170 protein-coding genes, 6 tRNA genes and 13 pseudogenes are annotated in these 201,888 nt (G+C 44.0%); 85 read left to right on the forward strand and 104 right to left on the reverse strand.

Going from position 1 to position 201,888, the window contains the following annotated elements:
* The coding region (locus tag PTE_RS26350; RefSeq protein ID WP_280739719.1) for a DUF4172 domain-containing protein at window positions 1-274 on the forward strand (274 nt) is incomplete at its 5' end.
* Here the strand turns inward: PTE_RS26350 and PTE_RS05590 are convergent.
* The 6 genes from PTE_RS05590 to PTE_RS05615 all read right to left on the reverse strand — a co-directional run bounded on the left by PTE_RS05590 (window position 185) and on the right by PTE_RS05615 (window position 6,295).
* Window positions 185-1,102, reverse strand: a complete 918-nt coding sequence (locus tag PTE_RS05590) for a nucleotidyl transferase AbiEii/AbiGii toxin family protein (protein WP_036843932.1) — start codon at window positions 1,100-1,102, stop codon at window positions 185-187. The two genes, PTE_RS26350 and PTE_RS05590, sit on opposite strands and share 90 nt — an antisense overlap.
* A 9-nt stretch (window positions 1,103-1,111) precedes the next feature.
* Complete coding sequence (locus PTE_RS05595) at window positions 1,112-1,885, reverse strand: type IV toxin-antitoxin system AbiEi family antitoxin (RefSeq protein ID WP_036843934.1); 774 nt, start codon at window positions 1,883-1,885, stop codon at window positions 1,112-1,114.
* Window positions 1,886-2,160: 275 nt separating this feature from the next.
* Complete coding sequence (locus PTE_RS05600) at window positions 2,161-3,654, reverse strand: aldehyde dehydrogenase family protein (protein ID WP_036843935.1); 1,494 nt, start codon at window positions 3,652-3,654, stop codon at window positions 2,161-2,163.
* A gap of 33 nt (window positions 3,655-3,687) precedes the next feature.
* Entirely contained in the window at window positions 3,688-4,056 is a 369-nt protein-coding gene (locus PTE_RS05605; RefSeq protein WP_036843937.1) for a cupin domain-containing protein, read from the reverse strand.
* Between the two features lie 73 nt (window positions 4,057-4,129).
* Window positions 4,130-5,431: an NAD(P)/FAD-dependent oxidoreductase gene (locus PTE_RS05610; protein WP_036843939.1), complete on the reverse strand. Its 1,302-nt coding sequence runs from the start codon at window positions 5,429-5,431 to the stop codon at window positions 4,130-4,132.
* A gap of 108 nt (window positions 5,432-5,539) precedes the next feature.
* Entirely contained in the window at window positions 5,540-6,295 is a 756-nt protein-coding gene (locus tag PTE_RS05615; protein WP_036844316.1) for a response regulator transcription factor, read from the reverse strand.
* A 265-nt stretch (window positions 6,296-6,560) separates the two neighbouring features.
* On the opposite strand from PTE_RS05615, the gene uriH reads away from it, so the two are divergent.
* Both uriH and PTE_RS05625 read left to right on the forward strand, forming a co-directional pair.
* The gene (uriH, locus tag PTE_RS05620; protein ID WP_036843940.1) at window positions 6,561-7,511 is read left to right on the forward strand and encodes a uridine-preferring nucleoside hydrolase UriH; all 951 of its coding nucleotides are present in this window, start codon (window positions 6,561-6,563) and stop codon (window positions 7,509-7,511) included.
* Window positions 7,512-7,943: 432 nt separating this feature from the next.
* Window positions 7,944-9,140, forward strand: a complete 1,197-nt coding sequence (locus tag PTE_RS05625; protein ID WP_051477208.1) for an aspartyl protease family protein — start codon at window positions 7,944-7,946, stop codon at window positions 9,138-9,140.
* A 58-nt stretch (window positions 9,141-9,198) separates the two neighbouring features.
* On the opposite strand, the gene PTE_RS05630 is transcribed toward PTE_RS05625, so the two are convergent.
* A complete protein-coding gene (locus PTE_RS05630) occupies window positions 9,199-9,795 on the reverse strand; it encodes a hypothetical protein (RefSeq protein ID WP_036843942.1) in 597 nt (198 codons plus the stop codon).
* 53 nt (window positions 9,796-9,848) lie between these two features.
* Window positions 9,849-10,016 carry a helix-turn-helix domain-containing protein gene (locus PTE_RS05635; RefSeq protein WP_036843944.1) on the reverse strand — a complete coding sequence of 56 codons (168 nt, stop codon included), beginning with the start codon at window positions 10,014-10,016 and terminating at the stop codon, window positions 9,849-9,851.
* A gap of 217 nt (window positions 10,017-10,233) precedes the next feature.
* Here PTE_RS05635 and xreR2 point away from each other — a divergent pair, with 217 nt between their 5' ends.
* Window positions 10,234-10,443 (forward strand): cell morphology transcriptional regulator XreR2, encoded by a 210-nt coding sequence (gene xreR2, locus PTE_RS05640; RefSeq protein ID WP_036844321.1) that lies wholly within the window; start codon window positions 10,234-10,236, stop codon window positions 10,441-10,443.
* A 146-nt stretch (window positions 10,444-10,589) separates the two neighbouring features.
* On the opposite strand, the gene xreR1 is transcribed toward xreR2, so the two are convergent.
* Window positions 10,590-10,826, reverse strand: coding sequence for a cell morphology transcriptional regulator XreR1 (gene xreR1 / locus PTE_RS05645; RefSeq protein ID WP_071992945.1), 237 nt, complete (start codon window positions 10,824-10,826; stop codon window positions 10,590-10,592).
* A gap of 253 nt (window positions 10,827-11,079) precedes the next feature.
* Window positions 11,080-11,586, reverse strand: coding sequence for a peptide deformylase (gene def / locus PTE_RS05650; RefSeq protein ID WP_036843948.1), 507 nt, complete (start codon window positions 11,584-11,586; stop codon window positions 11,080-11,082).
* A gap of 415 nt (window positions 11,587-12,001) precedes the next feature.
* Between def and PTE_RS05655 the strand changes: the two genes are divergently transcribed.
* The 9 genes from PTE_RS05655 (at window position 12,002) to PTE_RS05695 (ending at window position 21,938) form a co-directional block, all read left to right on the forward strand.
* Window positions 12,002-12,730, forward strand: coding sequence for a DUF969 domain-containing protein (locus tag PTE_RS05655; protein WP_036843950.1), 729 nt, complete (start codon window positions 12,002-12,004; stop codon window positions 12,728-12,730).
* Entirely contained in the window at window positions 12,730-13,746 is a 1,017-nt protein-coding gene (locus PTE_RS05660; protein ID WP_036843952.1) for a DUF979 domain-containing protein, read from the forward strand. Before PTE_RS05655 ends, PTE_RS05660 begins: the two co-directional genes overlap by 1 nt.
* Before the next feature lie 94 nt (window positions 13,747-13,840).
* Window positions 13,841-14,611, forward strand: coding sequence for a LamB/YcsF family protein (locus PTE_RS05665; protein ID WP_036843953.1), 771 nt, complete (start codon window positions 13,841-13,843; stop codon window positions 14,609-14,611).
* 56 nt (window positions 14,612-14,667) lie between these two features.
* Entirely contained in the window at window positions 14,668-16,281 is a 1,614-nt protein-coding gene (locus PTE_RS05670; RefSeq protein WP_036843955.1) for a 5-oxoprolinase subunit B/C family protein, read from the forward strand.
* A 35-nt stretch (window positions 16,282-16,316) separates the two neighbouring features.
* Complete coding sequence (locus PTE_RS05675) at window positions 16,317-18,071, forward strand: acetyl/propionyl/methylcrotonyl-CoA carboxylase subunit alpha (protein WP_036844323.1); 1,755 nt, start codon at window positions 16,317-16,319, stop codon at window positions 18,069-18,071.
* Between the two features lie 138 nt (window positions 18,072-18,209).
* Entirely contained in the window at window positions 18,210-18,452 is a 243-nt protein-coding gene (locus PTE_RS05680) for a type II toxin-antitoxin system TacA family antitoxin (RefSeq protein WP_207626848.1), read from the forward strand.
* Window positions 18,449-18,976 (forward strand): GNAT family N-acetyltransferase, encoded by a 528-nt coding sequence (locus PTE_RS05685; RefSeq protein WP_036843960.1) that lies wholly within the window; start codon window positions 18,449-18,451, stop codon window positions 18,974-18,976. The genes PTE_RS05680 and PTE_RS05685 overlap by 4 nt, the downstream gene beginning before the upstream one ends.
* A 917-nt stretch (window positions 18,977-19,893) precedes the next feature.
* Complete coding sequence (locus PTE_RS05690; RefSeq protein WP_110742798.1) at window positions 19,894-21,120, forward strand: RtcB family protein; 1,227 nt, start codon at window positions 19,894-19,896, stop codon at window positions 21,118-21,120.
* A 5-nt stretch (window positions 21,121-21,125) separates the two neighbouring features.
* Entirely contained in the window at window positions 21,126-21,938 is an 813-nt protein-coding gene (locus PTE_RS05695) for a nucleotidyltransferase domain-containing protein (protein WP_036843962.1), read from the forward strand.
* Between the two features lie 37 nt (window positions 21,939-21,975).
* Here PTE_RS05695 and PTE_RS26815 read toward each other — a convergent pair whose 3' ends face one another.
* On the reverse strand, window positions 21,976-22,101 hold the full coding sequence (locus PTE_RS26815; RefSeq protein ID WP_269149782.1) for a hypothetical protein: 126 nt from the start codon (window positions 22,099-22,101) through the stop codon (window positions 21,976-21,978).
* A 958-nt stretch (window positions 22,102-23,059) separates the two neighbouring features.
* Window positions 23,060-23,482: a cupin domain-containing protein gene (locus PTE_RS05700; RefSeq protein ID WP_021324965.1), complete on the reverse strand. Its 423-nt coding sequence runs from the start codon at window positions 23,480-23,482 to the stop codon at window positions 23,060-23,062.
* An 884-nt stretch (window positions 23,483-24,366) separates the two neighbouring features.
* Here PTE_RS05700 and PTE_RS05705 point away from each other — a divergent pair.
* Window positions 24,367-24,663: pseudogene (locus PTE_RS05705) on the forward strand (phosphorothioated DNA-binding restriction endonuclease family protein); the annotation flags it as partial.
* A gap of 30 nt (window positions 24,664-24,693) precedes the next feature.
* Here PTE_RS05705 and PTE_RS24895 read toward each other — a convergent pair.
* Both PTE_RS24895 and PTE_RS26355 read right to left on the reverse strand, forming a co-directional pair.
* Window positions 24,694-24,843, reverse strand: coding sequence for a transposase (locus PTE_RS24895; protein ID WP_036843963.1), 150 nt, complete (start codon window positions 24,841-24,843; stop codon window positions 24,694-24,696).
* Window positions 24,844-24,845: 2 nt separating this feature from the next.
* Window positions 24,846-24,980 (reverse strand): annotated as a pseudogene (locus tag PTE_RS26355) (integrase); the annotation flags it as partial.
* A gap of 53 nt (window positions 24,981-25,033) precedes the next feature.
* Here PTE_RS26355 and PTE_RS05715 point away from each other — a divergent pair.
* The 7 genes and pseudogenes from PTE_RS05715 (at window position 25,034) to dndE (ending at window position 31,474) form a co-directional block, all read left to right on the forward strand.
* Window positions 25,034-25,476, forward strand: a pseudogene (locus tag PTE_RS05715) (hypothetical protein).
* A gap of 139 nt (window positions 25,477-25,615) precedes the next feature.
* Window positions 25,616-25,984 (forward strand): annotated as a pseudogene (locus PTE_RS05720) (DUF7828 domain-containing protein); the annotation flags it as partial.
* Between the two features lie 48 nt (window positions 25,985-26,032).
* Window positions 26,033-26,194 (forward strand): DUF7828 domain-containing protein, encoded by a 162-nt coding sequence (locus PTE_RS27175; RefSeq protein ID WP_422615315.1) that lies wholly within the window; start codon window positions 26,033-26,035, stop codon window positions 26,192-26,194.
* 220 nt (window positions 26,195-26,414) lie between these two features.
* Window positions 26,415-27,500, forward strand: coding sequence for a DNA sulfur modification protein DndB (gene dndB, locus PTE_RS05725; protein ID WP_036843964.1), 1,086 nt, complete (start codon window positions 26,415-26,417; stop codon window positions 27,498-27,500).
* Window positions 27,497-29,131: a DNA phosphorothioation system sulfurtransferase DndC gene (gene dndC / locus PTE_RS05730; protein WP_036843965.1), complete on the forward strand. Its 1,635-nt coding sequence runs from the start codon at window positions 27,497-27,499 to the stop codon at window positions 29,129-29,131. Before dndB ends, dndC begins: the two co-directional genes overlap by 4 nt.
* Window positions 29,121-31,121, forward strand: coding sequence for a DNA sulfur modification protein DndD (dndD, locus tag PTE_RS05735; protein WP_036843967.1), 2,001 nt, complete (start codon window positions 29,121-29,123; stop codon window positions 31,119-31,121). Before dndC ends, dndD begins: the two co-directional genes overlap by 11 nt.
* Window positions 31,121-31,474, forward strand: a complete 354-nt coding sequence (dndE, locus tag PTE_RS05740; protein ID WP_036843970.1) for a DNA sulfur modification protein DndE — start codon at window positions 31,121-31,123, stop codon at window positions 31,472-31,474. Before dndD ends, dndE begins: the two co-directional genes overlap by 1 nt.
* Window positions 31,475-31,529: 55 nt before the next feature.
* Here dndE and PTE_RS05745 read toward each other — a convergent pair whose 3' ends face one another.
* The 13 genes and pseudogenes from PTE_RS05745 to PTE_RS05805 all read right to left on the reverse strand — a co-directional run bounded on the left by PTE_RS05745 (window position 31,530) and on the right by PTE_RS05805 (window position 48,493).
* The gene (locus PTE_RS05745; RefSeq protein ID WP_036843972.1) at window positions 31,530-33,068 is read right to left on the reverse strand and encodes an ATP-dependent nuclease; all 1,539 of its coding nucleotides are present in this window, start codon (window positions 33,066-33,068) and stop codon (window positions 31,530-31,532) included.
* A gap of 4 nt (window positions 33,069-33,072) precedes the next feature.
* Window positions 33,073-34,263, reverse strand: a complete 1,191-nt coding sequence (locus PTE_RS05750; protein WP_036843974.1) for a DUF262 domain-containing protein — start codon at window positions 34,261-34,263, stop codon at window positions 33,073-33,075.
* Between the two features lie 5 nt (window positions 34,264-34,268).
* Window positions 34,269-39,344 (reverse strand): DNA phosphorothioation-dependent restriction protein DptH, encoded by a 5,076-nt coding sequence (dptH, locus tag PTE_RS05755; protein WP_036843977.1) that lies wholly within the window; start codon window positions 39,342-39,344, stop codon window positions 34,269-34,271.
* A pseudogene (gene dptG / locus PTE_RS05760) lies at window positions 39,325-40,650 on the reverse strand (DNA phosphorothioation-dependent restriction protein DptG). Before dptG ends, dptH begins: the two are co-directional and overlap by 20 nt.
* Window positions 40,651-40,654: 4 nt before the next feature.
* Window positions 40,655-42,304, reverse strand: coding sequence for a DNA phosphorothioation-dependent restriction protein DptF (gene dptF / locus PTE_RS05765; protein WP_036843979.1), 1,650 nt, complete (start codon window positions 42,302-42,304; stop codon window positions 40,655-40,657).
* Between the two features lie 138 nt (window positions 42,305-42,442).
* A pseudogene (locus tag PTE_RS05770) lies at window positions 42,443-43,697 on the reverse strand (tyrosine-type recombinase/integrase).
* Between the two features lie 373 nt (window positions 43,698-44,070).
* Window positions 44,071-45,021 carry a nucleotidyl transferase AbiEii/AbiGii toxin family protein gene (locus tag PTE_RS05775; protein ID WP_036843981.1) on the reverse strand — a complete coding sequence of 317 codons (951 nt, stop codon included), beginning with the start codon at window positions 45,019-45,021 and terminating at the stop codon, window positions 44,071-44,073.
* A complete protein-coding gene (locus PTE_RS05780) occupies window positions 45,014-45,409 on the reverse strand; it encodes a DUF6088 family protein (RefSeq protein WP_036843982.1) in 396 nt (131 codons plus the stop codon). The genes PTE_RS05775 and PTE_RS05780 overlap by 8 nt, the downstream gene beginning before the upstream one ends.
* A 74-nt stretch (window positions 45,410-45,483) precedes the next feature.
* Window positions 45,484-46,317: a DUF4942 domain-containing protein gene (locus PTE_RS05785; RefSeq protein WP_036843984.1), complete on the reverse strand. Its 834-nt coding sequence runs from the start codon at window positions 46,315-46,317 to the stop codon at window positions 45,484-45,486.
* Window positions 46,318-46,430: 113 nt separating this feature from the next.
* The gene (locus PTE_RS05790) at window positions 46,431-46,751 is read right to left on the reverse strand and encodes a TA system toxin CbtA family protein (protein ID WP_036843986.1); all 321 of its coding nucleotides are present in this window, start codon (window positions 46,749-46,751) and stop codon (window positions 46,431-46,433) included.
* A 36-nt stretch (window positions 46,752-46,787) separates the two neighbouring features.
* Complete coding sequence (locus tag PTE_RS05795; protein WP_036843989.1) at window positions 46,788-47,123, reverse strand: type IV toxin-antitoxin system YeeU family antitoxin; 336 nt, start codon at window positions 47,121-47,123, stop codon at window positions 46,788-46,790.
* A gap of 12 nt (window positions 47,124-47,135) precedes the next feature.
* Complete coding sequence (gene radC / locus PTE_RS05800) at window positions 47,136-47,606, reverse strand: RadC family protein (RefSeq protein ID WP_036843990.1); 471 nt, start codon at window positions 47,604-47,606, stop codon at window positions 47,136-47,138.
* A gap of 65 nt (window positions 47,607-47,671) precedes the next feature.
* A complete protein-coding gene (locus tag PTE_RS05805) occupies window positions 47,672-48,493 on the reverse strand; it encodes a DUF932 domain-containing protein (protein ID WP_036843992.1) in 822 nt (273 codons plus the stop codon).
* A 143-nt stretch (window positions 48,494-48,636) separates the two neighbouring features.
* Here PTE_RS05805 and PTE_RS05810 point away from each other — a divergent pair.
* The 6 genes and pseudogenes from PTE_RS05810 to PTE_RS05830 all read left to right on the forward strand — a co-directional run bounded on the left by PTE_RS05810 (window position 48,637) and on the right by PTE_RS05830 (window position 53,536).
* Window positions 48,637-50,015, forward strand: a pseudogene (locus tag PTE_RS05810) (IS1182 family transposase).
* A 1,430-nt stretch (window positions 50,016-51,445) separates the two neighbouring features.
* Window positions 51,446-51,640: a hypothetical protein gene (locus PTE_RS25410; RefSeq protein WP_131601430.1), complete on the forward strand. Its 195-nt coding sequence runs from the start codon at window positions 51,446-51,448 to the stop codon at window positions 51,638-51,640.
* A 15-nt stretch (window positions 51,641-51,655) separates the two neighbouring features.
* A complete protein-coding gene (locus tag PTE_RS05815) occupies window positions 51,656-52,534 on the forward strand; it encodes an integrase domain-containing protein (protein WP_036843995.1) in 879 nt (292 codons plus the stop codon).
* A 3-nt stretch (window positions 52,535-52,537) separates the two neighbouring features.
* Entirely contained in the window at window positions 52,538-52,738 is a 201-nt protein-coding gene (locus PTE_RS05820) for a helix-turn-helix transcriptional regulator (protein WP_036843996.1), read from the forward strand.
* Complete coding sequence (locus PTE_RS05825) at window positions 52,735-53,358, forward strand: ash family protein (RefSeq protein WP_051477210.1); 624 nt, start codon at window positions 52,735-52,737, stop codon at window positions 53,356-53,358. The genes PTE_RS05820 and PTE_RS05825 overlap by 4 nt, the downstream gene beginning before the upstream one ends.
* Entirely contained in the window at window positions 53,339-53,536 is a 198-nt protein-coding gene (locus PTE_RS05830) for a hypothetical protein (RefSeq protein ID WP_036843998.1), read from the forward strand. The genes PTE_RS05825 and PTE_RS05830 overlap by 20 nt, the downstream gene beginning before the upstream one ends.
* A 167-nt stretch (window positions 53,537-53,703) precedes the next feature.
* On the opposite strand, the gene PTE_RS05835 is transcribed toward PTE_RS05830, so the two are convergent.
* Window positions 53,704-54,441 (reverse strand): hypothetical protein, encoded by a 738-nt coding sequence (locus tag PTE_RS05835; protein ID WP_051477211.1) that lies wholly within the window; start codon window positions 54,439-54,441, stop codon window positions 53,704-53,706.
* Between PTE_RS05835 and PTE_RS26360 the strand changes: the two are divergent.
* From PTE_RS26360 to PTE_RS05850, 3 genes and pseudogenes are all read left to right on the forward strand, one after another.
* Window positions 54,440-55,225, forward strand: a pseudogene (locus tag PTE_RS26360) (primase-helicase zinc-binding domain-containing protein); the annotation flags it as partial. The gene PTE_RS05835 and the pseudogene PTE_RS26360 overlap by 2 nt on opposite strands.
* A 51-nt stretch (window positions 55,226-55,276) precedes the next feature.
* Entirely contained in the window at window positions 55,277-56,359 is a 1,083-nt protein-coding gene (locus PTE_RS26365; RefSeq protein WP_051477235.1) for a helicase RepA family protein, read from the forward strand.
* A gap of 456 nt (window positions 56,360-56,815) precedes the next feature.
* On the forward strand, window positions 56,816-57,025 hold the full coding sequence (locus tag PTE_RS05850; protein WP_036844002.1) for a helix-turn-helix domain-containing protein: 210 nt from the start codon (window positions 56,816-56,818) through the stop codon (window positions 57,023-57,025).
* A 138-nt stretch (window positions 57,026-57,163) separates the two neighbouring features.
* Here PTE_RS05850 and PTE_RS05855 read toward each other — a convergent pair whose 3' ends face one another.
* Together PTE_RS05855 and PTE_RS05860 are read right to left on the reverse strand one after the other, a co-directional pair.
* Window positions 57,164-58,417 (reverse strand): tyrosine-type recombinase/integrase, encoded by a 1,254-nt coding sequence (locus PTE_RS05855; protein ID WP_036844003.1) that lies wholly within the window; start codon window positions 58,415-58,417, stop codon window positions 57,164-57,166.
* 165 nt (window positions 58,418-58,582) lie between these two features.
* Window positions 58,583-58,667, reverse strand: a tRNA-Leu gene (locus PTE_RS05860).
* A gap of 498 nt (window positions 58,668-59,165) precedes the next feature.
* Here PTE_RS05860 and ampH point away from each other — a divergent pair.
* The gene (ampH, locus tag PTE_RS05865; RefSeq protein ID WP_036844005.1) at window positions 59,166-60,383 is read left to right on the forward strand and encodes a D-alanyl-D-alanine-carboxypeptidase/endopeptidase AmpH; all 1,218 of its coding nucleotides are present in this window, start codon (window positions 59,166-59,168) and stop codon (window positions 60,381-60,383) included.
* Between the two features lie 111 nt (window positions 60,384-60,494).
* Here the strand turns inward: ampH and lptG are convergent, their stop codons facing one another.
* Window positions 60,495-61,571: an LPS export ABC transporter permease LptG gene (lptG, locus tag PTE_RS05870; RefSeq protein WP_036844007.1), complete on the reverse strand. Its 1,077-nt coding sequence runs from the start codon at window positions 61,569-61,571 to the stop codon at window positions 60,495-60,497.
* Window positions 61,571-62,671, reverse strand: coding sequence for an LPS export ABC transporter permease LptF (lptF, locus tag PTE_RS05875; protein ID WP_036844008.1), 1,101 nt, complete (start codon window positions 62,669-62,671; stop codon window positions 61,571-61,573). The genes lptG and lptF overlap by 1 nt, the downstream gene beginning before the upstream one ends.
* Window positions 62,672-62,962: 291 nt before the next feature.
* Here lptF and pepA point away from each other — a divergent pair, with 291 nt between their 5' ends.
* The 7 genes from pepA (at window position 62,963) to PTE_RS05910 (ending at window position 71,628) form a co-directional block, all read left to right on the forward strand.
* The gene (gene pepA / locus PTE_RS05880; RefSeq protein WP_036844010.1) at window positions 62,963-64,483 is read left to right on the forward strand and encodes a leucyl aminopeptidase; all 1,521 of its coding nucleotides are present in this window, start codon (window positions 62,963-62,965) and stop codon (window positions 64,481-64,483) included.
* 62 nt (window positions 64,484-64,545) lie between these two features.
* A complete protein-coding gene (locus tag PTE_RS05885; RefSeq protein ID WP_036844011.1) occupies window positions 64,546-64,995 on the forward strand; it encodes a DNA polymerase III subunit chi in 450 nt (149 codons plus the stop codon).
* Window positions 64,996-65,008: 13 nt separating this feature from the next.
* Entirely contained in the window at window positions 65,009-67,906 is a 2,898-nt protein-coding gene (locus PTE_RS05890) for a valine--tRNA ligase (protein WP_036844013.1), read from the forward strand.
* A 364-nt stretch (window positions 67,907-68,270) separates the two neighbouring features.
* On the forward strand, window positions 68,271-69,044 hold the full coding sequence (locus PTE_RS05895; RefSeq protein ID WP_036844015.1) for an amino acid ABC transporter substrate-binding protein: 774 nt from the start codon (window positions 68,271-68,273) through the stop codon (window positions 69,042-69,044).
* A 274-nt stretch (window positions 69,045-69,318) separates the two neighbouring features.
* Window positions 69,319-70,020: an amino acid ABC transporter permease gene (locus PTE_RS05900; protein ID WP_036844016.1), complete on the forward strand. Its 702-nt coding sequence runs from the start codon at window positions 69,319-69,321 to the stop codon at window positions 70,018-70,020.
* On the forward strand, window positions 69,998-70,762 hold the full coding sequence (locus PTE_RS05905) for an amino acid ABC transporter ATP-binding protein (protein ID WP_036844019.1): 765 nt from the start codon (window positions 69,998-70,000) through the stop codon (window positions 70,760-70,762). Before PTE_RS05900 ends, PTE_RS05905 begins: the two co-directional genes overlap by 23 nt.
* A gap of 92 nt (window positions 70,763-70,854) precedes the next feature.
* Window positions 70,855-71,628, forward strand: a complete 774-nt coding sequence (locus PTE_RS05910) for an amino acid ABC transporter substrate-binding protein (RefSeq protein ID WP_036844021.1) — start codon at window positions 70,855-70,857, stop codon at window positions 71,626-71,628.
* 42 nt (window positions 71,629-71,670) lie between these two features.
* On the opposite strand, the gene PTE_RS05915 is transcribed toward PTE_RS05910, so the two are convergent.
* The gene (locus tag PTE_RS05915) at window positions 71,671-72,057 is read right to left on the reverse strand and encodes a hypothetical protein (protein WP_051477214.1); all 387 of its coding nucleotides are present in this window, start codon (window positions 72,055-72,057) and stop codon (window positions 71,671-71,673) included.
* A gap of 654 nt (window positions 72,058-72,711) precedes the next feature.
* Between PTE_RS05915 and PTE_RS05920 the strand changes: the two genes are divergently transcribed.
* The gene (locus tag PTE_RS05920; RefSeq protein ID WP_036844024.1) at window positions 72,712-75,519 is read left to right on the forward strand and encodes an RHS repeat domain-containing protein; all 2,808 of its coding nucleotides are present in this window, start codon (window positions 72,712-72,714) and stop codon (window positions 75,517-75,519) included.
* Window positions 75,520-75,634: 115 nt separating this feature from the next.
* On the opposite strand, the gene rraB is transcribed toward PTE_RS05920, so the two are convergent.
* Window positions 75,635-76,051 carry a ribonuclease E inhibitor RraB gene (rraB, locus tag PTE_RS05925; protein ID WP_023045479.1) on the reverse strand — a complete coding sequence of 139 codons (417 nt, stop codon included), beginning with the start codon at window positions 76,049-76,051 and terminating at the stop codon, window positions 75,635-75,637.
* 164 nt (window positions 76,052-76,215) lie between these two features.
* On the opposite strand from rraB, the gene argF reads away from it, so the two are divergent.
* From argF to PTE_RS25415, 3 genes are all read left to right on the forward strand, one after another.
* Complete coding sequence (argF, locus tag PTE_RS05930; RefSeq protein WP_036844026.1) at window positions 76,216-77,232, forward strand: ornithine carbamoyltransferase; 1,017 nt, start codon at window positions 76,216-76,218, stop codon at window positions 77,230-77,232.
* Between the two features lie 312 nt (window positions 77,233-77,544).
* A complete protein-coding gene (gene pyrB / locus PTE_RS05940; RefSeq protein WP_036844030.1) occupies window positions 77,545-78,468 on the forward strand; it encodes an aspartate carbamoyltransferase in 924 nt (307 codons plus the stop codon).
* 229 nt (window positions 78,469-78,697) lie between these two features.
* Entirely contained in the window at window positions 78,698-79,075 is a 378-nt protein-coding gene (locus tag PTE_RS25415; protein WP_070974587.1) for a hypothetical protein, read from the forward strand.
* A 111-nt stretch (window positions 79,076-79,186) separates the two neighbouring features.
* Here PTE_RS25415 and PTE_RS05945 read toward each other — a convergent pair whose 3' ends face one another.
* Window positions 79,187-80,407 (reverse strand): DUF819 family protein, encoded by a 1,221-nt coding sequence (locus PTE_RS05945; protein ID WP_036844033.1) that lies wholly within the window; start codon window positions 80,405-80,407, stop codon window positions 79,187-79,189.
* A gap of 467 nt (window positions 80,408-80,874) precedes the next feature.
* Between PTE_RS05945 and pyrI the strand changes: the two genes are divergently transcribed.
* From pyrI to nrdG, 4 genes are all read left to right on the forward strand, one after another.
* A complete protein-coding gene (gene pyrI / locus PTE_RS05955) occupies window positions 80,875-81,339 on the forward strand; it encodes an aspartate carbamoyltransferase regulatory subunit (RefSeq protein ID WP_036844037.1) in 465 nt (154 codons plus the stop codon).
* 94 nt (window positions 81,340-81,433) lie between these two features.
* Complete coding sequence (gene ridA / locus PTE_RS05960; RefSeq protein ID WP_036844040.1) at window positions 81,434-81,820, forward strand: 2-iminobutanoate/2-iminopropanoate deaminase; 387 nt, start codon at window positions 81,434-81,436, stop codon at window positions 81,818-81,820.
* A 255-nt stretch (window positions 81,821-82,075) separates the two neighbouring features.
* Window positions 82,076-84,235: an anaerobic ribonucleoside-triphosphate reductase gene (gene nrdD / locus PTE_RS05965; protein WP_036844042.1), complete on the forward strand. Its 2,160-nt coding sequence runs from the start codon at window positions 82,076-82,078 to the stop codon at window positions 84,233-84,235.
* The gene (nrdG, locus tag PTE_RS05970; protein WP_036844043.1) at window positions 84,232-84,696 is read left to right on the forward strand and encodes an anaerobic ribonucleoside-triphosphate reductase-activating protein; all 465 of its coding nucleotides are present in this window, start codon (window positions 84,232-84,234) and stop codon (window positions 84,694-84,696) included. Before nrdD ends, nrdG begins: the two co-directional genes overlap by 4 nt.
* Window positions 84,697-84,698: 2 nt before the next feature.
* On the opposite strand, the gene PTE_RS05975 is transcribed toward nrdG, so the two are convergent.
* A complete protein-coding gene (locus tag PTE_RS05975) occupies window positions 84,699-85,130 on the reverse strand; it encodes a YhbP family protein (RefSeq protein WP_036844338.1) in 432 nt (143 codons plus the stop codon).
* A gap of 146 nt (window positions 85,131-85,276) precedes the next feature.
* On the opposite strand from PTE_RS05975, the pseudogene tnpA reads away from it, so the two are divergent.
* A pseudogene (tnpA, locus tag PTE_RS23420) lies at window positions 85,277-85,600 on the forward strand (IS200/IS605 family transposase).
* 192 nt (window positions 85,601-85,792) lie between these two features.
* Here tnpA and bhsA read toward each other — a convergent pair.
* Entirely contained in the window at window positions 85,793-86,044 is a 252-nt protein-coding gene (bhsA, locus tag PTE_RS05980; protein ID WP_036844044.1) for a multiple stress resistance protein BhsA, read from the reverse strand.
* Window positions 86,045-86,310: 266 nt separating this feature from the next.
* Here bhsA and PTE_RS05985 point away from each other — a divergent pair, with 266 nt between their 5' ends.
* Window positions 86,311-86,625: a GIY-YIG nuclease family protein gene (locus tag PTE_RS05985; protein WP_036844046.1), complete on the forward strand. Its 315-nt coding sequence runs from the start codon at window positions 86,311-86,313 to the stop codon at window positions 86,623-86,625.
* On the opposite strand, the gene PTE_RS05990 is transcribed toward PTE_RS05985, so the two are convergent.
* Together PTE_RS05990 and ubiT are read right to left on the reverse strand one after the other, a co-directional pair.
* The gene (locus tag PTE_RS05990; RefSeq protein ID WP_036844047.1) at window positions 86,594-87,097 is read right to left on the reverse strand and encodes a GNAT family N-acetyltransferase; all 504 of its coding nucleotides are present in this window, start codon (window positions 87,095-87,097) and stop codon (window positions 86,594-86,596) included. The genes PTE_RS05985 and PTE_RS05990 overlap by 32 nt on opposite strands.
* The gene (gene ubiT / locus PTE_RS05995) at window positions 87,091-87,438 is read right to left on the reverse strand and encodes a ubiquinone anaerobic biosynthesis accessory factor UbiT (RefSeq protein ID WP_051477215.1); all 348 of its coding nucleotides are present in this window, start codon (window positions 87,436-87,438) and stop codon (window positions 87,091-87,093) included. Before ubiT ends, PTE_RS05990 begins: the two co-directional genes overlap by 7 nt.
* Before the next feature lie 601 nt (window positions 87,439-88,039).
* Between ubiT and PTE_RS06000 the strand changes: the two genes are divergently transcribed.
* The 12 genes and pseudogenes from PTE_RS06000 to PTE_RS06055 all read left to right on the forward strand — a co-directional run.
* Window positions 88,040-88,984 carry a prenyltransferase gene (locus tag PTE_RS06000; protein WP_036844048.1) on the forward strand — a complete coding sequence of 315 codons (945 nt, stop codon included), beginning with the start codon at window positions 88,040-88,042 and terminating at the stop codon, window positions 88,982-88,984.
* A gap of 20 nt (window positions 88,985-89,004) precedes the next feature.
* Entirely contained in the window at window positions 89,005-91,527 is a 2,523-nt protein-coding gene (locus tag PTE_RS22715) for a phosphotransferase (protein ID WP_051477217.1), read from the forward strand.
* A gap of 165 nt (window positions 91,528-91,692) precedes the next feature.
* Window positions 91,693-94,437, forward strand: coding sequence for a phosphoenolpyruvate synthase (locus tag PTE_RS06010; RefSeq protein ID WP_051477219.1), 2,745 nt, complete (start codon window positions 91,693-91,695; stop codon window positions 94,435-94,437).
* The gene (locus PTE_RS06015; RefSeq protein ID WP_036844050.1) at window positions 94,430-95,485 is read left to right on the forward strand and encodes a hypothetical protein; all 1,056 of its coding nucleotides are present in this window, start codon (window positions 94,430-94,432) and stop codon (window positions 95,483-95,485) included. The genes PTE_RS06010 and PTE_RS06015 overlap by 8 nt, the downstream gene beginning before the upstream one ends.
* Entirely contained in the window at window positions 95,482-97,056 is a 1,575-nt protein-coding gene (locus PTE_RS06020; protein WP_036844051.1) for a fatty acid CoA ligase family protein, read from the forward strand. Before PTE_RS06015 ends, PTE_RS06020 begins: the two co-directional genes overlap by 4 nt.
* The gene (locus PTE_RS06025; protein ID WP_036844053.1) at window positions 97,053-97,676 is read left to right on the forward strand and encodes a CDP-alcohol phosphatidyltransferase family protein; all 624 of its coding nucleotides are present in this window, start codon (window positions 97,053-97,055) and stop codon (window positions 97,674-97,676) included. The genes PTE_RS06020 and PTE_RS06025 overlap by 4 nt, the downstream gene beginning before the upstream one ends.
* Window positions 97,666-98,208 (forward strand): CDP-archaeol synthase, encoded by a 543-nt coding sequence (locus tag PTE_RS06030; RefSeq protein ID WP_036844054.1) that lies wholly within the window; start codon window positions 97,666-97,668, stop codon window positions 98,206-98,208. Before PTE_RS06025 ends, PTE_RS06030 begins: the two co-directional genes overlap by 11 nt.
* A 497-nt stretch (window positions 98,209-98,705) precedes the next feature.
* Window positions 98,706-100,829, forward strand: a complete 2,124-nt coding sequence (gene tssI, locus PTE_RS06035; RefSeq protein ID WP_036844055.1) for a type VI secretion system tip protein TssI/VgrG — start codon at window positions 98,706-98,708, stop codon at window positions 100,827-100,829.
* A 2-nt stretch (window positions 100,830-100,831) separates the two neighbouring features.
* A complete protein-coding gene (locus PTE_RS06040; protein ID WP_036844057.1) occupies window positions 100,832-102,196 on the forward strand; it encodes a VRR-NUC domain-containing protein in 1,365 nt (454 codons plus the stop codon).
* 15 nt (window positions 102,197-102,211) lie between these two features.
* Entirely contained in the window at window positions 102,212-103,357 is a 1,146-nt protein-coding gene (locus PTE_RS06045; RefSeq protein ID WP_036844058.1) for a DUF3396 domain-containing protein, read from the forward strand.
* A 3-nt stretch (window positions 103,358-103,360) separates the two neighbouring features.
* Window positions 103,361-103,570 carry a hypothetical protein gene (locus PTE_RS06050; protein ID WP_036844059.1) on the forward strand — a complete coding sequence of 70 codons (210 nt, stop codon included), beginning with the start codon at window positions 103,361-103,363 and terminating at the stop codon, window positions 103,568-103,570.
* 38 nt (window positions 103,571-103,608) lie between these two features.
* Window positions 103,609-104,306: pseudogene (locus tag PTE_RS06055) on the forward strand (type VI immunity family protein); the annotation flags it as partial.
* A gap of 100 nt (window positions 104,307-104,406) precedes the next feature.
* Here PTE_RS06055 and PTE_RS06060 read toward each other — a convergent pair.
* Window positions 104,407-105,768 (reverse strand): annotated as a pseudogene (locus PTE_RS06060) (reverse transcriptase domain-containing protein).
* A 448-nt stretch (window positions 105,769-106,216) separates the two neighbouring features.
* Here PTE_RS06060 and PTE_RS06065 point away from each other — a divergent pair.
* A pseudogene (locus PTE_RS06065) lies at window positions 106,217-106,663 on the forward strand (type VI immunity family protein); the annotation flags it as partial.
* Between the two features lie 1,104 nt (window positions 106,664-107,767).
* On the opposite strand, the gene PTE_RS06075 reads toward PTE_RS06065, so the two are convergent.
* Genes PTE_RS06075 through PTE_RS06085 form a run of 3 tightly spaced genes read right to left on the reverse strand, consistent with a single transcriptional unit; the run spans window position 107,768 to window position 111,065 of the window.
* On the reverse strand, window positions 107,768-108,937 hold the full coding sequence (locus PTE_RS06075) for an ABC transporter permease (protein ID WP_051477221.1): 1,170 nt from the start codon (window positions 108,935-108,937) through the stop codon (window positions 107,768-107,770).
* Window positions 108,937-110,082, reverse strand: a complete 1,146-nt coding sequence (locus PTE_RS06080; RefSeq protein ID WP_036844062.1) for an ABC transporter permease — start codon at window positions 110,080-110,082, stop codon at window positions 108,937-108,939. Before PTE_RS06080 ends, PTE_RS06075 begins: the two co-directional genes overlap by 1 nt.
* A gap of 11 nt (window positions 110,083-110,093) precedes the next feature.
* Window positions 110,094-111,065 (reverse strand): HlyD family secretion protein, encoded by a 972-nt coding sequence (locus PTE_RS06085; protein ID WP_036844064.1) that lies wholly within the window; start codon window positions 111,063-111,065, stop codon window positions 110,094-110,096.
* A gap of 235 nt (window positions 111,066-111,300) precedes the next feature.
* On the opposite strand from PTE_RS06085, the gene PTE_RS06090 reads away from it, so the two are divergent.
* The 3 genes from PTE_RS06090 to PTE_RS06100 all read left to right on the forward strand — a co-directional run bounded on the left by PTE_RS06090 (window position 111,301) and on the right by PTE_RS06100 (window position 115,691).
* A complete protein-coding gene (locus tag PTE_RS06090; protein ID WP_036844065.1) occupies window positions 111,301-112,998 on the forward strand; it encodes a sensor histidine kinase in 1,698 nt (565 codons plus the stop codon).
* 2 nt (window positions 112,999-113,000) lie between these two features.
* Window positions 113,001-113,717, forward strand: coding sequence for a two-component system response regulator BtsR (gene btsR, locus PTE_RS06095; RefSeq protein WP_036844066.1), 717 nt, complete (start codon window positions 113,001-113,003; stop codon window positions 113,715-113,717).
* A gap of 171 nt (window positions 113,718-113,888) precedes the next feature.
* A complete protein-coding gene (locus PTE_RS06100) occupies window positions 113,889-115,691 on the forward strand; it encodes a carbon starvation CstA family protein (protein ID WP_036844067.1) in 1,803 nt (600 codons plus the stop codon).
* 1,462 nt (window positions 115,692-117,153) lie between these two features.
* Here the strand turns inward: PTE_RS06100 and PTE_RS06115 are convergent.
* The 17 genes from PTE_RS06115 to rlmE form a co-directional block, all read right to left on the reverse strand.
* Window positions 117,154-119,088: a DEAD/DEAH family ATP-dependent RNA helicase gene (locus tag PTE_RS06115; protein ID WP_036844070.1), complete on the reverse strand. Its 1,935-nt coding sequence runs from the start codon at window positions 119,086-119,088 to the stop codon at window positions 117,154-117,156.
* Window positions 119,078-119,158, reverse strand: a complete 81-nt coding sequence (yrbN, locus tag PTE_RS27180; RefSeq protein WP_110742800.1) for a protein YrbN — start codon at window positions 119,156-119,158, stop codon at window positions 119,078-119,080. The genes PTE_RS06115 and yrbN overlap by 11 nt, the downstream gene beginning before the upstream one ends.
* 101 nt (window positions 119,159-119,259) lie before the next feature.
* The gene (nlpI, locus tag PTE_RS06120; protein ID WP_021323312.1) at window positions 119,260-120,144 is read right to left on the reverse strand and encodes a lipoprotein NlpI; all 885 of its coding nucleotides are present in this window, start codon (window positions 120,142-120,144) and stop codon (window positions 119,260-119,262) included.
* Window positions 120,145-120,266: 122 nt separating this feature from the next.
* Window positions 120,267-122,396 carry a polyribonucleotide nucleotidyltransferase gene (gene pnp / locus PTE_RS06125; protein WP_036844071.1) on the reverse strand — a complete coding sequence of 710 codons (2,130 nt, stop codon included), beginning with the start codon at window positions 122,394-122,396 and terminating at the stop codon, window positions 120,267-120,269.
* 246 nt (window positions 122,397-122,642) lie between these two features.
* A complete protein-coding gene (gene rpsO / locus PTE_RS06130) occupies window positions 122,643-122,912 on the reverse strand; it encodes a 30S ribosomal protein S15 (protein ID WP_036844072.1) in 270 nt (89 codons plus the stop codon).
* A 122-nt stretch (window positions 122,913-123,034) separates the two neighbouring features.
* Window positions 123,035-123,982, reverse strand: coding sequence for a tRNA pseudouridine(55) synthase TruB (truB, locus tag PTE_RS06135; RefSeq protein ID WP_036844073.1), 948 nt, complete (start codon window positions 123,980-123,982; stop codon window positions 123,035-123,037).
* Complete coding sequence (rbfA, locus tag PTE_RS06140) at window positions 123,982-124,392, reverse strand: 30S ribosome-binding factor RbfA (RefSeq protein WP_036844074.1); 411 nt, start codon at window positions 124,390-124,392, stop codon at window positions 123,982-123,984. Before rbfA ends, truB begins: the two co-directional genes overlap by 1 nt.
* Window positions 124,393-124,457: 65 nt before the next feature.
* Complete coding sequence (gene infB / locus PTE_RS06145; protein ID WP_036844075.1) at window positions 124,458-127,172, reverse strand: translation initiation factor IF-2; 2,715 nt, start codon at window positions 127,170-127,172, stop codon at window positions 124,458-124,460.
* A gap of 24 nt (window positions 127,173-127,196) precedes the next feature.
* Window positions 127,197-128,705, reverse strand: coding sequence for a transcription termination factor NusA (gene nusA / locus PTE_RS06150; RefSeq protein ID WP_036844076.1), 1,509 nt, complete (start codon window positions 128,703-128,705; stop codon window positions 127,197-127,199).
* Window positions 128,706-128,726: 21 nt separating this feature from the next.
* Window positions 128,727-129,179, reverse strand: a complete 453-nt coding sequence (rimP, locus tag PTE_RS06155) for a ribosome maturation factor RimP (protein ID WP_023043415.1) — start codon at window positions 129,177-129,179, stop codon at window positions 128,727-128,729.
* Window positions 129,180-129,390: 211 nt separating this feature from the next.
* A tRNA-Met gene (locus PTE_RS06160) sits at window positions 129,391-129,467 on the reverse strand.
* A gap of 58 nt (window positions 129,468-129,525) precedes the next feature.
* Window positions 129,526-129,614: transfer RNA gene (locus PTE_RS06165), tRNA-Leu, on the reverse strand.
* 58 nt (window positions 129,615-129,672) lie between these two features.
* Window positions 129,673-130,011 (reverse strand): preprotein translocase subunit SecG, encoded by a 339-nt coding sequence (secG, locus tag PTE_RS06170; protein ID WP_036844077.1) that lies wholly within the window; start codon window positions 130,009-130,011, stop codon window positions 129,673-129,675.
* Between the two features lie 175 nt (window positions 130,012-130,186).
* A complete protein-coding gene (glmM, locus tag PTE_RS06175; RefSeq protein WP_036844078.1) occupies window positions 130,187-131,524 on the reverse strand; it encodes a phosphoglucosamine mutase in 1,338 nt (445 codons plus the stop codon).
* Window positions 131,521-132,366 (reverse strand): dihydropteroate synthase, encoded by an 846-nt coding sequence (folP, locus tag PTE_RS06180; protein ID WP_036844079.1) that lies wholly within the window; start codon window positions 132,364-132,366, stop codon window positions 131,521-131,523. Before folP ends, glmM begins: the two co-directional genes overlap by 4 nt.
* 76 nt (window positions 132,367-132,442) lie before the next feature.
* Window positions 132,443-134,386: an ATP-dependent zinc metalloprotease FtsH gene (gene ftsH, locus PTE_RS06185; RefSeq protein WP_110742802.1), complete on the reverse strand. Its 1,944-nt coding sequence runs from the start codon at window positions 134,384-134,386 to the stop codon at window positions 132,443-132,445.
* A gap of 57 nt (window positions 134,387-134,443) precedes the next feature.
* Entirely contained in the window at window positions 134,444-135,073 is a 630-nt protein-coding gene (gene rlmE / locus PTE_RS06190) for a 23S rRNA (uridine(2552)-2'-O)-methyltransferase RlmE (protein WP_015836112.1), read from the reverse strand.
* Between the two features lie 137 nt (window positions 135,074-135,210).
* Here rlmE and yhbY point away from each other — a divergent pair, with 137 nt between their 5' ends.
* Window positions 135,211-135,504 carry a ribosome assembly RNA-binding protein YhbY gene (yhbY, locus tag PTE_RS06195; protein ID WP_021323300.1) on the forward strand — a complete coding sequence of 98 codons (294 nt, stop codon included), beginning with the start codon at window positions 135,211-135,213 and terminating at the stop codon, window positions 135,502-135,504.
* A gap of 136 nt (window positions 135,505-135,640) precedes the next feature.
* Here yhbY and greA read toward each other — a convergent pair whose 3' ends face one another.
* On the reverse strand, window positions 135,641-136,117 hold the full coding sequence (greA, locus tag PTE_RS06200) for a transcription elongation factor GreA (RefSeq protein ID WP_036844081.1): 477 nt from the start codon (window positions 136,115-136,117) through the stop codon (window positions 135,641-135,643).
* Window positions 136,118-136,377: 260 nt separating this feature from the next.
* Here greA and dacB point away from each other — a divergent pair, with 260 nt between their 5' ends.
* Window positions 136,378-137,826, forward strand: a complete 1,449-nt coding sequence (gene dacB / locus PTE_RS06205; RefSeq protein WP_036844082.1) for a serine-type D-Ala-D-Ala carboxypeptidase — start codon at window positions 136,378-136,380, stop codon at window positions 137,824-137,826.
* A gap of 57 nt (window positions 137,827-137,883) precedes the next feature.
* On the opposite strand, the gene cgtA is transcribed toward dacB, so the two are convergent.
* The 3 genes from cgtA to rplU all read right to left on the reverse strand — a co-directional run bounded on the left by cgtA (window position 137,884) and on the right by rplU (window position 139,773).
* Window positions 137,884-139,059, reverse strand: coding sequence for an Obg family GTPase CgtA (gene cgtA / locus PTE_RS06210; RefSeq protein WP_036844083.1), 1,176 nt, complete (start codon window positions 139,057-139,059; stop codon window positions 137,884-137,886).
* A 128-nt stretch (window positions 139,060-139,187) separates the two neighbouring features.
* The gene (gene rpmA / locus PTE_RS06215) at window positions 139,188-139,445 is read right to left on the reverse strand and encodes a 50S ribosomal protein L27 (protein WP_036844084.1); all 258 of its coding nucleotides are present in this window, start codon (window positions 139,443-139,445) and stop codon (window positions 139,188-139,190) included.
* A gap of 19 nt (window positions 139,446-139,464) precedes the next feature.
* The gene (gene rplU, locus PTE_RS06220; RefSeq protein ID WP_015836119.1) at window positions 139,465-139,773 is read right to left on the reverse strand and encodes a 50S ribosomal protein L21; all 309 of its coding nucleotides are present in this window, start codon (window positions 139,771-139,773) and stop codon (window positions 139,465-139,467) included.
* A gap of 250 nt (window positions 139,774-140,023) precedes the next feature.
* Here rplU and ispB point away from each other — a divergent pair, with 250 nt between their 5' ends.
* Window positions 140,024-140,995 (forward strand): octaprenyl diphosphate synthase, encoded by a 972-nt coding sequence (ispB, locus tag PTE_RS06225; RefSeq protein ID WP_036844085.1) that lies wholly within the window; start codon window positions 140,024-140,026, stop codon window positions 140,993-140,995.
* 22 nt (window positions 140,996-141,017) lie between these two features.
* Here the strand turns inward: ispB and PTE_RS06230 are convergent, their stop codons facing one another.
* Both PTE_RS06230 and PTE_RS06235 read right to left on the reverse strand, forming a co-directional pair.
* Window positions 141,018-141,398 carry a DNA-binding protein gene (locus tag PTE_RS06230; RefSeq protein WP_036844086.1) on the reverse strand — a complete coding sequence of 127 codons (381 nt, stop codon included), beginning with the start codon at window positions 141,396-141,398 and terminating at the stop codon, window positions 141,018-141,020.
* Between the two features lie 76 nt (window positions 141,399-141,474).
* Window positions 141,475-141,783 (reverse strand): DNA-binding protein, encoded by a 309-nt coding sequence (locus tag PTE_RS06235; RefSeq protein WP_274534097.1) that lies wholly within the window; start codon window positions 141,781-141,783, stop codon window positions 141,475-141,477.
* 224 nt (window positions 141,784-142,007) lie between these two features.
* Here PTE_RS06235 and PTE_RS06240 point away from each other — a divergent pair, with 224 nt between their 5' ends.
* Window positions 142,008-142,274, forward strand: coding sequence for a helix-turn-helix domain-containing protein (locus PTE_RS06240; protein ID WP_036844088.1), 267 nt, complete (start codon window positions 142,008-142,010; stop codon window positions 142,272-142,274).
* A 102-nt stretch (window positions 142,275-142,376) separates the two neighbouring features.
* Here the strand turns inward: PTE_RS06240 and mdh are convergent, their stop codons facing one another.
* The gene (gene mdh, locus PTE_RS06245; RefSeq protein ID WP_036844089.1) at window positions 142,377-143,315 is read right to left on the reverse strand and encodes a malate dehydrogenase; all 939 of its coding nucleotides are present in this window, start codon (window positions 143,313-143,315) and stop codon (window positions 142,377-142,379) included.
* A 453-nt stretch (window positions 143,316-143,768) separates the two neighbouring features.
* Between mdh and argR the strand changes: the two genes are divergently transcribed.
* Entirely contained in the window at window positions 143,769-144,239 is a 471-nt protein-coding gene (argR, locus tag PTE_RS06250) for a transcriptional regulator ArgR (RefSeq protein ID WP_021323292.1), read from the forward strand.
* A gap of 46 nt (window positions 144,240-144,285) precedes the next feature.
* Here the strand turns inward: argR and mpl are convergent, their stop codons facing one another.
* Window positions 144,286-145,656, reverse strand: a complete 1,371-nt coding sequence (gene mpl, locus PTE_RS06255) for a UDP-N-acetylmuramate:L-alanyl-gamma-D-glutamyl-meso-diaminopimelate ligase (RefSeq protein WP_036844090.1) — start codon at window positions 145,654-145,656, stop codon at window positions 144,286-144,288.
* 165 nt (window positions 145,657-145,821) lie between these two features.
* Between mpl and fbp the strand changes: the two genes are divergently transcribed.
* Window positions 145,822-146,826 (forward strand): class 1 fructose-bisphosphatase, encoded by a 1,005-nt coding sequence (fbp, locus tag PTE_RS06260; protein ID WP_036844091.1) that lies wholly within the window; start codon window positions 145,822-145,824, stop codon window positions 146,824-146,826.
* Between the two features lie 154 nt (window positions 146,827-146,980).
* On the opposite strand, the gene PTE_RS06265 is transcribed toward fbp, so the two are convergent.
* The 3 genes and pseudogenes from PTE_RS06265 to PTE_RS25950 all read right to left on the reverse strand — a co-directional run bounded on the left by PTE_RS06265 (window position 146,981) and on the right by PTE_RS25950 (window position 149,211).
* Window positions 146,981-147,883: a LysR family transcriptional regulator gene (locus PTE_RS06265; protein WP_036844092.1), complete on the reverse strand. Its 903-nt coding sequence runs from the start codon at window positions 147,881-147,883 to the stop codon at window positions 146,981-146,983.
* A 259-nt stretch (window positions 147,884-148,142) separates the two neighbouring features.
* Window positions 148,143-148,970, reverse strand: a pseudogene (wecB, locus tag PTE_RS06270) (non-hydrolyzing UDP-N-acetylglucosamine 2-epimerase).
* Window positions 148,957-149,211, reverse strand: a complete 255-nt coding sequence (locus tag PTE_RS25950; protein ID WP_198539165.1) for a glycosyltransferase family protein — start codon at window positions 149,209-149,211, stop codon at window positions 148,957-148,959. The pseudogene wecB and the gene PTE_RS25950 overlap by 14 nt, the downstream one beginning before the upstream one ends.
* 729 nt (window positions 149,212-149,940) lie before the next feature.
* Between PTE_RS25950 and ppa the strand changes: the two genes are divergently transcribed.
* The gene (gene ppa / locus PTE_RS06275; RefSeq protein WP_036844093.1) at window positions 149,941-150,471 is read left to right on the forward strand and encodes an inorganic diphosphatase; all 531 of its coding nucleotides are present in this window, start codon (window positions 149,941-149,943) and stop codon (window positions 150,469-150,471) included.
* Between the two features lie 102 nt (window positions 150,472-150,573).
* Here ppa and PTE_RS06280 read toward each other — a convergent pair whose 3' ends face one another.
* Genes PTE_RS06280 through tamA form a run of 3 tightly spaced genes read right to left on the reverse strand, consistent with a single transcriptional unit; the run spans window position 150,574 to window position 156,424 of the window.
* Complete coding sequence (locus PTE_RS06280) at window positions 150,574-150,921, reverse strand: gamma-glutamylcyclotransferase family protein (RefSeq protein ID WP_036844094.1); 348 nt, start codon at window positions 150,919-150,921, stop codon at window positions 150,574-150,576.
* 2 nt (window positions 150,922-150,923) lie between these two features.
* The gene (gene tamB / locus PTE_RS06285; RefSeq protein ID WP_036844095.1) at window positions 150,924-154,685 is read right to left on the reverse strand and encodes an autotransporter assembly complex protein TamB; all 3,762 of its coding nucleotides are present in this window, start codon (window positions 154,683-154,685) and stop codon (window positions 150,924-150,926) included.
* Window positions 154,682-156,424, reverse strand: a complete 1,743-nt coding sequence (gene tamA / locus PTE_RS06290) for an autotransporter assembly complex protein TamA (protein ID WP_036844096.1) — start codon at window positions 156,422-156,424, stop codon at window positions 154,682-154,684. The genes tamB and tamA overlap by 4 nt, the downstream gene beginning before the upstream one ends.
* 115 nt (window positions 156,425-156,539) lie before the next feature.
* Here tamA and msrA point away from each other — a divergent pair, with 115 nt between their 5' ends.
* The gene (msrA, locus tag PTE_RS06295) at window positions 156,540-157,187 is read left to right on the forward strand and encodes a peptide-methionine (S)-S-oxide reductase MsrA (RefSeq protein ID WP_036844097.1); all 648 of its coding nucleotides are present in this window, start codon (window positions 156,540-156,542) and stop codon (window positions 157,185-157,187) included.
* 155 nt (window positions 157,188-157,342) lie between these two features.
* Window positions 157,343-158,674, forward strand: a complete 1,332-nt coding sequence (gene paeA, locus PTE_RS06300) for a polyamine export protein PaeA (RefSeq protein ID WP_036844098.1) — start codon at window positions 157,343-157,345, stop codon at window positions 158,672-158,674.
* Between the two features lie 102 nt (window positions 158,675-158,776).
* Here the strand turns inward: paeA and PTE_RS06305 are convergent, their stop codons facing one another.
* On the reverse strand, window positions 158,777-158,983 hold the full coding sequence (locus PTE_RS06305) for a DUF1107 domain-containing protein (protein ID WP_011148633.1): 207 nt from the start codon (window positions 158,981-158,983) through the stop codon (window positions 158,777-158,779).
* Between the two features lie 288 nt (window positions 158,984-159,271).
* Here PTE_RS06305 and PTE_RS06310 point away from each other — a divergent pair, with 288 nt between their 5' ends.
* The 4 genes from PTE_RS06310 to fecA all read left to right on the forward strand — a co-directional run bounded on the left by PTE_RS06310 (window position 159,272) and on the right by fecA (window position 164,050).
* The gene (locus PTE_RS06310) at window positions 159,272-159,826 is read left to right on the forward strand and encodes a YtfJ family protein (RefSeq protein ID WP_036844099.1); all 555 of its coding nucleotides are present in this window, start codon (window positions 159,272-159,274) and stop codon (window positions 159,824-159,826) included.
* A gap of 290 nt (window positions 159,827-160,116) precedes the next feature.
* A complete protein-coding gene (gene fecI, locus PTE_RS06315) occupies window positions 160,117-160,638 on the forward strand; it encodes a ferric citrate uptake sigma factor FecI (protein ID WP_036844100.1) in 522 nt (173 codons plus the stop codon).
* A gap of 1 nt (window position 160,639) precedes the next feature.
* A complete protein-coding gene (fecR, locus tag PTE_RS06320) occupies window positions 160,640-161,590 on the forward strand; it encodes a ferric citrate uptake sigma factor regulator FecR (protein ID WP_036844347.1) in 951 nt (316 codons plus the stop codon).
* Between the two features lie 99 nt (window positions 161,591-161,689).
* Window positions 161,690-164,050, forward strand: a complete 2,361-nt coding sequence (gene fecA / locus PTE_RS06325; protein ID WP_036844101.1) for a TonB-dependent Fe(3+) dicitrate receptor FecA — start codon at window positions 161,690-161,692, stop codon at window positions 164,048-164,050.
* A gap of 169 nt (window positions 164,051-164,219) precedes the next feature.
* Here fecA and cysQ read toward each other — a convergent pair whose 3' ends face one another.
* Complete coding sequence (gene cysQ / locus PTE_RS06330) at window positions 164,220-164,963, reverse strand: 3'(2'),5'-bisphosphate nucleotidase CysQ (RefSeq protein WP_036844102.1); 744 nt, start codon at window positions 164,961-164,963, stop codon at window positions 164,220-164,222.
* A gap of 147 nt (window positions 164,964-165,110) precedes the next feature.
* On the reverse strand, window positions 165,111-165,731 hold the full coding sequence (bamJ, locus tag PTE_RS06335) for a BamJ family beta-barrel-assembly machinery protein (RefSeq protein ID WP_036844103.1): 621 nt from the start codon (window positions 165,729-165,731) through the stop codon (window positions 165,111-165,113).
* 269 nt (window positions 165,732-166,000) lie between these two features.
* Between bamJ and PTE_RS06340 the strand changes: the two genes are divergently transcribed.
* Window positions 166,001-166,711 (forward strand): helix-turn-helix domain-containing protein, encoded by a 711-nt coding sequence (locus PTE_RS06340; protein WP_036844104.1) that lies wholly within the window; start codon window positions 166,001-166,003, stop codon window positions 166,709-166,711.
* 36 nt (window positions 166,712-166,747) lie between these two features.
* Here the strand turns inward: PTE_RS06340 and PTE_RS06345 are convergent, their stop codons facing one another.
* From PTE_RS06345 to tsaE, 22 genes are all read right to left on the reverse strand, one after another.
* Window positions 166,748-168,043 carry an ATP-grasp domain-containing protein gene (locus PTE_RS06345; protein WP_036844105.1) on the reverse strand — a complete coding sequence of 432 codons (1,296 nt, stop codon included), beginning with the start codon at window positions 168,041-168,043 and terminating at the stop codon, window positions 166,748-166,750.
* Between the two features lie 13 nt (window positions 168,044-168,056).
* The gene (locus PTE_RS06350) at window positions 168,057-169,241 is read right to left on the reverse strand and encodes an MFS transporter (RefSeq protein ID WP_036844106.1); all 1,185 of its coding nucleotides are present in this window, start codon (window positions 169,239-169,241) and stop codon (window positions 168,057-168,059) included.
* Window positions 169,242-169,364: 123 nt separating this feature from the next.
* Window positions 169,365-171,062, reverse strand: coding sequence for a carbamoyltransferase family protein (locus PTE_RS06355; protein ID WP_036844107.1), 1,698 nt, complete (start codon window positions 171,060-171,062; stop codon window positions 169,365-169,367).
* 23 nt (window positions 171,063-171,085) lie between these two features.
* Window positions 171,086-171,889 carry a dimethylarginine dimethylaminohydrolase family protein gene (locus PTE_RS06360; RefSeq protein ID WP_036844108.1) on the reverse strand — a complete coding sequence of 268 codons (804 nt, stop codon included), beginning with the start codon at window positions 171,887-171,889 and terminating at the stop codon, window positions 171,086-171,088.
* Window positions 171,889-173,076, reverse strand: coding sequence for an argininosuccinate synthase (argG, locus tag PTE_RS06365; protein ID WP_036844109.1), 1,188 nt, complete (start codon window positions 173,074-173,076; stop codon window positions 171,889-171,891). Before argG ends, PTE_RS06360 begins: the two co-directional genes overlap by 1 nt.
* On the reverse strand, window positions 173,066-174,274 hold the full coding sequence (locus PTE_RS06370; protein WP_241826090.1) for a PLP-dependent cysteine synthase family protein: 1,209 nt from the start codon (window positions 174,272-174,274) through the stop codon (window positions 173,066-173,068). Before PTE_RS06370 ends, argG begins: the two co-directional genes overlap by 11 nt.
* A gap of 650 nt (window positions 174,275-174,924) precedes the next feature.
* Window positions 174,925-175,377 (reverse strand): 50S ribosomal protein L9, encoded by a 453-nt coding sequence (rplI, locus tag PTE_RS06375; RefSeq protein ID WP_036844110.1) that lies wholly within the window; start codon window positions 175,375-175,377, stop codon window positions 174,925-174,927.
* Window positions 175,378-175,415: 38 nt separating this feature from the next.
* On the reverse strand, window positions 175,416-175,643 hold the full coding sequence (gene rpsR / locus PTE_RS06380) for a 30S ribosomal protein S18 (protein ID WP_000135199.1): 228 nt from the start codon (window positions 175,641-175,643) through the stop codon (window positions 175,416-175,418).
* Between the two features lie 4 nt (window positions 175,644-175,647).
* The gene (priB, locus tag PTE_RS06385; protein ID WP_021322928.1) at window positions 175,648-175,965 is read right to left on the reverse strand and encodes a primosomal replication protein N; all 318 of its coding nucleotides are present in this window, start codon (window positions 175,963-175,965) and stop codon (window positions 175,648-175,650) included.
* Between the two features lie 5 nt (window positions 175,966-175,970).
* Complete coding sequence (rpsF, locus tag PTE_RS06390) at window positions 175,971-176,366, reverse strand: 30S ribosomal protein S6 (protein WP_036844111.1); 396 nt, start codon at window positions 176,364-176,366, stop codon at window positions 175,971-175,973.
* 156 nt (window positions 176,367-176,522) lie between these two features.
* Window positions 176,523-177,260 (reverse strand): 23S rRNA (guanosine(2251)-2'-O)-methyltransferase RlmB, encoded by a 738-nt coding sequence (gene rlmB / locus PTE_RS06395; RefSeq protein ID WP_036844352.1) that lies wholly within the window; start codon window positions 177,258-177,260, stop codon window positions 176,523-176,525.
* A 118-nt stretch (window positions 177,261-177,378) separates the two neighbouring features.
* Window positions 177,379-179,817, reverse strand: coding sequence for a ribonuclease R (gene rnr / locus PTE_RS06400; RefSeq protein WP_036844112.1), 2,439 nt, complete (start codon window positions 179,815-179,817; stop codon window positions 177,379-177,381).
* Between the two features lie 44 nt (window positions 179,818-179,861).
* Window positions 179,862-180,287 carry a nitric oxide-sensing transcriptional repressor NsrR gene (nsrR, locus tag PTE_RS06405; protein ID WP_036844113.1) on the reverse strand — a complete coding sequence of 142 codons (426 nt, stop codon included), beginning with the start codon at window positions 180,285-180,287 and terminating at the stop codon, window positions 179,862-179,864.
* 191 nt (window positions 180,288-180,478) lie between these two features.
* Window positions 180,479-181,777, reverse strand: a complete 1,299-nt coding sequence (locus PTE_RS06410) for an adenylosuccinate synthase (RefSeq protein ID WP_036844355.1) — start codon at window positions 181,775-181,777, stop codon at window positions 180,479-180,481.
* 148 nt (window positions 181,778-181,925) lie between these two features.
* Entirely contained in the window at window positions 181,926-182,936 is a 1,011-nt protein-coding gene (hflC, locus tag PTE_RS06415) for a protease modulator HflC (RefSeq protein ID WP_036844114.1), read from the reverse strand.
* Window positions 182,937-182,938: 2 nt separating this feature from the next.
* Window positions 182,939-184,165 carry an FtsH protease activity modulator HflK gene (gene hflK / locus PTE_RS06420; RefSeq protein WP_036844115.1) on the reverse strand — a complete coding sequence of 409 codons (1,227 nt, stop codon included), beginning with the start codon at window positions 184,163-184,165 and terminating at the stop codon, window positions 182,939-182,941.
* A gap of 105 nt (window positions 184,166-184,270) precedes the next feature.
* Window positions 184,271-185,551 carry a ribosome rescue GTPase HflX gene (hflX, locus tag PTE_RS06425; RefSeq protein ID WP_036844116.1) on the reverse strand — a complete coding sequence of 427 codons (1,281 nt, stop codon included), beginning with the start codon at window positions 185,549-185,551 and terminating at the stop codon, window positions 184,271-184,273.
* Between the two features lie 97 nt (window positions 185,552-185,648).
* Window positions 185,649-185,957, reverse strand: a complete 309-nt coding sequence (hfq, locus tag PTE_RS06430) for an RNA chaperone Hfq (protein WP_036844117.1) — start codon at window positions 185,955-185,957, stop codon at window positions 185,649-185,651.
* Window positions 185,958-186,066: 109 nt separating this feature from the next.
* Window positions 186,067-187,008, reverse strand: coding sequence for a tRNA (adenosine(37)-N6)-dimethylallyltransferase MiaA (miaA, locus tag PTE_RS06435; RefSeq protein ID WP_036844118.1), 942 nt, complete (start codon window positions 187,006-187,008; stop codon window positions 186,067-186,069).
* Entirely contained in the window at window positions 187,001-188,902 is a 1,902-nt protein-coding gene (gene mutL, locus PTE_RS06440) for a DNA mismatch repair endonuclease MutL (protein ID WP_036844119.1), read from the reverse strand. The genes miaA and mutL overlap by 8 nt, the downstream gene beginning before the upstream one ends.
* A gap of 9 nt (window positions 188,903-188,911) precedes the next feature.
* A complete protein-coding gene (gene amiB, locus PTE_RS06445) occupies window positions 188,912-190,195 on the reverse strand; it encodes an N-acetylmuramoyl-L-alanine amidase AmiB (RefSeq protein ID WP_036844120.1) in 1,284 nt (427 codons plus the stop codon).
* A 14-nt stretch (window positions 190,196-190,209) separates the two neighbouring features.
* The gene (gene tsaE, locus PTE_RS06450) at window positions 190,210-190,674 is read right to left on the reverse strand and encodes a tRNA (adenosine(37)-N6)-threonylcarbamoyltransferase complex ATPase subunit type 1 TsaE (RefSeq protein WP_036844121.1); all 465 of its coding nucleotides are present in this window, start codon (window positions 190,672-190,674) and stop codon (window positions 190,210-190,212) included.
* A gap of 171 nt (window positions 190,675-190,845) precedes the next feature.
* Between tsaE and queG the strand changes: the two genes are divergently transcribed.
* The 4 genes from queG (at window position 190,846) to PTE_RS06470 (ending at window position 194,285) form a co-directional block, all read left to right on the forward strand.
* The gene (gene queG, locus PTE_RS06455; RefSeq protein WP_036844357.1) at window positions 190,846-192,003 is read left to right on the forward strand and encodes a tRNA epoxyqueuosine(34) reductase QueG; all 1,158 of its coding nucleotides are present in this window, start codon (window positions 190,846-190,848) and stop codon (window positions 192,001-192,003) included.
* A gap of 823 nt (window positions 192,004-192,826) precedes the next feature.
* Window positions 192,827-193,258, forward strand: a complete 432-nt coding sequence (locus tag PTE_RS06460; RefSeq protein ID WP_036844122.1) for a flagellar protein FlhE — start codon at window positions 192,827-192,829, stop codon at window positions 193,256-193,258.
* A gap of 425 nt (window positions 193,259-193,683) precedes the next feature.
* Window positions 193,684-193,959 (forward strand): type II toxin-antitoxin system Phd/YefM family antitoxin, encoded by a 276-nt coding sequence (locus tag PTE_RS06465; protein ID WP_036844123.1) that lies wholly within the window; start codon window positions 193,684-193,686, stop codon window positions 193,957-193,959.
* A complete protein-coding gene (locus PTE_RS06470) occupies window positions 193,959-194,285 on the forward strand; it encodes a type II toxin-antitoxin system RelE/ParE family toxin (RefSeq protein ID WP_036844124.1) in 327 nt (108 codons plus the stop codon). Before PTE_RS06465 ends, PTE_RS06470 begins: the two co-directional genes overlap by 1 nt.
* A gap of 175 nt (window positions 194,286-194,460) precedes the next feature.
* On the opposite strand, the gene PTE_RS06475 is transcribed toward PTE_RS06470, so the two are convergent.
* The 4 genes from PTE_RS06475 to orn form a co-directional block, all read right to left on the reverse strand.
* Window positions 194,461-194,536 (reverse strand) — tRNA-Gly (locus tag PTE_RS06475).
* 50 nt (window positions 194,537-194,586) lie between these two features.
* Window positions 194,587-194,662 (reverse strand) — tRNA-Gly (locus PTE_RS06480).
* Window positions 194,663-194,717: 55 nt separating this feature from the next.
* Window positions 194,718-194,793: transfer RNA gene (locus PTE_RS06485), tRNA-Gly, on the reverse strand.
* A gap of 205 nt (window positions 194,794-194,998) precedes the next feature.
* Entirely contained in the window at window positions 194,999-195,547 is a 549-nt protein-coding gene (orn, locus tag PTE_RS06490) for an oligoribonuclease (protein ID WP_036844125.1), read from the reverse strand.
* Between the two features lie 94 nt (window positions 195,548-195,641).
* Here orn and rsgA point away from each other — a divergent pair, with 94 nt between their 5' ends.
* The 3 genes from rsgA to mscM all read left to right on the forward strand — a co-directional run bounded on the left by rsgA (window position 195,642) and on the right by mscM (window position 201,031).
* Window positions 195,642-196,697 (forward strand): small ribosomal subunit biogenesis GTPase RsgA, encoded by a 1,056-nt coding sequence (gene rsgA / locus PTE_RS06495; RefSeq protein WP_036844126.1) that lies wholly within the window; start codon window positions 195,642-195,644, stop codon window positions 196,695-196,697.
* 78 nt (window positions 196,698-196,775) lie between these two features.
* Window positions 196,776-197,669 (forward strand): archaetidylserine decarboxylase, encoded by an 894-nt coding sequence (gene asd / locus PTE_RS06500; RefSeq protein ID WP_036844127.1) that lies wholly within the window; start codon window positions 196,776-196,778, stop codon window positions 197,667-197,669.
* A 26-nt stretch (window positions 197,670-197,695) separates the two neighbouring features.
* Complete coding sequence (mscM, locus tag PTE_RS06505; protein WP_036844128.1) at window positions 197,696-201,031, forward strand: miniconductance mechanosensitive channel MscM; 3,336 nt, start codon at window positions 197,696-197,698, stop codon at window positions 201,029-201,031.
* A gap of 154 nt (window positions 201,032-201,185) precedes the next feature.
* Here mscM and PTE_RS26965 read toward each other — a convergent pair whose 3' ends face one another.
* Window positions 201,186-201,287, reverse strand: a complete 102-nt coding sequence (locus tag PTE_RS26965) for a PAAR domain-containing protein (protein WP_339366711.1) — start codon at window positions 201,285-201,287, stop codon at window positions 201,186-201,188.
* Between the last annotated feature and the right edge of the window lie 601 nt (window positions 201,288-201,888).

Below are 201,888 nucleotides of genomic sequence, written 5' to 3' on the forward strand. Positions count from 1 at the left end.
GGGTCTTACTAAATTTCATTGGAATGCCAGCACTATTGCACCATTACTGCGAGACATACATTTCAATCAAGGATTGTTATTAGGTAAATCTGATTATGAAGACACCAAACAGGCAACGCTTAATAACCTTCTATCTAACATAATCTATTCAGGTAAAGAGGTAGCTTCCAACAACAGTGTCAACTCAATCGACGCCAAGTACATGACTCAGATTTTGGTACGCCTTAGCATGTTTATCCGTACCCATCCTCGCCAGATTCCTCTGTTTCCATAGGATGGCTGGCAGTTGTTCAACATTTTCTAGCCCCAGCAATAACCAGTCTGGCACCCGGTTTTTGAAGGATAGCAGAAAAGTACGCTCCTGTTCGGTTAAAGAGTCGTTGATCAACTCAACCAAGCGTTCTCGTGTAGCTTCCAATTCGGCCAGTTCGACGTGCTGCTCCGCCATATTCAGAAACTCACCACGATAGATACCAGTAATATCCTTGAAACTGGGCCTGAGCAGTTCGGCAATAGGACGGTTATGACTCACCATATAGACGATCAGAGCCTTGCGAAGATCATCGGTAAAGCCTTCGTTATCCAGCAACCATTTCACATCGAACAAATCCCTAGGATGTTGCCTGTCCAGCGCAGCGCAGATTTTCCCAGCGTAGAGATCAGCGTGGGAAATGATTTGAATTTCGGCATAACCAAACTCATCTTCCATAGCCTCACAGACTGTCATTACCTTTGGTTCAAACACAGTACCACGCAAAACCGGTGACAACTCAATTTTTATTTGAACACCTGATCTTCCTATAATCAACCGCAAGGCATCGTCTTTATCCCGGAAAGATTCGATAATTTCCGCGTCTGTCATAGCAGCCCGGATGGCAACCGCAATCTTATTCAGAGCAATTTTGATCGCCGTTAAGGCTTCTGTACGTTGCAATATCGGCAGAAATACCAGATCGATATCGACCGACAACCGAGGCAAGTTGCGAACGAACAAATTGATAGCGGTACCTCCTTTCAAGGCAAAGCAATCCTGTTCGGCGACAAAAGGCAACAGTTGCAATAACAACTGAACTTGTCGGTAATAAATGCTGTTGCGATCCATAGTTTCTCCCTACATCCCCTTAGGCACAGTGATAAACCAAGTGTTATCCAACCGCCCTTCGCTAGCAATGACGCGTTTGCCAGACCCCAAGTTGTACTTTTTGGGCTCCAACTTCTTAAACCAAGTGTGCTGATGCTTTTCTGCCAGCCAGAGGAAGAGTCGCTTTACCTTGATACTGGAGCAAGTCAGCAACAAAGCATCAAGTTTGCGTGGTGACAAATTGTATAATCCCTGCATTAGTTGCTCAGCATGCTCAAAGCTGACAGCTTTGGGCACATCCACCAAAACTTCGAAGATAGCCCTCTCCGGACAGGAGAACTGGAGAGCAGGCATTCCCGCCAGCCATTGTTCCTGCTTAAACCAAGTTGGATCAACTATCAGACTTTCCGGCCATAACACCTGAGTCCGGTGTCCCTTAAAATACACATCTAAAGGCACTCTGGTCAGCCAGCGGGGTAGCGGCCCACTGGAATATAAGTGAACCGTTCGGATATGGGAGCGGGTGATGTAGTGAGCTAACCCAGCTATTTCCAGCGCAGTTAACCCTCCAAGGTGAACAGGTGTTTTAGACATACGCTGCAATGAAGCAACAACACCTTGCCAATTTAGCTGGCAGCTGAATTGACTAAACACACCTGTAACAAGAGGGAGAAGTGTTTTACTACGCACAGCATTATCCACAAAATGAAGGTTAAGCCCTTGAGCAACGAGCCATTGCTTAGTAGCCAGCATACCAACAGGAAGTAGTTCTTTTAGCTGTCGACGTGCTTCAATGTTTAGCATAGTTTATAAAATCCATAATTTGCGGCAGTTATTGCCGTATATTTCATAATTTATAAACTAGCAGATTCTTTTATGGTTTAGAATATTTATTTTTTGCGGCGGTTATTGCCGTATATTTCTATTTTTATAAACTATTGCGTTGCCTTTGAAGGGTTGAATATGACCATTCGTCTTATCAAAGTAATCATAACGTTTTCAATTTGGTTCGAAGACGATTTTGCGTTGACAATGGCCCCTTTCAAGGGGCCTTCTCTATTTTGATTCGAACACCAAATCTAATAACGAACCATAACTGATTTCAATTCAGTATAGTACTCAATAAAGGCACTGCCGAATTCACGGCCAATACCTGAAGATTTCGTACCGCCGAACGGTAATGCCGGATCAAGGAATGTATGCATATTGACCCAAACAGTCCCAGCTTCAATACGCGGGATCATACGCATAGCTTTACTCAGATCATTAGTCCACAAACTCGCCGCTAAACCAAATGGCGTGCTGTTCATCAACCCAATCAGCTCTTCCTCGTCGTCATAGCTAAGGAAAGTCCCTACAGGACCAAATGTCTCTTCCTTCATCAACGAATCTTCTGGGCTGTTAGCACGAATAACGGTTGGCACCACAAAGCAACCAGGTCCTTCCAGAGCATAACCGCCATAAACAACTTCACTGCCTTCCTGACGGGCTTTGTCAAACAGGGACAGTATCTTGTTATAGTGCTCTTTGTTCGCCAGCGGTCCCATTTCCGTTGATTCATCCAGCGGGGAACCAATGTTCATTGCAGCAAGTCTTTCAGACAACAATTTCAACACTTCATCCATGCGGCTGGCAGGAATATAGAAACGTTCAGCCGCAGCACAAATTTGCCCTTGATTGAGATAACCCGCTTCCAGAACACCATCAACAATCTTTTCAGCAGACATATCTGACAAAAATGCCGCACCGTTTTTACCACCAAGCTCCAACGTAACGCGAGTCAATCCCTGTTCCATCGCTGATTGGCCCACAGCAATACCGGTTGACACAGAGCCAGTAAAAGTTACTTTGGCACATAATGGATGACCTATCAGTGCAGGGCCTAATACTGAACCTGAACCATTAACCACATTGATGACACCATCAGGAATACCCGCTTCTTTTGCCAATTCAGCCACCCTGAGCATTGTCAGCGGTGTGTATTCGCTTGGTTTCAACACAATGGTACAACCACAGGTCAGTGCAGCCGCCATTTTCCAGATGGCAACGATGATGGAGAAATTCCACGGAATGATCCCCGCCACAACACCAATCGGCTCACGACGGGTAAACGCCGTGTATTGTTCACCTTTAAAAGAGGGCAAAGAAACATTCAGCGTTTCACCGCTGATCTTACTTGACCATCCGGCAAAATAACGCAGGAACTGAACAGAAGAATCAATTTCCAACATGCGGGACAATTGGATAGTTTTACCAGAGCAAATACTTTCCAATTGCGCCAGTTCTTCCCGATGTGTCAGTAATAAATCTGCCAGACGATTCAGACAGTTACCACGCTCCATAGGTGAAGTTTGCGCCCACACACCGTGAAATGCAGCATGTGCCGCTTGCATAGCCGCATTGACTTCCGCTTCACCGCCTTGATTCACTGTCGCAATCACTTCAGCAGTCGCAGGGTTCACCACGGAAAATGTTTCATTCCCCTGACCACCAACTAACTGACCATGAATATAATGACCATGATTGCGTTGCAGAAAGGCCGTAACTTGCTGTAACAGGGTTATATCACTCATTACTTAACTTACCTCTGATCAAACAGGTGCTTTTTAACCTTTAATACAAGAAAAATAATGCTTCACAAAACGGTCTGCGGTCACTTCCCACAACACTTCAGTTCCTTTCGCGGCAAACCAGGAATCCCCCGGATGATATTCAACTGTCTCACCGGTTTTCACATCGGTCAGTTTTACCGAGCCTTCCGAGACGGTTGCATGCTCATCAAACGGATACACCATACTGAATTTGCCACGGGTACAGGCGAAAATACCGCAAGTCAGATTATCAGCCGGTTCACCAAATATCATTGCAATACTTGCCTGCGGATCACCTTCCACCACGGTAGCACCCAGATTGCTTACGCTACCAATGTCCAACAGTTCAGGCAGTGATTTGTTCAGTAAAAGTGATTTAATCATGATGTTCTCGCTTTAAATAAAAGAATTTATAAATCGTTCAGTGAACGCTATTGATACCTAAAATCTCAATAAATTAACGGCGGCCTTTCCAGTATCCTGACGTTTGATGCCAAATCTTGCCCGCCGACACCATCAGATGCCGCAATGTATCTTTGCCAACAATGTTCGCATGAGGAATTGAACTCATCAGGTCATAACGCTCAGATCCTTCACTTATCCCCTCAGCCAAAACCTTACAAACGATATGGCTTGGCGTTACCCCAAAGCCGGAATATCCCTGCACGTAGAACACATTATTATGCTGCGGCAAAGAGCCGATTTGCGGGAACAGGTTGGCGCTGCAGCACAATGGTCCTCCCCATGCCAATTCAATTTTCACATCTTTCAGATAGGGGAAAACCTTCAGCATCAAATGGCGGTTCCAGGCCTTCAAATCCGATGGAATGTGTTCAATTAAAGGTGTTGTACTGCCGAACAACAGGCGGTTTTCGTTAGTCACCCGGTAGTAATCAATAACCGGACGAATATCACTGTATGCACCACGGATTGGACTGATTTTCTTGATCAAATCATCCGATAATTCTTCCGTCATTAGCTGGAAGGCATAAGTGTTAATTGTCTTCTTGTAGATGTAAGGCTCAAGGCCATTGAGGAAACCGTTACAAGCCCACAGCATTTTATTAGCGCGAACAGATCCCATCGAGGTCCGAACCGTCACCCTGGAACCATATTCAACATTCAACACCTGACTGTTCTCAAAGATTTTTACGCCAAGTTCTGTCGCGGCTTTAGCTTCACCCAATAACAGGTTCAGGGAGTGAACATGCCCGCCCCCCATATGCTTCAACGCACAGGTATAGACATCAGAACCCACAACCTTTTTCACATCAGAGCCGGTATACAGCTCAATCTCTTCATCAGGAGAAACCGCCTGAAACTCTTTCAGCCAGCCACGTAACGTTTTTTCCTGCCGCTGATTAAAGCCAAGATAGCCATAACCACGGCAAAGATCGGCGTCAATGTTATATTTCGCAATACGATCACGAATGATGCCGGCACCGAGGTTACTGATCTTAAAGATCGTCTCCAGCCCTTTTTCACCAACATGCCGCTTGATCACTTCCAGATCATGACCAATACCCGCCATAACCTGACCACCATTACGGCCAGTACCACCATAGCCAAGATGACGCCCTTCCAGAATCGCAATATTGGTGATGCCTTTTTCCGCCAGTTCAAGCGCGGTATTAATACCGGAAAATCCACCGCCGATAATGACAACATCCACATCCAGATCTTCTTTTAATATCGGAAAACGAAGATCATATTTCTTGGTCGTTGCATAATAAGTTAATGAATCAACATTATTGTTCATGTGATACCCCAATTAGCATCTGACATAATCACCGGATTATCTGTAGTGCGGAGTCACATCACCATGTCCCTTTAGGGATATTTGCAACACTGTATTAACAATTGTGACTCAAGCGAAATAACGCACAGGAGACGTCAAAAACAGGCTAAACAGCTCTGCTTGTGATCTGACTTGCAGTTTTTGATAAATATTTTTCCGGTGGTTTTTCACTGTTCCAGTACTGATAAACAGTTTCTCAGCAATCTGTGGAGATCCTTTACCTTGCAATATCAATTCAACAATCTCACATTCTCTTGGTGTTAAAGCATAACGGGCCTGGGTATCCAGATAAACCATGTCAGCAGAAGAGGCTTGCTGCACCATTTCACCGTGTAATCGGGCGACACTGCGAATAATTTCCAGCGCTGTTCGCAGGCTTTTCTGGTGCTGTTTTTGTATGAAAAATGGCTGATTTTCATTACCAAAAAACAGGCCAAGCTGCCTTTGAGGAGAGAGTTTCAGCAAAACGCCCGCTTCATCCCGCCAGCCGGTTTTACGATAAAAATTCAGATAGTAGTCAGTATGATAAAATCCTGTAGGAACGAGTTCCCGTAAGGTAAGCAGATCAGTCTCAGCCCCCTTTATCAAAGCCTGATAGAAAGGATCTTGCAGATAAGCACCCTGTTGATAAATCTGGTTTACCGCATCGCTGTTTTTCTTCTCTGCTTTGCTTAAACAACGTGGAGGAGCGCCTTGCTCGAAGGCATAGACAATGGCGTTATCAAAGGTAATAAATTGTTCCAACCAGTTAAGTAGATTAGGATAAAATTCACTGGTTGCCACAGATTCAATCACTGCTGACAATCTATCCACATGAATATCCATTCCAGCCCTCGCAATTATTAAGAAATTAACAATAAATCCGAAGTAGATATTGCCCGCCAATTCCATAGCGAAACTATATAAAAATCACACTCAAACTGGTTATACAACTCAATTGTTGTTTATATGCTAATAAAATCACAATTATGAAACATTTTATTAATTATTTATGAGAACCCTCACATAGACCTAAGACCTCATCACGGAATAGATTTTTTAACTGGATTATTCTCATTTTTTATATCACTTTCTCTGATAAGGAGTAAAAATGACCACCAAGAAAATTATTCTTGATTGCGATCCGGGACATGATGATGCCATTGCGATGTTACTGGCACAGGGTAATCCTGATATTGAGCTATTAGCCGTCACCACGGTTGCCGGTAATCAGACACTGGATAAAGTCACTCGCAACGCGCTGGCGATAGCGCATATTGGCGGTATTAATGGAGTGCCCTTTGCCGCAGGCTGTCATCGTCCATTGGTCCGTGATCTCGAAACTGCACCGGATATTCACGGCGAATCGGGTCTGGGAGGCGTGAAACTCCCGAAACATTCACGGACGCTTGATCCCCGTCACGCGACGGATCTGATCATTGATACCATCATGTCTCATCCCCCCAAAACAGTAACACTAGTTCCTGTCGGCAGTCTGACCAATATTGCTCTCGCTGTCCGTAAAGCACCACAGATCGTTGAACGGGTAAAAGAAGTTGTTTTAATGGGAGGGGGATATCACACGGCTAACAGAAGTGCAGTTGCAGAATTCAATATCAAAGTTGATCCGGAAGCAGCACATATTGTTTTCAATGAAAAATGGCCTCTGACGATGGTCGGACTGGATCTCACACATCAGGCACGAGCCACACAAGAAGTGACGGAAGCAATTTCACGTATCAATACCAAAGCTTCCCGGTTTGTCGTGGACATGCTGGAGTTCTACGGCAAAAGTTACGAGGAGAGACACGGCTTCAATTGCCCTCCAATACATGATCCTTGTGCTGTCGCCTATGTGATTGACCCTACGTTGATGACGACACAAAAAGTGCCGGTCAATATTGAACTGAACGGCACCTTAACCGTCGGTATGACCGTGGTGGATTTCCGTTTTCCACGACCAGAAGATTGCCACACCCAAGTTGCAGTCAAATTGGATCAACAGCGATTCTGGCAATTGATCATTGATGCGTTGAGCAACATTGGTGATACCTGCGATTAAGGTGGAAAATCACCTCAGGCATAAGAGTCGTAATTAAAGCCGTTAGTTAAACTAAACGGCTTTCAATACTATCTTAAGCAGTGGATATCGGCGTGCCAGGCACAAACATAATTTAAACCCATTGGCATTTTTCCAAATCATCGACCCAATACCACACTCAGATAATTCATAACCGCTGGAATCCACAATACAGCCGTCGTCACTAAACAATAACTGACTGAATTTCATGCCAATCAAGTATAATGATGTGATTGTTTACCTTTGGTTTTAACAAAGAAGCGGATAATAATATTCGAAACAAAGCTAACCGGTATTGGTAACACGCACTTATGCCACGTCAGACCACTACATTTCGTAGCTTCCAGTACACCATGTTGAGTTTCTATTGGTTCATATACGTTCATTCACACATCAGAAAAGGAATACAATATTATGAAAAAACAGGGAAAAATAACCTGCCAGGCACTTATCACCACGAGTTTACTGACACTAATTACTGGCTGTAGTCATATAGAAAAAAGCCATATTTCCGAAGAAAACAAGCCGGTACTCTCTACCAAACTGAATATCCATCAACCTACAGCGCTCATCATTCCCGTCACTATTTCCGGTAAAAAATATCAATTCCTGCTGGATACCGGGGCCAGTTATACCTTCATCGATAATAAACTGGCTAAGACACTGACCCAAATCACGCCAGAATCAAACATACCGGCGACATTCCATCACATGCTATCCGATGGGTTACTGACCACCAGTGAAAAGCGATTACACAAAGATGATCTGACATTATGGCAACCACTTGCTCTTACCATCGGTAATTATAGTGTGCCGGCTTCTGATCCCTGGATTGGCATTGATATAAATCTTTTCAATCAATCCATTGGTCAGAAGCTAGATGGTATCCTTGGGATTGATACTTTCCGCCAGTTAAACTGGGAAGTAAATAACTTAAACCACACTCTGACAGTATGGCACCATGCACCTTCAATCCTCAATTATCAGCAATGTGAACCTTATAGTGACAGTTACGGTAAATCTCCCGCTATCCAGGTTTCTAACGTTATTTTCAATATAGATACCGGGGCCGATTACAGCTATGTTTCTCAGGAATTTATCGCATATCTAAAAAAAGAGCATAGAGATAAAATTTCTGAAGGAATCAATGTTAAATACGCCTCCGCCAGTGGGCTTGCTAGTGGGAAAGAGTACCTGATTGACGGCTTTTATTTACAACAACTGCCTGTTGGTCGTCTGAGAATCAGTGAAAACAAAAATGACCAATACTATCTTGGTATGAGTTTCCTCTCACGTTTTGATGACTATCTGTTTATTCCCAATAAAATGTTGCTCTGTTTTAACGCCAAAAACTTTACCCGTTATGATAATAAATTCCTTCGTACTATCGCAGTTCGCTATTTTGATAACAAAGTAGAAATCTTTTATAACGAACCAAAAGATATTAAGAAATTTGGCTTGGAAAATGGTGATATTGTGCTGGAAGTCAACGGCCAGAAAATCCTTCCTGAAAATATCACCTATGTTCGCAATCAGTTGTCAGAGACACCATCGGGTAAACTGACAATAAAAATTGAACGGAATGGCGCTCAACAAGTCATTAATATTTAATCATGCTATTTATAAAGGGAGAACCTGAATCTCCCTTTATAAATTATTCCTCAGTTGATTATTTATTCTGTTTATAAGCAAGGTACGTTTTAGGTAAATTTTTCTCTTTCAGATCTTGCCATATTTCCAGCGCTTGTTTTTTCCCTTTACCTTCATTTTCCGGATCGGCAATGAAATCGCTAATAAAATTATTCAAACGGGCGGAAGGGATCTGTGGAAGTCTCCCTGCTTGCCTTTTCAGAGAAGCCAAATGTTCAATCAAATCGCCATAGGTAATTTGGTTATTATCAGCAATTTGTGCCTTACGCCAGTGATTCAGCCAATACCATTGGCCGGATTTATCCGGTAATATCCCATATTGGCCGCTCACCTGCTCTAGCAAGAAATTTTTCGTTTGTCTGTCACTCACATAATTTATGACCAAACTTTTCAGGGTGAGTAAATCTCGACCAACCCGATCTCTTTTGTTAGGTATAGCAATCGGCAAATCACCAGAATAACCAAACAAGCGTGACCGAATATGCAGCTCAAGCTCATTTTTTTTCAAGTTATCGGGGGTAATTCCCAAAGATTTAGCAAATTGTCGCAGTTCAGCTGCGTAAAAATAACCATTCTCAAACGCTTCTTGACTCATGCCTTTATGCAATTTACTCACCTTGACATTTCCTCAATCACACTTACCTCTAAGAAATAAGGGGAAAGGTACGGCTAGCTTTTTGGTTTTGTACTGAAATCAAACAGATCTGTCAACTCAATCTGCAAACCACTTGCAATGATATTGATAATTTCAAGCGTAGGATTTCTGATCCCCCGTTCAATGCCGCTGATATAGGTACGATCAATTCCACATTTATCGGCAAAGGCTTCCTGAGACATTCCAGACGACTGTCTGAGATGCCTAACTCTTTGTCCAAAAAGGAATTTTACAGCATTTGGCTTTTTCATCTAATAAGTATCGAATTATGTTACTTATCAGACCACGGACTATGAGTCACTTTTCACGGTAAGTTATGTTATCATATGTGACTTATAGTCTACTATGTAACGATTTATCTTTTCATATCAAAGTTATCCGTAGCGTGGAGGATTAATGATGAAAAATCAGGACTGGCACCCAGCAGACATCATCGCAGCACTAAAAAAACGAGGAACATCGTTAGCAGCAGTTTCAAGAAAGGCAGGGTTAGCCTCATCGACCCTTGCCAATACCTTGCAACGCCGTTGGCCCAAAGGGCAGCGGCTCATTGCAGCTGCTTTAGATTGCGACCCTGCCGAGATATGGCCTTCGAGGTACATGCGGTAAGTGGCTGTAGATCGAAAATGGAGTAGTTCATCAATCAATAAGATGAGCTACTCCAACATACTTTCATACCACTCGTTGAGATAAAATCTTCTGAAAGGAAATAGCGGAACAAATAAAGTCATCACATGATGCGCAAATAAAGCCGGTTAACTCTTTTTTTCCATACTCAAATCGAACAGATCTTTCAACTCAATCTGCAAACCATTTGCAATAACATTGATAACTTCAAGCGTGGGATTCCTGACTCCACGTTCAATACCGCTGATATAAGTACGATCAAGCCCACATTTATCAGCAAACGCTTCCTGAGACATGCCAGATATCAGTCTGATATGTCTCACTCTTTGTCCAAAAAGGGATTTTATTGTATTAGGCTTTTTCATCCGATAAGTATCGAACGATGTTACTTATCTAACCACGGACTATAAGTCACGCTTTCCTATAAGTCGTGTCACTAATATGATTTACAGCCAGTTATGTTTAAAGAAGAAATGACGGGTTAATTCTCCTTTTGATAAATCGTGCCCCCCAGCGTTATATCAACAAAGCCAAATGCTTCAAGGGGCTTGTCTAAACTTAATCTACATTACATTGGTATTTCAGTTTTGCCCCTTGATTACTTAGGTTTAAACCCGGTTAAGATGCTCTGCTATTTTGATATTTTTTAATTTTTTTCAGCGCCATTTGCCTTTTCAATGGTGATAAGTAATCAATAAAAATCTTGCCATGAAGGTGATCAATTTCATGTTGCATCACAATAGCCAGGAAATCTTCACTTTCTACCGTAATGGATTCACCATGCCTGTTTAACGCTTCAACTTTTACCTTTTCGAACCGCTCTACATCAGCGTAATACCCTGGGACAGATAAACACCCTTCTTGCCCCATAACACTGCGTTCTTTCTCAACGATCTTTGGATTGACCAGAATCAAGGGCTGATCTCGATTCGCTGAAATATCAATGACCACCACCGCTTCTTTTCGTCCAACTTGCGGTGCAGCCAAACCGATCCCATTCTCAGTGCTATACATGGTGTCAAGCATGTCATCGATAAGACCTTGGATATCTTCAACATTTGTAACTTCAACACATTTTTGTCTCAGTCGTTCATCTGGAATAGTCAATATTTCTAATGTTGCCATGATAAATAATTCTCTCTATTCGAGCAGCCTGTCATTGCTTTCAATCGGCGTTAAACCGCACAGTCAAGCTACTCTACCCAAGCTGCTTTGTTTTTAGATTTATATAGTTAGTACGCTTCTCATACTGAATTAGGTAGTAACTACGCCTTAAGCGATATGTTTTCTATGATAGAAATTAATCGATATCATATCATCCAGTACACCTTTGAAGCGGCTAAATAGCACTAATGGCATATCACTTGAATTTACCAAGAAGCTATTGACTCACATTTTTTTATGGGGCATGTAATTTGATCCTACTTTCGGGCTGAGTGATCCCTTTAGTGTGGCATTGTTTGAATTTGACTGCTCCTCTCCCTAAAAGCGTAACTATCTACATAACAACAGATATTTTTATATGCAGAGGTAACACAACATGCAACAAATAGTGAATCTATGGCCGCTGATTGGAATCGCGGTCATTGTAGTCGGCTTTTTACTGAGGTTTAACCCCGTACTGGTGGTGATTGTCGCCGGAATCATCACCGGGCTGGCGGCACATATGCCAATCACAAATATTCTGGAAAAGTTAGGTTCCGGCTTCCTTAATACCCGAAATCTACCATTGATCCTACTGCTACCACTGGCAACTATTGGTCTTTTGGAGCGACACGGTTTAAAAGAGCAGGCTCAGAACTGGATTAAGAATATCAAAACAGCAACCGCCGGACGTCTGCTGATTGTCTATCTATTCATTCGTGAAGTAACAGCGGCGCTTGGCCTAACCAGCCTGGGGGGGCATCCGCAAATGGTGCGTCCATTGTTGGCCCCTATGGTGGAAGGCGCGACGGAAAACCGCCACCATGATCTGCCTGACGATGTGCGCTATCGTCTGCGTGCTATGTCAGCAGCAACCGACAATGTTGGCCTGTTCTTCGGTGAAGATATCTTCGTCGCCTTTGGAGCAATCATCTTTATGCATAATTTCATGCTGGAGTCTGGCGGCATCCAAACGGAGCCACTGCATATCGCCATGTGGGGGATCCCTACGGCTATCTGCGCCTTCCTGATCCACGCTTTCCGTTTATCCCGCCTTGACCACCACATCGCCAACGAGCTGGCAGCCTTGAATGGCATGAACCAAAACAAAAGGAAGGCAAAGTAATGTTTCAGCAACAGTATCTTTACTGGCTGGCTGGTGTGATCCTGTTAGCCGTAGCCGTGATGTCCTTGCGTGATCACACCAACCCCCGCCGCCTGACCACCAGCTTATTCTGGGCGCTATACGGAATCGTGTTTCTGGTTGGTGACTGGACCTACCGTCTGATGGAGTTGTGGGCAGGCAGCGAAGCTGAGGCTCAAAAAATGCTACATATCTGTGTGGGACTGATCGTCGTGTTGATGGCGCTGATAGCCGGTCTTGGCGGTGTGCGACTCGGCAGCTACCATCAGCGCACACCCCAGCAACGACAAGAAAGCGCCGCTCGCCTGGGCCATCGTATCTTCCTTCCCGCACTGGCGATTCCTATTGTCACTGTGGTGGGAGTGCTATTATTTAACCATGTTCCTGGACTACAACAGACATTATTCGGTACCGGCAACCATTCCACGCTGGTGACACTGTTTTCCATGACAGTGGGTTGTTTAACCGGATACGGCATTGCGTTGAAAATGACACGTGAAGGCATCACTCAATCAACTCAAGAAGCACGTCGCTTGCTGGATGCTATCGGCTGGGCGTTTATCCTGCCACAGATATTAGCTACGCTGGGACTCTTATTTACCGTAGCAGGCGTAGGTACCGCCATTTCTCATCTGACTGAAAACTACCTGGCAGTCGATAACAAGTTTATCGCCGTCACGACATACGTGATCGGCATGGCGTTATTGACAATGGTCATGGGCAACGCCTTCGCCGCCTTCCCGATTGTTACCGCCGGGATAGGTATTCCAATTCTGGTACTGCAACACGGCGGTAATCCGGCTGTTATGGCAGCCATTGGCATGTTCTCAGGCTATTGCGGTACATTGATGACGCCAATGGCGGCAAATTTCAATATCGTTCCCGCCGCCTTGCTGGAACTGCCAAATCGCAATGCGGTCATTAAAGCACAAATCCCCACCGGAACGATGCTGTTGATTACCAACGTTTTTATGCTCTATTTTTTGATGTTTTTATAAGGGGATCACATGAAAACAGTTCTGATTACCGCGCGGGTAAACATCTTGGGTTTCTCACTGCATTTTTGAATATCATTTTATCGAGGATAATTTTATGAAATTTATCGACTTAAACAGTGATCTTGGCGAAGGCTTTGGTCAGTGGAAAATGGGTGACGATAATGCCATGTTGGACATTGTCACCAGTGCTAACGTAGCATGTGGATTTCATGCTGGTGATCCCGCCGGGATTCTTCAAACCCTGAAAGCTGCCCATGAAAATCAGGTAGTTATTGGTGCCCATGTCTCTTATCCCGATCTTGTTGGATTTGGTCGCCGCAATCTGGACATTTCCAGCAATGAACTGATCGCTGATGTTATTTACCAGATTGGTGCGCTGAAAGGTCTGGCAACAGCAGCAGGAACTACTGTGAGTTATGTTAAACCGCACGGCGCACTGTATAACACCATTGCCAACGATGAGTACCAGGCACTTGCCGTTATTACAGCAATTCGTGAAGTGGATGACAACTTGGCGCTGGTTGGATTAGCCGGTTCAAGAATTTTAGATTTGGCGAGGGGAAAAGGCTTACGTACTGTTGCTGAAGCCTTTGCCGACAGAGCTTACACGCCACAAGGCACTCTGGTTTCCCGGCGGGAAAAAGGGGCGGTACTGCATGATACCAACGAGATCGCCCGACGCATGTTGCAACTGGTCACCGAAGGGGGTGTTGATGCGATTGATGGCAGTTTTACACGCATTCAAGCGGACTCCATTTGTGTTCATGGTGACAGCCCCGGTGCTGTAGAAATGGCGCATCAGGTGAAAATAACCCTGCAACAAGCCGGGATCACCGTACAGTCCTTTATTCAAACCAGTAAGTAATCATTAGCATCACGCGCCTTCTTACATATGCCGCTTATCATGCTCAGGAGTGCCTAGTGCGTTTTTTACCTGTTAATTTGAATGCCATTATTGTCGAACTTTGCGATCTGGATGAAACCCTGGCGTTATTTGATTCACTTAACGCCAGCCCAATTCCAGGCATAGAAGAAATTATTCCAGCAGCCAGAACACTTCTGATTCGATTTCGTCCCAATGTCGTTTCCACAGTCAAACTTGCCAGGGAAATCAGTGGCCGCAACCTGAATACACGGAATAAAACAACCGGAAAACTCGTTGAAATCCCAGTGTATTACAATGGTGAAGATCTGGTTGAAGTGGCTGAAATCCTTGGTATCACCACACAGGAAGTCATCAAACAACATACAGAAAGTGAATACACTGTTGCTTTTACCGGATTCGCCCCTGGATTTGCTTATTTAGTGGCAGACTCTGATCTTTTGCGTGTTCCTCGCCGGATGACACCAAGAGCCCGCATCCCGGCGGGATCGGTAGGGCTGGCAGGCGAATTCAGTGGCATATACCCACAAGCCAGCCCAGGAGGGTGGCAAATCATCGGCACCACACCAGAACGCATGTGGGATCTCTCGCGTTATCCCCCTTCCCTGTTGCAACCGGGCTTTCGAGTACGTTTCAAAGATAAAGGCAAAGGCGCAACAATCACCGTCACCCAACCCGAAAATCCTGTTGTTCACCCAGAAGACGACATACCTGCACGGGTTGATAAACATTCATCACTGGAAATCTTATCCACCGGGATACAAACACTTTTTCAGGATTTAGGGCGTTCAGGGCAAGCGGGTTTAGGCATTTCTTCTTCTGGCGCGCTGGATAAAACAGCGTTGCGAAGTGCAAATCGTATCGTCGGTAATCCTTCGGATAACGCCTGTCTGGAAATTATAGAAGGCGGATTAAGCTTCATCTCTCATGGCAACGTCATTATCGCTATCACAGGCGCTGACTGCCCAATCACAGTCCAAGCGGCATCTGGCCGGAGGTTTCAGGTTAATGGCTACCAACCTGTTGATCTGAGTGATGGTGATAAAGTGATGCTGGGCACCCCCAAAGCGGGAGTTCGTTGTTATTTGGCAGTCCGTGGCGGTTTTGCCAACAAGCCTATTCTCTCCAGCCTCTCTTACGATACGCTGGCGCACATTGGCCCCAAACCCATCGCTACAGGCAATATTCTGGATATTCTTGCTGTCACGCGGGGTTCCGCTGTATCAATGGACGAAAGCCCGGCTTTCAATATGCCTGCCGCTGACGATATCATCACACTGGATATTATTCTGGGGCCTCGTACCGACTGGTTCACAACAGAAGCGCTGTCCCTGTTACAAAACCAGCTCTGGCAGGTCACACCACAATCTAACCGGGTAGGTATTCGCCTGAATGGAGACATACCGTTATCGCGCTTTAACCATGAAGAGTTACCCAGTGAGGGAACTTCCGCTGGCACCATTCAAGTTCCCGCCAGTGGGCAACCGGTTCTGTTTTTGGCAGATCACCCTTTGACCGGTGGCTATCCAGTCATTGGTTCAGTTGCCAGTTACCATCTTGATCTTGCCGGGCAAATTCCCGTCAATGCCCGTATCCGCTTCAACCCAATCAGTGAATTTCACGAAATAAAAGGGAGTGATTACGACTTATGAGTACTACAATGACTTTGAATAATAAAGAAAACCATATGAAAAAAGTTTTAATCGCTAACCGTGGTGAAATTGCCGTCCGTATCATCCGTGCCTGCCGGGATTATGGTTTACACTCCATTGCCGTTTACGCTGATTCCGATATCAATGCGCACCATGTACAACTGGCTGATGAGGCTTACAGTTTAGGAGGAAACAGCCCCGCTGACACTTACCTTAATATTCCCCACCTGCTGGATATTGCTAAACGTTCAGGTGCCAGCATGATACATCCAGGTTATGGATTCCTGTCCGAACGGGCAGAATTCGCCCGTGCGGCCATTGATGCCGGGTTAATCTGGATTGGTCCTGAACCAGAGACAATTGATATTCTGGGTGACAAAGTTAAAGCACGTAAAATTGCCCAACGCGTAGGCGCGCCACTGGTCTCAGGGACAGAAGAACCGGTGAAAAACGCAGAGGAAGCGCTGACATTCGCAGAAGAACATGGTCTGCCAATTGCAATCAAAGCGGCCTATGGCGGCGGTGGACGTGGCATGAAAGTCGCGTGGCGTTTGGATGAGGTAACCGAACTCTATAATTCAGCAGTTCGTGAAGCAACCGCAGCCTTTGGCCGTGGAGAATGCTTCATCGAACAGTTTCTGGATAAACCTCGTCATATTGAAGCTCAAATCCTGGCTGATAAACACGGCAATGTGGTGGTACTTGGCACACGTGATTGTTCACTGCAACGGCGCAATCAAAAGCTGGTGGAAGAGGCACCAGCCCCTTTCCTGACCGATAATCAGCGCCAGCGTATTCATCAGGCAGCACAGGATATTTGTACCGAAGCCCGTTATACCGGGGCAGGTACGGTGGAGTTTCTGCTCAGTGCAGACGGAACTATTTCATTTCTGGAAGTGAATACTCGCTTGCAAGTCGAACATCCTGTAACCGAGGAAACCACAGCTATCGACATTGTGATAGAGCAGTTCCGGATTGCTGAAGGTAAACCTTTATCATTGACAGCAACGCCAATTCCATCGGGGCACGCCTTTGAATTTCGTATTAACGCAGAGGATGTGGGTAAAGGATTTTTGCCCGCACCGGGAACAGTGACACTATTTTCGCCGCCTTCCGGCCCTGGAATAAGATTAGATTCCGGCGTAGTGGCCGGTTCCATCGTTCCCGGAACCTTCGATTCGCTGATGGCTAAGTTGATCGTCACCGGAGCAACACGCCAACAAGCTATTGCCAGAGCGCGGCGTGCATTACAGGAGTTCAATATTGAAGGTCTTGCATCGGTGCTGCCTTTTCATCGGGCAGTAATAGAACATCCCGATTTCATTTCTGATAACACATTCAAAGTTCATACACGTTGGATCGAAACCGACTTTATCAATGATGTAAAAATGGTTCCGCGCCAGGAAAATCACTCTCAAGAAAAGATAACACGCACTTTTATTGAAATTGATGGCCGTCGGCACGAACTGGGGCTACCTGCCGGATTATTAGAAGGGCTTTCATTATCTAATCTTGGGCAAAATTCTGTTACCAAGGATAAAGGTAGTGAAGCTGAGGGCATAATTACAGCGCCTCATCATGTATTAGCCCCCATCTCCGGGGTTTTACAATCCTGGTATGTGCAGGAAAGCGATGAAGTCAAACAAGGTGATGTCATCGCTGTGATGGAAGCCATGAAGATGGAAACACAACTGACCGCACATTGTTCTGGGAAAATTGTTATCCATGCGGAGGAAAACTCTTATCAACAGTCGGGAAGTGTGCTGGCGAGTATTAATGGTGGAAGTTAGTCATGACACTGTCAGGTTAATTTCCAAGAAGCTAACTTAACACTACACTCACATTGCCCAATAATCCATATTGTACGGAAACTCTCCGTACAATCTAAAAAAATAGAAAATTATGGTTACAGCAAGATTAGATTTCGTCTGGATGAAGAGATTAAATCAGAAGCAGAGAAATCATCTGCACTATTAGGTATGAAAAGCCTGACAGAGTATGTTGTACACCTGATGCAAAGAGATGCTAATCAAGTCATGTCTGAATACGAAAGAATGACTATTAAAGGTGATATTTTTGATCATTTCGTCAATGCCTGCGAACAGGCTAAAAAACCGAATAAAGCATTATTAAACGCAGTTGCCTTTACTAAAGAGCAGGAAGTCAAGTGATCTGGTCTAAGTCATTCATTGAGCTAAATAAAAAAACGCATGATCATTTAACCTTTGATTGTGGCGAGTATGAACTCAACACTTTCATTAAAACTCAGTCAGCAAAGCACATGCAGGCAGGTATCAGCCGTACAATGGTTTTACCTGCCACGACGGCTTTACCAAATCAGCTTTATCCCATTTGTTCATTTTATTGTGTAGCGCCAAGTTCTATTGAAAGAGATACGCTTTCGAAGGAACAAGCAAAGAAACTACCACATTACCCCATACCTGTATTTTTATTAGCTCAATTAGCTGTACATAAAACTTATCATGGTCAGGGATTAGGGAAAATTACTCTTATAAAATCACTCGAATACCTTTGGGAAATTAATCATCATATGCCTGCGTATGCGGTAATTGTTGACTGCCTAAATGATGCTGCTCAGACATTTTATTCTCAATATGGTTTTGAGCTTTTATGCAATCAAAACAATAAAATTCGTTTATTCTTACCCATGAAAACGATTTCTCAAATTTTTTAAACTATATACTTAAATTATAAATCAAGCGGCTATTACACTTAATAATAAATAGGTAAACAGGCTAAAAAATGCCGGGAACTATAAATAACAAAAAGATAATGTATAATTACATAAATGATGATTAAGAGGATATATTTTATTTTTATGAACATTAAAAATAAAATAATCATCGAAAAACAGAATATAATTCGTTATTATTCCAATGTGTATTTAAATAATAATAAATTATTGATGCGTTATAAATTACCGAATATGTAATATTATTCACAAAAAAATAAAAACAAATCACAAAAAGTCACCTCGCAATCAAAAAAATCATAAGATACTGATATTAATAAAAATTAACCACAAATAAATTAATAAAAACATTAGGGGCCATATATTGTACATCCTGACACTTTCAATAAAAACATTAAATAAAATTTATAATTTCAATTTAACCACAATAAAAATCAACTTACAAAGAGATATTAAACATATTTTGACAAAAATTAAACATATCATTCCACACAGTAATTAGCCATATATTTACCAACATCTCACTTAATAGTAAATAAAATAACATTCCAATAACAACATTATATAATCACTTAATGGTTTTATATTTTATCTTTAATCGTAACCACAGACAATTTAAACATTATTAATAAATTCACATATAATTTTTCACAATACCTTTTTATATAGATTGGCATCACAATTTCAATATTATTCAATAAAATAATTGCATTTTTCATTAAGCGCAACAATATATTAATAGTATAATAAAATTTTTATTTACAATATTTCTCAATGATTCATAAGGAAATTAATATGAAAGTAAATTTAGAAGCATTGATTAAAAAGGGGAAAATATTAATTACTTTAAATTATAGTAGTAGTGACGGATAAAATGGGTAAATAACCAGGAGAACAATGTGAGAACAAACGATTACGAATTGATGACTGCACCAAACAGCGCACCCGTAAAAATGTGGACTCATGGCGTACCAGTAGAAGCAGATGCTCGTGAACAACTACTGAACACAGCAAAAATGCCTTTTATATTCAGCCATTTGGCAGTTATGCCTGATGTACATCTTGGTAAAGGCTCAACCATCGGCAGCGTAATCCCAACATATGGGGCGATTATTCCAGCCGCAGTAGGCGTAGATATCGGCTGCGGAATGATGGCGGTACGTACCTCATTGAACGCCAAAGATTTACCGGACAACCTGTATGCTATCCGCCACGCTATTGAAATCGCCGTGCCACACGGCCGTGCCGTAAACCATACCGGCCATGATAAAGGCTCTTGGCAAAAACCGCCAGAAACCGTCGATCACCACTGGAGCACATTGCAGGCAGGCTTTAAGCACTTGACCGATAAATACCCACAATTACTGAAAACCAATAACCATCAACATTTAGGCACACTAGGTACCGGCAACCACTTTATCGAACTATGCCTGGATGAATCCGACCGAGTATGGGTGATGCTGCACAGCGGTTCACGTGGCGTAGGAAATGCCATTGGCAACCTATTTATTACCCTTGCCCAACAGGATATGAAACAACATATCGCTAATCTGCCTGATCGCAATCTGGCCTATTTCGAAGAGGGCAGCCGTCACTTTGCCGATTATATGGAAGCTGTCGGTTGGGCACAAAACTTCGCCCGCCATAATCGTGAAGTCATGATGCAACATACAGTGGCAGCACTGGCGACAGTGATTACAAAACCGTTCACTGCCATGATGGAAGCGGTAAATTGTCACCACAATTACGTGCAACAGGAGCAACACTTCGGCCAAAACGTACTGGTGACGCGCAAAGGCGCTGTGGCCGCACACAAAGGAGTGATGGGCATCATTCCGGGATCTATGGGCACGAAAAGCTTTATTGTACGTGGACTGGGGAATAAAGAGAGTTTTTGCTCATGTAGTCACGGTGCAGGGCGGGTATTAAGCCGTACGGCAGCGAAAAAACGCTTTACGATAGAAGATCAGAAGCGCGCGACAGCACATGTGGAATGCCGTAAGGATAGCGACGTCATCGACGAAATTCCGATGGCCTACAAAGACATTGACGCGGTAATGGCCGCTCAGTCTTCACTGGTAGAAATCGTTCACACCCTGCGTCAAGTGGTTTGCGTAAAAGGATAATCACTATGAAAGAAAAATTTGGTGTCAGTGACACCATGAAACAACACATATGCCAAAAACTGGCGCAACTTGAGACGGAACAGCAAATACGAATACTCTATGCCTGCGAATCCGGTAGCCGCGGTTGGGGATTTGCCTCGACAAACAGTGATTACGATGTGCGTTTTATCTATGTTCATACCCCATCATGGTACTTACGCGTTGACCCACCAAGGGACGTGATCGAATTACCGATCAGCGATGAACTGGATATTTGTGGCTGGGAACTGCGTAAAACCCTGGGGCTGCTGAAACGAGCCAACCCGACACTGATGGAATGGACTGATTCACCGGTGGTCTACCATGAGGATGCAGAGTTTATGACAGCATTGCGCGCCCTACTACCGGACTACTTTTCCAACAACAAAGCACGGTATCACTATCTGTCAATGGCGAAGAAAAACTTCCGTGGTTATCTGCAAGGCGAAAAAATACGGCTGAAAAAATATCTTTATGTACTGCGCCCGTTGCTGGCTGTACGTTGGATAGAAGCAGGTAAAGGCGTACCACCAATGCGCTTCGACGTACTGCTAGCCGAAACTGTTAAGGATACAACGCTGATGCAAGAAATACAGACTCTGCTTGCTATCAAACGTAACGCCGACGAAACGGATTATGGCCCACGTTTTAAGCACATCCATGACTTTATCCGTCGTGAGCTGAATGACTCATTTGCCCGCCGCGAGTTGAAAAAAGATGAGAAACTTCTCCCGGATACTAAACTGGATTTGCTTCTGATGCGTACAGTACTTGGCAATAACAAAGAGCATGTATGTTGAAAGAATGGCTGAAAAAACTGTCCAATGACATAAGATCTCAACGACAAAGTTGAACGTTTACAAAGGACCAGTAAAACAGATTTTTACCTCCTTGTTGACCTACAGCCAGTAATTTGAATAAGTTACTGGCTGTCAGCATATAGCTCATATCATTTCTATTCATAACCTTCCCTGAGCTATTAAAGGATTATTTAAGGCAAAAACGATTATCCTAAATTACCAGTGCCGCACTTTATAGCAGTTACTGAAAAAGATTCACATTTTATGGAAACCATTATCCCTTTCCTAGGAAGTCAACATGGGATAGCGGAAATATAGAGGTATTAGGATAAGTTAGTTAGCTAAACTATTTATAATAACATTAATATATCTCTTATGTAGATTTATTCCCGTACTATATTACGATCAATTTTGGCATTAGATCCCCATAAGCATTTATATATGTTTAAAATATATATTTTCATTACTTATTCTGATCTCAGGATCAGTGGTACCATTTTCCATCCCTAAATATGGAAAATAGAAAATGAAAAATTTTACCTTTAGGTTCAACTCAAGAAAATCCTGATTGTGAATATATTTTTATAATATACTTGATTCTTAGCATCATCAAATAATCACTTCATATAAACAAAGAATACCGATTAACTTACCGCATCTTACATTAGCTTAATTATTACTCCTCCAAACTAATTTTCATTCAGAAACTCATAACCACCATCCATTGAAATTATTTTTCAAATGGAATATTAAACTGAGGTGGTTTAAATAGTTTTACTCCACCTTTATCATTATAAAAAAACATTACCTCTAATATATTTATCTATTTTACCCCTAATGAATCTAATATCTCACAGGCTAGTGCCGGCATCCCCTTTATGAGATGCCATATTATATTAATTGAAAAAATTTCACATTATCCTTTTATCATTCCAATTACTTTTCCTGAGTTATAGTTATCTTCATAAATATAATATCAGATATTCTTCTCTGCCAGTTACCTTCAACTAATTAATTTCTCTTTATTACCTAAAGTAATTTATAACCACTTCTGGCAGAATATCATGGCATTCTCGCAACACACCAAGCACTAGCGCATGTTTCATTCAATTTACCCCAAGTTAAACCTTTAATTCCTCTGGGGTTCCATCTCTATATGGCACCAGCGTCGTCCTATCTTGCGAATCAACCGCGCAATGATTATTACCAACAACAACCATGACCAAATCGCTGGTTGCCTTAATCGCGTGATCTATTTCCCCATTCACAAAATAACAAACTCCAGGCTCTATTTCATGCTTTTCACCGGCATAAATAACATAACCCGTTCCTGCAAGTACAAATAAGATATGATGCCCTAAGTGAGTATGATTTTGCATCCCTTCATTTTTACTGAAACGAATTAGATCAGCACCAAAACCATCAAACGAAACTAATCCCTCGCCCGTACCCATACTATTAACCATTTTGTGATTTCTCGCCATTGTATCTACAACGAGATGCTCACCGTTCCAGTGACAAAATCTATTTTTAATAAATTCCATATTACCTTCCTTTTATCTCTACAAATAAAATTTTATTTTAAAGTAACTATCATCTCTATTTATTAATTGAAATAACACTATCTATCAAATAAAATAATATTTCATAGTGACATTTCAATCACCACAAAAATATCGACAGAGAAATTAACTGGTTATTAACAATATATCAAATAGAAATATGTAATTCCATAGAAGTATTTTACAAAAACTCACACTGTGATAAAAGTCACTATAAAATTTTTATCTTAGAGATCATCGCAGCAGATAATTCCCCCATAAAATAATCTCAATCAAAAGTTAGATTAATTACATTATTAAGTTAGGACAACCATAACATTGATTAAATCAACCTTAATTCCACCTAAAAACAGCTATTATTTTTTTAGTTAAAAAATATATACAATTAATCCTGCTGCCACTCTCAGGAAAAAATTTATTGAAAAACAGTGCCTCAAATACTCTATTTAAGAAATATTCTTTAACTGCCCGAACATCGTTTCATTTAGATACTATTTTCTTAGCAAAACCAACTTTAGCCCCTCGTTCAATGCTAACAGGGACATAAGGCGAATTGTGCTAAATCCCACTAACGATTTGAATTCAACTCTCTTTTTCAGAAAACATTTATACGATAGATTTTACACTATCTTGCAGATAATCGATCAAACTCCGTACTTTCCCTGACATATATTTTCCCGCAGGGTAAACGATATAAAAGTTTGAGTTCTCGACTGAATGCCACTCATAATTGATGGAACTGACAGCAGATGCGTAGCCACTAATGAATTTGTACTATCCAGACGCAGCGTTGTAACAAGTACCTTGAAAACCATCATCTTTGCGAGCATGATCGCAATAACTTCAATCTATTAGCAAAACAACCCATGACAACCAGTAAAACACTGCAAGTTGCCATATCTAACCTTACCATCTGGCGTAAAGGTGATCAGCGCGCACCGCATAAGCCATTGTTGTTACTGTATGTATTGTCTGAATACAAAAAAGGTCATGGCCGATTCTTCGATTATGGTAATGAAATTCATCAACCGCTGCTTGATCTGCTGACTTGCTTTGGACCAAAGCGACGAGAGCATTACCCCACTATGCCATTCTGGCGTTTACAGGGTGATGGATTCTGGGAATTACAAAACACAGAATATTGCACGCCACAAAAAGGGACCTTGTAAATCATTCTGTGTAATTGCCCCCTATTAAAGGTGACCATCCAGACGATCACCGAACTCAATCATAAAACGGCTCATTACCAGCCGCCAGTTGTGGATCAGCATGCTCCATTTTTTCGTGGCATCCTGTATCGCCAGATAAATCACCTTACACACTGCTTCGTCTGTCGGGAACACCTTGCATGCCTCTCGATAGCAATCTCTTCGAAAGTATGGGCTTCACTCTGCTCAATCTTATCGTTTTTCTTTTTATCCCCCAGATCGACGCTGTTTGCCAAAAGTTTACGAGCTTCATCTCTCCTGCTGGCCTCATCCAACCTTTGAGAATTAATCATATGGAAAACAAACCTAGACGCCAGACTGGTTCCTGTCGTCTCTCCTGAACTGGCATATCGATAATATGACAGACCGATATGCCTGCCTGCGGGCATTACGCATGGATCTGTTCTATCAAAACGGAATCGCAAAATACTATCAACAGGATCACCACTACCACGCTCATGTTGCCTTTTGGCTGGATGGTAGTAAAACCCAGAACACTTATCCCTGGGCAGAAAAAGCCGGTTCACTCTGGAATGATATAACCCTCCAGGATAACTGACATCACCGGTGCGAATTTAAGACTCACTACCGCACCAATATCAATATCCCAGTGCGCTATAACGGTTCCGGACAGTATCGCCAACATCCGGCAGGTGCTGGCTTATATGACCAAAACCCAACAAGAAAGACGGCCTGCTACTGTACGATTGCAATGAAGTCCCTGAGCGTCCGCCTGCGGGGCGTCCACGTATCGGTACTGATTGCTAATCCCATCGTTTTTTACTTCAGATTTCCATTGTATGACAACCACACAGCAATACCACTCTGAATCCATTTAAGCTTTTCATCCACATGACGTTTGTCTGTCCACAAGGGACAGCTTACGCCTGCCTGCAGGAGTCTGATTGTGTTTGCAAAATCCTTCATAGCCTTAGATGGTAACGATCGTTTGACCGGGGCCAAAACGGTACAGACAGCGCCTTATGACCGTTATACCTGCCACCTGTGAGGCAGCACACTGCGATACCACCCGGCGTACGACTCTGAACGCCCATGGTTCGAGCACACCCACGATACCCTGAAGGAGCGGCCAACAGCATTGCCCCTATGTGAATCCAGAAGCCGGAGAAGCGAGGCTGATTAGCCGCCTGCGCGATTTGTACCTGATGTTAGCCCGAGGGTGTGCAAAGCTGACTGGCACTGTACGGAATGTAGCACTGATTATTATGGGGAACATTATTGCTTGTCGTACGGTACCAGGCGTTTTAGTCGTGAAACAACTACTGGCGGAATCAGTAACATCCGGCGCAGACACATGTGCTTTATGAAATGTTATCTCGCCAGAAACCCGAGAGGGTATCTGGTCAACGCCCAACAGGCTGTCGGCGGAGTGGAAGGAAGAATATGGACCGGCATATCTTGTGGCTGCAGGCTGATACTGCATGCGGGTTTGCAGGGAACCCCACCTAGCTTGAACATGCCCTAGGTTTAGCCTCTAGGAAGCCCTGATGAGATGTGCAAATCTGGATCCTTAAGTCAGAGCGGATGTCCGGATCAACAAACTTGGAAACCCTACATTAACTTCCTATTGATAAGGCCTCCCCTATTTTTGATAGTTACGTGAAAAAAACTATAAAAAAATCATAAATTACGTAAAATATAACGTAATTCACCTTACACAATTTGATCAAAAAACGGACAAAATGATGACTAACATTGATGTAGATTACTGCTACTCATTCCCTGCGCTGCGAGGTATTCAGGCTGGTAAACCTTTTTACGTCGCCATGTGCCCAATGCGCGTCATCCCTAAAATTTTTAGCTTTGATGAAAATGAAGTTCCGCCTGAATTAAGAGCACAAAGAAGTTTGAACAAAGCACGCATTCCTGAAATGGCAAGATATCTAATTGAAAATCCGAAAGATTATATTTTTTCTGCGCTGACCGCATCGATTGCTATTGATGTAAGATTTGATGAGTTTTCTGATTCAAATAATCTTGGTACATTACGTGTTCCAATGGAAGCACAGATACTTATCAACGATGGTCAACACCGCCGCAAAGCTATTGAAGATGCTTTGGAACAAATGCCGGAATTGGGCCAAGATAATATTCCCGTCTTGTTTTTTGTCGACGAAGGGTTGAAGCGCAGCCAGCAAATGTTTGCAGACCTAAACAAGTATGCCATTCGTCCCAGTCCTTCACTATCGGCACTGTACGATCACCGTGATATCAGCTCAAATCTGGCTCGCTATCTGGCGATGTCCGTTGAGCCGTTTGCCGGGCTGACAGAACTGGAGAAGTCCAGTATCAGCAAACTATCCAATAAGTTATTTACATTAAGCAGCATTAAACAAGCGACCCGTGCTCTGTTGGGTAAAGATCCTAAAGAAGGGGATCTCGAAGAAAACACACACATTGCCACACTCTACTGGCAGGCTGTTTACCACGTTATGCCGGACTGGCAACTAGCGGCCAAAAAAGAAGTTTCCCCTGCACAGCTGCGTCAAGATCATGTACATGCTCATGGTATTGGCCTTCAGGCGCTAGGATTGCTGGGGCGTAGTCTGCTGGCAGAACATCCCGAACACTGGCAGCAGAAAATAGCTGAACTTAAAGCCTTTGACTGGCGTAAAAGCAATCCCGAACTGAGTAAACGGGCGATGCAGCATGGAAAGCTGAGTAAAACCAGTGCAGCCATTCAGTTAACCTGTAATGCGCTTAAACATGCCCTCTCACTTCCTCTCACTCCTGAAGAACAGGAGCTAGAGGCTCAAATGGTTATCTCATGAGTAAACTGATTCAGGCCTATGATCTGGCCGAGTATGAAGATTTCATTAATCAAGAGCAATTTGTTGGACGCCCTCTGGCCGAATATGTTGCTGAAGTTCAAAGAATTTATTGCGCGGATAAACGCCCGTGGGTGATTGGTTATAGCGGCGGTAAAGACTCTTCAGCGGTTATTACGCTGGTGTACTTGGCCTTGCTGGGCCTGCCTCCTAAAATGCGCAACAAAGATGTTTTTGTGGTGTCATCCGATACGCTGGTAGAAACCCCTGTAGTGGTGGATTTGATCAAAAAGACTATGCTGCAAATCGAGGCCGGTGCAAAGCGTAACGGATTACCGATCACTCAACATTCGGTGACGCCAAAAATCCATGAAACCTTCTGGGTCAACCTGCTGGGTAAAGGTTATCCGGCCCCGACCCGTAGTTTTCGCTGGTGTACCGAGCGCATGAAAATCAACCCAGTCAGTGATTTTATTAAAGATAAAGTCAGCCAATTTGATGAAGTGATTGTTGTTCTGGGTTCACGCAGTAGCGAAAGCGCATCACGTGCGCAGGTTATCGCGAAACATAAGATTGACGGCACACGGCTTGCCCGACATACCACCTTACCTAATGCCTTTATCTACACCCCCATCGATACTTGGGATGTGGAAGACGTTTGGAAATTGTTGAGAGGCGCGTTTCGCTATTCTCCCGATGATATAAAAGAGTGGGAAAATCCATGGGGGGGAAATAACCGCCCATTATGGACGCTCTATATGGACTCATCTGCTCAGGGAGAGTGCCCACTAGTGATTGATGATAGTACCCCATCCTGCGGTAACTCTCGTTTTGGCTGCTGGACCTGTACCGTTGTCACCAAAGATAAAGCAATGGAAAGCCTGATTAAGAATGGTGAAGAGTGGATGTCCCCATTGCTGAAATATCGCGATCTACTGGCTTTTACGACCGATCCTGCGAATAAAGACAAGTACCGCAACTATAAGCGTCGTACCGGTAAGGTGAGTTATCAGTACGCCAAAGATGGTGAAGATCCTGGCGCAGAGCGTAAGCATGTTCCCGGTCCCTACTGGCTTAAATACCGTCAGCAGTGGATAAAAGAGTTGCTGAAAATTGAGCGCGATTTGAATGCTCAGGGCCACACCATTACGTTAATTACGCAACCGGAATTGCATGCAATCCGTCAGGAGTGGCTAAAAGATCCCAATGAGCCAGATTGGTACGACACTCTGCCCGGTATTTACCGCGAAGTGTATCAGCAGGATCTGGATTGGGTGGTCGACGATCAGTCACGCTTTGACGCCAGCGATGCTGATTTGCTGGTGCAAATAGCTCAGGGGTTTAATGTTGAGCCAGAGATGGTAATGAAACTGATTGAGCTGGAAGTTTCAATGGAAGGGTTAAGCCGCCGTCAGGGTATTTTTGACAAGCTCGGCGCCATTTTAAAACAAGACTGGGGCAGTCTTGAAGAGATCCAGCAGCAGCAGGCAATGTTACAAAAACGCAATGACCGGGATATTCATCAGGAAGAAGTTGCAAAGCTGGAAGCTGAGCTTCAGGTTTTACAGCGCAGAATTGTCGATGCCAGTGAATCATCTGTATTTGTAGGTGAGGGAAACGAACGTGTTAATTAAGCAACTAGTATTGCGTAATTTTCGGGTATTCAGCGGTACGCATGCTATTGATCTGGCCCCCAGAAAGCGCCCACATGACGTGAATCCCCGACCTATTGTGCTGTTTGGTGGTTTAAACGGCGCTGGAAAAACCTCGATTTTATCGGCAATTCGGCTGGCGTTGTATGGTCGTTTGGCGTTTGGCCTCGCAACTCAGCAACAGGAATATATCGAGCAGCTTAGCGCATTGATTCACAACGGCGCGTACTATATCGAACAACCGGAAGAAGCGGCAGTAGCGCTGACGTTCACCTACAATAAAGGCGGCCATGAGGCAGAATTTACCGTCACACGAACCTGGAAAAAAGGCAGGAAAGATCGTCTTTCTCTACAACAGGATGGGCAGCTTCTTGATGAGCTGGATTATGACCAATGTCAAGGGTTTCTTAATGAATTAATCCCGCATGGTATCGCCGATCTGTTCTTTTTTGACGGTGAGAAAATTGCGGAACTGGCGGAAGATGAATCCGGTAATATCCTGCGTACTGCCGTGCGCCGTCTGTTGGGTCTGGACCTGATATCCAAGCTACGTAATGACTTAATGATTTTTGTTAAGCGCCTGCAATCTAGTCAGTTAGCAAGCTCTCAGCAACAACAGCTTGCGGAGCTTGAGGCACAAAGTAAAAAATTAGCCTGTCAGACGGAAGAAATACTGGAAAAAGCCGATTTTGCCAAAACGCGAATTGAGTTTCTATCTAAAGACATTACCCGTTACGAAGGGTTATTGAATGCGCAGGGGGGTGCATTTGCCCAGACTAAAGCGCAAGAAAAACAGAAAGTTGAAACGCTGCTAAAAGATAAAGAACATTTGGAAAAAGCATTGCGGCAGGAATGTGATGGATCGCTACCCTATGCGCTCGCTCCCAATACCTTATCCCTTTTGCTACAACAAATTGCTGATGAAGCACAGATCAAGCAGGCAAAAAGCTTTGAGAAAGAACTGAGCCAGTTTTTAGCTCAACTCAGAAGCGATATTGCATTGCGCTCCAGCACCACCAGCAAAATTGCAACTGAAGCCATTACCGATAATTTGAAAGAGTATATGGCGGCCAAACCCAAAGGCGATTTGCTGTTTGATATCTCTGAACGAGAAGCAGGCATGCTCCAGCAATCAATTGATCGGGACAGCAAGAGAGCATGGCAGCGTTTCGATCTTTACCGTACACAGTTGGCTGAGATTGAACAACAGTTAGAACAAGCTGCCGCTAATATTGCCCGCGCTCCGGAAGACGATCAGCTAATGGATTTCTTTGAGAAATTACGCTACCTGGATCGGCAGCGCGAAGCTCAGCGGCAGAAATATCGTTCACTACTGGAAGAAGCTAAACGCAAAAAACAGCAGCAACTGGATTGCGTCCGCAAGGTCCAAAAAGCACATGATGCTGCCCGCTATCAGTATGGTTTTAGCAGTTCATTTAAAAACGCCCAAGAAACGATAAATTTACTCGATCGCTACAGCGACGTATTAACTCAGGCGCGAGTAAAAACGTTGTCTACAAACTTTGAACTGGCCTACCGTAAGCTGGCCCGTAAAGAGGATTTGCAACTTAATGCACATATCAACCCGGAAGCATTTGATGTAGAGTTGATTGATGAAAATGGCTCGATAATTAATCGTAAATTGCTTTCAGCTGGTGAAAAGCAGATTTATGCGATTGCGATCCTTGAAGCACTGGCAAAAACCTCTGGCCGTGATTTACCGGTGATTATTGATACGCCGTTAGGACGTCTGGATTCTCAGCATCGGGATAAGCTAATTAACCATTATTTTCCGGAGGCCAGCCATCAGGTTGTGCTGTTATCTACTGATACAGAAGTGGATGAACGTTATTTTGTCGATCAATTGCGTGATGATATTTCTCATGCTTATGAGATCGTTTTTAATACGCATACCAAATCATCCACACTGAAACCCGGCTATTTCTGGGAATTAACCAAGGAGACTATCTGATGCTCCCGAATCGAATGCAGCTCAGTCGTCAGACAGAAGAGCAGCTTAAGAGATTAAAAGGGTATACCGGGATCACTCCTAATGTCGCAGCCCGGCTGGCATTTTTCCGTTCAGTAGAAAGTGAGTTTCGTTATTCGCCTGAGCGGGATAGTAAAAAGCTAGATGGCACGCTTGTGTTGGATAAAATTACGTGGCTAGGGGAAACACTGCAAGTTACGGAGCTTGTCTTGAAGATGCTTTATCCGCAGATAGCGCAGAAGGACATGATTAAGGCGTGGGCAGCACATGTTGAGGATGGGATTGCTGCGTTGAGGAATTATCGTAGTCTTAGAGATTTTTTCATGGGAATATAAACAAAAATAAAAGGGATACGGAATATTAGTTTCCATATCCCTTACAAACTTGAAATTATTTCAATAACAGGTCCTTACTATCAAAAAATATTATTTCTTTATCAGTTGAATCCTTCTGAAATTGAAATAATTCCAGTCCCATTGTTGAGGCAAGAGTATTTATTTCTTTTTGGTTCATATCGGAACTGGATACAATGACTGAGAAAATGAACTTATTAACTAACTCAACGTTATTAATAAACCAAACAGGAAATATACTATTAAACAATACTTCCTCACTAACATTGACATATCTGGCTAAACTCATAAATCTATCATGGTGATCTAAAGGAATGCATTGTTCATAGTACTGAAATAAATCATCGGACTCGATACCCAGCTTTTGAGCTATATCAGTTATATTATCAGATAAGGCTCTCCATAATTCTTCTTCTGGGTTTAAACCATCAATTGATGGTAAGGATATAACTGGTATAACTTTACCAACAAGTTTACTTATTTTTGCACGCATATCGGCATCAAAAACAGCAAAAAAATTAAACCCTATGGTTTTATTAGGGTTGAAGTGTTTTACTACCTTTTCGATATCCGACTCACCATCTTTAAAGCTTACTATATGATAGTCATAGGCAATGTCAGAAGCAGCTCGGTTCAACATACCATTAAGAAATAAGTAAGAAAACTTGTCTTCAACAATAAAAACTCCTTTTTTTCTTGGTTTAATACCTAGTGCAGTGAAATACTTTCTTTCATGTTTAGGGGATACAACGTTAATCCCTGCGCTGCTAATATTAGAAATTAATCTGACATTATTAATACCAACTTTATTTAAAATCGACTCAGAGTGACTAGACAATAATATCCAAATACCTCTTTGTGATGATATATAAGCTAGATAGTCCATTAAATATTCCTGGCTATACACAGATATACAATTTTCTATTTCATCTATGAGTAAAACAGAATGAGCATCGATCCAATTTACGAACCAAAAAATATACATACATAAATATTCACCAGCCCCCATTTCAAGACAAGTATATTCCACTCCATTAGGCAGGGTGACTCTGATAAAGGGGAATGTATAATCATCTTCTAATGCACCTTCAACTTCATAAATCTCTATTTTTGAGTAAACCCTTCCTATGACATTTCCTATTACATTGATATTTTCTTTTTTTCCCAACAATCCGTTTGGTTCAAGCCCCTCAATAAAATCCTCAATATTCTCAGAACTATTCAAGAAATTTATAATTTTATTACATTCCACTGATGGCTCAAGGTAATTAACAGAAATATCTTCAATATTTTCAACCTCAGAGTTATCCTTTATTAAAGAAATGTTAATATCAGCTTCATCTAATCTCGTTCTATATAGATCATTTTTCTTAATATGAGAATAGATTGATTTTAGGATAGTACTCTTACCTATTCCATTTTTACCACAAATTACCGAAATGCCATTATTTAATTCTAAGCAAAATTTATCAGATATCCCTTTAGCATCACTGATTAAAACTTGACGAAGTTGGCAATTATAATTAGATAAATCTTGAGTTCTACGCCACCCATCACAAAATTTGGCTAGCCTCATTCGGTCACTCCTTCCAATCTTCCGCGAGATCTTCTATGATAAATTTTACATTAACATTCTTATCTTCCATAAGACATACAAATTCATTAAGAGAATTGTTATCTTTTCTTTGTAAACATGAAAGACCAATCCCCGCTCTGAGACAGGAGAAATTTTGTATAATATCTCTAATAATAATCGAACCAATAGACATAACTCGTGAAGAACTTCTTTCAATATAAATCATTAATAATTCACGAAGACATTTCTCATCAATATTAAAGAAAGATAAAATCTCGGATGGAATTTTCTCATTTGCTTTAACATGGGCCTTAGCTGATTCCAAATTAAAGAATGCGTTATATATCTGTTTATTTTCAAAATCTTCACCATAGATATTCATGCATGAAATTAGATATATCCAGTTCAAAGACGATGCTTTCGTAAGATTAGTGCTTATTTCCATGTTTTTTATATGGGAACTAAAAGCACCAAATATCTTTATCGTATCTTTAATAGCAATAGATATTTTACTATCGAAACTGGTATCATTACGATATCTATTGGTTAAATTTGCATCACTGAGTTGATAGCGAATACTTTTCTTCTCAAGAAGAAGGCAAACACGAGAAAGTAAATCATTGTAAGCCATCCTAGAGTTACTAAATCCAAGAATGCCTTTATCAACACCAAGTTCATCCATATAAGAAACAAAGGATGATATATCATCACGTACATCACCGAAGATAGCATTCCTAGCCTCAGATGAGGTCAGCTTTATTGTTTGGTTTAATCTATAGAAAAGCTCGCTAGGTTCACCTTGATTATATTCAGTTATCTCATAAATAGTAATACCAAAACGCTCAATCTTTCTTTGGATATCTGGATGTAAGTCTTTAAATTTTTTGCCATGTAGTTCGACAATGTCTTCATCCTTAGGTTCGATAAGACCATCAATTTGAAATTGATTATCCAAAAAATCCCGAATAGCAGTCAGTCTCTGCTGTCCATCTAAAACTTCAGCTTTTCCATTGCCAATAGATACAGTGTGTATTGGTGGGATGTACCATTCACGAAGAATGGAGTCGATTAATAATTTCTTTTTTTTCGTCGTCCAAACTTCACCACGTTGGAAGTCAGGTCTAAGATCTAGCTCCCCATCTTTAATATCCGCATAAACACTTTTTATTTTATTTGTAGTATCTTTTATGATCATGTCGTTTATCCTTTAATCAGTTCCCAAAACGCCCGATCCCGCATCTTCTTAACCCGTTTATCCCCATCAATATACAGGCTAAAATGCTTCTCCAGTTGCCGAATCTGCCCCATCAGGGATTCTTGCTCACCTTTATCATCGACGTTAAACACCGCCTTGATATCTGCATTCTTAATCTCTGACACACGATGGATCACCCAAGTCAAAATATAGGAGGCATAATTATTATCCCCTGTCTTGAAGTGAGTTATCTCCTGCGTTGACAGAATCACGCCAACACCATACTCGCGACCTTCTTTAAGGATCTTACGCAAGCTGGCAAAATCCTGACGCATAAAGTTATCAGCTTCATCCACCAGAATCATTTTAGTTAGCTGTCGATAATCCCCACACACTACCGGTTTACCCCTTTTTTGCATCTGCGCATAGAACAGATCCAGAGTCAGTGCGACCACCAGATTTTGTATTTCCGGCGGATAACCTGCTAACTCAATCACAGTTACACCGTCGATCAACTCGTACAGGCTGGTCATCTGTTCAGGGATAGTTTCAAATATTTTGTAACGCGCCAGTTTAGATAGCGCCGCGTACAGCGAATCTTCTTCGACTTTCTCTTGGTCGAGAAAACGCAGCCATACATCTTCAATCGTTGGTGCGGTTCGTGACCATGTTGTCGGATCTTCCGGCGAAATCCCCGCCGAGTCATAACACTCTAAAATCAGGTTTTCTAATTTAAGCTGCTGTTTGTGGCCCAAACCATAGGCTTTCGCCATCGTTTCCGATAACCCGCCTGCGGTATGGATCGGCAACATCGGCGTATCGCCAAACAGGGAGAGTGGGTTATACGGCAGCTTAAATAACTTATATTTTTTAGCACCAGTTGCTTCCAGAAAAGCATCGTCCACATAGTCTGATTTGTAATCGAAGATCAGCAAACCAATTGGCTTACCATCAACGTTACAGGACTGATTGCTCATCAGTTGCGTGACCACCGATTTGGTAAACTGAGTTTTCCCGGTGCCCATCGTGCCAATAATACCGGTATTGGTGTTCATAAACTTCGCGGTATTGGTCGGTTCCCAATATAGCGGACGCTGACGCACAGCATCATGACCAAACAAAATTTGCAGTGGTGTATCACTTATGTCGGGAGATTGCGGCAGTGCAACGGGTTGTTGCAACTCCGGTTCAGAAATGGATTGCGTTTCGGGCAGAGAAACAACCTGTTCTACCGGCGCAGGTTGTAATGACTCTGCATCACAACCCGGCTTAAGCCGATATTTTTCCGGCACCCGATAACGTTCCGCGAGTGGCGGTTCATCCCCTTTCGTGGAGATCAGCGACGGCAGCAGCGAATAAGGAATTTCAATCTGTAAGATATTATCTGATGTCTCTTTATAAGAGAGATCAAAACAACTTTCACTGTCCACATGAGCTACAACAAAGCCATCAGCATAGCCTGCCAGGTTACCCAACTGGTAATCACCAGTTAGCCACCATTCACGCCGCTCCAGCAAGAGGGCCAGCTTGTCACTGTCCAGTACGCCGTACAGACGCAGTTTTTCTACCTGCATTAATACCTGACGAATAAAGAGCGCCCGGTACAGCTGTGATGCCAGCGTTTGCGGCTCCAAGATATCCTGCTGTAAATAGCGCTTCAGCTCTCGGGCCTGCTGTCCTGCATACCTGTAATCTGGCCGTGCCCCAGTCTTAACTTCCAATGGCAACAGATACAGGCGATTCTCTTTGAAGCCAACAAAGAGCACATCATCAGAGATCGCACCTTTATGATAGCCCTGTAAGTTACGGGATAAATCGCTCTCTTTCATTTTCAGCCCGACATTGCCGGACACACGGATCATTTCCGCCACCGATAACGGAATCCAACAAATATCGGATTGATGCAGCATGGATTGCACGAATTTATACGCGCCGATGATACCGTGTTTCTCTTTACGCTCCTTTTCACCCGAACACAGCATTTTCAGCAACCATTCGCCGTTAAAGGCATTAAATTCAGCAAGCAGGTGCTGGCTGTCAACGGCAGGTTGTCCGGTCTGACCTGACGTCTGAAGTAGGCGCAAGAACAGTTCGACCTGTTTTGTGACAGTAACGGCGTCATAGCCCACGCAACTGGTGTACTGGTCAGAGTAATGGATCAGCACCACGTCTTTCTGGCTGGTAAAGAAATCAAGAGTGACTTTGGGGTCGATAATGGTTGTCCAAAGTGAACTGTCATAAGAACGGTTAAGTAACTGCTTAAAGTTACCGCTTACTGCCAAGCCAATCCCCTGTCCATGATACTGGCTGTTGCTCTGACGCGCCGGTTGCCACAGGCAACCCAATAATCGGGCAAGTCGCAGGGCACAGTAGGGCTCAGTATCGACATCACGCAGGCCAAAAGCGGTAAAATAGGCATCACCCTGGGTTTCCGCACCTTCACCTGCAATAAGGCCATGACATAATACCCCGCTGGAAGCATCTTCGATGCGGATTTGGCGGCAATCCACTGGCGCGGTATTAGTAAAAAATGCCAGATGGGCGTAAGCCAGTTTGTCGCTTTCCGGCGGCAGAATAAATTTGCTGAACGTTAATCGACTTCGCAGCAGATCAATCAGCATCTCGGCCTCTGCACGCCATGCGCCGCTGTTCAGACCAAGATCGTTTTTAAGCCGTTCATAGCTACCACTTTCGGCAAAGTGATCAAAAGCATTAGGGAGCAGGCGTTCATCGTAGCAGTTCACATGCACCGAAATAGCACGCTCTTTTTCCTGCTTAAAATATTCCACTAATCCTAGGAACAGCTCTCTGGCGTTCCCTTGGTTAATGGCATTGATAATCAGCGCATTATTTCCGGCATTCTGGAACAGCCGGGCATAGGCGTCCGTGAATTCATTAAGTTTATCTTTTACTAGCCGTTTAACGTAGTCATGACTCATCTGACGCTGGGGAACAACGTCGATCCAGAAACGGTTTTCCGCTACCGGCTGTAGTTGCGCATATTCATGTTCGCTATGATAAACAAACGGCATTAAGCCGGAGACCACAAGACGATCGAGGGTAATTTGCGGTAATGAGGAAAATGAATGCTGCTCTGGCTCCGCGATAATCGTTTCCGTCAGCTGTAAATGGTAAGCCAGAACTAAGGGATGCAGCGGCGAGAGACGTTCATAATTATCGCCACGACAAATTCCCAGATGCAACAGACGCTTTTCCTGCACGGTCAGCGCCCTGCTCAGACCGATTTGCTGTAGTGCCTGTTCAAACGTAGTGACGATGTGGCTGACCAGTGCACGGTATTCAGCTGACCACGATACAAGGCTCGGCAAGGCGCTACGGTGTTGATAGTAAGCAAGCAGTTGATGATACGCATTGTGGAGATCGGGATAGCTGGCACGAAGTTCATCCAGTGTAAACACACTATCGTCATTTCCTGTACCGAGATGGTTCCGTTCAATCAGTGAAGCTTCCAGCATCAGCAACTGTTGGCGCACCCCAACTACGTTATGTTCAGTATTATCCAGAATAACGCGCCCTTTCATCCGGTTATAAGCCGCATTACCTTCTTCTTTGAACAACTTACTGAAACGACTTTGGTCAAACAGCAAAGGTAGAATTAACCCTTCTTCCGCTCCCGGCCCTTCGATGTTGAGCGGCAGACGGGAATCGCCTGAAACCAGCGCAAATTGAATCAACTCGCTTTGGTTTGCCAGAGTCTCAAAATTCACCCATGCATAGTGTCGACAGTCAATATCATCACTGTCTTCATCCAGCGTACAAATCAGATCGCCTACTTCAGCAATACGCAACTCGTTGTCTTCCAGTTGCAGTGTCAGTTGCCCTTTACCCGGCTCAACACGGTAGCAATGTTGAATATCGTTCAGCCAGAATTGCCCCTGTTCGACCAGTAACAGACGAAATTTATACTCCTCCGCCGAATTATTACGATTGATCAGTTCAAGGCTAAAGAAGCAGGGATGTCCATCGAAAGGGACCGACGCCATAATGCGGGAAGTTTTTCCCCCGGCCCGGCTGGTGCGCCAGAAGTGTTTTTTCTGTAATCGCCGGTGATGGGCAATTTTTATCTGATTATCCTGAAGATCGTTGCCCTGAAAGCTGAGCTCCAACTCAACCTGCGATTGTCCTGGTTGTACCTGTACCAGTAAACTGATGTCACGTTTGCCCGCTTTACTGATACTTTTGGCTCTTTGCCAAACTTCACCATTCTCAACGCAGACGTTATCCAGCACCAGCTTTTGTTCGCTGTTCTGTTTTTTTTCATCCAGATAGTCAGCAAAATCAAGCTCACGCCAGTCATCTTTATCAACGAAATGCTCCTGAATGAATTTGGTACTGAATTCGGTCAGTACATTCTCCAGTTGCCCACTGTAACGCTCAATACTGTCTTCTATCTGGCGATATAATTTCCGGTTTTCATTCAACCGAGCGCGTAGCTGCTTATGGCTAAAATTTAGCAACTCACCATCGTTGAATAGCTTTAGCTCGGAGAAATCCAGGTTACCATCGTCCAGCAGGCGATATAACGATGAAAAACCAAATACGGTTGCACCTTCCTCCAGTACCGTTGTCAGTTGATCATCCAGCAAACAGCGGGACAGCTCTGAACGGTTGCTGTCCGTGGTGATTAATTTCTCCAACTGGTGGCGGAAGGTTTCGGGATACCAGATAGCATCCGGTGCGGCCACGTCTTTAGTGCTGTTGATCAGGGTATCCAGCATGCTGTTATGAATAATCAGCAAAGCCGTTTGGGCAAAAACCCCGCTGCGACCAGCCACTTTATCGCGCAGATGGGAAATATAGTTTTCCGTAAACGCAGGAGCGGCGGTACCGTGCAGAACCAGAATAAGCTGAATGCCATTACACGAGATACAGGCGAGATGCTGTGCCGGTGCAATCTCCAGTTGATTTCCATCTGCCAGGGTGACAAAAGCCTGCCAGAGCTTTAAGGCATTATCGGGGTCGGGAGATTTAAACTGATAGCGCTCACCTAGCTGGATGGTAACGCTAACCCATTTAATAAAAGTTTCCGCCAGATAGGTTTCATACTGTTTTACGGACATACACGGCGTCTCCACTGTCACTCATTCGCTCCACGTTTCCCATGCGTTCATAAAATGCAACCAGCATTTGCGCGGACTGGTTATCCAGATAAAATCCGCGTTGCTCAAAACCACGCAGCAGTTCATACAGTCGGAGTTTGTCATTTTTGCCAACGGTGAGGTTGGTCAGCAGCAGTAGGCGATCCTGGTTCAGTACCAGCACTTTCCCAGCCCGGCCACGCACCTGGATGAAGTCAGTACAAATCTGGTTTTCCAGTTCGTTGACGTATTTCCGATTCACCTTTGCCCGCTCAGATTTTTTACCCTGAAACTGTTCAACGGCAACGGATAATAGCTGTTTGAAGGCACTTTCCAGATTTGCAGCTCGTTCACGAGGCGGGAGCTCGCGATCCTTAATAAAATCCTGCAAATAGTCATTAAGGGCATTTAATACCTGAGAAGGAGAATCTGAATAATTCAGGGCATCCTGATAGACCCACCATAACGGACGCTTTCTCTCCCCTTTCCCCCACTGCAAAACCTCCAGAGCAGAGAGCATCGGGAAAAGTTTTTCACTTTGGCTGGCGAACAGTTTATAGCCATAACGTTTCACTTTTTCCCGTTCAGAGCTGGCTTTTTCGGTATCAAGAATAAAAAATAACGACTTGCTTTGCGGCTCACCGTCTTGCCAGTTATCCAGATTGAGCGCCACTTGGGCACACCAGCTAAAGGCGTACAAACGCAGGGTATTGGTCAATTCCTGTAAAAGATACTGTGGGTGCTCTGCCAAAAACGCCAAATCGGACTGAAAGCACGTTACCATATAAGGCAGATAAGGTTGCTCTGCAGCAAATGGGCCTCTGCCCAAAAATGGCATAACTTTTTCATCAAGCTTTTTCAATAGTTGCTGCTCGATGAAATTCAGCTTGCCCGGTATCGGGTAGCTAAGGCTGAAATCTCCCATCAAATTGGCAAACAACGTTCCAAGGCGTTTATCCGCCATGGAACCTGCACTTATTTTTTCAGCGTCAAACTGGGCGTGAAACAGCAAAAACAGCGGTGAGACGCGAAAGATATCCTGGCTGGAAAAATACATCCGTTCCAGCACAGACCAGAAGGCTGGCTCATCAATCAGTGCTTGCAAGTGCGCTTTACAATCATCGCGAAACTTATCGGGATCGTAAGCTTCGATTTTACGTTTAAGGGCATAGCTAAGTACCAAGCCAGTCACGAATTGCTAGTCAATATTATTGTTTTTATTGCGTACAGGCAGGTAGCTATCAAGTTGATTGTTACCCACTTTTAACGTTGTTGAGATGGGATACATTCTGCTATCCCTCCATACCGCTAATGGTGATCATATCGTCATCCGCCCTTGCGCTATAAACCCGCTGCCCGCTATCATAAAATTTTATTTCACTGTTGGATTTGGCCTGTTCCGCGATCAACTCGACAATTTCATCCAGTAACACAATGGCATTTTTGTCGTATTTATTCGGGCGATAGCCGTTATTTAGTTTGTTCAAGAGCTCAAACAGATTAAGTCCGATACGGATGGGCAGCAGTGAGTTTTGCCCCACTTTTAAATGAGCATCGAAACAGGTTGGGTGAGCCGTGTTTTTCTTGAAAATTGCGTCCCAGTCTGGTTTCAGCGCCACCGGAGCTGTGATTTTAACCCCACCAAATTCGCCTAAAAAGAACTCTTCCTTTTGCATGCTTAATTCTGGCGCTTTGCGGTTCGCATAGCGCTGAATGCCAGCGATAAGCTCGGAAGTGTAAAATCGATGCAAAGCTTTTTTCTGTTCTGATTCTGCTGTGTAGTTTTTATGTAAATGCCAGATGTGTGAGTAACGTTCAAACAGTGATTCATTAAAAAACACCAAAAAATCCCGGTGATAATCATTCCCCAGAGGCTCATGTTGTAATAACCAGAAAAGTCGAATCAATGAAGCAGCATCCCCCGGCTTAACATTCTGGCGATCAAATTTAATGTGTAATTGCTCAAGCGTTGCTAAAAAATCATCCAGTTTAGGATCTATTAGCCCAAGCTCATATCGCAAAATGAACTGATCGAGTTCATAGGTATGCAATCTGGCAGGATCAAAATCAGAGACCTTTTTAATCAAATCATTCTCTGCGCCGGTGAAGAGGTTATCAAATAAGTAGCCCGGCCCCATCAGCAGATGATGCAAAAAATCCAGTAATGTTCTCGTGGTAACAAATTGGTCTTTAATTAGCCTGGCTTTAAATAATTGCGTAATTAATACATTCTGAACTCCGGGCATACGGAGTAGTTTAAAGTTAGCAAGTGTCTTTAAATCATGCCCTGTTGCCTCATCACGTCGAAAAATAGTGTAAAACAGATTGTTATCATCATCGCAAGTTAAATTATCTAATAATGCTTTAATAAAGGGGGAATATTGTTTATCTTCATCAAACTGGAACTTCGGATAGTCTTCAAAATCAAAAAAATAACAATTTTCATTGCGGTAAGGGCCACGCTCTTCTCGCTGTTTCGACAGAAATAAATCAATAGCAGCTCGGATTGCCTTGTGGCACTTAGCCCCTTCTCTGGCAAAATTAGCAAGCATCCCCGTGTTGATGCCGATGAGTAACGGGCGTGATTGCGGGTGATGATTACAAAATAAATCATTCAATGCATCAATGGCTGACTGTCGGGGAGCAAAGCTATGCGTGGCGTCCAGATGAAAGCTAAATCGCTGCTGATAACGCAGCACTGACTGGCAGCGGGTCAAAATTTCGGACTTACCATCCCCGCTGCTGCCACATAAAAAAATGATCTCGCCAGACTTTGCAATATCCAGGCAACGTTGTAAATCGGTTTCAATCTCTTGTTTAACAAAGAGTTGCTCTTTTAACTCATCGAACACGTCCCTTGGTCGATCAGTCTCCGTCGTTACGGAAAATGAAGAGGACTTAGCAAGTACACCCAACGCTTTACGTAATGTGATTGCGCTCATAACCGTATGGTCTCGAAGGAAAAATAATAACCATTTTATATAAATGAGTACATTATCTCTACCTAACTTTGTAATGTCTGAGTTGATGTCGCATCTCCCATTTTGATGGGAAGCCAGGAATTCACTCCTGACCTATTATTAGAAATTTATTTTCGCGAAATCAAACAGACTCACCACCTTCTCCCTATTCGCATCTAAGAAATCAGCCCACCACTGCAACATCAACCTCCGCTCATCCAGATGCTCTGCCTTATGAATGTAAGCCGCCCGCACGGAGTTACGTTCCATATGGCTCATCTGCCGCTCTATCGTATCCCTCGACCACAACCCCGATTCGATCAACGAGCTACAAGCCATCGTCCTGAAACCATGCCCGCAAATCTCAACTTTCGTGTCATAGCCCATCACCCACAGCGCCTTATTCGCAGTGTTTTCACTCATCGGCTTACGAGAATAATGATCGCCAATAAAAATCAGCTCACGATCGCCACTGAACTTATGAATCTGCTTAAGGATTGCTAATGCCGACGGGACAACGGCACCAGATGAAGAGTACGCATTTTCGATCCACGGTGAAAATGCTTAATGCCTTCTAACGGTTCACGTTCAGATGGAATGATCCACATTGCCGTTTCAAAATCGATCTCCGACCAGCGAGCAAATCGTAGCTCACTGGAGCGGATGAAGATCAACAATGTAAGCTCAACAGCTAACCGGATCAAAGGTCGCCCCGAATAGCCATCAATGCGATGAAGTAATTCAGAGATTCGCTTTAGCTCAAGCGCCGGACGATGGACACGATTACTTGAAGCTACTGCTCCTACCATTTCTTGTACAGGGTTATAGTCAATTAAGTCACTCTGCACCGCATAACTCATAATAGCGGTTGTGCGCTGCTGAAAACGTGAAGCCACTTCGAAGCGGCCCGTAGCCTCGACCACTTTGATTGGAGCGAGAAGATCGCGAGTTTTCAACTCTTCAATACTGCGCTTTCCAATTGCCTGAAAGAAATTATCCTCCAGACTCTTAAGCACACGCCGACTATGCTCTTCCGACCATTTCTTGTTGGCGGCGTGCCAATCTCTGGCAACAGATTCAAAGGTGATGACCTCTTTAGCCTGTTCCTCTTTCACGGCATGCTTATGCTCACGAGGATCGATACCCGCTGCAACAAGCTTCCTTGCGGCTTCTCGTTTTTGTCTGGCATCTGCCAACGATGTTTCAGGATAAATACCGAATGCCATCAGGTGTTGCCTACCGCCAAAACGGAAGCGAAAGCGCTAGTATTTGGAGCCATTAGGGTGTATCAGCAAAAACATGCCATCACCATCGACGAACGAGTATTCCTTTGCTTAGGTTTTGCAGAACGCACCTTGATATCAGTCAAGGCCATGATGGTAATCCTTCCATATGCTGCCGTGAGTATACAAGCGTTATCGAACCAGCATATATACTCGCTTCTATACTCACATGCATGTTGATGTGGGGTAACTCAGATTGATGTAAATTGAATGAAAACCGGGGAGAAACCTTACGGGGACTGGGTTTTAGGCATAAAAAAACGTCAGTAAACGTCGATTTCGTACTAGATGGTGCGCAGGCCGGACTCGCACATAATGATTAATCCTTTGATTTAAAAACAATAAAAAATAACTTTTAGATAATATACCAACATCGATACCAACACATTAAATCGTTGATTTTGGGACTCGAATCGGGGCAAGAATTACCTGGGAAGATACTAATAATCGAGCACAACTCTGTCGCTATGCATCAACTACATTTAATGCCGTTCGGCGAAAACAGGCATAGGCCTCTTCCCAGGAAACGTGGCTTTCGCCGAATACCATTGGTGTGACAAACTGCAGATAGCGTTCCTTATAAACAGGATTGCTCACGAGTTCTTCCAGCCCCCTTTTCAGTTCTTCAACAGGTGATTCGCAGAACTCAGGGTACTGGGCACCATAACGTTCAATATCCTGTTCAATGCATTCCTGCACGAAGTGCTTCAAAACAGGAACATCAGCACCTTTCTCTCTAACAATACAAAAATTGTCGTAGATATGACGCACCAATGATTCATCCACTGCTCGTTCCACATCACGCATACTTGCAGCCGTTCTGCGCATCATCGAGATCAGCTTTTCAGCCTGCGTGCTGGCGATAGTTGCACAGGGAAAAGCCCTTACTACTTCGCCTTTCTTTGTTAGATCCATTACCAATGAGCTAATAGCGCGGTTTTCCGCAGCCTCAAGCAAATCCGTTTCCATTAGTTCCAGTTTGATAAATGGCCTTAAGCAGGGAGCTTGTGCATATTCCTGCGGGTAACGCACCGGAATTTCATTATAGCGATATTCATCACGAGTAACCTTTGGGTACTCTTCATCCATGCGAAACGTATCTGAGGCGGCAATCGTTTCGATAATGATCTGAATAACACCTTTACGGATTTTTTTACGCTGCCCCCTGGAATATTGCTGGAAAAAACCGGCGACAGGGACAAGCTTAATGTCCACGTCCTCCGACATCCTGTTCAAAGATATCCCCGCTTTTGACAATGCAGTTCCACCGGCAAAAACCAGTTGATGCGTATCAAAAGACAGAGGCTGGAGCAATCGCAATAACTCAACGATGTAATAATCTTTCTCTACAATTGCAACTGATTCAATGCCCAGAGCATCGGCAACGTCTGGGAATAGCTTTGTTAAATCATCCATTTAATTTGCTGTTCCCTACTGACAACGTTCTCTTAAAACGTGGTGAGGTTTTGATTTCCAGTGACGCGGGGATTTGAGTGGATTTACCGCTATTATAAGCGCTTGTTGCTCCTACCAGGCGGTAATCCACTTTCAAGCGGTCCAACGCTTCAATCACTACCGCAGCAGAACCTCCGGGAGCAGCAGGCATCAACTTACCGGTAATCGCATTTTTCCGCGCTTTGGTGTAGACGCCATAACCTACTTTCAGCAGTTGCCCTTCCTTCACCAGTTCACGCAGTGCTCTGCCAATTTGATCGTAGCCAGCAAGATCTTTGAAATCGTCACGAGTGAAAACATAACGCTTTGAGCGTTTCAGTCGTGACTGAATACGAGCTTTTGTGGTCATGCTATCCTCCTTTGGTCATTTCTTCATCATAGCAAACATACGACATTTTTAACAGCAAACATACGACACTTAACTTACCCTGCAGCCAGTATTCGCGGGTAGTGTTTAGCAATGATGTCGTTCATCCTCTCAACCAACTCCAGGCGTTTGAAGGTCAAGTGCGCAGTGCCCTTTTGATAGTAACGAATGCTGAAGAACTCATCTTCGTAAACTTCCTTCGCCGGGTTATCACGAATATGCTCCATCAACCGGATAGAGATATCACCACGATTGTCAGATATCGGTTTACCATCGAGCAGAAAAAGCATTCTTTCAAGATCTGCCAGTTGATCCCGCCGCCAACCCCAGCTGAGGCTAAAACCCCAGCGGTTATGCGTCACCAGATTGTTAATGATAATCTTCTTACCGAAGCTGAAAGGACTATTGGTTTTATAATCCCATGACAGCCCTTTGAAAACATTAATAATGCCGCGTTCAAACACATCTATTTTGTTCAGATGCAACTGCTCAAAGGTACTGAGTATATTCGCCTCGCTGATTGCAGGAAGATCGCCTTCCTCTAGGTTCTTATGCCACTGGTCGCGAGCTTGCGCATCCATTAGCGACATCATGCCAGATTTCAACATTAAATCGCGCCAGATACTGCGGTCGATATTACGGGTGATAGCAGGCATCGCTTTATCAGCCTTTTCAGTCAGCCAACTGTCGTAACGATGTCCAGCTTTCATCGCCCAGCCTTGCGCTGTACCACCGCCGATTTCTGAGGTTAACCGTGAAATGGCATCAAGCTGCTCGATGATCTGTTTAATCTGCATAAGTGCGGAATCGCGACCAGTGACAATGCGTTCCATACTGGTCGAAAGGATGAGTTCGCTGTGTTCCGTTAACACATCGGGTTCTGTTTGCATCGTTAATCGTCCATAAAAGCAAATGCGCCTGCCGGGAGTGGCAGGCGCATTATGCGATGAATAAAAAGAGTGGAGAGTTCAGAGGTAAAAAACAGGAATGAGGCTCGAAGAATTTACGTATTCATCAGCCCTGTAGCTCGCCGGGCTCTGAGAATATCGGTAGCTGTCAGGAACGGTGTCTGTTCCTGACAGGTGAATCCCTTTCGGTCAGTACGTACCAGTTCATAGCGCTCAACCAGGAAATTCACTGCATCAGCAAGCGTGATCCCCGCCTCGATATGTTCCTGGATGGCCGTGTCGTCATGGAATGGCGTGTCGTTGAGTGTAAGGGCGTAATGTTGCTCTAAAAGATAAGTTAACAGTTGCTGCCAGACCTGGACGGGTGACAGGCGTGACGAAACCGGCACCGTGGCCGGTACAGTTGAAATTTGCATGAGTGAAGTCCTGATAATAGAAGAAGAGAGAAGGTGTTACTGCGTGGCTAAAGCCTGAGGATAGATAGCGATGTAAACGTAGCCGCAACTACCACGGGTATCAGCTATGCAGGTGAATTCAGCAAGATGAACTGCTACCTGATGTTGCTGTCGTGGATTTAGTTCGCCGGAGCGCAGCATATTTTCCAGTTGTTCTACAAACAGAGGGAAAGCCAGATCCAGTTTCTGCAGTTGCTCCGGGGTAAAGCTCCCCGTCAAACCAGCCCTGTCAGCCAGGTAATGTAGCCTGTTGCCTTCCTGAACCAGCCTTGCGCCAAAGCGTGGGGTGATATCGCTTTGCAGTCCCCATTCATGGGGTGGTATTAATGGCATGAAAACCTCTGTTTAAAGCAAACCATGCTCAGCAAAAGAAACTACTTCGTTCCCAACCACAAGATGATCCAGCACACGCACTTCCACCAGTGCCAACGCTTTCACGATCCGCTGAGTGATATGTTTATCCTGCTGGCTGATTTCTGTCGTACCGGACGGATGGTTGTGCGCCAGAATTACCGCAGCGGCATTGTGCTTCAGGGCCAATTTAACCACTTCTCGGGGATGCACTTCGGTATGGCTGAGCGTGCCGGTAAACAGTGTTTCTCGTTCCAGCAGACAATGCTGATTGTCGAGATACATCACGATAAAAACTTCACGCTCCTGATGAACCATCTGTAGCTGAAGCCAGGTTTTGGTGAAACTGGTGGAGGTAAATGGCTCACTCGGCTGACGCTGGTATTTCTCCAACAGTCGCAACGCTCGAAGGATGACTCGCTGCTCGTTTGCAGGAAATACCGGGGATAAATTGAATGCAGACATAATTGTTCCTTAAAACAAAAAGCCCCGCTGGTTTATTAGCAGGGCCTGAAGGATTATAAAAAGGTTCATGAAGCAAGCTGCAGCGTATTCTCGGCCATCACCCACAGGGCACGATTAAGCTTCACATCACCGTCGATACCTTTAACGCCGCGTGTGTGGGCGCGTTTACCTTTGGTCGTTCGCCCCGACAGTCCACCTTTAATCAGGTTTTCCTGAATGCGCTGGTACGTGGTCCACAGATCGTTGCTCTCGTCCTGCCAGCGGCGCGGGGAAAGGATTTGTGATTCAGTGACCGGCTGGTGCTCCTCGCCAAAGCGATAGGTTAATGCTGCTTTCGCCATTGCTTGTTGTGCTGATGGAGGTAACAAAAGTGACTGCATAGCATCGCGCTTCTCTTCCACCCGGTCAAAAATCCCCAGTACTTCGTAAGCCCCTTCAATGACTTTCTCCACCACGTTACCCTTATGGGGGACACGCACCTCACCAAAACTCTCACCGCAAATCAGTCCATTTTGGCAAACCGATCTGAATAGACCCGGCAGTATCTGGTATGAACTGGAGCCGTCGTGACTGTTAAGTAGAATAATTTCTGGCACCTGCTTGCCGGTGATTTGTCCTTCGCGGCGAAGGCGCAGCATGTGTTTGGTGTGCTCACGCTTGCTCTGGTCGCACACGCGGGTCTGGCAGGCAAAGAACAGCTGGAAGCCTTCTCGCTGCAAATTATCTAGCAGGGTAATGGTCGGGATGTAAGTGTATCGGTCGCTGCGTGATTCATGTTTCTCCTCGCTGAAGACACTTGGCACGTAATGCGCCAGTTCATCACGGGTTAGAGGGCGGTCACGACGTACAACATTGGCCGCACCAAAGCGGCTGGCTAATCGAGTCATAGCTAATTCCTTATATGGAGATTAAAGACAAAAAGGCCATGCTTCCCGAAGGAGGCATGGCCCCAGATTATTGACAAAGTGCTGGTTTTTTATCCGACACTTTGTTTTAATTAAGTTCCGTTCACTCAACGGAGCTTGCCACCATGTTAAGAACACCCCCTCTCCAGACTTTCCCACCAGAAACGCTCTCGCTTGACGAGCTGGTCCCTAAAAATCATTTGGTCCGTCAAGTCGATGCTGCCATTGATTTCGAATTTATCCGCGAATGAGTCGCCCCGTTGTATTGCCACAATAATGGCCGTCCTGCTATCGATCCGGTCATGCTGATTAAAATGATGTTACTCGGCTACTTGTTTGGCGTCCCCAGTGAACGCCGTCTGGTTCAGGAAATTCAGGTTAATGTGGCTTACCGCTGGTTTCTGCGCCTCGGACTGACAGAAAAGGTCCCTGATGCCTCAACCCTGAGCCAGAACCGCCGCCGCCGTTTCAATCATACTGCGGTCTTCCAACAGATTTTTGACCACATTGTTGAACAGGCGATAGCCAAAGGATTTGTGGGCAGACACGTACTCTATACCGACAGCACCCACCTGAAAGCCAGTGCCAATCCGCATAAATCGGAGAATGTCATGCGGTCGGTTCCCCCCGGCGCCTATTTTGACACACTGGATAAAGCCGTCACTCAAGACCGGGCGGCAGCCGGAAAAAAAGCCTGAAGCCAGCCCTTAAGGAACGGCAGAGAAAGACGAAAGTCAGTACCACCGATCCGGAAAGCGGGTTTATGCCCCGGACCAACAAACCCAGGGGGTTCTTTTACCTTGACCACCGTACCGTGGATGGGCAAGTCGGTATTATCACCGATACCTACGCCACACCAGGTAATGTCCACGACAGCCAGCCTTTTATCAAGCGTTTGACGCGTCAGTTAGAGCGTTTTGCTCTCAATCCCCTTGCGGTTGGGTTGGATGCGGGCTATTTTACGGCCCCGGTTTGTTATCTGACGGAACAGTTAGGCATTACGCCCATTATCGGTTATCGCCGCCCAAACAAGGGACCGAACACCTTTCAGAAGAAACACTTCACCTATGACAGGCAGCAAGATTGCTATGTCTGCCCGCAGGGCGAAAACCTGATTTATACCCCAACCGACCGTCAGGGATACCGGCATTATCAAGCGCCGGCGACTATCTGCCAGAGCTGTCCGCAGCGTGATGCCTGCACTCACGCGAAAGGCGGAAAAATGCTAACCCGCCATGTCTGGGAGGCCAGTAAAGAGCAGGCCAGAGAAAACCGATTAACCCCGTGGGGGAAAAAGCTCTACAAACGAAGAAAGGAGACGATAGAGCGTAGTTTTGCGGATGCGAAGCAGCATCACGGGCACCGCTATGCCCGTTTTCGTGGGTTGCAGAAAGTGCAAATACAGTGTCTCCTGTCGGCAACAGCCCAAAATATCAAGAAGATAGCCTTGCTGGTCGCAATGCTGTGTTGTTTTTATCTCTGGAGAGCGAGTGTTTTATTGTAGGAGAAGCGAAAATAGCGCCCTGGCGGGGGATTAAACCGGGTTAATGAGGAAAATGGATGGCATTATGATTCATAATGAAAGGAACAGACCCCGTTATTTTCAACGAGGTTTGTCAGCGGTCTGTCATCTACCAACATCTGTTGGTAGATGTACGTTGAAGTCGGTTGACCCCGGGAGAGTTAATATAGCGGGAACGATAGATAAGTACTGGATTTCAGGGACAAAAAAAGACGTCAGTTGACGTCCATTGATGTTCCGATGGTGCGAAGGCCGGACTCGAACAATAAGTTAATATATTGTTTTTAAATTAGTTTATTAAAAAATATTATTATGATGCCCCTTTTTATGCCCCCAAGACCAGAATTATTCACTACTATTTCATGTAACCAATTAAATTTAAATAGAAAATTAATACAACAGGTATGGTGTAATTTTAAGTTACAGTCTATTTCGTTACGTGATTTTATTTCATTTGAGATACAAGATAACTCCGTGGTTTTTTCAACTCTCTTAGTTGACTTGTTAAATTTTTTAACAAGTCAACTAAGAGAAGACAAGCGTAGCGCGTCAGCTAGAAAACGCCCATGTCATAGTCATCAATAAGCTGATTTCGTCAGCGTATCTAATCAACCGTTTAACTCACTGATTAAATTATCTGTCCCCTATTGCTACGTGTTACATCCTGCGTTAACCTTGCTACACTTAATTGCTGTCATCGACAGCCGCCAATGTTTCCGAGGGATCTGTGAGGAAACGCTTTCGAGTGATCCGCTATTGCTGCCATTGACAGCACTCAATGCTTCTAAAAGGTCTGTGAAGAAGCGCTTTCGAGCGACCATACCTAAAATTCTCCCTGATCTGAAAAGAGAAGGCCGTCAGATACCATGAGGCTGATAACCCCACTTATCCTTTGAGAGCGGGGATCGCGAAATGAAAGCGATGAAGGTGCACTTATACATTTGACTCACTCACGGGTTGTTTATCCCGGAGGAAAAGAGTTCTTCTTATACCCAGGAGTCAGACAGGACAGCTTTACTTGCCTTTCGCTCCAATGAGATTAAGTTACACGTTTAACCTCATTCACCTCACGTAAGTTAAAGCATCCGCGGTTTGTGGTTTGCTTGGCTCACACCTTAACTACTGCTGCCTGAGTTATCAGGCGGTCAGGTAGGTTATATCTCAATATCAGCATATTGCGACAGTTTTACACTGCTACGGGCAGCACTTTGCTATGCCATCAGGCATCAGCAAACGCCTGCCCTGCTTCTGTTTACTCACTCCGATGTTCAGGCGTCACTTTTCGCCGGTTTACCGCTGAAAGTGACGCCGCAGCATAAAGGCAACATTCGTATTACAGGTGTATGCCCGTTCAACAAATCAGTGCTTCTGTCACTGCTAATTAAGATTAAAAAAACATTAAAAAGGAAGGCTTGACGATATCGAGGCTGGCTTTTGCCAGAGGGGATAACCTGTTCACACAGGCGGTAGTACAGCGTACTGAAACCGATGCCCCGCAATACCTCAACAGAGCTCACTCTGGCGCACAGGTATCGTTCAAGGGCAAAACAGATAACCTCTGTTTTGTCAGAATTGTCGCGCGCCAGAGATTTGATGTTATCAGGTGAAAAATAAGGGGTGATATGAGTCGATTAGTCAGGGAAATGCAAACTTTTGCCCGACAAGCCGGAGGCAGTCATAAAACCTGCCATGACCGCATTAGGATAGCGGGACGATTAGGCGAGTTTTTGCTAAGGCTGAATATCCAGGTGAAAAACCTCAACCATTTAAAGACCAAACACATTGAAAGTTATATCCATGCCCGACTGTCTCAAGGGATAGCCAAACGTACCCTGCAAAATGAAATGTCGGCACTTCGCCATATCTTTCTTCTGGCGGGTCGGACCAAGTTAAGCACCTCTCCCCGGCTGAGTAATCAGGCATTGGGATTGAGTGGTGCCAGCCGAGCAGGGACAAAACAAGCCATTCCTGATGTGCTTTTTCAGGCGGTTTATCAGAAAGCAACAAAATACGATGCCGGACTGGCTGTCACTCTCCAGCTTACTCGTTTGATGGGGCTGCGTTCTCAGGAAGCCGTTCAGTGTAGTGCTTCGCTGAAAAGCTGGCAAAAACAGCTTAACCAGCCTGAACCTAAACTTCATATAATTTTCGGTACAAAAGGTGGTCGCCCAAGGCAAACCCATGTACTGAATGTGGAAGCCGTGAAAAAAGCCGTTGAGAAAGCCATTGAAATTGCAGAACAACGCGGCGGCAGACTGATTGATAAACCCAACCTCAAACAAGCTATGAACTACTGGCGTGCTCATACGACACAATTGGGATTAACAGGCTGTTATGCCCCGCACAGTTTGCGCTACGCATGGGCACAGGATGCATTGAAGTTTTACCAAGAAAGCGGTTTTACTCGTCAGGAAGCCAGAGCCTTAGTCTCAATGGATTTAGGTCACGGTGATGGTCGCGGGCGTTATGTTGAACGAGTTTATAGTCAAAAGGAAGATTGAAAAATGGCAGAGACAACCTTAATACGTCTGGCGGATGTCATGAAAAAAGTCGGTTTAAAGAAATCATGGATTTACCATTTGATGCAGCAAGACGAGTTTCCTAAATCTGTCAGTCTGGGAGCACGCTCAGTTGCATGGGTAGAAAAAGAAATTGATGAATGGATTATCAATAAAATCAACAATCGCAAGGAAACACAGGGATGAGTCTGAATGAGGCTTTTAACCTTAATTATAAGTTGATAATCAGTAAATTACTGAGGTATAGTTCACGCGCTGCGGCAAAATCCGCAGCCGGAGTTAGCGTTCCGATTAACATGATGGCAGCATTAGACGCCTGTTTTAGGCTATTCAATGCTGGTGCCTTTGTACACCTGTTGTCTATGGTGGCTCAGGCAGGGGCTTCGAAAGAAGCGCCGGTTTCCATTGTGTCCGGTAACGCTAACCCTGTCTGGGCTGCCACCCTTGAGGTTAGCGTCTCTGGTGGTAGCGATAGTTCGCACACAATGGAGGCTGCCTTATGGCTATACCCCCTCTTAACCTCTACCTACCACCCCAAAACTGGCTGTTTTATCTACAATGTCAACTATTCTCCCGTTCTAAGACTTTTTCTCTGGCAGGGGTGTTTTATGCATGATTACCGCCCTGAAAACTCAGAAGAAGTACTCGACCACTGCCGGGCACTTATCAATAGTATTATTGAGCAAAATAATCTCGCGTTTAAGGAAATCCTAGCTTTCATTTTATGGGAACGCATTGAACTGCTCAGTAAAATGCTGGTTGGGGAAACCACTGAGGAGGAAAATCATGCCCTCCTTCGTTTCTGATATTGTCCGGCAATCCCGCCACCGCTGGCCCGCGATTCTGTCTCAGGCGGGCATTGTTGTGCCTGCCAATCATCGCAAAGCGCCAGCCCACAGGCATTCTGTTAATGTTCCGCATTCGGTAAGAGGGTCCACTGCGGCAGCCGCAGCCCATCCTCATGCATCATCTGGACAAGTATAAGCGTCACGGGGAGCAATCGCCATGTGATTACTTTGGGCAAATGAAAGGTTTTTTTTTTGATGAGATTCCGAGGGGGGGCGAGGGTTAGCAAAGGTGGTTTTCACTCACCGCCAGGCTCGCTTTCCGCCGTTTGTAATCCACAGTCCGGTGACGTAAAAAGACAGGTTTTATACCACCTGACCGAGTTTTTGTGTTTCTCCATGGTATTCAACACGATGGCCCTCTTTTCCCCGGATTAACCACCGAAATCCCTGCGCACTGAGCTGACGCAGATGGCCCACCGAATCACCTTCCCGGTCAATCACATGAATCAATGTTTTACCCAGTTCCAGGGCTTCAATCTGGTTGATACAGGCTGTCAACGCATCCAGATGCGTTCCTGGAAGCAGCCGGTTCTCATCCAGCGTGGAGTGACATCCGGTATTGTCCGTCAGTGACTGTGCCACCGGGGCGATTGGCAGACCGGAAGCGGCATCAACCAGCAGGCTGGTTTGCAGCTCATAACCGATATCCCGGGCATGGGTCATCTGAAGACGCTGGGCTTTATGCGGATGTGAGGCAAACTGTAAGCGAGACCAGTCATGAACCACCAACGCATAAGCATGGGAACTCTGAGCGATGCCCTGTCGGGCCAGTTCAATCATCGGCTGATTAAGCTGGCTAAATGAAATACGGTCATTGTTGAGAAAACGCCAGACGGCCTGAGTGGTGGCAAAGGTCGTCTTCTGGGCACTGGCGATATCTTTAATCGCCGGCGCAAGGGAAGTGGCAGGGGTCATATGTTGTTTAACCAAAGATTGATATCGACGGTTGAGCCGGGCATCGAGCCCGGCGATAGAAAAGTTGAAAGCATACTGAATATTAATACCATTCTGACGAGAATTGTGCAGATACCTATGCCCCATGTGCGGAGGGAAAGACCGGTTCCGATTTGATGATAAAGACGGTAATGGTACATGGATTTGTAATCGGGCTGAATGCGGTCATGGAGATGGACTGGATTTATTGGCAAAATCTGAAGGCTGTCAGTTGATTGAAGCGGCAAGGTGGATATCTGAGTTGTCAGAACTTCCGTCAACAGCGCCAGCCAGAAAAAAAGCTTCTGTTATTCAGGTGCCGATTGCTGAACGGGTCAGTTTATTATTAAATCAGTGCATTAAGGGCGCAAGCCCTTATTTGCTCCGCAAAAATTTAGCTGAACCCGTTTTTCTGTTCCCGCCGGCTTACTGTCAAAAAACAGGCAATGTGATGTTTCCAGAAAATACACTGGTGTTGCCACTGGTTAATATTTCGGGAGAATATTGCGGTGCCCAATTGATTCACCCTGACGGCAGTAAGCGATTATTATCCGGCAGTCAGTTAAAAGGGGCTTTTGCTGCTGTCCGCGAGCCTGATTCTCATGATGACATTATCATTACAGAAGGTTATGCCACTGGCTTATCACTGGCCGTTATTAACCGTAACAGTGCAATCTATGCCGCCATTTCCGCTAATAATCTGCTCAATGTAGCAAAAACGCTTAAAGCTCAACATCCCCACGGTGTTTTTATTATCGCGGGGGATAATGATATTAATGCAGATGAAGAGAACACCGGAAAAATTAAGGCAGAACAGGCCGCTAATGCAATACAGGGAAAGGTTGCCCTGCCACCAACAGACTATCAGGCTGACTGGGATGATTACCGCAGGCAATACGGTGATGAAGCCACCCGAACAGCCTTTTATCATCAGACAGATAAAATCATCAGTCCCCTTCCTGTAACTTGTCTTCCGACGACTTACAGCACATCATTACCTTTACGCAGAAGTTCTGAAGGATTTGATACTCATCAGGATTATCTGATTAAAGGCCATTTGCCCAGTAACTCCTTAGCCAGTATTTACGGCCCCAGTGGTTCTTATAAATCTTTTTTGGCGGTGTCATGGGCATGTCATATTGCCACAGGTAAAGCATGGGCAGGTAAACGAGTCAATCGGGGAGCGGTGGTTTATGTGGTGGGTGAAGGGGGACTGGGAGTTCCTCGTCGTATCCGGGCATGGGAAAGCAGCCTGAATGATAACAGCCCGATAGACGCCCTTTACCGTATAGACTGCCCAGTATTTCCTGCTAACCCGGAAAGCGCTGAACAGGTGATTTGTGCCGCCAAAGATGTCGAACAGGAAACCGGATTACCTGTTCGTCTGATTGTACTGGACACCCTCGCCCGTTGTTTTGGCGGCTCAGACGAAAACACCGCTAAAGATATGGGCGCGTTTATTCAGGGCTGCGACTATATCAAAGCCAAAACAAACGCCACCGTACTTGTTGTGCACCATTCCGGCAAAGACCAAGATAAAGGCGCAAGAGGCTCCAGCGCCTTTCGGGCAGCACTGGATGCGGAGTTTAATATCCGCCGTGAAAATGATAAAGAAGCACTGATATTAAGCTGTACTAAAATGAAAGATGCTGATGAACCGCCACAAGTCGCTTACGACCTGCATCCGGTCAGCATTTGTATTGATGAAGATGGTGAAGAGATTACCTCTCTGGTGTTGTCAGATCAGCCCAGACAACCTCAAGATACCGCAGCCAGTGATGTGGCACTGGCCCATGTCCGGCGTCTGTCAGACAATCATCTGGCCCTATGGGAATCTGTTCGTAACCGAACAGCCCAAAGCGATTCCTGCACAAAATCACAGGTACGGGATGACTTACGAGCAAAAGGCATCGATGTATCAAAGAAATTCAGCCGTTGGCTGGACAAACTGGAAAATGATGGCTTATTGACCGTATTGGGTGAAGATATCCGCATTAATCAACGCCACTCCAATACGGGGGAATAAATGGTAAATGTGGGGGATATTGTCAGAAATCCGGCAATACTCCCCACTTGCCACTTATTAAGTACACCTAAAAGGGGGAAGCACGTGAAACCCTTATTCTGTCTGACCTTAAGCGATTTTAATAATATCAATGTGGGGGAAATAAAAATCCATATATCGTGGGGGATAAAACGGGGGAAACATGGGTATATTTTTTCTATGGACATGTAGTTATTTAACCCGTTCATAATATAATATCTAAAACAATCCTATTCAGTGACATTCAATAGAGTATTTACATTGTTCTGTAATTATAAAAACGTCTTTTCTTTATTTAAAGGGAATGAAATGGGTAATGAATGGGGGCATTTAAACGGGGGAATAGTAAAATAATAGTATTTTTTAACTTTAACTATTTACAGATAGAATCCATGAAAGGATAATTATTTTATGTCGCCACTCAGGAGAATATAAAATATGATTCAACAAGATTGGCATCCAGCCGATATTATTGCCGGACTAAAAAAGAAAGGAATAACATTAGCTGCTTTATCAAGGAGCGCTGGACTAGCTTCATCTACACTAGCCAACGCATTGACACGCCACTGGCCTAAAGGAGAAAGAATTATTGCTGATGCGTTAGGGATTTCATCTGAAATTATCTGGCCTTCCCGTTATAAAAGGTAACAATATTAAAATATCCAGGTTAGAGAGACTTTATAACTCTTAAAAAAACATCCCTCACTCAAAACATCTATTCCCCACTACTCAAAGTGGGCCTTTTTACACAGTAAATTAATGTGTTTCTATATGGTTATTTTAACCCTATTTCTTATTTGAAAATTCATAGGGATCAATAAACTCCTTTCTACATTGATCCAAGTAATCAGCCCACCACTGAACCATTAATTTACGTTCTTTCAAATGTTCTGCTTTATGAATATAAGCAGCTCGTACACTGTTACGTTCCTGATGGCTCATCTGCCGCTCAACTGCATCTTTTGACCATAATCCTGATTCAACTAAAGCACTACAAGCCATTGCTCTAAAACCATGTCCACAGACTTCTGTTTTAGTGTCATAACCCATCGTCCTTAAAGCAGCATTTATTGTGTTCTCACTCATTGGCTTATTTGGATTATGATCGCCCGGAAAGATTAACTCATTATCTCCAGATAATTTTTTTATCTGTTTTAATAATTCAAGAGCTTGGTGGGATAAAGGTACAAGATGTACCGTTCGCATCTTCGAACCTCTATGAGAATGTTTAACACCATCAATAGGCTCTCTTTCTGCTGGAATTGTCCAAAGTGCTTTATCCAGATCAACTTCTCTCCAGCGTGCAAAACGGAGTTCACTGGAACGAATAAATATATATAGAGTCAGTCGGACAGCTAAAATAGTTAAGTGGCGTCCTTTATAGTGTTCAAGACGAGTAAGAAAATCGGGTAATTTTTCAAGAGGAAGAGCAGGACGATGAGTTGATTTGCGTGTCGCCAACGCACCTTTGAGATCTTGAGCAGGATTGCGAGCGATCAAGCCATTTTGTACCGCATAGCGCATAATAGCAGTAATCCTTTGTTGTTGTCTGGAAGCGAGTTCCAATCGACCACTGCTTTCTATCTCTTTGAGAGGTGCCAACAGATCTTTGACCTCTAAAGTTGCAATACTTTTATTCCCAATCGCAGGGAAAACATTACGTCGGAGATCACCCAGTACTCGTTCTGAATGCGTTGTTGACCAACGCTTATTGCTACTGTGCCAATCCCTAGCCACTTTTTCAAAAGTTAAGGTTTCGGCAATTGCTTCTTGTTTTTCTACTTCTCTTTTTTTACTGGGATTGATGCCATTACGGATCATTATCTTGATACTATCGCGTTGCTCTCTAGCTTTCCCCAGTGTTACTTGAGGATATGCACCTAAAGCAATCCGGCTTTCTTTACCCGCAAACCGATATTTCAGATACCAGCGTTTTGAGCCATTGGGTTTGATGAGAAGATACAAACCTTGTACATCGGTAAGTTTGTATTCTTTTTCACGGGGCTTTGCCGCACGAGCTTCCATGTCTGTTAAAGGCATAATTTGGGGGTCAACTCATTATCGAAAAGAAATGACCCCCAATTTGACCCCCAAATATCATGGATGTCAACGGATACGAATGGACGATTATAGACTCAAAAACTAAGTAATTTGTTGTTTTTTCATATAGTTATGGAAGATTATGGACATCTCTGGAAGGTCAAATGGTGCCGAAGGCCGGACTCGAACCGGCACACCCGAAGGCGGTTGATTTTGAATCAACTGCGTCTACCGATTTCGCCACTTCGGCACTGAAGTAGTATGCGGAGAACGGGGCCATTATACCTGTCAGTGATCTGTTAGCAATAGTTATCCTACTGATTTAGTTTAACCGTCGAAAAAAAGATCATTTTTATCTATTCCATGTAAATGCACGCTCAATTTTTAAACACAAAAGCCCCAGACAAGTATAAAGCATACTCAGCAATATCTTTTCAGTCTAAAATTAATCTTCCTATTCAACACCAGCTCACAACCGAAAAAAAACCTAAAACAGTTTTATATCACTATAGTTGGCTGAAACACCTGACGCCGATAGACAACTTATAATCACCTTATATAATCTGGATGATAATTCACTATGAGGTAAATGGTTATGACGATTATTAGCTGGATTGGTGCCGGTATCTTTTTGGGCATTGTCATTGGCGCGTTGATGATGCTGTTTAAAAAGAATAAGTAACCGTATTTTGATATCTCTATCCTGTCCGTAAGTTCACTGGAAGTATGCCTGATTGGTTAATTCAAAATGAATAAACAGTTTTTTAAGATCTTCCCTGTTTCTGCCATGGTGTTGGCTCTCGCAGCCTGTTCTTCTTCCGATAAAACCTATTCGCCAAAGTTTCTGCAACCAAAGAAGCAACCATTGAAATGGGAGGTGTTTGAAGGAAACGCGAGAACTAAAAAGTTAGCTTCGCAATTGGTTGATCAGTACGCTCAGGATATTTTCAATGGCAGCAATGCCCAAGGCATGGCGATGGTGGTGATTGATAATAATCAGGTAGTTTACCGCAGTTTCGGTGAAACCCATCCGGGAAACGGCATCCGTCCTAAGCCTGATTCCGTTATCCGCATCGCCTCGCTGACTAAGCTGATGACCAGTGAGATTATGATCAAGCTGGAAGAGGATAAGATTCTGCGTTCCACCGATCCATTGCAGGATTACAGCTATTATGGCGTGAAAGTGCCTCAATACAGCCCTCTTCAGCCTATCCGGTTGTTCCACCTGGCAAGCCATACCAGTGGTTTACCTCGTGAACAACCTGGAGGTCAATGGGCGCGCCCTGTTTTTGTCTGGCCTACACAAGCCAATCGCTGGACTTGGTTGAAAACCGCTCAATTAGATGTATCTCCAGGCACAACTGTATCCTATTCCAATCTGGCTTACGATTTATTAGCGGATGCGCTCTCTAAGGCCGCAGGTAAGCCATATACCCGCTTGTTGCACGATAAGATCACCGGCCCTTATTACATGAAAGACACCACACTGACACCAAGCCGCTCTCAGTGCGCCCGTCTGATGGAAAGTGATAAATCCAGCCCATGCCTTAACACTGTTGCAGCAGCGGGTAGTGGTGGAATTTATTCAACGCCAAGAGATATGCAACGCTGGATGCAGCAGTTTTTGTCATCAGACAGTCAGTTACGTAAGCAGACCGCCAGCCGCGAACAGGGAGTTTATTTTAAGCGTTCCGATCTGGCTTCAATTAAAGGGATGGATGTTGCCGGTCAGGCAGATGGCGTCGGCCTTGGCTGGGTTTACATGAACGCCCGTGGTGATGTACCGGGAATTTATCAGAAAACCGGTGGTGGCGGTGGGTTCAATACGTATATGGCAATGATCCCCGAGCAGAATATCGGAGTATTTGTGGTGATTACCCGGAAGCAACGCAGTAAGTTCAGCAGTGTAACGACCGGGGTTAATCAACTGGTAACCGCGTTGTCAAAGAATTACAAACAAGTTTGAATCTGAGTTTTATAAATCGAGATACCTGGGATGGAGTTTCCCGCTTAGTTCTCCATCCCTGCGGCTCCTCTAATATCTGATTCCCATCACCCACACCGCAATTTCTAAAAGTTACTGTCTCTTAAGCAGTAAATAAATACTCACAGTAAGGAATAGAAAACTGGGTAGCAGCGCTGCCAAAACTGCCGGCATACTGTAAACCAAACTCAGTGGGCCAAAGATCTCGTTGAGGACATAAAACAAAAAGCCAAAACTGATCCCTGTGATTATCCTAACCCCCATAGGTACGGTACGCAGGGGGCCAAATATGAAGGAAAGCGCCATCAACATCATTACCGCAACTGAAAATGGGGCAAATATCTTTTTCCACATATTCAGTTGATAACGCCCTGATTCCTGCTCAGTCTGTTTAAGATACTTGATGTACTGATACAAGCCACTGATGGAAAGCGCGTCAGGGTCGAGTGCGACAACACCCAATTTTTGTGGTGTCAGCCGGGTTTTCCAGTCAGCAGAGATACTCTGTGATCCCGTGATTTTTTTGCTGTCTGTCAGGTCAGATTCTTCCACTTGAGAAAGCTTCCACAAGTCACTATCTTCATCGTAAATAGCACTGGCAGCATACTTTACAGAGAGTAGTTTTTTTTCATCATCAAAATGATAGATATTAACGCCTTTAATCTCTGTATCACTCGTTAACTGCTGGATGTAGATAAAATCGGCCCCGTCTTTCGCCCACATACCTCTGGTTGTTGAAACCAAAGAACCACCAAATATCTTCTGAGCCCGGTAGTTACGTGCCATCTGTTCACCTTGTGGCGCAACCCATTCACCAATAACCATGGTCAGGATCACCAGCGGAATTGCCGTTTTCATGACTGAGCCAGCAACCTGCATACGGGTAAAACCAGAAGCCTGCATAACCACCAGCTCGCTGCGGGTTGCCAGCGTGCCAAGCCCCAATAAGGCCCCAAGTAAAGCGGCCATCGGGAAGAATATCTGAATATCTTTCGGCACACTCAGCAAAGCATAAAGACCTGCGGAAAGAGTGGTATATTCCCCCCTCCCCACTCTTCTCAACTCGTCAACAAACTTAATAATGCCGGAGAGTGATACCAGCATAAAGAGTGTCATCAGAATAGTTTGTAGAATAGTTCGCCCAATATAACGATCCAATACACCAAACATCAGGCTACTCCTCTACCTTTGAAACGGGCCCGAATTCTGCGCATCGGTACGGTATCCCAGATATTGAGAATCAGCGCCAGCATCAGATAAGCCCCGTTAACCGCCCACATCCAGATCATCGGATCCAATTTGCCCTTGCTACCGTTAGAACGCAGGGAACTTTGCAGTAAGAAGAAGATTAGGTAAAGCAGCATCGCAGGCAACATACTGAGTACCCGGCCCTGACGTGGGTTCACCGCACTTAATGGTACAACCATCATGGTCATAATCAATACCGAGAGCACCAGGGTCAAGCGCCAATGGAACTCAGCGCGGGAATCTTTATCATCATTTTGCCATAATTGAGTCATGGACTTTTGTTCAATTTTATCACCATCTACAGTCGAAGCCTGATGCCCAATAACCGCTTGATAATCATTGAATTCGGTAATTCTGAAATCCCGCAGCATTGCAGTACCTTCGTAACGGGTACCGTGGTTAAGGACAACCATCTGTTTACCATCAGGCCGCTCCACCATATGACCGCCATCCGAGATCACAACTGAAGGGCGCTGGTTATCAGCCGGACGAAGCTGGGCAAGAAATACGTTTTCGAATTTATCGCCGTGCACGTTGCCAATATAGAGCACCAAGTTACCGTCATTGGAAGGTTTGAATCTTCCTTCCATTATCGCCGCCAAGCTTGGGTTAGCCCTGGCGTCAGCCAGCACATGTTCCTGATATATTGAGGACCACGGCATTGCCCAAATGACATTCACCGCCGCCAGCGCGGAAGTCAACAATGCCAGAATAAGTGCTGAAACCACTAACACGCGTTTGCCCAAGCCACACGCATGCATAACAGTAATTTCACTTTCAGTATAGAGTTTGCTGAAAGTCATCAACACCCCGAGAAAAAGACTCAGGGGTAAAATAAGCTGCGCCATTTCAGGCACACCCAGTCCTAACAAGGATAAAACCAAATTTGCCGGGACTTTTCCTTCCACTGCTGCACCCAGAATTTCTACTAATTTTTGACAGAAAAAAATCAGTAAAAGGATAAAGAGTATCGCAACTTGGCTTTTCAGGGTTTCCCGTACCAGATATCTAATGATGATCACGCTTATTACGCCTGTGAAAACTTGTCTTTTTGCAGGAAAATGGCTAACTTCATTGTATATCTACTATTTATTATATGCATCAGTTTGGCTTCCCTATTGCTAAAATGTTCTCGAAGCATTTCATATTTATTTAGGTTCCCAATCAGAACATACTTAAATAGTTAGCTAAACAATTATTAAGTAGTGCGTTTAGCTTAACATAAAGAGTGAACTTTCTATGGGGTAGATTAATGCGGAACGCTATATTTTAACGATAGCGTCCGTCTTTGTCTTTAAGATTCAGGAGAACGCATGGAATTTAGTGTAAAAAGCGGTAGCCCGGAGAAACAGCGCAGTGCGTGTATCATTGTCGGCGTTTTCGAACCCCGCCGCCTTTCCCCTATTGCCGAACAGCTCGATAAAATAAGTGATGGTTATATCAGCGCCTTGCTGCGCCGTGGTGAACTGGAAGGCAAAGTTGGTCAATCTCTGCTGCTGCATCATGTTCCCAATGTGTTATCTGAACGTATTTTGCTCATCGGCTGCGGTAAAGAACGAGAACTAGATGAACGTCAATATAAACAGATTGTCCACAAAACGATCAACACCCTTAATGAAACAGGTTCAATGGAAGCAGTCTGCTTCTTAACAGAGTTGCATGTTAAAGGCCGCAATAATTACTGGAAAGTGCGCCAAGCGGTAGAAACAGCCAAAGAGTCTCTCTATGTTTTCGACCAGCTTAAAAGTAATAAAAATGAGTTACGCCGCCCACTGCGTAAAATGGTCTTCAATGTTCCGACTCGCCGGGAGCTGACTAGTGGTGAACGTGCGATCCAACACGGCCTTGCTATTGCTGCCGGTATCAAAGCGACCAAAGATCTTGGCAATATGCCGCCAAATATCTGTAACGCAGCTTACCTGGCCTCTCAGGCACGCCAACTCGCAGATTCTGCCAATAGTCATATTACAACCAAAGTCATTGGTGAAGAGCAGATGAAAGAGCTGGGAATGAACGCCTATTTGGCTGTTGGTCAGGGTTCTCAGAATGAATCTCTCATGTCAGTCATGGAATATAAAGGCAGTCCTGATAAAAATGCCAAACCCATTATCCTTGTTGGCAAGGGCCTGACTTTTGACTCTGGTGGTATTTCAATCAAACCTGCGGGTAGCATGGATGAGATGAAATACGATATGTGTGGTGCGGCAACAGTTTATGGTGTTATGCGTGTGGTTGCTGAGTTACAACTACCGCTCAATGTCATCGGTGTCATGGCAGGCTGTGAGAATATGCCAGGAGGTCGAGCTTACCGACCTGGAGATATTTTAACCACCCTATCTGGTCAGACTGTCGAAGTGCTCAATACGGATGCAGAAGGCCGATTGGTTCTGTGTGACACGTTAACTTACGTTGAACGTTTTGATCCGGAACTAGTCATTGATATCGCCACATTGACTGGTGCTTGCATCACTGCTCTTGGTAATCATTACAGTGGATTACTATCCAACCATAATCCACTGGCCCATGAACTACTAAATGCTTCTGAACAATCAGGTGATCGCGCATGGCGCCTGCCAATGACCGATGAGTTTTTTGAGCAAATCGATTCTAATTTCGCTGATCTGGCAAATACCGGTGGCAGTGGAGGTGGCGCAATTACCGCGGCCTGCTTCCTATCTCGCTTCGCCACAAAATATCACTGGGCACATCTGGATATTGCCGGTACTGCATGGCGTTCAGGTAAAGCAAAAGGTGCCACAGGCCGCCCGGTTGCATTACTGTCGCAATTCCTGTTAAATCGTGCAGGCAATGCCGGTATCAATAACGACGATTGATTTGATCTCCCCCGCTTATTAAAGGGCATTTACAATGCCCTTTTTTCGTAACAGAGACATTAATGAAAAGTGCCACGTTTTATTTACTGGAACAGCCATCACCTCAAGAGGATTTGCAGGCTCACGAATGGCTAGCATGTCAACTCACGGCTGACCAATGGCGAGCAGGAAAGCGGGTGCTGATTGCCTGTGAAGATCAACAACAGGCAGAAAAGTTAGATGAAGCTTTATGGCAACGGGAGCCTCATCAGTTCGTCCCGCATAACCTCGCGGGTGAAGGGCCAAGATATGGCGCCCCGGTTGAGTTATGTTGGCCACAAAAACGGGGAAACGCCCCCCGTGATATCCTGATAAATCTGCTGCCGCACTTTGCAGACTTTGCCACCGCTTTCCATGAAGTGATAGACTTCGTTCCTATAGATGAAAATTTGAAACAGTTGGCGCGTGAACGATATAAAACATATCGCAGCGTCGGCTTTAATTTGACCATGGCAACGCCGCCAACAGACTAAGTATCAAGATAAAATGGAAAAAACACCCGCTAACCAAACGCAATCCGAGCCATCTCTCGATAAAACTTACAATCCTAAAGAAATTGAGCAGCCTCTTTATACCCATTGGGAGAAAAGTGGTTATTTCAAACCTAATGGTGATACCAGCCGCGAAAGTTTCTGTATTGTTATCCCGCCACCAAATGTGACGGGCAGTCTGCATATGGGCCATGCGTTCCAGCAAACTATTATGGATACGATGATCCGTTATCAGCGGATGCAGGGTAAAAACACCTTATGGCAATCCGGTACTGACCATGCAGGTATTGCTACTCAAATGGTAGTTGAACGTAAGATCGCAGCAGAAGAAGGCAAAACCCGTCACGATTATGGCCGCGATGCTTTTATCGATAAAATCTGGCAGTGGAAAGCAGAGTCTGGCGGCACGATTACCAATCAGATGCGCCGTCTGGGTAACTCTGTTGACTGGGAGCGTGAACGTTTTACCATGGATGAAGGTCTGTCCAACGCCGTAAAAGAAGCTTTTGTCCGTTTATATAAAGAAAACCTGATTTACCGGGGCAAACGTCTGGTTAACTGGGACCCGAAACTGCACACTGCAATTTCTGATCTGGAAGTTGAGAACCGGGAAATTAAAGGTTCTATGTGGCATCTGCGTTATCCGCTGGCTGACGGCGTAACAACCGCAGAAGGTAAAGATTACCTGATCGTTGCAACTACCCGGCCTGAAACTATGCTGGGCGATACCGGTGTAGCAGTTAACCCGGAAGATCCGCGTTATAAGGATTTAATCGGCAAACAGATCATTCTGCCATTAGTTAACCGCCGCATTCCTATTGTCGGTGATGAACACGCGGATATGGAAAAAGGCACCGGTTGCGTGAAAATCACGCCTGCCCATGACTTCAATGACTATGAAGTAGGTAAACGCCATGCTCTGCCAATGATCAATATCATGACACTTGATGGCAATATCCGTAATGAAGCAGAAGTTTTCGATACCAATGGCGAGATTTCTGATGCCTACTGTTCTGATATTCCGGCTGAATACCAAGGCATGGAGCGTTTTGCCGCCCGTAAAGCGATGGTTGCTGAGTTTGAAAAACTGGGTCTGCTGGCCGAAATCAAAGCTCATGATCTGACCGTTCCTTATGGCGATCGTGGTGGTGTGGTTATTGAGCCAATGCTGACTGATCAATGGTATGTCCGTACAGCGCCTCTGGCGAAAGTGGCTATCGAAGCCGTTGAAAATGGCGATATCCAGTTCGTACCTAAGCAGTATGAAAATATGTATTACTCCTGGATGCGCGATATTCAAGACTGGTGTATCTCCCGTCAATTGTGGTGGGGCCACCGTATCCCGGCGTGGTATGACGCTGAAGGTAATGTCTATGTAGGCCGCAACGAAGAAGAAGTTCGTCGTGAAAATAATCTGGGTGCAGATATCGCCCTAAACCAAGATGAAGATGTCCTGGATACTTGGTTCTCTTCCGGTCTGTGGACTTTTTCTACTCTTGGCTGGCCAGAACAAACTGAAGCACTGAAAACTTTCCATCCAACGGACGTGTTGGTGAGTGGCTTTGACATCATTTTCTTTTGGATTGCCCGTATGATCATGATGACCATGCATTTCATCAAAGATGAAAATGGCAAACCTCAGGTTCCATTTAAGACCGTCTACATGACCGGTCTTATCCGGGATGACGAAGGCCAAAAGATGTCCAAATCCAAAGGAAATGTCATTGACCCGCTGGATATGGTTGACGGTATTTCTCTGGAAGATCTGCTGGAAAAACGTACCGGCAATATGATGCAGCCACAATTGGCTGAAAAAATCCGCAAGCGTACAGAGAAGCAATTCCCGGCGGGTATTGAATCTCACGGTACCGATGCCCTGCGCTTTACACTGGCGGCATTGGCCTCTACGGGCCGTGATATCAACTGGGATATGAAGCGTCTGCAAGGTTATCGTAATTTCTGTAACAAACTGTGGAACGCCAGCCGTTTTGTTCTAATGAATACGGAAGGTCAGGATTGCGGCCAAAATGGCGGCGAAATGGCGCTGTCACTGGCTGATCGCTGGATCCTGGCTGAATTTAACCAGACAGTAAAAGCTTATCGTGAAGCACTGGATACCTATCGTTTTGATATGGCTGCCAATATTCTTTATGAATTCACCTGGAATCAGTTCTGTGACTGGTATCTGGAGCTGTCTAAACCGGCGATCAACAAAGGTTCAGAAGCAGAAGTTCGTGGTACCCGCCATACATTGATTGAAGTTCTGGAAGGGTTATTGCGTCTGGCCCATCCTATTATTCCATTTATCACCGAAACCATTTGGCAGCGGGTGAAAGTGGTTAAGGAGATTGAAGCAGATACCATTATGCTGCAACCGTTCCCAGAATTTGATCAGGCGAAAGCAGATGAACTCGCGCTAATCGATCTGGAATGGATTAAAGAAGCGATTATTGCGGTACGCAATATTCGTGCTGAAATGAACATCGCACCAGGTAAGCCGCTAGAAGTTCTGCTACGTAATGCTGATGCAGGCGCGCAACGTCGTGTAGCGGAAAACCTGAATTTTATTCAGGCAATGGGCCGCCTCTCTGCTGTCACTCTGCTGCCTGCTGGTGAAGAAGCACCGGTTTCTGTAACCAAGCTGATTAATGGTGCAGAGGTGTTAATCCCAATGGCGGGCTTAGTCGATAAACAAGCCGAGTTGAGCCGTTTGGATAAAGAGATTGAGAAGCTGGATAAAGAGATTGGCAGCATTGAAGGTAAACTGTCGAATGAAGGCTTTGTCAGCCGTGCGCCCGAAGCCGTTGTCACTAAAGAGCGTGAACGCCTGGCAACCTGTAATGCATCAAAAGAGAAGCTGTTAGCTCAGAAGGAAACCATTGCTGCGCTATAATATTCTCAACAAGTAAATTTTCATCAAAGCCACTGCAATTCGTTGTCAGTGGCTTTTTAATTCAAAACGTAAACGATAAAATTTATAATAAAATGTAAATTCAGCCCATTCTATATAAACACCATCAAATATATTGAAAATAACAACAACTATTTCATTAATAAGGACACATATAATAAATATTTATTTTATTCATTTTTTCATATTTATATATCTGAAATTACAATATGATATAATTTTATTTTATATATAAATCATTAAATTTCTCATATTATATCTGGAATAAATTCACACAAATAAATATATTATTACCAGTAAAACATCAAATTATAATTTAATAGCTATAATAATCTGGAGAAATAAAATGAAAATAATTTTTACCCTGTTATTGGCAAGTACTGTGCAATTCGGTCTTGTACATCCTGCCAATGCAGAATCAACGTTTGATAAGATTCAATCCACCGGCATATTCAAAATTGCGACTGAAGGGGCTTATCCACCCTTTACCTATCGCGACGCTTCAGGCACTTTGACTGGTTTTGATGTCGATATCGGTCGTGAAATTGCCCATCGGCTGAATGTCAAACCGACATTTATTGAGGGAAAATGGGATGGGCTTATTGCCGGGTTGGATGCCGGGCGTTCTGATGCTGTCATTAATCAAATTGCGATTACTCCTGAGCGCCAGAAAAAATATGATTTTTCTATCCCATATATCACATCTCAAGCCGTACTTATCACCAATAAAGATAACAACAGCATAAAAACATTCAGCGATTTGCAAGGCAAAACCTCAGCACATACTCTGACCAACAACTTCGCTCAGATAGCAAGAAATAATGGCGCGGAAATCATCGGCACGAATGGATTTAGCCAGGAAATCGAACTGGTCAGTACCGGTAGAGCCGATGCCACTATCAACGATAGCCTCTCTTATCTGGACTATAAGAAGCACAAGCCAAATGCACCGGTGAAAATTGTTGCGTCGGATCCAAACGCAGGGCAAACAGCAATTTTACTCCGCCAAGGCGAGTCAGAACTAAAAACGGCTATTGATAAAGCAATCGTTGATATCAAAGCCGATGGTACCTATCAGCGCATCTGGGCTCAATACTTTGGCGACAATACTCCCGAATAAGTGAAACATACCTTACTCAAATAAACCAGTTCCCTCAACGTTAGATACAAACTCTAACCAGGGAACTTTATCGCTAATCCAGTTGAATTGAAGAATTAGGGAATATTTTCATCAAACATGAAATATATTGATTTATACAAACCCTTTTATATATCTAAAATGATCATATGATATAACTTTATTTTATATATATAAACTCCCAGCTTGCCATATGATATTTAAAACAATCTCATAAAAATAAATATATTTTTATATTACACAATAGGGAAAGTATATGGAGCCCTCCTGGTTTAATTTAGTACTCGATTCTTTCTGGCCTATGCTTTATGCGGGCTTTACTTTCACTATTCCGCTGACGCTTATTACCTTTACTCTTGGTATCATACTTGGGTTTATCGTTGCACTAATCCGGCTTTACGGGCCAAAACCGCTTATTGCTGTCGCCAAATTCTACGTATGGCTGATCCGTGGTACACCGTTACTTGTGCAACTGTTTCTTATTTTTTATGCCTTACCCAGCGTTGGTATTACGCTAGGCGCATTTACCTCAGCCGTTATTGGTTTCACACTGAATATTGGCGCCTATACCTCTGAGGTGATCCGCGCCACTTTATTATCTGTACCAAAAGGGCAGTGGGAAGCGGCTTATTCTATTGGTATGAGCTGGACACAATCATTACGCCGGATCATTCTGCCTCAAGCCGCGAGAATCGCTATTCCGCCACTCTCAAACACATTTATTTCTCTGGTGAAAGATACTTCATTAGCCTCAGTCATTACCGTACCGGAACTTTTCCTTGCTGCACAACGTATTGCGGCGGTGACTTATCAACCCCTCATTCTTTATACCGAGGCTGCAATACTTTATCTGATAATCAGTTCAGTATTGTCATCATTGCAAACCCGTCTGGAAAAGAAGTTCTCACAACAGAGTGATACAAAGGAATTAAAAGATGATTCAGCTCTCCGGCATTGAAAAAAGTTTTGACGGGCAAAAGGTCCTGAAAAATATTGATCTTAACATTGAGGAAGGCAGTCTTACCGCCCTGATCGGCCCATCAGGAAGTGGCAAAAGCACGCTGTTACGCTGCATCAACTTATTAGAAATTCCCCAAGCCGGGAAGCTCCAAATCGGCAGTGAAAGTATGACCTTCATCGGTAAAGAGCGCATTGCTCATAAGGATATACAACGGATCCGCCAGCAAACCGGCATGGTGTTTCAAAATTTTCAACTTTTCCCTCATCTGACGGTGATTGAAAACATTATGGAAGGGCTGATTTGGGTACAGAAATGGTCGCCAGAAAAAGCTAAAAAGCGGGCGCTTGAGCTGCTGGAAAAGGTTGGCATGTCACACAAAGTCGACGTCTTGCCTGCCACGCTATCCGGTGGTCAGCAACAACGTGTAGCAATTGCCAGAGCGCTGGCACCTTCTCCCAAAGTGTTATTGTGTGATGAGCCAACTTCCGCGCTTGATCCGGAATTATCGCTGGAAGTGGTTGCTGTATTGAAGCAGTTGGCTAAAGAAGGAACGACGATGTTGATGGCAACACACGATCTGCGTCTGGCAGCCAATCTTGCCTACAACGTCATATTTTTAGAATCTGGCGAAATTGTCGAATCGGGGACATCGAAAACGATTTTTACTCGTGCCCTCAAGCAGCGGACGGTTGAATTTGTTTCAACTTTAACGAATACCTTACCGGATTGGGAGATATAACCCACCGTTAAAAGCACCTTGCCGTAATTGTGCTTTGAGTCCATCAAGTCAATTACGATTAAATAAATTTTCTGACAGTTTGGAGAAATAAAATGAAAGCATTCCTCACCGTATTATTGGCTGGCGTCATTCAATTTGGCATTGCATATTCTGCCAGTGCAGAGTCTGGTCTTGATAACATTAAATCAACCGGCGTATTTAAAATCGCTACCGAAGGAACCTATCCGCCATTTACCTATCACAATGCTTCAGGAGCCTTAACCGGTTTTGATGTTGATATTGGCCACGAAATCGCACGCCGTCTGAATGTCAAAGCGGAATTCACCGAAGGGAAGTGGGATGGGCTTATTGCCGGACTTGATGCCAAACGCTATGACGCAGTAATTAACCAAGTCGCTATTACACCAGAGCGTAAAAAGAAATATGACTTTTCCGCTCCGTATATTATATCTAAAGCCGTACTTATCACCCGCAAAAATAATGACAGTATTAAAACGTTCAGCGATCTAAAAGGTAAAACTTCAAGTCATTCCTTAACCAGTAATTACGCTCAATTAGCAAAACGTCACGGCGCAGAAATCGTCCCCACTGAAGGATTTAATCAGTCAATTGATTTGGTTGCTACAGGCAGAGCCGATGCTACTATCAACGATAATCTCTCCTATTTGGATTTCAAGAAACACAAACCCAATGCACCGGTAAAAATTGTCGCAACTGAACCCAATGGTGATCAGGTCGGTATTCTAATCCGGAAAGGCGAACCAGAATTACAAGCTGCTATCGATAAAGCGTTAGCCGATATCAAAGCGGATGGCACTTATCTGCGTATTTCTACTCAATATTTTGGCACCGACGTTTCTAAATAAGAAAATAACCGCTTCTTTTTGCAAGAAGCGGTTCTCTCTTAATTAAATTATTTTGAATTTCAATATCTGATTATTATCTATATAGAAACGCAAAGTTTTATTCCCTCCTCCTGAACTTGGCCCTTCTATATTCTTTGCATTGGCATAGCTAAAATCCTCTCCTTTATAATATTTCATTTGATCCTTATGAGGTGGATTCCAATAATCTTGAAAAACCCAAATAATCGCGGTGCTTGGTTCACCCACTATCGTTATACGGATAGCCTTATTACTCTCCTCTTGATTCCCAATCCATGGCACCTTAATGTTAGTTATCAATACAGAATTAGCATTAATAATATGAGTCCTGCCATTATTTTGACCTTCCACAATATAGATTTTTCTGGGAGTATCATTAATAACTTTCCTAATATGAGTTACGCTAGCCATTTGAAACACCTTTTTAAAGTTAATGTTATTTTCCTAAGGTAATTAATGTTAATATATATGACATTACTATTAACTTACTAATGCAGAGTAAAATCATAATCAATAATATCAATGCGTTAGAAAAAAATTATAAAACTGAATTATTTTCTTCTGTTAATAAATTGGAATTATTCAAATACTTTACCAACACATATATTATAGACAATGGCAATAATTATTCTTAATTTATTTTACATCAAAGAGTTAATAGAAAAACCACCAAACTTTCTTATATATTTCATTTCAATATCCGCAAACAAATCTTTAATATCAAAAACAAATTAAACGATAAAAGACATTTTCAAAAAAATTTAAAATCAATCCAATTCAATATTATTGGTTTTTATATAAAAACATAATATAAATAAAAATCTTTATTTATATTATTAATCCAAAAAATAATATAATATTTATCGTCCATAAAAAATTTCAATGAAAATAATTTCTCTGCTCTTATACCATTCTATTTCTATCTATTGAAATATTAATTCCCATACTGTAAATTTCAAAAATTATCACACTATTCTGTTAAAGATTTATTCATTCCATAGTAAAGTCTCAGGTTGTTACTACCAAGTTGCCTAAACGAATTGAAACATCACAAGGAGCTAAAATATGATTGGTTACAATTCTGCAATTAACCGAAATACCCCATCTGTCAATGTACTGGATAACCGAGGGCTGAATGTACGTACTCTGGAATATCTGCGTACTCAAGCTGATGAAGAAAACAGTAGCGAATTAATCACTCGCTATGAGTTCAATACTCAGGGATTTCAAGTAAAAAGTACTGATCCACGGAGGTATAAAAACCAAAATGGTTCGAACTTTACTCGTGTCTTTAATCTGGCTGGCAATACACTGCGTGAAGAAAGTATTGATGCTGGCCGAACCATTACATTGAACGATATCGAAGGACGCCCAGTACTGAGCATCAATGCAATAGGTGTTCGTCAAACCAATCACTATGAAGATAACACTCTACCCGGCCGCTTACTCACCGTCACCGAGTTGGTGCAAGAAAACGAGAAAATCACAGAACGCCTTATCTGGGCAAGTCATTCAGATGCGGAGAAAAACCAAAATCTCGCCGGACAATGTGTACGCCATTATGACACTGCGGGGCTGGTACAACTGGAAAGCCTTTCCCTGACAGGAACCATTTTGTCGCAATCCCGTCAACTGATAGCCGACGATCAGGAAGCTGACTGGCGCAGTGACGATGAAAATAATTGGCGTACAAAACTGAATGACAACATATTCACGACTCAAAATAAAACCGATGCCATTGGTGCTCTGCTAACCCAGATCGATGCGAAGGGAAATGTACAACGGCTGTCTTATGACGTGGCAGGTCAATTGAAAGGGAGTTGGTTAACACTAAAAGGCCAGTCTGAAAAAGTTATTGTGCAGTCTCTTACCTGGTCAGCAGCCGGACAAAAATTACGTGAAGAACACGGTAACGGCGTTATTACGGAATATACCTATGAACCAGAAACCCTGCGATTAATCAACATCACAACCCGCCGAACTCAGGATAGCGCAAAACCACTACAGGACTTACGTTATGAATATGATCCGGTTGGCAATGTGATCAGTATTCGTAATGACGCAGAAGCAACCCGATTCTGGCGTAATCAGAAAGTGGTACCGGAAAATGCTTATGCCTATGATTCTTTGTACCAGCTAATCAAAGCAACCGGCCGCGAAATAGCTAACATTGGTCAACAAGGAAACCAACTTCCTTCCCCAGTTACCCCACTTCCTACTGATGACAACACCTATACCAACTATACCCGAACCTATTCCTACGACGATAGCGGCAACCTGACGCAGATCCGACATAGCGCTCCGGCAAGTAACAATAACTACACCACGGATATGACTATCTCAAACCGCAATAACCGTGGCGTCTTAAACACCCTGACCAAAGATCCCAATCTCGTTGATACATTCTTTGATGCAGGTGGTCATCAAACCAGCCTGTTATCAGGGCAATCTCTAAACTGGACATCACGGGGAGAACTACAGCAAGTCAGCCAGAATGGAAACACCGGAAGCGAGTGGTATCGTTATGGCAGTGATGGAATGCGGGTACTGAAAGTAAATGAGCAGCAAACAGAGAATGCCATGCAGCGGCGAGTCACTTACCTGCCCGGCCTGGAACTGCGTACCACACAAAACGGCGCCAATATAACGGAAGACCTGCAAGTTATTACTGTTGGAAAAGCGGGGCGGGCACAAGTACGGGTACTACACTGGGAAAAAGGCCAGCCAGCGAGCATAGATAACAATCAAGTCAGATACAGCTACGATAATCTGACAGACAGCAGCGAACTGGAACTGAATATGCACGGGGAAATTATCAGTTGGGAAGAATATTACCCCTACGGTGGGACCGCAGTATGGGCGGCAAGAAACCAGATTGAAGCCGGTTATAAAACTATTCGTTATTCAGGTAAAGAACGTGATGCAACGGGACTGTACTATTATGGCTACCGCTATTATCAACCTTGGGCAGGTAGATGGTTAAGCGCAGACCCAGCAGGAACAGTGGATGGTTTAAATCTGTACCGTATGGTAAGAAACAATCCAATGACAGGGATAGATGAAGATGGGCGCATATTTAAAACAGTAGCAACAGGCGCATTAGGTGTTGGAGGTGTAGCATATGAACTTTACAAGCATAGAAATCAACAAGCTGAAAGGCCGCAAATATCATCTCCCACATCTGAATCCTATGGTGATCAACAAATAAGTAAAATCACACAAAAAGCGAGCACTTTAAAAGCAAACTATGACCCGATTAAGCAGATGGCACATAACATAACGGGACGCAAAGAAGCGGCAGAACATCTCGCACACGGACAAGTCCCTGGTGTTCAAGCAATAAAAGAGGGAGCAAGTTTAGTCGCGACTGCCGGAGAATTTGCCGCAGCCGGCAATGTAGGTGAGTTAAACAAAACAGAGCTGACAAAAGCCGCAGGAACCGATGCAATTAATAATTTTAGCCTCACTTTTGCAGGGATAAAAAAAGTATTCAAAGCAGGTACCGCCACTGCTACCGTCACCCCAGAGAAACTGGAAGAATTGCAAAAAGCCTCCGATGATTTAAAGGAGGTTGCAACGGATACGTTAATTACAGGAGCATCACTGGGCGCGACTGTCGGCGCTACGCTAGATACAGCAGCAGCGATTGCACCACATCCAGCGGCTAAAATAGCATTAAAAGGCCTGTCTCTGGCATGGAAAGTGACCGGCGTTGTTCATACCGCAGAAGAGTTAGGAGAACTCGCAGAAAAACATAAGGATCTGGTTTCTAATGAGCTGGGACAAGAATTAAAACGGGAAATCACCGAAGCAAACCAAATCAGGAAAGGGACGATTCTTTCAAAGGTCAGAGAACATGGTTTGATAAGATAATCCAATAAAATACAATAGTCCTTATTCGCAACAGCATATAAGGACTATTTTGCTTTAAATCACATGCATCAGCCACGACCAGGGCTAACACAAGATTTACAACGAGCTGATTTTATTAATGAAGTCTGGTCTCACCCTGCTCTGGCAAATCATCTTCGCCGTCTTCATCTTGCTCATCAGGATCTTCGAAATAAGTGCCCCAGCCGTCATAATTGACGCCCATCTTCTGAGCCAGATTTACCAATTGTTCAACCTGAGCATCGATCAATTCAGCATTCAACCCACATTCGCTGATGACATCACAACACATCAGAATAGAACCATCTTCGATTTCCAATTCTTCCGCGTCAGTCACTTCATAACCCAGCTTAAAGGCTTCAACTGCCGCCTTTTCCAACAGATTAAAATCTTCCGCAGAAAAGTGGTGTTCAATGGCATAAAGCGCATCTGGATCACTACCATCTTCCAGTAATTCTTCAATAATAAGGCGCGTTTCTTCGCGTTGTTCTTCTAAGTCTTTTTGATTTGCCATACCCAATACCCTCAATCAGTTGGCCGTCCCAAAGTTCATTCTCCCACACCACAAGCAGGCTAACCACTGTTTACATCAAAGAAATCTAATGCGGAGTTGAAATTGAATTTTTATAGATATAAATTGAATTTAAATGCAAGAAATAACTGTGGAGATATCCAACAATGAATCCATTCTATCAACGTAATTTCCTAAGGTTGCTTGATTTTTCCTCAGCAGAAATCCATGCTTTCCTAAAACTGGCGGCTGAATTAAAATCGACTAAAAAATCCGGCACAGAAAAAGCCTGGCTAACAGGTAAAAATATTGTGCTGATTTTTGAAAAAGACTCCACCCGCACTCGCTGTTCATTCGAAGTAGCCGCTTACGATCAGGGGGCAAATATCACCTACCTTGGCTCCAGTGGCAGCCAGATTGGTCATAAAGAATCAATTAAGGATACCGCCCGTATACTTGGCCGCATGTATGACGGTATTCAATATCGCGGCTATGCTCAGAAAGTGGTTGAAGCCCTGGCAGAATATGCAGATGTTCCTGTATGGAATGGGCTGACGGATGAATTTCACCCTACTCAGTTACTGGCAGATTTGCTGACTATTCAGGAGCATCAACCAAAGAAACCGCTGTCAGAAATCAAATTCGCCTACTTGGGGGATGCCCGTAACAATATGGGTAATACTATGTTGGAAGCCGCGGCATTGACAGGCATGGATGTTCGGTTAATTGCTCCTGAACAGTACTGGCCAGATGCAACACTGGTTGCTGAATGTCAGAAACTGGCCGAAAAAACAGGCGGGAAAATTACGCTAACCGAAAATGTCCCTGAGGGGGTTAAAGACGCTGATTTTCTTTATACCGATGTCTGGGTTTCTATGGGAGAGCCAAAAGAAGTTTGGCAACAACGGGTTAACCTATTGAAACCTTATCAGGTGAATATGGATGTGGTGAACATGACAGGCAATCCACAGGTAAAATTCCTGCACTGCCTGCCCGCATTCCATGATGAAGAAACGACGTTAGGCAAGCAACTCGCCGCTGAATTTAATATGTATGGGGGGCTGGAAGTCACCAATGAAGTTTTTGAGTCAGAGCATAGCATTGTGTTTGATCAGGCAGAAAATCGTCTGCATACCATTAAAGCGATAATGGTAGCGACACTGGCAAGTGATCTTAAAATCTAATTAGTTATGATGTCCGCAGGGCTATGTCTGCAAAGAAGAGGTCCTGCGAATATCATTTTTCTTCGGGCAAACGCTTGCTGTGAGATTTTTCGCGAGTATAATGCGCCACAATTTGCCGGGAGAAATCATGAAAAACAGCACTTCTTTTCATCAAGCTAAAGTGCGGGTGCAACTGCCTAAAGGCAGCCAGCAATCATTGTTTTTCCCGTTGCTAAACCAATCATTTAATGCCCCTCATTGAGGGGCTTTTTTTTGCCCGGTAATCAATTGATGATCACCACCCCGGATGTCAGCATTAGAGGAGAGTGAAAAATGGCTAATCCGTTATATCGCAAACATATCATCTCAATAAATGATTTGAGCCGCGAAGATCTGGAATTGGTGTTGCGAACCGCTGCCACACTGAAAGCCAGACCACAGCCTGAATTGCTGAAACACAAGGTTATCGCCAGCTGTTTCTTTGAAGCCTCTACCCGTACCCGGCTCTCTTTTGAAACCGCAATCCACCGCCTTGGCGCTTCCGTGGTTGGCTTTTCAGACAGCAGCAACACCTCCTTGGGTAAGAAAGGCGAAACACTGGCAGATACTATTTCCGTTATCAGCCAATATGTTGACGCTATCGTGATGCGCCACCCGCAGGAAGGTGCTCCGCGCCTGGCGTCCGAATTTTCCGGTCATACTCCGATTATCAATGCTGGTGATGGTGCTAACCAACATCCAACACAAACCTTACTGGATCTGTTCACTATTCAAGAAACTCAGCAACGGCTGGATAGTCTGAATATCGCTATGGTTGGTGACCTGAAATATGGCCGCACGGTTCATTCACTGTCACAAGCGTTGGCGAAATTTAATGGCAACCATTTTTATTTTATCGCCCCGGAAGCATTGGCAATGCCAAATCATATTCTTCATATGCTGAATGAAAAAGGCGCCACCTACAGCCTGCATACCAATATAGAAGAAGTGTTGCCGGAACTAGATATTCTTTATATGACTCGCGTGCAAAAAGAGCGCCTTGATCCATCCGAATACGCCAATGTAAAAGCGCAATTTGTTCTGCATACTGCCGATCTGACGGGAGCGAAAGAGAACCTCAAAATTTTGCATCCATTGCCACGTATTGATGAGATTTCTGTTGATGTAGATAAAACCCCCCATGCCTATTATTTCCAACAGGCAGAAAATGGTATTTATGCCCGTCAGGCACTATTGTCTCTAGTTTTAAATGAGTGATTAAAGAAAATATTGAATGTCCTCAAATGGAATCGTTATCATTTACTTTTGAAATGACGTTCTACTTCTGTATATAATTGAATAGCAAGTCTATTTATTCACCTTCAAAATTAAAAGTGAACTCAGATAATACACTGGCAGACTTAGAGGTACAATTAACGCATATTTTATGCCTCCTGATAGAGGCATATCATTAACGTTCAAACGTCAATCAATTAAGGACATTAAAATGAGTAATGATTTTTTTGGGCTAATTGGAATGTATTTTATTAGCTATTATGCACTTAGATTTTTAAAACGTTATTCAGAAAAAATAGGTATCAAATGGAATAATCCCAGGAGGAATACATTAGGATTGATAATATTATCAGCGATTGCTTTTCTGACCGGTTATTGTATAGGACATACCGATGCATACACTAATTTATATACTTACTCTCATCTCTTAGCCAGGCTAGAATACCTATGGGTTACTTCTGCTTTATTATTATTAAGTGTTATTTTAAGCAAAGAGTATTATAAAGAATATTTTACGAATTTCTCAATACTATTTACATCATCACTAATATTCTTATTCGGCTTCCAAGGTTTTTATATAACCATTTAATAGAGATGATAACTAAACCCTATAAATACATCATAAGAATTCAATATATTCACAATTAATTTTAAAAGCACTAAATTTTTAACATCGATAAAAACTTAGTGCTTGAGAATATCATACAATTTCTGTAACAATAAAATAAACAATTGCGCCAACATAGTTACCAATCACATATCCTACTGTGCCAATAACCATAATAGGCCCAACTAAATTTACCCAACCTTTACTGATAGCTAACGCCGCAGCCGTTGTTGGACCACCAATATTTGCATTACACGCTAATATAATTTCCTCAAGATTAAATTTAAATAATTTACCTACACCAAGAGTCAATAATAAATTAATCATTGCAACAATAAATACAAATAAAAATAACAAAGGCGCATTGATAATAATTAATTTTATAGAAGCAGGGATACCTATTACAACGAAGAACATATAAATCGCATAAGTTCCTAATTCCTGACTACCATTTAGATTATTAAAAGCCTTTTTGAATATGGAAACCATAGTGAAAGTTATTGTTGTTAAAATAAGATATTTATCTGATATCAAACTAAAAAATAACTCTTGATAGATATTTTCAGGTTGTCCTGAAAACGCTTTTAACCAAGCCGATAATTTAAACGAAATAACGACTATAAAGATAGACCATGCTAAAGATAATGAAATATCCTTCAGTGAGATATTCTTAGGTTGCCAATAGGATCCTGCCAAAGATTTCGATCTATCTGAATTGGGATCACTTTCTATCGCCTCAGAATAAGAACTTCGCCAAAACTTTCTTGCAAATGACCAACCCGCTAAAGCTATTAATATTATGAAAAAACAAGCTACCACGAGATTATCAGCGACGATAGTCGATGCCGTCATATTTTGAGTGGGTTCCAGCTTGGCTGCCATTGCCGCAAAATTCACTCCACCACCAGTATATGACGCGGAAATCATAGCACTGATTTTATCCAATTCAGGGATATAATTCCTGAGAAGTTTAAATGCTAAAACCGCACCAATTATAGTCGCGACAGAAGACATTAAGAATAATATAAGCAGCCTCCCGCTTTCTTTAATAATACTCTGTAAATCAACCTTAAATAATAATAAAGGTATTGCCAGCGGCACTATATATTGCCAAACAGCATCGTATACTACCGATTCGGTCGGTATTATATATAAATTGGATGCAAAAATAGCAATAATCAATGCCATAATGGCACCGGGTACTTTCGATGCCCACTTATATCTCTGTTCCATTACAATCGCCAGTGTCGCGGCAATCATCACAAAGGCCCAAAGGAATAAAGTATCATTAGGATCAATCAGAGTATTATTCATTATTTTTCCTATCACCTCGTTTATCATCTCATAATAAAAACACACTCAGAAAAATAAATCATTAGAGTGGAGAAAATTTTAAATGGAAACCCTATTCTAAAGCAAAAAGATCAATATCCCTTAGAAGGGAATGTACCAAGATGTTAGGACTTTTAGGAGAATACACCAACTCATGAATCAGGTATTACCTTCATACTTTTATCAACAGCAGAATCAGCAATCTAACGTTAAAAGTACGCTAGAAGTTGCCCATCAGTTTAATTTATATGATATTTGTGGCCTCTTTTCCTTCAATTGTCGGCGGTTACGTTGTTTCCAACACATAGCTGGCAGTAGATACGAATATCTTCTTATCTGGATAAACAAGATGGCACCACCTAAAATGGAAGATGTGTCGATTCTTAACAATATCTCCGGAGGATGAATACAGAAATAGTTGTCACTAAGATGTATTCATACAGAACACTATGACCCAAGATCATCAACTACAAGTCGAAGCCATTAAATGCGGTACGGTGATTGACCATATCCCAGCTCATGTAGGTTTCAAGTTACTCTCTCTATTTAAGCTGACTGAAACCGATCAACGCATTACCATCGGCCTGAACCTGCCTTCCAATCAGCTAGGTAAAAAAGATCTCATCAAAATCGAAAACACATTTCTGACAGAACAACAGGCTAATCAGCTTGCTATGTATGCGCCAAATGCAACAGTGAACTGTATTGAAGACTATGAGGTTGTGAAGAAACTGCCAATTAACCTGCCTGAGCGTATTGATAGCGTGTTAGTCTGTCCTAATAGCAATTGCATCAGCCACAATGAGCCGGTAGAAAGCAGTTTTCGGGTCAAAGTCACATTTGAAGATGTGGTATTGACCTGCAAATACTGCGAGAAAGAGTTTGATCGCAATGTGGTGATACTCAGCAAGTAAAAACAATCTATGCCGGTTGCTGAGGCAGGTACGGGCACTATAATAGTCCCTTTGTTGAAATATTTATTCAGTTATTACATTAACAGGAGAACCTATGTCATACGAGATTAATACCGAGAAAGCCCCTGCTGCAATTGGCCCATATGTTCAGGGTGTTGATTTGGGCAGTATGGTAATCACTTCTGGTCAGATTCCAGTCAATCCAGAAACAGGTGATGTCGCAGAAGATATCGCTGCCCAGGCTCGTCAATCACTGGAAAACGTTAAAGCTATCGTTGAGAAAGCAGGTCTGACTGTCGGTGACATTGTTAAAACAACTGTTTTCGTTAAAGATCTGAATGACTTCGGCACGGTTAACGCGACTTATGAAGCATTCTTCAAAGCACACAATGCCGCTTTCCCAGCACGTTCCTGTGTTGAAGTAGCCCGTCTGCCAAAAGACGTTAAAATCGAAATCGAAGCGATTGCCGTTCGTAAATAATCCCTATCCATTTCCCATAAACCCTTGGTCAGTTCACCCATTGACCAAGGGTTTTTTACTTTTTCCCATCTCCCAGACATAGTTTTCTGTTCTTTGTTTTAGATCAAATCAGGTCGTTATTATTTTACTTTCACTTACTACATATTGTGCTTAAATATAAAAATACAAACCATATATAGCATCACCTCTATTTAAGCTGAATATTAGAACGAGAATGACTTATACCTTTGGATAACATTCTCAAGGAGTTATATTGTGAAAACTGTTGTGATAAAACGAGATGGTCGTCAGGTACCATTTAATGAAATCCGTATCAGAGATGCCGTCAAACAGGCCGCCTCTGCCGCTGGAGTCACAGATGATGAGTACTGTGCTCAAGTTGCATCCACAGTAACGCAATTAATGGCTGACCATAGTCAAGTTGATATACGAAACATTCAGCACGCGGTAGAAAACCAATTGATGGCAGGCAACTACAAGCACCTTGCCCGTCTCTATATTGAATATCGTCATGACAGGGATCCTGCCCGGGAATCACGCAGCCGCCTTAATCAGGAAATCCGTGGTTTGGTCGAACAGAGCAATATTTCCCTGCTCAATGAGAACGCAAATAAAGACAGTAAAGTTATTCCAACCCAACGCGATCTACTGGCAGGAATTGTTGCCAAGCATTATGCCAAACAGCACATGCTACCGCGTGACGTGGTACTGGCTCATGAAAGAGGTGAAATCCACTATCACGATTTGGACTATTCACCCTTTTTCCCGATGTTCAACTGTATGCTGATCGACCTGAAAGGCATGTTAACTAACGGGTTCAAGATGGGTAATGCCGAAATAGAGCCCCCCAAATCCATTGCAACCGCAACAGCGGTAACTGCTCAAATTATTGCCCAGGTTGCCAGCCATATTTATGGCGGTACCACGATTAACCGTATAGATGAAGTATTGGCACCATTCGTTAAAGCCAGCTATGACAAACATTTGGCCATTGCTGAAGAGTGGGATATTGCCGATAAAAAATCTTACGCTGAAACACAGACAGAAAAAGAGTGTTACGACGCTTTCCAGTCACTGGAATATGAAGTTAATACACTGCATACCGCCAACGGACAGACACCTTTTGTCACTTTTGGCTTTGGTCTGGGGACTTCAAAAGAATGCCGTCTAATCCAGCAATCTATTCTGCGTAACCGTATTGCCGGGTTGGGCAGGAACCACAAAACAGCCGTATTCCCCAAACTGGTATTTGCTATCCGTGATGGCTTGAATCATAAGCTTGGTGACCCTAACTACGATATCAAACAACTGGCTCTAAAATGTGCCAGCAAGCGAATGTATCCCGATATTCTTAACTACGATCAGGTTGTTAAAGTCACTGGATCCTTTAAAACCCCAATGGGCTGCCGCAGTTTCCTCGGTGTTTATGAAGAAAATGGTGAGCAAATTCATGAAGGTCGCAATAATTTGGGAGTTATCAGTTTAAACCTGCCTCGGATTGCTATCGAAGCCAAACGAGATGAAAAATATTTCTGGCGATTGCTGGATAAGCGTCTGGCACTGGCAAAACAAGCATTGATGACCCGTATTGCCCGTCTGGAAGGTGTCAAAGCACGAGTTGCTCCAATCCTTTATATGGAAGGTGCTTGCGGGGTTCGCCTGAAAGCCGATGATAATATCGCTGAAATCTTTAAACATGGCAGAGCTTCTATCTCTCTGGGCTATATTGGCATTCATGAAACCATTAACGCATTGTATGGCAATCAGATTCATCTATTTGATGACCAGCAATTACGAGTAAAGGCTCTCGCAATTGTTAACCATCTGCGAAAAGCAACTGATCAATGGAAAACAGAGACGGGTTATGGTTTTAGCCTGTACAGCACACCAAGTGAAAACCTGTGTGATCGTTTCTGCCGCCTTGATGCCGCTGAATTTGGTGTTATCGAAGGAGTGACGGACAAAGGCTATTACACCAACAGTTTCCATCTTGATGTTGAAAAGAAGGCCAATCCTTACGACAAACTGGATTTTGAGGCATCTTATCCACCACTGGCAAACGGCGGTTTTATCTGTTACGGCGAATATCCCAATCTGCAACATAATTTGAAAGCACTGGAAGATATCTGGGATTACAGCTACTTACACACTCCTTATTACGGAACCAATACCCCCATTGACGAATGCTATGACTGCGGATTTACTGGTGAATTCTCCTGTACCAGTAAAGGGTTTCTCTGCCCCCGTTGCGGCAATCATGAACCCGCCAGAGTATCAGTAACCCGCCGTGTCTGCGGTTATCTGGGAAGCCCTGACGCCCGCCCATTCAATTCAGGTAAGCAAGAAGAGGTGAAACGCAGAGTAAAACATCTGACAAACGGACAATTAGATTCATTCAGGCAAGCTAAAAAATGAATTACCACCAATATTACCCTGTTGATGTAGTTAACGGTCCCGGAACCCGCTGTACGCTGTTTGTTGCAGGATGCGAGCACCAATGCCCCGGTTGCTATAACAAAAGCACCTGGCGAACAAATTCCGGCCAACTATTTACCCAGGAAATGGCAGACCATATTGTCGCTGATTTACAGGATAGCCGCATTAAACGGCAAGGGCTGTCTTTGTCTGGCGGCGATCCTCTTCATCCGCACAACATATCCGTGATCCTGAAACTGGTAAAACGAATCACGGCAGAGTGCCCTGAAAAGGATATCTGGCTGTGGACTGGCTATCTGCTAAGTGAACTCAGCAAAGCCCAACAGGAAGTTGTTAGCTATATTAATGTGCTGGTAGATGGCAAGTTCATACAGAATCTTTATGATCCCGGCTTATTATGGCGCGGCAGCCGCAACCAGATTATTCATCGACTTAGATAATTTTATCGCTGCCAACAGATTTTCTTACCAAATCCCAGCGTGTTATCAGTCATTTTTATTTCACTGAGATCCAGTTGCCAAATAGGTGTTTTGGCCGCTATTGCCACAGGAAAACGGCGGCAATAGCGCGCTCTGGCAACTTTATCCTCTTCTCCTTCCAGACGAATGGCTTCCCCTCTGAACTGAATACCTTTTATCTGTGCAATATTACGAATCTGCCCGGCAACAGTCCCTGCCACCTGTGAATTTATCTGCATCATTTCACCATGACGGGTATGAGGCTCAGTCATAAACCACAAGGCTATTTTATCGGCATCAAAAACATAGAAACAACTTGCACACCAGATATCATTTTCTGCTGTTGTACAAAGCGTGAAAACGTGCTGTCTTGCGAAGTATTGGCGGATAATCTGAAAGTTTTCAGTGGTATTCACACTCCCTCCATTGACATCCTCCCCCACCTTCGCACTCCGTGACTCAGGAGGGGGATCCCCATTATTTGTAGGCTTTCAGGATGAGCATGAGTATTCAGTGTGGAGTCAATTGACTCACTATCTTACTGTCTATTGGGTTAATTTCAATGCAAAAATACAAAATCAACCGTTCAAGACATGCCGCTTTTCTTTAGCATGTACATCTTGTTTTCGTCACCAAATACAGGCGGAAAATACGCAGTGATTGACACTCCGCAGCCTTTCATCAGTATGCAGGCGAGGTCTGCCACGATTTTGGTACTGAATTGAAAGAAAGCCACGGCGCATCTGCTCATGTCCACATGCTGATTGAATACCCACCCACAATTAAACTCTCACCGGTGCGGTGGTCACGTTCTTATTTTGCGGGTTCGTGCGGAGGTGCTCCGTTGGAAGTCGTAAAGCAATACATTCAGCATCAACATGGCTGAGGGTTTTTCGGGCTTTTCAAGCCCGTCCAAATTCCCCTCCCGCCTTGTATCGGCGGGAGTACCCTTTGGAGGTTAAGATGGGAGGATTTTTTATTGGCCTGGAAACCCAGAACCACGCCGGGATAAACATCATCCTACGGCGTGTTCTGACATCTCCCGACAGAGTCAGGGTTCAGTGTGTTCTACTATAAATTAGTTATAGATTTCAGCAACACCTGACAGTTGGTTCTTACCACTGGTAGATATAATACGGAAAGAAGATGCACCAGCTTCGTCAGCTTTTTTGGACAATTCAGCACTCAAGCTTTCCAAGGTATCAGCACCGGTTACAGAAACCACGCCAACCTTGGTAGATGAAGTAGTTTGCACCTCTGTTGCCGCCATACTACCGAAAGAGATAGCACTTAAAGCCAAAGCAACAGCGATATATTTTACGTTTTTCATAACATGATCCTTGATCAATTTTTAATGGAATGAGTTACTCTCTGTGATGTGGATCATAGTATGCTCTAACGACCGGAATAAAAATTAGCAATTATTGCTATTTTATTTCAAATTTTTTGAATAAAAACAGTTAATATAGGAATTTGATATGTAACTAATTTTGATAAAATTGTTATATTATAATGACTTAAACCAATTTATTCAGAAAAGTAATATAGAAAAAACGTCTTACTAAAATACAAAAATAAAAAATTAAGAAAAATTATATGGCTAAAAATCAATGGGTTCTTTACTTACTGAAAACAAAAGCAGGAATGCTGTACACAGGGATAACGACAGATATCAACCGCCGTTTTGCGCAACATGCAAATGGTAAAGGAGCAAAAGCACTGAGAGGGAAAGGACCATTACAGCTGGTTTTCAGCAGTCACGCCGGAGACAGAGCCCGTGCCTCACAACTGGAATATCAGGTAAAGCAATTGAGTAAACAACAAAAAGAGAGGCTGGTTATTTGCCAGCCCATCTGTATAGCAAAATATTTGGCATCAATCAGAAACGGTCAAAATGGGGAGAATAAGTAACCAGCCCAGTATAATCAGCCAAGGAACTGTCAGCTAATTCATATACCTGAAAATAGGGTTCACACTTTGACCACTGGCAATGTAACTGGTGCTCACTGGCAAGCGTAAAACCAAACCGGCGATAATAGTGCGGATCACCTAAAACAACGACTACGCCGTAACCAAATTCATTCAGGCTATCCAGACCTTCATAAACCAATTTTTCACCAATTCCCTGCCGACGATATTCTTCAGCAACCGCTAACGGCGCTAAACCAACCCATTGGTGATCCTCTCCATTAATATCTACCGGACTGAATGCCACGTAACCAATGACCTGACCTTCTTCATCCGTAGCAACCATACCCAACGTAAGTAATCCATCTTCCCGCAATTGTTGTACCAATTCCGCTTCCGCCGGGGTGTCAAAAGATTTCCGCAGTAATTGATCTATTCCCGCTGCATCTACTGGAATTTCTACCCTGATCAACATGATAATCGCGCATGTTCTGCGCCCTCCGGTAAACTGACTTTAATAAGCTCAACCAATCGCAATAAACCGGTACGAAGAACAGCAGGCATAGGCTTCAGTGCTATCGCATCTACCCAATTTCTAACATACAACCCTGATTCTGCATTCCCTGCAATACACAAACGACAACGACACAGGAAAAACAAAATATCCAGTTCTTCTTTGCGGATAGCTATTAAAATCAGATTATTGGCTTCGCCGATGAAATTAACCCCTTTCTGCTTATGCTGGCTGACAACTAAATGATTATCACGGACAGTAGTAAACCAGCGCAGATTAAGATCGCGGATTTTTCCTAACACAGCTCAAACTCCTTACTTGATAAAGTAGCATAGCTATTCAACCAGAATATATCGGTATTTCTCCGATCCTACATCAAGAATCCAATACAGAACCAGTTGTAAATTTTACCTTTCAACTATTGGGGTAATATCCGCCTATAAACTGCTCTAAATCAAAACATCTCACCATTCAGTTAATTACAATTGTTAATTATTATTACTTTATTCCAGTATTTCATATAGAACAGACTTGCCCCACAAAAAGCTTATTTATGTGGAGCATAGTTGTTGTAGATAACGGGGTGGATGTCATTTATATCGGACCGAAACATGACATCAAGGCCCATTACTTTTCAATCAAAAACATCAGACAAACATACAGTTATGAAAGAAAATGTAAACATAAGTTGCATACTGATATTTAAATTTACACATCCTGATTATAGCGGATTGCAAATTTTTGGCTTAACGTATGGCGCTGGTCGATACGTATTTCTTACGGCTACCTGCTAAAAAGCACGTATAGACTTTATTAAGATTTACTTTTGGATTTATTATCCTTGGATTGGATTGTTACAAACGTATATTAGTTTAATCTTTATACAATAAATAGGAATGACGTATGGAAGGCCAAGATATCTATTCAAAATTCATTGGTAAGAGGATAAAGCTATGGATGGATGAGCGTTTCCCGCTACAAAATGCACCGCTTTTCTTTATTTTTTATATCATCAGCTATTCCGTAGCTTTTTATTCAATAGGGGAAAAGCCTGTTTTGTCATGGGAAATCCTGCTCGGTTGCCTGATGGCCTTCTCCTATTTTTTACTATTACGGATATTCGATGAGCATAAGGATTATCAACTGGATTGTGAACACCACCCACAGCGGATCTTACAGCGCGGTATTATTACGCTGAAAAATCTACGGGTACTCGGTATCTGTTGTATCGCATTGCAATTGGGTGGAAGTCTATTTTTAGATCAAGGCGTTGGTTCAGTCACTTTTGCCTGGCTATTAGTCTTTATCTGGACCTGCCTTATGGGGAAAGAGTTCTTTATCGGTGAATGGTTAAACCAACACCTCACTTGGTACGCCATTTCCCATATGCTGGTAATGCCGCTCATTATCTGGTGGTTGGGCAATATCGCCAGCCCTAACGTTGCACTCACTTTCCCAATATGGGTTTTGATGGGATTGTGCTTTTTCTCTGGATTCAGTTTCGAAATTACACGCAAATGTAAAGGTCCGGATGAAGAGCGTCTGGAAATACCGACTTATTCATCTATTTTCGGCAGAAAAATAGCCGTCGCTATTATCGCATCATTACTCACCGTAATGTTGGCGTTACAGATTTGGCTAATCAATATCACCACTGATGGTATAGCGTTATGGGCGTTAATTATCTTGGTCGTTTGTTATGCATTATGTCTATGGCAATTAGGCAAATTCCTTCATCGCCCCACTATCCAGAATCGCAAACGCGATGAGGCTGTAGTGGGAATATTTATGGTACTGGGTTACTCAGTTTGCACTGCCAGCATCTTAATAAAGCTTGGGTTTGCTTAGGTATTAAAGGAAATATAGTTATGTTGCAAAAAGAAATCCAATCATGCGTATTTGATGTCTCAGATAATACCACTGCTCACATAAAAAACTGTGCGCGAGATTCTATTCTCGAATTATCACGTGACATATTCAGCATTAAACACCAAGAAGCATCTGCCGTCCGCACAGAAGCAACCCAAGTAGAATTATTGCCCCGCCGCCACCTCTATACATATACCGAGGAAGCCCGGCAAAAGCGCCTGGATTATCTGATAAAACATACAGGGCATCCACTGGAACACGTAGCCGCTACCCATCTGGATGCGACAAAACTAACAAAAACCATTGAAGGATTTATTGGTTCAATAGAAATCCCTGTGGGGATCGCTGGCCCTCTCTTGATAAAGGGACAATACGCTCAAGGGGTATATTATGCACCGCTCGCCACCACAGAAGGCGCTTTAATTGCGTCAATATCCCGTGGCTCCTCCGCCATTATGCAATCAGGTGGCACCACTACCCGTGTGCTCGGCCAACGCATGATACGAGCACCCCGTTTTGAATTTCATAGCGTAACACACAGCGTCATGTTCAGTGATTGGATTAACGAGCATCTCAGCGAAATACGGCATGAAATTGGCCGCCACTCCAAACACGCGCAATTGCTGGAAATAAAGCCTCAAATCATTGGGCGCAGCGTCCATTTGCAGTTCATCTACAATACAGCGGCAGCAGCAGGCCAAAATATGACTACCGTCTGCACCTGGCATGCATGCCAATGGATCCAACAACAACTCGCCAAAATGGCGTTTATACCCCTGCGCCACTTTATGATAGATGGTAATACTTCTGGCGATAAAAAAGTCTCTTATAAAACGTTTATTGAAGGACGTGGGACACGTGTCGTTGCCGAAGTTTATCTCAGTGCTGAATCCTGTCAGCAAATCCTGAGAGTCACTCCGCAGCAACTTGTTACGGCTTATCATCATATCAGCGAGGGGGCTATCGCCTCAGGGATGGTCGGCGTAAATATTAATGCAGCAAATGTTATCGCCGGTATGTTTACTGCCCTCGGTCAAGACATCGCCTGTGTGCATGAATCATCAGTCGCGCATTTACACATGACATTAACTGCCGATAACCGAGTCTATTGCAGTGTCACACTGCCCTCGCTAATCGTAGGAACAGTCGGTGGCGGGACCTATTTACCACACCAACGTGAATGTCTGAACATGCTGGGCTGCACCGATGAAAACGGCACTGCCCGCCTGGCTGAAATCATCGCCAGTTATTGCCTGGCTCTTGATATTTCAACACTGTCAGCTGTTGCAGCTGATGAGTTTGCTCAATCACATGAAAGACTTGGCCGCAACCGCCCAACCCACACTAGCGATATTATTCCGCACACCCTACAGGAGCTTGATCTGTCATTTTTCCAGCAAGCAAACTTTAATCCTGTGTTACAGGGAACTCACCTGACCAAGATCAAACCTGAATTTTCTAGCAATGATGGACACAGTCTACTGACGCATCTGAGCTCGAATTATGCGGAACGTTTAACTGGTTTATTTCCCTTTGCCATGACGACATCCGCACAACGTACTCTGCCAGTGATGCTGAAACTGAAACCGTTGGGGAGTGAGATCGTTAAAATGGTCCTGGATATTGCCAAGCACTGTTCCCCTGAATTGTTTGCTGTTTTCCAGGATTTTGCCCACCATCTTGAATTTAACCAAAGTCATAGCCGTGAGCTGGCTATTATGAATCAGCAAAATCCACAGTTGATGCGCTATATACCCGTTATCTATGGTGTGATTGAAAATGAGGCAACCGGAACTTATGCCCTGATTGAAGAATTACTCCAGGATATGGTGCTAATGAACAATATTAACCTGGAAACACCGTGGGAACAGCACCATCTTGAAACCGCTATCAGAGGGGTAGCCGATATTCATTCCATCTGGTTAGGGCGGGAAGGCGAGCTTATGTGGAAATTCCCACAACTGCAAATTCCTGATGCCGATACCGTTTCACAGATGAATCCCCTGTGGCAAAAACTAGGCAATTTTATTCACCAGACATTCCCTGAGTTGTTCACCTCCGAAGAACAACAAGATTTTCAGCACTGGGTAGATAACACCGCCACCTGGTGGCAAGAAATCGAACAAATGCCCAGGACATTGATCCATGGCGATTTCAACCCTAGGAATATTGCCTTCCGGCAGCAGGAAGAAGGATTGCGTTTATGCGCCTGGGATTGGGAGTTGTCTACTTTGCATCTACCACAGCGCGACCTTGCCGAATTACTGGCCTTTAGTTTAGACCAGCATAGCGATGCGGACAGTGTGGCCTATTGTATTGAACTGCACCGGGTTGAACTTGAACAAAAATCGGGACTCTCTCTCGATCCAATAAGTTGGCAACGTGGCTATGAGCTCGCATTACGTGATTTATGGATGAGAAGAATACCGCTTTATATGATGGCGCATAAGGTTGTTGGCTATCCATTTATGGAACGCACAATGAAAACTATCCGCTGGCTTATTTCATTAACGCGGAACTAATAGTAACCCAAATAAATTATTTAATTTACTCTTCCTCTAAAATAAGGGTGCGGCAATAGTTTGTAATACATTCGTGTCTTATTGATTGACCTACGCCAATATTATTACGTGCAGATAGGGCCATGATGTAAGCAAGGTGTACTATTGCTGCATTGGTGGAACAACATGAAATATCTCTATACTCAAGATAGCGCTATTGAATTAGCAGAACATTCCTTAGGCGGTAAAGCGGCTAATTTATTATGGCTTACGCAAAACGGTTTCCCTGTACCTGATTATTGGGTCATCAGCAGCGAGGTACTGAACCGTTTATTAATCAACGATACGTTTGCGATTAACATTGTGGAACAATTAGCTGCCGTGCCACATGATATTAGCCAGGAAAAACTCGACGCCATCGCCGCTCCTCTGCGCCAATGGCTACAGTCGATTCCGTTGCCTACTGAGTTAGAAGAAGAATTAGCTCTTTTGTCAGAGAATTACCCGGATGCGTTTTTTGCTGTTCGCTCATCAGCTATTGGTGAAGATGCAGCCAACGCGTCCTTCGCCGGACAGATGGACAGCTATCTGTTTCAGCGTGGCAAATCCGCCCTTGCCGACAGCTTACGCGCCGTGATGGCCTCAGCTTTTAATACCCGCGCGTTACAATATCGTTTACACAAACAGCTGCCGATGGGCAATATCCGTAGCGCTGTCATCATTCAAAACATGGTTGCCGGTGAGGTTTCTGGTGTCATGTTTACTGCACATCCAGTGACCGGCAGCAGACAACATTGCCTAATCTCATCCGCCTGGGGCACAGGAGAAGGTGTGGTTTCCGGCGAATGTGATACCGATGAATTTTCCGTTCACCTCACTACACCTGAAATCGAACGCCATATCACGCAAAAAGGGACAGCAAGTGTTTTCGATACCACCAGCGGCAGCGGTACGGTAACAATGCCCGTCGCGGAAGAAAAACAGTGGAAACCGACTTTACCCGATAGAGAAATCTATGCATTGCGGGATATTGGCAAAAAAATCGCCGCGGCACGGGGATGTCCACAAGATATTGAATGGACAATTCAAAACCACCAAATCTTTATTCTACAGACTCGGCCAATCACTCGGTTACCCCGTCTGAATGATAAAAGCGAACGCCATATTATTTTCGATAACTCCAATATTCAGGAATCTTATTGTGGAATAACAACGCCGCTGACTTTCTCTTTTGCCCGCGCAGGTTATGCCACTGTTTATGAACAGACAATACGTGCCTTAGGCTGTTCGGATAAACAAGTTAATCAGCATCGTTCCATGTTGGAAAACATGCTCGGTTTAACTAAAGGCAGGATCTATTACAACATCAATAATTGGTACAAAGGACTATTATTACTGCCCTCTTTCCAAACCAATAAAAAAGATATGGAAAGAATGATGGGGCTGGAAGACCCCGTTGATTTTATTGAAGATAAAACACCTTCACTGAGCGATAAAATAAAAAAACTCCCACAGATGGGGTGGGCACTCCTGCGCCTGTTATATGCTTTCAGAACAATGGATCAGCGGGTAGAACTTTTCTTAGAACAGTTTAAACAGCATGCTGCCGCCATAAGGCGAACTGAATTGCACATCTGCAACAGCAGCCAACTGATCGAGAAATTGAAATATCTGGATGAACATCTGCTACAACGCTGGACGACACCTATCCTGAATGACTTCTATGTGATGATGTTCAATGGCCGGGTACACCGGGGACTGACCGCTGCGGGTATTGAAAACTCGTCCGCATTATTAGGCGATCTTCTTTCCGGGGATGAAGATATAGAAAGCACCCAGCCGACTAAAGTGTTGTTGAAAATGTGCCAGTACGCACGCCAGAATTCAGCATTATGCACCCTGCTAACACACGGAGATGCACGTACCCTGTTAACTCAGGTACGCAAACTCGATACATCATTCCACCAACAGTGCATTGATTATATTGAAAAATATGGCGATCGTACTATGGGTGAGCTAAAGCTGGAGACCATTACGCTAAAACAAGATCCCAGTTTTCTATTTCTGATAATAAAAAACTACCTTGCGATCGATACCCTCACACCAGAAACCTTGTCCAGCCGAGAAAGAAAGTTGCGTACTCAAGCTGAAAACACGGCATTTCAGCAAATACGCGAGCAACTTGGTTCCAAGCGTATGGAAGCCTTTAAAAAAAATCTGCGTAAATTACGTCAGGCGATACGCCACCGGGAAAATATGCGCTTCACCCGAACCCGTATGTTTGGGCTATACCGGGATATTTTCATACAGCTCGGCCAGGCATATGCATTAGAAGGACTCCTCGCAGAACCCCGCGATATTTTCTATCTGACGTTAGAGGAGATCTACAGCGGTTACGAAGGAACAGCAGTACAGACCCAGCTTAAGCCTTTAGTCGCTATACGCAAACAGGAATACGCCAGCTACGAAACAGAGGATGAGCCTGCTCACCACTTCTTTATCAGAGGCTCACTGTATCAACAGCAAGATTACAGCTATCCCTATCAGGAGCGACAGACCCCAACCGATAGCGGCATGCTACAGGGCATAGGCTGTTATCCAGGGGTGGTTGAAACAACCATCCGCTTAATTAAAAACCCACAGGATGAGATGTCATTAGCAGGGCAGATCCTTTGTACCGTCCGTACCGATCCCGGTTGGGCACCACTATTCCCTACCGCAGGCGGGTTATTGATCGAACGCGGTTCCACCCTCTCGCATTCTGCCGTCGTTGCTCGTGAACTGGGGATCCCCGCCATTGTCGGCATTCCGGCGATCACCCAAATTTTAAAAGATGGCGATCGGGTACGCATGGATGGCGCAACCGGGAGTGTTATCCGCTTGCACGACACCACGACAGAAGAATTACCTTCAAGGAACGAACATGTCTGATATCTTCATGGGTGAATGGTCCCCGGCCACCCCATTACCTGAAAGTTTTCTCGATCTTCCGGCAACAATCTACCGTGACTGGCCGCTCTGGCCTGGCGAAGACCGGGAGAAAGTACAACAACAGTTCAGTCTGGAGAATCCTTGGTTTAATCACAGCAAAGCCTGGATTGGCTGTATTACGGGGAAAACCCGTCTTGCCGGTTTTTTAGTGCCCCACGCCGTTGATGGTCAATCCGCCGCATTTTTCGGTTTTTGGGAAACCGATAATGATATGGCAAGCAACACCATGCTGTTTAACGCCCTGGAACAATGGGCCAAGAAAAATGGCGCACACAATCTCTACGGGCCGATTAACTTCTCAACCTTCGGGCATTACCGCGTCCGGCTTGATCATTTTGATGTTCCCCCCTTTGAGCATGAACCTTACAACCCGCCTTATTACTCCCTATTGTTAGAAGGATTAGGGTTCGATACTCGTTACCGCTACACCTCGATATTCGACGATACTCAGGCAGTAGCAAACAATTTTCGGCTGGACTATCAGCGTGGGCAAAAGCTCCCTGATACTCAGGCGACGTTACTGCCGCTAACGCCGGAATTATGGATACAGGAACAAGTTAGATTATATTCCTTTATTGATTCAGTCTTCGGCGAAAATTTCGCTTACACCACACCGTCATGGGCAACATTTCAACAGTATTGCGGTGAGGCGTTTATTAAACCTTTTTGCCATTATCCTGCATCATTCCTGGCTAAAACCGACAGTGGTGAGATTGCCGGGTTAATTCTTAGCTTATCCGTGAGCCAAAACGGTCAGCCCGCTATAGGCTTGTTGAAAACCGTAGCAGTCGCGCCGCAATACCGGGGAAGTCGGCTATATCACGCGCTGTATCACTCATATCAGCAGAGTGCCAGCCGTATTCATCCCCGTCTGGGGGGTGCCCTGATGCGCGAAGATAATAAATCATTAAAGACCGCACAACGGCTTTTCAATACACCTGCCTCCACCAGACATCAATACGCGCTTTATTACAGGAGGCTCGCATGACAAATATTTGTCAGCCAATTGTCGATGCGGCCCAAAAATACCCTGAGCATTTAGCCCTGCAAGCACCACACGGCAGTAGTTTAAGTTTTCGGGAATTTTTTTCTCATGCATCCCACTTCCAGCATCTGTTAACTCAGGCCGGACTCGTGGCCGGCGATCGCTTGTTAGTGATCGTTCAGCCAGGCTTAGTTCTTTACCCATTACTTATCGCCATTCTGGGATTGGGGCTGGTTCCGGTGATGCTTGAACGGGGGCTTTCCAGAAAACAGCTCCGGGAGACACTACGACACAGCAAATTATCGGCGGTTATCACCCAACCTGCGTTAGGAAAATTCTGGTTTCTGATCCCCGAACTGTGGCGACTGCGCCGTTTTGTTATCGGACAGCCAATCTGGGGCATGAAAGTGTTGAAAGCCCCCAGCCAACATTCATCAATGAATAGCTTTATCTGTCGGGATTTACTGCCGGATACGACTGGATTAATTACTTTTACCTCAGGTTCTACCGGTATGCCTAAAGGTGCAAACCGTACTCATGACAGCCTGTTAGCACAACTTTATGCCATAAAAGCGATTTTTCCCGGGGAAAAGAGCGAGATCGACCTGCACAGTTTCCCCGTTATGGTGCTGCATTCATTGTGCTGCGGCAACAGCAGTATTCTGCCTGATTTTGACTTTGCCCATCCTGCAACTGTTGATGCGCAGAAGATTGTCGGGCAGTTGCAAGATGAGGGCATCACCTGCCTCAGCGGTGCCCCCGCCTATATGAGCAAAGTCACTGATTACGCCAGAAACAAGAGATTGTCATTCCCTAACGTGCGGACTGTCATCGTAGGCGGTGCACCTGCCAATAAGGAACTGCTTGAAAACTGCCAGGCAGTCTTCCCACATGCTCTGCGTCTGGTGGTCTATGGTTCCACCGAGGTTGAACCGATCAGTACGGTCGAAATGACAACGCAATTAAATCACTGGGTAACCCATGATGGTTATCTGGCCGGGAAACCCGTCACACAAGCGGAAATATGTATCAGAGAGATAACCGCTGATCCCCAGCAAATTACTCCGCTGGCTACCGGTGATATAGGTGAAATTCTGGTTGCCGGACCTCATGTGCTCAAAGACTATATTGATAATCCACAAGCAACAAAAGAAAACAAACTCCCGCGTAAACAGGGAGGGATATGGCACTGTACCGGTGATGTTGGCCGCCTGGATACCACAGGACAGCTCTGGTTGCTTGGACGGGTAAAAGACCAGGTGCTGTTAGATGATGGGCGCATTATCCATCCCTATGTGGTGGAAAAAAGGATCAATGAACTGCCAAACGTCGCACGGAGCGCATTCGTGTTGCATCCTTTGGGTGGAGCCGCGTTGATATTGGAAAGTACCACCCTGCCGACAGGTTTATCCACCATTTTAGACGAACTGGATCTCACTCTGGTTACCCGAATTTATTATGTCAATCCTATTCCCGTCGACATTCGCCATAACAGCAAAATAAACCGCATAGCACTGATAAATATGCTCAGGAAAGGCCAATTATCCTCCTTTCCATACAAGGAAAAATTATGAACAGTAACCATTTCATCATCCAGCTAAACAGAGCGGACTATATCACTATTGGTGGAGCAGTATTTAGCGCTCTCTCCGTGGCAGCCGCATTACAGCATTGGTATTATCTTGCCATTGCGTTCTTATATCTTGCCATGCTTGGCGATGCACTCGATGGCATCATAGCCAGAAATTTACACATTGACCGTTCCTTTGGCCGCTATCTCGATGGCTTTATGGATCAACTGATTTACTTGGTTTCACCAGCCATTATCCTATACCTTTCCGGTTATCAATCTTGGTATTCCCTGTTTATTATCTTAATGATAATCAGTGGTTGTCTGCGATTATCTGTCTTCAATGAAGTTGGGAATATTAAGAATGAAAGTAAGCTCTCCTATCTTGGTATGCCCGTATTCTGGAGTTTATTTATTATTAGCGGTTACGCTTTGGTCGGCTTAGTGGCAACGCCGAAGCTGGCTCAGCTTTTACTAACGCTAGCGCTTCTTGCATTCAGTATCGCCATGCTATGGGATCGTCCGTTTTATAAGTTCAAACATCTCAGTACTATCGTCAGTACAACACTTGCGGGGTTTGTTTTATTTACAGGTCTTCATTTCTGGAGTCTCTATGTTCAATAGTTTTTATCACGCGGGGATTTTACTTATCCCCGTTATCCTTGGTGGTTGTTTACACATGGTGATTGTTACAAAAAACTATTTTTCCTACTGGGCTATCCCGGTACATCAACGTTATTTCGGCTACAACAAGACCTGGCGTGGTTTTATTGCTGTACCGATTATTACCGCGCTATTTTCACCGCTGTGGTTAATACTCTGTACCGAAACACAGGACACCATTATTCCACGGACCATTGCCTCCTGTTTATTTACCGGGTTCCTGGCGGGTTTAGGTTACGTTCTTTTCGAGTTGCCAAACTCCTGGTTGAAAAGGAGACTCGGCGCACCACCGGGACAACATCCGAAGCAAAATAAGCAGCTGTTTATTTTATTCGATCAGCTTGATTCCGCCATTGGTATTACAATGGCCTATTTTATTTGCCTTAACCTTACTTATATTGATGCGTTTTTCATTTTTCTCTGGTTTTTAATCAGCGCTTTTATCGTTAAAAATATGCTGTTTTTATTTTCGCTGAAAAAGACGAGATTCTAGGTGGGAATATCGCAGAAAAATGGCTTCCTTTTGGAAGCCATTCAGACCGCTGACAATACCTTGCTTCCATACGACATCAAATCCCCGACCAAAACAACATAACGTCACATTTTTCACCTTCTTAACAATTCATTAACTATTAATTCCAGCTTATGACATTGGGCTATCATGATGCCATAACTTGATTAAAATAATCTTCCTTAAACCAAACTTTTAGAAATAAATTAAATCATTATGTTACTTAAACGCCGATAAAATTTACACCAGTGACAGTTATAAAGTGAGATTTACACATCTTTAAAATATCAATCTTGATATTTATTAAATCAACATATAAATTCTCATTAATGTTTGATCATAAAAGAGACAGGCACACCTTGCCTCATGTATCCCTGAATCGAGTGATCCCGATATTCTCCGGGGATGGAAGGTCATGAATACTGGACATCTTTCAATAACGCCCGGACACCAAAAGATTATGTCATTGAGGAAAAATCATGAAAACCGGACTCCGCTTTTCCTGCACTATCGGCAACCTGGCGCCCATGACTTTTGCGGTCGTCAATTTTACGTTAGATGAAGCACTTTCATCGTTATTTACCCTGTCTCTGACATTAGCGGCACCGCGTTCAGATATTGATACGGATACCCTTCTGCTCCAAACCGCACAGTTCACCGTTACCCGTGACGATAATCCGCAACGGGAAGTGAAAGGACTGGTTGAAAGTGCGGTTGTTGGGACCACAAACCGGCATCAAACTCTGTATCACCTGACCGTCAGACCAGAAATGTGGCTGCTGACACTCGATCAGGACAGCCGTATCTATCACCAACTCAGCGTTCCCGAGATTTTACACAGCATACTGAAACAGAAGAAACTCCGGGCCAATATACGTTTTAATGGCCCGCATTCAGTACGGGAATACATCACCATGAAAAGGGAATCATCCTATGATTTCTTTACCCGCCTGGCGGCGGAAGAGGGGATTTTCTTCTGGTTCGCCGATGATGGACTCCATGTGAGCGACAGCCATTTACACATGAGAGTACCGGATACGCTGATCTACAACCCGGATGTCACCAGCGCAATAGAAGAAAATGTTATCTCCAAATGGTCTCTGGGTTCCCACATGCGCCCGGAATCCATCACTCAAAAAGACCGAAATTACCACAACCCCAATTATGCCTTGCAACATAACGCAACAGATTTTGCAGCAGAAAACAGCACGCCATTTCACATTTTCGAAAGTTACGGGCGTTTTCAGAAAGACAAAGAGGGCATGCCATTTACCCAGTACCGGCTGGAAGCTTTACGTGCCGACAGCAAATCAGGGCAAGCGGACAGTAACTGTATTCGATTAATGCCGGGCAGGATCTTCACGTTAACCCACCACCCGATTGACACCATGAATGACCGCTGGCAAGTCGTCTCTTCCCAACATAAAGGGCATGTGCCCGCCGTTTTGGGTGATGGCGGAGCCGGCACGACCCTCAATTCACAAACCCGGTTTATTCCCGGCCGCAACGACTGGCGTCCGCCCTACCGCTATAAACCCCTGGCTGACGGCGATGAAGTCGCCACGGTTGTCGGGCCGGGCACGGAAGAAATTTATGTGAATAAAGAGGGGGCGGTTCGCGTTCACTTCCACTGGAACCGTTACGACGCGCCTGACGACCAGGCTTCCTGCTGGGTACGGGTGGCACAAGGCTGGAATGGCAACGGATTTGGCTTTCTGGCCACACCGCGCGTCGGCCAGGAAGTGATTATCTCCTATCTCAACGGCGATATTGACCGCCCCATTATTACCGGATGTACCTATAATGCACTTAACCGTCCGCCGCTGAATTTGCCTGAGGAAAAGACCCGCACCACGTTCAGAACCAAGACCCATAAAGGTCATGGCTTTAACGAATTGCGTTTTGAGGATGAAAACGGCAGCGAGGAAGTATTTATTCATGCTCAACGGGATATGAAGACGCAGGTTCTCAGGGATAAAACCACACAGATAAACCATGACCAGAAAACAGAAGTCAAACATAACCGCACCACCATTATTAAAAACGATGATGATGAGGCTGTGCAGGGCTTCCAGACGCTTGAAGTCAGTCAAAATCAAACGGTGACTATTAAAGGTCAGCAAGCCATTTCAATTGGTAAAAGCCATCAATTTAACGTCACCGATAACCAGCAAATTGCCGTGGGTAAACATATCACTGTGCACTCGGAAAGCGGGCAAATCACTATTGGGAACGCGGGCGGGCAGATAGTCATTGACCCAATGGGAAATATCCGTATCGAAGGTGTCAGTATCACAATGTCTGACCATATCACCGGCAAGAAATCCGCCGATGCGCTGTTTGACTATTCAGCACGCTATACCCTGCGAAGTGAGCAAAGCGGTAAGCCGCTGGTGAATACCCTTTATACCATCACCACCGCCGACGGGCAGGTCCTCTCCGGTAAAACCGACGCGCTAGGCAGAACCGTGACCGTACAGAGTGAGGTTGAAGAAAATCTGCAACTGGATTCACCAGAATCCCCACCGAAACCGAAGAAAACCTTATACCGGGTCAGTGGTAACACACCGGTAGAGTATGTTATGGAGTTTAAGGAGAAATAAGTATGGCAATATCCAACAACGGCAACTTATGTCCGGCCGTCACCTCAATTAATTGCACGATGGAAATAGGGGTTTTTCCCACCGATGAAGACCCCTGCTATCTGGCGGAAAAAGCCGAATACGCCCTGCGGCTACCTGCAATGATTGTCACTAAGCAGGGCGCCATTCGTTTTCTTAATCAAATTATTATGAGTGGGTTGATTAAAGTCGAGGAATACAAACATGATTTCCTGTGGTCCTATAAAGCGGAAGTGGTGTTTGCTATCCGAGGGAAAAAGGACGCTCCTCTGCCTATGCTAGCGACCAGTCAAATCTCTAAGCAGCGTTATGGTGATAATTTACCGCAATCCAGTAATCCGTTTGCCCGACCTTCTGCCGAAGACGCAGAGAAATTTGGGGTTGTTAGTATCCGTCGGCCCGATATTATTCTGGTTAAAAATGAAGCTCTCCGCTGGCCTGGCAGGAATGCCACCTATTTTGATGGTTCCGTGCACCCCGACAATCTGAAAATGTTAATTGAAGTAAAATTTCCAGGGGATGAACTAAGTCGAGACCAAGAAAAGGATTATATCCAGATTGCTACCCGTGATCGTTTTGGTGTGATGCGCATCGACGATAGCCGCACAGAAGAGCAAAAACAGTATGATGAGGCATGGCGAAAACTTTATCAACCCGGTTCACAACACTATAAAAATCCGATACCGCTGGCTCCCCTGCCACCCGGTTCACCTCCTGATGATGACGCCTTACCCGCTCCCACACCTCCCGAAGAGGGTACACCGGGGACCATTCCACAACCGCTGGCCAAAAATATCCCGCTGGTTAGCACATCCCCCTGGTCGTTTCTACCCAGCTATGAAGACTGGATTATTCTCGGGCAGGAAGTGGCAGGCCTGACAGAGCAGGGGTTAGATTACATCCGTAACAGTACCCGTGAACTCCTTGCCCAGTTTGGGGCATGGTTCAGTGAAGCCGGCAAGTGGATATGTGAAGAGATCATTGACCCGATAACTCATCAGGCCAGTTACGCTTTTTCCTGGGTCAGTGAACAAACGGGGAAAATCGTAACCTGGACTGAGAGTGAGATAAAAGCCCGGTGGCAAACCGTGCAACAGGGCTCAGATATCACCCTGGAAGAGCTGAAAAACATTAGCTGGATGCAAATATTGAAAAAGGTGGGTGAAGAGATGCTGGAAGTGGTGGTGATTATTGTCGAAGTTGCCGTTGTTATCCTCGTCACCCTTGCTGTCGCTGCTGCGCTGATTGCGCTAGTGGAAATTTTAGCTGCCGCCGCCGCAGTCAGTGCCGCAGCATTAGCTGCCGTCCTAACCATATTAGCGGGTGTGACATTCGCCATCGCCTCATAATTCACGGAGAACATGATGGAAACTGTAGATTACTTTGCCCAACTGAGATCACAACTGACCTCTTTTCTTTTTATCAATGGCGATGGACTGACTGTTTCCCGCCTGGGTCTTTCAATTACCCTGTTTTTTAAACAGGGCTACACTCAGGAGAAAAAGCAACGCATTCTGGCCTGTTATCGCCGTTTTCGCGAAGAGTTCGGCACTCAGCTGCGTTTTCACCGCCATGCTCTGAAAGGGTTAAAAAAATATTCACCGGAAAATATTGCCAAAGTGGAAGAGGGTATTCTTAATCAGAAAAAAAATCAACCTTCTACCTGGGATGTTAGTGATGCAAAAAATCTCGATGAAGCCCCCCACTATCTGATGCATTACCTGGATTCCCGAGAAATTGATGGTGATGAGAGTAGCTCCTACCTGAGTCTGGTGCTGCCCTGGGATTATCTGAAAGAACAAGACGGCATGACCAAATTTATGGCCTGGCTGGATTTTCTGTGTGAACAGCTCGAACCTGACTGGGGAGACTGTGGCTACAGTCTGGTCCTGCCCAGAGATTACCATGATTATTTTCCCTTAGAGTATCAACTGGCCCTGCGCTACCCCACCCTGCAAGTCAACTCTACGGTTCATACCACACTGGATGACTATGCCGATTCTATACGGAGCATGAACTGGATCACCCTGCTGTCCAAACGCTTTGTCGGACGGCTGGGCGGGGAATATTGGATACGTAAGACACTGGCACGCTTCCCAGATGTGGTGATTAGTCCTTACTCTAATGGTCTGATGATCCGCGCAGGCAAATACCCGGATCTGACACCGCTGCCGGGCAGTGTCCCGGAGAGTTATTTTGCTATTAACCAGCTGATTCGCCCGATACGTTTTGTGCCGGGAGAAGGTGATTCCCTGCACTTTCACGGTGCGGGTCATTTTAATGATACTTCCACACAAGCCTGGTATGCCCGCTATGACCGGGGCCCCCTGCATGTAACCCCGGTGAGAAGCGGCGAACCAATGCTTGTCAGCGGATTCTGGCGCACCGATAGCCAGCCTGACAAACAATATTTCTTTGTTCAGGGCTCGACTGCCTTTGATATTCAGGGCGCAGAGCCGCGGACAACGGTATGGCATCTGATACGAGAAGCAGAAAATAGGAATGAGTAAAGGGTGAGAAGCAAAAAAGAGACGCGGGAAGAAGAGGATGCGCTGGAGTTCCAGTTTTTCAGTGAAATCCTCTCCGGTCTGCTCGGCAACCTGCAATCTTCCCTGCCCGGCCAACAGGTTTTGGCAAAACTTGCCGCCAAAGAGTCGGACAGCAACGGGGATGGCAACTTCTGGCGCACCATTAACCGGCAGTGTTATCACCGTGCTGAATAACGACAAAGTCAAATCACCGATAATTAACGGAGAAAATGATGGAAACTGTAGATTACTTTGCCCAACTGAGATCACAACTGACCTCTTTTCTTTTTATCAATGCCGATGGGTTGACTGTTTCCCGCTTGAGTCTTTCAATTACCCTGTTTTTTAAACAGGGCTACACGCTGGAGAAAAAACAGCGCATTCTGGCCTGCTATCGCCGTTTTCGTGAAGAGTTTGGTACTCAGTTGCGTTTTCATAGCCATTCACTGAAAGGGTTAAGCAAATATTCACCGGAAAATATTGCCAAAGTAGAAGAAGGCATTCTTAATCAGAAAAAAACCAGCTTTGTGGTTGGGTCGTCAGTAATGCTAAAAATGAAAATGAGGCACCTCATTATCTGATGCGTTATCTGGACTCCCGAGAAATTGATGGTGAAGATGGTAGCTCTTACCTGAGTCTGGTGCTGCCCTGGGATTATCTGAAAGAGCAAGACGGCATGACCCGGTTTATGGCCTGGCTGGACTTTCTGTGTGAACAACTCGAACCCGACAGTGGGGACTGTGGTTACTGCCTAGTCTTACCCAAAGATTACTATGACTACTTTCCCCTGGAGTACCAGTTAGCGCAACGCTACCCCGCCTTGCAAGTGAACTCGGCAGTGCATACAGCCAAATTACAGTATGGTCATTCCATCCGAGGGATGAACTGGATCACCCTGCTGTCTAAACGCTTTGTAGGACGTCTGGGTGGGTTGAGTAGATCCGCCGGTTACCCAGACGGGCCCCTCCTCAGAACCGGACGNNCGGAACTNCCGGNTCCGGCTCCCGGCGGATCAGTGACCCCACACATATTCAGCGAGTCCAGAGTGTTGATCGGGTTTTCCATTTCGTTGGATAACCCAGCATTTTCAAGATGAGATTCAGCTTTTTCCACGTCAGTCGGCGACAACCCCCTTTACGGTTGAACCATCTATAGATTATTCGCATACTTTGGTAGATAAACTGCCCAACTCGTCTCTGGTTATCAGATATGCCGTGATAGTGTATCCAGCCTCTGATCACTCTGATGACGGTATTCAGGATTTGCCGGTTGTCGGTACTCATATTCTTCCATAGAAAGTCCCTGAGTCCCTTCAATTTAGCGGCGAAACGGTCTTTTCGGCTGGTAAATTTCAGTCGCCAGAAACCCTTTCGCGTTTTCCCCCAATAGCAGGTAAATCCCATAAAATTGAACGTTGGCAAGCGTTTTCCTGACTGGTTAGCTCGCATTGCTGCAATGTGACCCGCAGGAATTAATTGCGATTTGTCTTCATGCAACTCCAAGCCGTACTTATTCAGTCTCTTAGGTAATACCTTGTAGAAACGTTTAGCTTCACTGGGATACTGGAAAGTAAACACCATGTCATCAGCATACCTCACCATCTCTGCCCGTCCATGTATATAGGAACGGCTGATTTCATCAAACCATTCGTCTATCACATGATGCANGTAGATATTGGTCAGCACCGGCGACAGGATTGAACCTTGGGGACACCCACGCACATTGCTGGATGTCTCTTTACCCACTATGACGGGCGCCGTGATTAATACCTCGATCAATCTGAGGAAACGGCGATCTGATATTTTCTTCCGAAGTAAATTCATCAGCTCATCATGAGGTATCATGTTGAAATACTTTCGGATGTCAATTTCCACTCCGGCTCCATTCCAGCTACGGAGTGTTTGCTGCTGTAGCGTCTTTAATGCCGCATGACAATTTAATCCCGGCCGAAAACCGGAAGAGCTAGGCATTCCCATCGGTTCTTAGATTCGGCTGAGGATATCACTGACCGCAAGCTGGATAAGTTTGTCCTCTGTGCACAAAATCGCTAAAGGTCGTTTACTGCCGTCTTCTTTTGGGATCTCGGTGACTCTGGCGGCTTTCGGGTGGAACGTCCCTCTGCGTATTCCCAAAATGAGATTATGAATANNCTCATCANGGTGTTCACCGTAAGCGGCTTTTGTCATGCGAGCAATACCCACAGATTTACTCCCGTCAAGCCCCAGGAATTGCCCTTGAAGCATGTCACTGTTCAACAGGTGCCCCAAGTTATTGAACACCCATTGTTTGTTACCTGCTGATTTCTCGCCTATACGCTCAAGTTTTGTTAACCATGATAGTCCGTCAGTTGTGTACGGCCATTGTTGCCCTCTTACGTTCGATCTGTCTGCCAGCCCTTCGCTCCACGGTCATTACTCGCTTCATTACTACTATGGCTGACTCCGACTTCCGGAAAGCCATTTCTGTGGCCTTGTGTTTGGCACTTGTGCCACAGATACCCAGTTCCTCAGGGAACCCTCCGGATCTCCTGTGTTCCGTCATTCATCTCTGCAAACTCGCTGACGCCTGCTCCCCCGGTGGTTGGTTTCCTTTGGCAATTTGCCAGTATGGCCTCCGGTAACCTGTTGCCTGCCAGGTGCTCCAACCTGTCGGCTCCCACAATTAGTTCCATTTCGGGGGTATCACGTTCACCCTTTGGTTTCGGCTCGAATGCTTCGCTGTCTACGCTTCACCCTCCAAGTTACCCAGGACGGCGCAAGACTCGCTATCCGGTGGCACTGGCTATGCCTTCCGGAGCAGGACTTTCACCTGCAAGATAAATGCAGCTTTTCACAGCGCACGGAGCATTGGATACGTAAAACACTGGCTCGTTACCCGGATGTGGTCATTAGTCCTTACTCCAATGGTCTGATGATACGAGTGGGTAAATACCCAGATCTGACCCCGCTGCCGGGCAGTGTTCCGGAGAGTTATTTTGCTATTAACCAGTTGATACGTCCGATACGAGTGATCCCCCGTGAAGGTCATTCACTGCATTTTTATGGGGCGGGTCATTTTAATTCAACTTCCACCTTGGCTTGGTATGCCCGCTATGACCGGGGCCCCCTGCATGTAACCCCGGTGAGAACCGGCGAACCGATGCTTGTCAGCGGATTCTGGCGCACCGACAGCTAGCCTGACAAACAATATTTCTTTGTTCAGGGCTCGACTGCCTTTGATATTCAGGGCGCAGAGCCGGGGACAACCGTATGGCATCTGATACGGGAAGCAGAAAACACGTGGGAATAACAGATTATCCCCTGCCTCATCATGAACGGAGAGCATATGGAAACTCATGATTATTTTTCCCGGCGGAGATCACAGCTGACCAGTTTTAACTTCTATGACGACTTTCCCTTAGAGTGCCAGTTAGTTCAGCGTTATCCTGCCCTCAGGGCGGGATTCCACTTTGCTTATTTTTCATTTCACCTTCTTTGCCCCGGCTGTTGGCCGCTTTTTGGTAAAGAGCAACGCCGGCATCGATATCATAAACACTGACAACATGCAAAGCGGTGTGATTGGCTTCGTAAAATAATAGTGAGAAAACATATTAATCTCAATCTATTCGGATAATATTCTTTTTCCCGCTGATTTCCTTTCAACTTTCTATTAATAATTAATGGACTTCGATTAAATACAATTCACTGTCCATTTGAAAAATATGTTTATTGAGTTTAATCCACCTTTTATATCAAAGTGTTAATCTCCTCTGCATTTGCGTTTTCAAATGATTATGACAGGTTAAATAAATGTAAAATAAGAGGAGAATGCATCGCCAATGAAAAGGGGTTTACGAGCTATTCTCATTCTGAGGGTTTTCTTATTTTTTAATTAAACATTTATTTAATGAATGGTTTTCATTGTGCCGTTTTTTGTAAATCCAATCGTTTTTCCCGTTTTCTGACTCATATTTAAATTTTACTACTTCCATTAAACTGATACTGAAGTTTTTTCCTTTATTTGATTTTCCAGGTTTAAAACCAGAGAGGGTAAAAATATATTCCAATGATATTAAAATCAAAGCCTATTTCTTTAATCATTTTTAATACTGCTAAGCGTTTTTATCCTTTTCTCTCTATTAATCCGATTAATCAAAAAGCTTCCTGGCTTTCTTTAACGATTTATCTCTCTTTTCGAAAACCTTTTTCAACCATGTAACATCTTTTACTTAAAAAAATCTTTTAATGCGATTAATCGTGCTTTCAATACTTCGTGATTAATCGCATCGAATAGAAAGCTAACGTGTTTTTTAAGCTTGGTTTTGTTTATAACCAAAGTTAATAAATTTAAAATCCGTTTTTCCTGATGTTTTCTCTTCCAATATCAGTACAGTACCGAGTTTTTTACCTGCCCCTATCGGGTTTCTCGCCTTATATCCCCTCCCGCACTGGACGAAGGTTTACGGCGATTTTTGCTAAATTCACCACTGCGCACCCTCCCAATCAGAATCCCCAGCAGCGTATAAACCACGCCAAGGATCAGCATCATGGCGATATCGCCCAGTACATTCTGTAATGGCAGCCCCATCTGGTTAACACCTGCAATCGCTTTTGTCGCCCAAGTGGATGGTAAGGCAGAAGAGATTGCCCTCACCCAATCAGGCATCGCCTGTACTGGCCAGATTGTGCCGGAAATATAGAACACAGGCGTTGTGCTAAGGGCGAGCGTCAGATAGATCATTTCCACACTGCGCATGCATTCTGTCACCAGCTTTCCTAATCCGAACACCGCCAGCATAAACAGGAAAGTCAGCATTAATAACAGAGGAATAGACGCTTCCTGCCGGTATCCCAATACCCACGGCCAAAGAACAAAAAATAGAGTGGAGAGGAAAAGCCAGATTGGTAATAACGCCGATAATGCACCTAAATAGACGGGTAATGGTGGTTTACCTTTCGGCGTACTGCGCATCGTAATACTGACCCGCACACAAGATATTAGCAAAGAGTGTTGCAACAACATCACCAACAAACCAGGGAAGGTAATTGCAGCAAAGCTAACTCCTGGGTTGAACAGCCCAACAGTTTCACTACGAATTGGCATCAGTAGTAGCTTTACCTGTTCAGGACTGAAACCATATTTCAAGAGTAATTTGCTGTTATATTCACTCAGCAATTGCCGGTGGGCAGAGGTCAACTCTTGCTGAATTTGCCCATTGGCAAGACGACTCGTTGCATCTCCATAAATCGGGAAGGTGATATTTTTTCCATTAAGGATATTTTTCTCCAGATCCGCCGGTATGATAATAATCGCAAAAATTTCACGTAACAGCAGATCGTGACGAGCATCAGCCAGATTGTCATAGCTGCGGACAGCAATTTTAGCCGTGGAATTAAGCTGACGTATCAGAGCACGACTGGCGAAGCTGTGATCCTGATCGATCACGGCAACGGGCAGATCCCATACTGTTGGCCGGACATACACCAAACTCATCAGACACAGGGAAGCCAGCATCAACATCCACATGGGTTTTTCCAGCATTCCCATTAACACCCGGCGAAAAGTCTGCCAATACATCTGCATCATTCACCGCCTTGTGGCAGACTAAGCCGTTTCAATAACCGGTTACGCACCAGCAGGGAACAAACGACCGGATAAGTCAGTAACGAAGCACAAACAGATAAAATACCCAGTAAAGAAACCTCACGCAGAAAAATATCAAACATCGCATTCAAGGCATGGGTCAAAGGCTCAAGATTGGCAATTATCCTCGCCGGCAATATCATTGATAATTCGGGTACTGACATACCTGAAAAGGTCATCGCAATACTCACCAACACCCCGATAAGGCTATACGCTGTCAATGTGCTATTGGTGAAAGTAAATAACAACAGACCAATACTTTGAGCGGCAATCACATAGAAGAAACCGACTACCACCATATATATTGGATTACCATTCACTTTTGCATCAAATACCCCAATCAGCGCCGCCAATTCCACGATCAACAACAGAGTAAAAAACAAGGTATAAGGCATCAATTTTCCCAACAGGGCGAAGGTAAACGGTTTCATTGTCATCAGCGTACTGCCACGGGCCATACTGTAAATCGTGCAAGTCACAACAAAAAGCTGCAACAAATGGATAGTGGCCGCAAACTGCTGATAATAAATGTAACTACCACTGGCATTGAAAAGACTGTCATAAGCGAGTGTGACACTGGCTAACGGAGGTAACTGGCGCTCCATCTCCGTTGCCAATATGGAACGGTATTTGGCATTGATTTCCGCCATGACTCCACTGAAGTCCTGAATAGAATAACTTCCGGCACCATAAAACAATGCGTTGTAATACATACGAACGGTTGGCTGGTCCCCCCGGAGAGCATCAGCCTCAAAATCATTCGGGATATAAAGCAGAGAGTAATCCTTAGCGTTGCCAAGCCGTTCAAGAGATTCATGCAATCCACCATCGTAGGATTTAATATGCGCATGAGAAGCGCCATCCAGATTACGGATCAGACTACGTGACAACGAGCTATGATCATTATCCACTACCGAGACCGGCAGATTGAGCAACGTCCCTTCTGAAAAGTTAGCGCTGATTAGCACAAACAGCATCAAAGGGAATAACCAACTTAGCCAGTGAAAAACCGGACTACGGATCGTAGCCCGAATCTCTTGACTAAAAGCGCGTTCGAACCCACGCCATGCAACCTTGCTCCTCATCAGCAAATCACCTATTTATCCCAACGCCACAAGGCGCTCATACCAGGGCGTAAACCTTCAACCGGCTGTAAGGGAAATAAACGAACTTCAAAGGTTCTCAGGTCAAAATCACCGGTCGCACGCGTCGCGCGTTTGGTTGCGTAATCTCCCATCGGGGCGATATAACGTATTTCTGCTTCGATCTCTTTATCACCCAGCGCAGGAACACGAAGGTTGACTTTATCCCCTTTACGCACTTTCGCCAGAATGTCTTCCCGCAAGTTATAAATAAAATAGGCTTCCGGTACACGAACTAATGTCACCAGCGGGCTGTTGGCATTAAATAGTTCACCAACCTCTGCCGGAATCGGCCCAACTTCACCCTCGACTGGCGCTTTAACCTGTAAATCATCCTTCTGGGTTTGTAACTCAATGAGTTGCTGTTCAGCCTGACGCAGAGCCGCCGCATATTTCTGGCGTAGCTCAATCCTGTCACCATGCACACCTTCATCTAACGCAGCTTTTGCTCCCTGCATTTTTTGATAGGAAACATCCCTGCTCCTGCGGGCGTTATCCAGTTCATTTCGTGAAACATAGCCTTTAGACGCGATGTTCTGAATACGGTTATATTCACGTACCGCATTATCATATTCAGCCTGAGCCTGTGCTAAACCCGCTTCCAGATTCCGGATACTTTCTTCACGCGTACCATGCAGAGATTGTTCTAACTGGGCTTTAGCCTGATCACGGATAGCTTCCAATGAAGCGACTTGAGCCAGTAATTCAGGGCTTTCAAGTGTGATCAGGAGCTGACCTGTTTTAACATCATCTCCCCGTTCGACGTGGCGCGCGATCACCCGGCCTTTAGCCTTAGATGCCACAATCACTTCCGGCGCATCAACTTCACCCTGTAACAATAAATATTGGTTATGAGAACGAAATAACACAGCCATTGCTGTGAGCAGGATAACCAGTAAGATCGTAAAAAGTGTTGTTTTTTTCATTATGTCTTACACACTCAAAATTGCTCAACCTGAAACTAATAGCATCTTCGCATTATTTCACGGAAAATTTCTTATATATTTGTACGTATAATCACTGACGGAAAGAATAAGTCTTTATAATAGTGTAGTGGTTTATGATTCTTGTCAAATATTGAACTACTTGAAATAAACTTTTGATAATCTTATTTAACTATTTCTGTAAACTAGCAACATTCGCCATCCTTCCGGAAAACCCATGTACGAATTTAACCTTGTGTTGTTATTACTACAGCAGATGTGCGTCTATTTGGTAATCGCTTGGCTGCTAAGTAAAACACCTCTGTTTATTCCACTGTTACAAGTTACAATACGTTTACCTCATAAATTGCTGTGCTACGTCATTTTCTCCATTTTCTGCATTATGGGGACTTATTTTGGTCTGCATATCGGTGATTCCATTGCCAATACCCGTGCTATTGGCGCTGTACTTGGCGGGCTTCTGGGCGGGCCAGGCGTCGGAGCTTTAGTTGGCTTAACAGGGGGGCTGCACCGCTATTTTCTAGGAGGGATGACTGCTTTCAGTTGTATGATATCAACCATTGTTGAAGGTTTAATCGGTGGCATTATTCACCGCTATCTGATGAAACGGGGTCAAATAAACCGACTGATTAATCCCTGGACAGCCGCTATCGTCACGTTTTGTGCTGAAATGATACAGATGGGCATTTTACTGCTACTTGCCCGCCCATACAGTGAAGTATTAGCGTTGGTAAAAAATATTGCCTCCCCGATGATTGTCACCAATAGTATTGGTTCAGCCATGTTCATGCGTATCTTACTTGACCGGCGTGCTATATTTGAAAAATACACCAGTGCATTTTCTGCTCAGGCACTGAAAATCGCTGTCTATACCGAAGGTATTTTGCGAAAAGGATTTAATGAAAATAACAGTATGCGGGTAGCAAAAGTTATTTATCAGCAACTGGAAATTGGTGCCGTCGCCATTACAGACAGGGAAAAACTGCTGGCATTTATCGGTATCGGTTCAGATCATCACCTTCCTGGAACACCTATTTCCTCGGAGCACTCCCGCCGGGCAATTGAAAATAATGAAGTGGTTTATGCCGATGGCAATGAAATACCTTACCGTTGCTCAATCAATCCAACTTGCAAACTAGGCTCCACCCTGGTCATTCCACTACGGGGAGAAAATCAGCAAGTTATCGGAGCAATTAAACTTTACGAAGCCAAAAACCGTCTGTTTAGCTCAATCAATCGCACCCTGGGGGAAAGTATTGCCAGCCTGTTATCTGCCCAAATCCTTGCCGGACAATATGAACGTAACAAACAATCACTGCTCCAGTCAGAAATTAAGCTGCTTCACGCGCAAGTGAATCCTCACTTTTTATTTAATGCCTTAAATACCCTGCAAGCAGTGATACGGCGAGACAGTCATCAGGCTGGTCAGTTAGTACAATATCTCTCAACCTTCTTCCGTAAAAACTTGAAACGGTCAGAAGAGATCGTCACTCTGTCTGATGAAATAGAGCATGTGAATGCTTACTTACAAATTGAGAAGGCCCGTTTCCGTGATCACCTGCAAATAACTATTGAACTGCCGGAATCTCTGCTTCACGCCAAACTGCCTGCTTTTTCTCTCCAACCAATAGTAGAAAATGCGATCAAACACGGCACATCACAATTACTGGAAACCGGTAGGATTACCATCCGAGCTCATCAACAGGATCGATTGCTGATACTGGAAGTGGAAGATAATGCGGGTCTTTATAAGTCAGTTTCTATGGGAGATGGACTAGGAATGAGCCTGGTGGATAAACGGCTGCGACTTCGCTATGGTGAAAATTATGGTGTGCAAATAGATTGCCAGCCAGAACAATTTACCCGCGTAATTTTATGTTTACCATTAAATAAAGAGGCTGATAAAACTGTGTGAGCATGAATATATTAATTGTTGATGACGAACCGCTGGCACGGGAAAACCTGCGTTGTTTGCTGGAAGAAGAACGGGATATCCAAATTATTGGCGAATGTGCCAACGCCGTTGAGGCTATTGGGGCCATACATCGCCTGAAACCGGATGTTGTATTTTTGGATATCCAGATGCCACGTATCACCGGATTAGAAATGGTAGGTATGCTCGATCCAGAGCACCGCCCCTATATCGTTTTCCTGACCGCATTTGATGAATATGCAATACAAGCGTTTGAAGAAAGCGCATTTGATTATTTATTAAAACCACTGGAAAAAAACCGTCTGACCAAAACCTTACAACGATTACGACAAGGGCATCAGAAACAGGATATTTCCATTCTGACAGCAGAAGAGCCGCTGAAATATATCCCATGCACAGGCCACAGCCGGATCTGGCTGGTTCAACAGGATGAGGTGCTTTATGTCACCTCCCGCCCAAGCGGAGTCTATGTTATGTGTACCAATGGGCAGGAAGGATTTACTGAACTGACTCTTCGCACACTGGAAACCCGTACACCACTGATGAGAAATCATCGTCAATATTTGGTCAATATGACCCATCTGCGCGAAATCCTGTTTGGTGATAATGGACAAGCCGAATTGGTTTTACGTAATGGTCAAACTATTCCTGTCAGCCGCCGCTATCTGAAACCGCTGAAAGAGGCATTAGGGCTGAAATAATGCGTGATATTCATCACATCTTCAGCAGGTTAGTAAATTTCGACTCACCGCTTACCTGCTGAATCTAACCACTTAACCCGCCATACAACCACTCACTCAGACACTTCCTGATAGCTTCCTTTAGCTGTGACAAGATAGGAGTAAAAAATTATAGCCCTCAGGAGAAGAGAAATGCAGCACGCTCTCACATTTGTTATTGCGACGTTGTGTATTCTGGTTATCTGCTACCGTTTTTACGGCGTATTCTTCGTTAAGAAAGTATTGAAAGCTGATGACAGTGAAGTGACACCTTCGCATTTACTGGAAGACGGTAAAGATTATGTACCTACGAAAAAATGGGTGAATTTCGGTAGCCACTTCGCGGCAATCGCAGCCGCAGGACCGCTGGTTGGCCCAGTATTAGCCGCTCAATACGGTTATCTGCCCAGTATGTTATGGCTGTTAATCGGCTGTGTTATCGGCGGTGCTGTACACGATACAGTTGTTTTATTCGCCTCAATGAAACATCGTGGTAAATCGCTGTCAGAAGTTGCCAAAGCAGAACTTGGCCCAGTTGCAGGCTGGTGTACCGGCCTTGCAATGTTGTTCATCATCACGATTACCATGGCAGGTCTGTCTATGGTGGTGGTTCACGCATTAGAACGTAACCCCTGGGGAACGTTTGCAGTATTTATGACCATCCCGGTAGCCATCGGTGTCGGCCTGTGGGAACGCTTTACCGGCAATATGCGCGGAGCAACCTGGGTAGGCATTATCACCATTATGGCCTGTGTGCTCATCGGCCCTTATATCCAGGAATCGGCTTTCGGCGAATGGCTGAGTCTGCGTACATCCACCGTCAGCATGGCACTGCCAATCTACGCGTTTTTCGCAACCGCCCTGCCAGTTTGGATGCTGCTGACTCCACGTGGCTATCTCTCCAGCTTTATGAAAATTGGTGTATTCGGTGCGCTGGTTGTGGGTGTGATCTTTATTAACCCAGAGATCCAATTCCCGGCAGTGACTGAATTTATTCATGGTAATGGCCCGGTGCTGGCTGGACCGGTATGGCCGTTTATCTCTATCACTATCGCTTGTGGTGCAATTTCTGGCTTCCACGCATTTATCGGTTCTGGTACGACACCTAAACAGATCGATAAGTGGAGTGATATTTTGCCCGTTGGCTTCGGCGCAATGTTGGCAGAATGCGTTGTTGGCGTAATGGCGCTGATTGCAGCCACTTCCCTATATCCGGCTGACTATTTCGCTATTAACTCCGCCCCGGAAGTCTTCGCCACACTGGGTATGGATGTTGTCCACCTGCCAACACTCAGTCAGGAAATTGGCCTGGATCTGTATGGCCGTACTGGTGGTGCAGTCACCCTGGCAGTGGGTATGGCGGATATCTTCACCCGTATCCCCTGGTTCAGCCAATTGGCATCCTATTTCTTCCAGTTCGTCGTCATGTTCGAAGCGGTGTTTATCCTGACAGCAGTTGATTCTGGTACACGTGTTGCCCGCTACCTGCTGCAAGATTTTCTGGGCGATATCTGGGCGCCTCTGAAACGCCTCGACTGGTTACCGGGTTCGGTCGGTTGTAGTGTCATTGCCTGTTTATTGTGGGGTTATCTGTTGAATTCCGGTGATATCAATTCAGTTTGGGCACTATTCGGTGTATCCAATCAACTGATGGCATCTATCGGCCTGATGATTGGTGCAACAATTATCCTGCGTTTGTCTGAAAAACGCTGGTATATGCTGACCTGCCTGATCCCACTGGCTTACCTGTATGTTACGGTGAACTACGCTGCCTATTGGATGGTGAAAAATGTCTATTTCAACTCCGCAGCAAAAGGTTTCAACATCTTCAACGGAACTATCTCCATTGTGATGGTTATCCTCGGTGTAGTGATTATGGTTTCTTCTATTATGCAATGGCTGAAACTATGGCGCGCACGCAGTGCAAACAATCCGGTTGAAGTATTGAGTAACTGATTCTTCTTAGTATTAAAGATCAAAGCTGCCTCTTTATGGGGGCAGCTTTTTTGCTATAAAAATGAATGCATATTTAATCCATTATATAAGGGACTCTATACTCCACTTATTTTACATTTACCTAATCTGCCATAATCATTGAAAAGCACGAATACAGAGGTATTAAAGCGCTTTTTCGCCGGTCATTTTACGAAGAAAACCCTAAAAATAACGCAATAAAAAATGGATAAAACGATTAATTTAGCAGGATTTAAGCCCTGAAAAAGGGATTGATTATCCGAAAAAACAGAAAGGAGTACTTTTATCTCATCAAGCTATTTACTTGCTGATTTATAAAGAAAAAATAAAGGGAGGTGACTTATGAAAACTATTCGTATTGCCAGTAAACCTTATCGTAAACGATATGATGGTGATGGAAAAAGGGAAAAAGTCGAAAAACAGAGTTAGTAAAGATAAAAAGCGAGTATTATTAGCGTTCGTTAAAGGTAAAATACGATATCCAATGATGATTAAACTTAACAAAAAGCAAGCGTTAAAAGGGGTAAAAACAACGGTGAAAACTTTATACCAATTAGAACCATGAGTTAAAAAATGACTTTTAATGACAGTTTAAAACCTGCCTATCATAAAACGCAGAGCATTAATGTCAGCGTGTGGGGCTGGTATTTCATTGATATAGTTAAAAATAGTCATCGTCAAAATCACTTTTTTTATGAAAGATGATTATCAGATCATTTTAATAATGTGAAATCTCGCCCGGTATGGTTATCTATATGAAATATGCCAACAACCCCCAACAACTTTTAAAAAAAGTCATTTTCATGAAACATTTGAACAGGTATGAAATGCTATTCTGATAGTTCATTTATAAAGAAATGAATACGGATCCTGCACATGACATCAACCATATTATGAGGATAGTGCAAACGTCAAAAAGATTATGTCTGCAAGAGAAAGCAAACAGTAAAGTAATCATACCCGTCGCTTCCTACATGATTGTTATACTCTCCCCAAAAATCACCCAGACAGAGGGAGAAATTCACAAATTGCTGCTGATATAGCTATCACATTTCTGGAAAAGATAGGCTACCCCCAGAAATGCCTTTCAGACATTCATCATGCAATTGTAGCCCACAGTTTCAATGCAAATTAGTACCGACAACCTTAGAAGCGAGGATCGTCCAGGATGCAGACCGTCTAGACGCACTTGGCGCAATCGGTATCGACCGATGCATTCAGATTGGTATAACATTCAACAATCAGCTGTATTCTGAAATTGATCCATTTTGTGTTGATAGGGCACCAAATGACAAAATGTATACCGTGGATCATTTTTACACCAAATTTTTTCGGCCCCCTGAGACAATGCAAACTACAGCAGGCAAAAGGTAGATTGAAGTGCACTAGCAACAAAAACGGCCCCTGTAAAAAGGAGCCGTTTTATCATTCAAATATCAGTTAATTACTGCGCGTTGCTGTTGTTATAACGACGGCGTGGGGCAGATGAACCATTCTCATCGCTACGACCACGGAAATTGCTACGGTTTTGGCCTTCACCGCGACTTTCACCACCGCGATCTTCTCCACTACGGCGTTCACCGCTGAAACGACGGCCACCACCGTTGAAATTCTCACGATCACGGCGAGGAGCATTGCCATTACTATTACCGTTACGTGGGCCACCACGGCGTTCACGACGTTCAAATGGTTGCGCATCACCCATTAACTGCATATTCATTGGCTTATTCAGAATACGAGTACGGGTAAAATGAGACAATATTTCGCCTGGCATACCTTTTGGCAGCTCAATTGTTGAATGAGTTGCAAACAGTTTGATGTTACCAATATAACGGCTGCTAATATCGCCTTCGTTAGCAATCGCACCAACGATATGACGAACTTCAACACCATCGTCACGACCCACTTCAATACGGTACAGCTCCATGTCACCAACATCACGGCGCTCACGGCGAGGACGATCACCACGTTGTTCACCCCGCTCACCACGATCATCGGAACCATTGCGACGACGATCATCACGCTCGTTGAACTCACGACGAGGACGGCGAACCGGATCGGGTGGCAGAATCAACGGACGCTCACCTTGTGCCATTTTCAACAACGCCGCTGCCAGAGTTTCTATATCCAAATCTTCCGCAGGTTGCAATTTGGACAACAGAGCACGGTACTGCTCCAAATCGCTGCTTTCCAGTTGTTGTTGCACATTGGCTGCGAATTTTTCCAGACGGCGCTGACTCAGCAACTCGGCATTCGGCAGTTCAACTTCAGGGATAGTCAACTTCATTGTACGTTCAACGTTACGTAACAGGCGGCGTTCACGGTTTTCTACAAACAGTAATGCACGTCCCGCACGTCCCGCACGACCTGTACGACCAATACGGTGAACATAAGATTCCGCATCCATTGGAATATCATAGTTAACAACCAAACTGATACGTTCAACATCCAGACCACGCGCTGCAACATCCGTTGCGATCAGAATATCCAAACGACCATCTTTCAGACGTTCCAGTGTCTGCTCACGCAGTGCCTGGTTCATATCACCGTTCAGGGCCGCACTATTGTAACCACTACGCTCCAGTGCTTCTGCCACTTCCAGTGTTGCATTTTTGGTGCGCACGAAAATAATCGCAGCATCAAAATCTTCAGCTTCCAGGAAACGCACCAGCGCTTCATTTTTACGCATACCGTAAACAGACCAATAACTCTGGCTGATGTCAGGACGGGTAGTTACACTCGCCTGGATACGTACTTCCTGGGGATCATTCATGAAACGACGAGTGATGCGGCGGATAGCTTCCGGCATCGTTGCAGAGAACAGCGCAGTTTGGTGCTCTGCTGGGATCTGGCTCATAATGTTTTCAACATCTTCGATGAAGCCCATGCGCAGCATTTCGTCTGCTTCATCCAAAACCAAACCGCTCAGGTTAGAAAGATCCAAAGTACCACGCTTCAGGTGATCCAGAAGACGCCCAGGTGTACCTACAACAATTTGTGGACCTTGGCGCAAAGCACGTAACTGAACGTCATAACGTTGCCCACCGTACAGTGCAACAACATTCACGTTACGCATATGTTTAGAAAAATCCGCGCACGCTTCGGCTACCTGTACCGCCAGTTCACGGGTCGGTGCCAACACAAGGATCTGCGGAGCTTTCAGCTCAGCATTGATGTTATGCAATAAAGGCAGGCTGAATGCCGCCGTTTTACCACTGCCGGTCTGTGCCATACCCAGCACATCACGACCATTTAATAAATGGGGGATACATTGTTGCTGGATTGGAGATGGCTTTTCATAGCCAAGATCTTCCAGTGCAGAAAGAATAGGTGCTGATAAACCCAGATCAGCAAAGGAGATTTCAGTTTCAGTGGTCATGTAATGGTGCCTCATTAGTTATGGCGGCCAGTCTACATAACGCATTGAAAAAAATTTCGGTCATTTTCATTTAAAATGTGAACTGGCTCAAAGTATATAATTAAACGAACAAACAAGCCCTCATCGGTCAAGATGATGGACTTTGCAAATCGATCTCGAAATGTTCGTCAGCTATTGCTGGTCCGATTCTGATAGGTCGTCTTGTTCCTGGCCTAACAGCGCCAATTCCAACAATGCATAGCGGTGCTCAACAAAGTTATGTGCATTGTTAGCCACCGTCAGCTTGAATAACGCAGATGCGCTATCCTTGTCCCCCAGACTTAGGTAATGTTTACCTAAATAGAAGTCAGTTTCACTGAGATGCTCAGCGAGCGAAGTGTTATCCGTTGCATTCTCTTTCAGGCGATCCATCAATGTATATTCACTGATTTTGCCTAAATAGAATTCAACTATATTCCAGCCCCATTGCCCCCGGTTCGCTCTTTCGTAATGTTGCGACAAGTTTACCATCGCTCCTTTAGGATAAAATTCTTTTTCCACCAGGTATAACCACAACGAACGGAAGGGATCATTTGGATCGTCTTGATAAAACGCCTGCAGATCATCCTGCGCTAACTTATACCGGCCACCGTAATACAACGCGATGCCGCGGTTCAGACGCGCGTAATTGTAAGTTGGATCAAGCTCTAATACAGAATCAAACGCTTCATAGGCGGCATCAAAATTGCCAGCCTGCGTAAAGTAAATTCCCAGATAATTAAAAATCTCTGGAATATTAGGCCGAATAGACAAGGCAATAGAAAAATCATTCCGTGCCAAGGCTCTCAGCCCGAGACTATCATACAGCACACCCCTCTCATATAAAAGCTGTGCGTACTCATCTTCTGTCAATGATCGACTCGCAAGAATCTGTTCCATACGGGCCAGAATAACTTCCTGCTGCAATGAAGGTTGTAATGGAATAGCAAAAACTTCGTTTTTACGCCAATCCTTGCTGCTGCATCCTGCCAAGATAAGTATTGCTACAGCATAACACCAGCGCAGAAAAAAATTCATTTCCTACTCCCAAAGTCAGACATTGATTAAGAATGCCCTATCACCTATTGCATTTATTGGGCCTCCTGCCCTGAGTCTGTTAAACGGCGCTTTTTTACAAGACACCGTTTATGACATCAAATTTATTCTACTGATTGTGGTGCTGGTGGTGCTTCCTCAACAGCTGTGCCGGCTGTCGCTTCTTTGATGCTCAGGCGAACACGACCCTGGCGATCAATTTCTAGTACTTTAACTGGTACTTCCTGACCAACCTGCAAATAGTCAGCCACTTTCTCAACCCGCTTATCAGCAATCTGCGAAATATGTACCAGACCTTCTTTACCACCACCGATAGCAACAAATGCGCCGAAATCAACGATACGGGTTACCTTACCGGCGTAAATACGGCCAACTTCGATCTCGGCGGTAATTTCTTCAATACGCCTGATTGCATGTTTTGCTTTTTCGCCATCAGTTGCAGCAATTTTCACTGTGCCATCATCTTCGATCTCAATGGTAGTGCCGGTCTCTTCAGTCAGTGCACGGATAACCGAACCACCTTTACCGATAACATCTTTGATCTTGTCCGGGTTGATCTTGATAGTATGAATGCGTGGTGCAAATTGAGAAATATCATCACGTGGAGTGGTAATTGCCTGCTCCATCACGCTCAGAATATGCAAACGCGCACCTTTTGCCTGATTCAACGCAACTTGCATAATTTCACGGGTGATACCTTCAATTTTGATATCCATTTGCAGCGCACTGATACCTTCACAGCTACCCGCTACTTTAAAGTCCATGTCACCCAGATGATCTTCGTCACCCAGAATATCAGACAGAACAACAAAGTTATCACCTTCTTTCACCAGACCCATTGCAATACCAGCAACAGCGGCCTTAATTGGCACACCTGCATCCATCAACGCAAGAGATGCTCCACAGACAGATGCCATTGAAGATGAACCGTTAGATTCTGTAATTTCAGAAACTACACGAACTGTGTATGGGAACTCGTTAGCTTTTGGCATAACTGCCAATACACCACGTTTAGCCAAACGGCCATGACCAATTTCACGACGCTTTGGTGAACCCATCATACCTGTTTCGCCAACAGAATATGGAGGGAAATTATAGTGCAGCAAGAAGCGATCTGTACGCTCGCCCATCAGCTCATCAATGATCTGTGCATCACGTTCTGTACCCAGAGTCGCAGTAACCAGAGCCTGAGTTTCACCGCGGGTAAACAGTGCAGAACCGTGAGTACGGGGCAGAACACCAGTACGTACGTCCAACGCACGAACCATATCTTTTTCGCGGCCATCAATACGTGGTTCACCGCGCAGGACACGGCTACGAACAACATTTTTCTCTAAGCTACCCAGAATTTCATAGATTTCCGCTTCTTCCAAAGTTTCATCCTGTCCCAACAGCGCAGCTGTAACTTCATCTTTGATAGCATCAACCTGAGCATAACGCTCCTGTTTCTCAGTGATACGGTAAGCATCACCCAGACGGCTTTCTGCCAATTCAGCTACACGATCATGCAACGCCTGGTTAACAGGTTCTGGTACCCAATCCCATTTCTCTTTGCCTGCTTCCGCAGCCAACGCATTAATGTTATCAATAACCACTTGTTGTTGATCATGGCCGAACACTACCGCACCCAGCATTTGCTCTTCAGTCAGCAGATCTGCTTCAGATTCCACCATCAAAACAGCACCGGCAGTACCTGAAACCACCAGATCCAAACTGCTGTTTTTCAGTTCATCGCTGGTTGGGTTCAGCACGTATTGATCATTAATATAACCAACGCGGGCAGCGCCAATCGGGCCATTGAATGGAATACCAGACAATGCCAGCGCAGCAGAAGCGCCAATCATTGCAACGATATCCGGGTTAATTTGTGGATTGACAGAAACCACAGTCGCTACAATCTGAACTTCGTTCAGGAAACCTTCCGGAAACAGAGGACGCAGAGGGCGATCAATCAAACGTGCTACCAATGTTTCGCCTTCTCCTGGGCGACCTTCACGACGGAAGAAGCTGCCTGGGATACGGCCTGCGGCGTAAGTACGCTCCTGATAGTTAACAGTCAGCGGGAAGAAATCCTGACCAGCTTTTACTTTTTTCTGACCAACAACAGTTACGAATACAGCAGTGTCATCCATATTGACCATGACAGCAGCCGTGGCCTGACGAGCCATCATACCCGTTTCGATAGTAACGGTATGTTGACCATATTGAAATTTACGAACAATCGGATTCAGCAAAATAATATCCTTTCGTTAACGTTGTCTTTTATATTCAGCAGACAACAATGAATGATCTCTTCATGCCACATCCTCGCGACTAATGACAGCTCTCACTCCTTTAAGCACTCTCATTAGCCGCGCGAACCTCTGTAACCGAAGAGCCTTACCCAAAAATCATCATCAGCATTCTTATGCTGTTACGTATGATGACTTCTCAGAAGAAAAGGGGCCATATATGGCCCCTTTCCACTGAAACTTGCTTGATTAGCGACGTAAGCCAAGACGCCCAATCAGCCCAGTGTAACTTGTTACATTTTTACGCTTCAGATAGTCCAGCAATTTACGACGCTGAGAAACCATGCGCAGCAGACCACGACGGCTATGGTGATCTTTTTTGTGCTCTGAAAAATGGCCTTGCAGGTGGTTAATCTGTGCGGTCAGCAAAGCAATCTGCACTTCACTAGAACCACTGTCATTCGCATCACGACCAAATTCAGCAATAATTTGCGCTTTTGCTTCAGTACTTAGAGACATATTACAACTCCAAAAATACATAAATTAAAATTACGGGTGCCGATCTCTAATTCAGCCACCCAACATATAGCTGCGCCATTCTACGCTGCAAATAAGTTAAGCGCAAGATAGCCCCAAATACCCTAATCCCGGCTTTCAACAACTAAACGGCGAGGAGCAACAAGCCCATCGTCATTGATAACAGCAATGCCAATGAATTTTCGTTCATTACCTTCAGTTACGCGCACCATACTCTCAACCAGAGCCAGAGATTTGGCACTTCGTACCGCCTGACCTTGTTTAAAATAAGCCGCAACTACCGGAAGTAAATTAACCTCTGGGAAATGAGCAACTGCACTATCCATTGGTAATAACAACGGATCAATTAATTTGTCCACAGGTATTTCCCGATCTTCGGCCTGCTTTTGCAATTCATATAATTGCTCAAGCGTAACCATTCGATCATTTGGATAATTCGCTACCTGTAAACGACGTAAATAAATAACGTGAGCACCACAACCTAATAATTCGCCTAAATCATCAATAATAGTGCGAATATAAGTTCCTTTCGAACAGTGTATTTCCAATTCCAGTTCATCATCTTCCCAGCGGATAAACTGTAATTCATAGACTGTGATTAGCCGTGCTTCCCGTTCTACTTCAATACCTTGACGGGCATATTCATACAGTGGTTTCCCCTGATGTTTCAGTGCAGAATACATGGAAGGGATTTGCATAGTATTACCACGAAATTTAGCCAAAGCTTCATTAAGCTGAGCCTGATTTATCCGGATTGCTCTTTCACTGATGATCTGCCCGTGTGAATCAGATGTGTCAGTACGCTGACCAAGACGGGCTATCACCCGATAACGCTTATCAGAATCAAGTAAGAACTGGGAAAACTTCGTAGCTTCACCGAGACAAACCGGCAGCATACCCGTTGCCAGCGGATCCAACGCACCAGTGTGACCAGCTTTGTTGGCGTTGAAAATACGTTTTACTTTTTGCAACGCATCATTAGAAGAAATATCCTGCGGCTTATCCAGTAACAACACGCCATGTATATCACGACCGCGACGACGACGCCCCATTACTTCTCCTCTTTGTGATCCACAGAAGCCCGTCGCTGTTCATCATTCTTCACGACATTAGTGACCAGATTGGACATCCGCATCCCCTCGACCAGGGAATTATCATAGGAGAAAGTCAGTTCTGGTACGACACGCAAACGCATTGCTTTACCCAGCAGAGAACGAATAAAACCAGAAGCTTCATTCAATGCCTTAATACCTTTTTTCACCACATCGGAATCATGTTCTTCAGTCAACACATTCAGAAAGGTAACAAATACTTTGGCATAAGCCAAATCACGGGAAACTTCAACACCAGAAACAGTTGCCATACCAATCCGAGGATCTTTTACTTCTCTCTGTAAAATGATGGCAATCTCTTTTTGCATTTCCTGTGCAACGCGCTGAGTACGGCTGAATTCTCTTGCCATTGCTATATCTCCTGACATTTGGGGGGCATAAGCCCCCCAACAATGAAATTAACCAGCGGTAGGAATTAAGCGATAGAACGTTTAATTTCAATAATTTCAAATACTTCTATCATATCTCCGACGCGAACATCGTTGTAGTTCTTAACGCCGATACCACATTCCATACCATTACGGACTTCGTTAACGTCATCTTTAAAGCGGCGCAGGGATTCCAGCTCACCTTCGTAAATCACTACGTTATCACGCAGTACACGGATTGGGTTATTTCGCTTAATGGTCCCTTCAGTCACCATACAACCTGCAATCGCACCGAATTTCGGTGACTTAAACACATCACGAACTTCTGCAAGGCCCATGATCTGCTGTTTATATTCAGGTGCCAGCATACCACTCATTGCCTGTTTAACTTCATCAATCAGGCTATAGATAACGGAGTAATAACGCAGATCCAGGCTTTCATTTTCAACGACACGGCGTGCAGAAGCATCGGCACGAACGTTGAAACCCAGAATAATTGCATTAGAAGCAGCAGCCAATGTAGCGTCAGTTTCAGTAATACCACCTACACCAGAGCCAATGATTTTCACCTTCACTTCATTGGTAGACAGTTGTTCCAGTGCTTCACGGATTGCTTCACATGACCCTTGAACGTCAGATTTCAGAACGATATTCAGTTCAGAAACTTCACCTTCTTCCATATTAGCAAACATGTTTTCCAGTTTAGATTTCTGCTGACGAGCCAATTTGACTTCACGGAATTTACCCTGACGATACAGAGCCACTTCACGGGCTTTCTTCTCGTCACGTACAACCGTTGCTTCATCACCCGCTGCCGGCACGTTGGACAAGCCAAGAATTTCCACTGGAATAGATGGGCCTGCGGAAAACACTTCACGACCCAGTTCGTCACGCATCGCACGAACGCGCCCATATTCAAAGCCACAAAGTACGATATCGCCTTTGTTCAAAGTACCTTCCTGAACCAGTACTGTCGCAACCGGACCACGACCTTTATCTAGGAACGATTCGATAACAACGCCGCTTGCCATACCAGAATAGACAGCATTCAGTTCAAGGACTTCAGCCTGTAGCAAGATTGCGTCCAGTAGTTCATCAATTCCGATACCAGCTTTAGCAGACACATTGATAAACTGAGTTTCACCACCCCACTCTTCAGGCTGAACGCCGTGCTGCGAAAGCTCAGTTTTCACGCGATCCGGATCGGCTTCTGGTTTATCGATTTTGTTAACTGCAACAACCACAGGAACATTCGCTGCTTTTGCGTGCTGGATAGCTTCGATAGTCTGGGGCATTACGCCATCATCGGCAGCAACAACCAGAACCACGATGTCAGTAGCTTTCGCCCCACGCGCACGCATTGAAGTAAATGCAGCGTGTCCTGGAGTATCCAGGAAGGTAATCATGCCACTTTCAGTTTCAACATGGTAAGCACCGATATGCTGGGTAATACCACCCGCCTCACCAGAAGCCACCTTAGTAGAACGAATGTAATCCAACAGAGAAGTTTTACCGTGGTCAACGTGACCCATGATAGTAACAACCGGCGCACGAGATTCGGCTACAGCTTCACCGGTATCGCGGTCACTCATCAGCGCTTCTTCCAGTTCGTTCTCACGACGCAGGATGACTTTATGACCCATTTCTTCAGCAACCAGCTGTGCAGTTTCCTGATCAATCACCTGGTTGATGGTTGCCATTGCGCCCATTTTCATCATGGCCTTAATGACTTGGGAGCCTTTAACCGCCATCTTATTAGCCAGCTCAGCAACAGTAATAGTTTCACCAATTACAACATCACGGTTAACTGCGGCTACAGGCTTATTGAAGCTCTGTTGCAATGTACTGGTTTTACGTTGTTTACCTTTTGTACGGCCAACTGCACGGGCTTCTTCACGATCCGCTTTGGATTCAGAATGTTTATTATTTTTCTTCTGACGAGTAGTTTTACCACTGCGGCTACGAGCACGGCGATCACCTTCAACTTTAGCATCATTTTCGTCTTCCGCAGCACGGGCGTGGCGAGAGGTAGTGACATGATAATCTTCATTATTATCGCTGGAATCTGAATCATTTGACCATTTATCCTGATTCTCCTCAGCCATACGGCGAGCCTCTTCAGCAACGCGTTTAGCTTCCTCTTCTACCTTACGGCGCATTTCTTCTTCGGCTTTGCGCTTAAGATCAGCAGCTTCTGCTTCTCGACGCGCTTTCTCATTTTGAGCTGGTTTTTGTTTATGTTCGGTATGTTGATTGGTCACTTTTTCATTTTCCGCTGCCTGGCGCTTAGCTTTTTCAGCTGCCTCACGTTTGGCTATTTCTTCTGCCTCACGTTTAGCCTGCTCTTCAGCGAGTTTCTTCGCTGCTGCTTCGGCTTCGCGTTGCGTTTTTTCTTCTGCTTCGCGCCGTGCTTGCTCTTCCGCTTCACGCTTCGCCTGTTCTTCCGCTTTAACCTGTTCAACGGCATCGCGGTTTACATATGTGCGCTTTTTGCGGACCTCGACGGCTACCGGTTTGCTTTTTCCATCGGTGCCTGAAACACTCAATGTACTACGTGTTTTACGCTGTAATGTTAATTTATCTGGTTTACCAGCTGAACCGCCTTGTTCACGGTTCAAATGCGCCAGTAAAGCTTCTTTTTCTTTCTGGGAGACAAAATCAGCTTCGGTTTTTTTAATCCCTGCATCAGCAAATTGCTGTACCAGGCGATCAACCGAAGTCTGGATCTCTTCTGCCAGTGATTTTACGGTTACATCTGTCATGCTGTTCCTTCCTGCTACAGTTTATTACGCATCATCACCAAACCAACAGATATTGCGAGCCGCCATGATGAACTCTCCTGCTTGCTCATCACTCAAACCTTCAATATCCGATAGGTCGTCGATACCCTGCTCGGCAAGATCTTCCAGCGTACAGATGCCACGGGCAGCCAGGTCAAATGCCAGAGTGCGGTTCATACCAGTCAGATTTAACAACTCTTCAGTTGGTTGCTTATCACTGAGACTCTCTTTCTGAGCCAGTTCCAAAGTAGTTAAAGCAGCTTTTGCACGTTCACGCAGGACTTCGATAGTTTCCTCATCAAGGCCGTCAATTTCCAGCAGCTCCTTAATTGGCACATAAGCCAGTTCTTCCAGAGTTGAGAAACCTTCTTCGACCAGAACAGTAGCAAACCCTTCATCAATATCGAGATGCTTAGTGAATGTATCAATAGAAGCGTGAGCTTCCGCCTGATGTTTTGCTTGCAGCTCCTCAGCAGTCATGACATTTAATTCCCATTTGTCATCACCACGGTGTTTTTTCAGCAACTGCGCAGCCAGACGAACATTTTGACCATTACGGCCGATAGCCTGAGCCAAGTTGTTGCTTTCAACGGCAACATCCATCGTGCATTTGTCTTCGTCAACAACAATGGATGCAACATCAGCCGGAGCCATAGCATTAATTACGAATTGAGCTGGGTTATCATCCCACAATACGATATCAATTCGTTCACCGCCCAGTTCACTGGAAACGGCCTGTACTCGCGCGCCACGCATACCAACACAAGCACCAACCGGATCGATACGCTTATCATTAGTTTTTACTGCGATTTTAGCGCGGGACCCCGGATCACGGGCAGCAGCTTTAATCTCGATAAGCTCCTCACCAATTTCCGGAACCTCAATACGGAACAGTTCAACCAGCATTTCCGGACGGGAACGGCTGACAAACAGTTGCGCACCTCGTGCTTCAGGGCGAACATCATACAGTACACCACGCACGCGGTCACCTGGGCGGAAATTTTCCCTCGGTAACATGTCTTCGCGAAGGATAACTGCTTCAGCATTATTGCCCAGATCAAGAGTGATATTTTCACGATTTACTTTTTTAACAACACTGGTGATGATCTCACCTTGTTGTTCGCGAAACTGGTCAACAACCATGGCGCGTTCAGCTTCACGTACTTTCTGTACGATAACCTGTTTAGCAGTCTGCGTTGTAATCCGGTCAAATGTGACTGATTCAATTTGATCTTCGGTATAACCACCCAAATCAATTTCAGGCTCTTCGAATCTCGCCGCTTCCAACGTAATTTCACGAGTCGGCTGAGTCACTTCTTCAACAACTAACCAACGGCGAAAGGTGTCAAAATCGCCAGATTTACGATCTATACTGACACGAACATCAATATCTTGTTCATATTTTTTCTTGGTGGCTGTGGCCAGTGCTGTTTCCAGCGCCTCGAAGATCTTTTCGCGTGGAAGGGATTTTTCATTAGAAACCGCTTCCACAACAGCCAGAATTTCTTTATTCATCCTAGTTGCCTCATCCGAACTTTAAAAGTGGGGTACCAGGTTCGCTTTCTGGATGTTGCTCAGTGCGAACACTTCATCTTTTCCATCCACCGTAACCGTGATCATTTCGCCGTCGACAGTTTTGATAATACCCAGCCATTTCCGACGGTTTTGCATTGCTATACGTAAAACCAGACTGACTTCTTCACCAATAAAACGCTGGTAATGTTCAGCAGTGAACAATGGACGTTCTAGGCCAGGTGAAGAAATTTCCAGGTTATAAAGTACCGAGATAGGATCTTCGACATCCAATACCGCACTGACCTGGTGGCTAACATCAGCACAATCATCAACAGTGATACCATTCTCACTATCAATATAGATCCGCAGTGTAGAAACACGCGCACGAATAAACTCCAGGCCGACTAATTCAAAGCCTAAAGCTTCAACTGGTGCTGAAATCATCGCTGTTAATTTTTGTTCTAATGTGGACAAACCCACCCCCAAGACATAAAAAAAGGGCTCATTAGCCCAGTAGTTCTGTTGTCAAATAACAAAAAACCCCGAAATTCGGGGCTTTATGCAACTGGACCCTATTTGCTGCCAGTGACTTAAACCACTCACTTCGCGCACCTTTCAAATCAGGATCAATACGTTAAATATTGCTGAATTATTTCATTCGAAAAAGGTACATCTTATTAAGAAGTGGTTGCGGGAGCCGGATTTGAACCGACGACCTTCGGGTTATGAGCCCGACGAGCTACCATGCTGCTCCATCCCGCGTTCGAAAACGTGGCAAATATTACGCTGATAACTGCCAAAACGCAAGCTATCTAAATAATGGTACCGAGGACGGGACTTGAACCCGTAAGCCCTAGTGTGGGCACTACCACCTCAAGGTAGCGTGTCTACCAATTTCACCACCTCGGCACTGATATAAGGCTATCTACTTAACCAATAACCTTATCTTAATTCTTTTTCGTGACGATTATTGCGGAATGTCACTATTCGGTGCTGCTGGCATTGCTGGGATTTCTGTGGACTTCTCGACTTTAGCCGGTTCACCAATATTCTCCCACTTACTGCCTATACCCGTTTGGTTACTGGTCATGTTCCCAAGCACCAAACTAATAATAAAAAACAGAGTGGCAAAAAGCGCAGTCATACGGGTCATAAAGTTACCAGAACCCGATGAACCAAATAGTGTTGCAGACGCACCCGCACCAAAGGAAGCACCCATATCAGCACCTTTACCCTGCTGTAGCATAACCAAGGCAATCAGCCCGATAGCGACCAGCAAGAAAACAACTAAAAGAGCTTCATACATATGTTGTACCTGTATCCTCGTGGGGTTTACCACGATTTACGTGGTTACCTTATACCGCATCACCCACCCAAACAGATTAATCGCCTGTTGAGTGGGTGTGAATACTAACCAAACAACATCTGATACGCAAGGTTAATTTCAATAATCAGAATCACTTGAGGAAAAAAACAACAAATTAACCAGCGTGTTTCACTGCATCAGCAATGCGATGCGCCAAAGCCGTTACCTGAACATTATCTTCACCTTCCACCATGACACGAATCAATGGCTCAGTGCCTGATTTGCGTAACAATACCCGTCCACGGCCATTTAATTCAGCTTCAACAGATTTGGCGACACTGATTACATTTTCTGATTGAAGTGGATCGTGTGAACCAGAAAAACGAACATTTACCAGCACCTGCGGCAAAAGTTTCATACCACTGCATAAATCATGCAGGCTCATATGGTTACGCACCATTGCACTCAGTATCTGAAGGCCAGCAACAATACCATCACCTGTAGTTGTTTTATCAAGCAGGATAACATGACCGGAATTTTCAGCACCTAAACGCCAGCCCTCTTCCTGCAATTTTTCCAGCACATAACGGTCACCCACCTTAGCACGCAAGAATGGGATACCAAGCTGCTTCAATGCCAACTCCAATCCCATATTACTCATCAGCGTACCCACAACACCACCACGCAGTTGCCCCTGTCTCAAGGCTTCGCGGGCAATAATATAAAGGATCTGATCGCCATCAACTTTCTGCCCCAAGTGGTCAACCATAATCACGCGGTCACCATCACCATCGAATGCCAAGCCAACATCGGCTTTCTCTTCTACAACACGTTGCTGCAACAACCGAACATCGGTAGCACCACATTTTTCGTTGATATTAATCCCGTTCGGCTCACAGCCAATCGTCACAACATTAGCCCCTAGCTCTCTGAGTACATTTGGAGCAATGTGATAAGTCGCACCGTTAGCGCAGTCAAGAACAATTTTCAACCCATTGAGACTTTGTTCGCTTGGAAATGTACCTTTACAGAACTCAATATAACGACCAGCCGCATCAACAATACGGTTTGCACGTCCTAACTCTGCGGATTCCACGCAAGTCAGTGGTTTTTCCATTTCAGCTTCAATCGCTTCTTCCACATCATCCGGCAATTTCTTCCCGTCAATAGAGAAGAATTTAATACCATTATCATAATAAGGATTATGAGAAGCAGAAATAACAATTCCAGCTTCAGCACGGAAAGTACGGGTCAGATAAGCAACAGCTGGTGTCGGCATAGGACCAGTAAATGAAGCAGACAAACCAGCCGCTGCCAAACCTGCTTCTAAAGAAGACTCCAGCATATAGCCAGAAATGCGAGTATCCTTACCGATAATTATCTTACGAGAACCATGACGGGCCAGTACCTTACCCGCAGCCCAACCGAGCTTTAACACAAAATCCGGCGTGATTGGGCTATCGCCCACTTTGCCACGGATGCCATCAGTACCAAAGTATTTGCGGTTACTCATAATTTCTTTTCTTCCTTTACTGAAAGTGTTTCTTCAACAATTCGCATTGCCTGAACGGTCTCTTTAACGTCATGTACCCGGATAATTTGTGCTCCTTGCATAGCGGCAATAACAGCGCAGGCCACACTACCGGCAACCCTTTCTTGTGGTGGGACATGAAGCAGTTGACCTATCATGGACTTACGTGACATTCCTGCCAACACAGGCAAACCAAATTGATGAAGTTCGTTTAAATGCGCCAGTAACTGATAATTATGCGTCAAGTCCTTGCCAAAACCGAAGCCCGGATCAAGAATAAGTTTATCTTTTGCTATCCCTGCAGCCATACAACGTTCAATTTGCTCAGTAAAAAATTGTTTCATTTCACCCAACAAATTTTCATAATATGGAGCATCCTGCATAGTCCTCGGCTGACCTTTCATATGCATCAAACAAACAGGTAAGCCAGATTGAACAGCACTTTCCAAAGCACCAGACTCTTGCAATGAACGAATATCGTTAATCAAATGAGCACCAGCTTTTGCCGATTCACTCATAACCAATGCTTTTGAGGTATCAACAGAAATCCAAATATTAAATCGTTGAACTAAAGCTTCAATAACCGGAACAACCCGATCTACTTCTTCCTGTTCACTGACCTCATCGGCACCGGGACGGGTAGATTCTCCACCGACATCAATGATTGCAGCGCCTTCAATAACCATTTTTTCAGCATGCCGTAAGGCCATATCCAGAGTATTATGAATGCCGCCATCTGAAAATGAATCTGGAGTAACATTCAAAATACCCATTACTTGCGGGCGGGAGAGATCGAGAACATTATCTCTAACTATGAGTTTCATGTTGGTCTACCTTTAATATCAAAACCCCAGGGCTTGCCTGGGGTTTAATACATATATCTATCGGGCTAAGGAACAATTACTGATCTTTATTTCCTGATTGTTCACCATCTTGTACCGACGTATTGATATCATCAGTTGGTTTTGCAGGCTGTGGAGGTGACGTATTACTTGCTGGTCGGCTGTTATTGTTGCTACCGTTACCATTTTCCCATCCTGCCGGCGGGCGCACATTCGTACGATTCATTAAGTCATCGATCTGAGGTGCATCAATAGTTTCGTACTTCATCAATGCATCTTTCATCGAATGCAGGATATCAAGGTTATCCATCAGAATATGACGGGTACGTTGATAGTTATGGTCAATAATTGCCTTAACTTCCTGATCGATAAGACGAGCAGTTTCATCAGACATATGTTTAGCTTTCGCAACTGAACGCCCGAGGAACACTTCCCCTTCTTCCTCCGCATAGAGCAATGGGCCGAGTTTTTCCGAGAAACCCCACTGCGTTACCATGTTACGAGCAATCGATGTTGCAACCTTGATATCGTTAGATGCACCAGTAGAAACACTGTCTGGACCATAAATAATCTCTTCTGCCAGACGGCCTCCATATAAGGTTGAAATCTGGCTTTCCAGCTTCTGGCGGCTAGCACTGATCTGATCCCCTTCCGGCAGGAAGAAAGTCACACCCAAAGCGCGACCACGAGGAATAATGGTAACTTTATGAACAGGATCATGCTCAGGAACCAAACGACCAATAATGGCATGGCCTGCTTCATGATAAGCAGTTGATTCTTTTTGCTCTTCCGTCATCACCATGGAACGGCGCTCCGCACCCATCATGATTTTGTCTTTCGCTTTTTCGAATTCAACCATAGAAACCACACGTCTGTTGCCACGGGCAGCAAACAAAGCAGCTTCATTCACCAAATTCGCCAGATCAGCACCAGAGAATCCCGGAGTACCGCGCGCAATGACAGAAGCATCGACATCAGTATCCAGAGGAACCCGGCGCATATGAACTTTCAGAATCTGCTCACGACCACGTACGTCTGGCAGACCGACAACAACCTGGCGGTCAAAACGCCCAGGGCGCAGTAACGCCGGATCAAGTACGTCAGGGCGGTTAGTTGCGGCAATGACGATAATACCTTCGTTACCTTCAAAGCCATCCATCTCAACCAGCATCTGGTTCAAAGTCTGCTCACGTTCATCGTGACCACCACCCAAACCGGCACCACGCTGACGGCCTACTGCATCAATCTCATCAATAAAAATGATACAAGGTGCCGCTTTCTTCGCCTGTTCGAACATATCACGAACACGGGATGCACCAACGCCGACAAACATTTCAACAAAGTCAGAGCCGGAAATAGTAAAGAATGGCACTTTTGCCTCACCGGCAATTGCTTTTGCCAGCAAAGTCTTACCAGTACCTGGAGGCCCGACCATCAGAATGCCTTTTGGGATTTTTCCACCCAATTTCTGGAAACGGCCTGGCTCACGCAGATATTCCACCAGTTCACCGACTTCTTCTTTCGCTTCGTCACAACCAGCAACATCAGCAAAAGTGGTTTTAATCTGATCTTCTGTCAGCATACGAGCTTTGCTTTTACCAAAAGACATTGCCCCTTTACCGCCACCGCCCTGCATCTGGCGCATAAAGAAAATCCAGACTCCGATAAGCAATAACATCGGGAACCAGGAAATGAAAATAGAAGTTAGCAGGCTTGGTTCTTCCGGCGGTTCACCAACCACTTTCACGTTCTTATTCAGTAACGTATCAAGTAGTTTTTCATCCTGTATTGGTAGGTAAGTGGTGTATCTGCTGTTATCTTTCTTACTAACATTAATTTCACGACCTGTGATACGAACTTCGCGCACCTGATCCTGGGCTAACTCATTGATGAAGGTAGAGTAATCCACCCTACGACTATTGGAATCGCTGGGACCAAAACTCTGGAATAACGACATCAGCACAACTGCGATAACTAACCAGAGAATCAGGTTTTTCGCCATGTCACTCAAGGGATTAACCTCATATTACAACTGTGTTAACAAATAGCATTCAGGGTACTATAGTTTCCGCCCTGTCGCTACAATGTATACTTCACGCGATCGTGCCCGCGAAGCGTCTGGCTTACGAATTTTCACGTTCGTAAACAGGGAGCGAATTTCCCTCAGGTATTCATCAAAGCCCTCTCCCTGAAACACTTTGACAATGAAACTCCCCCCGGGGGCCAGCACATCACGACACATATCCAACGCCAATTCAACCAGATACATGGATCGAGGAATATCGACCGCAGGTGTTCCGCTCATATTGGGTGCCATATCCGACATGACAACCTGGACTTTGTTATCACCAACTCGCTCAAGCAATGTTTTCAATACAAGTTCATCACGAAAATCGCCCTGAAGGAAATCGACTCCGACAATTGGATCCATCGGTAAAAGATCACAGGCAATCACCCGCCCATTCTCATTAATTTGACTCACTGCATACTGAGACCATCCACCAGGGGCGGCGCCTAAATCGACAACGGTCATGCCGGGCTTAAAAATTTTGTCACTTTGTTGAATTTCATCAAGTTTAAACCAAGCGCGAGAGCGAAGCCCTTTTTTCTGTGCCTGAAGAACATATTTATCACTAAAGTGTTCTTGTAACCAGCGGCTGGAGCTTGCCGAACGTTTTTTATTGGCCATTGTCCTTTCCAACTATACTAATAAAGAGCCAGATATCTATTGCTCCGCACACCAAAACCACAACACACTATTTATGGTGATAGATATGAGATGGCGGTAGAATGTCCCGTTTTCAATCCTAACTAAGCAAAAAAACAATGACTCTTAACAAAAAACAAGTGCAACACCTGAAAAGTTTAGCTCATCCGTTAAAACCTGTCGTCATGATTGGTAACAACGGTTTGACTGAGGGCGTGTTGGCTGAAATTGAACAAACGCTGGCACACCATGAGCTTATCAAAGTCAAAATCGCAGGCGAAGATCGTGAAATCAAAAATTTGATCGCCGATGCAATTGTCCGCGAAACTGGTGCATATAATGTGCAAATTATCGGAAAAATACTGGTTCTTTACCGCCAATCGGAAGAACGCAGAATTATTTTACCTAAATAATCAAACCACATTTATATAAAAATGCCATGCGCATGATTATGGTAAAAAAGGCCATATCCGGCCTTTTTTACCTTCTCTAGGTTTTTTATGTAGCTTTACCTAATAGGAATCAATAGCAACAGGCTGATTCTGAAGTTTAAATATATTCAACTTTCAGGATTTCATATTCAACTTCACCGCCTGGTGTTTTGATAATAACAACGTCATCAGCTTCTTTACCAATCAGACCACGGGCAATCGGTGAATTCACTGAGATTAAATTTTCTTTAATATCAGCTTCATCATCACCCACAATCCGGTAAGTCTGCTCTTCATCCGTATTTATATTCAAAGCTGTCACTGTAGCGCCAAAAATAACGCGCCCAGTTTTGGGCATTTTTGTGACATCAATCACTTGTGCATTAGAAAGCTTAGCTTCGATTTCCTGAATACGGCCTTCGCAGAAACCTTGCTGTTCACGGGCTGCATGATACTCAGCGTTTTCTTTCAGATCACCATGTTCACGCGCTTCAGCAATGTCTGAAATAATTTTTGGACGGCGTACGTTCTTTAGATAATCTAACTCTTCGCGCAACTTATCCGCGCCACGTACCGTCATTGGAATCTGTTTCATTTATTAATCCTCTAAATCTTTCCTGAGCAAAAAACAAGCATCATCCTGATGTTTTCAGATAACAGCACAATGAGCACGCCTTGTCGGGCGGGCTTCCAGACAATAAACAATAATGTGAACCACCGGGCTACCCAGAGTTCACAGTCATATTCTACATATTAATATATCATTCTAACGTAGACTTGATGATGGGTCATCGTTTACTTTCCCCCACGTTGCGCCTTAGTATTGTGGCATGTCCACATCCATATGCGAAATTTATGTCCTTCTTTAAAATTGCCAGCAAATTAGTTTGCGTTGTCTGTCTGTACTTGACTACCCCCAACGCAAACGCCACATCTGTTGAGGAATATACGCAATATCTGCCTGATGGCACTAATCTTGCGTTAATCGCTCAGAAAGTTGGTGCCAATACCCCGTTAATTGATTATCACGGGCAGCAAATGGCTCTGCCAGCAAGCACTCTGAAAGTTGTCACCGCGCTTGCAGCATTATTACAACTGGGAAAAGACTATCGCTTTATCACCACATTGGAAAGTAATGGCAAAATTTCAAACGGTATTTTAAAAGGGAATTTGATCGCTCGTTTTGTCGGAGATCCAACGCTGACCCGCCAACAACTTCGCAATATGGTTACAGTTTTGAATCAAGCCGGCGTGAAAAAAATTGACGGTGATCTTTTAATAGATGTTTCCGCTTTTTCCAGCCACGATAAGGCTCCCGGTTGGGTATGGAATGATATGACCCAATGTTTTAGTGCGCCGCCTGCTGCCGCAATCGTAGATAGAAACTGTTTTTCCGTTTCATTGTATAGCGCAGAACATCCCGGTGATACTGCGTTCATCCGTGTCGCATCCTTTTATCCAGTGAATATGTTTAGTGAAGTTAAAACATTGGCAAAAGGTTCTCCTGAAAGCCAATACTGTGAATTAGATGTCGTTCCAGGAGAACTCAACCGTTTTACACTTACCGGATGCCTTACTCAGCGCAGTGAACCGTTGCCACTGGCTTTCGCTATTCAGAACGGAACCAGCTATGCGGGGGCAATTCTCAAAAACGAACTGCAAATTGCTGGAATTGAAATCACAGGTAACCTCAAACGCCAAAGCTTACCAACTGAGCCGAGTAAAATTTTGGTTCAGAATCAATCCGCACCATTACATGATCTGCTGAAAGTCATGCTGAAAAAATCTGACAATATGATCGCGGATACCGTATTCAGGACAATAGGCCGACAGCTCTTTGATATACCAGGAACCTGGCGTTCAGGCTCTGATGCGGTACGGCAAGTATTGAAACAAAAAGCAGGTATCGATCTGGGAAATACCGTGATGGTAGATGGCTCAGGATTATCCCGCCATAATCTGATTGCCCCAGCAACCATGATGGAAGTATTACAATTTATTGCTCAACATGATCAAGAATTAGATTTCATTTCCATGCTGCCATTAGCTGGTCATGACGGTACTCTAAGATACCGGGGAGGATTGGATGAAGCAGGAGTAAACGGGAAAGTTTCGGCTAAAACCGGTGCCCTGCAAGGAGTGTATAATCTGGCTGGCTTTATAACCACTGCTAGCGGTCAGCGAGTTGCCTTCGTGCAGTTTATTTCTGCTTATGCCGTACCGCCAAAAGAGCACCGCAGCCGGCGGGTTCCTCTGGTGCGATTCGAAAGTCGGCTATATAAAGATTTATATCAACAAAACTAATAAAATCGGCGCCACAAATAGGTGGCGCCCTTAACTGCAATGAAAGAGACAGAAGAATCAGCGTTTATAAATTACTTCAATACCTTCGTCGTCATCTTCATCCCAATCGTCATCCCAGTCATCGTCTGCTTCCGAAACCTGTTCTAGTTGCTCTTTATGGTAATCATCCCACATGAATTCAACTTTCTCAGGTTGAGCGCCATCTTCTGTTGTACTCATATTACGAGGTTTGGTTTTCATAAACTCCATAATATCCCAACAAAGCTCTTTAACACCCAGACGATTTATCGCTGAGATCATGTAAAAATCTCCTTCCCAACCTAATTCATCAGCAATAGCTTGTGCACGCTGTTTGGCTTCTTCTGGCTCTAACAGATCAACTTTATTGAATACCAACCAACGTGGTTTTTCTGCCAATTTTTCGCTGTATTGCTGTAACTCATTGACAATAATCCGGGCATTTTCGACAGGATCTGATTCATCAACAGGACAGATATCAATTAAATGCAGCAGCACCCGACAACGTTCCAAATGTTTCAAGAAACGAATACCCAAGCCAGCACCGTCGGAAGCACCTTCAATAAGACCCGGAATATCAGCGACCACGAAACTCTGCTCGTTATCCATCCTTACAACACCCAAGCTGGGTACCAGAGTTGTGAATGGATAATCTGCAACTTTTGGTTTAGCAGCAGAAACAGCACGGATAAATGTAGATTTCCCTGCATTTGGCATCCCCAGCATACCAACATCTGCCAACAACATCAGTTCCAGCATCAATTCGCGGGTTTCACCTGAAGTCCCCATTGTTTTTTGACGAGGAGCCCGGTTAACAGAAGATTTAAAGCGGGTATTACCCAGTCCATGAAATCCACCTTTCGCTACCATCAGACGCTGTTCATGACGAGTCATGTCGCCCAGAATTTCACCGGTTGCCACATCACGGACACGCGTACCAACAGGCACTTTAATCGTAATATCCTGACCACGCTTACCTGTACAATCACGGCTCTGACCATTTTGTCCACGTTCCGCCCGAAAAGACTTTTCAAAACGATAGTCAATCAGTGTGTTGAGATTTTCATCTGCCAGCAGATAAACATCTCCACCGTCTCCACCGTCCCCACCGTCTGGCCCACCTTTCGGAATATATTTTTCACGACGGAAGCTGACACAACCATTGCCACCATCCCCCGCAACAACCAGTATTCTGGCTTCATCTACAAATTTCATATTTTTTCTCCGTATGATAGCCATTACAGTGCTGGACGGCTGTTTTACCCAGAGATGGCGTATTCAGAATAATAAAAAGCCCCGCAACACATTGCGGGGCTTCTGATTCGGTTTGTAACTCGAAAAACTTATTCAGCTTCGATGCTGATAAATTTGCGGTTTTTCGGGCCTTTAACTTCGAACTTAACTTTCCCGTCAGCTAATGCGAACAGGGTGTGGTCACGACCACAACCAACGTTGGTGCCAGCGTGGAATTTAGTACCACGTTGACGGACAATGATGCTGCCTGCTAATACAGACTCGCCACCAAAACGTTTTACACCCAGACGTTTACTTTCAGAATCACGGCCATTACGAGTTGAGCCGCCAGCCTTTTTGTGTGCCATTAATCTGCTCTCCTAAATCTTAAGCGATGCCAGTGATTTTAACATCAGTGAACCACTGACGGTGGCCTTGCTGCTTACGGCTGTGTTTACGACGACGAAACTTAACGATTTTAATTTTCTCGCCGCGACCATGAGCAACCACTTCAGCTTTGACTTTAACGCCTTCAACTACAGGAGCGCCGATTTTGATGTCATCACCATTAGCGACCATCAGAACCTGGTCAAACTCAACAGTTTCACCTGTTGCGATGTCCAGCTTTTCCAGGCGAATTGTTTGACCTTCGCTGACTCGGTGTTGTTTACCACCACTTTGGAAAACCGCGTACATATAAACTCCGCTTTCCGCACGCCCCCTAAATATCATTCCAGAGCGCGCTATAAATATTCATAATAGGGCGCGAATTCTACGCAAAAAAGCCTAAGAAGACAAGAGCAGAATTAGAGCAGATGATAAAAAAACATAGTTTCTGAATTGTCATTTATTTGAACTGTTTTTCGAGTACAATCAAGACACAGCGATAACTATTATAATGTTAATATGAACACTGCTCTGCATTAGAACCTATAGCCGAAAAAACATGAATTTAGAATCTATTATCAAGCTAACCGCTGATGATATGGCAGCGGTAAATGAAGCCATTCTTAGTCAGTTGAATTCTGACGTTACTCTTATAAATCAACTGGGCTACTACATAATCAGTGGCGGTGGAAAACGCATCCGCCCAATCATTGCCATTCTCGCTGGCAGAGCATTAGGTTGTCAGGGTGATAAGCATATTACTGTTGCTGCTTTAATTGAATTTATCCACACAGCGACCTTGCTACATGATGATGTTGTAGATGAATCGGATATGCGACGTGGCAAAGCCACCGCCAATGCCACTTTTGGTAATGCAGCCAGTGTACTGGTTGGTGATTTTATATACACCCGATCGTTTCAGATGATGACTACACTTAACTCTATGCAGGTTCTTAAACTGATGTCAGAAGCAACTAATGTTATCGCTGAAGGCGAGGTTTTACAGTTAATGAACTGCAATGACCCAGATATCTCTGAAGACGATTATATGCGTGTGATTTACAGTAAAACAGCACGGCTGTTTGAAGTCGCCGCCCACTCTTCTGCGATTCTTTCCAACGCGACACAAGAACAAGAAGCTGCTTTACAAGATTACGGACGTTATTTAGGCACTGCATTCCAGCTAATTGATGATTTGCTGGACTATGATGCTGATAGCGACACTCTGGGCAAAAACACCGGTGATGACCTCAATGAAGGTAAACCAACATTACCACTGCTGCACGCTATGAATCATGGTAGTCCAGAACAATCAGCACTTATCCGTGAAGCAATTGAAAAAGGTAATGGCCGCCATTTACTCGAAACCGTACTGACAACAATGAAACAGTGCGGCTCGCTGGAATATACCCGTAAGCGAGCAGAAGAAGAAGCAGATAAAGCCATTGCTGCTTTACAGGTGCTGGGAAGCTCCCCATATAAGCAAGCACTTGTGGGGTTAGCACATATCGCCGTACAACGTATCTCTTAATTAATAGCAGCAAAACCTGGGGTTAATCTGCCTCCAGGTTTTTCTCTACGTCTTCAACACCAACATCAATATAACCAATAAGTTTTGCCAACCCTTCCCGAAGAATGAATTTCACAATTTTTTCCCGCTCAACTTTAGTCAGTTGATAGTAAGCTTCAACCCAGATTAAGAATGGGTCCTGCCGTTTGTTCGCGTAATCAACCGTGTTTTCCCCTACGGATAACATATTAAGTACATCTTCAGGCAAACTGTTTATATGGTATTCAAGAGCCTTGCCCTGAACACCCAGTTTACGTCTATATTCCCATTCTTCCCGCCTTGCCATCAGATTTATTCCCTGTGGCGAAGAAGGAAGTCCGGCAATACCAACCAGCTCTTTAGCTGAGTACCATTCTTTTTTCATACTTTTCTTCTCACTTTGCACCGGGATAATGAAGAAGAAGCCAAGTTAATTGGCATTTTTAATTTCCAAAAAAGAGTCAAATAACAGAAATATTTTCCAAAAAACTTCTGATACCGTCTCGTAAAATCATGGCTGTCACAGCCTGTTTCTCAGATTCTGACAACTGGTGGAAAGCTCCAACCCAAATCGATAAAGGATCTTGTTTCTGCACCTGATACTCAGAAGATGATTCATGAAGCTCCAGCGCTGCAATGGTCGTCTCTGGAAAACAGGAATAGTGATATTCGACTGCTTTGCCTTGTACCCCTTGCTTTTTCTGACATAACCACTCCTCACGTTTTGCTCTGGCATTAACCCCTTGTGGTGATCCAGGTAACTCACCCACGCCAACCAATTCCTTGGCCGAAAACCACTCTTTTTTCATCACGTTTCTCTATTTTTGTAACCAAGTTCAAAAAAGAAGTTTTTAAGAAAAAATTTGGAAATATTTTTAGAAAAATAATGCTATTTTATTTCTCAATAACAGGTTTCAGTTCGTTATTGCTCTCATGCAGACCTGTTATTTATACCACTAACATAGCATCAAATTTAACAAAAAAAGGATTAAAAATGATTTCAAGGAAATCTGATTGGCATCCAGCCGACATAATTGCAGCTTTACGCAAGCGGGGAACAACCTTAGCTGAGGTATCACGCAAAGCGGGACTGAGCTCATCTACACTCGCTAATGCACTGTCTCGCCCATGGCCAAAGGGAGAATGGATAATTGCGAATTATCTGGAAATACACCCTTCAGAGATTTGGCCTAGTCGTTATTTTGATCCAAATACTGGAGAATTATTAGAAAGGAAAGTACGCGAACAAATAAATAATTAGCTAACGAATTATTTTCATTAAATAAAAACCGCCGGTAATTCGTTATACCAGCGGTTTTTATTGTTTCATAAGTATATATTTTATGTTTATAAAATATACCAATTAGTTATTAATGAATTTTTCACCTAATTCTATATCTTTTCTCAATACGTCCAACATGCCTTCCAATGATTTCTGTTCAAAATCACTCAACTTGCCAATATCCAGACGCTCTTCTACGCCATTTTTACCCAAACGAATCGGTTGAGCGAAAAAACGCGCATATTTGCCATCACCTTCAACATAGGCACATTCCACAACATTGCTTTCACCTTGTAAACCACGGACCAAAGAAAGGCCCAGACGAGCCGCAGCTTGTCCCATAGACAGAGTTGCAGATCCACCACCAGCTTTAGCTTCAACGACTTCAGTACCTGCATTCTGAATACGTTTAGTTAAGGCAGCTAACTCTTCATCAGTAAAACTCACACCAGGGATTTGGGACAACAGAGGCAGGATAGTCACACCAGAGTGACCACCGATAACCGGCACTTCGATTTCCTGCGGTTTTTTACCTTTCAATTCAGCAACAAAAGTATTGGAGCGGATAATATCCAGGGTTGTTACGCCAAACAGGCGGTTTTTATCATATACACCCGCTTTTTTCAGCACTTCGGCCGCAATAGCTACAGTTGTGTTGACTGGGTTAGTAATAATCCCAATCAGTGCCTTCGGACACGTTTTAGCCACTTGTTCTACCAGGTTACGAACGATACCCGCGTTAACATTAAACAGATCTGAACGATCCATACCTGGTTTCCGGGCAACACCCGCAGAAATCAATACAACGTCCGCTCCTTCCAACGCTGGCGTTGCATCTTCACCAGCAAAGCCCTTAATTCTCACATCCGTTGGGATGTGGCTCAAATCAGCAGCCACCCCAGGTGTCACTGGAGCGATATCATATAAAGAGAGTTCTGAACCTGAAGGAAGCTGGGTTTTTAGTAGAAGAGCAAGCGCCTGACCAATACCACCGGCTGCACCGAGAACTGCAACTTTCATCCTGATACTCCTTAAATCGTTTATACTTTAAAATGCTGTGAATTCATCTGGTTATAAACCATAGATTACTACGTTCTTGAAAACAATCTGTTAACAGCCAAATTGTGGACTTACGCTCTAATAGTGGGACGCAAAAGTCGCCGTATTCTAGGCAAAATGCTTATCTGTTAATGAGATAATGGGCACTATTTTGATAATTACCTTATGATTTTATGAAACAACCCGCTAAATACCTTACACCTAACAACAACACCAAACAACATCATTTGATTAACAATATAATTACATGATAACCAGCCCAAAAAAGCAAATTCTCATATTCATATTTTGTGAATTTCTATATAGCATAAGACTAATTCATGCTTTTAAAATGGTGATAAAATCATTTTTATTGCATAAAAATTCATTTATATGCATAATATAATCTTCATAGCTGATTGAATATGGTGAAATATGCGTACTCCCTCTAAACAGGAAGAGTTAGTAAAAGCTTTCAAGGCGTTACTGAAAGAAGAAAAATTTAGCTCTCAAGGAGAAATCGTCACCGCCTTGCTGGAAGAAGGTTTTGAGAATATTAATCAATCCAAGGTCTCCAGAATGCTGACTAAATTTGGTGCTGTTCGCACCCGTAATGCCAAAATGGAAATGGTCTACTGCCTTCCTGCTGAGCTTGGCGTCCCTACTGCCACTAGTCCACTAAAAAACCTTGTACTGGATGTTGATCACAACCATTCAATTGTTGTAATTCGTACAAGCCCTGGTGCTGCTCAGCTTATTGCTCGCCTGTTGGACTCCCTTGGTAAAGCAGAAGGCATACTTGGCAGTATCGCGGGTGACGACACCATCTTCATCACACTTGCCAGAGGTTTCACAGCAGAACAGCTACGTGAAAAAATTCTTGAATTGTTCGAACAAGAACTTTAAATGAATCGCGCCAGCATGGCGCGATTCATTTTTCCTGCCGCCATCCTCAGGACTGATAAGTTTTTTTATTCAGCTCAGACAATAATTTTTCATGCATACCACCAAACCCACCATTACTCATAACCAAAATATGATCGCCCTTTTGTGCCTTATCAACAATCATATGTACCAATGAATCGATATCAGCACTCCAATGCGCAGGCTGAACACAGCGATCTGCAATTTCTGATACATGCCATTTAATATTAGCCGGCTGGAATAAGAACACTTTGTCAGCACGCCCCAAAGCTGGCGCGATCTCATTCTTACTAACGCCCATTCTCATAGTATTTGAACGCGGTTCCAACACAGTAATAATACGGGCAGTTCCGCCAACCTTACTGCGCAGAGCTTCCAATGTTGCCAGAATTGCTGTCGGGTGATGCGCAAAATCATCATAAACGGTGATGCCATTCTGCTCACCACGTAGTTCAAGGCGACGACGAGCATTAATAAAATCACTCAAAGCACGGCAGGCATCGACTGGCTGGACGCCAACATGATGTGCAGCTGCAATCGCAATCAACCCATTACGCATATTATGTTCACCAACCAGTGACCAATTCACTTCTCCAACAATTTCACCACCATAAAACACCCGATAATCACTGCTGTCTGTACTTATTTTTTTTGCCTGCCAGCGGCCAGTTTCACCCACCAGTTCCAATTCACTCCAGCAACCCATAGACAAGACATGCTTCAGGTTCATATCGTTATCCGGAACAAAGATCTTGCCACTAGCCGGAATGATCCTGACAAGATGATGGAACTGTCTCTGAATAGCTGCCAGATCGCCAAAAATATCCCCATGATCAAATTCCAGATTATTCATAACCAGCGTACGTGGGCTGTAATGCACAAACTTGGATCGTTTATCAAAGAAAGCACTATCATATTCATCGGCTTCTATCACGAAAAACGGGCTTTCTCCGATCTGAGCTGATGTTTCAAAATTTCCAGGAACACCACCGATCAAGAAACCCGGTTTATAGCCACAAGCTTCCAGAATCCAAGCCAACATGCCGGCGGTTGTTGTTTTGCCATGCGTCCCTGCAACCGCCAGAACCCAACGCTCCGGCAAGACATAATCATGCAGCCATTGAGGACCAGAGGTATAAGGGAGCCCACGCTCCAGCACAGCCTCTACACAAGGATTTCCACGGCTCATGACATTACCGATGATGACCATATCTGGCACAGAATCCAATTGTGCCGGATCATATCCTTGAATCAGGCTAATCCCATGTTTTTCTAGTAAGGTACTCATTGGTGGATAAACATTGGTATCTGAGCCGGTTACCTCATGGCCGAGAGAACGTGCCAAAATTGCCAGTCCACCCATAAAAGTACCGCAGATACCAAGAATATGAATACGCATTGATTTCCCATTCCATAGCATGAAGTTAGCCACTATTCTAACCATCAAAAGCAAGATAAGAAATGGAATAGCCTATGAATCATCCCTTTCTTTGGCTAAACTGCCCGCGTAAGAGTGCAATGGACATTCTAAAACCACTATCAAATCACATTCAGGACTTTCGTCATGAAAACATTAGGCGAATTCATCGTCGAAAAGCAGCAAGATTTTTCTCATGCCACAGGTGAGCTCACCGCATTGCTTTCCGCTATTAAGCTCGGAGCAAAAATCATTCACCGTGATATCAACAAAGCCGGTTTAGTGGATATTTTAGGGACCAGCGGTGCGTCCAATATCCAAGGCGAAGTTCAGATGAAACTGGACCTGTATGCTAATGAAAAACTCAAAGCAGCATTGAAAGCACGCGGTGAAGTTGCCGGTATCGCTTCCGAGGAAGAAGACGACATCGTTATTTTCGAAGGCGACCGCGCTGAAAATGCAAAATATGTTGTTTTGATGGACCCATTAGATGGTTCTTCAAATATTGATGTAAACGTTTCCGTTGGTACTATCTTCTCTATCTACCGTCGTATTACACCTATCGGCAAACCCGTCACTGAAGAAGATTTCCTGCAACCGGGTAACCGCCAAGTCGCAGCCGGATATGTTGTCTACGGTTCTTCAACTATGTTGGTTTATACCACTGGCTGTGGTGTACATGCCTTTACTTATGATCCTTCACTCGGCGTATTCTGTCTTTCTCATGAGAAAGTCCAGTTTCCCCCTAAAGGCAATATGTATTCCATCAACGAAGGGAATTACATCAAATTCCCTATGGGAGTGAAGAAATACATTAAATATTGCCAGGAACAGGATGAGGAGACTCAGCGTCCTTACACCACACGTTATATCGGCTCGTTGGTTGCTGATTTCCACCGCAACCTGCTGAAAGGCGGAATCTACATTTACCCAAGCACCGCCAGCCATCCATCAGGAAAATTGCGCTTGCTGTATGAATGTAACCCAATGGCATTCTTGGCCGAACAAGCCGGCGGTAAAGCCAGTGATGGTGCCAACCGCATTCTGGATATCATCCCATCCAAACTGCATCAGCGCGTGCCTTTCTTTGTTGGTAGTAAATCAATGGTAGAGAAAGCCGAAAGTTTTATGGCTGAATTTCCGGATGAGTAATTTCATCGATTAATGACGAATTAAGAGGTGGTATTCCGCCTCTTAATCCTATGCCAGTATCTTGAAAAGGAACTTCTACTTACAAAACCCAAACGAGAGTTTTTCTTCGGTAGCTCTTCTCGCGAGAATTAGAAAACAGCTAACCATGAAGTATTCATTTACTATCAATATTGACATTATCGACAAGGAAGTCTAAAAAAGCACGTACACGTAAAGGCATATAACCACCATGCCCGACAAAAACAGCATGAATGTCTTCCATATCATCCATGTTAAACGCATCCAACACTGTGCATAATTTGTTGCGATTAATATCATCCTTCACTCTGAATTTTGCCAACCGAGCTAATCCGCCGTGTTCAATGGCCAGATAACGAAGTGCCTCACCATCACTGGCCTGAATTGTCCCTTTCGTGCTTATTTGACGGCGTACTCCATCAACAACAAACGGCCAGCCATTGATCGAACGCATATAGTTTGCACTTAGCAAATTATGGTTTCCCAAATCATCAGGGTGTTGTGGTATTCCTCTTTTCTGTAAATAAAGGGGAGAGCCAACAATAACCATTTTAGCCTGCCCAAGTTTACGTGCTATTAGGCTTGAATCCTTAAGTGGACCGGCTCTCACTGCGATATCTGAGCGCTGCCCAAGAATATCTACCACAGTATCAGTCAATACAATATCAAGTGTAATATCAGGGTATAGAGATGAAAAAATAGGGATCAACGGTAAGAGAAAATGATGGCCAAACGTGACGTTAGCATTCACACGTAAACGGCCCCGAGGTACATGACACTCACTGACACTACGTTCAGCTTCGTTCAGTTCAGCAAGAATCCCTACCCCACGCTCATAAAACAACTGCCCTTCTAGTGTAAATTGCAACTGCCGGGTTGAACGATTAAACAAACGAGAACCAAGCCGCGACTCCAAACGAGATATCAACTTACTAATAGCTGAAGGTGTCATCCCACAAGTTCTAGCTGCCGCAGAAAAGCTTCCATTTTCAACAACACATATGAATACTTCTAACTCTCTAAAGCGATTAATATCCATACCAATCCTATGAATTTATTTCACAAGTGTTTTTCCGTTATCCAGTCTAGTCCGTTAGATACCTTTAGTCCAAAATTTGGACAAATCAAAAGGATTAAAAATCCCTCTGAAAATATATCTAAATAACTTTTCAAAATAGTGATACACCTTGCCAACGCCTTACACAACAAGGGTTGTGGTATGCATAGTACAAAGCAGTTCATCAGACGTCAGAGTGGCCCTTTTCAGATATCAATCGAATAGACCAACTGTATCGGTATTATGAAATTCTACCTAGTCCCATTTCACAGCCGTGATAAAAAGGTTGAACTGCTGGGCCAAGACCGAAGTAATTAGCAATAGCACCAATAACACGTTGTGTCGCTTGACCATCTCCATAATGTTTAGTCTGAATATTAGCGCTTTTGAACACATCAAGATTATCCAAGATATGATTGACGCGTCGAATAATCAGATCACCAGAATTACCAACCAAAATTGCTGAACCAGTATGTATGGCTTCTGGCCTCTCGGTCAATGAACGCAATATCAATGTAGGTTTGCCAAGTGTTGGGCCTTCCTCTTCTGCTCCACTACTATCGGAAAGAATAATATCCGCACGACTCATCAACTGACAGAAATCCAGATAATTTAACGGTTCGATCAAATCAACGTTTATCATATTAGCCAGAATATTTTGAAGAGTTTGACAAACAACAGGATTTTTATGCATTGGAATTATAATCCGTACATCTTGCCGTGCGGCGATTTGTTTAATTGCATTAGCAATTTCAGGAATTTTTTCCCATGCTTCACGACGATGAACAGAAGCCAAAATAATCTTTCGTGTATCATGTTGCAAATCTTCAAAGATAGCATGTCGGCAAGACTGTTCTCTCTTAATTGCCCAATACAATGCATCGATTACTGTATTACCGGTAATAACAATACGGTCTTCCTTGATACCTCCACGGATTAGGTTAGCTGCGTTACCAGGTGTTGGTGCTAAATGCAAAGAGGCGATTTATGCTACCAATTTCCTATTACCTTCCTCGGGGAAAGGAGAACTGATGTTTCCGCTACGTAGCCCTGCTTCAATGTGGATCACTGGGGATATGATGATGGAAACCGGACAATGCAGCTGCCAACGTTTGTCCAAGCTGCATCACTTGCAAGTTATAATCCGGTCGGATATCAAACACAGCAAGAGCGTCATCCAACATTTCCTTGTGTTGACCAGTGGAAATCACAATAACTTTAAAACGAAAATCTTTTTTCAATGCATTTATTACCGGTCCATATTTAATAGCTTCCGGACGAGTGCCTAAAATTACAGCAATTTTCTTCATTGTCAGATCCCGAATAATTGATTATAAATATTAAAATGATACTACTGAGATAACTCAGACTATTACTTACATGATCTCGTATAAAATTTTTTTACTTCTGAACCAGGTTGTTATTTAATACGAAGCTAAATGATATGAAAAGCAATTTATTGGAAAAAAATTTTTTCCAAAAAGGAAAATATAGAATGAAGAACCTTGATGACCTTGAGGCTTTTATACAAATGATAGATTGCAAGAATTTTTCAAATGCAGCACAGACGTTAAATGTTACAACCAGCACAATTAATTTCAATGAGTGATAATAGTTAATTGGAAATTTTTACCCCACGAGCAATAATATTATTTGGAGATTATTACTGCCATAATATATTCATTATTCGGTAATATAATGTGCTGTTCACTTTACTGGAATTAGTAATTATAACCGAATTCGTGATAATCAGATGGCTACCAAAAACCTGATAATATCCTTCCATAAAACAGTTATTCCCCTTAGCTGTAACTCCTATCTTTTCTACACAAATTCCCTATCGAAAGATAGGGAATTAGATTGCTGGCAAGAAATTGATTAAAAAACAATCAGCTGGTCAGCAATCTACTACGAGCTCCCCTCACCTTTCTTATTTTGAAGATTTTTACAGATTAAGGTTATAGAGATAGTGAGATTTCATCATCATTCTGGCTATAATACCCCCCACTCCATTCTGGTTTGAAACAAAGGAAACGTTCATGAGCCTGAACTCAGTACCGGCAGGGAAAGACCTGCCAGAAGACATCTACGTCATTATCGAAATCCCTGCGAACGCAGATCCAATCAAATATGAAGTTGATAAAGAATCCGGTGCGCTGTTTGTAGACCGTTTTATGTCTACCGCAATGTTCTATCCATGCAACTATGGTTACATCAACAATACTCTGTCTTTGGATGGTGACCCGGTTGATGTTCTGGTTCCAACGCCATACCCATTGCAACCAGGTGCTGTGATCCGCTGCCGTCCGGTTGGCGTTCTGAAAATGACTGATGAATCAGGTGAAGATGCCAAACTGGTTGCAGTTCCGCACAGCAAATTGACCAAAGAATATGATCACATTAAAGATGTGAACGATCTGCCAGAATTGCTGCGCGCTCAGATCACTCACTTCTTTGAGCACTACAAAGATCTGGAAAAAGGTAAGTGGGTTAAAGTTGATGGTTGGGATAATGCCGAAGCGGCTAAAGCAGAAATTGTCTCCTCTTTCGAACGTGCTGCTAAGAAATAATCCATCTTTATGTGCATAATTAAAAAACCTCTGTGGACCATCACCGGCAGAGGTTTTTTAATGTCATAATCCCTTTTTATCATGATAAAAAGGGATTTTTATTTACTCTTCTGCGTGGCGCTTTAACCAGTCACCGCTTTTTATCCGCCGTAAACTGGTTACCGGAAACTGATAAAGATATATCCATGCACTACCATACGGTGTTTGAATCAACTCCCTTACATACTCCCGAGAATTATCTTTCAAATCGTCTAATTCTGTCAGGATAGTTGAGTTGATGCGATATACCTCACATTCAATACTCCCGTCACCACGGATTACCGCAGGATAATACCCAAGGTCATACAGCTCATAGCCTTCCAGCTTATGATCCCCTAACCATTGAGCATCGGTCATCCAGTGATGATTGCCCTGTTTGCGCCGTAAGCTGCCATAAACAATAATTCGCATTTTTAAAACTCAAACTGATAGAGCAAATCCAATGTCTGATCAATACCAGACACTGCTTCCAGATACAATCTAGGCATTAACCTATAGCGTAAAGTTAATGTTGCCAGTGAATCAAATATACCAACACCATACTTAACTTGCAGATCTTTTGTGATCTTTCCGCTAACAACTACTTGTGATTTATCACCAACCCCTTGAGTATCCAGCGCTAAATCGGAAACACCAAATATTTCACCGATTTTACCTACCAACTGACCACTCTGCGCAACCCCCAAACCTATCAACATTGCCGTCATCTGGGAATTGTCTGAGCCACTGCTCTCCAACCCTTCACCACGCAACAAGTAAGAAAGCGCTTCTTGTTGTGATTTAGCAGGTTCTGAGAAAATTTCCACTTTTGGCTGATCCGCCAAACCGGTAACTCTCACCCCAGCAATAACACGACCATCAGTTGATTCCGGATTCCGGATAGCCTCAATATTAAGCAATGGTTGATCCGGTGGACCTGAAAACACAATCATCCCTTTACGGACAATCAGATCCTGTCCATAAGCATGGAAACGGCCATCGAGAATATCAACTTGACCATTCAAACCCAGGCCTTGCTCACCCTGAACAGCTTTCAGAACACCTCTAAGTTTCGCTTTGAGGCCAAATGCACTGAGTCGAACATCATCGCCTATATGAATCGTCAAATTACTTTGAATCGGGATTGACGCTTTTTTCACTTCTAACGGCTGAAGATTCTCACCCAATATAATCTCATCCGATGAAGCCTCAACAGCCGATTCAGGTAGTTCTTTAACTGTAATACGCGCCCAGGGAATATCAACGTTACCATCCAATTTCAGTAACTGGGGAGAAGCCTCAAACACCAGAGCAGGGCTGACATCAATTTTCACCATTGGTGGAAAAGTTACCCTCAACTTATCACCGTTAGCGGCAATTCTTGCATGCCACGCATCCAAATTACGCCAGTCAGCATCACCATTCAGGTTAAGTTGCCCCTTCGGGGTTTTGATAACACCATCAAGATCGGAACGTATTCCATCAAAATTTACACCAAGTTGCCCTTGAGTAATATCAAATGGAATCCAATGACCCGAAGCTTGCAGTGCGCTCAGGCTCAACCGACCAAACAGTAATGGATTTTTAGCATTTCCGCCCAGACGCAGGTTAGCGTTCAAATGACCTTCTGCCTTATCACCTTTTCCAAGAATCGGTTCGATCAACGCCAGTGAAATATCCTGAATACCGATATTGCCTGATAGTTTGCGAGGCCCTTCAAGATCAGCAACCTGTACCGCACCGTTAAACTGACCATTTCCCATAATTTTAAACAGCCAATTCAGCTCTGCGGCTCCATTCTTCAAGCCTGCATTGAGTGTCAGGGTTTGAAAATCTACAGGTAATGCGATGCCATCAATCACTTGCTTAACCTGCACCGCATCACCACGCAAATTAACGTTGGCCTGAGGCAATCCACCTCCAGCACTCCATTTAACATCAGCATTACCACTGAATACACCTTTCAAATGTGTTTCAGGCTCCAGTAATGGTTGAATCATAGCAAGATCAAAACGATCAAGAACAATAGATGCACTACCGCTGGCACCCGCTTCAATGGGTTTCGGTACGCAGAGCTGTGCATGTGGATTCAACCAACAATGAGTACCCACAGTGACTTTCTGCTGCTGATTGAGATAATCAATAGTAATAGCTTTGGTTAAACGCCATTCGCCAACCGGAGTATCAAAACGGGTATTATTGATACTGCCTTTCCATCGTTGTTGCTTGCGATCAAAACTACCATTAAGCGCAAGTTGACCGGCAACCGGCTCACCATCGACATTCAGTTGCAAATTATGTTGTTTTTCATTGCCCTTAGCATTCAACGTCAAACTACGAACGATTAAATCAGCCTGTTTCAACTGGCCGACTTTGATAGCCAGATCGCCCTGGATCTGCGCAGCAGAACGTACATCTCCCTTCACATTCACACTATCAATGCGCAAATCCTGCCATTTCAACCCATTAGCATTCAGATCAGCCAGAATTTGAGGCGCTTGCATATTACCACGCAGTTTCAACGTCCCATTAACGACACCGCCAAGCCCCGGTAATAAGCCATCCAACCTCGGTGCTCTGATATCGCCATCAAGTTGCCACTGTTTGAACAACTGTCCCTGGAGATTGATTTTATTACGCCCCAAAGCCAGCTCAAATTGAGGAATATTCCACTGACCAGCTGCATTACCCGAAATCTTACCCCTCGCTTTTATCAAGTTCTGTTTTACATTACCATCAAGCGTGATTTCCGGGATTCGGAGCTGCCAGCTACCACCGTGCAAACTGCCACGAGTCACTATTTTCCCCTCTATTTCAGCTGGCCATTCCGGCCACTGTTTAACAGTATTGATTCCAGAGAGTGTCAACACCGCATTCCAACTTACCGCCTTACTCCAATCTGCCACACCGACCAGTTCAGTCCTTCCCTGCAAAGCAGACAAGCGCAAGCGGGTCAACTTAAAGCGTTCTTCATTACCTTTAGCATCCAGCACCAATAATGCCGGTGGAATTTCATTACCTTTAATGCCCGAACGCAATGACAAATCATAACCACTCGCTTTACCATTCAGGCGCATTTTTACGTTATCAAGCTGATATTCAGGCTCCCCCGTCAAAGGCCAGCTCAGTTGCTGGCTCTCAAGCGTCATACGCACTGGCAAACCTGTCTTAGCCAATTCCGCCTGGGCATCAATTTTAGCTCTGACAGGGCCAGACAAATTCAGAATTAAGTTGAGTTGCTCCAGCAAGGCTCCATTAAGCTTCAAGTCAACTTTTTGCCCTTGAATCTCTTGCTGATCTATCTCACCTTTTATTGACAGCTTTACCGGCCATTGCTGTGCCAACGTCGCGGAACCATGAACGGCTAAAGAACCTTCCGGCGCCTTTACATTCAATTTATCAAGCTGAATCTGCTGCCCCTGATTACTCAGTTGCAGTAATAAGTCATTGATTATGATATTGGTATCACCGGTTAGCCGTAATTGCTTCCCACTGATCTCTTCGACAGTAATATCCAGTGGAATAGGCACTTCCGGTAACGTTGCCAATAGCGGCTGAGAGAACAATGTCTTGAGGATTTCTCCCAACGACTTTTCCGGCTCAACTTCCCGCTTTGCTTTCGCTGTTTTCAATTGCTCAGGAGTTGTTTTTGGCAATCCCACCAGCAATCCAGTGATTTTTGTTGGCTTAAGAATTAATGCCTTTTGCTGCCACTCAGCTGCGGTCCTGAATTCATCAAGGGCAAATACCTTATCATCTACGGTGACTGCGGCATTTTTAATGGATAGCAAATTAAGTGAAATCGGATACAGCGTTTTCAGTTCAGTCAGAGGCTCTGATTCTGGCGACGGCTCTCCCACAGGTGGCAATTGTTTAGTGTTAATCGCGACTTTTACGCCTTCTGTCGTCAATGCATTAATACATAACTGACTATTTTTCAGACAGGAAAGACGCAGCGAAAGGTGGAGTTGATTCACATTAACATCAACACCGGGCATCTGATACCTGATACCTTTCAAGGTCAAATCACGCCAGCCACCACTAACATCGGCAATATCCAGCCCCGGTACCCAACGGGCGGCACTGTTAATCATAGTATGCAGGCCAGATTGCGTCCCTACCAATCCGGCAACAGCAATAACCAACAATATAATAATCAGCAAAAAAGCAATACTGATCTTCTTAATCCATTTCATAATTCAGATCCTAACCCGATGTAAAACTGGATATTACGGGATTCTGAATCCCCTATTGGCCTGGCAAGATCAAACTTAATGGGTCCGACAGGAGAAGCCCAACGCACACCAACACCTGCGCCGGTTTTAAAATTGCTCCTTCTAACATCATTAATTGCTTCACCGGTATCGACAAAAACAGCACTCCACCAATCACCCGTTACGTTATATTGATACTCAAGTGAACCCACGATCAGCATGGATGCACCGGTCAATTTTCCTTTATCGTCTTTAGGAGAAATTTTCTGATACCTGTAACCACGAACACTGCGATCACCACCGGCAAAGAAACGTAAATCAGGAGGGACTTTCTGGAACTCATTGGTTTCTATCCAACCCAAATTACCCCGGGCAACAAAACGATGGTTATCCCAGTAAGTTCTGATCCAAACGTTTTGCGCCTGTAATACCAGAAAATCCACATCAGAACCCCAAAGGGTATCAGAAATATCAATGGAATAACGCTGGCTATCGCCCCAATAAGGCATCGTACCCCCACGTTGGCGGATACGACTCACGTTCACTCCCGGATACAACAACATAGCCGTATTCGTGACATTAGCTTGAGTAAAGTGGCTGAGGCTCCAGCGCATATTGATCCCATACTGCCAACCAGTTGAAAGATCCCAATTACGGGAAAGGTTCACCGTCGCAGTATCTGATACGGTATCGTTGACATCCTTACGTTTATAACCCGTCTGCAACGCATAATATTGCTCCAGCGGGTTCGCTTTCAGCGGCATTTTATAGGTAGCATCAATCACCTGTTCAGGTGCAGAAAGGTTGATACTCGTGCCAAGGCTATGTCCACGAGAATTCAGCCACGGTTTTGTCCACTTAGCTTTTACCCGTGGCCCAACGTCTGTTCCATAACCCCCCCCCAGTTCAACATAGTTTTTGGAACGTGGTGTTAATACCGCATCAAGAGGGAGAATCTTATTACCACTTTTTCTGGCAGCATTAAAATCAGGTGTCACAAGCGCTGAATTAAACCAACCAGTTTCTGCCAGCCGCCGGTTGAATTCTGCCAATTGTTCCGAGGTATAAAAATCCCCTTCTTTGAACGGCACCAAGTGACTCAGATAATCTTCACGAATTTGTGAGCCACGATAATGTATCTGACCAAAGTGATAACGCTCACCACTGTTAAAATTAAAATCCCAGAATGCCTCATGCCGCTCTTTGGCAACACCTAATTGGCTCTTTTTCATGATGGCGTCAAAATAACCTTTTCTAATAGCAAGCCCGGTCAGAGAACCTTTAAAGCTTTCATAGCCACCATGATTAAGAATTGTTCCCTTTTTTGGGCTTTTGCTTTTAACCAGTTTGGCATAATCTCCATCTGTCTTAGCCCCACCGTCCAAAACAACATTAACACCGGCAATCCTTACAGGTTCACCTGCGGTGACTTTTGCTGTTAATACCGAGCGAGCGGGGGGTTTATTTTCCTGATAGGTAAATTCAATAATAGGTTCATAATAACCAAGGGGACGCAGACCTTCACGAATCGCTTTATCTACACGAGAACGGAAGCGACCATCTGCCGCAACTTCGTCAGTACTGATGGTAGAAAGATGAACCCGGGCATTTTTTTCTAAACTGCCGGTTAATCCTTCTATTTTCAGGCGAAGACTAGCACTATGAGCGATGGGAGTTGCGATAGACATACAAAGAAAACATAAAACGGGGTATCTCGACACGCGAACTCCTAACCTGATCGGAATAATTTGACTATAATAAAATTTAACTTGAGTAAAGTTTATAATATATACAATCTATCAATATCTGAAAACCTAATAATTACAGGAGGGAATTGTGCCAACTTCAGCTAATAAAATCCTATCTACCGATTCTAAAAGTATCTTACTTGGCAGAGCTGAACCACTTAAAGTTTCACCTAACCATACTGTCACCAATCATGCAATAGAGCCTGTTCCAGCGAATATGGAAGTTGCCTATTTTGGTATGGGATGTTTCTGGGGCGTAGAACGGCTGTTCTGGCAACAACCTGATATTTACACGACCTCTGTGGGTTATAGCGGTGGTACAACACCCAATCCAACTTATGAAGAAGTCTGTAGCGGTTTGACCGGCCACGCTGAGGTTGTCAGAATCGTTTATGATCCGGCAAAAAATAGTTACGAAAACCTGTTAAAACTTTTCTGGGAAAACCACGACCCGGCTCAAGGAATGCGTCAGGGAGGGGATATTGGTACTCAGTATCGTTCCGCGATTTATACTGTGTCACCTCAGCAACATGAACTGGCATTAGCCAGCCGTGAACGCTTCCAAAAAGCCATGCAACAACAAGAAGATAACCGACCTGTTACAACCGAGATCACAGAAGCCGGGCCATTCTATTTTGCTGAAGACTATCACCAGCAGTATCTGTTTAAAAATCCTGAGGGGTATTGCGGATTAGGCGGTATTGGCATTTGCCTGCCACAAGTGGGCAAAAACTAGCCGGCTCACCTAAACTGATGTTATAATTAATACACTAATCAATAGCTTTCTAAGCATTTATTGCAACTTTTTATTTTATATGATTTTTATTGTTTCCTCCGGTGTTCTTTCAACGAAAACCTACCCTATCACCGGAGGTAAAACACGGATACCTTATGCTAAATAGTTTACTAGTGGTGCTTTTACTGTGCACAATCAGTGCCTTTTTTTCGTTATCTGAAATCTCTCTCGCCGCCTCAAGGCGAATCAAATTAAAACTGATGGCAGATGAAGGTAATGTCAACGCAGCTCATGTCCTCAAATTACAAGAATCTCCAGGAATGTTTTTTACCGTTGTGCAAATCGGCCTGAACGCAGTCGCCATTTTGGCAGGTATTGTCGGCGAATCGGCATTCTCTCCTTCACTGAAAACTTTTTTCATTCAATTTATGCGTCCTGAATGGGCAGAACAACTCGGCTTTATCTGTTCATTCATCATTGTGACCAGTACATTTATTTTACTTGCTGACCTGACACCAAAGCGTATCGGAATGATCAAACCAGAAGCTGTCGCGGTGAAAATCGTTAATCCAATGCGTTTCTGTCTGGCCATTTTCCGTCCATTAGTTTGGTTGTTTAATGGACTGGCTGATCTTATCTTCAAGATCTTTAAAATTCCGATGGCACGTAATGAAGACATCACATCTGATGATATTTTCGCGGTTGTGGAAGCAGGCGCTGTTGCTGGTATCCTGCGTAAACAAGAACATGAACTGATTGAAAACGTATTCGAACTCGAATCCCGCACCGTTCCTTCTGCCATGACCTCACGGGAAAGCGTCGTCTACTTTGATAAGAATGAAAGCGAAGAAAGTATCAAACAACAGGTTTCCACCCAACCACATTCCAAGTATCTGATATGTGACGGAGATATTGATCATGTTATCGGTTATGTGGATTCCAAAGATCTGCTTAACCAAGTCCTGAGTGGTCAGAGCCTGAACTTCAATAAAGGTGTCCAGATCCGCAACGCGCTGATCATTCCAGATACCTTAACGCTTTCAGATGCCCTGGAAAGTTTTAAAGCTGCCGGTGAAGATTTCGCTATTATCCTGAATGAATATGCGCTGGTCATGGGGGTGATTACCCTCAATGATGTGATGACTACCCTGATGGGTGATTTGGTTGGTCAGGGGCAAGAAGAACAGATTGTTGTCCGGGACGAAAATTCATGGCTGGTTGAAGGCGGAACACCGATTGATGATGTACAGCGGGTACTGGATATTGATGATTTTCCTGATTCCAGTAACTACGAAACCATTGCAGGCTTTATGATGTTCCGGTTGCGGAAAATTCCAAAACGTACTGATTCGGTCAAGTTTGCTGGTTATAAGTTCGAAGTTGTCGATATTGATAACTACAAAATCGATCAGCTATTAGTCACAAAAATCACTGACACCCCCACCACGGCTTCGGCTCACAATCCAACCATCAATGATGATAAATAAAAACGGCCTATTCCTAAACTGAGGCCGTTTAATATTCTGTGTTAAGCGCCACTTATTGTGGCGCAGATTATTCAGTATGCTGCTCGCGGCTATTCTCGTTATCTATCCTATTTCAGCCTGCAAACGTAGCACCTGCTGATTAACTTCACTCATCACACTAAAATGGCGTTTGTCTCTCACCTTCGGCGGTAAAATTTTGCCGCAGTCGAATTCAAAAGCCCCCATATCTTTAATGTATAAACGTCCACGGAATAAAGTTTTAACGTAGAGAGCAATTTTCAGTGGGTTATATCGGTGAAAAATTTTCATCTCTGCTTTTTTCCTCCTATGCTTCTTACGGTTACGTTTGGTGAACCAGCTCCATGCACCACACCGTTATGTAGAATAGTAGACTTAATTTATCGGATTTTGTTCCCCCCATTTTCAGTTTTATGTACTAACTTTACATAAAATGACAGATATCTAGATATGCATAATTATGTAAATTTATCTCTTATTTAATGTTAAAAAATTGATCTTCTTTAAAGAGATAAATCAACTGATAACCGCTATGCTAAAGACCCGTGCATCGTCACATTCACTTACAAAGGAAAAATTATGATCAAGAATTTTATGTTATATGCTGCGCTACTTTGTTCTCCTACTCTGGCATTCGCTCACAACATTAACCTGGAACAAAAGGTTCCTGCGGCCAGTGTTTCTGATAAAGGTGAGTTGTTACTCAACAATAATAAGTTTAGCTACCAAAATTGGGATAGTGGAAAACTGATCGGAAAAGTGAGAGTCATACAACATATTGCAGGTCGTAGTGCAGCAAAAGAACTGAATGCTCCGCTGATAGAAGAAATAAAACGTGCTGATTTTTCAAAAGAAAAATACCAAACAACCACCATCATCAATGTTAGTGATGCCATATTTGGTACTGGACCATTTGTCCGCAGCAGTATTGAAGACAGTAAAAAAGAGTTTCCTTGGTCGCAGTTTATTGCTGACAGCAATGGTGTAGTCAAGAAAACCTGGCAGTTGGAACCCAAAAATTCTGCCATTATTGTCCTGGATAAAAACGGCGTCGCGAAGTTTGCCAAAGAAGGTAAGCTAAACAGCAACGAAATCAAACAGGTAATTGAATTGGTTCGTCAAGAATTACAGTAAAAACATCAGTGGTGATAACGACTTGCGGATATGTTTCGGTTTGCCCTTATCACCACCGCCCTACTGAGAAGCAACTTATTTAACGTCAGCTTTGCTTAAGAGCAGCAATTTTCAGCATCACGTAAACAGTGTTTACACTCCAACATCTTAAGAAACCGCGACAAGTCTCGCGACCACACTTACTCGACACCACGTTAACATGAAATAAAAACCTTCAAGAACAATTGTAATGATTACCATTCTCACATTAAGATGATACCGTGATTATTAACTTTTGATATTATAAAGCTATGTCTGACTACATTGTTGTTTCCGCTGAGCTGACGCTTGAATCGTTTTACGGCGCGCATCACGGCTGGCTGAAAAACTGGCTCACGCGCAAACTGCAATCGTCCTTTGACGCCGACGACGTAGCGCAGGATACCTTCCTCCGCGTGATAACTAATGACTCGCTACAGACAATTCGCGACCCAAAATCCTTCCTCTGCACTATCGCCAAAAGGGTGATGATCGATCTGTTTCGCCGCAACGCTCTGGAAAAAGCCTATCTGGAACTGCTTGCGCAACAGCCTGAGGAGCTTATACCCTCGCCAGAAATTCGCCAGTGTCAACTTGAAACGCTCCAACAAATCGACCAGATGATCGATGGCCTGAGCAGCAAAATGCGCCAAACCTTTTTACTGTCTCAGCTTGAAAGTCTGACCTACAGCGACATCGCTTCACGTCTTAATGTGTCTGTCAGTTCCGTGAAAAAATATATGGCCAAAGCCACCGAGCATTGCTTACTGTTTCGCCTGGAGCATGGATTCTGATATGAATACCATGTTGACCAATTCTCGTCTCCAGGCCCTAAAATCAGCATCACACTGGTATGCAGTACTGAGCAGCGATCAAACAAGCCCACGGCAAACCGAAAAATGGCAGCGTTGGTACGAGCAGCATCAGGATAATCAGTGGGCGTGGCAACAGGTGGAAAATCTGCGTAACCAAATGTTTATGGTGCCAGACAATGTGGCAAGCCGCACACTGCAGGAAGCGCACCTGTCACGCCGCAGAATGATGAAAAGCATGCTGTTGCTACTAGGGGTTGGCGGTATCTGGCAACTGTGGTACTCAGAAGCGGGAGAAGGTCTGCGAGCCGATTACCGTACTGCTAAAGGGGATATTCAGCATCATCGACTGAACGATGGCACACTGCTTACACTCAATACTGACAGCGCAGTAGATGTCCGTTTTGACTCTCAGCAACGTCTGGTGCATCTCTGGTATGGCGAAATTGCCATCACCACCGGGCACGATGTGGGAACAAGGTTATTGCGCGTACAAACCCGCCAGGCACAACTGACCGCGCTGGGTACCCAATTTACAGTTCGTCAGGAAGGCAACACCACGCTAGTTAGCGTGCAGCAGCATGCCGTAGAGGTGATGCTGACCGGTGCTGACCGCAAATATATTGTACGTCAGGGTGAAAGCTTAAAATTCAGCGCCACCGACTTTAGCGAACTGACAACGGCAATCGCCGAAGACAACGCGTGGACGCAGGGTATATTAAGCTTCAGCGACAAACCACTGAGTGAAGTGATAGCGACCCTCGCCCGTTATCGCAACGGCGTATTACGCTGCGACCCAACTGTCGCCTCACTACGGTTAAGCGGCACTTTCCCGATAAAAAATACCGATACAGCATTAACCGTCATAGAAAAAACACTTCCCGTTAAGATTCAATACATTACCCGTTACTGGGTGAATGTTCTGCCCGCATAAAAATCATTAACGTAAAAATAATCATTTTCGATTATCCCTTTTTACCTCTTCATTCGACTTATAAGTGAATACAGCAACAAAATGATTATGGAGACATGTATGATGCCTTTACGTGCACGGCCACTGCGCGCGCTTCACAAAACAACACCGCTGGTAATAGCGATTCGTTTGAGCCTGTTACCGGTGGCTTGCCTAACCTCGGGGATCGCGTATGCTTCGGTGGCGCCAGCTAGCGCACACTATGACATTAATGCAGGCGAACTGGATAAAGTTCTCAATCAATATTCCACCCGCGCGGGTATTACCCTTTCAGTAAATGCCAACTTAACGCGCGGCAAACAGAGTAGCGGCCTACACGGCGATTATTCCATCACCGATGGACTGAACATCTTACTGGCCGGTACTGATTTACAGGCGAAAACGTTGGGTGATAACACGTTCACGCTCGAACCCGCTTCTGTCACGCAGAAAGACTCGATGACCGTGATAGGCGACTGGCTAGGCGATGCTCGTGAAACTGACGTGTTTGAACATGCAGGCGCACGCGATGTCATCCGCCGTGAAGATTTTGCCAAAACAGGCGCAACAACAATGCGTGAAGTGCTAAACCGCATTCCTGGCGTCAACGCACCGGAAAACAACGGTACCGGCAGCCACGACCTGGCGATGAACTTCGGCATTCGTGGCCTGAACCCGCGTCTTGCCAGCCGCTCTACGGTTCTGATGGATGGCGTTCCGGTACCCTTCGCGCCTTACGGCCAGCCACAGCTATCGTTGGCACCAGTATCTCTCGGCAACATGGACGCCGTAGACGTAGTACGCGGTGGCGGTGCTGTGCGTTACGGACCACAAAGCGTAGGTGGTGTGGTGAATTTCGTGACTCGTGCTATCCCGCAGGATTTTGGTATTGATGCAAGTGTGGAAGGCCAGCTTAGCCCCACATCTTCACAAAACAATCCAAAAGAAACCCATAATCTGATGATTGGAGGTACGGCAGATAACGGTTTCGGCACGGCGCTTCTCTACTCCGGTACACGTGGCAGCGACTGGCGCGAGCACAGCGCCACGCACATTGACGACGTGATGCTCAAAAACCGCTATGTACCCAATGAAGCGCACACCTTCAACAGCCTGCTGCAATATTATGATGGCAATGCGGATATGCCAGGAGGTCTTTCACGCGCCGATTACGATGCCAATCGCTGGCAATCCACTCGCCCATATGATCGCTTCTGGGGCCGCCGTCAGCTCGCAAGCCTCAGCTATCAGTATCAACCCGACCAGCAGCACAAATTCAATATTCAGAGCTTATATACCCATACCTTGCGCAGCGGTTATCTCGAGCAGGGCAAACGCATTACCCTTTCCCCACGGGAATACTGGGTGCGCAGCATCGAACCGCGCTATAGCCAGCTCTTCAATTTAGGGCCTTCAGCCCATGAAGTAGGAATTGGCTACCGCTACGTGAATGAATCCAGTCACGAAATGCGTTACTACACCGCCACCCGCAGCGGCGAATTACCCAGCACGTCGAGTCCTTATGACCGTAATACCCGCTCTGGCACCGAGGCTCATGCCTGGTACATTGACGACCGCATTGATATCGGCAACTGGACCATCACGCCAGGGATACGATTCGAACATATCAAATCCATCCAAAACAACAACCTGAAAGGCACCCGCCAAGAAGTGAGCTACAATGCGCCGCTGCCTGCACTCAACGTTCTTTATCACGTTACTGACAGCTGGAATCTTTATGCCAATACGGAAAGCTCATTCGGTACCGTACAGTACAGCCAGATTGGTAAGGCGGTGCGGAGCGGCAATGTAGAACCGGAAAAAGCGCGAACCTGGGAAGTCGGAACCCGCTACGACGATGGCGCTCTGACGGCGGAAATGGGGCTGTTCCTGATTAACTTCAACAATCAATACGACTCCAACCAGACCAACGATACTGTTACAGCACGTGGGAAAACCCGACACACTGGGCTGGAAACTCAGGCACGTTACAATCTTTCCGAGCTTACGCCTAAACTGGAGAACGTTTCGGTTTACGCCAACTACACGTATGTGAACGCAGAAATTCGTGAAAAAGGCGATACCTACGGGAATCAAGTGCCGTTCTCACCAAAGCATAAAGGTACACTTGGTATGGATTACAAACCTGGCAACTGGACCTTCAACCTCAACAGCGAATTCCAGTCTGGTCAGTTTGCTGATAACGTTAACACCGTACAGGAAAGTGTCGATGGCAGCACCGGCCGCATACCGGGCTTTATGCTGTGGGATGCGCGCATGGCGTATGACTTCGGCCCACAAATGGCCAATCTGACTCTAGCCTTTGGGGTGAAAAACATTTTCGACCACGAGTATTACACCCGTTCCTATGATGATAACAATAAAGGCATCTACGCCGGGCAGCCGCGCATATTCTATATGCAAGGCTCACTGAAGTTCTGATGCTACGTTAACCCTTTCGCCGGGCCATTGCCCGGCTTTGCTATTTCTGGAGTTCAGTTATGTCTGCACTGATTCGCGTTATGTTTATCGCTTTGCTCTTCTCCACCAACCTGACCCGTGCCCTCGCAGTCACGGTGCAGGATGAGAAAGGTAGTTTTACCCTCATTTACTAAAAAATTGTTACTCTAAATCCCGGATTCAGGAATGATTCACGAGGCGTATAATCCAGAGTCTGGCCTTTCCAGTTTGTTACATGAGCACCGGCCGCAATTGCCACAGCATGACCTGCTGCGGTATCCCAGATATTAGTTGGTCCAAAACGGGGATAAAGTTGCGCCTTTCCTTCGGCCACCAGACAGAACTTTAATGAAGAACCCACAGAAACCGTATGATGTTCACCTAACTGATTGAGATAATCCTCCAATTCTGTATCCATATGAGAGCGGCTGACTACCACCATTGGAGGATTAGCATCACGAATTTTAATCGGCAAACATTGACCACCACAGGTTTTTTTCCATGCCTGTCGTCCTTGCCCAAAATAAAGCGTATCCTGCGCAGGAGCGTACACCACCCCCATCACAGGAATTCCCCCATCAATCAGAGCGATATTAACCGTAAATTCACCGTTACGATTAATAAACTCCTTGGTTCCATCCAAAGGATCAACTAACCAATAGCGCTTCCAATCACGCCTCTCCTCCCAGGCAGGAGGCTCTTCTTCCGACAACAATGGAATGTCCGGTGCAATACGGGATAATCCGGCTTTAATGATTTTATGAGCCGCAATATCAGCAATAGTAATCGGTGAATCATCCTGTTTATGATCAACTTTCAGGGGATGTTCATCCTGATAAATTGTCATAATAGCCGCGCCAGCTTCCCGGGCCAGTTGGCAGACTTGTTCTAGCATCATACACCTCTACGGTTAGTTATCTGTTATCATTTTAGACTATATTATCAATCGATCTTCTGCCGGAATTGTAAGAATTTTATTGCCATCACCAAAACAAAAACAGCCGGATATACCGGCTATTTTTAATCATATTTCTGGATAAAATTATAGAATATCCAGTAATTCCACTTCAAAAATCAGTGCGCTATATGGAGGAATCGATGCGCCGGCACCACGCTCACCATAAGCCAAATCATATGGGATATAAAGTTCCCATTTAGAACCGACAGGCATCAGGGTTAATGCTTCGATCCATCCGGCAATCACACCATTCACTGGGAATTCGGCAGGTTCACCACGTTCTACTGAACTGTCAAACACAGTGCCATCAATCAGGCGACCTGTATAATGAACACTCACCCGGTCAGTACGGGACGGAATTGCTCCATCACCCTGTTTTAGTACTGAGAACTGTAAACCAGATTCTGTCGTACTGATACCATCGCGCTGGGCGTTTTCTGCCAGAAACTTCTGACCCTCTTCTGCCATAGCCTGCTGGCGTTCACGACGCACACCGTCTGCACGCTCATGCATCTCACGTAAAGCACGATGCAGTATATCAACCGGCACCGCTGGAGAACGACTTTCCAGCGCATCACATAACCCTGCCAGCAAAGCTTCAGGCTCCAGACCTTGCAGACCCGATTCCAGTAATTGCTGACCGACTTGTAAGCCAACCCCATAACTTGCTTGCGCTTCGATAGAGTCAAAAGAAAGTTTTGCCATGAAAATACCTGTGATCAAATTAAATTAGGCCTGCAAGCATAACAGTGCTATGTAACAGGGTAAACCGAAGATATCACTGGAGGATACGTCTCACCGAAATATATAAAACTCAATATTCGGTATAACTCTAAGTGGCATATCCATTTCTTAAAGGTTATAATACAAGTAAATTCTTTTAAAATATTTTTACTTCCAATTGATTATATAAATAAAATATTATTGATATAGAATTAATTCTACTGCTAATATTATATAATGAGGAAAATCTTATGAATACGTCATTTAATGAGATTTTATCAGAAATTCAGAAATCCAAGACCATGCCGGAATTAGAAAAGAAATTGTTAAACGCGATAAATTATCTGGGTTTTGAATTTTACTCAATTTATCAGGAAGAAAAATACCCATTCACGACAAAAAAATATGTTTTAATAACCAATTTAAATATAGAAACCGCAAACAATTATAATCAAAATAGTAATCACGACAGCGACCAATTAATGAACGGTGATTATACTTTTTCCATACCTTCCATTTGCAATGAAAAAATATCAAAAAATGCTGATTTTATGATTAAAAAATCAAATATAGACGAAGTTAAAAATAGTCTCTCAATTAAAATAAAAGGCTCTCATGGAGAAAGATCAATTTTTTCAGTCGCCAGAAAAGAAGGCGCCATTTCTCACAATGAGATACTTAATAAAGCAGGCATGTTAGGCATATTAGCAAATGAATGCGTGGAAACATTCAATAACTTAAAGAATAAAGAGGATAAAATAATCGTCCCAACACTGTCCACAAGAGAAGTCGAAGTAATAAGATGGACTTGTGAAGGAAAAACCTCTGCTGAAATAGCCAATATACTGGAAATTTCAACAAGAACAGTTAATTTCCATATCAATAATATTATGGAGAAATTAGTTGTTCCCAATAAAGTCGCTGCGGTTGCTAAAGCAATAGCATACAACCTGATCATATAGCAATTAGAGCCAAAATGAGGCTCTAATCATATGAAATTATAAAATATAATTTTTCAAAATATCTCTCCAGGCATCATTAATTTCATTCATCAGGGATTCACATTTGATATGCTCGTCATTAATATGCACACAAACATAACCACAGAAATCATTATTGCTCTTTGGTGTTTCGTAAACCAACGAATTTTTGTCTAAATTAATCCCTATTGAAATAATATCATAATGTAATTTCATCAAGATATTATCAATAGATACTAACAATAATCTATTTACTACTGTTTTACTAAATTTATCATCAATTTTTCCGTCTTTACCCGCCAGTAAATTAATCAAAAATGCTCTACCCTTCGCTTTGGGTAATATCATTCGATCACTAAATCCTTTAACCAAGTGATCAACCCAAATCTCCTGCAAACTTATACCATATACCCGATTAGCCATATCCCAAATACGCATACCTGCCGGTCTACGGTTAGTTTCAACCAGGAAGGTTTCTCCCGTTTTACTATCTTGCTTAATCTCATTATGGAATGCACCGAGAGTCTGCCCTGAAATCAGGTTAATTGCTTGCCCTGCTTTATGTAATGCAATAGCATTTCTTCCATCACATTGCGCGGGAACTATTTGCCCTATTTCAACAGGATATTCACCTTTCTGAGAGACTTTTTGCGTTAAAAAAGCCATACAACCAATACCATCGTACGAATATTCTGTATCGAAAATAATCAATTCTTCTGCAAGAATTGGGTTGCCACCAGACTGCGCAACAGATTGAGCAAAAGCCGTTGGGATTTTATTCCTATCTTTAATCGCCACTACACCGAAATTTGCCCGGCCACAATTAGGTTTAATAACCACACCATACGGAACAGAATCATAAAATGCTTCCAGTTCTTTAATATCATTAATGAAACTGTATCGCGGAGTTTTAATATGTTGGGCTGCAAGCAGTGGCGATATACGGGTTTCTTGTTGACGAAACTGAGATTTCTCAATACCCGCGAAACTTAATTCAGGATCATCACCATAAACATTCAGTTTCTTCGCTATAACAGCAGCATACCCGGACACCGCATCCATAAAGGGAAGAATACCGGCACATGCCATATCAAGTTCAGAAAGAACACCTATTACTTTATCAACATAATTTTCTATCCGCACAGGTATATGATAGACAAATGGGGTAATATCTTTCTCTTCACCGGACAACATATCACTAATAATCACTAATTCAAGGGAATAATTATACTGAATATAGTCACGGATATTAACGATTTCATTCAGTCTTGCCGGAAGATAATCAAGTACTAACAAGTATTTTTTCGAACTCATATTTCCTCCATTATTAACTATTATGCAAATTGAATTTAAGCGAACGATAAGGATTAATAATGACGAACATCAATAAAACAAATACAGAGAATATCAAATAGATACTATTGTAGGAAAAATAGTTCAGTAAATTAGCACAAATGAAACTGGTTAAAGGTGTCGCTACTTGATTCAAAACAAGCACAACACCGAGATACTGAGAAAAATTCTTCTTCGGAATAAGGCTTGCCCGGTAAGAGCGGGAAAAAAGATTAAAACAACCTTCCGAACCAATGACCAGCAAGAAACCCAATGTATAAATAACGAATAACGGACCGGTAGCGAATAATGTCAGACCACATAACGCAATAAGAAAAGCCGTCACACCAACGATACGCACATCAAAAATACGGCATAATTTCGGAGCAACAAAAAATACACAACAGTTCACCACCCCTGCATAAGCCAAAAGCCGGGCATAACTCTCTTCCGGCTGCGAAAAAATACTGGTGATAACATAAACAGCCGTTGATAAGATAGCCCCTTGCATCACATTCATCAGAAATGTCAGGCTAATAACCCGTAGCAGCAACGGGTTTCCCATCAGGAATTTAAATATCGCAGGCAGATTATAACCTTCTCTATTAGCATGCTCTGCAATCTGATTTTTCCGTTGTAGCTGAAACCATATGAAGCTGCTAATCAGGAAAGGAAAAAAAGCAAATGCAAATACGGCGTAAACGCTGAATTTATAAACCAGTACACCAACCACCGCCGGTGCTGCAATATAAGTAAACTGTTCAACAAATTGCAAACGAGAGTTAACAGAAGGTAACTCTATTGCATTAATGTTTTTAGAGACAAAACCTTCGAGGTTGACATAACCCGCTCCACTAAAAAAGGATAAAACACATGAGAGAGGAATAATGATATATACAATATTATTATCAGAATATATAAATGAAAGAATAAAAAGGAATAAACAAACCAATGAACGTAGAATATCACTCAGGAATAACATAACTAGTGTATGCATCCTGTCACCCATCCAGCCAGAAATAGGAAGTGATATGACTCTGAATAACCGTTCAAGCCCAAAAGCAAAAGATGAAAGTGAAGCGCTATTAGTTGAGGTATACACTAATACAGGCACAGCAAACATCACGAATGCTTCTGAAAAAACAGAGAAAAAGCGAGCCAGTATGATCCTGTGTATCATTAGTATTACCTCAACCTTATTGTCTATCCCATTAGGCTATTTTATTTATCAATTCGAGTCTGGGCAATACTCAAATTACTTAATCAATTACGCCTACTGGGATAGACTTTTACTACGCAAATTTTAATGAATCGATTTAATCAAATAATTCCCCAAAACTAAATAATCAATATTTGTTTTCATGAAAGTTTTAATAGCATCATCAGGTGAACAAACAATCGGTTCACTATCGTTATAAGAGGTATTTAGCAACAAAGGAACACCTGTTTTCCGATAAAATTCCTCAATCAACCGAGCATAACCTGAATTTGATTCACTATCTACAACCTGAACTCTGGCAGTGCCATCTGCGTGAACGACGGCTGGAATTTGCGATGCTTTATCAACTTTAGCATCCATCGCCAACAGCATATATTTTGCAGCTTCAGGTAATTCTTTCCGAACGTGGAACCAATCAGCGACATGCTGACGCAATACACTCGGCGCAAATGGCCTGAACATTTCGCGATGCTTAATTTTACGATTCATTAAATCCCGGATATCTTTATTTCTCGGGTCTGCCAGCAAACTACGATTACCCAGAGCCCGCGGCCCAAATTCCATCCGCCCCTGGAACCAACCAACCACATTATTTTCAGCCAGCAAGCCCGCGACGACCTCATGAATATTTTCTTCATATGTCCAATCCAAGCCATGCGCGCTCAAACTACGTTGGTAATCATCGTCACTATATTCAACCCCCCAATAAGTGTGAGGCAGAGGATAACGTTGCTCATTTCCAAGAATCTGATGCCAGATAAATAACGCAGCACCTGTAGCAGTACCCGCATCATGCGCAGCAGGTTGTACAAAGATATCTTCAATATCCAATTCTTCATACAACCGTTTATTTGTGATGCAATTTAATGCAACACCACCGGCAAGGCAGAGCTTATTCGTTGCTGTTTCCTGTAAATGATAACGAGCCATATTTAAAACTATCTCATCAGTTATTTCCTGAAGAGAGGCGGCAATATCATAATATTCCTGTGCAACTTCTCCACCAGGAACTCTTTTCTCAATGCCAAATAAAGATTCTAATTTAGAAAAATCTTCACTGCGGAAATTGAGAATAGTATTATCGATAGTAAACTCCCCTTTCTCATAAATCTTGACTAATTGTTTGAATGCCGGCATAAAACCTTCATGCGTTCCATAAGCAGACATTCCCATCACTTTGCAAGCATCGTATACAGAGAAACCCAAGAATTCTGCCAATTTCTCCCACATAAAACCGATTGAATTAGGGTATTCAATAGTTTTAATTTTTTTCAGACTATTGCCATCGCCCAGATATACGCCGGCGGTATTATCCTCTCCAATACCATCAAGTGATAACGTTAACGCTTTATCAAATGACGAGACAAAATAAGCAGATGCTGCATGAGCTGTATGATGGGGTACCCAATGAAACTGACCACGAAATCCCATCGACTGCAAAATTTCTGGTACTGAAGTCGTTTTACGATAGAAAACTGACTCACCCGATACGCTTCCCCAACTTCCCTCCTCCTTTACTTCATCAATAAAGACTGACTTTCTTCGTTCTATCGGATCAATCGAAAATCCTATATGACTCACGTCTTCCAACTTAATGCCTGCAAAATCTAATGCAGCTTCAATTGAAGCCAATGGTAGTTCATCAGAATTATCGACATTTGCTGGTTTCCCATGTTTCCTTCTATTTAACCGTTCTTCTTCAATGGCAAAAATAGTTTCGCCATTTTTTAATAAACAAACGGCTGATTCATGGTAAACAGAATTTAAACCTAATATATACATTGCTTATTACCCTCTCATTATGGTTAATTTATTTTTAATACCAAGCAGCGTAAACTACCACCACTCTTTAAGAATTCACCCATATCACACTTAACGACATTATAACCATAATTATTTAATTGGCGTTCAACCTCAATAGAACAATCATGCATTAGAATATCTTTTCCTACTGGAATGTTATTACAAGAGAATAACTCTTTAGCATCATACTCTGATATCGAAATCCTTCGTTCAAATGTTTCAGAAATATAATCCTGACTTTCCTTAGTAAATGCTTCCGGATAATAAATAACAGTATCTTTGTCAATAAATGAAAATGCCAGAGCCACATGGAAGAAAGTATTATCCTGAATATGCAGTTCACCTTTCACTTTAAGTTCAGGATATACTTTTTGAATTGTATTTATTGCTTCTTTATCTGAGCGAGGACCATAACCAAAGATAATATCATTATCCCAATAGATAACATCTCCAAGCCCTTCAAAATAAATATCTTCATCAACATGATGTATCTCGTAGCCCAGATCTTTCAGATAATCTATATAATATTGACTTTCTCCCTGACGTTCAGCGTGCCGGAAATTACTGGCAAGAAATTTATTATTATGCACCATGCCACAATCTCCTGAAAAAGTCATATCAGGCAAACCATTAACAGGAGCAATAGTACGAATACTAATACCTCGTTCGATCAGTCGTTCATAAAGAAAGTCCCACTGCTGTTGTGCTAATTTTTTATTAACTTTATTATTAGGATCCATCCAATCATTAATAACATATTCAATATCGTAAAAATCCGGTTTACACATTAATAACTCTTTAATCATTACATTTTCCTCACTCTTGATTTAACACTTTGATTAGTATGTATATTAAATATTTTTGCGAATCCCTCTGCATCATTTTGACTATATAAATGCCCACAATTATATATCGCCAAATTATGATCATAAATACTGCTCTTTGAAGAACGGGAGCAAACATTGACATATTTATAACCTAATTCAAGTTTGACCTCACCACTGACATGCTGATTCATACTATCAATAAATTGGTTCAAATGAGTAAATAAGGGATCATACCAAAGCCCGGAATAGACCAGTTCAGCCCATTTTTTATCAACTATTTCTTTAAACCAGTTTTCATTACGATTACTACAGTAGAGTTCCAAATCACGATGAGCAGTAATTAAGATGTGTGCAGCAGGTGATTGATAAATTGCACGCGTTTTCAAACCTACAATGCCATCTTCAACAATATCAAAAATGCCAATCGATAGCTTTTTACCAATTTCATTTAATATTTCAATAATTTCATTTAATGATCTTTTTTCACCATCCAGTGAGACAGGTACGCCATTCTCAAAACCTACTGACAAAAATATTGGTTCAGTGGCTGAGAGTGCATATTCATATAATTTCTCTTTGACATCTTCAGGAATCAACATTTCTGGTTCTTGCAACGGACCACATTCGATACTGAATCCCCACATATTTTCACTGGTAGAATAAGGATTATTGCAACCAAATTCTTGAGGAATACCATACTGAGCCGCATAATTATTTACAATACTCTCGTCATAATTGAAATCTCGCAACGAAGCAATAGGTATTTTATCCAGAATTTCTATATTCATATCCATTCTGACTTGATCATTACCTCTGAATTGATGTGCAATATAATTAATATTGAGTGCATTGGCTACTTCAACGGCGGCTTCAGCAATTGCAGGCCGGGAAAGTGCGGCACTGAGATAATAACCATTTTGGTAAATAGCGTTGGCTTTTATTGCTTTTGAAAGAAAATTTTCAGCATATTGCGTTCGATAATCTTTATAAATAAACTTATCAGCACCCGCAACCATGCATTCCAATTCAATATCGTCAATGTCTCTTACTTGTCCTTCATCAATATAAAGAGAAATAACCTCTTTATATTCAGATGTAAGACTTCTTATTATAAGAGGATTGTAGCGGCGATTATAATAAATCACCAAAACACTATCAGAATTCATTTAGCGTGCACCCCATACTTGTGATAATTTCTTTTAACCCAAATTCTGTCGTACTCTCTTCAATGAGTTCTGAGAAATTATTTTCAAATAGCCAGGTATTGTTATAAATCGTATCTATATAACGCTCCCCACTATCAGGAATAATGACAACGATATTATCTCCAGGTTTAAAATCATCCAGGCGATCCAGTGCCGCACTAACCGCACAGGCTCCCGTCCCTCCAATCAGAATACCTTCATTTCTGGCCAATTTTCTTGCCGTACGGAATGCGTCAATATCTGCCACTTTCAAAGTGAAATCGATATTACTGCAATCGAGAATAGTTGGTATAAATGCCAACCCCGCTCCCTGCACCAGATATTTTCCTGGCTCACCACCGAAAATAATGGATCCAACAGGTTCAACACCATAAATTCGTACTTGTGGATTTTTTTCTTTCAGATAACGAGAAATCCCTGTAAGGGTTCCACAACTTCCTGCCGTAGAAAAACAAGCCGTCAAATTATCGCCAAAGGTTTCATGCAACTCACGCCCTGTCGAATGATAATGTTCATCAGGATTAACCTGATTTTCAAATTGCATGGGACTGAACGCATTCGGATAGGATTTTATGATCTCTTTGGTTAAGTCAATACGATATTTGACCGTATCTATTCCAGCTTCAAACTCTGGCAGAAAAATAATTTCAGCACCAAATGCTCTGATCTTATCGCGTTTCGCTACCGGCACCATGCGGTCTAGAACAGCAATAAACCGGTAACCTTTAACAGCACACGCCATTGCCAAGCCAATCGCAGTATTACCCGATGATGGTTCAATAACCACCATTCCTGGCCTCAATTCTCCCTGGGCTTCCGCTCTTTCCAACATGGCGACTGCAATACGGTCTTTAATACTCCCACCAGGGTTAATATTCTCCATTTTAAGAAAAACATTAACACCTTTAGTATATTTGCCATCCAACATAACCACAGGGGTATTACCTATAGTTTGTAATATATTTTTACCTAGCTTCATATCCGTTTTATCTCTCATTTTTTGGTCAATGTGAAGAACATACAGTGATGACGAGGTATTTTTGTTAACAAATAAATAAAGTACTTTTATATCTAATATATCTATTAATCTATTGATGAAATTACCTATTTTATGAATAATTCTTAGGAAGAATCTGACTCCTATTGAAAATAAGCTCATTTATTTGTGTTCTCACACAATGATTAATCAACACAACTGATAATTATAAATTTACACCTAAAAGTCTACTGTCAACTCTGACAGTTATATAAGGAAAACCCCATATAAATTTTTGATATTATTATTCAATAATAAGAATATATATAATTAATTTTCCATATTCTTATATGAAATAAATCACCATTATAAATATAATATTTGTAATTATATAAAAATATATTTTTAAATTATTATGAAATAATAATGTCTGTAATTATCCAGATTTATGAGAAAATACATAAGAATATCTAATAAATAATCCCCCATCACAACGGGATTAGCAATACCATATTATTAGATAATAAAAAACACGAAATCAATTATTTATAGACAATAATATGATAATTGGTGACATTTGTACCATAAAAAACTAAAAATCAATGATAATAAAAACAAAAAAAGACAGAATTATAGAAAAATACGCAAGAAAAACCCCGCTTCGATAAATTAAAAATAAACATAACAAATAGAAAATAAATCAGATTAATATTTAATTCAATATAAATTACCCACGGAAATTTTATAGGCTAACGGGATAATAGTGAGTTGAAACAATAAAAAACGCTGGCATTGCCAGCATTTTTTACTTGTTAGCATCAGTTAATCAGAGATTAAGCTTCAGCAACAATGTTAACGTTCAATTTAGCGAATACATCGCTGTGTACCTGGAAGTTAACTTCGTGTTCACCAGTAGTACGCAGAACACCGTTAGGCAGACGAACTTCACTTTTAGATACTTCAACACCTGCGGCAGTCACTGCATCAGCAATATCGCGAGTACCGATAGAACCGAACAGTTTACCTTCGTCACCCGCTTTAGAAGCGATAGTAACGGAACTCAGTGCGCTGATTTTCTCAGCACGAGCTTGCGCTGCTGTCAGAACGTCAGCCAATTTAGCTTCCAGTTCAGCACGGCGAGCTTCGAAGAATTCGATGTTTTTCTTAGTCGCAGGAACAGCTTTGCCCTGTGGTACTAAGTAGTTACGGGCATAACCCGGTTTAACGTTAACTTGATCACCCAGGCTACCCAGGTTTGCTACTTTATCAAGCAGAATAATTTGCATTACCTTATCCTCTCAGAGTCGTTAATGGACTGTGCCGATTACTGATGACGATCAGTGTAAGGCAACAAAGACAGGTAGCGCGCGCGCTTGATAGCACGAGCGAGCTGACGCTGGTATTTTGCACGGGTGCCAGTAATACGGCTTGGTACAATTTTACCGCTCTCGGTGATGTAGTTTTTCAGCGTAGCGATGTCTTTATAATCAATCTCTTGAACGCCTTCCGCGGTGAAACGGCAGAACTTGCGACGACGGAAATAACGTGCCATTTGGCTAGTCTCCAGAATCTATCAATTCAATCTGCTCGGCATGAAGAACCAGTTTGTTAAGACCATTGCGACCTTGATGGCAACTAATGAATCCTGAAACGGTTAATCGACTGCCGACCGTTATACTGTGAGTTAAAACTTGTAACAATTGTCCGCTGGCAATAACGGGCATTCTGCACCATGCTTGCCTGCTCAAACCGGCTTCCTGCTGCTGTGAGCGATGCTCAAGCACGAACTGGCAATGAGGAATGCCGGCAGGACTGACTTTTCGAATGGGGGCTTTGCACACTGTGCCAGAAAGCACCAAACGATTAGTTGTCACAGTTATTACTCTTCAGAATCCCCAGCTTCTTCAGCATCAACACCGGCGTCTTCCATAGAGTAATCGCGGCTGCGACGCTCATCTTTGGCTTTAACCATTGGAGATGCTTCAGTTACCGCGTGCTTAACGCGCATAATCATGCTGCGGATAACGGCATCGTTGAAGCGGAAGTTAGTTTCCAGCTCATCAATCGCTTCCTGCGGCGCTTCAACGTTCAGCAGAACGTAATGAGCTTTGTGCAGTTTGTTGATTGGATAAGCCAGTTGACGGCGGCCCCAGTCTTCCAGACGGTGAATCTGACCTTGCGCGTTAGTGATAGTCGCACTGTAACGCTCGATCATGCCCGGAACCTGTTCGCTTTGGTCAGGATGGACCATAAAAACGATTTCGTAATGACGCATTAGAATTGCTCCTTACGGATTATTCAGCCTCCTGTCAGGGTCAACCGCGGCCCGTGGAGGCAAGGAACTTGTTTAAGTGCGGCTGAAAAATTGACGCGTAACTATACCCGCCTCACATAAAAAACTCAAGGAGCGGGTAACGTTTTATGTTATGGGTTACTGCGAACTCCGCTGACGCACTGCTTCAAACAGGCAAATACCCGTTGCAACAGACACGTTCAGGGATGAGACCGAACCCATCATTGGAATACTAATCAATTCATCACAATGTTCGCGGGTCAGACGACGCATACCTTCCCCTTCAGCCCCCATCACCAGCGCCATAGGGCCGGTTAGTTTGCTCTGATGTAGCGTATGATCGGCTTCTCCTGCTGTACCCACCACCCAAATATTGTGTTCCTGTAACAAACGCAAAGTACGGGCAAGGTTGGTGACACGAACAAGCGGTACGCTCTCCGCGGCTCCACATGCAACTTTCTTCGCAGTGGCATTAAGCTGGGCAGAACGGTCACGGGGCACAATAACAGCATGTACACCTGCTGCATCTGCACTGCGCAGGCAAGCCCCCAGATTATGTGGATCTGTCACACCATCAAGCACTAGCAAAAAAGGGGTTTCCATTTGCGCCAGTAAATCTGGCAGGTCGTTTTCCTGATACTGACGCCCTGGTTTTACTTTAGCAATAATCCCCTGATGCACAGCACCTTCCGTTTGATTATCCAGCCACTGACGATTTGCTAATTGGATCGCCATGCCGAAACTTTCCAGCTCATTAATCAGCGGTGTCAGACGGCGGTCTTCGCGCCCTTTCAGTACATAAACTTCCATAAAACGCTGAGGATCTCGCTCCAGTAAAGCTTTAACGGCATGAATACCGTAGATAATTTCACTCATAATCTTCTTATTTTCACTGTCATACAGCACTGACATCCCTGAACCCATTCATCAGGCTCAATGTATTCAAGAGACTAAAATATTCAGGCTATCCTGAAGAAACAGGATAGCCCTTTGATTATTTATCTGCGCTTTTCTTAGCCCGTTTAGCTTTGAATTTAGCGGCAATTTTCTGTGTCTTGGCTGAAAGGTTCTTACTCTTTTTCTTATCTCCTTTAGGCTTATCCACAGATTTCTTTTTACGGAAAGCACCATCGGGCTCAAAGTTAGCCTCTTTGCTACGACTACGCCCTTTCTTACTGTTACTACGGCCAGGTTCTGCTTTTTTCGCCCTGTCACGCGCTGTCTTACCCACATTTCGGGCTTCCCGGCTAACGGAGAGCAGTTTAAAATCAATGTTACGCTCATCCATATGGACAGCTTCCACACGAATTTCAACTTCATCTCCCAACCGGAAAGTTTTACCAGAAAACTCACCAATTAAACGCTGACCAACATTATCGAAATGATAATAATCATTATTCAGTGTGGAAACATGTACCAAACCGTCAATAAACAGATCATTTAGGCGAACAAAGAAGCCGAAACCGGTCACATTGGTGATAATGCCGGTAAAGGTATTGCCCACCTGATCCTGCATAAAGTCACACTTAAGCCAATCGGCGACGTCTCTTGTTGCTTCATCGGCGCGACGCTCTGCCATAGAGCAATGTTGGCCCAGTTGCAGCATATGCTCCATATCGCTGTGCCATCCACCGGTCGGTGTCCCACATTGATCAACAACACCTTGTTGTTTCGCCAGCAGATATTTAATCGCCCGATGTAGCACCAAATCAGGGTAACGGCGGATAGGTGAGGTAAAGTGCGCATAAGAATGCAATGACAGACCGAAATGACCACGGTTTTCCGGATCATAAATTGCCTGTTTCATTGAACGCAGCAACATGGTTTGCAATAACTCATGATCTGGACGTTCAGCCACTTGATGCATCAATTGCGCATAATCCTTTGGTGTTGGTTGCATACCACCAGGCAGAGTTAACCCCAATTCGCCGAAAACAGAGCGCAGATTAACAATGCTCTCTTCTCTTGGCCGATCATGAATGCGGTAAAGCACCGGCTCGCTGTTTTTTTCCACGAAACGCGCAGCAGCAATGTTCGCCAGGATCATGCACTCTTCAATCAGTTTATGGGCATCATTGCGGGCAACCGGCTCAATTCGCTCAATACGGCGTTCAGCGTTAAAAATAAACTTAGCCTCCTCTGACTCAAAGGAGATGGCACCCCGCTGTTCGCGGGCATTTTCTAACGCCTGATAAAGCCCATGTAAATGTTCAATATGCCGAACCAGCGGTTTATAGTGCTCACGCAGTTCTTCATCACCCTGCAACATACGCCATACTTTGGTATATGTCAGGCGTGCATGAGAATTCATGACTGCTTCGTAAAATTTATAGGATGACAATTTTCCCTGCTCTGAAACCGTCATCTCACACACCATACAAAGGCGGTCAACCTGCGGATTCAGAGAACAGAGACCATTGGAAAGCACTTCCGGCAACATGGGAATAACCTGAGAAGGAAAGTAAACTGAGTTACTCCGGTTGCGTGCTTCTGTATCCAATGCCGTTTGTGGGCGGACATAGTAACTGACATCAGCAATAGCAACCCATAAACGCCAGCCGCCGCTGCGCTTTCTTTCACAATAAACGGCATCATCAAAGTCACGGGCATCTTCACCATCGATTGTCACCAATGGCAAATCACGCAGATCAACGCGGCCTTCTTTCGCGGAGTCCGGCACCTGCTCATTCAGGATAGCCACTTGGCTTTCCACCTGTGGCGGCCAACTGTGCGGAATTTCATGAGTACGCAAGGCAATTTCCACTGCCATGTTCGTTCCCATCTTTTCACCCAGTACTTCAACTATTTTACCAACAGCTTTTGTACGGCGCGCTGGACGTGTAGTCAACTCAACGACAACGACGTTCCCCATGCGGGCACCACTATTTTCATCTTTCGGGATCAGGATATCAAAGCTCAAACGACTATCATCCGGCACAACAAAACCCATACCGGAGTCAATAAAATAGCGGCCAACAATCTGGCTGGTCTTGGGTTCCAACACACGGACAATGCGTGCTTCACTACGCCCTTTGCGATCGGAAGGTAGTGGCTGTGCCAGTACGACATCACCATGAATAGCCATTTTTAACTGCTCGGCAGAGAGATAAAAATCGTCTTTACGGCCTTCTACCCGCAGAAAACCATAACCATCCCTGTGACCGATGACTGTGCCTTTCAATAAATCCAGTTTTTCCGGCAAGGCGTAACATTGACGGCGCGTGAAAACCAGTTGACCATCACGTTCCATAGCCCGTAAACGACGACGTAACGCTTCAAGCTCCTCATCGTTAGCCAGATTCAACTCTCGTGCCAGTTCCTGGCGACTTACCGGTACAGTGCGTTTAGAAATAATGTCTAAGATGTATTCGCGGCTTGGAATAGGAGATTCGTATTTTTCTGCTTCACGTTCCAAAAAAGGATCTTGTGACATAGCGGTTCCTCCGTTGTCATCAGCAGGCTGTTTGCGCCATTTCTTCATTCGGTCAGAAGCAGCTTATAAAGGGGGATATTATCTTCAATCATATCAGCTAAAGTATGCTTATCCAGTTCATTCAAAAATGTTTCTATTGCCTGATTTAATACTACTTTCAGGCGACATGCAGAGGTAATATGGCAAGATTCCTGACTACAATTAACCAATGATAATGGTTCAAGAGCACGAACGACATCACCAATTCTAATATCCTTTGCTGGCTTACCCAGACGAATGCCACCGTTTTTACCACGAACAGCATCCACTAATCCTAAGTGGCTCAACTGGTTAATAATTTTCACCATGTGATTACGAGAAACACCATAAACATGCGTGACTTCAGAAATACTGGTCATCCGATTTTGCGGTAAAGCAGCCATATAAATTAGCGCGCGCAAGCCATAATCTGTAAAACTCGTTAACTGCACATCAACCTCTGGATAATGAGATATAAGCTAATATATCCGAGAACAAATTAAAAAAATAAGTATTTGTTCAACTTATATACCTTGAATTGGCCGAAATCATGTTAATCATCTGGTAGTTACGCAAAAAAGACCATAATAAATAGCAAAAAACCGGGCTAAAAAGCCCGGCTTTACCTGATTATGTGACACAATCAAGCATCAAACGGATCACGCAGAATCATAGTTTCTGAACGATCCGGGCCTGTAGAAATAATATCAACCGGAACACCGGTCAACTCTTCTACACGTTTGATATAATTCAGTGCCGCCTGAGGCAATTTGCTGTGCTCTTTCACACCAAAAGTACTTTCGTCCCAGCCAGGCATAGTCTCATAAACAGGTTCAATCCCTTCCCAATCATCCGCAGCCAGAGGCGTTGTTTCAACCACGCGACCACCAGGCATACGGTAACCAACACAAATTTTAACTTCTTTCAAACCATCCAGTACGTCCAGTTTGGTCATACAGAAGCCAGACAGTGAATTGATTTGTACTGCGCGACGGATAGCAATGATATCCAGCCAGCCAGTACGACGGCTACGCCCAGTAGTCGCGCCAAACTCCTGGCCTTTTTCACGCAGGTAATTGCCAGTTTCATCAAACAACTCAGTTGGGAATGGGCCAGCACCGACACGGGTGGAATAAGCCTTGATAATCCCCAAAACATAATCAACATAGCGTGGACCTAAACCGGAACCTGTTGCAACGCCACCTGCCGTGGTGTTGGAAGAGGTCACGTATGGATAGGTACCGTGGTCGATATCCAACAGCGTGCCTTGTGCGCCTTCGAACATGACCAGCTCACCTTTCTGCGTTGCTTTATACAACAAGTCAGAAACGTCAACAACCATACCCGTCAGAATATCGGCAACCGCCATGATTTCGTCCAGAGTTTTCTGGTAATCAACCGCCGGCTCTTGGTAATAATTCACCAGTTGGAAGTTATGATATTCGATAATTTCTTTCAGCTTGGCCGCAAAGACTTCTTTATCAAACAAATCACCAACGCGCAGGCCACGACGTGCAACTTTGTCTTCATACGCTGGGCCGATACCGCGGCCGGTTGTACCAATTGCTTTTGCGCCACGTGCTTTTTCTCGGGCATTATCTAACGCAACATGATACGGAAGAATAAGCGGACAGGCTTCTGAAATGAGCAAACGCTCGCGAACAGGAACACCTCGGGACTCTAACGCGTTCATCTCTTTCATCAGCGCGTCTGGTGCTAATACGACTCCGTTTGCGATGATGCTGATAACATTTTCACGCAGGATCCCCGACGGGATTAGGTGGAGAACGGTTTTTTCACCGTTGATAACCAGTGTATGACCAGCATTATGGCCCCCTTGATAACGAACAACATACTTAGCTCGTTCAGTCAGCAAGTCGACGATCTTGCCCTTGCCCTCGTCACCCCATTGGGTGCCCAATACGACAACGTTCTTACCCATTTCAAAATTCACTCGGTTGCTTAAAAATGGATTCTAACATCTCATTCCACACCTTTCAGTAATTTTTATCACATCTGTTATTTTTGTTGACCACCAGACACGACAAGGCCCGCCTGATGCGGGCCTTACTTAGATATTCAAACATCTATCAATGTTGAACTGCACGTTTTTCAGGTGCTTTCATATAACGGAAGAAATCAGTATCCGGACTTAGTACCAGAACATCTTTCCCATCTTCACTGAAGCTCTTCTCGTAAGCACGTAAACTACGGATAAAGGCATAGAAGTCAGGATCTTTGCTGAATGCATCAGCAAACAGTTTAGCAGCTTCTGCATCACCGGAACCACGCAAAGTACGGGCTTCACGCTCCGCTTTTGCCAATGTTTCAGTGACTTGCTTATCTGCTGTTGCACGCAATTTTTCTGCCTCTTCCTGACCTTGAGAGCGGTGACGACGGGCTACCGCTTCACGCTCTGCACGCATACGCTGGAAGATAGCTTCTGAAACTTCCAGTGGCAGGTTAATCTGTTTGATACGCACATCAACAACCTCAATACCCAGAGCAGCCATACTGTTTGGGTTAATAGCCGGTTGTTTACCCGCAGTTTCTTTCTCTACACGAGCCGCCGCTGATGCAATCGCATCGTCTGCTTCACTGGTAGCCACAGCTTCGCCGTCAGTCGTCCCTTTGTTCAGGGCATCACGAACATCGGTTGTCAGTTTACCACGGGAATCAGTCACAATACCGCGAACATCCAGACGACCAATCTCAGAACGCAAACGGTCACTGAATTTACGCTTCAGCAGAACCTCAGCCTGAGAAATATCACCATTACCGGTAGCCAGATAGTAACGGCTGAAGTCAATAATGCGCCATTTCAGGTAAGAATCAACAATCAGGTCTTTGTTTTCACTGGTCAGGAAACGGTCCGCCTGAATATCCATAGTCTGGATGCGGGCATCAAGTGTTTTCACTGTTTCAATGAATGGCACTTTAAAGTGCAAACCGGGTGCATAAACGATCGGTTTATTTTCCGCGTCACGGGCAACCTTACTGAAACGCAGAACAATACCGCGCTGTCCTTCATGCACAACAAACACTGAGGTATACAAAGCCACCAGTACAGCGACAATAATAACGATGAATGACTTACGCATGATTATTGTCTCCCTACTCTGACAGTATCGTTACGCAGATTATCTGTACGGTTGTAATCTACTGTCCGGTTTGAACTTGAGGATGCTGTCGGACGAGTAACTCGCGGGCTGGAAACAGTTGTATTACCAAGCTGACTTTCCACGGCCGTTTTACCACTGGCTGCATCGCTACGGAACATTTGCTCTAATGGCAAGACCATCAGGTTATTACTGTTCTCATTAGCAATAATTTTGCGGGTATTACTCAGTACTTTTTCCATAGTTTCAATATACAGACGCTCACGGGTAATTTCCGGTGCTGCTTTATATTCAGGCAGCATCTTAGCAAAACTCGCCACTTCACCCTGCGCTTCCAATACCACACGCGCTTTATAAGCCTTAGCATCTTCGATTAATCGTTGAGCCTGACCATTTGCACGCGGTTGAACTTCATTAGCGTAAGCTTCCGCCTCACGAATGTACTGCTGTTCATTTTCCCGGGCAGCAATCGCATCGTCAAATGACGCTTTTACTTCTTCCGGTGGACGGGCAGTCTGGAAGTTAACATCCAGCAAAGTAATACCCATTTTATATGGACGAATCGTTTCTTCCAGTACCTTCTGGGTATCGCTACGTACAATAGTACGGCCTTCTGTCAAGATTTTATCCATAGTGTATTTACCGATAACACCGCGAACCGCGCTGTCGGTTGCCTGACGCAGGCTGTTATCAGGGCTTGTTACGCTATAGAGATAAGCGGCTGGATTAGTCACACGGTACTGAACGTTCATTTCCACGCGAACAACGTTTTCATCGGAAGTCAGCATCACACCGGATGCCGCCAGTTCACGAACAGATTCCACGTTGACCGGAACCACTTCATCAATGAACGTTGGTTTCCAGTTCAGACCTGGCTGCACGATATGGCTCAATTTACCCAAACGGGTAACAACACCACGTTCTGTTTCTTTAATCGTATAGAAACCACTGGCGGCCCAGATCACGACGACCGCGACAACAGCAAGGCTAATAATACGCCCGCCAAATTTTGCCCCCTGATCAGAGCCATTACCCCCCTTATTCCCACCGAAACCACCGAGTTTACTGCTCAGCTTACGGAACAGATCGTCGAGATCAGATGCCCCACGGTTTCGACTACCTTTGTTCCCGCCGGAGTTGCCGCCATTATTATTGCTGCTCCCCCACGGGTCACGGTCTTGTCCGTTGTTCCCGGGCTGATTCCACGCCATGTTTTAGCTCCATTCTTTTATGATTGGTTTTTCAGGCCAAGAGCCGCTTGTAAACAAACCAGCTCTCAATCACACAAGTTTTCAGATATTCATCTGACAAACACATCAGACAATATAATCAAACAAATCCTGTTCTTGTTTGCACAGACGGTGCCAGTCAACAATCGGCATTCTCACTTCAATACCAACTTTGCCGTCCTCTTCTATCCACTCTCTCTCGATTGCCTTAAGTTGATAGAAGCGGCTGCGTAAACGACCCACCTCTGGCGGCAAGCGCAATTCGTAGTGTGCGATTTCACCCGAAAGACGCTCCGTTAACGCTTGTAACAACAACGGGATACCTTCACCGGTTTGCGCCGACAACCAAACTTTGACCGGTAAGTTATCTTCGTTGCGATCAATACGCGGTGTGAAGTCTCCCAGCATATCAATCTTATTCATCACCAGCAGTACCGGAATTTCATGAGCTTCAATTTCTTCCAGTACACTGTCAACCGCGGCAATATTTTCGTCAATGCGGCTATCCGCAGCATCGACGATATGCAGCAATAGTGTTGCCTGCCGGGTTTCCTGCAATGTCGCTTTAAATGCCGCAACCAGATCATGAGGCAAATGACGGATAAAACCAACAGTATCAGCCAGCACCGCCGTGCCAACATCATCAACTTCAATCCGCCGCAACGTTGGATCCAGCGTTGCGAACAACTGATCAGCCGCGTAAACCTCAGCGGATGTCATGCGGTTGAATAAGCTCGATTTCCCGGCATTGGTATATCCCACCAAAGAAATCGTCGGTATATCCGCCTTATTCCGCGCCTGACGCCCCTGTTCACGCTGCTTCTCAACCCGATTAAGGCGACCCAGAATCTGGCGGATCCTATCCCGCAGTAAACGCCGGTCTGTTTCAAGCTGAGTTTCCCCCGGCCCCCTTAGACCAATCCCACCTTTTTGACGTTCAAGGTGAGTCCATCCCCGGACAAGACGGGTAGAAAGATGGCGTAACTGTGCCAACTCCACCTGCAACTTCCCTTCGTGGGTCCGCGCTCGCTGAGCAAAAATATCCAGAATCACACCAGTGCGATCGATCACCCGACACTGACAGAGCCGTTCAAGGTTACGCTCTTGCGCAGGGCTAAGAGTATGATTAAACAGCACAACATCAGCACCACTAGCCTGTACAGCCTCAGCAATCTCTTCAGCCTTACCTTCTCCGACAAAATATTTCGGATTAGGTACTTTTCTGCTCCCTGTGACAATTTGAACAGGAACCACACCAGCAGAAGTTACCAGTGATTCAAACTCACTGAGATTGTCTGTGTCTTTATCCTGCGAGAAGAAAATGTGCACCACAACGGCTCGTTCACCGCCTTCATAACGCTCAAACAAAGGTGAGACCTCTCAGGCTGAGTAAAAAACTATAGGAAAAAACATAGGTAAAGTCTCCCTACCTATGTTTTTCTTCATGTTGTTACCGTTCTCAAGCTTATTCAGCGCCATCACTTTCCTGTTGTGCTGCCGGAGCGGAAACTCCACCAGAGTGGTAATTACCTACACTTGCCCCTACACCCGTATTGCTACTGTGATGAGAAACTGGGCGGGAAGGTACAACAGTCGAGATAGCGTGTTTATAAACCATCTGGCTAACTGTATTTTTCAGTAAAATGACAAACTGGTCAAAAGATTCAATCTGCCCCTGCAATTTGATGCCGTTGACCAAATAAATAGAAACCGGGACCCTTTCACGCCGTAATGCGTTCAGGAACGGATCTTGCAAAGATTGCCCCTTAGCCATTCTATATTTTCCTTATTTTGTTGTTTTTAACTAAGAACCTGGAGGTTCGAAAAATGAACTACTCAAAAATTGCGCTTTGGTACTCATCAATTGTACACAATCAATAAACCTATGCACTAACAACCTGCATAACTGTGCTTAAAGCCTGTTCAGGTTGAAAACTATCCAACCAATGAACCGACTCCCAACCTCTGAGCCAAGTTACCTGACGCTTTGCCAATTGGCGTGTTGCACAAATACCGCGATAAACCATTTCATCGTAGTTAATCTCACCGGAAAGATAGGACCACATCTGGCGATAACCAACACAACGAATAGAAGGTAAATCCACATGCAAATCATGACGAGCATAAAGGGCTTTAACTTCTTCTTCAAATCCTGATTCAAGCATTTGATGAAAACGCGCTTCAATACGTTGATGAAGGAGCTCACGCTTTGCCGGCGCAATAGCAAATTGATGGACACGGTAAGGAAGTACTTCCCCTGACAATCTCGTCAGCTCAGTGAGAGTTTTACCTGAAATAAGAAAAACTTCCAGTGCCCGGGAAAGCCTCTGTGGATCATTGGGATGAATTCTTAACGCTGCCACAGGGTCAACCTTCTGTAGCTGCTGATGCAATGCATTCCATCCTTGCTCTGCTGCCTGCTGCTCTATTTGCGCCCGAATAACCGGATCAGCAGAAGGCAAAGGGGATAAACCTTCAAGTAATGCCTTGAAATAGAGCATAGTTCCGCCAACCAACAGAGGAATACGCCCAGAAGCGGTAATTTCCGCCATTTCCTTCAACGCATCCTGACGGAAGTCAGCCGCAGAATAAGGCTGAGAAGGGTCAAGAATATCGATCAAACGATGAGGCGCCAACGCTTGCTCTTCTGTTGTTGGTTTAGCTGTACCAATATTCATTCCACGATAAATCAACGCAGAATCAACGCTTATCAGTTCCACAGGAAGATGCTGGCGCAAAGCGATAGATAAGGCGGTTTTGCCTGAGGCCGTCGGCCCCATAACAAAGATTGCCGCTGGCAGATGTTGAGTTTTCTGATCACTCATGAGTAAGGAATGCCACCACTGCTTGTAAATCAATTAATTGTAATAGCCCATCTGGTGGAGATTTTACCAGTTGTGGGCAAAGCCGCTCAACATCAGCCAATAACTGTATTGCCTGAGCAACATTCCACGTTTCATGCTCACTGCCAATATGACGAGCAAGCCAAGTTACAATCTGTTCTGCCGATGCTGATGGCTGCTGCGCCAAATAGTTTAACAATTCAGGAATTAATTTGGGCAAATTTTGCTGGCGCAATGGTAACGATACAGCACGTAGTGTTGCTTTTCCATGAGATACAGACGCTTCTATACCAAAAGAGCCTAATAAGTCACTATAACGATTTAAAGCACTAGCTTCTTCCTTACTGAGAACAAGTTTCAGCGGGATCAAAAGAGGTTGTGGTTTCAGTCCTTGCTCCGTTGGTGTTAATTGTACTTGTTTTAACCAGCGTTCAGCGACTGGCAAAGATAACAATCCAATACCTAACGGAGATTCAATCAGAGCGTAGCATGGCAGATATATGCTCAACACTTTACCAAAACTATGACTGTTATTTTTAACCTGAACAGGAACAGATGTCACTTTTGCTGCCACAACAGGAGCGATTCTTGCCGGGAAAAGCTCTCTTTTCTCTTCGGGTTCCGGCACAGATTGCATCAGCTTCTGATACAACTCACCCTGAGGTTTTTGATAATTGTCCCCGTGATACTGACGGTTTTCACCACTGCGGGAAAAACCTGTGCTACTTTTGCCTGACAAAACCTCTTTTGGTGATGACGTTGCCGCAGATGCGGCATTATTTTGCCGGGAAAAATGATTTTCTCCTGCTGATGGGCGGTTTTCCGGCTCCCAGACCGGCGCAGGCTCACAACATGCTATATCCAGCTCAACACCGCTTCCGCGCTGTTTTAATACGGCAGTGACCCCCTGATAGATAAAATCGTGTACCAGACGAGCCTGATGGAAACGAACTTCATGCTTCGCCGGATGTACATTAACATCCACCTGATGCGGATCAACTTCCAGATACAAAACAAAAGCCGGCTGCTGTTCTCCCTTGATCAAATCTTGATAAGCCTGACGGATAGCATGATTAATTAAGCGATCACGCATCATACGTCCGTTAACATAGCAATATTGAATATCTCCACTCGCCGTCGCATTCATCGGATCCGCAACCCATCCCTTGATGGATAAATCTCCATGCTGCCAGGAAAGAGCAAGCGCCTGCTGCATAAAAGCGGTACCACAAATGGAAGCCAAACGTCGTTCATACTGTGATTCTTCTTTTGCCGGCCGGTACTGGCGAACCAGCTTGCCGTTATGATGCAAATTAATTGATACATCCAGACGCGCCAGCGCAATACGTCTGACAACTTCATCAATATGACCAAATTCCGTTTTTTCTGTTCGCAGAAATTTACGCCGCGCGGGTGTGTTATAAAATAGATCTAACACTTCAACAGTACTGCCTACCGGATGGGCAGCCGGCTTCACTGTGACCTCCATATCCCGTCCTTCAGCGTAGGCTTGCCAAGCTTCATTCTGTTGTTCCGTACGGGAAGTCAATGTCAGACGCGAAACTGAGCTGATACTGGCCAGCGCCTCTCCACGGAACCCCATACTGATAATCGCTTCCAGATCATCCAGTGTGGCAATCTTACTGGTAGCATGACGAGCCAGTGCCAAAGCAAGATCCTGATGATTGATTCCACAACCATTATCACGGACACGGATAAGTTTTACTCCACCGCGCTCGATTTCAATATCAATGCGGCTGGCTCCAGCATCAAGACTATTCTCCATCAACTCCTTTACTACTGATGCAGGACGTTCTACTACTTCGCCAGCAGCAATTTGGTTTGCTAATTGAGGAGGCAAGATCTTGATAGCCATATTTAACCCTTACTTCTTTGATGCTTTAGGTGCAGCCTGTAATGGATGCGCCAGAAAATAGTTGCGCAATCCCCGATGGATAGCGCTTGCCAGCTTATCCTGAAAATCACTGGAACCAAGCAATGCTTCTTCAGCTGAGTTACTGATAAACCCAGTTTCTACCAAAATTGAAGGGATATCCGGTGAACGTAGCACACCCAAACTGGCATGTTCTGGCGAACGTTTATGTAATGAGCCAACTTTGCGCAACTCATTCAAAACCTGTACTGCAACATTATAACCCACCCGTTGAGAGTGACCGAATTGTAAATCCAGTACCGCCTGGCTTAGATAAGGATCTGCACCATTTGCCAATGCATTTCCTGCACCGCCCAGTAATTCAGACTGCTTCTCATGCTGCTCAAGCCAATTACCCAATTCACTGTTTGCACGCTTGTTTGACAGTACCCAGACAGAAGCACCACGCGCACTGCGATTAGGCGCAGCGTCAGCATGAATAGAAACCAACATATTTGCGCTATGTTTACGCGCAACCTCAGAACGACCAGTAACAGAAATAAAATAGTCTCCGTTACGGGTCAGAACGGGTTTGAACATAGGATCATTGCGCAATAGCGCTTCCAATTTGCGCGCGACACTAATAGTGACATTTTTCTCTTTCAGTCCATGTTGCCCGATCGCGCCAGGATCTTGTCCGCCATGCCCCGCATCAATAGCAACAACAACTCGCTGACTTCCCTTAGACGTAATTTGTGGAGTCGCCTTTTTTGTCGCCGGCTGTTTATTATCAGTAATGACTGATTTACTGGCTGCCACTTGTGAACTTTCTCTGAAAACAGGATTACTGACAGAGGTACCAGAAGCCCGCAAGGTAAAAATAACCCGATATTCACTACCCGACTGCTGCACTATAGAGTTGACTTTAACTTTCTTATTTAGTTCAAACACAATACGTTTTTTTTGTATATCAGGTGCCTGACTGGCGCGAATTTTCCTCACTAAATCCAGTCCCGGCAGATTCATTGGCAAACCAATAATATTTCCTGACTGGTGAATATCTACCACTAAACGTTCCGGTGAATGCAATGGGAAAAAGCTGTAATCAGGGCGACTACCTGAAAAAACCATCGTCACTTTGGATTCACTGACACTATTACTCACGTGAATATTGGATAAAGTCGCCGCTGTCGCTGTTACCACCACTAAACTGCTCATCATGATAAACAGCCAGCAAATTATCATAAAACTGATTTGCCATTTCTTTATCATTTTTGCAACTAAAGGGTGCATCATGGTCGGGTGATCCCTCATAAATATTTCAAATTATCTAACAGACTCTCACCATATTCAGACAAAGCAATAAAATGTGCCTGTCGCCCTTCGGGCTGGTAACTCAAATGTAATTTAATATCTGCATTCGGTAATACGCCTTCTCCTTGCTGAGGCCATTCCACCAGACAAATAGCATCTTGATGGAAATAATCACGTATTCCCATAAATTCCAACTCTTCCGGGTCAGCCAACCGGTAAAGATCAAAGTGGTAAACCGGCCTAGGTGTTAAAGCGTAAGGTTCAACCAAAGTGTAAGTTGGGCTTTTTACATGCCCTTTATGACCTAAGGATTGCAAGAAACCACGGCTGAATGTCGTCTTACCCGCACCTAAATCACCATATAAATAAATTACACTGCCATGATTACAGGCAGCAGCAACCGCGCCTCCAAGGGAAACCGTCGCTTCTTCATCTTGAAGTGATAAAACAAGTTCTTTCATCGAATAATATCTGCTGTTTTATTAATTCGTCAGCTAAAACGATAACCCTAACACAACTCTATTATCAACATTTAACATCTTCTGCTCAGTTTCGTTGCCAAACTCACTATTTTTGGCCTGCAACAGATTATGCTATACTGCGGCTCCTTGCAGCATAAACTCATTTCCGCCATGGCAACGCCTCTCGATCTCCATCTTCTGACCACAAACATCAAACAATGGGGCCTCTCTCTGGGTTTCCAGCAAGTTGGCATCTGCGATACTGATTTATCAGTAGAAGAACCAAAATTTCAAGAATGGCTGGATAAGCAGCATCATGGAGAGATGGCATGGATGAAGCGCCACGGCATGATGCGTACACGCCCGGATGAACTACTGCCAGGAACATTGAGAGTCATCAGTGTAAGAATGAATTATCTCCCTGCCAAAGCCTCTTTTGCCAGCACGCTAAATGATTCTAAACTCGGCTATATAAGCCGTTATGCTCTAGGAAGAGATTATCACAAACTGCTGCGCCAACGTCTGAAAAAACTGGGTGAACAAATTCAAAACTATTGCCATGATTTTGAATATCAGGAAATTCTTAATTTCCGGCCTTTTGTTGATTCAGCACCAATAATGGAGCGACCACTAGCCGCTAAAGCTGGATTAGGCTGGGTTGGCAAACACTCACTTATCCTTAATAGAGAAGCCGGCTCATGGTTCTTTCTTGGTGAGCTACTGATAAATCTTCCCCTACCTGTAGACACGCCACAACAAGAGCAATGTGGCCGCTGTGTGTCCTGTATGACAACCTGCCCAACAGGTGCAATTATCGCTCCTTATACCATTGATGCCCGCCGTTGCATTTCTTATCTCACGATTGAATTGGAAGGTATTATTCCTGAAGAGTTTCGCCCACTGATGGGAAACCGCATTTATGGTTGTGATGACTGCCAAATTATTTGTCCGTGGAACCGCTTTTCCCAACTAACAGATGAAGGTGATTTCAGCCCCCGGGCAACATTGCATACGCCGGAATTATTGGATTTATTCAATTGGAGTGAAGAAAAATTCCTGCGAATAACAGAAGGCTCAGCAATCCGCCGGATTGGTCATTTACGCTGGTTACGCAATATTGCGGTTGCCTTGGGAAACGCACCATATCGAGACAACATCGTTCTGTCTCTGCAACAGAAACTAGGATTAAACACAATGCTTGATGAGCATATTCATTGGGCTATTGACCAACAAATGACTCGCCGGGAAACCAATACTGTCAATGTACAAACTTCGCAACAAAAACGGCTTATCCGAGCAATAACCAAAGGCTTACCCAGAGACGCTTAATTATTAGCCACCCTGACAGGGTATAAAAAATTCAGATAATTTTCCTGTGAATAAAATAAAAATCCCTTGCTGATCAATGTGCAAAAAAAGCGCAAGTGATCAGTATGACATTTCTTAACAAAGGACCATTCCAAAAAACTATCAATAACTTACAGAAGAAATATTGATTTTACAAAATGTAAGATCAGAAAAATACGAAAGAAACAGCCTGTGGATAAGTCTGTGTGGTAATTTTAAGGTGTCGTACTTACTTTACCAGGAAATCACTTTCTATTCTGTGGATAAAAAATAGAAATCAGCACGGAACCCTATAGCCCAAAAATCGAATCAAAATAAGCGAGTATTATCATTGAGGAAGAAACTTGGAGAGGGAAGCAAACCTTCTGAATCCCACTTAACTTATTGATTCAACAGAGATTTTTAAATTCATCATCGTTGAAAGGAGTGCATTATGTACCACCCTCAAAAGTTTGGCAAGCAGAAGTTAAAAAAACTTTGGGAGCTAAAGGGTCATGCCTTTCTCTTTCCTACGTGTCCTGTGCCAAAGAAAGACAGATAGCCTATAACCCAGCAATAACTCTTAACGGACAAATATCATACATTAGCTGTAGAGTCGGCTCACAATTTAAACATTCAGCTAAGGCTTTCACTTGATCTACTGTCTATTACGATGAAACTCTTTTTATTTGTTCAAAGAGGAACTGGACAAACAGTAGGAATCAATAAGCAAACAATTTTTATGCAGACCGATAATATCGAATTTCGCACAGTTATTGTATGCAGATAACAGTTAAGACAACTAACTAGCAATAAGGATCGAAAAATGAAAAGATTCACCAAAATTGCAGTAGGTTTTCTCGCGTTAACCGCAGCTCAAATGTCTTTTGCCGCTACCAGCAATTGGTCACAAACAATTCGTGCTCCAAACGTTTATGTCGGAGGCACCACCAACTCAAACTTCTTTAGTACACCGGTTTCAGTTCCGACAAGGGCAACTATCACGACAGTATCCTGGAATATCGGCTTGTATGCCAATGGTGCAACAAATCAAAATTTCAACGTTTGTTACACCCCACGATATTCCTCTAACCCATCACAATGCTTGGATGTCTCCGGCAACCTCAATGGCTCCACAAGTGCTTTTAGCGGCCAGGATGCCAAAGGTTCCTTTAGAATTAGTGGAATTCTGAGCGGGGGCACTTACCCTGTTTACCCGTCTCACTACAATACGATCAGAGTCGACTATCAGTATTGAGCAACCCGACCTGAAACCTGATGGTTTCAGGTTTAACGGAAAGTCACGCCAATACATGCTCCCAGACAACATCACTATCGGTATCGTTGAAGGTATCATCTTTTCTGCTGGTCTTGACCTACCCGGCAACTGAGTCCATCAATAGAGAAACTGTCGAACTCACCATTGGAATTTTTTAGCACAAAACGCCATGAATGTAAGAACCCCAGATAGGCATCTGCAAATCAAAAATTGGAGCGGAAAAATGCAACTCACGGTAACCAACTAAAAAAATAATAATTTTTCCTGCTTTGCCTCATATCCGTAGACTTGTTTGTCCTGCTTTTCCAAAAAAGCTGCATTTGCTTAATTGGTTCAGTCATTTTACAATCAATTTATCGACTTTTTATGGTCTATATTTAGTCTTTTTCGATGTGAGGGATTCTATGCGTTATTCAGAACAGATTAAACCAATCAGCTACCTTAAAACCAATGCAGCTGCGGTGATGACGACACTGGCAGAGTCCCGCTCACCAATGATTATTACGCAAAATGGTGAAGCGAAAGCAGTGATTCAGGATATTGCCTCTTATGAGCAGACTCAGGAAACCATGGCATTGTTAAAGATTTTGGCTTTAGGACAACAGCAGGTTAAAACAGGTGAAATCACACCGGTAAAGGATGTAATTCAACGCTTAAAGAATAAAGAGAAGTTCACCTGATGTTATATAAAGTGGTATTAACTAAAGACGCCGAAGCGGATTTAGAGGATATTTACGATTATATTGTCGAAAATGACAGTCTAGGGAAAGCCGATTATGTATTGGAGCAGTTGCTGAAAATAGCAAACAGCCTGGCTAACTTTCCTGAGAAAGGTAATTATCCCAAAGAGTTGCAGGAACTAGGGATTCGCGACTTCCGTCAAACATTTTTTAAACCTTACCGGGCCATTTATCAGCTCATAGGTCAACAGGTGGTGATTTTTGTGATTGCCGATGGTCGGCGGGATATGCAAACCCTGCTTATGCGCCGGTTGCTAAGTGGTTAGGTTTTCCTAGCAGGTATTAATAGCATTCAATTACCATTAAATTCACAAGTAAAGATAAAAAGTTTCTCAATAACCCAGACGATGTTTACGACACCATGCAACGGGTTCTATTGCGTGAAAATAGGATTAATAAAGGAAAAGAACACTTCTGGATCATCGGTATGAAAGTAAGGATTGGAGCGGGAAACGAGACTCGAACTCGCGACCCCGACCTTGGCAAGGTCGTGCTCTACCAACTGAGCTATTCCCGCATTACTGACTGGCTAGTGATAATCTGAAACCAATATATTAATTTCAAATTTGGAGCGGGAAACGAGACTCGAACTCGCGACCCCAACCTTGGCAAGGTTGTGCTCTACCAACTGAGCTATTCCCGCGTCACTGATTGGCTAATCATAGCCTGAAAAAACATACTGATTACAAATCAAAATTTGGAGCGGGAAACGAGACTCGAACTCGCGACCCCGACCTTGGCAAGGTCGTGCTCTACCAACTGAGCTATTCCCGCATATCTTTCAGTATGCCATACCTGATAAAATTCTTCATCGGTACGGGGAGCGCATTATACGAGAAATCGTTGCGCTCGCAAGCCCCTCAGCGCAAAAAAACAAACTTTTCGGTCAAGTGGTGATTTAATAAACACCAATGCGGGTTAATAACCGTCACACTGAGCTTGCGTTATCATAGCCAACAGAGGACAAAATAAAACTTTCTTATTCCGATTGAATAAAATGTTCCCGATAATAAGCTAATTCAGCCACTGATTCGCGGATATCATCCAATGCCTGATGAGTATTCTGTTTTTTTAATCCAGTCAGGATTTCCGGTTTCCAGCGACGGGCTAATTCTTTCAATGTACTGACATCCAGATAACGATAGTGAAAATAGGCTTCCAGCTCCGGCATATAACGGAACAAAAAACGCCGATCCTGAGCAACACTATTTCCACAAATAGGTGAAGCACCCGCAGGAACCCATTGTTCCAGAAACTCAATCGTCGCCTTCTCTGCCGCACGATCATCAATTTTGCTTGCTTTAACACGTTCAACCAACCCACTGCCAGTATGGGTACGCACATTCCATTCATCCATCAGAGCAAGTTGCTCATCAGACTGATAAATCGCAATGACTGGCCCTTCAGCCAGAATATTCAAATTTGCATCGGTGACAATTGTCGCAATTTCAATAATGCGATCCCGCTCTGGATCTAAACCCGTCATTTCCAGATCTATCCAGATAAGATTGTGCTCACTTTTTGACATGTTATATCCTAGGTTGGAGAGATAGTTCTTATTAATGGTGTATCATAGCGCTTTTAACAAATAGCAGCGATCAATATGGAACAAGTGAGGTTCGGTGGCTAAGAATAAATTATCCAAAGGCCAGCAACGGCGGGTACAGGCAAATCATCAGCGCAGACTGAAAAAACAGGATAATAAACCTGAAATGGATGACAGCCAGTTAGGTGAACCTCAAGAAGGGCTGGTTATCAGCCGTTTCGGCCAACATGCAGATGTAGAAGCAGCAGACGGTTCTATACAACGTTGTAATATTCGCCGAACGATCCGTTCATTAGTCACAGGTGATCGGGTGGTATGGCGTCCTTCGCTGCAAACGCAAACGGATGTTAAAGTCAATGGCATTGTTGAAGCGGTTCACGAGCGGACTTCTGTACTGACACGTCCTGACTACTATGATGGCATTAAACCTATCGCCGCCAACATTGACCAGATAATTATTGTGTCAGCCATTCTCCCTGAACTTTCACTCAATATTATCGATCGCTACCTTGTTGCCTGTGAAACACTGGGCATTGAGCCATTGATTGTGCTGAATAAAATTGACCTATTGGATAAAGAAAGCCGTGAATGGGTCAATGAAGTCATGTCCACATACCATAATATTGGTTACAGAGTATTAAAGTTATCAAGCCATACTGGCGAAGGTATGGAAGAATTACTAAAAACGCTCGCAGGCAGAATCAGTATCTTCGCCGGTCAGTCCGGAGTGGGTAAATCAAGTTTACTGAACACGCTCCTACCAGAAGATGAAAAAGAAATTCTGGTCAATCAGGTTTCAGAAGCTTCCGGTTTAGGCCAACACACCACCACGGCATCCCGCCTTTATCACTTTCCACATGGCGGTGATATGATTGATTCCCCAGGTGTACGGGAATTTGGCCTATGGCATTTAACACCAGAACAGATAACTCAGGGTTTCGTCGAATTCCACGATTATCTGGGCAGTTGTAAATTCCGTGATTGTAAACATCGGGATGACCCAGAATGCGCGTTGCGGAACGCAGTAGAAAATAACGAAATAGCTGAAGAACGTTTTGAGAATTATCACCGTATTCTCGACAGCATGGATCAAATTAAACCACGCAAGACGTTTACAGATAACGATAGCTAACTGACATTAAATAAAAGGACGGGTACAATAGCCCCCTTTTGTCTAATTTGCCGATAGAATAACATCCAAGAGGTTGACGTGCTGGATAACATTAAAATCAGGTTGCATTATTTATTGCCTAAACAAGGAATTACGAATCTGGCAGGCTGGTTTGCAAATAAAAAGGCCGGCTGGCTGACTCAACTGGCAATTAAGACGTTTGCCCGTGTTTATAAAGTGGATATGAATGAAGCGAAAGCACCTGAGTTTTCCGCCTATACGACATTCAATGAATTCTTTATCCGTCCATTAAAAGAGGATGTTCGCCCGGTTGTCAGCGAAGAACATCAATTAGCACTGCCTGCTGATGGTATTATCAGTCAGTTAGGTAATATCCGGACAGACCAGATTCTTCAGGCCAAAGGGCACCACTATACCCTTGAAGCCCTGCTAGCCGGCAATCATCAACTGGCAGAGATATTCCGTGATGGGCAGTTTGTAACGACTTACTTATCACCAAAAGATTATCACCGTGTACATATGCCTTGCGATGGATTACTGAAAGAGATGATCTATGTCCCAGGTGATCTGTTCTCTGTCAATCCGTTGACTGCCGCCAACGTGCCAAACCTGTTCGCTCGTAATGAAAGAGTCATCTGCCTGTTTGATACTCAATTTGGACCAATGATCCAGATTCTGGTTGGTGCAACGATCGTCGGCAGTATTGAGATGGCCTGGTGTGGAACGGTTACGCCACCACGGGAAGGTATTATCAAACGCTGGACTTACCCTGAAGCCGGTACAACTGGCGCTGTCTCTTTTAAGAAAGGTGAAGAAATGGGGCGCTTCAAACTGGGCTCTACCGTTATTAACCTATTCGCAGCAAATCAGGTGCAGTTAGCCGGGCACTTAAGCAGTGGTTCAGCAACCCGCATGGGTGAACTATTAGCCCAGGCGATAATACCTGAAGAACCTACTGATAACATAAGCTAATCCCCTTCCAAGGAGAGCCCTCTATCGTGCGCCTGATTATCAGCTTATTGCTTAGCCTGCTCATTATTAGTCCGGTTTTTGCTGCTACTCAACTTGATGAAAACCAGCTCAAACAAGAACTGAAACAAATTGAATCCAGTAAAAATCCGCAGGATGCAGAAGTTGCTCAGGCGCTCCAAGGGGCGCTCAATTGGATTGCTGATACTAAATCTGCTAACGACAGAACACAGAAATATCAGGCTACCATTGATGATTTCCCCAAAATAATCAGAGAGCTTCGCCAAAAGTTACTTGCTGAAAGTGATACTCCCCGCCAAATTCCTGCTAACCAGCCAATCGCAAATCTTGAGCAGCAGATCATTCAGATCAGCAGTCGGTTACTGGACCAGGGTGGACAATTACAGCAAGAACAGGACAAAGGACGGGAAATCAGCGACTCCCTTGGATTATTACCACAACAACAGTCAGAAGCACGACGTCTCCTGACTGAAGCATCCTCTCGTCTTCAATCATTAGAAACACCCTCCACTCCGTTAGGAGAGGCCCAATTTGCTTTAGCTCAAGCCGAAGTAAATGCTCACAAGGCTACAGTGAATGAACTGGAACTAGCTCAACTTTCTGCCAATAACCGGCAGGAAATTTCCCGTATGCGAGTTGATCTGTTCAAAAAGCGTTATCAGCGACTTGATCTTGAGCTGCAACAACTCCGCAGCCAACTTAACGCGCAACGCCAGCAAAAAGCAGAATTAGCGCTGGAACATACAGAAATGCTGGCAGAACAGAGTGGTCAGCTACCAAAATTTCTGCTTGATGAATTGCAACTGAACCGTCATTTATCTCAGGAGCTAAATCAGCAAGCGCAACGAATGAATACTATCGGCTCAAAGCAACGCCAGGCCGCCAGTGATATTATTCAAGTCCGGCAAGCATTGAGCACCATTCGTGAACAGGCCCAATGGCTTGGAGGCTCCACGACGCTTGGAGAAGCACTTCGAACTCAACTTGCCCGTTTACCCGACATGTCTAAGCCTCAGCAACTCGACCGGAATATTGTCAAATTCAGGGTCGATCGGCTGAAATACGAAGATATGCTGGAACAATTACAGAAAGAAACAAAACCAACGCAGGCAAACAACGTTGCACTGACGGCCGAACAAGAGCGGATTTACGATTCCCTGATTCGTACCCGTAAAGAATTACTCAATTCATTATTATCTGGTTATGACAGTGAAATTCTTGAACTAACCAAACTGAAAGTCGCTACCAACCAGCTAAACGATGCACTGACAGAAGTAAAAGAAGCCACCCACCGTTATCTATTCTGGGTCGCAGATGTTAATCCTGTTTCTCTCAATTACCCTATTAATGTTGTACAGGATCTAACCCGCTTATTATCACTGGATACGTTCTCTCAGTTGAGTGGGGCCCTGATAGTCATGCTGACCACTCAGGATACGCTGCTATATCTGCTTGGGGCGCTATTTCTTGTCATATTCAGCGTCGGTTCTCTCCGCCACTATCACGCATTTCTTGAGCGCGCGAGTAACCGCATCGGCAAAGTAACATATGATCACTTCTCGCTTACTTTGCGTACCGTATTCTGGTCGGTTATTGTTGCGTTACCTTTGCCAATGCTCTGGTCTGCGATCGGCTATGGGCTGCAAAGCGCCTGGCAGTATCCAATGGCGATCGCCATTGGTTATGGTGTCAGTGCGACGACTCCCGTATTGTGGATCTTTATGCTGAGTGCGACGTTTGCGCATCCAAATGGGCTATTCATCGCCCATTTTCGTTGGCCGGAAGAGCGAGTCAAACGCGCATTGCGATTTTACCAACTCTCTATCTTTGCCATCGTGCCATTGGTGATGGCATTAATCACTTTCGAACATTACAGTGATCGAGAATTTGCCTCCACACTTGGCAGGCTCTGTTTCCTGATATTGTGTGTCTCCTTAAGCTTGATTACCAGCAGCCTGAAACGGGCAAGAGTCCCACTCTATCTGGATAAAAATGGCTCCGGTGAAAACGTTATCAATACTGCTCTCTGGTGGATTTTACTCTCTGCGCCAATAATTGCTGCTCTGGCTTCCATACTGGGCTATTTCAGTACATCACAGGCATTACTGGGACGTTTGGAGACCTCCGTTGCTATCTGGTTCTTCCTGCTGGTTATTTACCACATTATCCGGCGCTGGATGCTGATTCAGCGGCGCAGGATTGCCTTTGAACGGGCAAAACAGCGACGGGCGGAAATTCTGGCTCAACGCGCCAAAGGAGAAGATGATTCAACGGGTTCAAGCAGCATCGAAGGCTCCATTGAGGTTGACGAACCTATTATTGACCTGGATGCAATCAGTGCTCAATCCTTGGGATTGATACGCTCAATTCTGACTATGCTGGCACTGGTTTCACTGATTTTGCTCTGGTCAGAACTCCATTCAGCTTTCTCATTCCTGGAAAATATCCGCCTGTGGGATGTCACCACAACGATAAACAATGTAGAAACAGTTCAACCCATCACAATGGGCTCGGTATTAATTGCCATACTGGTGATTATTATCACGACGCAACTGGTACGTAACCTGCCTGCACTGCTTGAGCTGGCCTTATTGCAACATTTGGAACTAACCCCAGGTACTGGCTTTGCTATTACCACACTAACCAAATACACCATTACGCTGATCGGTGGCTTAGTAGGTTTCTCGCTGATTGGCCTTGAATGGTCAAAACTGCAATGGCTTGTTGCCGCACTGGGGGTTGGGCTTGGTTTTGGCTTACAAGAAATCTTCGCCAACATCGTTTCTGGCCTGATGATCCTGTTTGAAAAACCCATCCGCATTGGTGATACCGTCACCATCCGCAATCTGACCGGCAGCATCACTAAGATCAATACACGGGCAACGACGCTCTCAGATTGGGACCGGAAAGAGATTATTGTTCCTAACAAAGCCTTTATCACTGAGCAATTTATCAACTGGTCATTGTCTGACACCATCACCCGTGTCGTACTGACAATTCCTGCTCCGGCAGAAAATAACAGCGAAGAAATCACCCAAATCCTGTTAAATGCGGCCAAACGCAGCGCTCTGATCCTGGATAACCCGGCACCTGAAGTGTATCTGGTTGATCTCCAGCATGGCATTCAGATATTTGAATTACGTATTTATGCCGCGGAAATGGGGCACCGAATGCCCGTCCGTCATGAAGTCCACCAGCTTATTCTGCAAGAATTTCACAAGCATGGTATTACTCTGCCATTCCCACCCTTTCAGGCTAGCATTGATATAATTGGTCAGAATATCCGCAGTGCGACGACCAATATGTCAGGCCGAAATCCACCACGCCAACCCGGCAGTTTATAAAAAGACAGATAATGAAGGACTGAGCATCCGCGCTTAAATCAACCCACTCTATTTCAGGCAGTTACCGCCATCCTATGCCTGAAATAGACTTTGCGAAGCAATCAATGTCGCCCCACAAGAGTTTTTCATCCCCTCCAGTGCATACATTTGCCCATTAGAACTGTATACCCAGCGTCCCTTCCACGATGGTTTGATTACCACCACATTTGGGACAGGATACCGCATCCCCAACCCGAGCCGCTTTCTTCCCTAACACATCAAAACCGCCATCACCTTGCCACCATGCGAAGTCGAATCTCCAACCAAAATAATGGAACGCAACATCTTTTACCCACTTAACTATTAGTTAAATATTAATTTCAGCTTATGACGTTTGCCTATCGTGGCGTTACAACTTGATTAAAACAAACCAACCGAAACCAAACTATTTGAAATAACTAAAATAATCATGTTACCTGAACACCTATAAAATTTACGTCATTCACTGTTTTAAAACGAAATTTACACATCTTTAAAATATCAAGCTTGATATTTATTAGACTGAAATATAAATTAACATTAATATTTGGATACAAAAGAGACAAGTGTAAATATGAACATGAAGGCGAAATGTATGTCTTCGCTAAAACATTACATACCGCCTTCGCCCTCTGCCTGGTCGAAACAAGCTTTCACCGATTAACCGTCATCAATAACGGCACCGGTGAATGCTGGAGATTTTACAATATGCCCGGGCACCAGAAGCTCATGTAACATCATTGAGGAAAAATCATGAAAACCGGACTCCGCTTTTCCTGCACTATCGGCAACCTGGCACCCATGACTTTTACGGTCGTCAATTTTACGTTAGATGAAGC

The sequence above is a fragment of the Photorhabdus khanii NC19 genome, assembly GCF_000517265.1.
Taxonomy (GTDB): Bacteria; Pseudomonadota; Gammaproteobacteria; order Enterobacterales; family Enterobacteriaceae; genus Photorhabdus; species Photorhabdus khanii.

Coding starts and splice junctions, on each gene's coding strand:
- PTE_RS05590 (WP_036843932.1), bottom strand. CDS start 1,102: ATGGATCGCAACAGCATTTATTACCGACAAGTTCAGTTGTTATTGCAA.
- PTE_RS05595 (WP_036843934.1), bottom strand. CDS start 1,885: ATGCTAAACATTGAAGCACGTCGACAGCTAAAAGAACTACTTCCTGTT.
- PTE_RS05600 (WP_036843935.1), bottom strand. CDS start 3,654: ATGAGTGATATAACCCTGTTACAGCAAGTTACGGCCTTTCTGCAACGC.
- PTE_RS05605 (WP_036843937.1), bottom strand. CDS start 4,056: ATGATTAAATCACTTTTACTGAACAAATCACTGCCTGAACTGTTGGAC.
- PTE_RS05610 (WP_036843939.1), bottom strand. CDS start 5,431: ATGAACAATAATGTTGATTCATTAACTTATTATGCAACGACCAAGAAA.
- PTE_RS05615 (WP_036844316.1), bottom strand. CDS start 6,295: ATGGATATTCATGTGGATAGATTGTCAGCAGTGATTGAATCTGTGGCA.
- uriH (WP_036843940.1), top strand. CDS start 6,561: ATGACCACCAAGAAAATTATTCTTGATTGCGATCCGGGACATGATGAT.
- PTE_RS05625 (WP_051477208.1), top strand. CDS start 7,944: ATGAAAAAACAGGGAAAAATAACCTGCCAGGCACTTATCACCACGAGT.
- PTE_RS05635 (WP_036843944.1), bottom strand. CDS start 10,016: ATGTCTCAGGAAGCCTTTGCCGATAAATGTGGAATTGATCGTACCTAT.
- xreR2 (WP_036844321.1), top strand. CDS start 10,234: ATGAAAAATCAGGACTGGCACCCAGCAGACATCATCGCAGCACTAAAA.
- xreR1 (WP_071992945.1), bottom strand. CDS start 10,826: ATGAAAAAGCCTAATACAATAAAATCCCTTTTTGGACAAAGAGTGAGA.
- def (WP_036843948.1), bottom strand. CDS start 11,586: ATGGCAACATTAGAAATATTGACTATTCCAGATGAACGACTGAGACAA.
- PTE_RS05655 (WP_036843950.1), top strand. CDS start 12,002: ATGCAACAAATAGTGAATCTATGGCCGCTGATTGGAATCGCGGTCATT.
- PTE_RS05660 (WP_036843952.1), top strand. CDS start 12,730: ATGTTTCAGCAACAGTATCTTTACTGGCTGGCTGGTGTGATCCTGTTA.
- PTE_RS05665 (WP_036843953.1), top strand. CDS start 13,841: ATGAAATTTATCGACTTAAACAGTGATCTTGGCGAAGGCTTTGGTCAG.
- PTE_RS05675 (WP_036844323.1), top strand. CDS start 16,317: ATGAAAAAAGTTTTAATCGCTAACCGTGGTGAAATTGCCGTCCGTATC.
- PTE_RS05695 (WP_036843962.1), top strand. CDS start 21,126: ATGAAAGAAAAATTTGGTGTCAGTGACACCATGAAACAACACATATGC.
- PTE_RS26815 (WP_269149782.1), bottom strand. CDS start 22,101: ATGAATAGAAATGATATGAGCTATATGCTGACAGCCAGTAACTTATTC.
- PTE_RS05700 (WP_021324965.1), bottom strand. CDS start 23,482: ATGGAATTTATTAAAAATAGATTTTGTCACTGGAACGGTGAGCATCTC.
- PTE_RS27175 (WP_422615315.1), top strand. CDS start 26,033: ATGAAATGTTATCTCGCCAGAAACCCGAGAGGGTATCTGGTCAACGCC.
- dndB (WP_036843964.1), top strand. CDS start 26,415: ATGACTAACATTGATGTAGATTACTGCTACTCATTCCCTGCGCTGCGA.
- dndC (WP_036843965.1), top strand. CDS start 27,497: ATGAGTAAACTGATTCAGGCCTATGATCTGGCCGAGTATGAAGATTTC.
- dndE (WP_036843970.1), top strand. CDS start 31,121: ATGCTCCCGAATCGAATGCAGCTCAGTCGTCAGACAGAAGAGCAGCTT.
- PTE_RS05745 (WP_036843972.1), bottom strand. CDS start 33,068: ATGAGGCTAGCCAAATTTTGTGATGGGTGGCGTAGAACTCAAGATTTA.
- PTE_RS05750 (WP_036843974.1), bottom strand. CDS start 34,263: ATGATCATAAAAGATACTACAAATAAAATAAAAAGTGTTTATGCGGAT.
- dptH (WP_036843977.1), bottom strand. CDS start 39,344: ATGTCCGTAAAACAGTATGAAACCTATCTGGCGGAAACTTTTATTAAA.
- dptF (WP_036843979.1), bottom strand. CDS start 42,304: ATGAGCGCAATCACATTACGTAAAGCGTTGGGTGTACTTGCTAAGTCC.
- PTE_RS05775 (WP_036843981.1), bottom strand. CDS start 45,021: ATGGATGATTTAACAAAGCTATTCCCAGACGTTGCCGATGCTCTGGGC.
- PTE_RS05780 (WP_036843982.1), bottom strand. CDS start 45,409: ATGACCACAAAAGCTCGTATTCAGTCACGACTGAAACGCTCAAAGCGT.
- PTE_RS05785 (WP_036843984.1), bottom strand. CDS start 46,317: ATGCAAACAGAACCCGATGTGTTAACGGAACACAGCGAACTCATCCTT.
- PTE_RS05790 (WP_036843986.1), bottom strand. CDS start 46,751: ATGCAAATTTCAACTGTACCGGCCACGGTGCCGGTTTCGTCACGCCTG.
- PTE_RS05795 (WP_036843989.1), bottom strand. CDS start 47,123: ATGCCATTAATACCACCCCATGAATGGGGACTGCAAAGCGATATCACC.
- radC (WP_036843990.1), bottom strand. CDS start 47,606: ATGTCTGCATTCAATTTATCCCCGGTATTTCCTGCAAACGAGCAGCGA.
- PTE_RS05805 (WP_036843992.1), bottom strand. CDS start 48,493: ATGACTCGATTAGCCAGCCGCTTTGGTGCGGCCAATGTTGTACGTCGT.
- PTE_RS05815 (WP_036843995.1), top strand. CDS start 51,656: ATGAGTCGATTAGTCAGGGAAATGCAAACTTTTGCCCGACAAGCCGGA.
- PTE_RS05820 (WP_036843996.1), top strand. CDS start 52,538: ATGGCAGAGACAACCTTAATACGTCTGGCGGATGTCATGAAAAAAGTC.
- PTE_RS05825 (WP_051477210.1), top strand. CDS start 52,735: ATGAGTCTGAATGAGGCTTTTAACCTTAATTATAAGTTGATAATCAGT.
- PTE_RS05830 (WP_036843998.1), top strand. CDS start 53,339: ATGCCCTCCTTCGTTTCTGATATTGTCCGGCAATCCCGCCACCGCTGG.
- PTE_RS05835 (WP_051477211.1), bottom strand. CDS start 54,441: ATGGGGCATAGGTATCTGCACAATTCTCGTCAGAATGGTATTAATATT.
- PTE_RS05850 (WP_036844002.1), top strand. CDS start 56,816: ATGATTCAACAAGATTGGCATCCAGCCGATATTATTGCCGGACTAAAA.
- PTE_RS05855 (WP_036844003.1), bottom strand. CDS start 58,417: ATGCCTTTAACAGACATGGAAGCTCGTGCGGCAAAGCCCCGTGAAAAA.
- ampH (WP_036844005.1), top strand. CDS start 59,166: ATGAATAAACAGTTTTTTAAGATCTTCCCTGTTTCTGCCATGGTGTTG.
- lptG (WP_036844007.1), bottom strand. CDS start 61,571: ATGTTTGGTGTATTGGATCGTTATATTGGGCGAACTATTCTACAAACT.
- pepA (WP_036844010.1), top strand. CDS start 62,963: ATGGAATTTAGTGTAAAAAGCGGTAGCCCGGAGAAACAGCGCAGTGCG.
- PTE_RS05885 (WP_036844011.1), top strand. CDS start 64,546: ATGAAAAGTGCCACGTTTTATTTACTGGAACAGCCATCACCTCAAGAG.
- PTE_RS05890 (WP_036844013.1), top strand. CDS start 65,009: ATGGAAAAAACACCCGCTAACCAAACGCAATCCGAGCCATCTCTCGAT.
- PTE_RS05895 (WP_036844015.1), top strand. CDS start 68,271: ATGAAAATAATTTTTACCCTGTTATTGGCAAGTACTGTGCAATTCGGT.
- PTE_RS05900 (WP_036844016.1), top strand. CDS start 69,319: ATGGAGCCCTCCTGGTTTAATTTAGTACTCGATTCTTTCTGGCCTATG.
- PTE_RS05905 (WP_036844019.1), top strand. CDS start 69,998: ATGATTCAGCTCTCCGGCATTGAAAAAAGTTTTGACGGGCAAAAGGTC.
- PTE_RS05910 (WP_036844021.1), top strand. CDS start 70,855: ATGAAAGCATTCCTCACCGTATTATTGGCTGGCGTCATTCAATTTGGC.
- PTE_RS05915 (WP_051477214.1), bottom strand. CDS start 72,057: ATGGCTAGCGTAACTCATATTAGGAAAGTTATTAATGATACTCCCAGA.
- PTE_RS05920 (WP_036844024.1), top strand. CDS start 72,712: ATGATTGGTTACAATTCTGCAATTAACCGAAATACCCCATCTGTCAAT.
- rraB (WP_023045479.1), bottom strand. CDS start 76,051: ATGGCAAATCAAAAAGACTTAGAAGAACAACGCGAAGAAACGCGCCTT.
- argF (WP_036844026.1), top strand. CDS start 76,216: ATGAATCCATTCTATCAACGTAATTTCCTAAGGTTGCTTGATTTTTCC.
- pyrB (WP_036844030.1), top strand. CDS start 77,545: ATGGCTAATCCGTTATATCGCAAACATATCATCTCAATAAATGATTTG.
- PTE_RS25415 (WP_070974587.1), top strand. CDS start 78,698: ATGAGTAATGATTTTTTTGGGCTAATTGGAATGTATTTTATTAGCTAT.
- PTE_RS05945 (WP_036844033.1), bottom strand. CDS start 80,407: ATGAATAATACTCTGATTGATCCTAATGATACTTTATTCCTTTGGGCC.
- pyrI (WP_036844037.1), top strand. CDS start 80,875: ATGACCCAAGATCATCAACTACAAGTCGAAGCCATTAAATGCGGTACG.
- ridA (WP_036844040.1), top strand. CDS start 81,434: ATGTCATACGAGATTAATACCGAGAAAGCCCCTGCTGCAATTGGCCCA.
- nrdG (WP_036844043.1), top strand. CDS start 84,232: ATGAATTACCACCAATATTACCCTGTTGATGTAGTTAACGGTCCCGGA.
- bhsA (WP_036844044.1), bottom strand. CDS start 86,044: ATGAAAAACGTAAAATATATCGCTGTTGCTTTGGCTTTAAGTGCTATC.
- PTE_RS05985 (WP_036844046.1), top strand. CDS start 86,311: ATGGCTAAAAATCAATGGGTTCTTTACTTACTGAAAACAAAAGCAGGA.
- PTE_RS05990 (WP_036844047.1), bottom strand. CDS start 87,097: ATGTTGATCAGGGTAGAAATTCCAGTAGATGCAGCGGGAATAGATCAA.
- PTE_RS06000 (WP_036844048.1), top strand. CDS start 88,040: ATGGAAGGCCAAGATATCTATTCAAAATTCATTGGTAAGAGGATAAAG.
- PTE_RS22715 (WP_051477217.1), top strand. CDS start 89,005: ATGTTGCAAAAAGAAATCCAATCATGCGTATTTGATGTCTCAGATAAT.
- PTE_RS06010 (WP_051477219.1), top strand. CDS start 91,693: ATGAAATATCTCTATACTCAAGATAGCGCTATTGAATTAGCAGAACAT.
- PTE_RS06015 (WP_036844050.1), top strand. CDS start 94,430: ATGTCTGATATCTTCATGGGTGAATGGTCCCCGGCCACCCCATTACCT.
- PTE_RS06020 (WP_036844051.1), top strand. CDS start 95,482: ATGACAAATATTTGTCAGCCAATTGTCGATGCGGCCCAAAAATACCCT.
- PTE_RS06025 (WP_036844053.1), top strand. CDS start 97,053: ATGAACAGTAACCATTTCATCATCCAGCTAAACAGAGCGGACTATATC.
- PTE_RS06030 (WP_036844054.1), top strand. CDS start 97,666: ATGTTCAATAGTTTTTATCACGCGGGGATTTTACTTATCCCCGTTATC.
- tssI (WP_036844055.1), top strand. CDS start 98,706: ATGAAAACCGGACTCCGCTTTTCCTGCACTATCGGCAACCTGGCGCCC.
- PTE_RS06040 (WP_036844057.1), top strand. CDS start 100,832: ATGGCAATATCCAACAACGGCAACTTATGTCCGGCCGTCACCTCAATT.
- PTE_RS06045 (WP_036844058.1), top strand. CDS start 102,212: ATGGAAACTGTAGATTACTTTGCCCAACTGAGATCACAACTGACCTCT.
- PTE_RS06075 (WP_051477221.1), bottom strand. CDS start 108,937: ATGCAGATGTATTGGCAGACTTTTCGCCGGGTGTTAATGGGAATGCTG.
- PTE_RS06080 (WP_036844062.1), bottom strand. CDS start 110,082: ATGAGGAGCAAGGTTGCATGGCGTGGGTTCGAACGCGCTTTTAGTCAA.
- PTE_RS06085 (WP_036844064.1), bottom strand. CDS start 111,065: ATGAAAAAAACAACACTTTTTACGATCTTACTGGTTATCCTGCTCACA.
- PTE_RS06090 (WP_036844065.1), top strand. CDS start 111,301: ATGTACGAATTTAACCTTGTGTTGTTATTACTACAGCAGATGTGCGTC.
- btsR (WP_036844066.1), top strand. CDS start 113,001: ATGAATATATTAATTGTTGATGACGAACCGCTGGCACGGGAAAACCTG.
- PTE_RS06100 (WP_036844067.1), top strand. CDS start 113,889: ATGCAGCACGCTCTCACATTTGTTATTGCGACGTTGTGTATTCTGGTT.
- PTE_RS06115 (WP_036844070.1), bottom strand. CDS start 119,088: ATGACCACTGAAACTGAAATCTCCTTTGCTGATCTGGGTTTATCAGCA.
- yrbN (WP_110742800.1), bottom strand. CDS start 119,158: ATGAAAATGACCGAAATTTTTTTCAATGCGTTATGTAGACTGGCCGCC.
- nlpI (WP_021323312.1), bottom strand. CDS start 120,144: ATGAATTTTTTTCTGCGCTGGTGTTATGCTGTAGCAATACTTATCTTG.
- rpsO (WP_036844072.1), bottom strand. CDS start 122,912: ATGTCTCTAAGTACTGAAGCAAAAGCGCAAATTATTGCTGAATTTGGT.
- truB (WP_036844073.1), bottom strand. CDS start 123,982: ATGGGGCGTCGTCGTCGCGGTCGTGATATACATGGCGTGTTGTTACTG.
- rbfA (WP_036844074.1), bottom strand. CDS start 124,392: ATGGCAAGAGAATTCAGCCGTACTCAGCGCGTTGCACAGGAAATGCAA.
- infB (WP_036844075.1), bottom strand. CDS start 127,172: ATGACAGATGTAACCGTAAAATCACTGGCAGAAGAGATCCAGACTTCG.
- nusA (WP_036844076.1), bottom strand. CDS start 128,705: ATGAATAAAGAAATTCTGGCTGTTGTGGAAGCGGTTTCTAATGAAAAA.
- secG (WP_036844077.1), bottom strand. CDS start 130,011: ATGTATGAAGCTCTTTTAGTTGTTTTCTTGCTGGTCGCTATCGGGCTG.
- glmM (WP_036844078.1), bottom strand. CDS start 131,524: ATGAGTAACCGCAAATACTTTGGTACTGATGGCATCCGTGGCAAAGTG.
- folP (WP_036844079.1), bottom strand. CDS start 132,366: ATGAAACTCATAGTTAGAGATAATGTTCTCGATCTCTCCCGCCCGCAA.
- ftsH (WP_110742802.1), bottom strand. CDS start 134,386: ATGGCGAAAAACCTGATTCTCTGGTTAGTTATCGCAGTTGTGCTGATG.
- rlmE (WP_015836112.1), bottom strand. CDS start 135,073: ATGGCCAATAAAAAACGTTCGGCAAGCTCCAGCCGCTGGTTACAAGAA.
- yhbY (WP_021323300.1), top strand. CDS start 135,211: ATGACTCTTAACAAAAAACAAGTGCAACACCTGAAAAGTTTAGCTCAT.
- greA (WP_036844081.1), bottom strand. CDS start 136,117: ATGAAACAGATTCCAATGACGGTACGTGGCGCGGATAAGTTGCGCGAA.
- dacB (WP_036844082.1), top strand. CDS start 136,378: ATGTCCTTCTTTAAAATTGCCAGCAAATTAGTTTGCGTTGTCTGTCTG.
- cgtA (WP_036844083.1), bottom strand. CDS start 139,059: ATGAAATTTGTAGATGAAGCCAGAATACTGGTTGTTGCGGGGGATGGT.
- rpmA (WP_036844084.1), bottom strand. CDS start 139,445: ATGGCACACAAAAAGGCTGGCGGCTCAACTCGTAATGGCCGTGATTCT.
- rplU (WP_015836119.1), bottom strand. CDS start 139,773: ATGTACGCGGTTTTCCAAAGTGGTGGTAAACAACACCGAGTCAGCGAA.
- ispB (WP_036844085.1), top strand. CDS start 140,024: ATGAATTTAGAATCTATTATCAAGCTAACCGCTGATGATATGGCAGCG.
- PTE_RS06230 (WP_036844086.1), bottom strand. CDS start 141,398: ATGAAAAAAGAATGGTACTCAGCTAAAGAGCTGGTTGGTATTGCCGGA.
- PTE_RS06240 (WP_036844088.1), top strand. CDS start 142,008: ATGATTTCAAGGAAATCTGATTGGCATCCAGCCGACATAATTGCAGCT.
- mdh (WP_036844089.1), bottom strand. CDS start 143,315: ATGAAAGTTGCAGTTCTCGGTGCAGCCGGTGGTATTGGTCAGGCGCTT.
- argR (WP_021323292.1), top strand. CDS start 143,769: ATGCGTACTCCCTCTAAACAGGAAGAGTTAGTAAAAGCTTTCAAGGCG.
- mpl (WP_036844090.1), bottom strand. CDS start 145,656: ATGCGTATTCATATTCTTGGTATCTGCGGTACTTTTATGGGTGGACTG.
- fbp (WP_036844091.1), top strand. CDS start 145,822: ATGAAAACATTAGGCGAATTCATCGTCGAAAAGCAGCAAGATTTTTCT.
- PTE_RS06265 (WP_036844092.1), bottom strand. CDS start 147,883: ATGGATATTAATCGCTTTAGAGAGTTAGAAGTATTCATATGTGTTGTT.
- PTE_RS25950 (WP_198539165.1), bottom strand. CDS start 149,211: ATGAAGAAAATTGCTGTAATTTTAGGCACTCGTCCGGAAGCTATTAAA.
- ppa (WP_036844093.1), top strand. CDS start 149,941: ATGAGCCTGAACTCAGTACCGGCAGGGAAAGACCTGCCAGAAGACATC.
- PTE_RS06280 (WP_036844094.1), bottom strand. CDS start 150,921: ATGCGAATTATTGTTTATGGCAGCTTACGGCGCAAACAGGGCAATCAT.
- tamB (WP_036844095.1), bottom strand. CDS start 154,685: ATGAAATGGATTAAGAAGATCAGTATTGCTTTTTTGCTGATTATTATA.
- paeA (WP_036844098.1), top strand. CDS start 157,343: ATGCTAAATAGTTTACTAGTGGTGCTTTTACTGTGCACAATCAGTGCC.
- PTE_RS06305 (WP_011148633.1), bottom strand. CDS start 158,983: ATGAAAATTTTTCACCGATATAACCCACTGAAAATTGCTCTCTACGTT.
- PTE_RS06310 (WP_036844099.1), top strand. CDS start 159,272: ATGATCAAGAATTTTATGTTATATGCTGCGCTACTTTGTTCTCCTACT.
- fecI (WP_036844100.1), top strand. CDS start 160,117: ATGTCTGACTACATTGTTGTTTCCGCTGAGCTGACGCTTGAATCGTTT.
- fecR (WP_036844347.1), top strand. CDS start 160,640: ATGAATACCATGTTGACCAATTCTCGTCTCCAGGCCCTAAAATCAGCA.
- fecA (WP_036844101.1), top strand. CDS start 161,690: ATGATGCCTTTACGTGCACGGCCACTGCGCGCGCTTCACAAAACAACA.
- cysQ (WP_036844102.1), bottom strand. CDS start 164,963: ATGCTAGAACAAGTCTGCCAACTGGCCCGGGAAGCTGGCGCGGCTATT.
- bamJ (WP_036844103.1), bottom strand. CDS start 165,731: ATGGCAAAACTTTCTTTTGACTCTATCGAAGCGCAAGCAAGTTATGGG.
- PTE_RS06340 (WP_036844104.1), top strand. CDS start 166,001: ATGAATACGTCATTTAATGAGATTTTATCAGAAATTCAGAAATCCAAG.
- PTE_RS06345 (WP_036844105.1), bottom strand. CDS start 168,043: ATGAGTTCGAAAAAATACTTGTTAGTACTTGATTATCTTCCGGCAAGA.
- PTE_RS06350 (WP_036844106.1), bottom strand. CDS start 169,241: ATGATACACAGGATCATACTGGCTCGCTTTTTCTCTGTTTTTTCAGAA.
- PTE_RS06355 (WP_036844107.1), bottom strand. CDS start 171,062: ATGTATATATTAGGTTTAAATTCTGTTTACCATGAATCAGCCGTTTGT.
- PTE_RS06360 (WP_036844108.1), bottom strand. CDS start 171,889: ATGATTAAAGAGTTATTAATGTGTAAACCGGATTTTTACGATATTGAA.
- argG (WP_036844109.1), bottom strand. CDS start 173,076: ATGAATTCTGATAGTGTTTTGGTGATTTATTATAATCGCCGCTACAAT.
- PTE_RS06370 (WP_241826090.1), bottom strand. CDS start 174,274: ATGAGCTTATTTTCAATAGGAGTCAGATTCTTCCTAAGAATTATTCAT.
- rplI (WP_036844110.1), bottom strand. CDS start 175,377: ATGCAAATTATTCTGCTTGATAAAGTAGCAAACCTGGGTAGCCTGGGT.
- rpsR (WP_000135199.1), bottom strand. CDS start 175,643: ATGGCACGTTATTTCCGTCGTCGCAAGTTCTGCCGTTTCACCGCGGAA.
- rpsF (WP_036844111.1), bottom strand. CDS start 176,366: ATGCGTCATTACGAAATCGTTTTTATGGTCCATCCTGACCAAAGCGAA.
- rlmB (WP_036844352.1), bottom strand. CDS start 177,260: ATGAGTGAAATTATCTACGGTATTCATGCCGTTAAAGCTTTACTGGAG.
- rnr (WP_036844112.1), bottom strand. CDS start 179,817: ATGTCACAAGATCCTTTTTTGGAACGTGAAGCAGAAAAATACGAATCT.
- PTE_RS06410 (WP_036844355.1), bottom strand. CDS start 181,777: ATGGGTAAGAACGTTGTCGTATTGGGCACCCAATGGGGTGACGAGGGC.
- hflC (WP_036844114.1), bottom strand. CDS start 182,936: ATGCGTAAGTCATTCATCGTTATTATTGTCGCTGTACTGGTGGCTTTG.
- hflK (WP_036844115.1), bottom strand. CDS start 184,165: ATGGCGTGGAATCAGCCCGGGAACAACGGACAAGACCGTGACCCGTGG.
- hfq (WP_036844117.1), bottom strand. CDS start 185,957: ATGGCTAAGGGGCAATCTTTGCAAGATCCGTTCCTGAACGCATTACGG.
- miaA (WP_036844118.1), bottom strand. CDS start 187,008: ATGAGTGATCAGAAAACTCAACATCTGCCAGCGGCAATCTTTGTTATG.
- mutL (WP_036844119.1), bottom strand. CDS start 188,902: ATGGCTATCAAGATCTTGCCTCCTCAATTAGCAAACCAAATTGCTGCT.
- amiB (WP_036844120.1), bottom strand. CDS start 190,195: ATGATGCACCCTTTAGTTGCAAAAATGATAAAGAAATGGCAAATCAGT.
- tsaE (WP_036844121.1), bottom strand. CDS start 190,674: ATGAAAGAACTTGTTTTATCACTTCAAGATGAAGAAGCGACGGTTTCC.
- queG (WP_036844357.1), top strand. CDS start 190,846: ATGGCAACGCCTCTCGATCTCCATCTTCTGACCACAAACATCAAACAA.
- PTE_RS06460 (WP_036844122.1), top strand. CDS start 192,827: ATGAAAAGATTCACCAAAATTGCAGTAGGTTTTCTCGCGTTAACCGCA.
- PTE_RS06465 (WP_036844123.1), top strand. CDS start 193,684: ATGCGTTATTCAGAACAGATTAAACCAATCAGCTACCTTAAAACCAAT.
- PTE_RS06470 (WP_036844124.1), top strand. CDS start 193,959: ATGTTATATAAAGTGGTATTAACTAAAGACGCCGAAGCGGATTTAGAG.
- orn (WP_036844125.1), bottom strand. CDS start 195,547: ATGTCAAAAAGTGAGCACAATCTTATCTGGATAGATCTGGAAATGACG.